Source organism: Synechococcus sp. CBW1002 (assembly GCF_015840915.1).
In the GTDB taxonomy this organism is placed as follows: Bacteria; Cyanobacteriota; Cyanobacteriia; order PCC-6307; family Cyanobiaceae; genus CBW1002.
Genome location: NZ_CP060398.1, coordinates 1,687,690 through 1,911,601, shown reverse-complemented (window position 1 = coordinate 1,911,601; position 223,912 = coordinate 1,687,690). Strand labels below are relative to the sequence as shown.

Sequence of the window (223,912 nt, the reverse complement as noted above, 5' to 3'; positions counted from 1 at the left end):
TTCCACTGGATCAACACGATACTCAGCAACCTGAAAACCAGCTTCAGCGGCACGTTTCACGCCTTGCGATTCGATAAGTACGCCGACCGCTACCTGGGCGCCTTCACTTACCGCTTCAACCGGCGCTTCAATCTTTCGGCGATGACGGACCGGGTGGTTCATGCCGTCTGTATCTGCACCGCACGTCCCGAGCGTCACCTCAGGAATGCGGAGCTTGCTACCTAATCAAGAGTAGGCTTGATGGAGTGGTTCGATGCGTCGTTACAGCGAGGCCGTCAAGGCTGATCTGAGAAGGCGGATGACCCGCCGCAACGCCAGAGCGTGGCCCGGATTTCAGAAGAACTGGGCAGCCACGTGATCACCCTCTACAAATGGAGGAAGACCTGGCGGTTGCAGGGGGAGGTGGTGCCGGCATCCGAGAAGGATCCTGAGGGCTGGGGCGTCGCCACCGACAAGTTCACGGTGGTGCTGGAGACGGCAGGGCTGTAGCCGTAGGCCTGCGAAGCAGTACGCCACCGCGCTCAGTGCCTACTGCCGGGAGCGAGGGCTGTACCCTGAGCAGGTTAACCCTTGGCGGCAGGCAGCCCAGGATGCCAATGCCAAGCCGGTGCTGACGATGGCTGAGCAGAAGGAGCTCGAAAGGCTCCAGGACCAGCGGGAGATCAAGGCCCTCTAGTGTGCCGTCCCGGAGATTTGCAAGCAAAGTCGCTGGAGCTTCTCCAGGATTGAATCTGCTGTGGCCGTCCAGTTGAACGGGGCTTTGGTCTTGTTGTAGGCCGCCACGAACTGCTCGATCTTGGCGATCAGCTCCTACCGCTTCGCGGAAGCCTGCGGCTAGTGTCCCGTCCTGGAGATTTGTGAGCAAAGTCGCTGGAGCTTCTCCAGGATCGAGTCGGCGGTTGCCGTCCAGTTGAACGGGGCCTTGGTCTTGTTGTAGGCCGCCACGAACTGCTCGATCTTGGCGATCAGCTCTTTGACGCTGGAGAAGCTGCCGCGCCGGATCGCCCGCTGGGTGATGATCCCGAACCAGCGCTCCACCTGGTTCAGCCAGGAGGCGTAGGTGGGTGTGTAGTGCACGTGGAAGCGGGGCCGTTGTGCCAGCCAGGCACGGACCTTGGCGTGCTTATGCGTGCAGTAGTTGTCCACGATCAGGTGGACATCAAGGTCCTCGGGGACGGACGTCTCGATCTGCCGCAGGAAGCCCAGGAACTCCTGATGCCGGTGCCGGGGCTTGCACTGGCTGATCACCTCACCGGTGGCCACGTCCAAGGCGGCGAACAGGGTGGTGGTGCCGTGGCGGATGTAGTCATGGGTGACGCCCTCGACGTAACCGAGGCCCATGGGCAGCAGCGGCTGAGTCCTGTCCAGGGCCTGGATCTGCGTCTTCTCGTCGACGCAGAGCACCATCGCCTTATCCGGAGGATTCAGATAGAGGCCGACGATGCCCCTGACCTTCTCGACAAAGAAAGGATCCGTCGACAACTTGAATGTCTTCTGGCGGTGCGGCTGCACCGAGAAGATCTGCAGCCAGCGGTGAACGGTGGTCTTGGAGACGCCAGTGGCAGCCGCGAGTGAGCGCGCGGACCACTGGGTACTGCCGTCGGTGGGTTTGGTCTGCAGGGCCCGGTTGATCACCTCAGCCACCTTGTCGTCTTCATAGGTGCGGGGCCGGCCAGGCCTGAGCTCGTCATGGAGGCCTTCCAAGCCCAGCTCCAGGTACCGTTTGCGCCACTTGCCAACGGTCATGCCCGTCAGTCCCATTCGTTTGGCGATCGCCGTATTGGTTTCGCCTGCTCCGCAGGCCAGGACGATCTGGGCTCGCTGCACGATCGAATGCGGCAGCGACCGGGAATTCGCAAGGGCCCGCAACTGCTGAACTTCGTCCTCGCTGAGGACCAGCGGAGGCATCGGACGACCAAGCGCCACAGGGCACCTCGGGTGACACTCCTGTTTCTAGCTGTTATTTGCAGGACGGCACACTAGCCGAAGACTGCTCCGAAGGAGTAGGAGGAGCTGCAGCGCAAGGAGAAGGCTCTAGCGGAGGCAGCAGCAGGCATTGGCTTACAACAAAAAAGGCCGCCCAAATGGCGGCCAAAAATGATAGCTTTCCTAAAATTTGCCAGCAGAAAGCGGGCAAGGTCTTCGGGATTACTTAATAAGAATCGCAGTGGCTGCCATTGCTGCTGGTACAGCTACACCAGCACCAACAACTCCACCCGCCCACGCGAGGCCTGAATCTACTCCCTCATTTCCAGACCAAGACCCTCCTGCTACGCCAGCAAGATCTGCATCTGACAATTCAGATGTAATTGCCGCAGTTCCTTTGATGACCTCTTCTGGCGTCACACTAATTCCATGCTGGAGAGCAAGAGCGCAAATGCCATCAATGGATTCTGAAGTCTTTATCGCCTCCGCCAATGTTGTATCTGTTTGGCAAGCGTCAACAAGCTGCTGGAAAGACATTGTTTTAGGTAGCTGATTGGATACTAAGTACTAAGTGGATTAAAATTTATTTTACCATCATGCCGAAGGATATAACGCCGCTCACTACCGCTCTATCATTGTCATCACTGTTCGTCCAAGCCCCACCAGCAACGGACGCAAGCGCTGCATCATCGAGCTCCGTAACCGATTCTGAAGCGTAGCGAATCAAATCGCCACTTGTAACGGTGACGCCTTTCTGTGACAGATAAACCACAATTTCATCAGGAGTACCGAGCTTGCCGATGTCTTCAAGATAAGTGGGATTTTCGGCGAATATCTTGGAAAGCTGTTCTTGGTCCATGGTCTTAGCCTTGGTGCCCAACAACCCTACGGTACTACAAGCCTTTGCATCCGCACGGTCCCTTGCGTTATGTAAAGATCGCGCATCCAATCAATACGACTGGGGCCACCTCAGCGCACCATCGCCGCCACGTTGCCGCCATCGACGGTAAGCACGGCGCCGGTGGTGCGGCCCAGCTGGGCCAGGGCCACGAAGGCATCGGCCACATCAGCAGCGCGGACCTCCTCGCCCAGCAGATTGCCGGCCATGTAGACGTCTTCGCTGACGCCACGGGCGGAAGAACGCTGCTTGATCATGGCCTCATCCAGCAGGCCGGAGCGGATTCGATCGGCATTGATCGCATTGGCGCGAACGCCCTCCTCGCCGGCCTCGAGGGCGTACTGACGCATCAGGGCGAGCAGGGCCGCCTTGGCGATGCCGTAGGCACCGAAGTTGGGGCCTGGATTGAGGGCCTGCTTGCTGACATTGAACAGCAGCTGGCCGCCCAGCCGCGGCGCATCGCCGGCCAGATCATTGCGGCGCCAGCCGTTCTGGGCGCGGAACACCGCCAGGGCCGCCTGGGCCACCTGCTGATGGCTGAAGAAGTTGAGCTCGAAGCAGTCCCGCAGCGCCTCGTCTTCCAGATCGGCCATGGCACCAGTCCAGGCGGCGCCGGCATTGCTCACCACGATGTCGAGGCCGCCGAAGTGGAGGCAGACCCGCTCCATGGCCCGCCGCAACTGGGCGGCATCGGTCACATCGCAGGCGATCCCCAGGGCCTTCTTGCCGCAGGCGGCTGCCGTGGCCGCCGCCGCCGCACCATCGCGATCCAGCACCGCCAGCTCGGCGCCCTGGGCCGCAAAAGCCCGGGCCGTGGCGGCACCGATGCCACCGCCGCCGCCGGTCACGAGCACCACCTGGCGGGCCAGGGGCTTCTCGCGCCCTTTGCCGAGCTTGGCCTGCTCCAGGCTCCAGTACTCCATATCAAAAGTGTCGTCTTCGTTCACGGGCTGAAAACGACCCACGGCTTCGGCCGCCAGCAGGGTCTGGGCCCAGGCTTCCGCCAGATCCGCCGCCACTGCCGCCGCCGCAGCGCTGCCCCCAAGGCCGACCAGGCCCAGGCCGGGGATCGCCACCAGGCGAGGCAGCGGATCCAGCGGCTGGCGCCCGCCGCCGACACGGGCGTTCTGACGCGAAAAGTAGGCCTTGTAGTCGGCGCGGTAGGCCGCCAGGGCCCGTTCCAGCTCGGCGGCCCAGGTCGCCAGCACGGCCGGCTCCGCCGTGGCGGGCAATGGCGGCAGCACCAGGGGGCGGGCCTTGGTGCGGATCACATGGTCGGGGGTGGCCACACCCCGTTGCGCCCAGTCCGCCAGGCGCGGATCGTCCACCACACTCCGGGTCAGGGGGGTGTCGCGCAGGGCCAGCAGCCAGCGGCGGGGCACTGGAGCGGCGGCGGCCGGGCCGGCTTCGGCCACGGCGGCACGGCTCAAGGCACCGCGCAGGATCGGCAGCACAGCCGCCGCAGGGGTGGCGGGCGCCGGCACGGCAGCCGGCTGGCTCGGCCCTGCCGCGCCACGCGCGCGCTGAATGCGCTCCTCGGCCTGGCGCACCAGCGCAATCATCCGCTCATAGCTCTGCTGGGCCGTGGCGCCGAAGGAGAACAGCCCGTGCTGGAGCAGCACCATGCCCTCCAGCTCGATGGACTGCTCAGCCGCGGCGGCGGCGGCCTCCTCATAGGCCCGGGCGGCGGCGAGGGCCAGATCGAAGCCGGGCATCACATAGGGCACCAGGGCCACCCGCGGGCCGTACAGCTCGCGGCAGAGGGCCTCGGCATCCGGCTGATCCGCCAGGGCCAGCAGGGCGGTGGCGTGGGTGTGGTCCACGAACTTGTGGGGCAGGAAGGCATGCAGCAGCGCCTCCACCGAGGGGTTGGGGGCCGCCGGATCGATCAGGTTGCGGCGCTGGGCGGCCACCATGTCTTCGTCGCTGAGGGCCTTCAGGGCCCGCAGGGCCTGCAGCGGCTCCAGCCGCACGGCCGGATGCCCCGGTGGCTCGATCGTGGCCAGATCCCAGCCGGACCCCTTGACGCACAGCACCGGGATCGACTCCCCCAGCAGGCCGGTGCAGCTGGTCTTCACCGAGGTGTTGCCGCCACCGTGCAGCACCAGCTCCGGATCGGCGCCCAGCAGGCGGGCCGAGTAGGTGCGCAGGGCCAGGTCTTCGCTGACGCCCTCGGCGCCATAGCGGGCGACCGCCGCGGCCGCGTCGGCATCCGACCAGCGGTTGAGCACGGGCATGGGCGGCGGCCTGGGGGCACAGGGGACGGACCGAGGCTACGGATCGGAGATCCCATCACCCAGTCGGAGTGGGAAAGGCCGCAGAGCCAGGTCGATCCTCAGATCCGCAGGCATTCGTCGTTGGCTGGGATATCCATCCACTCGGGCAGGCAGTCCAGATCCGCCGGCTTTGGATAGGTCCAGCCTGGGGGAGAAGTGGGATTGACGCAGGCCTCTCCAATGGCCAGGAAGCCCTCCGGGCAGGCACCCTGACCATCAGGCGACACCACCTGCGCCCGACTCGGCAGGCCACCCGCCAGGAAGAGAAACACAGCGGCGGCAGTCACCGCCCCAGTGGAAGCGACTCTGACGCTGGAGGCCTCGACAGACAGGTGAACAGCGCGAGAGTCACGTGGGTCGGCAAAAGCCACGGCAGCCCATTTCTCCGGCACGGCCTCAGGCTAGGCAGCCCAGGTCCTCTCGGACATCAGGCTGCTCGCGGTGCTACACCGCACGATCTTGCGTGGCAGGCTTGGGTTCGGCCACGATCGGCTCCCCGTGCCCCTTCCCACGCCTCCGGTGCCGTCAGAACGGCGCATCCGCCGGGAAGCGCTGCTCACAGGCATCACGATCTTCTCGGTGGCCGCCGCGGCCCTCACGGTCACCTATCGGGTCGCCACCCGCACGATGCAGAACCAGCTGCGGGAGCATCTGCGCAGCCTCGCCAGCATCGCCGCCGCCGAGATCGACACCAAGGCCATCGCCCAGCTGCAGCGGGCCGATCAGCTCGGCGGCCCGCTCTACCAACAGGTGAGCCAGCCCCTGATCCAACTGCGCTCGGAGGTGCCGGAGATCTACTACGCCTACACCCTTCGGCCCTCCTCCGAGGGCCTGCGCTTCGGCGTGGACACCTCGTACTACGTGAAAAACCATGGCGACGACACAGACGTCGCCAAGCTCGGCGAGCTGTACACCGACGCACTCCCAGCGGCCAAGCGGGCGCTCCAGCAGGGAACAACTCAGGTGAGCCAGACCCCCTACACCGACAGATGGGGCACCTTCCTGAGCAGCTACGCACCGTTCCGCAATGCAAGCGGCCAGGTGATCGGCCTGGTTGGCCTCGATCTGTCCACGACTCAGATCGAGGAAAAGGTGCTGCCGCTGCGGATCACCCTGATCCTCGCTCTTGTCGGCAGCGGCGGCCTGGCCTTTCTGGCGGGCTTCGATGCCTATCGATCCTTGAAGGCCCGAGCCCAGGCCCTGCTGGAACAGACCGATGCACGCCAGCTGGCGGAGGCCGCCGCTGCCGCTGCCGACCTGGCCAACCAGGCCAAGACCGACTTCATCGCCACCCTCAGCCACGAAATCCGCACGCCCCTCAACGGCGTGCTGGGCATGACCGATCTGGTCCTGGCCAGCGAGCTCACCGATCACCAGCGGGAGTGCCTCGACACGGTGAAAAGCAGCGGCAAGACCCTGCTCAGTGTGCTCAACGACATCCTCGATTTCTCCAAGATCGAGGCCGGCCGGCTCGAGCTTGAGGAGCAGCCCTGTGCTCTGCGCCCCCTGATCGAAGACGTGCTCGATCTCTATGCCCCCCAGGTACGGGAAAAGCGGATCGAACTTGTGCTGTTGCTGGCCCCGGAAGTACCCAGCGTCATCCTCACCGACCCCACCCGCCTGCGCCAGATCCTGATGAACCTGGTGGGCAATGCCACCAAATTCACAGAGCGGGGAGAGATCGTGGTGGAGGTGACCAGCCATGGATCCCTGCCTGAGGACCATTGCAAACTCGAGATCACCGTGCGCGACACCGGTGTCGGGATTCCTGCCGATCGCATCGCCCGCCTGTTTCAGGCCTTTTCCCAGGCCGACGCCTCCACCACGCGCATTCATGGCGGTACCGGCCTTGGCCTGGTGATCTGCCGGAGACTGGCCCGCGCCCTCGGTGGAGACATCAGCGTGACGAGCACCGAGGGAGAAGGCAGTGTCTTTTCTCTGACGTTCCGAACCCAGGCCATCCCGCTCAGTGATCCTCTCCCCCAGGCAAGGCTCTTCGAGAAGCGCGGCGTTCTGATCGCGATGGCCAACCCCACCAATCAGCGCCTGCTGGAAAGCCACTGCCGCCTCCTCGGGATGGTGCCCCACGCAGCCTCAACGGCAGGCGAGGTCCTGGGCCAGCTGGAGAAACAGACGATCGAGGCTGTGGTGCTGGACACAGCCCTGCCCGGAGAGGGAATCAGCACCCTGGTGACGACGCTGCGGGAGCGATCGGAGCGGCAGCCTCGGCCCGTGATCGTGATCCGCTGGGTGGGGGAGGAGGTGGATGGGAGCAACGTCCAGGCCGTGCTGAGCAAGCCGATCAAACCGGTCGCCCTGGGGCAGATTCTGATGCGATCGCTGGAACCACCCCCAACAGACGGCGACGGCGCCGCCGTGGCGAGCGGCCCGTCTCCTGACCAGCCGGTTCGGGGCACGATGGCGGAGAGCCACCCCCTGCGGGTGCTGGTGGCGGACGACAATGCCGTCAACCGGCGGGTCTGCGAACTGGTGCTGCGCCGCCTTGGCTACACCCCCAGCTTCGCCGTCGACGGGGAAGAAGCGGTGACCATGCAGGCCACCGAGCAGCCGGATCTGATCCTGATGGATCTGCACATGCCGCGGCTCGATGGCCTGGAGGCAACACGGCGGATCCGCTCCAGCAGTGGCGATCCGATTCATCCCTGGATCCTGGCGGTCACGGCCGATGTCGCCCCCAGCACCGGCCGCGCCGCCCTCACTGACGGCATCAACGACTTTCTCAGTAAACCGATTGAAACGGACGCTCTGGTCGCCGCCATCCACCATGCCTATGCGGTTCTGCATCCAGGACTCGATCAGGCCCGGATCGATCAGGCATAGAGGGTCTGCAAACCTGCTTCGCTGGCGGGAGCCACACCGCGCTCGGTGATCAGGCCCGTCACCAGCCGGGCCGGCGTCACATCGAAGGCCGGATTGAAGCCGGCGCTGCCAGCGGGGGTGAGCTGCACCGTGACCGCTTCTGCAGCGACGCGGCCCTGGATGGACGTCACTTCAGCGGCCGAGCGCGCCTCGATCGGGATCTCCGCCACGCCATCGGCCAGGGTCCAGTCGATCGTGGAGGCCGGCAGGGCCACATAGAAGGGGACGCCGTTGTCGTGGGCGGCGAGGGCCTTGAGATAGGTGCCGATCTTGTTGCACACGTCGCCGCGGCGCGTGGTGCGGTCGGTGCCCACGATCACGACATCCACCTGGCCGTGCTGCATCAGGTGTCCACCGGCGTTGTCGACGATCACGGTGTGGGGCACGCCCTCCTTGCCGAGCTCGAAGGCGGTGAGGCTGGCGCCCTGGTTGCGCGGGCGGGTCTCATCCACCCACACATGCACGGCCAGGCCAGCCCGGTGGGCCTTGTAGATCGGCGCCAGGGCCGTGCCCCAGTCGACCGTGGCCAGCCAGCCGGCGTTGCAGTGGGTGAGCACATTCAGAGGCTGGCCCTGCCGCTCAGCCGGCCGGGCCAGCGCCAGCCCCTGCAGGATCTTCAGCCCGTGGGCTCCGATCGCCTCGCACATGGCCACATCCTCTTCCGCGATCGCCGCGGCCTCCTCCCTGGCGACCGCGGCCCGCTCGGTCTCCGGCAGTGGAGCCACACGATCCCGCACCCGCTCCAGGGCCCAGCGCAGGTTGATGGCCGTCGGACGGGTGGCGTTGAGCTGCTCGAACGCCACCGCCAGCGCCCCATCGCTCGGATCTGCCTGCAGGGCCAGCATCAGGCCATAGGCGCCCGTCACACCGATCAGCGGCGCGCCACGCACCACCATCGTGGCGATGGCCTCGGCGGCCTGCTCGACGGTGGAGAGCGAGCGGGTCTCGAACTGGTGGGGCAGCCGCGTCTGATCGATCACACCGATCGAGCGACCACCCGGCTCCAGCCAGACGGTGCGCCAGGCCTTGCCGTCGATGTTCATGGGAGTGGGCGCCGAGGAAGCGGCGATGGGTTGAGGCCCCGATCATCGCGGCCGGCGCGAACGACAATGGGCAACCTCAGCAGCTCTGCCTAGCTTGCGAACAGGACGGGCGCAGCGGGGGATCACGATGATCGAGACGATCGAAGGTCTGCCGGAGGGCACCCTGGGTTTCGCCTTCAGCGGCCAGATCAGTGGCCACGACTACGACACGGTGCTCGTCCCCGCCATGGAGCGGGCCATCGAAGAGCACGACCGCATCAAGACCCTGCTGCGCTTCGGGCCGGCCTTCGAGGGCTATGACCTCGCCGCCGCCTGGGACGACACCCTGCTCGGCCTGCGCCACTGGCGCGGCTTCGAGCGGATCGCGGTGGTGAGCGATGTGCCCTGGCTGCGCACCACCATCCGGGCCATCGGCGCCCTGATGCCCTGCCCGATCCGCAACTTCCCGACGGAGCAGGAGCAGGAGGCCCGGATCTGGCTGGGCGAGTCGCTGGGCAGCATCCATCTCGATGAACACAACGGTGTGATTCAAGTGCGCCTGATCGGCAGGCTGGAGCCCAGTGCCTACGACCACATCGACGCAGACATCGCCGCCCTGTTCAGCCGGGTGACGCCGGTGAAACTGCTGCTCGATCTGCGCGCCTTCGACGGCTGGTCGGGCCTGGCCGCCCTCGGTGATCATCTGTCGCTGATCCGGGAGCATCGCAGCGCCCCGCGCCGGGTGGCCGTGGTGGGCCAGCAGAACTGGCAGAAACTGGTGCAGAAGCTGCTGTCGCGCTTCACGTCGGCGGAGACACGCTTTTTTGATGTGGCCCACAGCGCCCAGGCGGAACTGTGGCTCCAGGGCAATGGGGAGTCAGCGCGCGAGGCCGGGATCAGGCAGCTGCACGACGCCTGATCCCGGCCAGCCGGCGCAGAAACGCTCGCTTCTTCACGATCCTGAGATCGCGGTGGCGTTGGGCTGGGGGTAGAGGGTCTTCGTGGGCTGACCATGGCACCAAAAAATGCACTTGCAGCCCTGTCACTCCATCATGTCTCCCCTCATCCTCTGACCCAACCCATCCCACCGATCACACCTGAACCATGCCGCAGCGCATTCCCTTGAGCACCGCCTGGAGCCGGTTGTGCACGTTGAGGGTCTGCAGCAAGCGCTTGGTGTAGGTGCGGGCGGTTTCATCACTCACCACCAGTCGCTTGGCGATCTCCCGATCGCTGAGGCCACTGGCGAGCAGGTCGAGAACTTCATACTCACGCGGCGTGAGTCTGGGACAGCTCAGGTAGGGAAGAATGCCCGTCCGCAGGGAGGGGCTGCGGTAGGAGTGCCCGCCCAGCACCGCCATCACGGCGGCCTGAAGCGGTTGCTGATCATCCACGAAATCCGCCTCGGCGACCACGGCTTCCAGCCATGGTGCTTCGATGCACTCGGCAGGAATAGCATCACCCAGCGCCAGGATCACGGCATGAAGTTTCGGATGAAGCTGGCGGGCCTGACGCACCAGATCGAAACCATTGCCACTTTCCAGATAATCGGTACAGACGAGCAATTCATAGGGATCACTGGCTTCCGCCGCCAGATAATCCAGGCACATCTCCTGATCGGTCACAGCACAGGTGATGCGGGAATACCCCCCGAAGCTGCGGCACAAGGCCCGCAGCAGAAAGCGACCTTTGGCCACCACCGCAACACGGCCCGGAATCTCGATCGATTCGAGACCCTCCTCAGGGGTGCCAAGACCAGCATTGGCCAGAAAGGGCGTGAGATCCATGCTCCGCGGATGGCCCCTGGCTGGGAGCAATGAAAGCCTGGGCAAACTTAGGCGTTGGGCGGCAGGCGCTGCGAGGTCCGACAGATCCCAGGACCAGCCCCCAAAGCCCTGAATCGATGGGCAGCTTGTGACATCTCAGGGACGTCTGCTCATCTGTCGCCGCAGGATCCCAGCGCCGCCCGGCGAACCTGCAGGGTGGAGTCTCCCCGCACGCTGCATCGATGACCGACGCTCCCTATCTCGTGGCCCTGGCCCTGGTGGAGTTTGGGGGGAAGCGTGCGTTGCCTCTTTCCGGAAAATCCCAGTCAGCAGCTGCTGCTGACGCCATCGATCCCGGCGATGACGGTCGCACCCTGGCGTTGGAGCTGCTGCTGCGCCTCTGGCAGCGCAGCGACGAAGGCCCTCTGCAACGGGCTGCTGGGGATCCCAGCCTGTTGCTGGTCGAACTGCCGATGGAAGCGATGCGCGACCAGCTGCCACAACTGAAGGCGAACTGGGTGGGTGGAGGTGACACGGAGGCGTTGCTCAGCAGCCTTGGGGACCTGGCCATCAGGGCCTGGCGGATCACGATCGCCAAGTACGAGCCGGTCAGCTTCATGGCCTGGCCTTGATCGAGCCCATGCAGCCGGGGCCGATACCCCCGCTTGGGGACTGGTCGAGGAACCCAGCGGCATTTCAGGATGAACTGGCGGTCACAGGGGACTGATGGAGGAGGCGACTGCACAACCAGTGCCGTCATCGTTCAGCCAGCCAGGAGCCGGGGCTGCTGGGTCCTGACGAGGCCCGCGCCCTACAGAAAACCGGTGGTGGCAACGCGATCCGGAACGACAGACAAAACGACAGGCAAGTGGAGAACAGCCCAAGCAACGAACTCAATTCCTCTCCCCATGTTGATCCTGAAGATTCTCAGGATCAACACATTGCAGCTCAGTATGTCGACGATCTGGTGAGCCAGGCCCTGATGCACCGGGCGACAAGGCATCCTTACCTCACAGCCCTCTCGGCGGGAACGCTGCCTGACCTGAGATTTGCTCTGGGTGATTTTTCCCGGCATTACTACGGCTACTCGGCCCACTTCCCCCGTTATCTGACGGCGCTGATTTCACGACTGGAGAACCCGGACCACCGCAATCCCCTGCTGGCCAACCTCCTTCAGGAATCGGGCCACTATGAGCCTGAGGAGCTCGCGGGGTTGCACCGCTGCGGCATTGAAGCCGACTGGATCGTGGGGGTCCCGCACCCCGAACTGTTCCAGCGTTTCCGGCAGGCTCTGGGGATGATTGGCACCGATCCCAGCATCGATCACGTTTATGTGGTCGCTTGGAGAGATCTTCTGCTCAGCCTGTTGAGCAGCGGGTCTCCAGCCGAAGCCCTGGGCGCCCTGGGTCTGGGTAGCGAAAGCATCGTGCCGGCGATCTACCAGCCCTTCCTGGATGCAATCGGCCGATTGGGCACGCTTGAGCCCCGTGACACTGTGTTCTTCCCGCTGCGTACAGCGATCCACGATCAGCGCCAGGCCAGGATCAACGCCATCGCCATCGACTTTGCCATGACCCCAGGCGGCCAGGCCGACCTGTCCAAGGGCATGCACATGGCCCTCGCCCTGCGGAATTCGTTCTGGGACTGGCTGTACGAGCGTGTTCTTCGGGGTGGTGGCGGGCCTGTGTAGCCCGACTCCATGGCCCCTCGGACTGCAACCGAGGGGCCAGAGCCAGGCCGCGGCTTCAGCCGCGCCAGGTGGGCAGACCACCGCCCACAAGGGTGCCGCGGTTGCGCCAGAGGGCTGCCGGAGTCACCGCAACGCCGTGCCTGGCTGCCAGGCGCGCCGCCGCCTCGGTGGAGTCGGTGGCGCGCAGGTCCTTGGCGAAGGCTGGGTCGTGTTGCAGCAGATCCTTCAGGTGGTGCAGGGCATCCGCCGCGGGAACCGCCGGAGCCGGGGTCGATCGATCGCAGGTGGCCATGGGGCCTCCATCTCAGAGTGATACCAGCCTAGGAGTGCTGATTCAAGATGCCCATCGCAGCGCGGGGCAGCGGGTAGTTCGTTACCAGCGCACAACCCCGTTGGCCCGGCCCGCCCTCTGGCCGAAGAGTCTCAGCAACTTGCCGCCAGAGACTTCGTCGACTAGAGACCCGGTGATCAGATCATCGATGGCCATGCTTCGCGATCCAGAGAGCCCTGGAGCAGGGCCGCCACATCAGCATCCACCTGAGCCAGACGTTCCAGCACCAGCTTCAGATCCAGGGCGGTGAGGTCGCCATCGGCTTCCCACTTCAGACAGGTGCGCCCCAGACAGCTGCTGCTGTTCGTCGTCATGGTGGGTTCTGCCATGGCGGGCTTCCTGGCTCTCGTTGGCTCCAGTTTCGGCAAGCAGGCCAGGCTGCGATGCCCCCAACAGGGGACAATCTCCGAAGCTTGGGGACGCGGCTGGTCAGGCAGGGTGCGGTCGGGGCCCTGTCGACAAGACTGTGACCATGCACTCTGCTGTGCCGATGGACCTGTTCGAACAGAACTGGAGCATCTACCGGGCCGTGGTGCAGCACGATCTGATGGGACACGCTGACCTCACCGCAGCGACCGCACTGGCCCTGCGCTCCTGGCTTGAGGCACGTGCCCCCGGCACCCGGCCGCCCCTTGCCGTGGATCTGGGCTGCGGCGATCTGAGCGCACTCGCGCCTGTCTGGCGGCAACTCCCCCTGGGGGGCTACGAGGGGATCGATCTCACCGCCCAGGTCTTACCCCTGGCCCGCCAGGCCCTGGGAGCCGTGCCCTATCCCAGCCGCTGGCAGGCGGCAGATCTGCGTGTCTGGGCAGCCAGCAACGACGAACCCGTGGATCTGATCCACACGGCCTTTGCGCTCCACCATCTCTCAGACAGCGAAAAAGCGGAGTTTCTGCGCCAGGCCCGCCAGCGCCTCGCCCCCGGCGGACTCCTTCTCTGGGCTGATGTCTTCCGCGATCCAGGCGAATCCCGTCAGGACTACCTGGGGCGTTACAGACACCGGATCCACAGCCAATGGTCGGTGTTGCCCGCCGAGGCCCGCACCCAGGTGATCGACCACATCGATCAGCTGGACCACCCAGCCGATCGTGCCGTGATCGTGCGACAGGCCGAAGCAGCAGGCTGGCGCTGGACCTGGCTCTGGAACGGCCCACAGCGGGCTGAAGGACTGGCCCAGCTGGAGCCGATCTGAAGCCTGGGGCTCAGCTGTGCTCCCGCAGAAAACCGATCGTGCCGCTCAACTCATCAGAAAAGCGGTCGATCTCCTCGGGAGTGGTGGTGAAACTGAGGCTGGCCCGGGCTGAACCGGGAATGCCATACAGGCGATGCAGCGGCTGGGTGCAGTGATGGCCGCTGCGGATGCAGATGCCGGCCGAATCAAGCAGGGCCGCGATGTCATTGGCATGCAGGCCATCGACGGTGAAGGCGGCCAGCGCCCCCCGATCAGGCTGCTGCTCCGGGGTGGGTCCGAGGATCCGCACCCCTTCGATCGCCTGCAGGCGCTGGAACAACTGGCGGGTGAGCCGCTGCTCCCAGGCGTGGATGCGCTCCAGCCCCAGGCCCTGGAGGTAATCCAGAGCGGCACCCATGCCGATCGCCTCACCGATGGCGGGGGTGCCGGCTTCAAACTTATGGGGCAGCTCCGCCCAGGTGCTGTGGTCGAGGTAGACGTCCTGAATCATTTCGCCGCCCCCCAGAAAGGGAGGCATGGCCTCGAGCAACTCCTCGCGCGCCCAGAGGAAGCCCATGCCGGTGGGGCCGCAGAGCTTATGGGACGAGCCCACCAGGAAATCGCAGCCCAGCTGGGCCACATTCACGGGTAGATGGGGCAGGCTCTGGCAGGCATCCACCAGCAGCAGCGCACCGGCGGCGTGGGCCAGGGGGGCGACCTCCGCGACCGGGTTGAGGCAACCGAGGGTGTTGCTGACCTGAACCAGGCTGACCAGGCGGGTGCGCTCGTTGATCTGGCGGCGCAGGTCGGCGAGGTCCAGCTCGCCCGTTTCGGTGAGGCCCACATGGCGGAGCACGCACCCGGTGCGGGCCGCCAGGAGCTGCCAGGGAACCAGGTTGCTGTGGTGCTCCATCACCGAGAGCAGCACTTCATCGCCGGAGCGCAGGTTGGCCTCACCCCAGGAGCGCGCCACCAGGTTGATGGCCTCGCTGGCGTTGCGGGTGTAGACGATCTCGCGGGCACTGGCCGCCCCCACGAAGGCAGCCACCTTGCCACGGGCTCCTTCAAAACCTTCGGTGGCTCGCGCACTCAGCTGATGGGCGCCCCGGTGCACATTGGCGTTGTCGTGGGAGTAGTAGTGCTGCAGAGCCTCCAGCACCTGGCGGGGCTTCTGGCTGGTGGCGGCATGATCGAGATAGATCAGGGGCTCGCCGAGGCAGGCCGTCTGGGCGAGCAGCGGGAAATCAGGACGGGTTAGGCTGGCCAGGTCTTCATAGGACTGTGGCGCCGCGGCGGAATCCTGAGGCTCCGGCGGTGTGGAGATGGATGGGGCGGTGTCACGCGCCGCCGGCGAGACGGCAGCGTCGGGCGTCAGCAGAGCATCAGCAGCTGGGGTCATCAGCTCAGGCCTCCCCCAGCAGACGATCGATCGGGCGCCAGGCGGCGGCGATGGCCGGCAGCTCCCGCAGCACCTCCTCACAGAAGGCCCGTTGCAGCAGACGGGCCGCCTGGTCGGCCGCGATGCCACGACTCTGCAGATAGAACAGTTCGTCCTGCTGCAGGCGACTCACGGTGGCGCCATGGGCACAGCGCACGTCGTCCGCCACGATCCCGAGCTCGGGCTTGGTGTCGATGCGCGCCCGATCGGACAGCAGCAGATTGCGGCTGATCTGGGAGGCATTGGTGCGCTGCGCCTGGCGAGGCACCCGCACGGCTCCGTTGAACACGCTACGGGCCTGGCCATCGGCCACGGCTTTGTGGACCTGCTCAAGCTGGCCGTCGGGTCCTGAAAAGGTCACCTGGCTGTGGGTGTCTGCGATCTGGCGATCGATCACCCGTTGCAGGCCCCGCAGGCTGGTGTGGGCCGCACCATCGCGCTGGTTCACCCGCGGCTCGAGGCGCAGCAGGCCCCAACCGGCACAGCCGCTCACGACGCTGAGGTCACTGCCACTCTCCTGCACGTAGGCGCACTGAGCCAGCAGCGACGCCTGGGCATGTCCCTGAGCCAGCAGCCCATGACGCAGACGGGCGCCACGACCCAGATGGGCTTCCAGCACCAGGCTGGTGGCGCTGGCACCACTGGCGGTATGCACCTGCAGCAGTTCCAGTTCGGCCCCGTCCTCCAGCAGCAGCAACACCCTCAGGGGCAGCAGCCCATCGCTGGCCCCAGCGGGAAGCAGCAGCTCCAGTGGCGATGCCACGACCCCGGAAACGCGGAGAGCCAGCACCTGCTGGGCTGCCGCCTGGTTGAGCTGGGTCAGCCAGTGGTGGGCGCAACCGGTCGCCTCAAGCACCGCGCCGAGGCGCTGATGCAGTTCTGCCCCGGCGATCGGTTCGAGCCCCGCGGGCAGCGCCACCCCATCCAGAGGGTCGGCGCTGCCATCCAAACGGAGGCACAGATGAGCCGACGCCGTGCCAGCAGCCTGCTCAGGCCGCAGCAATCGCGGTGAGGTGGCCGCCAACAGGGCCGGATCGGTGAAGCGCCAGTTTTCCTGGCGGCGATGGGGGGCAGGAAGCTCCGACAGGGCCGCACGGGCCTGCTCCTGCAACGGTGCCAGCGGACCGGTCGCAGGGGGCAGAGAGGCGATGAGATCACCCGTCCAGGCCTCGAGGGTCGAGGAGGAGCGCACGGCCGTGGATGGCATGGAAACAGGCAACGTCACCATCAGCCCACCTCCACCGGTGTACGCCCATGGGCTGCGGCCTCAAGGACCGCCAGCTCCTGATCGACCCAGTCGTATCCCCTCTCCTCAAGTTCAAGGGCAAGCTCCTTGCCACCGGTACGAAGGATGCGGCCCGCGGCCATGACGTGCACATAATCGGGAGTGATCACATCCAGCAAGCGCTGGTAATGGGTGATCAGCAGGGTGGCGTTCTCGGCCGTGGCGAGATGGTTCACACCACCAGCCACAATCCGCAGGGCGTCGATGTCGAGGCCGGAATCGGTTTCATCGAGGATCGCCACCAGTGGATCGAGCAGGGCCATCTGCAGGATCTCGTTGCGCTTCTTCTCGCCACCGCTGAAGCCCTCATTCACGGAACGCTCCAGAAAGGCTGGATCCATCTGGACCACGGCCAGCTTGTCGCGCACGACATCCTCAAAGGCAAAGGTATCGAGCTCCTCGTCGCCCATCTCCAGCCGGCGGGCATTGGTCGCCACCCGCAGGAACTCGAGGTTGCTCACCCCGGGAATCTCAATCGGGTACTGAAACCCAAGAAACAGACCGATTCTGGCCCGCTGCTCCGGAGGCAGATCCAGCAGATTCTCGCCCCTGTAACGCACCGTGCCCGCGGTGACCTGATAGGCGGGATGGCCGGCCAGCACCTTGGACAGGGTGCTCTTACCACTGCCGTTGCGACCCATCACCGCATGGATCTCGCCGGCACGAATGGTGAGGTTCACGCCTTTGAGGATCGCCTTGTCCTCGACGCAGGCATGGAGATCACAGATCTCAAGCAGAATGGGGGCGTCGGAACGGATCACAGCAACAGGGAAGGCAGAGGAAAGACTGAACGGAGAAAATGTTGTCTAGGGATGGCAGCAGCTGAAGGAGATCAACCCACCGATCCCTCGAGTTTCAGGGCGAGGAGCTTGTCGGCTTCAGCCGCGAACTCCATCGGCAACTGGTTGAACACATCACGACAGAAGCCGCTCACCATCATCGACACCGCCTCTTCAAAACCGATCCCACGGCTCTGGAGGTAGAAAAGCTGGTCTTCCGAGATGCGGCAGGTGCTGGCCTCATGCTCAATCGCAGCGTCAGGTTGCTGCGATCGGATGTAGGGATAGGTGTTGGCGGCAGCCTGGTCGCCGATCAGCATCGAGTCGCACTGGCTGTAATTCTTGGCCCCCACAGCCTTGGGACCCACCTGCACAAGACCGCGATAACTGTTGGAGGAGCGCCCGGCACTGATGCCCTTGCTGACAATCGTGGAGCGGGTGCGGGGCCCAACATGAATCATCTTGGTGCCAGTGTCGGCCTGCTGACAGTTGTTGGTCAGGGCGACGGAATAAAACTCGCCCACTGAATCAGCACCCTGAAGCACACAACTGGGGTATTTCCAGGTGATCGCCGAGCCTGTTTCCACCTGGGTCCAGCTGATCTTGCTGCGCGCACCACGGCACTGGCCGCGCTTGGTGACGAAGTTATAGATCCCACCTTTGCCGTTCTCATCACCGGCATACCAGTTCTGCACGGTGGAATACTTGATCGCGGCATCCTCCAAAGTGACCAGCTCCACAACCGCGGCATGCAGCTGATTGGTGTCAAACATCGGCGCCGTGCAGCCCTCGAGGTAGCTCACCGAAGCCCCCTCTTCCGCCACGATCAAGGTGCGCTCGAACTGGCCGGTGTCGCCGGAATTGATGCGGAAATAGGTGGAGAGCTCCATTGGGCACTCCACCCCCTTGGGTATGAACACGAACGAGCCATCGCTGAACACCGCTGAGTTCAGGGCCGCGAAGTAGTTGTCGTTGCTGGGCACCACCGTGCCGAGGTACTGCTCGATCAGTTCGGGGAATTCCTTCACCGCCTCGCTGATCGAGCAGAAGATCACACCATGCTCGGCCAGCTTCTCGCGGTAGGTGGTGGCGATCGAGACACTGTCGAACACCGCATCGACGGCCACATTCGAAAGCCGTTTCTGCTCGCTCAAGGGGATGCCAAGCTTGTCGAAGGTTTCGAGAAGCTTGGGATCCACCTCCTCCAGGCTGGCCTTTTTCTCCTGCTGCCGTGGTGCCGCGTAATAGATGATGTCCTGGTAGTCGATCGGCGAGAAACCCAGTGCTGCCCAGTCGGGAGAAGCCATCTCCAGCCACTGCCGGTAGGCGCGCAGACGAAACTGCAGCAGAAAGTCTGGCTCCTGTTTTTTGGCCGAAATCAGGCGCACCACATCTTCACTGAGCCCCTTGGGGATCTTGTCGGTCTCGATATCGGTGACGAAGCCGTACTTGTACGGCTGCGAAACCAGATCCCCAACGGTGGCGGTGCTGCTCATGGATGGATGCGGCGGACGGGAGTTCAGTAGTGATCAGCCGGCGGTATGACTGCGAATCTCTTCCATGCTGATCGTCTGGCTGTCGCCGCGGAAGGGGTTGTCCTCGGTGAGGAACAGCATGCAGTGGCACTCCTTGCGCTCGCGCATCGGCACGCAGGGGCAGTTCCAGAAAGCCTGGGAGACCTCCGCCTGCTTGTCCTCGTAGTGACGGCAAGGGCAGAGCGCACCGCCCAGATCATCCTTGTGGCGGGCCAGACCCTCCAGCACCACGGCCGTCACCCCCGGATCGCTGCAGAAATAGGTCCCCGTGCGCTGGGCATAGGTTTCCGCGAACTTGCGGATCACCTCAAGGCTCTCAGCGGAGGGGGCGGCAGCGGCGTCGGACATGAAGCAGGAGGTAGAGGGCACCCAGCCCAGGACGGATCACTCGGATACGAAACCGTCTGGTTTCGTATCTGCCCGAGCCTAGGGCAGGGGTCCGAGCCTTGGGGTGAAGGTTCATTGTGACCCCACGACTGCCGCGGCGCGCCCCCCATCCACCTGTCGTGCGTGGCATGGTGTGACGGTCAGTGGCGAGCCATGACCGCCCCAGCCCCGGTATCCAACCAGGCCAGCACCCGCGAGGCGGCGCTCACGCTGTTGCTGCGCCATGGACATGCCACTGCCGCGACCCTGGCCCAGAAGCTGGCGGTCTCCGTTCAGGTGATGCGCCGCCATCTGCGCAGCCTGGAGGAGGAAGGCCTGGTCGTTTCCAGTCCCTCGCAGGATGGCCCTGGCCGTCCCTGCAATCACTGGAGCCTCACCGCCAGCGGCCATAACCAGTTCCCGAACGGCAGTGAGCAGTTCACCCTCAGCCTGCTGAGCTCGATGGCCAACAGCCTGCCGCCCGATACCATCAAAGATCTGCTCAACCGCCAGGCGATCGACAAGGCCGGCGATTACCAGCTCCAGATCGGTGTTGGCAGCCTGCCGCAGCGCCTGGATCGCCTGGTGGAACTGAGGCGGCGTGAGGGCTACGTGGCCGAGTGCGTGGCGGACGACGACAGCTGGGTCTTCAGCGAATACCACTGTTCGGTGATGCGGATCGCCGAACAGTTCCCCTGCGTCTGTGATCAGGAGTTGCAGATGATCCGTCACACCTTTCCCGATTGCAGCGTCGAGCGGGTGCACTGGCGCCTGGCGGAGGGTCATTCCTGTGGCTTCCGCCTCACCCCCAGGCCTGATCCGAGCGATGTGGCGGCCGCCTCAGCCAATCCCTGAGCCGTGAGCCCAACGGATCCCGCGCCCCGCGGCCCGCTCCTGATCGAGGAGCTCGAGGCGATCGAAACCACCCTGCTGCCGGCGCTCGACCGCCATCACCTCCGCCTGCTGGCCCACGGCCTGCGGACGTTCCAGTCCATTGCCGGCGCGCAGCACGGCCCCCTGCCGAGACCCGAACAGGTGCAGCTCTGGGTCTGGAGTCAGCCGCTGCTTGCCGCCGATGCTGACTTCGCCGAAGCGTTCCTGGACCAGTTGGGGCAACTGGGGCAGCAATTGGAGGACCTGGCCCGCCAGAGAGCCTGCACGCCGCTGGCGCTGACCCTGGAGGATCTGATCCGCTGGAGCTGCGAGCAGGCCACGGCTCGCCTGTCGACAGATGCGCCGCAGACTGACCCGCCGCAGACAGATGCGCGACCGCCTGCGGGCTGAGCGCCTTGCCATCATCGCTGCAGCAACCCGAGGTCCCGTGAGCGGATCGATCAGCGACGCCATCAGCTTCTTCCGCCTCAGCTGCGGCCGCTGGCGGTCACAGCGCAGCAGCCACCACCTGCTCCATCGCCGCGCCGAAGCGGGCGGCTCCTACATCGAGGTGGTGGAACTCTCCGCCACTGACCCCCTGCTGGTGGCGGTGGCGACCCTGCACGGCCAGGATCCGAACGGGCTGGCGGGCGGCTGTCGGGTGCGCTGGAGCGGGTCGATGGCCTGGGACAAGGCCGGGGAAGCCCATGAAGGCGAGAGTGTCTTCGGGCTGATTCCGACCGACGAGAAGGGCAGGACCGGCCTGCTGCTGCGCGATCGTGGCTATGCCGAAACGGCCCCGGTGGCCGGGCATTTCCAGATGGACGATCGCGACGGACTGCTGCTCAGCACGGACTACGAAACCATGAGCAGCCTGGAGCGGTTCAGCTTCGCGGGGCCCGATGTGCGGCTGCGCACCAGCACCGTCGAGGGACTCTCCAACACCGCGTCCTTCTGCGTGGAGACCCGGGTGCTTGAGGCGACCGCCGGGCCCACCCCAGCTGAAGCGCCGGAGGACGGACGCCTGCTCTCTCCACTGGGCTGGTGAAGTCTGGGCTGGTGAACCCGGTGTCGAACGTTACGGACTGTGAGCCCTGCCAGGGGGCGATGAGTCGTGACGGGGCCGCACTTCTACGATCCCCGAGACGGATGCCTGAGCACGAGTGGCCCTTCCTCTCCTGAAGTACGCACCCACGACGCAGAACTCCCGCGTGGATGCCCTCCGGGTGGGTTCAGACGAGGATCCCAAGGCCGTGTCCATGGACAAGGCCATGGATCGCGAAGACCAGAACTTCGTGATTGAGGCCGCCTATCGGCAGATCTTCTTCCACGCTTTCAAGGTGGACCGCGACCGCACCCTTGAGTGCCAGTTGCGCGATGGCCAGATCACGGTGCGTGATTTCATCCGCTCCCTGTGCCTGTCGGACACCTTCACCCGCAGCTTTTACAACCTCAACAGCAACTACCGCGTGGCTCGCCACCTGGTGGAAAAGCTGCTGGGTCGCCAGACCTACGGCAAATCCGAGGAAATCGCCTGGTCGGCCGTGCTGATGACCCGTGGGGTCCGGGGGATGGTGGATGACATCCTCGACAGCCAGGAATACCTGGACAACTTCGGCTACGACACGGTTCCTTACCACCGCAACCGCGTGGTTGGTTCACGCAGCGTCGGCGAAACCCCCTTCAACATCACCTCACCCCGCTACGAGGCCTACCACCGCGGCATTCTGGGCTTCCCCCAGATCGTCTACACCGGTACCGCCAAGGCCTACCCCGAGCGTGCCCGCCAACGCCGTGGCGGTTTCCCCGAGGATTACCTCCCCTGGGTGCGGACGCTGCCTGCCATGCGCACCCGTGGCGCCGCCGCCGGCAACACCGGCATGGATTATCTCTCCAAGGTCCCCTATCGCAGCATCGGTCGCTGAGGTTTCACAGCTTCAGCGCCACTGGGTCATCCGGATCAGAAGGCGGTGCTTCGGCACCGCTTTTTTGTTGGTCCTGCCCCTGGTCAGTGGATCCTGACCCCTCAGGGCCAGTCCGGCAAATCGCGGAGAAAGTGCTTCAAACTGTTTCTCAATCGTACCCGGATGCTGTGAGCCAGTCTCTGACCACTTTGGCGCGACTGACCCTGAGACAGCTCCGTCAGGTGGCCAGCGATCTGGGGGTCAGCCTCTACAGCCGTAAATCCAAGGAGGAGCTGCTCAACGCGATCAGCTCGCGCCATGAAGAGGGCAGCCTGTCCTTGCAGGCGATTGAAGCCGAGATGAAACCGGCTCCACAGCCGGATGCAGAGACCCGCGTGGTCTTCCTGCCGCGTGATCCCCAATGGGCCTACGTGTTCTGGGAGATCTCGGAAGCCGACCTGGCTCACGCCCTTCAGGCCGGTGCCAGCCAGCTCTGTCTGCGGGTCGCGGATATGACCGGCCTGGCTGGAGGCTCAGCCCATCCCCACACCCTGCAGGAAGTGGTGGTCGACAGCCATGCCACCGAGTGGTACCTACCGGTGCCGCTCAGTGATCGTGATTACCGGGTGGAGCTCGGGTACCGCAAAGGCAGCTCCGGCGGATGGATCTCTCTGGCCTTCTCCTCGGTGGCCCGGGTTCCAGCCTTGCATCCGAGCGAGCAGATCCTCGATCAGTTCGTTCCCTTCACCCTCGAAGCAGCTCCCACTTCGCTGCCGACACCCGTGGAGAGCAGCGATTCCGGCCTGCACGAGAGGCTTTATCAGACGGCTACAGCTCGTTGGCGCAAACTGGGCCGTGGCTCCGAAGCCTTCCATGAGCTCCAGGAGAGCGGCAGCGAACACCAGGGACAGCACGCCTCAGGCGCGGGCATCTGGGCCAGCGGACGCCAGTCCTCCGGCGCAGGCGGGGTAGCCCCCCGGCAGCGTTCGTTCTGGCTGGTCGCAGACGCTGAGCTGATCGTCTATGGCGCCACCGATCCAGCCGCCCGCCTCACCATCGGCGGCGAGGAAGTACCCCTCTCCGCCGATGGCACCTTCCGGGTGCAGGTGCCCTTCCGCGACGGCCAGCAGGTCTATCCGATCGAGGCCGTGGCCGCAGATGGGGAGCAGAAACGCAACATCACCCTCGACTTCCGCCGGTTGACCCCGGAAGACAACAGCAATCCGTCCCATCAGGCCGCCCCCGAGTGGTTCTGACACCCGCCGTGTCCCCCCGATGACCTCCTCTTCGTCCCGCCGCGGCCTGCGCATTTTCGTGGCCATCACGCCCGTGCTGGGTGCGGTCAGCTTCGCCTTGCTGATTCCCCTGCTGATCGTGCACGTGAGCCTTCAGGCAGCGGTTGGAGCCGCTGTGGCCATTGGCTGCCTCTGGTTCGCTCTGATGCTGCGCACCTCCGAAATGCCCGGGCACTGAGTCCCAAGCAGCACAGCAACCCTGCTGTTGACCGACCCGGGGAACGCTGAAGCCAGCGTCTTCCCTGTGCATGGCCCACCTGGTCCCACCGCCCTCCGTCCACCCTCAACCCAGGTGCGCCGGCCATCAGGTGAGGTCCCTTCTGTTGGTTGGGGGCCTGGGCCTGCTGCTGGCAAGCTGCAGCTCCAACGCCCGCCTGCAGGGCCAGCCTCCGCCCCGCCTGCCCCTGCCAGCTGGCATCGATGTGGGCTTCAACCACCGCACCGCCGGCCATTACCGCAGCCCCATCGACGGTCGCTGGCGACAGGGCGACGACCTCGAAGCGATGTTGCTGAGCACCATCGAGGAGGCCCACAGCGAGATCGCCGTGGCCGTCCAGGAGCTGTCCCTGCCGAAGGTGGCCGCGGCCCTGGCCCGCAAACACCAGCAGGGTGTGAGGGTCAGGCTGGTGCTTGAAAACACCTACAGCACCCCCTGGAGCGAGCAGCATCCTGTCGATCTGGTCCCCCATCTGCGCCATCGACAGGCCCAGCTGAAGGCGCTGGGATGGGGCGATGCCCTGCTGATCCTGCAGCGTGCCGGAGTCCTGATGCTGGACGACACCGCCGACGGCAGCGCCGGCAGCGGCCTGATGCACCACAAATTCCTGGTGGTCGATGGCCGGGTGGTGATGACCGGCTCGGCCAACTTCACCCCATCCGGCATCCACGGCGACCCGGACGATCGACGCACCCGCGGCAACGTCAACCATCTGCTGCGCTTCGAGAGCAGGGAGCTGGCGGCCGTGTTCCTGGCGGAATTCGAACGTCTGTGGGGGGACGGCCCCGGCGGCCAGGCCGACAGCCGATTCGGGATCGGCAAGGGGGGCGGTGCCCCACAGCGGGTGATCGTGCAGGGCACACCGGTGCAGGTGCTGTTTGCGCCCCATCGCCGCAGCGATCCCGACAACGGCCTGATCTGGCTGGGCCAGCTTCTCGCCCAGGCCCAGCGGCGCATCGATCTGGCCCTGTTCGTGTTTTCGGCTCAGAACCTCACGAACGTGCTGGCGCAGCAGCATCAGAACGGTGTGGCCATGCGGGTGCTGGCCGACCCCGGCTTCGCCAATCGCTCCTTCAGCGAGGTGCTCGATCTGCTGGGGGTGGCCCTGCCGGATCGGCGCTGCAAGATCGAGGCTGGCAATCGTCAGTGGACGGAACCGCTGGCAGGCGTAGGCATCCCCCAGCTGGCCGGGGGCGACAAACTGCACCACAAGATCGCCGTGATCGATGGGAAACGGGTGATCAGCGGCAGCTTCAACTGGAGTCCATCCGCCGCTCACCAGAACGACGAAACCCTGCTGGTGATCGACTCGCCTGTCCTGGCCCGCCACTTCACCCAGGAGATCGATCGCCTCTGGAGCGGCGCCGAGCTGGGAATCACGGCCGGGCTGGAGCGACGGATCGAGCGGCTGCGGCGCACGTGCGGTCAAGGGCACGCGACTACGATCCCAGAAGACCGCGAAGAGCCGGAGCCGTAGTGGAGCAGCCAGCGACCTCCAACAGAAGCGCCACTGATCCCAACCCGTCAGCCACCATTGATGCGATCAATCTGATGCTGCGGGATCTCCACACCCGGCATGATGAGATCCGCCATAGAGCCGCCTTCCGCGGGTGTACCAAGGAACTGCTGGCCCTGCAGCAGGAGTTGGTCGACTATCTGCTGGCGCGAAAGACCGGTCTTAGCGGCGGCACCACGCACAAACCCCACGACGGTCTCAATTACAACTCCTTCACCTGAACCGCCCCCGTTTCCAGCCATCGACGGGGTGAGACGCGAGCCGGCGCGGGTTCTGATCGTGGGGGGCGGGCCCACCGGTGCCGCCCTCGCCCTTCTGCTGAGCCAGCAGGGCATCCCGCTCACCCTGATCGAAACCAGCCGGAATCTGGATCGGGTCTTCCGCGGCGAAGCCCTGATGCCCAGCGGTCTGGCCGCCCTTGAACAGATCGGCGGTGCCGACCTGCTGGACGGACTGCCCCAGCGGCCCCTGGCCGGCTGGCGTTTCGTGCTGGACGGCCGGGAGTTGTTTCGGGCCGCGGAACCCCTGGCCCCTGGCCCTGCCTGCACCCTGGTGAGCCAACCGGCCCTGCTGGAGCGCCTGTTGGAGCGGGCGGCGGGCTATCCAGGCTGTCAGGTTCTGCGAGGCACCGCTGCCACTGGGCTGGTGGAGCAGAACGGCCGTATCGCGGGGATCCGGCTGGCGGACGGCCAGGAGCTGCGGGCCGATCTGGTCCTGGCCTGCGATGGGCGCAGCTCATTGCTGCGACGCCTGGCCGGCCTGGAGCTGCAGGAGCAGAGCAGCCCCCTCGATCTGCTCTGGTTCCGGCTGCCAGCGGCCTCCACGACCTCTGCCGCTCCGCCACTGCCCCAGGGAGACTGGTTCACCACCGTGGTTGGCCCCGCCGGGATCTTCAGCCTGTTCAACGGGGCCACCGGCGTGGCGCAACTGGCCTGGGTTCGTCCCCGTCGCGCCGTGGCGACAGGCCCGGTTCAGACGACGCCAACGCCAGCGGAGAGCCCCTGGCCGGAGTGCTGGGCCCGCCAGAGCCCGCCGGAGCTGAGGGCCTGGATGCGCAACGGCAGTGTGCACGCGACGGCACCGGTGCCCCTGGCCGTCCGCGTGGGCCTGGCTCCCCGCTGGCATCGGCCTGGCCTGCTGATGCTGGGCGATGCCGCCCATCCGATGAGTCCGGTGCGGGCTCAGGGGATCAACATGGCCTTGCGCGATGCTCTGGCTGCCGCGAACCATCTGATTCCGCTTCTGGCGGAGGGTGCCCAGCCAGCGGCTTCCCAGCTTGATGCCGCCCTGGCCGCGATCGCAGCCGAACGTCTGCCGGAGATCCGGACCCTGCAGACCCTGCAACGCCAGGAGGCCGAACGGGGGATGCTGCTGCAGGGCCAGCCCTGGCTGAGGGCGTTGCTGCTGGCGGGGGCTCCGTGGCTGGCTCCGGCTCTGCGCCATCACTGGATCGACCAGCAACGACCACTGCGGCAGGGAGTGACCACCCTGAACCTGCTGGAGAGCCCGCGCCTGCTGGAATCGTGAGGGCCCGTCATGATGCAACAGCCTGTCCGAGCGGAGTGATGGCTGACAGCCCTGCCCCCAACTCTGGCCCTTCCCGTGCCAGGCCAGTGGAGCCGCAGCTGGATCTGCCCTGGGAAGCAACCACCCGCACCAGAGCACCACAGCCTGGGCAGTCTGCGATCCAGCGATCAGGGATTGGGCTGAGGTTGCTGCAGCTGAGTCCCTTGCTGCTCTGCCTGCCGTTGCCTGCGGCCCTGGGGAAAGATCTGCCCCCTTACCCCAGCAACGCCAAGTTCCGTCAACTGCAGCTGGCCGCCCAGGACTGTGGCCGTGAGAACAACGATGCCACCTGCACCCCGGCGCGGGACCAGGCCGACCGCCTGATCGATCACCCGCGCCTTTCGGCCTCCTGCAAAGACGTGCTCTGGGAGATTCGGGAGGGCTCCGAGGTCACGGCGGTCAACAGCTACGTCAGACGAGAAGCGCTCAACAGGGCGGCAGGCGACCTGATGGTGATCTGCCGCGCCCAGGCCAAACCGACTGCGACCAGCGACAAACCTTCGTCACCGTTTCAGCAGTGAACCGTTCGTGAACCGATTCAGCGCCGAAACGGTTCAAGGGGCAGAGGGCACTGGAGCCTCTGCCGCATCCAGCAGAGCGCGGGATGTGCTCTCCATGAAGGGCACCGACCAGGGCGTCACCACGATGGCCCGGTCAGCCAGCTCGCAGGCTCCGCCCTGACGACCAGCGGCCGAGCAGCTGGCGCTGAGTTTGAGCAGGGCGTTGGTGAGCTTGCCCCGCAGGCAGCTTTCAGCGCCGGCATGGCTGAGCACAGCTTCTGCTGCCTTGCGGGTCTGCTGGACCGCAGCGGGATAGGAATCGACCGGGCCGAGCCCCATGGGTGCCGCCTGGCCAGGACGGGCCAGGGGCACGAGAATGGCCGCCAGCACCAGGGCCAGACCGGCAGGGCGGGACGAGGGAAGCAGCACGGGCGAGCTGGGGCAAAAGGAGCGCAGGCAGAGTGCGACCCGGCCATGAAGAAACGCTAGCGACGGTTGCCGGAGCCAGCCCGTTCTGGGGCCAGGCGTAGCTTGGGTCTGTTGCGGCTTACGTGATGACCAGCGGTGTGCGTCAAGTGGTGCTTGAGCGGCCCTTCGACGACCAGAAGCCCGGCACCTCCGGCCTGCGCAAGAGCAGCCGCCAGTTCGAGACACCGCACTACCTCGAAAGTTTCCTCGAGGCGATCCTGCGGGTACTGCCGGGCGTCGATGGCGGCACCCTGGTGGTGGGTGGCGACGGCCGCTATGGCAACCGCCAGGCCATCCAGGTGATCGTCCGCATGGCAGCGGCCCACGGCGTGGCGCGGCTGATCACCACAACCGGCGGCATCCTCTCCACGCCGGCCGCCTCCCATCTGATCCGCCGCCATCAGGCCATCGGCGGCATCATCCTCTCGGCCAGCCACAACCCCGGCGGTCCGGAGGGGGATTTCGGGGTGAAGGTGAACGGCGCCAACGGCGGGCCGGCGCCGGAGTCGGTCACCGATGCGATCTATGCCTGCACCCTGGGGCTCGATGGCTACCGGATCCAGGACGCCGATCCGATCCCCCTCGACCAACCCGGTCGCCACAGGGTCGGCAGCCTCGAGGTGGAGGTGATCGACGGGGTCGAAGACTACGTGACGCTGATGCAGGGCCTGTTCGACTTCGATCGCATCGGAGCCCTGCTGCGCGGCAATTTCCCGATGGCGTTCGATGCCATGCACGCCGTGACCGGCCCTTACGCCAGCCGTCTGTTCGAGGGGCTGCTGGGGGCCCCGGCCGGAACGGTGCGGAACGGCATCCCGCTTGAGGATTTCGGCGGCGGTCACCCCGATCCGAACCTCACCTATGCCCACGAGCTGGCCGCCCTGCTCCTGGACGGCGATGCCTACCGCTTCGGGGCCGCCTGCGACGGCGACGGCGACCGCAACATGATCCTGGGGGCCGGTTGCTTCGTGAACCCGAGCGACAGCCTGGCCGTGCTCACCGCCAACGCCACCCTGGCGCCGGGCTACGCCGACGGGCTCAGCGGCGTGGCCCGCTCCATGCCCACCAGTGCCGCGGCGGATGTGGTGGCCAGGGAGCTGGGTATCGCCTGCTTCGAAACGCCCACGGGATGGAAGTTCTTCGGCAACCTGCTGGATGCCGGCCGCATCACCCTCTGCGGGGAGGAGAGCTTCGGCACCGGCAGCAACCACATCCGCGAGAAGGATGGCCTCTGGGCGGTGCTGTTCTGGCTGCAGATCCTGGCCTGCCGCCAGTGTTCCGTGGCCGAAGTGATGACGGAGCACTGGGCCCGCTTCGGGCGCCATTACTACTCCCGCCACGACTATGAAGCGATCGCCTCCAGCGCCGCCGCAGAGCTCTACAGCCGGGTGAAGGCCATGCTGCCCAGCCTGAAGGGTGAGCGCTTCGCGGGTCGGACGATCGCCACCTGCGACGACTTCTCCTACACCGATCCTGTCGATGGTTCCACCAGTGCGGGGCAGGGTCTGCGCATCCTGCTGGACGACGGCAGCCGCGTGGTGCTGCGCCTCTCCGGCACAGGCACCCAGGGCGCCACGCTGCGGGTGTACCTGGAGAGCTACGTGCATCCCGGTGGTGCCCTCACCCTGGATCCCCAGAAGGCGCTGGGCGATCTGATCCAGGCCACCGACCAGCTGGCCGAGATCCACCGGCGCACCGGCATGGCACGGCCCACCGTGATCACCTGATCATGGTCATCTGATCGGTGCTCACCTGATCCGTGATCTCCCGCTCACTCTGACCAGGCTCGTCCCTGCTCCTAGCCTCAGGAGTAACGGTCCAATTGCTCGGCATGACCTCACCCACTGTTCCCCCGTCTGCCGCGGCAGTTCGCCCGTCTGCCGCCACAAGCCGCCTGTCTCCCTCAGGCGAACGCTCCGGATGGCCACGCGTCCGAGTGATGGGGCTGGCCGTGCTGCTGATGGGGATCGGCCAGGCCGCACCTGCCGGGGCTGTTGATGGTAATCAGGTGAAGGCACTCTGCATGGCGGGCTTCAACGCCGCCATGGCCGCCGCCGGCAAGACACCACCCGCTGGCATGGGGGAGTTCACCTGCACCTGCTTCCTGGAGCAGGTTGAAGCCGGCAGCAACATCGACCAGGCCCGCACCACCTGCAGGGACAAGGCCGCGACAAGGTATCCGGTGAAATGAACGGCGCCAGCCCATGAGGCCCTCCTGGCCTCCGCCAGGGATGCAGCCGCTCCACCAGGGGAGGCCGGAGTGGTGGAAGGCCGATCTGGTGGCAGGCATCACCGTGGCGGCCTACCTGATTCCCCAGTGCATGGCCTACGCCGAGCTGGCGGGACTGCCCCCGATCAGCGGGCTGTGGGCCATCCTGCCGCCGCTGCTGCTCTATGCACTCCTGGGCTCCTCACCCCAGCTGTCGGTGGGGCCGGAATCCACCACGGCCGTGATGACCGCCGCCGCCATCGGTCCACTCGCTGCTGGCGATCCAGGCCACTACGCCGGGCTGGCCTCTCTGCTGGCCCTGGTGGTGGGTGGGCTCTGCTGCCTCGGAGCCTGGGGCCGGCTCGGATTCCTGGCCGATCTGCTCTCCAAGCCGATCCTGGTGGGCTACATGGCCGGGGTGGCGGTGATCATGATCACCAGTCAGCTGGGCAGGATCTGCGGGCTCACCCTGGCGGCCGATTCGATCGGTGGGCAGATCCAGGAGCTTGTGCAACGGCACGTGGAGGTGCACGGGCCCACCCTGGCGCTGGCGGCGGCGGTGCTGACCTTCCTGGTGGTGCTGCAACGGCGCTGGCCCAGCCTGCCGGCTCCCCTGTTGGCGGTGCTTCTGGCCACGGCAGTGGTGGCGGCTCTCCAGTTGGACCGTCAGGGCGTGGCGGTGATCGGCCCGATTCCGGCGGGGCTGCCCCAGTTGAGCCTGCCCCTGGGGGAGACGCTCCCCACACTCAGGTCCCTGCTGCCCACCGCGGCAGGCATCGCCCTGGTGGGCTACTCCGACAACGTGCTCACTGCCCGGGCCTTCGCAGCTCGCAACGGCTACCGGATCGATGCCAACCGGGAACTGTTGGCCCTGGGGGCTGTGAACCTGGGCAACGGGCTGCTGCAGGGCTTCCCGGTGAGCAGCAGCGGCAGCCGCACCGCCATCGGCGACACCGCCGGCAGCCGCAGCCAGGTGTTTTCCCTGGTGGCCTTCCTGGTGGTGATCCTGGTGCTGCTGGCCCTGCGGCCGGTGCTGGCGCTGTTCCCCAAGGCGGCCCTGGGGTCCATCGTGATCTACGCGGCGCTGCGGCTGATTGATCTGGGCGAATTTCGGCGGCTGCGCAGCTTTCGCAGCAGCGAATGGCAGCTGGCTCTGGCCACCCTGGCGGGGGTGCTGCTCACCGACCTGCTCACAGGTGTGGCCGTGGCGGTGGCGCTGTCGGTGATCGATCTGTTCAGCCGGCTGGTGCGGCCCAACGATGCGGTGCTGGGGGAGGTGCCCCAGCTGGCGGGTCTGCACGACATCCACGACTGGGCGGGAGCACGGACACTGCCCGGGCTGGTGATCTACCGCTACGACGCGCCCCTCTGCTTCGCCAATGCCGACCATTTCCGCCGCAGAGCCCTGGCCGCGATCGAGGCCGAAACCACACCGGTGGCCTGGTTCGTGGTCAATGCCGAAGCGATCGTGGAGATCGACATCTCAGCGGCAGACATGCTGATCGAGCTGATCCAGGAACTCCGCCATCGGCAGATCGTGCTGGGCCTGGCGCGGGTGAAACAGGATCTTTACGGCCAGTTGGTGCGGGCGGGCTTGCTGGACGCGATCGGTGCCGATCACATCTTCCCCACCCTGAGCAGCGCCCGGCAGGAGTTTCTGCGCTCCAGCCCGCCCGCCTGCGCCTCGGCCGGAGTCAGAGATGACGTCCAGACATCCGGCACTGAACCAGCCGGTAGCAGCCGTCATGAGTGACCAACGAGCGAGCCACCAGCTGGCCGGAGAGTGAGCCCCGTGCCACCAGCACCTGGCTTCAGCCGCCAGGGCCATCGCCCACTCACCCCCCGAGATCTGAGTCCGGATCGTCCTTGGCCACCAGAGCCAGCTGTCGCATCGTTTCACCCCAGCTGCCGCAGGCGCCGGCCACGCTGACCACCACCGCCAACTTCACCAACGGGATCGGGGTGAGCAGGCTGCCAGGGGTGCGCATGGCGCGGTGGGCCAGCAGCGCCAGAACAGTGGCCGCCGAGGCCATCAGAGTGCCGGCCAGGGCGATGCGGCGTCGATCAACGCGCCGCTGACGGCCGCGGCGGTAGCCAGGAGGAGGGGGGAGAGGCATGGCACAGAGGCAGCGAACCTGGGAAAGAGCCGCTCAGGGCGACGGTTGAGGCGGAACCGGGGGCTGCACGGCGGGTACGGGATCGTCGGCCAAAGGATCGGAGGTGTCGGCGCTGGCGGGAAACCAGTCGCGCTCGAGGTTCTTCATCAGGACATAGAACGAGGGCACCACGAACAGGCTGAGCACAGTGGCCACCAGCAGGCCACCAAAGATCACCGATCCCAGGGAGCGTTGACTCAGAGCACCGGCTCCATCGGCGATCACCAGGGGGAAAAAGCCCGCCAGAGCCGCCATGGCCGTCATCAGGATCGGGCGAAGGCGGGATCGAGCCGCGCCGCTGGCCGCCGCCGGGATCGATTCGCCCCGCTCGAGGCGCTGGTTGGCCAGATCAACGATCAGGATGCCGTTCTTGGCAGCGAGGCCGATCAGGGTGACCAGCCCAACCTGGGCATAGACGTTGTTCACCTGCCCGCGCATCACCAGGAAGGCCAGGGCCCCCAGCATCGCCAGTGGCACGGTCATCAGGATGATCAGCGGATCGATGTAGCTGCCGTACTGGGCGGAGAGCACCAGATAGACCACCACAATGCCAAGGGCGAAGACCAGGATCGCCAGGGAACCGGCCTGCACCTCGGAGCGGGACAAGGCTGACCAATCCATACCGATGTTGCTGAAATCAAGCTGGCTGAATGCCTGCGACAGGCTGTCGATCGCCTGACCACTGCTCTTGCCGATCGCCTCGGCCCCTTGGATCAGCACGGTGCGATACAGGTTGAAGTGACTGACAATCGGCGGAGCGCTGTCCAGCCGGGCCTGAATCACATTGGAGAGAGGGATCTGCTGACCCTTGCCGTTGGTCACATAGAGATTGGCCAGATCCTCCACCACACTCCTGCTCTCTCCTTCGGCCTGCACGTACACCTGCCGGTATTGGCCATCTTCATAGGTGGGATTCACGAAGCGGCCTCCCGCCAGGGCCCCCAGAGTGGCCATGGCATCGCCATAGTTGATATCGAGCGAGGCCATCCGATCGCGATCCACATCCAGCCGCCAGACCGGTGCATCACTGACGAACTGAGTATAGATATTGAAGAAATCCCCCGTGGCCCGCGCCTTGACGATCAGCTGATCAGACAGCTTGGAGAGATCGGTGGGCGTATAGCCACCATTACTGAGGTCGTTGAACTGAAACGAGAATCCCCCCTGGGCGCTGAACCCAGGCACCGCGGCGGGAGACTGGGAGAGAACCACGGCGCCGGGAATCTCACGGAACTTCTGGTTGAAGCGACGGATGATCGCCTGCGCCGATTGCTGTGGAGAGGTGCGTTCCTCAATCGGCTTGAGACCGAAGAAGAAGATGGCCTGGTTAAAGGCTCCACCATTGAATCCGGTTCCACCAATCAACTCACCAGAGACAACTTCCGGTTCTTCGGCGATGATTTTTCTGGCCTTATCAGCAACTTCCATGGTGGCTTCGATCGAAGCCTGCGGCGGAAGCTGGATGATGCCGAGCCCGTAGCCCTGGTCTTCCGTCGGCACAAAGCCGGTGGGAACGGCCGTGAAGGCAATGCCCGTGAGCACCACGCCACCGAGCAGAACAGCAACCACCAGACGCCGCAGGCGGATCACCTGGTCAAGCAACCGGGCATAGCCGGCAGCCAGGCGCTCAAAGAAGGCGTTGAAGGCCTTGAAGATCGGCTGCAGGAAGGTGCCGATCAGGGCACCCAGCAATCCGAAGAGCAGCATTGTGACCCAGGCATTCACCATGTAGCCGTAAAGGCCACCGATGGCGGCTCCAATCAGGGTCCACTTCAATCCGGTGGGATTGGTCTTGCCGCCTCCGAGAAGCAACGCCGACTGCAATGGCTTGCCAGTGATCGCATTGAAGGTGGACACCAGGATTGAAAACACGATCGTGAGGGCAAACTGGCGGTAGATCACGCCAGTCGCCCCAGGAAAGAAGGTGACCGGAATGAACACAGCCAGCAGCACCAGGGCGGTGGCCAGGATGGCTCCGGTGAGTTCCTTCATCGCATTCGAGGCCGCCTTGAACGGCGGGTCGCCCGCTTCGATGCGGGCCGAGACTGCTTCCACCACCACGATGGCGTCGTCCACCACCAGGCCGGTGGCGAGAATGATCCCCAGCAGGGTGAGTTCGTTGATCGAGAATCCGAACGCCTTTACGAAGACAAGGGCGCCGAGCAGGGCGATCGGCAGGGCCAGGGCAGGCACGGCCGTGGCCTTCCAGTCCTGAAGGAAAAGGAAGATGATCAACAGCACCAGCACAACGGCGTCGCGCAGGGCATCCAGCGCCGCTTCGATGGAGCCATTGATGAAGTCAGTCTGATCAAAGACCTTTTCAAGCCGCACACCTGGAGGCAGGGTACTTTCAAACTGCTTCAGAACAGTATCCACCGATTTGGCGGTTGAGATCGCATTGCTACCGGGCAGCTGAATCACGCCAAACCCAACACAGGGATAACCGGTCTTGGCGTTGATCGCTGACTGATAGAAGTTCTGAAACGCATATTCGGCACGGCCCACATCAGACAGGCGAATCAGGCCGCCATCCGATCCCTCAGCTGTCTGGCTCCCGCCCGGGCCTTTGGCCAGGATGAGATTCTCAAACTCCTGGACCGTTTCCAGGTTGCCGTTGACCAGCAACGGGTAGGTGAGGCGATTGGCCGGAACCGAAGGGGGGCCGCCGATGCTGCCGGCGATCACCACCTGGTTCTGGGAGCTGAGGGCATCAATCACATCATTGATGCTGAGATTGAAGCGAGCCAGCTTGAGGGGATCGACCCAGAGGCGAAAGGCAGGATCGCTGGCTCCAAAGACATTGACCTGGCCCACCCCGTCGGCACGGCTGAGGGGGTAGAGGAGGTTGAGCTGAAACAGACCGTTGAGATAGTTGCGGTCGAACTGGCCTTTGGTGGAGGTGAGGTTATAGACCAGCAGGTAACTGGACGCCGTCTGCTGCACCGTGATGCCCTGGGCATTGACCTGCTCAGGCAGCTGGGCCGTGGCCGTCTGCACCCGGTTGAGCACATTGACCTGATCAATATCGGCGTTTGTGTTCGGCTTGAAATAGACATTGATCTGGCTCACCCCCTGGCCGGTGCTGTTGGAGGTGATGTAATCCATCCCCGGCGCCCCGTTGATCTGCTCCTCCAGAGGTCCGGTCACGGCACTTTCCACCGTGAGGGCATCGGCACCCGGCAGGTTGGCTGTCACCGCAATGGTGGGCGGCGCGATGTTGGGCAGGTTCTCAATCGGCAGCAGCGGCAGGCTGATGATGCCAGCCATCAGAATCAGGATGCTGCACACGGTGCTGAGCACCGGGCGGCGGATAAAGGTGTCCGAGAGGCTCATGGACGTGCGGACCCCGCTGGAGTCGTGCGCACCACCGAGCCGGAACGCAGCTGGGCCAGGTTGCCGAGGATGAAACGATCACTGCTCTGCAATCCCTCCAGCAACGCAAAGCGTCCCTGCTGCAGAGTGCCCACCCGCACCGGCACCTGCACAGCCACCAGAGCGCCCGATGGGGGCTGGCTCGCCAGGGGACGGCCAAGTCGACGGCTGGCCTCGGCCGCCGGCAGTGCCAGGAACACAAACGTCTTGCCTGCCTGCAGCAGAACCGCACGTTCTGGAATCGAGAGCAGGGGCTCCTGGGCAAACACCAGCGTGGCGCTCACCCGCTGCCCGTTGCGCAGCAGGCCATCGCGGTTGTCGAACGTGGCCTTGGTCAGCAGGGTCTGGCTGGTCTTGTCCACCGAGGGGGCCACGAAGGTGAGAGAGCCCCGGGCCAGCTGCCCCTGTTGATCCGGTAGTTGCAGGATCACAGGCAGTCCTCGGCGCACCCGCCAGGCCTGGGAGGCCGGCACATCAAGACGCACCCAGAGAACGGAGTTATCGATCACCGTGGTCACCACGGTGCCGGCCCGCACGAAGTCACCCAGCTTGAAGGCGATGCTGCCGACCTGGCCGGCGATCGGTGCGACGACATCCTTGTAGGCCAGGGTGGCCTGCTGGCCGATCAGCTTGTCCCTGCTTGTGAGGGCCTGGGTGACGTAATAGTCACGTTGCAGGGTGGAGACAGCTCCCTGCTCGTTCAGGAAGATGAAGCGCTGGGCGTTCACCAGGTCCCTGCGGGCCTCCGAGGCCGCCGCATCCACCTCGGCTCGCTGCTGCACCTGATCCAGGCGGAAGAGGGGCTGGCCCTGGCTGACGCTCTGCCCCTCCCGCATCGGCATCGCCACGATCCGCCCATCAATCTCAGCCGCCAGCTTCAGATCCCGGATCGCCTCAAGGGTGCTCTGATAAGTGGCCTGATCGTTGAACGTGCGTGGTGTGGGCTGCTCGATCTGAACAAGGGGCGCCTGCGGTGGCGGTGGCTTCGGTGGGCTGCACGCCTGCAGGGGCAACGCCAGGACCACCAGCCCGGCTCCGAACCTGAGGGCAACGAGCGACTTCACAGAATCCGGGAGGCTGGGCGGAGGATAGGTGGGATCAGGTCCGATCACCATCTGCGCCGCAGACCCTGGCGATTCTGATGGTAAATCGGATCGGGATTGGCGGCCTGCAACTGCCGCATCGCTTCGATCGCCAGCCCGCTCAGGGCTCCGGCTGCCGCCAGCAGGCGCCGCAGCCAGACCAGATCGCCTGGGTCGATCGAGGTGGGGGAATGCTGCACGATCGATTCCATGAACAACCCCACGGCCCAGCCGATCACCATGCCGATCAGCAGGGCCACCACCACCCGCTTGCCCTGAAAGGAAGGGCGCTTGGCCGGCGCTGCGGCAGGCCTGCGATCGTTGTCAGGAGGAGAAGAGGACGCCATGGCCTGGGGATCAAGCGCCATCGGAACCGGAAAGGGTGGGCGCGGGTTGCGATGGGGTGGAGCCACCAGCCAGCAGCGTCTTCACCACCACATAAAATACGGGAACCACGAGTAGCGACAGCACCGTGGCCACCAGCAATCCACCGAACACCACCGTGCCGAGCGACGCCTGACTGCGGGCCCCGGCGCCACTGGCGAGCACCAGGGGCAGGAAGCCGAACAGCGATGAAATGGCGGTCATGATGATCGGCCGCAGACGCGACTGGGCCGCGTCGCGGGCGGCATCGAGGGCCGTGGCCCCCTCGGCCATGCGCTGATTGGCGAGATCGACGATCAGGATGCCGTTCTTGGCCGCCAGGCCGATCAACATCACCAGGCCGACCTGGGCATAGATGTTGAGCACTTCGCCGCGCAGGGCGAGGAAGGTGAGGGCACCCAGCATGGCGGTGGGCACCGTCATCAGGATGATCAGGGGATCGGTATAGCTCTCGTATTGGGCAGCAAGAACCATATAGACCACCAGGATTCCCAGGGCAAAGATCACAACCGCCAGGGATCCGGCCTTCACCTCCTCACGGGAGATGCCGGTCCAGTCGAAATTCAGGCCCTGCAACGACTGCGCCTCGAACAACTGACGCATGCCATTGATCGCCTGGCCTGAACTCTTGCCGGCAGCCGGGCTGCCCTCAATTTTGATCGAACGGTAGAGATTGAAGTGGGGAATCACACTGGGTCCCTGGGTGGACCTCACCGTGAAAAACTCCGACAGGGGAATCTGGTCGCCTGAAGCATTGCGCACATAGAGAGCCTTGAGCTTCTCCGGCGTGGCACGGTTATCTTCGTCGGCCTGCACGAAGACGCGCCGCACCTTGCCCTCCTGGAAGGTGTCGTTGACGTAGCTGCCACCGAAGTTGACACTGAACGATCGCATCGCATCGCCGAAGTCGACTCCCAGGGATGCCAGGCGATCCCGGTCCACATCAATGGCCAGCTGGGGAGCTTCCGGGGAGAACAGGGTGAAGACCCGCTGAAAGAGATCGCTGCCATTGGCCTCGCGGATCAAGGTGCCCGCCGCCTGGAAGAAGCTCTGGAGGTTAAGGGCGCCGCCGCTGCGGTCCAGAAGCTGGAATTCAAAGCCTCCAGAGGTGCCATACCCCGGAATCGCCGGTGGTTCGACCACAAACACCCGTGCCTCCTGAATCTGGGAGGCCATCTTCTGGTTGAGCCGTCCCACAATCGCACCCATCTCCTGCTCGCGGGTCTGGCGGTCATCCCAGTTCCGCGTGCCGAAGAAAAACAGACCCTTGTTCGGGGCATTGCCATCCAGACTGGCGCCACTGAACACAGAGGCGGCCGTGATGTCCTTCTCGGTTCGCAGGATCTCGGCCACCTTCCGGTTGATCCGATCCGTGACCTGCAGGGAGCCCCCATCGGGGGCCTGCACAAAGCCGATGGCATAGCCCTGGTCCTCGATCGGAACAAACCCTCCCGGGATGGCGCTGAAGGCCACACCGGTGAGGGTGATGCCCCCTGCCAGCACAGCCATCACCAGAATGCGCCGATTCAGAGCCCAGCCCAGCAGGCCCTTGTAGCGGTCTTCGAAGCCGGCATAAAGACCGTTGAAACGGCGAAAGATCACCGGGGTGAACCAACCGGTGGCCAGGCCCGCCGCCGCGAAGATCAACACCGTCAACGGGGTCTCCACCCCGCCGAAGACCAGGCCCACCGCCGCGGCCCCCACCGTGAAGGGCAACCGCAGGGGCAGACCTGTGAGAAGTTTGGCCACATAGCCAACGAACAGTCCCACCACCACAGCCGAGAGCACGGGCAAGACACCACTGCCTCCAGCCATCAGGCCATAGATGAATCCGATCGAGCCGCCGGCGATCGCATAGGTGCGCCGTCCCGGAGGCTCAGAATCCTGAGCGAGCAGGAGCGCCGAGAGCATCGGCGAAAAGGTGAGGGCATTGAAGGTGGAGATCGCCACCGAAAAGATGATCGTGGCGGCAAATTGCTTATAGATCGTACCGGTGGCTCCTGGGAAGAACAGCACCGGCAGAAACACCGCAAACAACACCAGAGAGGTGGCGATCACCGCGCTGAACAACTCATCCATCGTGGCCATGGCCGCCCTGGCCGCCGTCAGGCCCGAAGCCTTTTTGGTGGAGGTGTCTTCAATCACGGTGATGGCGTCATCCACCACCAGACCCGTGGCGAGCACCAGACCGAAGAGAGTGAGCTGATTCAGCGAGAAGCCGAAGGCATTCACCAGGGCAAACGTACCGATCAAGGCCACAGGGATGGCGATACCCGGCACCAGGGTGGCTTTCCAGTCCTGCAGGAACAGAAACAGGATCAGCACCACCAGAACCACGGCATCGCGGAGGGAATCCACAACCCCCTGAATCGAGGCATTGATGAACTCAGTGTTGTCGTAGATCTGCTCCATCTTCAGGCCCACAGGCATCACGGCCTGAAACTCGTCCAGTACAGCCTTCACACCCTCGGATGTCTTGAGGGCGTTGCTGCCACTCAGCTGGTAGACAGCCAGGCCCACGGAAGGAACGCCGCGGATATCGGTGGCCTGCAGGGCATAGTTCTCGCCGCCCAGACTGGCGCGACCCACGTCGCGCAGCCGCACGATTCCACCCTCAGGGGTGGTCTTGACGATCAGGGCCGAAAAATCTTCAACGCTGAGTAAGCGGCCCTGCAGCTGCACAGTGAACGTGAACTCCTGTCCCTTGGGCGCCGGTTCGCCGCCCACACTTCCGGAGGGCACCAGGCGGTTCTGACTGCTGAGGGCCGCGACCACGTCATTGGAGGTGAGGCTAAACGCGGTGAGCTTGGCGGGATCGAGCCAGAGGCGGAAGGCGAGTTTACGTTCGCCGAAATAGGTGAGATCTCCGACCCCAGGCACCCGCTTGATTGAATCGGTGAGATTCTGATCCAGCAGCCCGCTGATTGTCTCGACACTGTAGGTGATTTTGGCAGGATCTTCACTGACGAAGTTATAGACCAACAAAATGGAGTTGGAAGCCTTGTTTACCACCACTCCCGCCTGGCGCACCTCCTCGGGCAAGGAGGGATTGGCGAGAGAAACCCGGTTTTGAACGTTGACCTGATTGATATCGCCATCGGTGCCACTGGCAAACGACACCGTGATCTGGCTGCGACCATCGGCAGAGCTGTTGGAACTGATAAAGTCCATGTTCTCCACACCATTGATCTGCTGCTCCAGCACCGTGGTGACGCCCTGCTCCACCGTGATCGCATCGGCACCCGTATAACTCGCGTTCACGTTCACCGTGGGTGGTGCAATGTCAGGCAGGTTTTCGACCGGCAGCAACGGGATCGAGATCAATCCCGCAATCACGATCAGCAGGCTGCAGACCGTGGTGAGCACGGGGCGAACGATAAAACCGTTGGAAGGCGACACGGTGCACTCGAATCCGAAGACGACACTGATGCGTGGAGGCGAACGCGACCGCCTTAGTTGACCTTGATCGGCATGCCGTGGCGCAGGTTGAGCAGGTTGCTGGTGATCACCTGACGGCCGGAATCCAGGCCTTGAACCACGGGATATCGATTGTTCTGCAGACCACCGAGCTGCACAGGCGTCTGCAGGGCGAAGCGGGCACTGGGCGGCAGAGCCTCCAACTGCTCGATCGGCACCTTGCCCGGCTGCAGTTTCAGTTCAGCCAGGGTGCCGACCCTGAAGACGAAGCTCTGACCAGACGACTGGGTGACAGCCGCGAAGGGCACGGAGGGCAGCTGACGCCGATCCAGCTCGACGGTGGCCCGCAGCCGCTGACCGTTGCGCAGGCCGCCGCCCGGATTGGCGAACGCCGCCTTGACCAGCAGGGCCTGGGAACCCGCCAGCACGTTGGGGTCGACCGAGTCGATCCGGCCCTCCACCAGCACCCGATCCGAGCCGGCCTGCTTGAGGGTCACCGGCAGACCGGGGCGGATTCGATCGGAAAAGATCGCCGGGACATCGATGCGGGCGAAGAGACGATCATTGCGAATCAGGCGGGTGAAGGGATCTCCGGCACTGATCACATCGCCCACCTTCACCTGAACGTCTGCCACCGTGCCGTCGATCGGCGAGCGCAGATCTCGGAACGCCAGATCGGCCCGCTTGGCCAGCACGGCCTCGCGAGACTCGATGTACTGAGCACGGAACTGATCGCGCTGGATTGCACTGGCAGCACCCTGACGTACCAGGTATTCGTAACGCTGGTAATTGAGTTTGTCCTTTTCCTCCCTCGCCAGCAGGGTGGCCAAGTCAGCCTGGAGCTGAACCTGATCGAGCACCAACAACAGCTGGCCGGCCTTGACCTTGTCGCCCTGGCCAATGCCGAGCTGCTGGATCCTGCCGCCGGCCTGGGCGGCCAGCTGAACCTCATCAATGGCCTCAAGGGTGCTGACCGTCTCCACCCGCTCGCTGAAGGGAGCGATCTGAACCGGAGCGGTGCTCACCACCAGGGGCTTGGCCGCTGGAGGCGCGGGCTTGTCACAGGCCGCCAGGAGCAGTGTGCTCAGGGCAACGGCCATGGAGGCGGTCTTCGAGGCCGTGGCGTTGAACCGGCCTGACGCCCTCAAAGTCCGACAAGGGGATCCCGTCGCGCGTCTCAAGCCCAACAAGGTCCATCCCTGATCTGTGGCGCCATTCTGAAGGCTGTGGAAGCTCTCCGCCAGAGGGGGTGGCTGGCGCCAGGATCGTCCACAGCAGCAGGACCAGCCGGTGTGAGCGACCTTTTCAGCCATCACGGCGAGCAGCGGCGCGCGGCGCTTGCTCCCCTCGCCGATCGGCTGCGGCCGCGGCGCCTCGAGGAGTTCGTGGGCCAGCAGTCGATTCTGGGGCCCGGCCGGCTGCTGCACCGGGCCATCAGCGCCGACCGGGTGGGCAACCTGATCCTGCATGGCCCGCCGGGTACGGGCAAAACCACCCTGGCCCGGATCATCGCGGCCACCACCCGCGCCCACTTCACCAGCCTCAACGCCGTGCTGGCGGGGGTGAAGGACCTGCGGCTGGCGGTGGAGGAGGCCCGCGCCCGGCTGGAGCGGCACGGCCTGCGCACCCTCCTGTTCATCGATGAAGTGCACCGCTTCAACAGTGCCCAGCAGGACGCGTTGCTGCCCTGGGTGGAGAACGGCACCGTCACCCTGATCGGTGCAACCACCGAGAACCCCTACTTCGAGGTCAACAAGGCACTGGTGAGCCGCTCGCGGCTGTTCCGGCTGCAACCGCTGGAGAGCGGCGATCTGGAGGCGCTGCTGCAGCGGGCCCTCACGGACGTGGAGCGGGGCTATGGCGGCCGGGCGATCCGGCTGCTGCCCGAGGCCGCAGCGCACCTGGTCGACGTGGCCGGAGGGGATGCCCGCAGCCTGCTCAATGCCCTGGAGCTGGCGGTGGAGACGACGGAACCGGATCGGCACGGCACCGTCACCATCGATCTGGCGATCGCGGAGGAGTCGATCCAGCAACGGGCCGTGCTTTACGACAAGCAGGGTGATGCCCACTTCGACACGATCAGCGCCTTCATCAAATCCCTGCGCGGATCCGATCCCGATGCCGCCCTGTTCTGGCTGGCTCGGATGGTGGAGGCCGGGGAGAACCCCCGCTTCCTGTTCCGCCGCATGCTGATCTCGGCCGGAGAAGACGTGGGCCTGGCCGATCCGATGGCCATCGTGGTGGTGGAGGCCTGCGCCGCGGCCTTCGAACGGATCGGCCTGCCCGAGGGTCTCTACCCGCTGGCCCAGGCGGCCCTGTATCTGGCCGGCACCGAGAAAAGCAACAGCACCCTGGGCGTGTTCGATGCGATCAAGGTGGTGCGCACCGCCAACAGGCAACAGGTACCGGCCCATCTGCGCGATGCCAACCGCGATGGGCAGGCCTTTGGTGATGGGGTCGGCTACCGCTACCCGCATGCCTACGCCGAGCACTGGGTGGCCCAGCAGTACCTGCCAGTCGCCCTGCAGGGCGAGGTGTTCTGGCAGCCAGGGGCGGTGGGCTGGGAGGGGCAGCGGCGCCAGCGGCTGCAGGAGCGGCGGGCGGCCCAGCTGGGAGCGGCGGCGGAACTCACCGAGGAGGCCGGGGAGCTGCTCACCAGCAGCCCGGAGGATCCCCGCCTCGAGCGATGGCTGCAGCGCCAGGCCAGTGCCGAAGGCGCCAGGCTCGATCAACTGCGGCAACGATTCTGGAAAGACGCTTGCCTGAAGCGCACCGACCGGGTGCTTGTCCTGGAGGCGCGATCGCTGCTCTGGGCGCTGGATCCCCTGCAGCGGGTCCCGGAAGGTGGTGTGGTGATCGGCCCAGCCACAGACGACGATAGAGAAAGGATTCAAAGCCACCTGGCCCTGCTTGACAGCCTGCAGCGGCCGCGTCTGCTCGGGGCCGGCCCTGCAGGGCTCGGGGCCGCCAGTGGCCTTCTGCACAAGGAGGAGCGTTTCGAATGGATCGTGGCGCGCCAACCACTGCGGCACATCGGGGCCTCCGGCTGGAGCACCTGGCTGCAGCAGCTGGACCAGCTGGCGGCCCCAGCGGCCGAGATCCGCCTGTTGTTCAGCGCACCGATGATCGGGCCGGCCAGCGCCCTGCGCTGCCTGCGCACTTCCATGGCGAAACCCAAGCCATCTGCAGCCCGAGGTGGTGTCGGGTCTGAAGTTCTGGCACGCCTGGAGACACGGGAGCAGGAGTGGTTACGGCAGGAGCTGGCCGCTGAGGGCTGGGCCTTGGCAGGTCTGGGTCAGCGGGGTTGGGAATGCAACAGCGAAGCCTGGGAGGAGTCACTGCCGCTGCCGCTCACGCCATCCCTGCTGGAGCGCTGGTTTGCTCCCGGCAGCGCCTATTGCCGCTGGCTGCAAGAGCAGGGCGAGGGCGAGGCCCTGGCCCTCCTGCTGCAGGATCTGAAAGGCCTGCCGAATGCCGTTCTGCCCCAGCGCCTCGAACATCGGCTGCTGCTAGCCCGCCGCACTGGAGCGTGAACAGCCACGCCACAGGAGGGGCGGATGGGCACAAAAAAGCCCCGGCTGAAGCCGAGGCGGAAAGGACCAAACACGGCCCAGGATCACCAGAGGCCGCGGATGGGCTCAACGGGCATCGGGGCGGGGGCGGCTTGACGGGGAGCAGCCACAGCATCGGCCATCTGGTTGGCCTGGATGCAGGCGGGCAGGAAGACGTACCAGGACAGCAGGGAGGTGCATTGCGCTTCACCCTGGCAACGACCCTCTGCACAGATGTTCTGCTTTCCGTCGTAGGTGTTGCAGGTATCAGCCAGGCGGAAGTCAGTAGGCAGGGCCGCCATGATCCCGGCCGAGGAGATCGAACCATCCACGGAATCGGCAATGATCGCCGAACGCAGCGCCTGGACGGCGTAGGTGTTCATCGTCCAGTAGGGGAAGTAGCTGCGGGTGGCGTTCTTGAGGAACTTGACTCCGTTATCGGAATAGAGGAAACGGGAGACGCCGACCAGGTCGACGCTGTACGTCTTGGACAGACCGGTGCGAACCTCTTCGGAGGTCCAGCCGGAGCGGGCCAGACCGCTGGCAAGACCGCGATCGGTCACATCACCGGAATCAATAAAGGTCGAGAAGGCATCAAGGTTGGTGGACCAGACGGCACCGCCGCTGTTCCAACGAACGGGAAGATCGTTGTCAACTGCGGCAGAGGCCGGCAGAGCAACGGTGGTGAGGGCCGTTCCCACGGCGAGACCGGCAAGCAGGCGCTTCAGCACGGGACATAAAAGGGGACTTCGTTCCAAAACTAGCCTTCAACCGCAAAGACGCCCACGCTGCAAGCCCCTGCTCCTCAACCCGTCACCGAACGATGGACACCAGCAATGCGGTCGTTACACCATCAGCGTCGCAGCCCAGTCGCAACCGAATATCTCCGGACTTGCTGACAGGTCAGATACCAGAAGGAATTCCAACGAGACCAGAGCAACGACAATCTCTTCAGTCCCAGCTCCACACGGTGCAAGGCCGCCCGGGAAGCAAGCCGGGGCCGACGCTGCATTGTCACCAAATGATCACATCGATAGACTGGGTCGCAAATTGCGGCGCATGAGTGCCCGGAGACGCGTGATCCTCATGTTGTCGATTCGCCTTCAACGCCGCCTGGCCAGCGAGTCATATCAGCACAGGCGCGAAAAAAATGCACGTGCTTTGCATCACGGCATCCGCCCCAGCAGGTGGGCCCGCGTCACACCCTCCCCTACCGCCGCCCACAGCCACTCCCCCCGCTGACCGCTGCAGCTGGGGGGAGTGGCCCCATCAACCAACTGGCGAAGCTCGCAGCGGGCGTGGTCAAAGCACCAATGATGCAATTCTGCAGCCAGGCTGGAGCGGCGCCACTTGATCGCCGCCTCCTTGTGCACCCAGCTGGTCAGCACGGCCTGCTGCAGGCTTACGGGATCTTGGCTCCAGGGGCCGTCCAGAAGCTGTCGACGCTCCGCTGCAGGGAAGTGACGCTGGATCAACGGGACTGCCGCCAGACGACGGGTCAGGGATTCAATGTCGACACCGATCGGCCGGGGGGACCAGGCCGTCAGCAGGGCGGCACCGCTGTGACTGATGCCGGTCCAGCCGTGCCCGGCCTCCAGACGCGGTGCCTCCCCAGGGGGGCTGTGCAGGGGCACCGCGGCTGGATCACAGCGCAGGGGCTCCGCCAGTTGGGCGCGCAACAGGGCACGACTGGCCGCATAGCAGCTCCGGCGGGGTTCCGCCAGACTCGCGCACCAGCTCCGTTCCTGGTGGCTCAGCCGCTCCAGCACATCCGACGGCGTCACCATGGAGACCAGCCACAGCTGGGGGTCCGCTTCTAGGCTCACCCCCTCCGAACTCCGCCCTGCCATGGCCCTCCAGATCGGTGATCCCGCACCAGATTTCACGCTGCCCGACCAGGAGGGCAAGTCCGTGAGCCTGGCGGACTTCCGCGGACAACGCGTGGTGATCTACTTCTATCCCAAGGACGACACGCCGGGCTGCACCAAGGAGGCCTGCAATTTCCGCGACCAGTGGAGCAGCTTCAGCGCCAATGGCATCACGGTGCTGGGCATCAGCAAAGACGGCGCCGCCAGCCATGCCAAGTTCATCGACAAGTACACCCTTCCCTTCACCCTGCTCAGCGATGCGGAGCCCTGCCCGGTGGCCGAGGCCTACGGCAGCTACGGCCTCAAGAAGTTCATGGGCAAGGAGTACATGGGCATGATGCGCCACACCTTCGTGGTGGACCCAGAGGGGAAGATCGAGCTGGTCTACCTCAAGGTCAAGGCGGAGGAAATGGCCGATCAGATCCTTGGAGATCTCGGTCTGGCCTGAGGGTCCTCCAGCTGCACCAGAGCCTCCAGGCAGAGATTCGGGGCATGGATGAGCTGGAGCGGTGCTGCCGCTGGCATGGCCGGCTCGATCAGGGGCAACAGCTGGGCCCCGTCTCCACCGGTGAGCCAGAGGCGGCATCCAGGACAGACAGCCACAGCTTCCGCAGCGGCCGCCACCACCGCCGCCGCCAGACCCCGCACCACGCCTTCGGCCATGGCGGCGGCGGTCTCCTGGGGCCAGGCTGCAGCAGCGCCAACTGGGGAGCTGTTGCTAGGGATCGGAGGCCATGCCTCCATCCGTGGCAACCGCGCTGTTCCTGCCGCCAGCGCCCGCAGCTGCAGGGCGACACCGGCCTGAAGGCGGCCGCCTCGAAAGCGGCCGGTGCCATCCACCAACGTGAGGCTCAGGGCCGTGCCTGCATCCGCCACCAGCACGGGCCTGTGATCCTGCCGCCAGGCCCCCCACCCCGCCAGCGCCCGATCCACACCCAGCCAGGCAGGCATCTCCCGCAGCGGAACCTGGCTCAGATCCAGCCGCGGGGCACCGGCCAGTCCGGCCATTGCAGTGGCCGGAACGGGCCCGACCGCCGCCCAGGCCCTCAGGCCGCCCGCCGGAAACCCAGCCTCAGGCGTGGTGTGGCAGAAGCGCAGGGCGGCACCTGGTTCGGGCGGTCGCTGGGCCCAGTGCCAGCGGCTGTTGCCGATCAACAACCAGCTTGCCAGCGGCTCAGATGCCCTCACCCATCAATCCGGGCAGATGGATGCCACATTCCTGCTTGAGCCCCCCAAAACGCGTGGCCCGGCCAATGGTGCTGCCATCGTCGGGGGCACTGGAATGCCAGTCGCCCACGGTCGTGTAGCCCTGTTCGAACAGCGGATGCTGGGGGAGACCGTGCTCCTCCATGTAGTAGTAAACGTCGCGATTGCTCCAGACCAGCAGGGGCCGCAACGACCAGCGCTGGCGGATCGGATCGAGCACCTGCATGCTGCGGCGGTGATCGGTCTGGCCACCCCGCACACCGCTGGCCCAGCAGCGCACCTGCAGCTCAGCGAAGGCACGGTCCAGCGGTTCCACCTTGCGGATGCGGTGATAGAGCTCCAGATCTTCGACACGGCCGGTTTCCCAGAGCCGGCCATGCAAGGCCTCCATCCGGGCCGGCGACAGCCCCGACTGCGCCACGTGCAGGTTGAGGCCCAGACGGGCCGTGAGCTGATCGGCGTAGCGATAGGTCTCGGGCGGCAGGTAGCCGGTGTCCACCCAGATCACTGGGATGGAGGCACCGCCATCCAGACGGCTCAGCATGTGCAGCAGCACCGCCGACTGGATCCCGAAGCTGGTGGTCAGCGCAAAACCGTCCTGAAACCGATCGAAGGCCCATTGGAGACGCTCCTGGGCCTTGAGCGGATCCAGGTCGGCACGGGCCGCGGCCAGATCGATCGACCGCCCCGCCATGTCAACGGGGAGGGTTGCGGCGGGGGCAGTCACCATGACTCCATCATCGCCCCCGATGGAACGGCTGGTTAGGGTGCCGATCGGGCACGTCTGGATCAGGACACAGGTTTTCCAATCCTGCACCCATCTCCCTCCCCGCCCGCATCAACAGCTCCCAACCTCGCCAGCGGCCCACCGTCCGAGCCCTCCCCATACCCGACCCAGCGTGTCCGACGTGAGCTCCGATCCCATCGCACCTGACACGTCGTCGGCCACAGGATCCATCGATCGCAGCATCGTGATCGTGGGTGGCGGCTTCGGTGGCCTCTACACCGCCCTGGCCCTGGCCCAGCACCGCGATCACCCGCCGATCCTGCTGATCGAACCCAACGAGCGCTTCGTCTTCCAGCCCTTGTTGTACGAATTGCTCAGTGAGGAGATGCGCAGCTGGGAGATCGCCCCCCGCTACGACAGCCTGCTGGCCAGCCGCGGCATCGCCTGGCTGCAGGACCGGGTGGACCAGGTCGACACCGAACAGCACACGCTCAAAACCCGCAGCGGTCATGAACTCCGCTATGGCCGCCTGGTGATCGCCAGCGGCGGCCAACCCGCCACCTTCAACGTGCCAGGCGCCCTCGAGCACGCCCTCTTCTTCCGCACGCTTCATGACGTGGAACGGCTCCAGGGGCTGGTGCGGCAATTGCGGCAGCAGGCGCTGCCGTTGCAACGCCTGGCGATCGTGGGGGCTGGCCCCAGCGGTGTGGAGCTGGCCTGCAAGCTGGCTGATCTGCTCGGCGGCAGCACGCTGATCGAGCTGATCGAACAGGGGGAGGATCTCCTGCCCCAGGCCCGCTCCTTCAACCGCGAACAGGCGCGGCTGGCCCTGCAACGCCGCGATGTGCGCCTGCGCTGCCGCAACCGGGTGCGGGCCATTCATCCCGGCGGCCTGGATCTCCTTCTGCCGGAGCCGGGCAACGAGGCCGGTCGGCAGGAACGTCTGCCGGCGGAAGCGGTGATCTGGACCGCCGGCTTCCAGGCCCGCCCACCGGCCCTCAACCCGCCCGTGCCAGGCGACCGCCTGGGCCGCCTGCCCGGCCAGCCTGACCTGCGGCTGCAGGGGCATCACGACGTCTTTGTGATCGGCGATGGCGCCCATGTGGCCGACGAGGACGGCGAGCCGTTCCCCGCCAATGCCCAGGTGGCTTTTCAGCAGGCCCCCTGCCTTGCCGCCAACCTGCTGCACTCCCTGGCCGGCGAACCGCTGGACTCCTTCCACTGGAACGACCTGGGCGAGATGATCAGCCTCGGGCTCGGCGAAGCCAGCCTCACCGGTGGTGGTTTCACCTTGGCGGGCGCCGCGGCCTTCCAGTTGCGGCGCCTGGCCTACCTGACCCGACTGCCCGGCCTGCCCCTGCAACTCAAGGTGGCGGCCGGCTGGCTCACCGATGGACGCTGAGCGCGATGCAGGCTGACCTGAAGACGGCCGCAGCCTGGCCCCGGCCGCGGGCCCTGCTGCTCGATGCGATGGGCACCCTGATCACCCTGCGCCAGTCGGTGGGGCACACCTACGCCGCCGTGGCCGCTGAGCACGGGCTCACGGTGGAGGCGACCGCCATCGACCGGGTTTTCGGCGAGATCTACCGGCAGGCTCCACCCCTGGCCTTTCCGGGCCTGGAGGGCGCCGAGCTGCTGGCCGCTGAACGGCAGTGGTGGGGGGAGCGCATCTCAACGGCCCTGCACCAGGCGGGCGGCGTGGTGGCACCACCAGAACTGCCATGCGCCCTGTTCGAGCGTTTCGCCGATCCAGCCCTCTGGATGGTCTACGCCGAGGTGCCGGACTGTCTGGCCCGCTGGCAGACCCTGGGGATCCGCCTGGCCGTGGTCAGCAATTTCGACCAGCGTCTCCAGGGCCTGCTGGAGGGGCTGGGCCTGACCAGCTGGCTGGAAGTGGTTGTGGTGTCCAGCAGTGCCGGGGCCGCCAAACCCTCGCCGCTGCCATTCCGGCAGGCGCTCCATCAGCTGCAGCTGGAGCCCGGGCAGGCCTGGCACGTGGGGGACAGCCCGGAGGATGAGCTGGGAGCCGCCGCTGCCGGAGTGCGCTGCCTGCGCCTGGATCGGTCTTGAAACAGGGTGTTCTGGTCGGACGCACCGAAGGGTTGCGCCCCGCCCAGCGGCGGCAGCTGGAGCGCCTCTGTCATCGCCGCCATCGCCCGGACGAAACGGCCGACACGCTGGGGCTGCAGCGCCTGGCGGGGCTCAGCCACGAGCTGGAAACCCCGCTGACCCTGCTGGTGGACGGCCGCGGCCTTGGCCGGCTGCTGTGGGTGGGCCCCCTGGAAACCTCAGGCCGGCTGCTGGAGCGGCTGCCGGGATCGAGCCGGCGCCTGGGGGAAGACTGGCGGCTGCTCACCTGCTGCGGCCGCAGCCGCAAGCTCGAACCCGGTACCCAGGAAGGGATCGTGGGGCTGGATCTGGCGCCGCGGCTGTGGCTGCGCTTCGCAGACCAACCCGCGGCCGGGGGGCACTGGCCAGCCGGCCTGTTCGTGCCCAGCGGAGCCGGGCAGCCCTGGCAGGGCCTGGAGGAGGGGGATCTGGGCGATCTGTGCGGCCGTGATCCCGCCAGCCTGCCCTGCGCCTCCACCGCCCCTGCCGCCATGGCGCCGGGCGATCGGCCTTCAGCCAGGGGAGCGCCATCCGCTGGGCAGGAGCGGGTTCTGCTGCTGGTCCTCACCCCGAATGACCAGCAGCAGGCCAGCCGGGAGATCGCCGAGCTGGAGGGGCTGGTCCGCAGCGCCGGGGCCGAACCGGTGGGACTGGTGACCCAGCGCCGCCGGCAGGAGTCCCCCCAGAGCCTCTGGGGCGAGGGCAAGCTCAGCGAGGCCGCCCTGGAAGCGCGGCGGCTCGGCGCCAGCCTGGTGGTGACCGATCGGGAACTCAGCCCGGTGCAGGGCCGCAACCTGGAGCGGTTGCTGGATCTGCCGGTGAGCGACCGGAGCGAGCTGATCCTCGACATCTTTGCCCAGCGGGCGGCCAGCGCCGCCGGTCGTTTGCAGGTCGAGCTGGCCCAGCTGCGCTACCGCCTGCCACGGCTCACCGGCCGGGGCCAGAGCCTCTCGCGCCAGGGGGGCGGCATCGGCACACGAGGACCGGGCGAAACCCAGCTCGAGAAAGACCGGCGCGCCATCGCCCGCCGCATCGACCACCTCCAGGCCAAGCTGAAACAGCTGAGCGCCCACCGGGCCCGCCTGCGGCAGCAGCGCCACGGCCTCCGCCGGCTGGCCCTTGTGGGCTACACCAACGCCGGCAAAAGCTCCCTGCTCAATGCCCTCACCCGCCGCCAGGGCGATCAGGCAGTCGTGGCGGAGAACAAGCTGTTCGCCACGCTCGATCCCACCACCCGCCGCATCGACCTGATTCCCGCCACCGGCCCACCTCTGGCGCTGCTGGTCACCGACACGGTGGGCTTCATCCGCGATCTGCCGCCGCCCCTGATCGAAGCCTTCCGCTCCACCCTCGAGGAGACCCTCGATGCCGATGGCCTGCTGCTGGTGGTGGACCTCAGCGATCCAGGCTGGCCGGAACAGATCGCCACGGTGAACGCCATTCTCGATTCGCTCGGCAGCTGCGTTCCACGGAGACTTGTGGCCAACCAGATCGATCGCTGCCCGGCAGGGGAGCTGGAGAGGGCTCTGGCCCTGGAGCCGCAGGCCCTGTTCGTCTCAGCCACGGCAGGGCTGGGCCTCCAGGGGCTGCGGACGGCATTGCAGGATTGGCCGGATTCCTCGATCGAACGCCTGTCATGAGTGCCCTGCTTCAGACGGCACTGCACCCCCAGGCGCTGATCACCCTGGTCGTGTTTGCCCTGGCGATCGTTCTGTTCATCACAGGCTGGCTGGCACCGGAGGTGACCGGACTGCTGGCTGCCGGCCTCTTGATCGCCACGGGAGTCCTGAAGCCCGCAGAGGCAGTGGCCGGGTTCGGAAGCACCGCTCTGATCACTCTGATCGGTCTGTTCGCCCTCTCAGCTGCCCTGTTTCGCTCCGGCGCCCTGGATCGCCTGCGGGGTCTGATCGGCTCGGATGCGGTGCGCAGCCCCAAGCGGATGATCACCCTGATGGTGGCGGTGGTGGGACCGGTGTCGGCCTTCATCCCCAACACCCCGATCGTGGCCACCCTGCTGCCGGTGATCGAAGGCTGGTGCCATCGCCACCGGATCGCCCCCTCCAAGGTGCTGCTGCCCCTCTCCTTCGCCACGGTGCTGGGGGGAACCCTCAGCCTGCTGGGCAGCTCCGTGAACCTGCTGGCCAGCGATGTGAGTGAGAAGCTCGGTTACGGAGCCTTCGATCTGTTCACATTCACAGGCATCGGCCTGGGGGTCTGGCTGGTGGGCGGAACCATGATGGTGCTGCTGGCCGATCGCTTCCTCCCGAACCGAGGTATTGATGACGACGATCTGGTGGGCAGCTTTGCCAGGAGCGGATACCTCACCGAGGTTCTGATTCCAGAGGGCTCCGAGCTGGTGAACCAATCGCTGCACCTGAGCCGCCTGCAGCGCCGCTTTGACGTGGACGTGCTCGAACTGCACCGCGGCAACGAGCGCTTCCTGCCCCCCCTGGCGGATCGCAGCCTTGCGGCGGGTGATCGCCTGCTGCTGCGTTGCAGCCGCGACGATCTGCTGCGGCTGCAACAGGACCACACGATCAGCCTGGCCCCGGCCAGTCAGGATGAGGAAGAAGGTGCTCGGATTGATCCGGGCAGCCAGCGCACTGTCGAAGTGTTGCTGCCCTCGGGATCGACCCTGACAGGAGACTGCCTACGGGATCTTCGGTTTCGCCAGCGGTACAACGCCACCGTCCTGGCCCTGCGCCGCGGCAATGCGGTGCTGCGCGAACAGCTCGGCCAGGCGGTGCTGAGGGAAGGCGACGTGCTGCTGCTGCAGGCGCCCCGGGATGCCATCCGCGGCCTGCAGGCCACCAACGACCTGGTGGTCCTGGAGCAGCTGGAAAAGGATCTCCCCACCGTGAGCCGCAAGCGCTACGCCATTGTGATCGCGGCGCTGGTGATCCTTCTGCCCAGCTTTGAGCTGATGCCGCTGGTGGCTTCGGTGCTGCTTGGCACAGTGGCGATGGTGGCGACGGGCTGCCTCCGGCCCGGCGATCTGCAGCGCTCGATCCGTCTGGACGTGATCCTGCTGCTGGGCTCCCTGGCCAGCTTCAGCGTGGCTCTCGAGAAAACGGGGCTGGCTGAAGCGATCGCCACGGCCCTGCTGAGTGGCTTACACACCTGGTCGGTGTTCTGGGCTCTTGTGGTGGTGTTCCTGTTCACCACCCTGCTGACTGAAGTGATGAGCAATGCGGCCACCGTGGCCCTGCTGATCCCGATCGGAGCCCAGCTGGCCAACGGACTCGGCCAGCCACCGATGGCCTTCATTTTCACCGTGTTGTTCGGGGCCAGCCAGAGCTTCCTCAGCCCTGTGGGCTACCAGACCAATCTGATGGTGTTCGGCCCTGGCCGCTACCGCTTCCTCGACGTGGCTCGCTATGGCCTTCCTCTGACAGTGACCATGACCCTGCTGGTCCCCTGGCTGGTCTGCCGTCAGTTCAGTCTGTAGCCGGTCGCAGAGATGCCGCTGCTGTGCCACGATCGGCAACTGGCCTTCCCTTGCCACACTTCTCTGATCATGGCTCTGCAGCTCGGCGACACCGTTCCCGATTTCACCCAGGATTCCCAGCTGGGTACGATCAATCTCTACGACTTTGCCGGCAACAGCTGGGTGGTCCTGTTCTCCCACCCCGCCGACTACACCCCAGTCTGCACCACGGAGCTGGGCGAAGTAGCCCGTCTTCGCCCGGAATGGGAGAAGCGCAATGTCAAGACGATCGCCCTGAGTGTCGACTCAGCCGAGAGTCACAAGGGCTGGATCGGTGATATCAATGAGACCCAGAACACCACCGTCGACTATCCGATTCTGGCGGATGCCGACAAGTCGGTGAGCGACCTGTACGGAATGATCCACCCGAACTCCCTCAACAACCTCACCGTGCGGTCGGTGTTCATCATCGACCCCAGCAAGAAGCTGCGCCTGCAAATCACCTATCCCGCCAGCACGGGTCGCAATTTCGACGAAATCCTGCGCGTGATTGATTCACTTCAACTCACCGATTCCCACCAGGTGGCCACACCGGTGAATTGGAACGATGGCGACGACTGCGTGGTGGTGCCCTCCATTCCCACCGAAGAAGCCCGCACCAAGTTCCCCAAGGGCGTCACCGAAGTGAAGCCCTATCTGCGCATGACCCCACAGCCCAACAAGTGATCGGATCCTGATCCGAGAGCCAACCCCTCCTGCCATGGCGCCACGCCCAAAGCGTCCCCCAGGGCATCGCTACCGCTGGCATCAGCGTCTCAGCGTTCCCCAGTTCACGGCGATCACCGGACTTCTGGTGATCGCTTTCGGAACGTTCATCCTGGCCTCACCGCTCTGCTCCACCAAAACGGTGGGGCTCTGGGAAGCCCTGTTCACCGTGACCTCCGCGATCACGGTGACCGGCCTTTCGGTCATTGATGTCGGAACCGAGTTGACCCCTATCGGGCAGGTGGCTCTAGCGGGTCTGATCATCACCGGTGGGCTCGGGCTGATGGCGATCACAACCTTTCTGCAGGGGTTCGTACAGGGGCACTCCGGCCTGAGGCACCGGCTTGACAAGGGCCGGGCCCTTGATGAATTCGGGGTCGGCGGCATCGGGCCGACCTTCCGGTCAATCCTGATCACAGCCGGCTGCGTGATGGGGATCGGCACCCTGATCCTGTTCAGCTTCGGCTTCAACGACATCCCCAATCTGGGGGAACGCCTCTGGGCCTCGATGTTCCACTGCATCAGCGCTTACAACAACGCTGGTTTCGGATTATGGAGCGACAGCCTGGTGGGCTACCGCAGCAATCCGGTGGTGAATCTGGTGATCGCCAGCATGATCGTGATGGGCGGTCTTGGATGGAGAGTCACCAATGATCTCTGGGTCAATCGCTTCCGCCTGCGACGCCTGAATCGCCTGAGCATGCACACCCGTCTCGTGATTCGCAGCACGATCGGTCTGATTCTGGTCGGGACTATCGGCCTTCTCCTGACTGAGCATCTCGATACCGAGGGGCTTCTGATGCAGAAGCTCGATACCCTGGACAAACTTCAGGTGAGTCTGTTCCAGTCGATCACCACACGCACCGCTGGCTTCAACACGATTCCGCTCACCACCAGCACGCTCTCCGATGCAGGCCTGTTGCTGATGATGGGGCTGATGTTCATTGGCGCCAGTCCCGGTGGCACCGGTGGCGGCATCAAAACCACCACCTTTGCGGCCCTGATGGCAGCCACCCGCTCCACCCTGCGAGCTGAAGACGGCGTGGTGGTGCGCAATCGCGAGATTCCAGCCAAGGTCGTACTGCGGGCCGTCGGGGTCACCCTGGCCTCGCTGCTGTTCGTTCTCGGGATGGCCCTGCTGCTGGCCCTCGACAACATCGGCGGTGGCGGCAGCGCCGAGACCGAGGCCTTCACCTTCCTTGAAAAACTGTTCACCTGCGTCTCCGCCTTCAGCACCGTGGGGCTGGATGTGGATGTCACAGTCCACCTGGATCGCTGGGGCCAGGCGGTCTTGATGGTGGGCATGTACGTCGGCCGACTGGGAATCCTGCTTCTGCTCTCTGCGTTCTATGGCAGTCGCCCTCAGACTCGGGTCAAGTATCCCAAGGAAGAGCTCTACATCTGAACCGTCGAACCAGCACCGACCAGCCAGGCCCCATCCAAACTTCTCCTGCGACCAGTGCAGGCAGACAGGCGAAACAGGCTGCCTAAACAGAAGCCCAGACCACGCAGCCAAGTCAGAAGTCCCAGGCAGACAGCCAATCCAGACGGCCAATCCAGACAGCCCATGCGGACAGCGAAACCTGACGGAGCTTCCGCACGCACCACCCCCACCGACCACACCAACCACACCGACCAGAGGATGCAGCGGGAATGAACCAGTGGTGGCAATGGCAGGGAAGCGAGGATCGCTTCGAAGACAGCTTCGCCGTGATCGGGGTGGGACGCTTCGGCGGTGCCGTCTGTAAGTCGCTCGCCAGCGCTGGTGCCGACGTGCTGGCGATTGACAGCAGTCAGCGGGCCATTGACGAGTTGCGTCAGGCCGATCCGGGCATTGAGGGTCGGGTGGTGGACTGCACCGATGAAGAGGCCCTGCGGGCCTCGGGAGTGCTGGATCTCGGCACGGTGGTGGTGGCGATCAGCGAGCCCCTCGAGGCCAGCATCACCGCCACCCTGATCGCCAAGGACAGCAGCGACAGCCGCGTCAAACACGTGATTGCCCGGGCCACCAGCGATCTGCACGAGAAGATGCTGCGCCGGGTCGGCGCCGACCGGGTGGTGTTTCCCTCGAAGATGCAGGGAGAACGCCTGGGGCTGGAGCTGGTGCGTCCGAACCTGCTGGAACGCCTGCGGCTGGACGACCGCAACAGCATCGAGGAGATCAAAGTGCCCCGCGCCTTTGTCGGGCACTCCCTGCGGGACATCAACCTGCGCAAGAACTACAACGTCAGCGTGCTGGCGGCCGGCCCCCAGAACCAGCTGACCGTCAACCCACCGGCCTCCCATGTGCTCAATGAAGGCGAACTGCTGGTGGTGATGGGCACCAGCACGGCGCTGGAAGCGCTTCCCTCCACCTGATCGCCATGCGCGTGGTCGGCCTGATGAGCGGCACCAGCGCCGATGGCGTGGACGCGGTGCTGGCCGCCTTCTCAGGCCCGCCCCAACGTCCCCGCTGGCAGTTGCTGGGGCGGGCCTCCGTTCCCTATCCCGACGACCTCCGCCAGCGACTGCTGGCGTTGGGCCAGGGAGCCTCGTGCACCTCGGCGGAGCTCCTTGACCTGAGCGAGGCCGTGACCGAGGTGCAGGCCGAGGCGGCCCGCCATGCCGATCCCGGTGCCACAGCCGCTCTGGTGGGCTGCCACGGTCAGACGCTCTGGCACCGCCCCCCTACGGGCGATCGCCGTGGCGCCAGCCTGCAGCTGCTGCAGGGCCCGTTGCTGGCTTCCCTGCTGCAGCGACCGGTGGTTCACGACTTCCGGGCTGCCGATCTGGCCCTGGGGGGGCAGGGGGCGCCGCTGGTTCCCTCCTGTGATGCGGCACTGCTGGGCAGCACCGGTGGCTGGCGCGCCCTGCTCAACCTGGGAGGCATCGCCAACCTCACCCTGCTGCCGCCCCGCCACGGTCCCGATCGCCACGCGTCGATACGCGGCTGGGATTGCGGCCCGGCCAACACCCTGCTGGACCTGGCCGTGGAGCAATTCAGCCAGGGACAGCTGAGCTTCGATGACGGGGGCGCCTGGGCAGCACGCGGCAGGGTGCAGACAACGGTGCTGGAGCGCTGGCTGCAGGAGCCCTATCTGCTCCTGCAGCCACCCAAGTCGACCGGCCGGGAATTGTTCGGCCAGGCCGACCTGCAACGCCGCCTGGCGGACCTGGCCCAGAGCAGCGCGGCTACCCGCGACAGCACCGACTTCGCCGCCGACAGTCTCGCCACCCTGACGGCCTTCAGCGCCGCGGCCGTGGCCCAGGATCTGCAGCGCGGTCCACGGCCAATCGAACTGCTTGTCGCCGGAGGAGGCGGCCGCAACCAGACCCTGATGCGGGAGCTGCGGCGCCGCTGCCGGGGCATGAGCGTGCGACCCCTGCAGGAGCTGGGCATCGGCGATCTGGAGAGGGAAGCCCTGGCCTTCGCGTTGCTGGCCTGGTGGCACCAGCAGGGCCACCCCGGCTCCCTGCCAGCGGTGACCGGCGCCCGTCAGGAGGCCGTGCTGGGGACTTGCGCCAGGCCTGCAGGGCTGTCACCTGATCGCTGCGGCTGATCCCGCGTCAAGCGCGAGGGCGGAACAGCCGTAAGCGGCGGGTTCTCTGAAGCCGTTGGCCTCGATTCTGCTCCTGACGTACGAGGGCCGCACGAAAGCGATCGGCCTGGACCTCGCTCGGCAGCAGACCGGAGTCGCCGGCCAGAAGCTGCTGCCGCTCCATCCGCTCCACACCCTGCTGGATCAGCACCCGCGCCATGTTGCTGACGGTGCGGGAATCCCGCTCCGCCAGAGCCGTGAGCCGGTCGCATAGATCCTCAGGCAAGACCACCTGAATCCGCGGCGACTTGGAGCGGCCACTGGAGGATGTCTGTCGGGTAGGCACGGCGCAGTGGAGGGTGGATGGCTCACCGGCGGAGACGCCCGGACAAAGGCCGCACTGGACAGCACCAATGACCACCAGTGTACAAACACACCCTTGGGTAGTATCCAAGCCTATGCTGTAGCCAGACCCGGCCCTCGGCCATGGCGCCTCGCTCCAACGGCCCCACCACCACCTCCGCCCAAAGCAGTGGTGATGTGCTGGTATCAGCCGTGATCAGCCCCTACCTGCTCACCCACCTGCACCACGTGCTGCAACGGGCGGAATTCGGAGCCCGTCAGGACGGGCAGAGCAGCCTGGCCGCCAACTACGCCCAGCTCCGCCAGGTGCTCTGCCAGGAAGCCCGCAGCCTCAAGGGCGAAACCGCCGACAACGAGGCCAAGTCCTGAGTGCCCTTCCCTACGGAACGCGAACAACCGCGTCCCAGGGCACACTGTGGGGCACCTCCACTGCATAGGGTCAAGCCATCCGTGGCCGAGCGATGAGCAACGCACCCCAGCTCTACGCGCGCATCAGCGCCGATGCGGCACTCACCCAGGACCTGTTCCGCCAGGCCCTGCAGGACCCCAGCGGCGCCCTGCAGAGGATCGTGGCGCTCGGTGAGGCCGAAGGTCTGCCGGTGAGCCCTGAGGAGGTGAAGGCCCACATCGCCAGCCTGGAGGACGGCGACACCAAGCAGTGGCTGGTCAAGGCGCGGGGCGGACTGTGATTCCGGCCAGGGGAACGGAGCCCCTCGGCACCCCGGGATCGCGGGATCGGGACTGGCTCGAACCTGGCGGACTGACAGGGATCTCTCCGGGGCGGCGCTGGGCCCCACCACCCTGGGCCCAGCTGAAGAAGAGCCAGTAACTCACGATCGCCAGACCTGCCGCCACCACCAGAGCGGCCACCTGCTCGAGGCGCTTGATCATCCCAACGAGCAGCCGAGGTTCTGAAAACCACTTTGCCGGACGCTGATCCGGTGGGCGGATCTCAGGGGTTCCGGTCGGGAGGATGGCCAGGGATGATGCAGGCAACGCACCGGAACCGGCAGGATTCCGTGGCTCCTGCCGTACCCATACCCACGCCGCCGTGCTTCGTCTCGAACGGATCAGCAAGATCTATCCCACCGGTGAAGTGCTGCGGGATGTCACCTGGGAGGTGAAGGCCGGTGAACGCATCGGCCTGGTGGGCGTGAACGGTGCCGGCAAATCCACCCAGATGCGGATCATTGCCGGCCTGGAGGAGGCCAGCGGCGGCCAGGTGGTGAAACAGGGGGAGCCGCGCATCGCCTACCTCCAGCAGGAATTCGATGTCGATCCCGAGCGCACCGTGCGCGAAGAGCTGTTCCAGGCCTTCGGCGAAGCGGCCCAGGTGCTGATCCGCCAGCATCAGGTTGAGCACGACATGGCCAGCGAGCAGGCCGCCAGCGATCCCGATCACCTTGATGAGCTGATCCACGAGCTCGGCCGGCTGCACAGCCGCTTCGAGGCCCTGCACGGCTACGAACTCGACGCCCGCATCGACAAATTGCTGCCCACGATCGGCTTCACCCCCGAAGGCGCCGAGCTGCTGGTGGGCGACTACTCCGGCGGCTGGCAGATGCGCATCGCCCTGGGCAAGATCCTGTTGCAGGAACCGGATCTGCTGCTGCTGGATGAGCCGACCAACCACCTGGATGTGGAGACGATCCAGTGGCTGGAGAGCTACCTGATCGAGCAGAGCGCCGCCCTGGTGGTGATCAGCCATGACCGCACCTTTCTCGATCGGGTCTGCACCCAGATCGTGGAGACCGAACGTGGCGTCTCACGGACCTACCTGGGCAACTACAGCCAGCATCTGGAGCAGAAGGCGCTGGAGCGCGAGGCCAGTCAGGCCGCCTTCGATCGGCAGCAGAAGGAACTGGCCAGCCAGCAGGCCTATGTCGACCGCTTCCGGGCCAGCGCCACCCGCTCCACCCAGGCCAAGAGCCGGGAAAAGCTGCTTGAGAAGGTCGAACGGATCGAAGCCCCGATCGAGAGTGTCTCCGGTCCACGCTTCCGCTTTCCCGAAGCCCCCCGCTCCGGGCGACTAGTGGCCGAGTTCCGCGATCTCACCCACAGCTATGGCGACAAGATCCTGTTCCTCGGCGCCGAACTGGAGGTGGAGCGGGGCGATCGGATCGCCTTCGTGGGGCCGAACGGAGCCGGCAAGTCGACCCTGCTGCGGCTGGTGATGGGCCTGGAGGCGCCGGATGAGGGCCGGGCCGGGCTGGGTGAGCACAACGTGATCGCCGGCTATTTCGAGCAGAACCAGGCCGAAGCCCTCGACCTCAACAAGACCGTGATCGACACCGTGTTCGAAGCGGTACCGGACTGGACCCAGACCCAGGTGCGCTCCCTGCTGGGCAGCTTCTGCCTCAGCAATGAGGCGGTGTTCAAGGAAGCCGGCAAGCTCAGCGGCGGAGAGAAGGCACGCCTGGCCCTGGCGCTGATGCTGCTGAAGCCCTGCAACCTGCTGGTGCTGGACGAGCCCACCAACCACCTCGACATCCCCGCCAAGCAGATGCTGGAAAACGCGCTGCAGGAGTACGAGGGCGCGGCCCTGCTGGTCTCCCACGACCGCTACTTCATCTCCCGGGTCGCCAACCGGATCGTCGAACTGCGCGAGGGGGAGCTGGTGGTCTACCGGGGCGACTACGCCTACTACCTGCAGAAGAAACAGGAGGAAGCCGAAGCGGCCCGCCAGGCCCTGGAGACGGAAGCCCGAACCCGCAAACAGGCCGCCAACCGCGAGAAGCAGCGCGAGCGCCTGCGCAACAAGCAGGCCAGCAAGAACGATGGCGGCAAGCAACGACAGCCGGCCTGCTGATTGCCGGCTTTGCAGGCAGACGGGCTCTTGCCGGCCGGCCGGCCGGCCGACGGAGGAACCTCAGCGCGGAGCTGGAAAACACAACTTCATAGACGAGTAAGCAACTCGACCCATTTCGCTGGTGTCCAGCGCGATGTGTGCATAGCCTGACCTTACGTCGTTGAGAGCAGCCCATGAGCGTCGAGCTCTGGTCCACGGGACTTGGTTCCCGCACCGGGATTCCTTCCTCCCATGCCGGGACAGCCGAGGCTGGTGCTGCGGCGACGCCGTCGCCGCAGCACCACGAGGAGACCTGGGATGCCATGGAGGTCTATTTCGAGTGCATCACCACCTGCTCCCTCGACGATGGTGAATGCGTCACCCGCTGCGTTGAGGAACTGCGGGAACACCACTGAGCCAGAAGACGAGGCGTACCACAAGACCGGTCGCCCACCACTGGCCCGAACACCGGCAGCCAAGGCCCAGAACTGCCGTCAAGGGGGATGGCGCAAGGGTTTGCTGACGCGTTTTGCTTATCCGTGTCGCAACGGCTACGCGGAGCCCTGAAACACTTTGTAGCGTTGCGCCAGTTTCACGAGCCCCCTGGGGCTTCAGCCATGTCGGAACCCCTCACCCTCAGCCTTGGGCAGAAGTTCGAGCTTGAGCGCATGACCCGAGCCATCGACGCCACGGGTGACCCCCAGGCCCTGCGTGGTCTGGCCAAGCAGCTGCTCCAGGCCTGGCAAAGCCAGAAGGCGGCCACCCAGTGGGTGATGCGCCAACAACTCGGCGCGCCCTCCGCCTTCCTCGGCGGCATGAGCACCATGCCCGAGACCAGCGAGCCTCAGGGATTCGATGTGCTCTGAGCGCGGCGAAGGTCGTGGGCGTCATCCTTTCAGGACCTGACGCCCCGTCCACGACGCCCCCTCCACAAACCACGACATTCCTGACGCCAACCACAACCTGCCCACAGCGCAAGAGAGGCTCAGAACGCAAACGTCGAGAACGCTGCCCTGTCAGCGCGCCGAGAGACTCCCCAGCTCAACAGGGGTCAGGTCGAGTTCGAGCCGCCTTCCCTGGCGATCAATCCTCAGGTTCAGAGGCCGACCTACGCCGATCCGCTCGACCACACTCACCAACTGACTGGGCTCTGTGACCGGCTGACCATCGGCCACCACGATCACGTCACCCTGCCGAATCCCCACCCGAGCGGCTGGACCTCCCGGCATCACGGAGACCACACGCACACCCCCAGCCGCCGATCCACCCTGGCCCGGCCGTGAAGCTTCCAGGCCCACACCGATCATCGGGTGGCTCACCCGACCACTCTGCACCAGCTGGCTGGCAATCTCCCGGGCCCGATTGATCGGGATGGCGAATCCCAGACCGGCACCAGGGCCCGAACGCACCAGGGTGTTGATGCCGATCACTTCTCCATCGGCGTTGAGGAGAGGCCCGCCGGAATTGCCGGGATTGATCGCCGCATCGGTCTGAATCAGATCCAGCCGCTTATCCGTGATGCCGAGCTTGCTGGCATTGCGGTTGAGATTGCTGATGATCCCCAGGGTCACGGTGTTATCCAGCCCGAAGGGATTACCCACGGCAATGGCCCAGTCGCCCACCTGAAGGGCATCGGAATTGCCCAGCGCCACCGCAGGCCAGGGCCCTCCTCCGATCAACTGCACCACGGCCAGATCCGTCACCCTGTCCAGACCAACGACCTTGCCCTCGACCCGACGGCCGTCCTGCAGACCCACCAGCACCCGATCGCTCTTGTCAACAACGTGGGCATTGGTGAGGATCAGGCCGTCGGCCCGATAGATCACGCCACTGCCCTGGCCTCTCTCCGTTCGCTGGGACGGGGGCGCGGCCTGGGGAACCCCGAAGAACTGCCGGAAGAAGGGGTCGGCCAGCAGCCCACGGGGCAGCCCACCACCGCCACCCGGTACCAGAACGGTGCGCTCCGTGTCGATCGTCACGACGCCAGGGCCGGCGCGACGCACGGCGCTCGCCACGAACGACTGGCGCGTCAGGGCTGCAGCGGCGGCCCCCTGCGCCAAGGCCGCCGTTGGCAGCAGCGGCAGGGTCACCATCACCGCTGCAAGGGTGACTCCGGGCCAGGCCAGCGAATGCAAGGGAAAGCGGCGCATCACTCGAACTCCGCGAACGGCGCAGATCAACGCAAACCGTAGGAAACGTGGCCCACTCAGACGAGCCGTGCAAACCGCCAGGCGATCCGGCTACGATCAATGAAGTTTTCTATCGATCCATGGACACGTCACGCCTGCTGCTGGCATTCCTTGCTTTCGGAGCGGCCTGCACCACCCTCTGGGCCTGGATGCTGGCCAACGCCACGCCTGACACCTCCACAAGCAAGCGATGATGGATCCGCGATCGGATCCGGCGATTCGTCGCATCCGATCGAATGGACGTCTTCACCAAGCTGTTTCCCTACCTCTACGGAGCCTGCTTCCTGCTGCTGCTCTGGCAGGCCTTCCAGGTGATGGCCCGTGGTTTTCGTGCCGTACCCCGCCCTGGCGACCGCAGCGCTGCCGGCACCACCAGTGGCGATCGCACCGGCCGGCTCACCATTCATCCGGAACTGCTGGATGCCGAAGGTCAGCTCACCCGTGAGGATCTGCTCACGGTGCGCTTCAACGGCGACAACGAGCGCCCAGGGACCGAGGTCGACAACTGAATAGGCTCGCAGGTGTGATCGTGCATGCCGGCGGAGGCAGACCGTGGACCAGAGAACTCGAATCGTTGGTGCCGTGCTCCGGGGTCTGAAGCTCCCACCCCGCTTCCGCCTCAAGCTGGTCAAGGAAGATCCCGTGCGGCTGGAGCTCACCATGACCCCGGCCTATGGGCAGGATCCGGTCCGGGTGGGCGTGATCGAATCCCAGGATCTGGTGGCCCGGCGCGACCGCGAAGGCCGTGTGCCTCGCGATCTGCAAGGCACCTGGGACTGGACCGTGTGGCACGGGAAGGTGTCGACAGGTGGCTGGAATCCCTATCTCAAGGAAGCCCTGCAGACCATGTTTGAAACCGGCCTGCCGGCGATCGTCTACGAAGAGAAGACCGGCGAGGGCTATCACCCCGTGGATGGAGTGCGGCACGTGCGCTGAGCCCATGCCGCGAGCCCGCTCTTCCCCTGCAGCACCTGCAGCCCTACTGCCGATCGACGGGCTGCTCGGCGTGATCGAAACGGCGCTGAGCCCTCCAGGGTCCACCCTGCTGCTCCAGGCACCGCCCGGTGCCGGCAAAACCACGCGGGTGCCTCTGGCCCTGATGCACGCCCTGCCCGCGCAGGGAATCGTGATGCTGGAGCCCCGCCGCCTCGCGACCCGCGCCGCCGCCGAACGTCTCGCCAGCTCCCTGGGGGAAGCGGTTGGGGAACAGGTCGGCTACCGGGTTCGCCTTGAACGCCGTTGCTCCAGCCGGACCCGACTGGAGGTCGTGACCAGCGGCCTGTTCCTGCGGCGCCTGCAGAGCGATCCGGCCCTGGAGGGCGTGGGGTTGGTGATCTTCGATGAATTCCACGAGCGCCAGGCCGACGCCGACCTGGCCCTGGCCCTGTTGCGACAGGCCCGCGCCCTGCTGCGCCCGGACCTGCGGGTGCTGGTGATGTCGGCCACCCTGGATCTCGAGCCGCTCGCCGCCGAGCTCGATCAGGCTCAGGTGCTCACCAGCGAAGGCCGCAGCCATCCGGTGAGCGTGGAGCACCAGCGCCCCCGTGAATCCGAAGCGATCGAACGGCAGGTGCTGCGGGCCCTGGAGCAGCAGTGGCTGCCGCAACGTCACGCTGGTGAAACCGCGCTCATCTTTCTGCCCGGACTGCGGGAGATCCTGCGCACCCAGCGGCTGCTCGAGAGCTGCCCCTGGAGCCAGCAGGTCGCCATCTGCCCCCTGCACGGATCCCTGCCGCTCGAGGCCCAGCGCCAGGCCATCGCCCCCGCCGATCCCGACGGCGCCAAGCTGGTGCTGGCCACCAGCATTGCCGAGAGTTCCCTCACGATCGAAGGGGTACGGCTGGTGATCGATGCGGGCTGGTCGCGCCGCAGTCGCTTTGATCCGGCCACGGGCATGGATGGACTGGTCACCGTGCCGGCCAGCCAGGCCAGCGCCGAGCAGCGGCGGGGCCGCGCCGGCCGACTCGGGCCAGGCCATTGCCTGAGGCTGTGGTCGCCAGCCGAGCAGCAGCGACGGCCCGCCTTCGATCCGCCGGAACTGCTGGAGGTCGATCCCCTGCCGATCGCCCTGCAGCTGGCCCAATGGGGAGCGGGGCTGGGGGAAGACCTGGCCTGGCTCACACCACCACCGCTGGCTGGCCTGCAGGAGGCGCGAAGGCTGCTGGAGCAGCTCGGAGCCCTCGATCAGAGCGGCGCCCTCTCCGATCACGGCCGTGCCCTCAGCGCCGTGGGACTGCACCCGCGCCTGGCCCATCTGCTGCTGAAGGCCAGCGGCGCGGGGGATCTGGATCTGGCCTGTGATCTGGCGGTGCTGCTGAGCGAACGGGATCCGCTCGATCGCCAGGAGCATGGCAGCGACCTGCTGCGCCGCCTGGCCTGGATGCGGCCCCAGGGCCAGGGACGGAGAGGGTCAGGCCCTCAGCAGCGGCTGCACCAGCTCGCCGCCGAACTGCGACGGCAGGTGAGAGCTGCAGCGGCTCCCCCTAGCGGCGCGGACCCAGGGCCAGCAGATCTGGAGTGGCGAGCGGCGCGCCTGATCACCTGGGCCTATCCGGAGCGGATCGCCCTGCGCCGCCCTGGAAGCCCGCATCGCTACCAGCTCCGCAGCGGTCGCGGCGCCACCCTCCATCCCAGCGACCCTTTGGTCCTGGCCGAAGCCCTGGCGGTGGCCGTCCTGGACGGCCAGGGACAGGACGCGGCGATCCGACTGGCCGTGCCTCTGCCTGCGGCATTGCTGGAGGAACTGGCTGTGGACCAGGGTGTCAGCATCGAAGAGGTGCGCTGGGACAACACCGCCCAGCGGGTGCGCTGCGAACGCAGCCTGCGCCTCGGAGCCGTGGTGCTGGAGCGCAGCCCCTGGCCCGAGGCCGATGAGGACCGGATCCGACAGGCGTTGCTCGAAGGCCTGCGGCAACGGGGACTGGAGGCCCTGCCCTGGGGGGCGAGGAGCCGGCAGTTGCAGCAGCGGCTGCTGCTGGCCCACCAGCACCTGGGCTCCCCCTGGCCTGACTGCAGCGACCAGGCCCTGAGCCAGACGCTCGAAGACTGGCTCGGCAGGCACCTGCAAGGGGTCCGCAGCCTGGAGGATCTGCAGCGGCTGGATTTGTGCGAGGTGCTCTGGGCAGACCTGGACTGGACGCAGCGGCGTCTGCTCGACGACTGGCTACCGCAGCAGCTGACGGTGCCCTCCGGTCGGCGAATCCATCTCACCTACCAAAACGGGGAGGCGGTGCTGGCGGTGAAACTGCAGGAGATGTTCGGCTGCCGGCAGACTCCGACCCTGCTTCAGGGACGGCTACCCGTGACCGTGCACCTGCTCTCGCCAGCCGGGAGACCAGCCGCGATCACCCGCGATCTGAGTGGGTTCTGGGACCAGGGCTATGCCGAGGTGCGGCGCGATCTGCGGGGCCGCTATCCGCGCCATCCCTGGCCGGAAGATCCGCGCCAGGCCCAGGCCACGGCCCATACCAAGGCCCGCCTGGCACGGGAGCAGGCTGCCCGACCAGCGCCGCAGGGCTGAGCGTCTCCCAGGCTTCACAAGGGGAAGCCTGGGAAGTCGTCCAACAAATGGCCGAAACCGAAGTGGCGCAATCCCTCCACGATGCCGGCGCAACCTTCCGCGCGGGCCCGGTAGGTCCGCGGCAGGCAGGAGACCTTCTCCCGCAGAGCCTGCTCAGCGTTGCCCACCATCACCCCAGCCAACCCCGTCTCGAACATCGCCAGGTCGTTGAGCGTGTCGCCGGCCGTCACCACCCGTTCGGGATCGATCTCGAGCCATTGCAACAAGGTCAGCAGGGTGGAGCCTTTGTTGACACCGGCCGGCAAGACATCGAGATAGCGGTTGTCCGACACGAGGCAGTCGACCCCATGGGCTTCGAGTGCGACCAGTCGCTGCCAGTCGATCGCTTCGCCATCCAGGGTGTAGGCAAGCCGGCGCTCGGTGCTGATCGGTTGCGGAGCCACTCCGGGCAGAGCCTCGAGCAAGGGCAGCAGCCGCTCCGGCAACCCTTTCCAGCGGGCATCAATCGGATCCACCATCCCAGGCACGGTCTTGAGGCTGAATCCCCAGGCCACGGTGCAGCCCACATCACCGATCACCAGATGGGGGTGGGCCAGCCCGAAGGCGGCATTGTCGATCAGCAGGGAGGCGATCGAACTGAGCTGGCGGCCCGTGCAGAAGATGTGCAGCACCCGCTCACGCCGTTCCACCAGCCAGCGGTAAAAAGCACGGCGCCAGAGTGGATCGCCCCCAGCAGGGTGCCATCGAGGTCGGTCACCAGCACCAGATCCGGCTGGGCTGGCAGGGCAGCGGCAATCTGCTGCTGCAGAGCGGCACGGGAGGGCTGAATGGATTCGGAAACAACTGAGCGCAGCCATAGGCGAAAGCCACAGGCTTGTCAAATCGGAAAACCGCACAGCACCTGTAGCAAGCAGCACTGTCAAGACCACTCCATCTTTCGTTACAGTTGAGGAATCCTGGAGATTGCTTCCATGTCTGACGCTTCCCAGCCCCGCTTCGGCTTCGTCAACTTCGCCGAGACCTGGAATGGCCGCCTCGCCATGATGGGTTTTGTGATTGGCCTGGCTACCGAGCTCCTCACCGGCCAAGGCATCCTGGCCCAGGTCGGCCTCGGTTGAGGCTTTCTCAAGCCGATTCCAGCCCCGCCGGATCGCCCAACCCAGGGTGAAACGGCGGGATTTTCATGTCGCCTCAGTTCGGTCTCAGTGCCTGGTTCTTAGGCTGCCTCCGCTGTGCCGCCGACTCGATGCCACCCAGCTTCTATGTCAACAACCGCCGGGACGGCTCCAGGTTGCTGAGTAGCGCCCTGGTGATCACAGGTGCGGGCTTTGTACGGATCGATCATCCCGTTGGACGCGTCGTGGCCGTGATCGGTTCTGTCGTCAGCCTCTACTGGTGGTTTCAGTACCGCAAGCTGGAACACTGATGGCAGGCTTCATATCAGAGTCGCGATTATCAGTCTCCTGCTCAGCCTGCAGCCATCGATACGGCCTGGAGGCTTGGCCAGCCTCAATCTCAACCAGAGCACACAACGACCTTCACCGGCAGGTGGACCAGCCCCAGTGGCGCTAGACCCAATGGTGTACGAACCAGTGGCACGACCAACGGATCTCCCACTGACGTGATCCCATCTCCGCTGGAGCCCCGATCCCAGAACGCCTACGCCACATCCGCTGGCCTGCCTTCATTTGGCGTGGCCGAGCTCAATCGGGCCATCGGAACCCTGCTGGAACGGGGGTTTGCGCCGCGCTTTCTGCTGGAGGCGACCGTGAGCCGTCCGCAGCTCAAGAAGGGACACATCTGGCTGACCCTCACCGATGGCGACGCCACCATCTCAGGGGTGATCTGGTCTTCCCTGCGCCAGAAGCTCTCGTACCTCCCCGCCGAAGGCGACGGTGTCACCATCATCGGCCGTCTCAATTTCTGGGACGCCCGAGCCAGCCTCTGCGTCCAGGTGCTGGACATTCGCCCAGGGCGCCAGGCTGCCTTGCGCCAGTTCGAGCGGGTGCGGGAACTGTTGGCACCGGAAGGCTGGTTCGACCCAGAGCGCAAGCGCCCTCTGCCCGAACATCCCGGGTGCATCGCCCTGCTCACCAGCGTGCCCAGCTCCGCCCTGGCGGACATGCTGCGCACTGCCCGCGAACGATGGCCGGCCACACGGATTCTGGTGGTGCCGATCCCCGTGCAGGGTCCCGTGGAAGGGGAAATCTGCACGGCGCTGGAGGCCGTAAGCCGGCAGGCCGAACGACTCGGTGTCGAGGCGTTGGTGCTGGCCCGAGGGGGAGGGAATCGAGAGGATCTGGCGGTGTTCGACGGCGAACGGCTGGCCCGTTGCCTGGGCAGTGCCGCAATCCCGGTGGTCTGCGGTCTGGGCCATGAAGACGACACCACCATTGCTGATCTGGTGGCGGACTATCGGGCCGCCACGCCCACGGCCGCACTGGTGGCCCTGCTGCCTGACCAGCAGGGGGCACTTCTGGATCTGCGCCAGCAACGTCTCCATCTGCAGCGATCCTTGCGCTGGCGCCTCGATCTGGAAACAGAACGGCTGGCGCAGCAACGCCAGAGGCTCGAGGCTCTTCACCCCCAAGGGCTGCTGGTTCAGAGCCGCCAGCGTCTGCAGGAGCAACGTCAGTTGCTTCAGGCCCTCTCGCCGCAGCACATCCTGGAGCGTGGCTTCTCGCTGGTGCGGGGGCAGGATGGCCATCTGCTGCGCACCTGGAAGGAGGTGAACGCCGGTGACGCGATCACTGTGCAGCTCCGTGAGGGGGGGCTGGAAGCCGTGGTGAGCCGCAGTGCCGCAACCTCGATCTGAAACACCTGGTCCCGTGACGACCCTGACCACCAACCCCCATGCTCAAGAAGACCGAAGCAACTCCATCCGAAGATTTCCCAAGCGACGGAACAGCCGCCACCGATCCACTGCCCACGACACCGGTCAAGGGCAGCTCCAATCTCAGCAAGAGCCCAAAAAGATCGGGTCGCAAGGCAGCCGAACCCAAGGCAGCTGATCGCCGGGCATCGGCCCCCAAAACAGATCCCTCACCCAGCGGGGCAGAGGATCTCAGCTTTCTCCAGTCTCGAACGGCCCTTGAGCTTGTGTTGGCGGAGCTGCAGACCAGCGACCTCGACGTCGAGCACATGGCGGCGCTGTACCGACGTGGCCTGAGCTACATCGATCGATGCGAAGCCATACTCGAAGATGTGGAACAAGAGGTTTTGCAGTGGTCCCAGCAAGACGAACAAAGTGAGCCAAGGCCTTTCGAACCCTCATGAACGAGACACACCTCACGCCGATCCAGTCCTTGACAACACGGAGACCACTCACCCACCGATCAAATCACTCAGCCTCCATTATCCACCCCATAATCCGCACATCTCAATTCGACCAAGAAATCTTCCGCCGATGATTCTTGGCACCAACTATCACCCCACTGATCCACCACAATTCTTGAGGAACGATGTATGACCTCAAAGTCCTTCGCCATGCACTGGCTTCCGCAGAGTCCCTTACAGGCGATCTACCTCATCCTTGCCATTGCTGGAGCCGTGCTGCCCTGGATGGCTAATCTTGACTTTATCGAACTCAATCATCAGGCCTTCGATCTGCCATCATTCATCGCTTTAGCGACCGCCAATCCTGCCGCCACCTCTCTGTCCAGAGATCTGATGATCGGCGCCACTGCTGTGGTGATCTGGATAGTGCAGGAAAGCCGACGCCTGCAGATGCGCGGGCTGATCTGGGTTCTACTGAGCTGCGTCCTGATCGCCTTCGCCTGCGGGGCTCCTCTGTTTCTCTATTTGCGGGAACGTCGCCTGGCAGAACAATTGAGTGAAGGGGTGCAGGCCACGGGCAGCTGAAGCACCCGACGCACGCCGTCAACGATCGTCCACCTCCTGGGCCACCACATCGATGGTGACGGTGCTCGCCTCCTTCTCCATGCCGCGAGACTGAGGCTGCAAGGGATCATCGGTGAGATTCACCACCATCCCCTCCGATTCCGCCTGCATGGATGCACCGCAGAGAGGACAGGACTCCTGGGAAAAGCTGGCACTGCCGCAACGAGGACAGGTTTGCAGGCGTCGCCGCAGAACCTGCCAGGCAATCCAGACACCCCCAGCAGCGATCAGCGGCAGCAGCAGCAGGCCAAGGGTCAGACCTCCAAGCACATCCAGCAGGACACGGCCTGCTGGGCTGGGGGCCAGCAGGAGAAGACCCAGCAAGACAAGCCAGATCCAGGGGAAAGAGCGCTGCATCAGATCTGCGAAGCGATGAGGTTGCGATGCATGATCAAGTCATGGCAGGGGTTCGGGCGACAATCCGCTCAAAACACAAGTTTGGGCTTTCTATTTTTACGTGCGTGCCACAACACCACATTGAGACACTGACTGTAATAGAGAACAACACCAATAAACCAGATCCACAGGGTCAGCACAAGGACACCACCCACTACACCATATGCCTGGAACCTGACACCCAACAGCAGCAGGATTGGCCCAATCGAGAGATTCATCGTAATCAGCACAACCGCAGCCAACACGGCTCCAGGCAGCACAACCCCAAAAGGGACAAGCCGTGAGGGCAAGATCCACAGACCGACCCAGGAGCACAGCAGGCCAATCAGGATCGAAGCACCAAGGTCGGCCCAAAGTGAAACATGGAGCAGGTTTTGCAACCAAGGTGGCAACCAGGCAAAGGCAACGTCACCATCGAAAAACAAGCCAAGGTTACTGATCAACTGATCAAAAACAAGCAACACTGCCAAGACTGAGATCAACAAGAATGCCTTCAGCCTGAGCACAACGAATCTCCTGACAACCTGGTCCCATGGCAGTCCCTCCAGCCCCGCATGTCGCCAACCCCATACACGATCCATGCCCCGCTGAAGAGTCAGATAAATATTGCCAGCACTGAGCACAAGGAACAGAATGCCCAATAGGCCCGCCCCAAACCCTTGACGCGTAAATTTCTGCAATAGAATCTCAAAAAAAGGCAAGCCAGAAGCCGGCAAAATACCATCTGCCACACCAAGCAATCGCTCCACCAAGCCGCGATCTCTGCCAAGAATCCGCGAGGCAATCGAAAGTGCAATCAACACTGCTGGCAAAAAAGACTGCAGACAGTGATAGGCAAATGCTGCGCTGAGATCCGTGCAATCGTTCTGCAACCATAACCTGTATGCTCCCCAGAAAGGCTTCCACGAACGTTGTAAACGCAGAAGTGATCGAGCCTGCGGCATTGTCATCGAACCCAGTGCCACATCAAATCAGCCTATGCACGGCATCGTATCCAGGACAAACCAAGTCCACCGATCAATCGTAGCCTTGGCACAGCTGTGCTCCCCATCCTGACGTCTTGGCACATACGTCCCCATTGGCCCCAACGTCCCTACCAGCTCCTGACTTGACGCATCACGCAAGGACCCAAGCATCGAAACCAATCCCCAGCATCGGCAACTCAATATCATCCCCCCTTGGGGACTGGTGATCGAGGTCGGACAGCTATCTCGTGGCCACCAACCCACAACCCAGGCACACGAAAACGCCCCCGATCGCAGCCATCAGGCTGCCATCGGGGGCGTCGTCGTGGAGCAAAGTTTGACCTGGCATCGAGCTATTTTCGCAGGAGGCTACCCTCCAACTATCGTTGCCGCTGCTGCGTTTCACAACCGAGTTCGAGATGGATCGGAGTGGGTCCACAGCGCCATGAACACCAGGAAAGCAAACGGCCTCTTCAGGCCCCTTGCCGGTCTTTGCCCCCAGGTTGAACCCTGAGAACTGCATAGGAGCGGTTGACAAGCAACCGGTCTGGATCCAAAAGCTTTGAGCGCGTGATCCCTGTGTCATCCGGTCAGGATGGCAAGGGATGGAATGGTCAAGCCCTCGGTCTATTAGTACTCCTCCGCTTCACCGGTTACCCGGCTTCCACGTAGAGCCTATCAACGGGTGTTCTTCCCGTGACCTTACTGGCTTATGCCATGGGAACACTCATCTTGAGGTGGGCTTCCCACTTAGATGCTTTCAGCGGTTATCCACTCCGCACATGGCTACCCAGCGTTTACCGTTGGCACGATAACTGGCACACCAGAGGTGCGTTCCTCCCGGTCCTCTCGTACTAGGGAGAAATCCTCTCAATGTTCCTGCGCGTGCACCGGATATGGACCGAACTGTCTCACGACGTTCTGAACCCAGCTCGCGTACCGCTTTAATGGGCGAACAGCCCAACCCTTGGGACCGACTTCAGCCCCAGGTTGCGATGAGCCGACATCGAGGTGCCAAACCTCCCCGTCGATGTGAACTCTTGGGGGAGATCAGCCTGTTATCCCTAGAGTAACTTTTATCCGTTGAGCGACGGCCCTTCCACTCAGAACCGTCGGATCACTAAAGCCGACTTTCGTCCCTGTTCGACTTGTAGGTCTCACAGTCAAGCTTGCTTCTGCTTTTGCACTCGTCGGCTGATTTCCAACCAGCCTGAGCAAACCTTTGCGCGCCTCCGTTACCTTTTAGGAGGCGACCGCCCCAGTCAAACTGCCCACCTGATACTGTCCGGTCCCCGGATGACGGGTGACCGTTAGAACCCTAGCTCTGAAAGAGTGGTATCTCACCGTTGGCTCACCATGACCCGCAAGCCATGGATCAAAGCCTCCCACCTATCCTGCGCATTCAGAGCCCGGGCACAATACCAAGCTACAGTAAAGCTTCATAGGGTCTTTCTGTCCGGGTGCACGTAGTCCGCATCTTCACAGACAATTCTATTTCGCCGAGCCTCTCTCCGAGACAGCGCCCAGATCGTTACGCCTTTCGTGCGGGTCGGAACTTACCCGACAAGGAATTTCGCTACCTTAGGACCGTTATAGTTACGGCCGCCGTTCACCGGGGCTTCAGTCGCCAGCTTCGCTTGCGCTGACCAGCTTCCTTAACCTTCCGGCACTGGGCAGGCGTCAGCCCCCATACATCGTCTTGCGACTTAGCGGAGACCTGTGTTTTTGGTAAACAGTCGCCTGGGCCTCTTCACTGCGACCACCTTGCGGTGGCACCCCTTCTCCCGAAGTTACGGGGCCATTTTGCCGAGTTCCTTAGAGAGAGTTACCTCGCGCCCCTCGGTATTCTCTACCACCCCACCTGTGTCGGTTTCGGGTACAGGCCATCATGCCTTAACGGGTATAGGGCTTTTCTTGGAAGCTTGACATCACCCACTTCGCGGCCGTAGCCGCTCGCACTCACGCCTCAGCTCAAGCTGTTTTCGCCAGCTCTCAACGCCTCGAACGCTTGGACCAGTAACCAACATCTGGCTGGGCTAGCCTTCTCCGTCCCCCTTCCCAAAACATGACAGGTACAGGAATGTTGACCTGTTGTCCATCGACTACGCCTTTCGGCCTCGCCTTAGGTCCTGACTAACCCTCCGCGGACGAGCCTGCCGGAGGAACCCTTAGGGTTTCGGGGCATGGGATTCTCACCCATGTTTTCGCTACTCAAGCCGACATTCTCACTTCCATGCAGTCCACGCCCGCTTACGCTAACGCTTCACCCCACATGGAACGCTCCCCTACCATCGGAATCTTACGATTCAAATCCGCAGCTTCGGTACAATGCTTAGCCCCGTTCATTTTCGGCGCAGGATCGCTCGACCAGTGAGCTATTACGCACTCCTTTGAGGATGGCTGCTTCTAGGCAAACCTCCTGGTTGTCTGGGCAATCCCACCTCCTTTATCACTCAGCATTGATTTGGGGACCTTAGCTGGCGGTCTGGGCTGTTTCCCTTTCGACCATGGAGCTTATCCCCCACAGTCTGACTGCCTAGTTACACACAGGGTATTCAGAGTTCGTCTCGATTTGGTACCGCTCTCGCAGCCCGCACCGAAACGGTGGCTTTACCCCCCTGCTGGAGCACTAGACGCTACGCCTCAACGTATTTCGGGGAGAACCAGCTAGCTCCGGGTTCGATTGGCATTTCACCCCTAACCACAGCTCATCCGCTGATTTTTCAACATCAGTCGGTTCGGACCTCCACTTGGTATCACCCAAGCTTCATCCTGGCCATGGTTAGATCACCCGGGTTCGGGTCTATAAACACTGACGATCGCCCTATTCAGACTCGCTTTCGCTATGGCTCCACCATTCCCGGTTTAACCTGCCAGTGCCTATAAGTCGCCGGCTCATTCTTCAACAGGCACACGGTCATCCTATGAGTAGGACTCCCATTGCTTGTAAGCTCACGGTTTCATGTTCTATTTCACTCCCCTCCCGGGGTTCTTTTCACCTTTCCCTCGCGGTACTGTTGCGCTATCGGTCACACAGGAGTACTTAGCCTTACGAGGTGGTCCTCGCGGATTCACACGGAATTTCACGTGCTCCGTGCTACTCGGGATACAGCTAGGCCAGTTTCGCTTTCGAGTACGGGGCTTTCACCCTCTCTGGCGCGCCATTCAAACGCTTCCTCTAACGTCCCTGGTCCACGTTGCTGTCCCACAACCCCGATGGGCGAACCCATCGGTTTAGGCTCTTCCCCGTTCGCTCGCCGCTACTGAGGGAGTCGTTTTTACTTTCCTTTCCTCCAGCTACTAAGATGTTTCAGTTCGCTGGGTTGGCTCGCGCCGCCCTATGGATTCAGGCGGCCGTTCTAGGGGTTGCCCCATTCGGAAATTCCCGGATCAAAGCGTGTTTCCAGCTCCCCGAGACTTATCGCAGGTAACCACGTCCTTCATCGCCTCTGTGTGCCAAGGTATCCACCGTGAGCCCTTTGTAGCTTGACCATAATCACAACTCGCGTTTAGCTTGTTGAAGGCTATTCTTCCGGTGTCTAAGCTCTCAATCAAGAGATCTCAGACAGCCAGAATCAAACTCCTGCTTGGTGGCTTGTGGCCATGCCAGACAGAAGACACGAGCTGTACTCGGCTCTAACTCAAGAATCACTGGCTTTCCTGTTTCTCTCAGATTGAGGCTTGCACCTCAATCTTCCCTTCGCTTTCGCTGGGATGCCGCAGCCGAGGCCGCGACCAGAGAGAACCGGAAAGTCAGCGTCTATGAGATGCTTTCTTTTCCAGACTTTTCCTATGCAGTTGTCAAGGTTCTTGCTGAATGCCCATCCTTGCGGACAGGGAATCCAGCATGCTTTCAACCACTCAGGGAATGAAAGCAGGCTGGAATCGTCACCAAGACGTCAGGATCACACCAAAGAAATCTCTCCTTTGCTTCCGTGAGGGCGCTCGTCAGTGTGGAATGGAGGTTAGCGGACTCGAACCGCTGACATCCTGCTTGCAAAGCAGGCGCTCTACCAACTGAGCTAAACCCCCAAACACGAATGGGCCATCCTGGACTTGAACCAGGGACCTCACCCTTATCAGGGGTGCGCTCTAACCACCTGAGCTAATGGCCCAGGAGTTCGACCTCGCGATCGCGTCAAAGTTGTGTCTGACCTGATTGATGATTCAGTATCGCTACCGTTTCATCTTTCAGGTTTCAACACCGCCTCAACAAAAATCGTTGGGGTGTGACCTAGACAAAGTTTAGGAACTGAACCTGCTTGGACGGACATGTTGCCATTCCGCTTCCACAGTTGAGGTACCGATCGACCTAGAGTGACAGGATCATGGCCTGAAAATAAAGTATTCAGACATCACAATCAGTTTGTCTCCCTGTTAGGAGGTGATCCAGCCGCACCTTCCGGTACGGCTACCTTGTTACGACTTCACCCCAGTCATCAGCCCCACCTTCGGCATCCTCCTCCCTTACGGGTTGGAGTAACGACTTCGGGCGTGGCCAACTTCCATGGTGTGACGGGCGGTGTGTACAAGGCCCGGGAACGTATTCACCGCAGTATGCTGACCTGCGATTACTAGCGATTCCTCCTTCACGTAGGCGAGTTGCAGCCTACGATCTGAACTGAGCCACGGTTTATGGGATTTGCTAGCTCTCGCGAGTTTGCTGCCCTTTGTCCGTAGCATTGTAGTACGTGTGTAGCCCAGGATGTAAGGGGCATGATGACTTGACGTCATCCACACCTTCCTCCGGTTTATCACCGGCGGTCTCTCTAGAGTGCCCAACTCAATGCTGGCAACTAAAGACGTGGGTTGCGCTCGTTGCGGGACTTAACCCAACATCTCACGACACGAGCTGACGACAGCCATGCACCACCTGTCACTGCGCTCCCGAAGGCACTCCCTCGTTTCCAAGGGATTCGCAGGATGTCAAACCCTGGTAAGGTTCTTCGCGTTGCATCGAATTAAACCACATACTCCACCGCTTGTGCGGGCCCCCGTCAATTCCTTTGAGTTTCACACTTGCGTGCGTACTCCCCAGGCGGAACACTTAACGCGTTGGCTACGACACCGAGGGGGTCGATTCCCCCGACACCTAGTGTTCATCGTTTACGGCCAGGACTACAGGGGTATCTAATCCCTTTCGCTCCCCTGGCTTTCGTCCATGAGCGTCAGTTATGGCCCAGCAGAGCGCCTTCGCCACTGGTGTTCTTCCCGATATCTACGCATTTCACCGCTACACCGGGAATTCCCTCTGCCCCTACCACACTCTAGCCTTGTAGTTTCCACTGCTGAAATGGAGTTAAGCTCCACGCTTTAACAGCAGACTTTCAAGGCCGCCTGCGGACGCTTTACGCCCAATAATTCCGGATAACGCTTGCCACTCCCGTATTACCGCGGCTGCTGGCACGGAATTAGCCGTGGCTTATTCCTCAAGTACCGTCAGATCTTCTTCCTTGAGAAAAGAGGTTTACAGCCCAGAGGCCTTCATCCCTCACGCGGCGTTGCTCCGTCAGGCTTTCGCCCATTGCGGAAAATTCCCCACTGCTGCCTCCCGTAGGAGTCTGGGCCGTGTCTCAGTCCCAGTGTGGCTGATCATCCTCTCAGACCAGCTACTGATCGAAGCCTTGGTAGGCTCTTACCCCACCAACTAGCTAATCAGACGCGAGCTCATCCTCAGGCGAAATTCATTTCACCTCTCGGCATATGGGGTATTAGCGGCCGTTTCCAGCCGTTATCCCCCTCCTGAGGGCAGATTCTCACGCGTTACTCACCCGTCCGCCACTAACCCGAAGGTTCGTTCGACTTGCATGTGTTAAGCACGCCGCCAGCGTTCATCCTGAGCCAGGATCAAACTCTCCGTAGTAGTCTTCCCCCTTTAAACGTCAGCTCTAAACTTTCGCTTGAGCTTTCATCGCAGAGAAGTTTGTCGCTCACCCAAATCCTGCACTGGCGCACAGTCTTCAGTTGGGACCACCTTTCGACTGACCGAAAGGGTTCGAGAGTGCACACAACTGTTTCGCTTGCCGTCTAGACCTCCCTATCTGGATCTCTCCGAACAGATTCTTCCTGATGGTTCACGTCACAATCCCGTGACTTTCCCAGATCTCAGATCCGGTTCGCTTCAGTCACCCACAGCTGGTTTTCACCCAGTTCTGACCCAAGGCGTGAGACCTCAAGGCAGCACCACATCACTGCAGGTTCCCGTCGCTTAAAATGTTTGACGGGACCTCACACCTCTACCGCTCGTTTCGTCATCCTCGACACCGCATCAAACGGGCTTTGACTCCACACTGGCGCCAGCACAAGGCTGGTCCACTGCAAACTCAGAACCGTTCGATCCGATCAGAATGACGCGGTAGAAGCGTCAGTTCCTAAACTTTTCAATTGTCCAGGTGCTGCCTCCACTCCCTTGGCCTCTCGGCTCTGGGTCGTCTCGGCGCGTCGCCTCTCAGCGACTCAGGAAACCTACAACACCGGTGGCTCGCGCCTCCTTCGTCGTAAGCACGCACCCTTCACCCTTGCAGGCAAACGGCGCTCGCCCTCAGTGCCTCGCAGCACCGAAGACTCTGCGTTTCCACCGGTGCTCTCGCTCCCGGTGTGCTGCGCAGTCCAAAACCATACCCCATTCACCTTCGATCGCGCAAGCTCCCAATGATGGGGCCTTTCACCGCTTGCCTGGCAGTCCCGACCTCTGAAAGCCAGCTCAGCCGGACCGGCGCCGGCCGAAGCATCTTCATTGGAAGGCACAGGGGCCTGGAACAGCGACGAATCAAGCGCCAGAGGGGAACAGGCAGGAAACAGAGAAAGGGGAAGGCAGGGATGGTCGGACAAAACCCGGAACCCCTGAGCACCCTGATCTGGTCGACAGGCTGGGCGGACCTCCGCTCAGACTCAGACGCGAGCGGGGCAGGGACGTCTGAACCTTTGTTGCATGCCAAGACAGCTGCAGTCGCAGACACAACCCAAGTCCAAGCTCCCGATCCAGGCCTGGACCACATCGCCAGCTACGGATCCAGCCCTGGCCCTGAGGTCTCCTTCTTGGACATGAGACCTCCTTCTTGAACCTTGCAGGGCTGCGCCGAAGCAGCTGTGCGCATGGAAAGCTCTGCTGCAGCGATCAGGCCCCATGCATTCCTGAATTGTTCCAGCCGTGGTTCATGGCCGGTACAACGTTTCTACCGTTGGCCCAAGCTCCCATGGAGGCCCGTGTCCCGACCGTTCAGCCAACAGCACCAAAGGGTTCGGCCCAGCTCCAAAGAAGACGCCGTGGTGATCCGCGCCCAGGAGCACTTCGAGCGCACCCTGGTGAGGGTCAAGGGTGAACTGGTGGGATCGGTGGCCGCGCTCGACCATCCGCGCCGCTCCGGAGAGGCCAATTACGGCGAGGTGTTCCTGCGGGACAACGTGCCGGTGATGATTTACCTGCTGCTGCAGGGCCGTTTTGAGGTGGTGCGCAACTTCCTCTCTGTCTCGCTGGAACTGCAGAGCAACGACATCAAGACCCGCGGTGTGTTTCCCACCAGCTTTGTGGAGCAGGACGGGGTCGTGCTGGCCGACTACGGCCAGCGATCGATCGGACGGATCACCTCAGTCGACGCCAGCCTGTGGTGGCCCATCCTCTGCTGGCTGTATGTGAAGCGCAGCCGTGACATGGAATTCGGTGCCAGTCAGCAGGTGCAACGCGGCGTGCAGTTGCTGCTGGACCTGGTGCTGCATCCCACCTTTGAGGGCACGCCCGTGCTGTTCGTGCCGGACTGTGCCTTCATGATTGATCGTCCGATGGATGTCTGGGGCAACCCGCTGGAGGTGGAGGTGCTCCTCTACGGCTGCCTGCGCAGCTGCTGCCACCTGATGGAACTGGCCCAGCGTGACCGCATGAGCCGACTGCTGCATCAGCGGATCGAACTCACCCAGGAGTGGATGCATGATCTGCGATCCTTCCTGCTGAAGCACTACTGGGTGACCAGCAAAACGGTACAGGTTCTGCGGCGCCGGCCCACCGAGCAGTACGGCGACCACCAGCACGAGAACGAGTTCAATGTGCAGCCTCAGGTGATCCCCCCTTGGCTGCAGGACTGGCTCGAGAACCGGGGCGGCTACCTGATCGGCAATATGCGCACCGGCCGGCCGGACTTCCGCTTCTACAGCCTCGGCAACTCCCTCGCCTGTCTGTTCGGCCTGATCACGGCACCCCAGCAGCGGGCCCTGTTCCGGCTGGTGCTGCACAACCGCGAACATCTGATGGCGCAGATGCCGATGCGCATCTGCCATCCCCCCATGGAGGCCGACGAATGGATGAATAAAACGGGATCAGACCCAAAGAACTGGCCCTGGAGTTATCACAACGGCGGGCACTGGCCCAGTCTGCTCTGGTATCTGGCCGGTGCTGTGCTTCTGCATGAGCAGCGCCACCCCGAGGCGGACGTGCTGCTGATGGGTCAGATGCGGGCCATGATGGAAGAGTGCTACTGGGCCCAGCTCAACCAGCTGCCGCGTCAGCAATGGGCCGAGTACTTCGACGGACCCACCGGCACCTGGGTGGGTCAGCAGGCACGTACCTACCAGACCTGGACGATCGTGGGCTTTCTTCTGCTGCACCACATGCTGCGAGTCAACCCCAGCCAGGTGAGCCTGATTGATATTGAGACCCCTTGAAGAAAGAGCAGCGCAACCCAGCCTGGTCAGATAGCGAGCGATGCACGTGCAACAAATTCGCTGCATGAAAAAACCCCGGAATCTACCGGGGCTTCATTAGTAGCAGACTGTTTGCTCGTCGTTATAGCAGCTGATCAGAACAGGCCGAGGGTCAGAGATTTGTCGATCGGCAAAGCGGCTCCAATGCCGAGATAAATCGTGAAGACGGTGCCGAACAGAAACGCTGCCATGGCGACAGGGCGACGGAAGGGATTCTGGAACTTGTTGAAGCTCTCGATGAAGGGAATCAGCATCAAGCCCAGGGGAACCATCGTCTGCAGAGCAATGCCCAGCAGCTTGTTGGGCACAACCCTCAGGATCTGGAAAACCGGGTACAGGTACCACTCCGGCAGAATTTCGAGAGGAGTGGCAAAGGGATCAGCCTTATCCGCCAGCATGGCGGGATCAAGCACGGCGAGCCCAACCACACAGGCGATGGTGCCCAGGATCACCACCGGGAAGATGTAGAGGAGATCGTTGGGCCAGGCTGGTTCACCGTAATAGTTGTGGCCCATGCCCTTGGCCAGCTTGGCCCTCAGCTTGGGATCGGTGAGGTCAGGCTTCTTGAGGATGTGCATGACGGAGGCCGTGAAAGGGGAGCCGGCAAGCCGGCGTGAACCTGGAGTTGAAAGCTAGGAAGGAGACAGGCTCGAGGGAGGCAGCAAGCCAGACCAGTCCTACTGGATTGCAACACTTCGCAAACCGGAGCCCAGGCCAAGGGTGGCCTGGACCGGGCTGGATCACAAGGGACCAGAGATTCCTTGCTTGCGAATCATCAGGAAGTGCATGAGCATGAAGACAGCCAGCAGCCAGGGCATCACAAAGGTGTGCAGGCTGTAGAAGCGGGTCAGCGTGGCCTGGCCGACGCTTTCACCACCCCGCAGCAGTTCGACCATGAAGTCGCCCACCACAGGAACGGCTGCCGGAACGCCACTGACAATCTTCACGGCCCAATAGCCCACCTGGTCCCAAGGGAGCGAGTAGCCGGTGACACCGAACGACACGGTGATCACGGCCATGGTGACGCCAGTGATCCAGGTGAGCTCACGGGGACGTTTGAAACCACCGGTGAGATAGACGCGGAACACATGAAGAATCAGCATCAGCACCATCATCGAGGCGCTCCAACGGTGGACCGAACGGATCAGCCAGCCAAAACTGACGTCCGTCATCAGGTACTGAACCGAGGAGTAGGCCTCAGCGACCGTGGGCTTGTAGTAGAAGGTCATCGCAAACCCAGTGGCGAACTGGATCAGGAAGCAGACCAGGGTGATGCCGCCAAGGCAATAAAAAATATTGACGTGCGGCGGCACGTACTTGGCGGAGATGTCGTCGGCGATCGCCTGAATTTCCAGGCGCTCCTGGAACCAGTCGTATACAGGTGACGACTTTGCGGCAGGAGAGGAATTCGCCATGCAGCGGGCGGCTTGGGTTGCGAGAGTCTACCGACCGCCCGAAACCCTCCGTGAGCGCGCAACGGCAGCCCCCCCCGCCGAACCGAATCCCGCCCCAGAGCCTGCAACGCCTTCTGCGGCGCGGGCTGGGGCTCACCCTGGTGCTGAGCCTGCTGCTGACGCCCTGGACAACTTCGGCGGCACTGGCCCTGAACGACGCCCAGCAACTGGTGGTGGAAGCGTGGCGGCTGGTGAACCAGAGCTACGTGGACCCCGGTCGCTTCGTGCCGATTCACTGGCGACGGCTGCGCCAGAAGGCCCTGGAACAGCCGATCAGCAGCTCGGCGGACGCCTACGCGGCGATCGAAACGATGCTGACCCCCCTCGACGACCCCTACACCCGGCTGCTGCGACCCGCCGAATTCAGCACCCTGCAATCCGCCACCCAGCAGGGCACCGTGACCGGCGTGGGCCTGCAGCTTGGCCTGCGTGCCGCCGACGAGCAGATCGTCGTGATCGCCCCGCTGGATGGCTCTCCGGCCGCCGATGCCCACATCGCCAGCGGTACGGAAGTGCTGGCCGTGGATGGCATCGACACCGCTGAACTGGGACTCGATCTGACCGCAACCCGGCTGCGGGGCCCCTCCGGCAGCACCGTTCTGGTGCAGCTTCGGGACCCGCAGGGTCAGGAGCGGGAGGTGGAACTGGAGCGGCGCCAGGTGGACCTGCGGCCCGTGCGCAGCAAACGGCTGCGCCAGGGCAACCTCACCCTCGGCTACCTGCGCATCACCCAGTTCAGTGAACCGGTGCCGGAACTGGTGCAGCAGGCGATCGCCGACCTGACAGGCAAGGACATCGAAGGCCTGATCCTCGATCTGCGCAACAACTCCGGCGGCCTTGTGAGCGCCGGGCTCGCCGTGGCCGACGACCTGCTCAATGGGTCGGTGATCGTGGAGACCGAAGACCGCGGCGGCATCGGGGACCGGCAGCAGGCCCATCTCGGCGTGCTCTACGACGGGCCCATGCTCACCCTGGTGAACGGCGGTACGGCCAGTGCCAGCGAGATCCTGGCCGGCGCCCTGCAGGACCAGGAGCGCAGCCGGCTGGTGGGCAGCCGCACCTTCGGAAAGGGCCTGATCCAGACCCTGATTCCCCTGGGAGACGGCAGTGGTCTGGCGGTGACGGTGGCCCGCTACCTCACACCGGATGGTCGCGACATCCAGAACCAGGGCATTCGGCCTGATCTGGAGCTAGGGGCGCCGGAACCGCTCGATCCGGGGGGTGAGGACGACACCTGGCTGGAAGAGGCCCAGCGGCTGCTGACCCACCAGATCCAGCAGGCACAAGCGCCGACCCAGACCCAGTGATCGGCCAGCGCACCTATCACGATCCCCTGCATGGGGCCATCCAGCTCGATCGGCAGGATCCGGCCGAAGCCCTGGCGATCGACCTGATCGACACCGCACCGTTCCAGCGGCTGCGCCGGATCCGCCAGCTTGGGCCGGCGTTCCTCACCTTTCACGGCGCCGAATCCAGCCGCTTCACCCACTCCCTCGGAGTGCTGCATCTGGCCCGCCTGGCCCTGCAGCGGCTGATCCGCCACGATCCCTCCCTGGAGGAGCACAAGCCCGTGCTCTTTGCCGCGGCCCTGCTCCACGACCTGGGGCACGCCCCCTTGAGCCACACCGGCGAGGACATGTTCGGGCTGCGCCACGAGCGCTGGTCTGCACGGCTGGTGCGGAATCACCCGGATCTGCGGCAGCGCCTCGATGCGGAGGGCGCCGGCACCGCGGATGCGGTGGCGGATCTGCTGGAGCACGGCCGCTATCCCCGCCAGGCGATCCGGGCCCTGGTGAGCAGCCAGCTCGACTGCGATCGCCTCGACTATCTGGTGCGGGACAGCTACAGCGCCGGCATCCGCTACGGCCAGCTCGATCTCGAGCGCATCCTGGCGGCCCTGACGCTCGCGCCCGACGGCAACCTCGCCCTTCACCCCAAGGGGCTGATGGCTGTGGAGCACTACCTGGTGGTGCGCCAGCTGATGTATCGCAGCGTCTACAACCACCGTCTCAACGTGGTGTGCAACTGGCTGCTCAGCCAGGTGATCGCCGTGGCGCGGCGGCTGGGTCCAGGGCAGGTGTTCAGCGACATGGTGATGAGCCGCTGGCTGTGGCACAGCGACGCGCTGGACCTGGAGACCTACCTGGCCAACGACGACCTGCGCAGCGGCTATCACCTGCTGCGCTGGCGGGAAGAGGGGCCCGAGGAACTGAGGGAGCCCTGTGCCCGCCTGCTGGATCGGCGCCTGCTCAAGGCCACCGACGTGAGCGATCTGGCCAGCACCCAGCGGCTGGAGCTGCTGGCCGAGGTGCAGGGGATGGCCCGGCGGCAGCAGCTGGTGGCGGAGCTCTGCTGCGGTCTGCAGCAGAGCCAGAACCGGGGCTATCACCCCTACAAAGGGGGGCTGCGGCTCTGGGATGGCGAACGGCTTGAGGCGCTTGAAACCCGATCGCCCCTGGTGCGAAGCCTGATCCAACCGGTGGAGCAGGCCTGGCTGATCCATCCTGCGGAGGTGCGCGAGCCCCTGCAGCAGCGCCTGGCGGAACTGCACACCTAGCCTTCGCGGCAATCGAATCCGGAACGGATGGCAGCGGTGTTCCTGGCGGAGGCTCCGGGCCAGCCCCACCGGCTGGTGCTGAACACCACGCCCGATGGGGCCGACGGAGTCGAAGAGGTGCGCTATGCCCTCGGGGCCTCACCCCCACCGGGCTGGGTGGAACTGGAAGCCCTGGATCTCAACCTCAACCTGCCGCAGCTGCGGGCCATCCAGGAGCTGCTGGACACGGCCGGACATGGCCTGCTGCGGGTCATCAGCCGCAGCGACGACACCCTGGTGGCCGCGGCCGCCCTCGGCGTCGAGAGCGGTTGTCCACCGCCACTGCGGAACGCTGAGCCCGGAGCCGGTCCAGGCGAGAGCCCTGCCTCAGCCGCGGCTTCCACAACCGGCCCGGAGCTCGAATTCCTGATCCATCGGGGCACCCTGCGCTCCGGGGATCATCTGCAGGCCCCCGGCTCGGTGCTGCTGCTGGGGGACGTGAACCCCGGAGCCCGGATCAGTGCCGCCGGCGACGTGCTGGTCTGGGGCCGGCTGCGGGGCGTGGCCCATGCCGGCTGCCAGGGCGATGACCGGGCCCGGATCGTGGCCCTGCAGCTGCGCCCCCTGCAATTGCGCATCGCCGCGGCCGTGGCCCGTGGCCCAGCGGAGCCGCCACCGCCTGGCCTGGCGGAGGAAGCCCGGTTGATGGACGGAACGATCCGGATCGATCCCGCCGGCCCCCAGCTGCTGCGGCCCGGGGGGAGACTGAGCGCAGCCGAGCGGTTCAGCGGTTGATCAGCCCGAAGCCGCCCAGCACCCCGGCCACCGCCATGAACCACAGGGGGGAGATCCGAGTGCGCAGCATCAGCACACACACCACCACAGACACCACAACCCCGGGGGGGTTGTTATCGGCGGTGTGGAGGATCTTCAGGCCCACCGCGAACAGGATGCCGAGGGTGATCGGCCCCAGACCCCGCTCAAAGGACACCCGCCAGGGGGAGTCGCGGAAGCGCTGCCAACCCAGGCAGGCCAGCACCATCAGCAGGGTGGAGGGCAGCAGGATGGCGCATTCGGCTCCGTAGGCCGAAAGCAACGCCCAGAAGGGACCCTCACGCTGAGCCGCCCCCAGGCCAAGCAGGCCCACAATCATGGAGCTGGGTCCAGGAGCCGCCTCGGCCAGGGCGTAGAGATCGGCGAACTGGGCATTGGTGAGCCAGCAGAACTGCTCGACGCTGAGATGGTGGTATTCAGCCAGCAGCGTGTTGCCGCCCCCCAGGGAAAACAGCGACAACGACAGAAACTCCCCGATCACGCGCAGCAGGCTGCCCAGATCCGAAAGGGACGCGGGAGTGCAGGCCTGAGCCGCGGCCAGAAGCCGGGTCGATGGGGACAGCCAGATCTGAGGCGGCATCAGGAAGGGCCCGATGGGGTTGCGCCTGGGCGGGGCCAGTACCAGGCCATCGCCAGAGGACCCAGCACCAGCACCACCGGCACGAGGCGCAGATGCCCCAGGGTCAGGGCCAGGAAGGTGACGGCCGCCAGCAGCAGGGCCATGCGGTCGCCCAGATAGGTGTGCAGGATCTTGAACCCCATCGACAGGGCCATGCCGGCGGCGGCGGCCACCACGCCGGCAAGCACCCGATCCACCGCCGGCAGCCCATGCAGCTGGAAATAGGCCAGCCCCACCAGCATCAGCAGACTGAAGGGCACCAGCAGCATGCCGGCCAGGGCCACCAGAGCGCCGGGCAGGCCGCGAAACCTGGTGCCGATGTAGATGGCCATGTTGATCTGATTCGGCCCCGGAAACAGACGGGCCACCGTGAGCCCGGTGATGAAGGCCTCGTTGCTCATCCAGCGGCGCTGTTCCACCACGATCCGCTGGCTCCAGGCCGACAGGCCACCGCCGAAGGAGGAGAGGGCGACCTGGAGCATGCCGCTGAACAGGGCCCGAAGCCCGGGAGGCGGGGCCAGGGAGAGATCCTCGTCAGCGGGATCCTGAGCAGGGAGGGGCATACCCTCAGGGGGGACACCCATCAGTCGTGCACGAAGTGGGGGTCGGGCGGCAGCTCACCCGCCTCATGCAGGCTCGGATCCAGCGGGTCTGGAGCGTCGTATTTACAGGCCTGCTCCCAGTCGGCCTCAAAGGTGGCCTTGAGGCGCTTCACCACCGCGGGGGCATCGCTCTCGATGCCGAGTTCACGCCGCAGATCAAAGGCGCTGCGGTCGATATTCATGGAGCCGGTCTGGGCAAAGGCCCCATCCACCAGGATCAGCTTGGCGTGCAGCTTGAGGTGCCTCTGCCGGCGCACCTTCACCCCGAAGCGCCGCATCACCCGCAAGGAGGAGAAGGTGTCGTAGATATCCCAGTCGCTGATGCCGTGCTTGCCGCCGCACAGCACCCGCACCTTCACACCCCGCTCCCGCGCCGACAGGATGCGCTCCAGGATCACCGCATCCACGAACTTGGGATGCTGGATCCAGAGGGTGCGACGGGCCTCGTCAACGATGCGGGCCATCTGACCTCGGCTGTGCATGCTGCTCCACACCAGGCCCACGGAGAGATCGGGCTGGAAGAAGGTGCGGTTCCAGTCGGCCTCGAAACCAGCGATCACCTGCTCGATCACTGGGGCCGCGTAGGTGACCACGCCATAGTCGCGGGTCTGGGTGAAATATTTATCCGACAGGTTGAAGGTGGCGATCAGGGCACAGTCGCGATCCACCACCAGCGACTTCTCATGGGTCACCGGAAAGGCCTCACTGGTCCAGGCCACGGCAATCCCCCAGCTCTGAAGGCGGGCATAGGTCTCATCGTTCCAGCGGTCGCCGCCGGAGGTGTGGGGGTTGAGCATCACCCGCACCTGGACGCCCCGCTGGTGCGCCCGCAACAGGGCCTGCTCCACCGCCTCGGACTGAAGCTTGAACTGCTTGAGACGCAGCTCCGAACGGGCCTGGTCGATCAGCGCCACCACCGCATCGGCCCCGTCGTCCGGCATCACGATCAGGTGCTGATGGCTGCGGATCGTCACCGGCGGCGATGCGGCTATCGATTCGGCCACGCGTCTATCCCGGGCAAGGGGAACGGAAGGAACCCCGTTCTATCGGGGTCCGGCTCCGCCGGCCCGCATCAGCCAGCACCACCAGCGCCTGGCGGTGGCCTTAACCTGATCCAACGCCAGCCAGTGCCGTGACCGCCGCCCCGACGCGCATCATCCTGATCTGCTCTGGAAAAGGCGGAGTGGGCAAGACGACCCTCACCGCCAACCTGGGCATCGCCCTGGCCCGCCAGGGCTCCCGCACCGCTGTGCTCGACGCCGATTTCGGCCTGCGCAACCTCGATCTCCTGCTGGGGCTTGAGAACCGGATCGTCTACACAGCCCAGGAGGTGCTCGCCGAGACCTGCCGCCTGGAGCAGGCGCTGGTGAAGCACAAGCAGGAACCCAACCTGGCTCTTCTGCCGGCGGGCAACCCGCGGATGCTGGAGTGGCTCACCCCGGAGGACATGCAGCGGATCGTCGCCCTGCTGGCCGAGCGCTTCGACATCGTGCTGATCGACTGCCCCGCCGGCATCGAAGATGGCTTCCGCAATGCCGCCGCCGCGGCCCGCGAGGCGATTGTGGTGACCACCCCGGAGGTGTCCGCCGTGCGGGATGCCGACCGGGTGATCGGGCTGCTCAACACCCAGGGGATTGAGCCGATCCAGCTGGTGCTCAACCGGGTGCGGCCCAAGATGATGCTCAACCAGGAGATGCTGGCGGTGAGCGATGTCACCGACATCCTGGCCCTGCCGCTGCTGGGGCTGGTTCTGGAGGACGAGCAGGTGATCGTCTCCACCAACCGGGGCGAGCCGCTCACCCTGAACGGCAACGGCTCACCGGCCGCCAAGGCTTACCACAACATCGCCCGGCGGCTGCGGGGCGAGACCGTCCCCCTGATCGATCCGGCCAAGGAGGGACAAGGCCTGCGGGCCAAGCTCGGCCGACTCATGCAGACCCGGATTTTCTGAACCGATGACCCTGCGCGATTTCATCAACCGACTGCTGGGTCGTCAGCCCGCCAGCGCCACCATGGCCAAGCAGCGGCTGCAGCTGGTGCTCGCCCATGACCGCAGCGACCTCAACCCGGAGCTGCTCGAGAAGATGCGGAGCGAAATTCTTGAAGTGGTGTCCCGCTACGTGGAGATCGACGTGGAAGGGGGCGATGTCAGCCTTGAAACGGAGGACCGCGTCACAGCCCTGGTGGCCAACCTGCCGATCAAGCGGGCCCGTTCCATCCCCCTGGCCGCCGTTGCTGAGCCGGCGGAAGGCTGACCCGGCGCATTGCTGAGCCGCCACAACGCTGAACCTGTCCGCGCTGGGGAATCCTGCAGACAGCTCGACCAGGCTCGATGGCTCTCTGCACCAACACCGCTCCATTCCCCCTGTTTCCGCTCACTCCAGCGGAACAGCGGGTGCTGCAACAGCTGCGCAGTGGCTGCAGCAACAAGGGCATCGCCGCTGTACTGGTGGTGAGTCCGCGCACTGTCGAGAGCCACATCTCGAACCTGCTGGCCAAGACCGGTTGCCGCAACCGCACCCAACTGCTCCTGTGGGCGCTGGGGGAGCGATAAAGTCTGCCCGGGCCAGATGGCCCGGCCCTTGCCGGCTTAGCTCAGCGGTAGAGCAGCGCTTTTGTAAAGCGAAGGCCATCGGTTCAAATCCGTTAGCCGGCTTCCTCACTCCCAGAACAGATCCGGTGCAGGAGTCACTGTTCAAGCACCGACTGTGGCGGCCCGAGGAACGATCTGACCCAATCGCTCGGGTCCGGGCCCTCAACTGGCAGGCGACGACCGCTCGCCATCCACCTGGTTCTGCTGCTCGAGATAAAGCAGGCAGTCAGCACTGCTGGGAAAGATCCGGAACACCTGGATGGTGCCGGTGGTCTCCAGAATCACCCGCAACTGGCTGTTGAGGCTGCAGAGGAACAGCTCCCGCCCCTGCCGGCGCAGCCTCTTGAGTGCGGTGATCAGGCAGGAGAAGCCGCTGCTGTCCATGAAGGTGATGGCGCCGCAGTCGATCAGCACAGAGCGGGGATCGCCCACTGTGAGGCTGTGAATACGGTCGCGTAGATCGGCGCCGGTATCGGCGTTGATGAAGCCCTTCGGCCGAAGGATGTGCAGTTCAGCCATGGGTCTTCGGCGCCCGGTGCGGACAGTCAAGGACCAGGGGCCGCCAGCACCTGGGGAGCGGCATGCCAGAAGAACAGCCAGTGGCGCCACCATCGTCGCAGCCGGCCTCAGCTCACACCCCTGGGCCCAATGAAAAGCCAGGATGATCACAGACCTTTCTGGACCCACTGTCCTGGTACCCACCGGTTCGATGGCCAACGACCAAGAGCTGCCTCCTCCGGTGCTGCCTGAGCATGAGGGCGCGATTCTGCCGGTTCCCCCCACCCTGCCCACCACGGCGAGTCTGGAGGCGGCCCTGGAAGCGATGCGTTCCAGCCTTCGAGAGGCCAGCAACCCCTCAACAGAAGAGGAACAACTCACCGGCAACTGCGTACTGGTGCTGGAAGGGGAGCAACTGGTCGGGATCCTCACCGAACGGGATGCGGTGCGGTGGGCGTTGAGCGACCTGCCCCCCCCACCAGATTCTGTTGGGGGCGGTGATGACCCATCCGGTGATCAGCAGGCAGCGGCATGAATGCCTCGACATCCTGGCGACCATGAGCCTGCTGCGCCGGCACCGGATCCGCCACCTGCCGATCGTCGACGAGCGGAACCAACCGGCAGGCATCGTCACCATCAGTAGCCTGAATCGTGTTCTGAAGGAAACCTTTTTCCTGCGTTTTCGACAGGCTGTTGAGGTGATGAGCACCGCCGTTGTGACGGTGCGTGCCCAAGACACGCTGCGCCATGCCATTCAGACGATGGCGCTGCGGGGCATCAGCTGCGTTGTAGTGACGGAACCGATCACTGGTCGACGTGGCCCCAGCCGTGAACGTCCGATCGGCATTCTCACCGAACGCGACATCCTCCAGATGCGCCGGCTTGACCTCGCCCTCGGCACGACGCGGGTGGAGGAGGTGATGAGCACGCCTCTGTCCTGTATTCACCCCGCCGACGACCTGGCCGCCGTGCGGGATCGGATGCAGAAACTTCGTATCAGGCGAATGGTGGTGGCCAATGATGCCGGCGAACTGGTGGGACTGATCACCGAGAGCAATCTGATGCAGAGCATCGATCCCGTGGATCTCTATGGCGTCTACGAGATTCTGCAGCGGCAGGTGAACATCCTCCGTGAGGGGCAGTTCCAGCTGCTGAGTCGACAACGCTTTGACCTCTCCCGTGCGCTGGCCAACAGAGAGTTCAAGCTGGTGTATCAGCCGCTGCTGAATCTGAGCCAGGGAAAGATCCAATCAGCCGAGGCCCTGATCCGCTGGACATCACCCCAGCACGGCACAGTTCCCCCCTGCGATTTCATCCCCCTGGCGGAGCATTCGGGCTTCATCGTGGAGCTGGGCGACTGGATTCTCGAAACCGCCTGTCAACAGATCCACCAGTGGCTGATGGAAGGCGGACAGCCGATCCAGATCGCCGTGAACGTGACGGCCCACCAACTTCTGGAACCTCAGTTCGTGGCCAAGCTGCTGGGCATCGTGGAGCGTGCTGGCATCCCCCCGGCCCTGTTGAAGCTGGAACTCACCGAAAGCGTGCTGGTGGAGAACACCATGGCAACGGCCCACTGCTTCCAGGAACTCCAGAAGCAAGGCATCCAGATCGCGATCGACGACTTCGGCACCGGCTACGCTTCACTCTCCTATTTACAGCACTTCAGCTTCGATACGTTGAAGGTGGATCAGAGTTTCGTGCGCGGTATTCAAAGCAACCCGAAGGCCCAGGTGATTGTGCATTCCGTGCTCGACATGGCAGAAAAGATGGGGTTTAAAACCGTTGCCGAGGGCGTGGAATATCCTGAGGAGTTACAGTGGCTGCGTGATGCCGGCTGTCAGGTGATTCAGGGCTATCTGATCGGCAAACCCTTGCCGCCCGAACAGTGGGAGCCCGAGTGGCTGTCTGGTGCTGTCCTGCCTCTGATCGGCGCCGCGACCGCATCAGATGGTCGTGGGGATCGTCAAGTACCCGCGCCAGGCCGATGACCTTAAGCTCCGTTGGCAGGGAGGGGTGCGAGAAGGCTTGCACAGAGAGATTGTGAAGCTGGGCTGGCCAATATCCTCGAAGCCGAATGTTTTGCGTTCTGCGCCACCCCTGCGGCTTCTGCGGGAATTCCTGCCGATCGCAGCCCTGCTGAGCGGGCTTGTCAGCCTGGCGATCTGGCCATTAGTGCGTTCGATCGAACAAGGAGAGGTTGCCACCTTGACAGCAGAAGCCAGGGGGGCGTTGCAGGAATCCAGGAGCGATATCGAGTGGCGTTTCTTCGAAACACTGGCCGACATTCGCGTGATCAGCCAGCTGCCCCGGGTACGGGAGGCCGTGAACAGCCCTACGCCAGAACAGCTCCGTCCCCTAAACGGGATCTTCCGAACGTTTATGGAGTCCTATGGGCGCTACAGCTCCTTCACCCTGGTCAACCGGCAGGGCAGATCGTTGGTGCATGAGGGGCCAGCAGACCTAACGCCAGGTCTTGAAGAGTCCACGACGTGCGCCAACCTGACTCAGGGCCACGAGGCCTTGCTGGCCAAGGCCTGGGCCTTGGATCCGGGCCAGTTTGTCGTCAGCCCCGTGCACTGGTACCAGGACCAGGCGACCAAGCCAGCCTGCCAGCCACTGATGGAGCTGGCGGTGCCAATGGGTGGCTCACCTGGGAAGGTTGAGTTTGTCCTGTTGGTTCACATTCTGCTCAACCCTTTGCTGCAGGAGCAGCACCGGATCCTGCAGCTGCACAACATCTCGGTGTTGTCGGCCATTCTGGATCCCCAGGGCCACGCCATCAACAGCAACACCACAGCATCCGGTCACATCGGAGGCTCCGAGGCCTGGACTGCAAGACCGGATCCTGAAGCTTGGCTCGCGATCCGGCGCATCTTGTTCGAACAGAACATTTTCCCAGCCTCCCTGCGGACGGACAGGCAAGGCTTGTTCATCTTTTCCCAGGTGAACCCACTCAATACCAGGCGAGTCCCTGGCCAGCAACTGGAGGATGGCACGACCCGGCCGAGCCGGCAGATTCTGGCCATGGAGGCCAAAGACTGGCCCTGGGTCTTGCTCATCCAGATCCCGAACAAGACCCTCCAGACCCACGAGTACCTGGGGACAAGCAAGGGATGGACGCTGCTCGTTGCTCTGTACCTGAGCGCAGCGCTTGTGGCCCTGAGCCTGGCCTATGCCCGTTTGCTGAGGAGGCTCAGTCAGGAGGATCTACTCCGTCACAGCGCCGAGCTCGAGCTGCTTGCCCGCACAGACAGCCTCACCGGCCTGCCCAACCGCCGCAGCCTCGAAGAGCTGGTCAATTACGAACTGGCGCGGTGGCAGCGCCATCAAATCCCTCTGGCCGTGTTGATGCTCGATCTGGATCACTTCAAGACTGTCAATGACCAGAACGGGCACGCGGTGGGTGATGCCGTGCTGGTGGCCTTCAGCCGCACCTGTCAGGCTGAACTGCACAACACCGACACCCTCGCCCGCTGGGGTGGCGAGGAATTCCTGGCCCTTCTCCCCAACACCGACCATTGCCAGGCCGAAACCCTGGCGGAACGACTCCGCCAGGCCGTTGCAGCCCTGTCGATCCCTGTGCTGGAGACTGCCGACCCAGCGGAAGCCCCATCGCGATCCGCCGCGACGCTGCGCATCACCACCTCGATTGGGATCGCATCGTGTCATGACGATTCCGGCAACTTCGACACCCTGTTGCGGGAAGCGGATGAAGCCCTCTATGCCGCCAAGGAAGCCGGTCGCAACTGCATCCGCTACGTACAGACTGGCCTGCAGACAGCCTCGGAGTGGTGTCCCAAGCGAAGGACCAGCCACCTCTGTTCGGGGATGGCAGCTCAGGAATAGATGTTGGGAAACGGCAGAAGGCGCGAGCTGATTCCTGATGGCTGGTCAGCGTTCGCCTGCAAACAGCCAGACAGCGGCTGCCAGCACCAACCAACCCAGGGGGGCCAGGTTGAACAGCTCGGTGCCAATTCCCATCAGCGGGGTCAGAAACCAGTGCACCACGGCCATGGTCAGCACCACCACCAAGGCCAGAATCGCCATCGTGTCAGGGGTGCCGCAGCGCTGAGGGCAGTAGAGCACCTTGCCGCAGAACCTTCCAGCCTCCTGGTTCGCTCCAGGCCACCACGGTGCTGGCCTGCCCCGATGCCGCCGGCCAAGGCAGGGGAGCCAGCAGGGGCAAATCCGGAAACTGATCAGCCGCCTCGTCTGCTGTGGTGGCCGCCGGTTCCCCTGAGCGATTGGCGCTGGTGGTGGCCAGCGGGCCGCTCAAGCGCAGCAGGGAGCGGGTGGCCGCACAGTCGGGCACCCGCAGCCCGAGGCTGTGGCCGCCGGGATGGAGCGCCTCCACCAGGGCGCCGCGGCAGGGCAGCACCAGGGTGAGAGCCCCCGGCCAGCCCTGCTTGGCCAGGGCGAGCCACTCATCCTGCCAGACCAGAGGCAGGCTGCGGCGGAACTGATCCAGATCCGCCGCCATCAGGATCAGCGGCTTGTCCGGGGGCCGGTGCTTGAGACGCCAGATCTGGCCGGCGTGCTCAGGTCGTGCCGCCAGGGCAGGCAGGGTATCGGTAGGGAGGAGGGCCGCGCCCCCCTGCTGCAATCGCGCCGCCAGGGCAGGGGCATCGAACAGGGGCATGGCGGGATGGTGGACGGAAACCGCGACGGCCAAGGGTCTAGCGGGCAGCTGGCGGCTGTGGGGCACGCCGGGCCAGCGCGAAACGGAGATTCCCCTCCAGATCCGCCGCTGCCTCCACATCCTGCAGAGCGGCTGCGACGAGCAGGGCCAGCACGGCGGCACTCTGATCATGGTGATGTTCCAGCAGCAGCAGGCCACCGGGTGCCAAGGCCTCAGCAGCGTTGGCGGCAATGCAGCGCAGGGCCGCCAGACCATCAACACCGCCATCAAGAGCCAGGCGGGGCTCGTGATCGCGCACCACCGGATCGAGCGTGTCGACAACCGCGCTCGGGATGTAGGGGGGATTGGCCACCACCAGATCGAGGCGACCCCACCAGGGCCGCAGCGGCTCCCACCAGTGGCCCTGCAGGGGGGTGATCTGCTCTTGGACGCCACCAAGCTGCCAGTTGCTGCGAGCGATCGCCAGGGCCTCAGCGCTCAGGTCCACCGCCAGACCAAGGCTGGCGGGCCAGGCACGCGCCAGGGCCAGGGCCAGGCAGCCCGAGCCGGTGCCGAGATCAGCCCAGAGCAAGGAGGAGTCAGTTGGCGGGCTCAGCGCCAGGGCCAGCTCCACCAGCAACTCGGTCTCCTGGCGGGGGATCAGCACCCCTGGCGCGACCTGGAGCTGCAGATCGCGCCAGGGGCAAAGGCCCACCAGGTATTGCAGGGGCTCGGCCGTGGCGAGGTGCTGGTTCCAGAGCCCGGCGAGATCCTCAAGCGAAAGGCGCAGGGTCAGCTGCCGGTCTGGGTGAAGCCGCAGGGCCTGCAGTTCAGACCAGGCCACCCCTCCGGCCAGATCGAGCAACCAGTCGAGGTCGGCCGCATGGCCTCCCTGCCCCAGGCAGCGGCGGCGCCACTCCAGCAAGGCCGTGGCACTGACGCGCAAGGGGTTGGACGGAGCCACGCAACGGCAAGCGGCGACGCGGCCGGCCTCGACTGGTTCCAGGATGCTGCGCCCCTCAGCCGGGTCGCCAGCAGAGGCCCGGTTCAGCCTGCAGCACCCCCGCCAGTTCGAGCTGCAGCAGGGCGGTGACCAGCTGATCAGCCGGGCGGTCGAGGCGCTGGCAAAGCTGCTCCAGCGAGGCACCGGCCCCCACCGCGTCCAGCAGGGCCTTGGCCGGTTCCGAGCAGATGACTGCCGAAGCCCCGCTGCCGATCGCTGTGGGGAGCCCGGCGCCTTTGCGGGCCAGGGGGCCGGGCCCCAGCTGGCGAATCAGATCGCCGGGCTCCAGCAGCGGCGTCGCGCCGCGGGCCAGCAACCGGTTACTGCCGGCGGCAGACGCCTTGCCCGTATCGGCCGGCACCACCCAGAGCGGCAGTCCCTCCCGCCAGGCCCGTTCGGCCGAATGCAGGGCACCACTGCGCTCGGGGCACTCCACCACCACCACAGCGGCGGCCAGGGCAACCTGCAGGCGGTTGCGTTCGGCGAAATGGCCCGGACGCACCGCCGCACCGGGAAGCTGTTCGGTGACCAGCAGGCCCCGCTCGCCCACCTGATGCTGGAGCCGGTCGTGATGGCGCGGATAGACCCGGTCCAGCGGTGTTCCCAGCACCGCCACCGGCGCTCCTGAGCCGCGCAGGCAACCGTCATGCACCGCTCCATCGATGCCTTCAGCCAGGCCGCTCACCACTGGCCAGCCCGCTCCCGCGAGGGCCTCCCCCAGCTGCCGCGCCATGCTGAGGCCATGCAGGGACGGCCGCCGGGTGCCCACCACCGCCACCGCCTGTCGACGCCGCAGCGGCGCCCAGAGACTGCCCCTCCCGCGCCAGTGCAGGGCCAGGGGCGGACGCTCCAGCCAACGCACGGCCGGCGGCAGGGATCGATCGCCGGGCAGCAGCAGGCGGCGATCCTCGCGGCGGTGCAAAGCCGGATGCAGAAGGGGATCGTCTCCCCAGGAGAGCCGAAAGGCCACCACCTGCTCGGCGAGTCGAGCACCCCAGCCGGGTAGAGCCTCCAACTGGCGGCGGGGCGCCCGCCAGGCCTCCTCAAGGGACCCGCAGCCCTGCTCGAGAGCCTGCAATCGCTGCCAGCCCAGGCCTGGGCAGCGGCACCAGAGCCGCCACCAGAGCCGCCGGCGCGCCGGCCAACCCATCAGTCGCTCGCCCGAGGCGAACGACTGGGGCGAGGCCTGCTCTGCGGGAGAAAGAGGCTCTGAGGAAGGCTGCTCAGAAGGCAGAGGCCGAGGACGTACAACGGCCGGGACCTCCGCTTGAGTCACCTCCGCCACCCCTGACGCTCGGGGCGGCTTGCCAGGGCCACCAAACACAACGGTCACCAACTTCCCCAACGAACCGCTCGCCGCTGAGAGCAAACGTACTACCGGCCGACCTGGTTCGGGCCCATCTCCAGTCGCTCGATCGCCTTGTGCAGGTCATCCGGGAGGCGACGCAGCAGCCGGCGACGTTCCGGGCCTGCCGAGAGATCGACCAGCACAAGCTCGACCCGCGCCTCGGCGGCAAGTCCTCCCGCCGGACCCAGAAAACGGCTGTGCCAGGGAAGTCTCACGCCACTGCGGGGCAACACCTCACTCCAGAGCTCCACCGTGTCGCCATGCAACAGGGCCTGGCGGTAGTCGATCGTCAACGAGACCACCGGCAGCTCCAGCCCCCGCGCCGCCAGATCCCGGTACGCCAGGCCTGCCGCCGCCAGCGCCTCCACCCTCGCCTCCTCAAGCCAGGCCAGATAGGCGCCATGCCACATCACGCCAGCGTGATCGGTGTGCTGGGGCAGAACCCGACGGCGCAGACACCATCCGCGATGGGGGGCGGTGCCGGTCTCGATCCCGGAGGCGGGGATTTGTCTCTGCATCACGGTCTGCACCAGGGGGCCCTGTCTGCCCATCCATCGGCCATAGGCTGCCGCAGAGCTGGACCTGTCCTGTGTTCCGCAATCTTCTGATCGCCGATTCCGGCAAGGGTCATGTGGAGGAGATGGTGCGCATGCTGCGCGACATCCCCCCCTGCCGACAAGCCCGGATCAACCTGCTGCATGTGGTGCCCGAGCAGGCCGGCGAAGACTTCCAGGAGCACTGGCAGAAAGCTGCGGGGATCGTGGCCGAAGCGGTGCAGCGGCTTGGACTCAACCCCGGCGATGTGAACACGATCATCCGCCAGGGGGACACCAAGCAGACCGTGCTGAAGGTGGCCGATGAGCTCAATGCCGATCTGATCGTGATGGGCTCCCGCGGCCTGGGACGTCTGCAGTCGATCCTGAGCAACAGCGCCAGCCAGTACGTCTTTCAGCTCTCCACCCGCCCGATGCTGCTGGTGCGGGACGACCTCTATGTGCGCCACGTCAACCGCGTTCTGGTGACCGTGGACGGAACCGGCGTCGGCGATGACGCCCTGCGCATGGCCTGTGAACTGGTGCGCGACATCCCCGGTGGCAGCCTGATCGGCGTCCACGTGACCCGGCACGACATCACGCCATCGCGGGGCGGCAAGAGCCCGGTGGACGAGGTGCTGGAAAAGGCCGTGCTGCGTGCCCGGGGCTTTGGCGTCGCGATGCAGACCCTGCACCGCACCGGTGACATCGGCCGCACCGTCTGCGCGGCCGCCGAGGAAGCCAAGGCAGATCTGCTGGTGATCGCCTCCCAGGACCGCAGACCCCTGGTGGCGCAAGCCCTTGTCGACCTCGACAGACTGCTGGGCAGTTCGGTGAGCGATTACATCCGCGTGCACGCACCAGCCCCGGTGCTGCTGGTTCGCGAACCGGAAGGGCGCCGCTGAGACCAGAGCCCGTCGGATTGATCAGCCGTGGCCTCTGCTGCTGAGCGCTCGCCTCTTCGTGAGCAGTTATGCAGTGAGCGGGGCCACAGCAGGAGTCCGGAAAGACAGCCGGCAAACCAGGAGCGGTGCTTCCTCAGACCCGAGCAGATAGAGACCAGACAAGGGAACCAGCGCCAATCGGGGGCCAGAACAAGCATGGCCACCCAGGGCGTGCAACCTCGGCCACCGCCAGAGCTATGCCAGTGGCAAAACGGGCATCAAGGCTCCAAGCAAGCCAGAGGCCTGGCTGGCAGAGAGCCAGCCAGGCCTGCTGACGCCTGAAGACAGCTTGAACTAAGGCTCAGATCAGGAGCTCAGATCACCCCAAAGACCGATCAGCCGCCCTGACGACTGCTGGTCTGGATGTAAAGAATGATCAAAAACACCGCGGGCACCAGAACAAACAGCAGGCTGGCGACGAAACCGAGATCGTTGGTTTCCATGGCAGTGTTGGAGATCCTGGGAGGGTATCACCGCCATTCGGCACTCTTTTCGGCCCCTTCATCGCTCGTTGTGATGCAGCCCTCTCAGCCCTCAAGCGGATCGCTGGGAAGGTCAGCCAAGTTGCCGTCAGCCTCGGCGCCTTCCGTTGTGATCTCCTCAGGGGATTCGATCGGCTCGGGTGGAGCGGGCCAGGCGGTGGGCCCCTCGGGCAGTGGTTCCTGGCTGACCTTCGCCAGCACAGCGTCGCGATCGGGAAGACCCACCTGGGGGCGGGTCAGCACCAGCACCGAGCGGTTCACGAGGGTCTGACAGGCGAGTCGCCAGCCCTGGGGCCGGCGGCGCAACTTCTGCTCTTCCACCGCCGTGAGCGGGCTCAGGGCCGACGGCTTCTCCGGATCCTCCACGATCTCCACAAAGCAGGTGATGCACTGGCCGCATCCGCCGCAGTTGCCCAGCTTGCCCTTGAGGCCATAGAGCTCCAGCCCCTGGCGCAAGGCCACCTCGCGCAGGTTCTCACCCGGGTAACACTCCACATCCTGACCTTCACGCACGAATCGGATCACGGGCATGGGGGCTTCTATCCAGCTCAGCCCCCATTCTGAAACCGGCAGTTGCGCTCCGTAACTCAGGCTCCCGCCTGACCGGGAACAACCCTTACGATCACCAGCACTGATCGTCTCAATGGCTTTTCAGCCAATGGGTCAATCGTTGCTGGCCAACCCCATCGACGGATGGGCGACGGCCAGCTCCCTGTTTCCCCGGACCTAACCCCCATGGGATTGCCCTGGTATCGGGTGCACACGGTCGTGATCAACGACCCGGGCCGTTTGCTCGCCGTGCACCTCATGCACACCGCTCTGGTTGCCGGCTGGGCCGGCTCCATGGCGCTTTATGAGCTCGCCATTTTCGATCCCTCTGACCCGGTGCTCAACCCCATGTGGCGCCAGGGCATGTTCGTGATGCCCTTCATGGCGCGTCTGGGCGTGACCGGCAGCTGGGGTGGCTGGAGCATCACCGGTGAAACCGGTGTGGATCCAGGCTTCTGGAGCTTCGAGGGTGTGGCTGCGGCACACATCATTTTCAGTGGACTGCTCTTCCTCGCCGCTATCTGGCACTGGACCTTCTGGGATCTCGAGATCTGGCAGGACCCACGCACCGGTGAACCGGCCCTGGATCTGCCCAAGATCTTCGGGATCCACCTGCTGCTGGCCGGCCTCGGCTGCTTCGGCTTCGGTGCCTTCCACCTGACCGGCGTCTTCGGTCCAGGCATGTGGATCTCAGACCCCTATGGCGTCACTGGCCACCTGGAGGCTGTTCAACCCGCCTGGGGCCCAGAGGGCTTCAACCCCTTCAACCCGGGTGGCATCGTTGCTCACCACATCGCCGCCGGCATTGTGGGGATCATCGCCGGCATCTTCCACATCACCACCCGACCCCCGGAACGCCTCTACAAGGCTCTGCGGATGGGCAACATTGAAACGGTGCTGGCCAGTGCCATTGCCGCCGTGTTCTTTGCAGCCTTCGTGGTGGCAGGGACCATGTGGTACGGCTCCGCTGCCACCCCTGTCGAACTGTTCGGCCCCACGCGTTATCAGTGGGATCAGAGCTACTTCAAGACCGAGATCAACCGTCGGGTTCAGACCGCACTCGACAACGGCGCCAGCAAGGCCGAAGCCTATGCCGCGATTCCTGAGAAACTCGCCTTCTACGACTACGTCGGCAACAGCCCTGCCAAGGGTGGTCTGTTCCGCGTCGGTCCCATGGTGAATGGCGATGGCCTGCCCACCAGCTGGCTGGGCCATATCTCCTTCACCGACAAGGAGGGCCGTGATCTCGAAGTGCGCCGCCTGCCCAACTTCTTCGAGAACTTCCCTGTGGTTCTCCAGGACAAGGACGGCATCGTCCGCGCTGACATCCCCTTCCGCCGGGCTGAAGCCAAGTACTCCTTCGAACAGACCGGAGTCACCGCCACGGTCTATGGAGGCGCACTCAACGGCCAGACCTACACCGATCCTGCAGACGTCAAGCGGTTGGCCCGCAAGGCCCAGCTGGGTGAAGCCTTCGAATTCGACCTCGAGCGCTACCACTCGGATGGCACCTTCCACAGCTCCCCGCGTGGCTGGTTCACCTTCGGCCATGCCACCTTTGCACTGCTCTTCTTCTTCGGTCACATCTGGCACGGTGCCCGCACCCTCTACCGCGATGTGTTCGCCGGCATCGACCCCGATCTCGGCGAGCAGGTGGAATTCGGTCTCTTCCAGAAACTGGGAGACCGCTCCACCCGTCGTCTGCCGGAGGGCTATGCACCTCCTGCCGGCTCCCCGCTCAGCTGACCGCCAGTTCCTTCGAGGTAACCCATGGAGAGCTTCGCTTACATCCTGATCCTCACGCTGGCCATCGCCACCCTGTTCTTCGCCATCGCCTTCCGCGATCCCCCGAAGATCGGTAAGTGAGAGTCCACTTGCGGCTCCAGGGTCGCTTTCCAACCCCCGCCACGGCGGGGGTTTTTTCTTGGCAGCACCTGGCAAAGCCATGCGATCTGGAGCAATGTTCCGTGACTGTTGCAACACCGGGCAGCATCTGTCGCCCCGCTGGCTATTGCCGAATCAGAGGATCGCTGTCTAAGCTAAAGAAATACGCGTCGCACCTTCAGGGATGCAATGTCCCTCCTGCCAACACACGGACAGTCGGGTGCTCGAATCCCGTGCGGCCGATGTCGGGCGGAGCGTCAGACGCCGCCGCGAATGCCTGGAGTGCAGCTTTCGCTTTACCACCTATGAGCGGGTCGAAACCGTACCGATCACCGTGGTGAAGCGCAGCGGCGGTCGTGAGATCTTCAGCCGCCACAAGGTTTTGCATGGCCTGATCCGCGCCTGCGAGAAGACCGGTATCGAACCGGCCTGCCTCGAGAGTGTGGTGGAGGAGATCGAAGTGCACCTGCAGCAGCGGGGTGGACGCGAGGTTCCCAGTGCCGAGATCGGGGAACTGGCCCTGCAACGCCTGGGGGATCTGAGCGAGGTCGCCTATGTGCGCTTCGCCTCCGTGTACCGACAGTTCCAGGGCATCAGCGATTTTGTAGCGGCCCTCGATGGGCTCAGCCGACGGGATACGAGCAGCACCGAAGCGAGGCAGCCGGTCTCCCTGGCGGCCGTGAACTGACCCTGAAAGGCAGAACGGGGCGACCTGCCTGTAGGTTGGGAGATTGCGTTGGTTTCGCTGGCGGGCGGACGCAACGCTCCCTTCCCATCTGCCGCCGGCAGACCGCCGTTTCAACATGACCGTAACCCCTTCCGAAGCCAGCGCTCTGGAGAGCACGGCCGAGATCGCTGCAGACGTGGATCAGGCCTTCGCCGCCGACACCGAACTCGATCTGGGCATTCCGGAAGAGGTGCCCAGTGCCGATGACCCCAGCAGCCGTGCCGTGAGCCGCGACCTGGATGGCGTGGGCTTCACCCTGGATGAATTCGCAGCACTGCTCAGCAAATACGACTACAACTTCAAGCCCGGTGACGTGGTGAACGGCACCGTGTTCGCCATGGAGCCCAAGGGCGCCATGATCGACATCGGCGCCAAGACCGCTGCCTTCATGCCCCTGCAGGAGGTGTCGATCAACCGGGTCGAGGCGCTCAGCGATGTGCTCGAACCCGGGGAGGTGCGCGAATTCTTCATCCTCAGCGAGGAGAACGAAGACGGCCAGCTCACCCTCTCGATCCGTCGCATCGAGTACCAGCGTGCCTGGGAGCGGGTGCGGCAGCTGCAGAAGGAAGACGCCACGATTCACTCCGAGGTGTTCGCCACCAACCGCGGTGGTGCCCTGGTACGGGTCGAAGGTCTGCGCGGCTTCATCCCCGGCAGCCACATCAGCACCCGCAAGGCCAAAGAAGAGCTGGTGGCCGACTTCCTCCCCCTCAAGTTCCTGGAGGTGGACGAGGAGCGCAACCGCCTGGTGCTCAGCCATCGCCGCGCCCTGGTGGAGCGCAAGATGAATCGCCTCGAGGTTGGCGAAGTGGTGATCGGCACCGTGCGTGGCATCAAGCCCTACGGCGCTTTCATCGACATCGGTGGCGTCAGCGGCCTGCTGCACATCTCCGAGATCAGCCACGAGCACATTGAGACGCCTCACACGGTGCTGAATGTGAACGACCAGATGAAGGTGATGATCATCGACCTCGACGCCGAGCGTGGGCGGATCTCCCTGTCCACCAAAGCCCTCGAGCCCGAACCCGGCGACATGCTCACCGACCCCCAGAAGGTGTTCGACAAGGCCGAGGAAATGGCGGCCCGCTACAAGCAGATGCTCCTCGAGCAGGCTGAAGACAACGAGCCCATGGGCGTCACCCTCGACTGAGCCACCCCGTTTCCGTTCTGCTTGACCGCGCAGCATCCGTCCCCTTGCCCATGGCCCACCTGACGCTGCGCGGCCAGCCCCTCGGCCGCTTCGCGGCGGTGCTGTTCGACAAGGACGGCACCCTCAGCCACAGTGAACCGCTGTTGATCACCCTGGCCGAGGCCAGGGTTTTTCATGCGGTGCAGCGCCTGAACGCCGTCCATCCGGAGCGGGTCCACGATGGCAGCAGCACCGAACTGGAGACCCTGCTGCGCCGGGCCTACGGACTCGATCAACACGGTGTGCATCCGGCCGGCACCACGGCCGTGGCTTCGCGCGAACACAATCTGATCTCCACCGCCACCGCCCTGGCCCAGGTGGGGGTCGGCTGGCCCGAGGCGTTGGCGCTGGCGCATGCCGTGTTCAGCGACACCGATGGGCTGCATGGGGAGGGTGCCGCCGCTGCGCTCCCCACCGACGGACTGATGGAGCTGCTGACGGCGCTCTCTGGCGCCGGCCTGCGTTGCGGTGTGATCAGCAATGACGGAACCGCCGGTATCCACCATTTCCTGCATCACAACGGGCTGAGCGGCTTCTTTTCGGCCAGCTGGAGCGCCGATCACCAGCCCTGCAAACCGGATCCTGGTGCGGTGCATGGGCTGTGCGACCTGTTGCGGGTGAAGCCTGCCGAGTGCCTGCTGATCGGAGACGCCAACAGTGATCTGCGCATGGCTCTGGCGGCAGGGCTCCCCACCGCCCTTGGGTACACCGCCGGCTGGCAACGACGACCACCACTGGACCCCCTGTTTCCCCAGCTGCAGCACTGGTCTGAACTGGCCGTCATGGGGACGGACGGGGCGAGCGTTGTGAGCAGCGCGATTTCAGGCTGCAGCACTGCCGAATAAGCTGCTCGACTGATCCATCAGCCAGCGTGGGATGAGCCGTTACGTCTTTACCTCTGAATCGGTCACCGAGGGGCATCCCGACAAGATCTGCGATCAGGTGAGCGATGCGGTACTCGACGCGTTACTGGCCCAGGACCCCGCCTCACGGGTGGCCTGCGAAACGGTGGTGAACACCGGCCTCTGCCTGATCACCGGTGAAGTGACCACCACCGCCCGGGTGGACTTCAACACCCTGGTCCGCGGTGTGATCCAGGAGATCGGCTACGAGGGCGCCCGCGCCGGCGGCTTCGATGCCAACAGCTGCGCCGTGCTGGTGGCCCTTGATCAGCAGTCGCCCGATATTGCCCAGGGAGTGAACGAAGCCGATGACCACGACGGTGATCCGCTGGATCTGGTGGGTGCCGGCGATCAGGGCATCATGTTCGGCTACGCCTGTGACGAAACCCCGGAGCTGATGCCGCTGCCGATCAGCCTGGCCCACCGGCTGGCGCGGCGCCTGGCGGAGGTGCGCCACGATGGCACCATCGGCTACCTGCTGCCCGACGGCAAAACCCAGGTCAGCGTGGTGTATGAAAACAATCAGCCGGTGGCCATCGACACCGTGCTGATCTCCACCCAGCACACCGCCGAGATCGACGGCATCAGCGAGGAGAACACCCTGCGCGAGCGTATTGCCGCTGATCTCTGGGATCACGTGGTGCTTCCCGCCACCGCCGGCCTGACACTCCAGCCCCGCAAGGAAGCGACCGACGACGGTCCAGCCACCCGCTTCCTGGTCAATCCCACCGGCAAGTTCGTGGTGGGCGGCCCCCAGGGTGATGCGGGCCTCACCGGCCGCAAGATCATCGTGGACACCTACGGCGGTTATGCCCGCCACGGCGGTGGTGCCTTCTCCGGCAAGGACCCCACCAAGGTGGACCGATCCGCCGCCTATGCGGCCCGCTACGTGGCCAAAGCCCTGGTGGCCGCCGGTCTGGCGAAGAAGGTGGAAGTGCAGCTCAGCTACGCCATCGGCGTGGCCCGCCCCGTGAGCATCCTGGTGGAGAGCTTCGGGACCGGCCGCATCAGCGACGAGAACCTCACGGCGCTGGTGCAGGAACACTTTGATCTGCGCCCCGGCGCCATCATCGAAACCTTCCGATTGCGGGAGCTGCCCGCTCAGCGGGGTGGCCGCTTCTACCAGGATGTGGCCGCCTACGGCCACTTCGGCCGCACGGATCTCAACCTTCCCTGGGAAGACGTGGCCGCGATTGCCACCACGATCCAGCAGGCCACCCGGGATCTGGTGGCGGCGGCCGCCTGATCCAGGCTTCAGCGGTCGTCAACGCGGAATCCTCCCATCGACAGGCCAGAGCCTGGCAACGATCCAGTCCCACAGGACTGGTCGCTTGGCGTGGACCTGGGCAGCAGCGGCCTACGGATTGCCCTGATCGATGGGACCGGCCAGCGACAGGCCGACGAATCCTGCGCCTACCCCGCTCCGTTCCCGGATCCCGGCGGCTGGCGCAGCGGACTGATCGCGCTGGTGGATCGGCTGCCACGGCCATGGCGCCAGCGGATCGGCGCGATTGCCGTGGACGGCACCTCCGGCACGCTGCTGCTCTGCCATCCCGATGGTGAGCCGCCAGCAGGCCAGCTGGGCCAGGCGCTGCCGTACCACCAGGCCTGTCCAGACAAAGCTGTCGAATCAGCCACCCTGGCCGCAGACTGCACCGCCGCAGCGAGTCCCAGCGGCAGCCTGGCCCGGGCCCTGCGCCTGCTGGATCAAGCGGCAGCAGCGGGCTACGGGCCTGCGGATCTTTGGCTGCGTCATCAGGCCGACTGGCTGATGGGCTGGCTGCTGAACGACTGGCGCTGGGGCGAGGAAGGCAACAACCTCCGCCTCGGCTGGCACTTGCCAGACTCGGCGACAGGAGACGGGCACTGGGCCGGAGCGATCCACCAGCAGGCCTGGACCCCTGCCCTGCCTCAGATCCGGCCCAGTGGCACCCGCCTGGGCCCGTTGGCGCCGGCCGCAGCGGCAGCCCTCGATCTGCCCGCCAGCTGCCTCGTGATCGCCGGCAGCACCGACAGCAACGCCGGGGTGCTCGCCGCCGACCCAGCCCCGGACGACGGCATCACGGTGCTGGGCACCACCTTGGTGTTGAAACAGTTCAGTGCCGTGCCGGTCCGGGCGCCTGGGGTGAGCTGCCACCGGCTGGGGGGGCGTTGGCTGGTGGGGGGAGCCTCCAATGCGGGCGCGGGCATCCTGCGCCGCTTCTTCGACGACGCCACGATCGCGGCCCTCAGCCGGCAGATCGATCCAGGGCGGCCCAGCGGCCTCAACCTGCTGCCCCTGCCCGGGACGGGCGAACGGTTTCCCGTGGACGATCCGGAGCTCAGGCCTCGGCTCGATCCCCGCCCTGTGAGCGATGCGCTCTACCTGCAGGCCCTGCTGGAGGGGCTCACGGCGATTGAGCAGGCCGGCTGGCAACGGCTGGAAACCCTCGGCCTGCCTCCGGTGCGGCGGGTGATCACGCTGGGGGGAGGGGCCCGCAATCCTCAGTGGCGTGCCCTGCGCCAGCAACGGCTGGGCCGAACCGTGCTGAACCGGCCAGCGCTGTCGGCCGCCCTCGGCATGGCGCGCCTGGCCCGGCAGGGTCTGAGACTGGGCCCGTCCCCCACTGATGCCCCATGAACGAACGACTGCGCACCGTGATCTCGATGGCCCTGTTTGCGGTGCTGGCGGGATACGTGGGCTTCAGCGCCATCCGCCTGGGCCTGCTGCTCTGGCAGCGCTTCGGTGCCGCCTGACGTGAAACCGGCCGGGAAGGTGCCCGGCGCGAGCGCCAGAATCAGGCCGATCCCACCCACCTGTTGTCCCATGGCCGCCGACCCCCTCACCACCGCCGTGAGCGATCGGATCTGCAAGCACATGAACGAAGACCATGCCGAAGCGGTGCTGTCCTATGCCCGGCACTACGCCGGTATCAGCGGAGCGACCGAGGCCCGCCTGCTGGCGGTGAACCCCGATGCGATGCGGCTGGAGGTGGACGGAGCCAGGGTGGAGGTGGCCTTTGATCACCAGCTCAGCGACAGCGAGGATGCCCATCGCACCCTGGTGGCGATGCTGCGGGCGCTGCCGAAGCAGGACACCAACGCCTGAACCCGCTGGGTCCGCCTTGGGGAATCCTTTCGCCAGTTCGCCTGCCGCCGGCAGCTGCCGTTCTGGTCACCTCCCATCGTGCCTCCCCCCAGCTGTCACCGCCCGATCCGATCCAGCGGGCGCTCAACCTGATCAGCCGTCCCTGTTGCCCCCTCTGCCGCCGTGCCCGGGCCAGCACCGATGAGAGCTGCGGCGATCAGCACCACTGGCCCTGCGCCCCCTGCCAGGAGCGCCTGGACCTGCGGTTTCCCTGCCTGCACGAGAGTGCTCCACTGCCCTGGTGGGCAGTGGGCAGCTACGACGGCCCGCTGCGCCAGCTGCTGCTGAACCTGCGCAAGCACGCCGATGGCGCCACCAGCCGCGACGCCATCGCCGGCCTGTTGCAGCAGATGAGCCTGGGCCTGCCGCTCTGGAAGCAGCCGCCACTGCTGGTCGCCATTCCCAGCTGGAAACGGCGCAGCAATCCCCTGCCGGCGCTGATCTGCGACGAACTGCAGCGGTTGCTCGCCTGCCGCAGCCAAGCACTCCTGGAGCGCAGCCGCCCCACCCTGGGGCAACACCACCTGGGCCGCGCCCTGCGGCTGGCCAACCAGGCGGGTGCCTTCCGCTGCAGCCAGGTCAGACCGGTGCAGTCGGGGCCGCGCCAGCCGGTGCTGTTGATCGACGACATCCTCACCACAGGAGCAACCGCCTGCGCCGCCGCCGCCGCCCTGGAGGAGAGTGGCTGGCGCGTCGCCGGCCTGCTCTGCCTGGCCCGAACGCCGGCGTTGGGTGGTGATCTAAGATCTGCGGGTCGCTGAGGCGACGGGCCGGGATAGCTCAGTTGGTAGAGCAGGCGACTGAAAATCGCCGTGTCCCCAGTTCAAATCTGGGTCCTGGCATCACAGTTTGAATCGATTCTGATCCCTTGTGATCGGAAGGCTTAATAATCTCCAGCCAGGGACAGGAGTCCCCCATCGCCGCGGATTTTCCCTGGGCAGCGAGCCATTCGGCCTCAGCGCCACGGCTTTAGCCTGATCCGACCAATTGACCTAGTGGAACGCGACACCCACACAGTCTCTCCTGCTCCAGAGAGGCCTCTGGAACGCACCTCCAGCTCACCTCTCACAGCACAACAGACTTGCCCATGACGCCACCTCGGGGTCTTCGCAGCCTGGAGGCCTGCCGGCCAGCAGCACCGGCCCGCCTTCACCTGATGCCACAGAGCCAGGCCTGAACCATGGGAAGTCCGATCGATAAGGAGACCTTCCTGGCACGGGCACGAACCCGCTTCGGCCAGCGCTACGACTATCGCGACATCGTGTACAAGAGCTACAAGACACCGATCAAGATCCGCTGCAGCCTGCACCCGGTGAAGCTGATCACGATCACGCCGGAAAAGCACCTGCAGACCACCGGGGGCTGCAAGTTCTGCCTGCGCGACAGCCGCATTCAGATGCTGGAGCGGGAGCTGCGCCGCGACCCCGCCGATCGCCCCCAGGCCCTGGACCAGCCCAAAGCCTCCCGCCAGGTCCCGCAAGCCGGCGGCTGAAGCAGGCTTCACCGACACCGGAACAGCCACGAGGTGCACGGGCAGAATGGGATGGTTGCTGCCGAGGCCGATGCCCGTACCGCCACTGGCCTCCGATCGGTTGTATGACAACGCCGACAGTTTCGCCCAGAGCTTCGATGCCGCCTGGAAGGCCCTGGGGAACAGCCCAGAGGACGCCAACCACAGGATTGACCTGGTGCTCGACCAGCTCCGCGACCACCCCTTCATGATCAGCCGCCCGGCCATGGCCCGCCAGGTGGCTGACTTTCGGATTCGCCTCCTGGGTTTGTAAGGTCTGACGTCATGAGCAGCTCTCTCGGTCGGCTGGTGGCCATGCTGAGCGCCGGCTTCAGCAATCAGGCCCAGGCATTCGATAACCCCCCCCTCTACGCCCACATCCTGGTCCACTTCCGGCCCTTGCCGCAGCTGGCCCCGGGATCGTTGCTGCTGGAGCAGTCGTACGCCATTGCGCCGGCAGTCCCGTACCGGATCCGGGTGCTGCAGGCTGAGGAGCGGCAGGGAAGCCTGATCATCCGCAACCAGGCCCTGCGCGATGAACGTCGCTTCTGGGGTGCCATCGACGACGCCGAGCGACGCGACCAGATCGTCGCCGACGATCTGCTTCCCCTGGAAGGTTGCAATTACGTGGTGCGCGAACAGGGCGAAGGATTCGTGGGCGAGGTGGAGCCGGGTTGCCGCTGCCTGGTGGAACGCAAGGGCAGCACCGCCTACCTGGTCAGCAGCTTTGACATCGATAGCCGCGGCATGCGCACCATTGACCGTGGCCATGACCCCAGCACCCACGAACAGCTGTGGGGGTCGCTGGCAGGCCCGTTTGAATTCAGCCGCACCCACGACTACAGCGCCGAGATTCCTTCCTCCTGGGGCGACACCTTCCGGACCTGAATACTGTGGGGGCCTGTCCTGTCAGCCCTGGACAAGGTTCACGAAACATAGAAGAGCGACATCAATCTTGAAATCGTGAAGCGATGTAATAAGCCGCGCCGAACGGACCCATTTCCGCCAGAAGCCCCATACCGTTCAGCACGTTATTCTCACCAGGCATGGCACTGCCCCTTCTCAGCACCAACCCCACCGCGATCAACGCGAGAGTCCAGGGATTCACCACAGGAAGTGAGCAGGATGCCGGGCGACTGGCACAGCGACTGCCCAGTGAAACCGCCGCTCGTAGCCGGGAAGAGGTCGATGCTCTGATTGAGCGGGCCTATCAGCAGATCTTCTTTCATGCCTTCCGGGTCGACCGCGATGCGGCGCTGGAATCGCGGCTGCGCAACGGCCTGATCAACACGCGCGACTTCATTCGCGGCTTGTTGTTGTCGCAGACCTTCCGAGATGGCTTCTACCGCTGCAACAGCAACTACCGCGTGGTTGAGCAGATGGTGGGCCGCGTTCTGGGACGGCCGGTGCATGGCCAGCAGGAACAGATTGCCCTCTCGATTCTGATCGCTGAACAGGGTCTTCCAGGCCTGATCGACACCCTGCTCGACTCCCAGGAATATCTCGAGGCCTTTGGTCTTGACGAAGTTCCCTATCAGCGCAACCGGGTGCTGCCAGGACGCGCCATCGGCGCGATTCCCTTCAACCAGCAGGCACCGCGTTACGACCAGTACTGGCGCGAAGCCACGAACCGCCGGGCCCCAGCCGGCGGACTGGGCTCAGGAGCACGTTTTTCCGGCGAAATCACCTCGCCGTCCTGGAAGGGCGGCAAGCCTCCGGAATGGGCCCAGCGACTCTGGCTGGGACTGGCCGCCGTGGGTGCTCTGGAAGTGGGCCGGGTGCTGCTGACCACCGCCGGAGCCATGCTGAGCACCGGTCCCTGAACGGATCAGGCCGTTTGTTGCGCCAGAGGAACCTCGTCATCCATGAAGGCCTGTTCCTCCTCCTCCGGGAACGGATCAGGCGGGCAGGGATCAGGCGTGAGCATCACCACCTGATCAGCACTGGGAGGTTCTGGCCTGACCGTGTCTGGCTTGGCGGCTGACGGGCTGGCCACTGCGGCAGGAACCACTTGCAGCCTGGCGGGGGGTGCGGCCTTGGATCGCGCCTCTTCCCCACCCAGCAGGATTTCCAGTCGCTCCAGCCGATCTTCGGTCTCCAGCAGGCGCAGTTCAGTTTCCTCGGCCTGATGGACCGCCGCCGCGCTCTCAGCCTGCAGCCGCTCCAGGCTGCGGGCTTCCTGGGCATTCAGCCGCTCTTCCAGATCGAGAAGGCGATAGGTGAGCGTCTCAGCGACCTGCGACAGGGATTGAAGCTGCTCGGCAAGTCGCAGGGCGGGATCGGCAGCCTCGGGAGCCTTTGCCATCACGAGGGGTTCGCAGATGTGGGCGGATGGTATCGGCCCTGCCCAGGCTGGCCAGAGGGGATAGGCCGCAGGCAGAGAGCCAGACAGAGCGGGCGAAACATTTGTAACGATTCTGAAAGCCAGCCCGGAGAGAGAAACCGCCCCCATAGGATCCGGCTGAAGCCTCTTGGTCAGAACCGCCAGCGGCTTCCCACGCCACCGGACGTCTGCCGATGACGTCCTCGGCACCGTCTTCTGCCTGTCCGCTTCCGCCCCCCGGCCCCTCACGCCCATGACTCTCGCCAACGCTGCCTACCTGGGCATCGAGCGCTTCTCCAATGCACGGAACAAGGAGAACTGGACGAACGGAACGGAGGTGGATAAGTCCACCCTGATCCGGGCCGTCTACCAGCAGGTGCTCGGCAACCAGTACATCATGGAAAGCGAGCGCCTTGAGGGTCCCGAATCCCTGTTCCGGCGCGGCTACCTGAGCGTGCGTGAGTTCGTGCGTCAGGTGGCCAAAAGTGGCCTGTACCGCCAGAAGTTCTTCGAGAACTGCAACGCCTATCGCTTCATCGAGCTGAATTTCAAACACCTGCTCGGTCGCGCTCCCCAGAACAAAGCAGAGATGCTGGAGCACTTCACCATTCTCCAGGAGCAGGGTTTCGACGCCGAGATTGACTCGTACATCGACAGCGCCGAATACCAGAACCGCTTCGGTGAGGAGATGGTTCCTTACCTGCATGGCTGGGACTACTCCATTGGCCAGCAGGGCCTGCAGTTTTCCTACATGCTGCAGCTCAGCCGCGGCGCTGCGGCCTCGGTCAAGGGTGACATCCTCAAGAATCAGTCCCGCCTCAACCCCGCCGTCCACTCCGAAGCTGCCGTTCCGGTGGTGAGCCCCAACGCCAAAGGCTCCGTGTTCCGGAAGGTGCAGGCCGATGGCGTGACCCGCATGGGTGTAGGCGCGTCCGAGGAAGGACGCACCTTCCGGGTGGAGATCACCGGCTTCAGCAACTACCGTCTGCACAAGCGCAGCAATCGCGTGCGTTTCATTCCCTTCGCAAAACTGCTGGCGTACCAGCAGCAGATCCACCGGGAAGGCGGTCGCATCGCCAGCATCACCCCGGTGAACTGATCGCTTACTTCCATTCCCTCGCTGTTTGAACCACCATGAAAGTTTCTGCCGGTTCCCGGGGCACGAGCTTCAGTAGCGGCCGTCAGGTCACCATCCAGGTGACCGGGCTCGCTCAGAATGATTTCGTACGCAGCGCTGATTGCGTCATGCAGGTGCCTTACACCCGCATGAATGAGACCCTTCAGATGGTTAACCGCATGGGCGGAAAGGTGACGAGTGTGTCAGTGAATGGCGGCGACCTGCCCGGCGCCGGCGGAGCTGCGCCCCGCAAGAAAGCCAAAGGCTGAATCCTCCGCAGTGCTGCAATCCGAACGGTGCCCTGCACTGCCCGGCCCCAAGGCCCCCTGACGGGGGCCTTTTTGCTGCGCGGATCTGGCCATCCCCATCGGAGCACCCATCCCATGGCGAGACACAACGTTCATTGCGATACAAAGACAGTCAGGTCCGGCTGTCCACCACGAACCGACCAACCCGCCCCCTGGAGCAGAGCCACTGCACCGCAGCCGATCTGGCCAGTGGTGACCGTTTGTGAATCACTCCTCATTCAGGTGGGGTCAGGGTCCAACAATGGTCAGGTCTTGTTGACAGGGGTTCGCCAAGAGCGGCTCCGATCAGCTGACCAGAGTGCGTGGAATCACGCCTCGACCATTCACCATCCCGACACTGAACGTCGAGAACAGGAGCTTTAACTAAATGTTCGACGCCTTCACCAAGGTTGTTGCGCAGGCTGATGCCCGCGGCGAATTCCTGAACGCTGGTCAGATCGACGCTCTGTCGTCGGTCGTTGCTGACAGCTTCAAGCGCATGGATTCCGTCAACCGGATCACCTCCAACGCTTCCAAGATCGTCACCAACGCAGCTCGCGATCTCTTCGATCAACAGCCTGCCCTGATCGCCCCCGGCGGTAACGCTTACACCCACCGTCGCATGGCTGCCTGCCTGCGCGACATGGAGATCGTTCTCCGCTACATCACCTACGCCGTGTTCACCGGCGACGCTTCCGTGCTGGAAGATCGCTGCCTCAACGGCCTGCGTGAAACCTACCTTGCCCTGGGCGTCCCTGGCGCTTCCGTGGCTGAAGGCATCCGCAAGATGAAGGACGCCGCCATCAGCATCGCCAACGATCGCAACGGCATCACCCCCGGCGACTGCTCCGCTCTGATGAGCGAGATCGGCACCTACTTCGATCGCGCCGCTGCTGCTGTCGCCTGAGGCGACCAGCTCCGCTGATCCCTGGCTGTTGCCCTCGGCAGCAGCCTCCTGATTTAGGTCCACCCTTCTTCTTCAATCCCTTCAATGAAGACCCCCCTTACCGAAGCCGTCGCCGCCGCTGATTCCCAGGGCCGCTTCCTCTCCAACACCGAGCTCAACGCCGCTTTCGGTCGTTTCGAGCGCGCCAAGAATGCCCTTGAGGCTGCCAAGGCCCTCACCGCCAAAGCCGATGAGCTGGTGAACGGTGCTGCCCAGGCCGTCTACAGCAAGTTCCCCTACACCACCCAGATGCAGGGAACCAACTATGCGTCTGACGCCCGTGGCAAGGCCAAGTGCGCCCGTGACATCGGGTACTACCTCCGCATGGTCACCTACTGCCTCGTGGCTGGTGGCACCGGCCCCATGGACGAGTACCTGATCGCCGGTCTCGATGAGATCAACCGCACCTTCGAACTGTCCCCCTCCTGGTACGTCGAAGCCCTGAACTACATCAAGGCCAACCACGGCGTCTCCGGCGACGCCGGCGTCATCGCCAACAACTACATCGACTACGCCATCTCGGCCCTCGTCTGATCCCGATCCGAGCCTTCGTTCCCTGCGGTTCGTTCGCTCCAGGATCCAAAGCCCCCCCTCACGGGGGGCTTTTTTGTTGCGCAACCAATGACACAGGCCATTTGCATAGGCAACTGCGTAGGCAACTGCGTAGGCAACTGCGTAGGCAATGATGCAACCGATTTGGAATGAAGCCGAAAACGGAGAGGCCTTCCAGGATGCCGCTTCCACCGGCGATGCCACGATCCGAACAAGGCCACAACAGGGCTGTAAAGATTCGAGCTGACTCCTTAGAACCGCTAAGAATCACCATAGGATTTCTAATGTGCGCCCAGCGTGTGCTGCACTCTCCCTTCGGATTGCCACCTCCCCCATGACGCTTGTCAATGCTCCGTATCTCGGCATCGATCGGTTTGCCAACGACCGCAACAAGGAAAACTGGTCCAACGCCTCCGATGCCGACAAGACGACCCTGATCCGGGCCGTCTATCAGCAGGTGCTGGGCCACCAGTACGTCATGGAATCCGAGCGCCTTGCCGGAGCAGAGTCGCTGTTTCGCAATGGCTACCTCAGCGTGCGGGAGCTAGTGCGCACGATCGCCAAGAGCGGCCTCTACCGGAAGCGTTTCTTTGAGAACTGCAATCCCTATCACTTCATTGAGCTGAACTTCAAGCATCTTCTGGGTCGCGCACCCCAGAACAAAGCCGAGATGCTGGCTCATTTCACGATCCTGCAGGAGCACGGGTATGACGCCGAAATCGATTCCTACATCGACAGCTCCGAATATCAAGCACGCTTTGGCGAAGAAGTGGTGCCTTACCTCCACGGCTGGGATTACTCAGCCGGCCAGGAAGGTCGGCAGTTCTCCTGGCTGATGCAGTTGGCCCGTGGTGCCGCCGCCTCCGTGAAGGGTGATACCGCCGGCACCAACTTCCGCCTCGGCAAAGCCCTGCATCAGGATCGGGCCCTGCCGGTGGTGAGCCCCAACGCCAGGGGCAGCGCCTACCAGCCCACCCAGGTCGCCAATGAATCGATCACCCAGATGGCCCAGGGGATCGGCCAGAAAGCCAGGGTGTATCGGATTGAAGTCACTGGACTGACCAACTACCGCCTGCACAAGCGCAGCAGCACCGTGCGATTTGTGACCTTCGACAAGATGCTGGAAGCCCAGCAGATGATCCATCGCCAGGGCGGCCGCGTCGCCAGCATCACCCCTGTGAACTGAGCGCCTGGAGTTTCCGGTCCAACCCAGACCCCGCGATCCTGATCGGCCCGGAGCTTTACGCTCCGGGCCTTTTTGCTGGCCACAGCACAGATCCAGGCAAGGCGAAGAGTGGACCCCCTGCGGCGCATGCGGTGACCCTTTGTAAAGCATCCCGGAATCTCCGGGGATTCTGATCAAAATGGCGGAGGTTCAAGGGGCGGTTGTCCCGCGAGCTTCAGGAATCCACTCGCAGAACAGGAGTTCACCTCCAGCGGCGCAGTGGCACTTCCGGAAATGGATCCGAGCTTCAGTCAGCGAAGCCAGGATTTCATTTCATCGAGGATGTGGTCATCGCATCTCTCTTTTTCCCCTTCCCACCCAGTCCCGACTTCACAGGTCGAGCACAGGAGCTTTAACTAATGTTCGACGCCTTCACCAAGGTTGTTGCGCAGGCTGATGCCCGCGGCGAATTCCTGAACGCTGGTCAGATCGACGCTCTGTCGTCGGTCGTTGCTGACAGCTTCAAGCGCATGGATTCCGTCAACCGGATCACCTCCAACGCTTCCAAGATCGTCACCAACGCAGCTCGCGATCTCTTCGATCAACAGCCTGCCCTGATCGCCCCCGGCGGTAACGCTTACACCCACCGTCGCATGGCTGCCTGCCTGCGCGACATGGAGATCGTTCTCCGCTACATCACCTACGCCGTGTTCACCGGCGACGCTTCCGTGCTGGAAGATCGCTGCCTCAACGGCCTGCGTGAGACCTACCTCGCCCTGGGCGTCCCTGGCGCTTCCGTGGCTGAAGGCATCCGCAAGATGAAGGACGCCGCCATCAGCATCGCCAACGATCGCAACGGCATCACCCCCGGCGACTGCTCCGCTCTGATGAGCGAGATCGGCACCTACTTCGATCGCGCCGCTGCTGCTGTCGCCTGAGGCGACCAGCTCCGCTGATCCCTGGCTGTTGCCCTCGGCAGCAGCCTCCTGATTTAGGTCCACCCTTCTTCTTCAATCCCTTCAATGAAGACCCCCCTTACCGAAGCCGTCGCCGCCGCTGATTCCCAGGGCCGCTTCCTCTCCAACACCGAGCTCAACGCCGCTTTCGGTCGTTTCGAGCGCGCCAAGAATGCCCTTGAGGCTGCCAAGGCCCTCACCGCCAAAGCCGATGAGCTGGTGAACGGTGCTGCCCAGGCCGTCTACAGCAAGTTCCCCTACACCACCCAGATGCAGGGAACCAACTATGCGTCTGACGCCCGTGGCAAGGCCAAGTGCGCCCGTGACATCGGGTACTACCTCCGCATGGTCACCTACTGCCTCGTGGCTGGTGGCACCGGCCCCATGGACGAGTACCTGATCGCCGGTCTCGATGAGATCAACCGCACCTTCGAACTGTCCCCCTCCTGGTACGTCGAAGCCCTGAACTACATCAAGGCCAACCACGGCGTCTCCGGCGACGCCGGCGTCATCGCCAACAACTACATCGACTACGCCATCTCGGCCCTCGTCTGATCCCGATCCGAGCCTTCGTTCCCTGCGGTTCGTTCGCTCCAGGATCCAACGCCCCCCTCGCGGGGGGCTTTTTTGTTGCGCAGGCCCTTCGCCAGGAGGCTGCGGCTGTCAGCATCGGCAGCATCTGACCAGCAGTCTGCGGGCCATGAGCGGCAGCGGCGATTCCCAGGCCATCCCGGTGGAGGGCGATCCGATCGACGAGGCGGAAGCGCTGCGGCGCCTCCGGTGCAGCGACGATCCCTCGGCCCAGTACTACGCCGCCTGGTGGCTGGGGCGGGCGCGCAGCAGCCATCCCGACACCGTGCCGCTGTTGCAATACGCCCTGCAACAGCGGCGCCCCCGTGACCCGGGAGCCGGTGTGGAGGAGAACGCGGTGGCACGGAACGCCGCCCGGGCCCTGGGCAAGCTCGGCTCAGCCGCCACACCGGCCATCGGCGACCTGCTGGAGACCCTGGACGACCCCGATGACGGTCTGCGGGAGGCGGCGGCACGAGCCCTTGGTGATCTCAGGGCCACCGTTGCCGTCGAGCCCCTGCGGCGACGCCTGGCCAGTGGACCGGCGGGGGCCGGCGCCCAGCAGAGCAACAGCCCCCGCCTGGTGGAACCCTGCGAGGCCCTGCTGGAGGCCCTGGGCGACATCGGTGTAGCCAGCGACGACGTGGTGGCGGTGATCCGTCCCTTCGTGGAGCACGAACGTCCGCTGATTCGCAGCGCGGCCTGCCGAGCCCTGCTGCAGCTCACCGGCGAGGCCCACTGGGGGGAGCGGCTGGTCGTCCTGCTGCAGCATCCCCAGCTGCAGGTGCGCCGCGCCGCCCTGATGGATCTCGGCGCGGCAGGCTGGCGGCCTGCCCTGCAGCCCATTGCCACCACCCTGGCGGAGAACAGCCTCAAGCTGATTGCCTTGCGGGGCCTGGTGGAGCAGGGCGGCGATCCCGCTACCCAGGTGGATTCTGAGATTGCGGCGGTGCTGGAGGCGATGGATGCCCTGCTCTGAGAGCCTGAACCGATGACGATCTCCCCTTCAACAACGGGCGAAACCACCGATCTCCAGCTCCCGCACGAGCTGATCGAGCGGGTGCAACAGGCCAGCACTGCTCTGGAGTTGCTGCAGGCCACCCAGGCCCTCGCCGCCGCCGCCCACCCGGCCGCCGCCCCCTGCCTGGTGGATGTGCTCGGCTTCAACAATCCAGGCGCCGCCGTGGCCGCGGTGGATGGCCTGATCGCCCTGGGACCCCAGGCCGTCGAACCAATCCTCGACAACCTGGATGGCTACAACTACGGCGCTCGCGCCTGGGCCGTGCGGGCCCTGGCCGGCATCGGCGATGTGCGGGGCCTGGAGGTGCTCGAAGAGGCCCTGGCTCAGGACATCGGACCGAGCGTGCGCCGTGCTGCGGCCCGGGGACTCGGTCAGTTGCAGATGCAGGGGCTGGAAGAAGCTCCCCGAACCGCCCTCGCGGAGCGTTGCCTGCGGGCCCTGGAGGCGAGCTGCGGCGATGGCGAATGGGTGGTGCGCTACGCGGTGGTGGTGGGACTGGAATCCCTGGCCGCCCGGCTGCACGCCACGTCGGAGCTTCGGCCACGGCTGCGCCAGGCGCTGGAGGGCCTCCGGCAGAGCCCTCCCGAGGCCACGGCCGTGGTGCGACTGCGGGCGGAGCAGGCCCTGCAACGTCTGGAGGCGCGGCATGGCTGAACCGCGTCTGCTGTTCGTCTGCCTCGGCAACATCTGCCGTTCCCCCGCTGCGGAGGGGGTGTTTCTGCATCTGCTGGCCCGCGAGGGTCTGGAGCAGGCCGTTGTGGTGGATTCGGCCGGCACCGGCGGCTGGCACGTGGGCCGGCAGGCCGACCCCAGGATGCGGGCCGCCGCGGCCCGGCGCGGCATTGCGCTGCCGAGCCGGGCCCGCCAGATCGAGCGCGCCGACCTGGACCGCTTCGATCGCATCCTGACGATGGACGAGGACAACCTCAGGGCGGTGCAGAGCCTGGCCCGCGCAGGACGGCAAAAATCAGAAAGGACAGACGCAGAGGCAACGGACGGGAATGGGGCAGCCCACCCTGGCGCCCTGGTCGAACCGATCACCAACCATTGCCGCCGCTTCAGGGCACGGGAGGTGCCGGATCCCTACTACGGGGGCGAGGAAGGCTTCGAGCAGGTCCTGGATCTGCTGGAAGACGCCTGCAGCGGACTGCTGGAGGACTTGCGCGCCAGTCTGGATTGAAACAGGCAGCCCGCCCGGACTGCCCATCGCATCGGGCAGCCCCGCTGAGCCCCTGCAGGCGCTGGTCAGTCCTGCAGGGGCTCAGCGGGAGCCGGCCAGGCATCCTCCGGCACCCGCTCGCGGAACAGATCGACGAGCCGCTGGATCACGGCCTCGATCGTCAGGCCATCGGTGACCAGGGCGACAGCATCTTCGGCCTGCAGCAGCGGCGCCACGGCACGGGTCGAGTCGAGATGATCCCGTTCGGCGATCTGCGCTTCCAGCTCCGCCAGGGGCGGCACTGCGAACCCCCTCTGCTCAAGATCGAGGGCGCGCCGGCGGGCCCGTTCCGCAGGGGTGGCCGTCAGGAACACCTTCAGCTCGGCGTCGGGAAACACGGCGGTGCCGATGTCGCGGCCTTCCGCCACCAGACCTCCCCTGCGGCCCAGTGCCTGCTGCTGGCGTGTGAGCACGTTGCGCACGCAGGGCTGGGCCGCCACCTGCGACACGAGGGCCGTCACCTCGGGGGAGCGGATCGCCTCGGTGACATCCTGCCCATCGAGCTTGACCCGCTGGCTGCCGTCCTCCGCCAGGCTCAGCTGCAGATCGAGGAGCTGCAACTGCGGGGCCAGGTCAGGGAGAGAGGACAGATCGAGGCCCTGGCGCTGCACCCACCAGGTGAGAGCCCGGTACATCGCCCCCGTATCGAGATAGAGCAGGCCCAGCCGCTGAGCGAAGGCACGGGTCACGGTGCTCTTTCCGGCACCGGCGGGGCCATCGATGGCAACGATCGGGGGACGGCTCATCAGAAAGGTGTGATCGATCAGGCGACTGGAGCCGCAGCGGGCAGCCACCGCCAACAGGCAGAACGAGCTCGCCTGCCGCAGGGGCTGGAGACCATGGGGCTCCACCAGCTCCCCATACTCCACTGTCAAACCCACCGCCTCCAACGGCGCGCGAACAGCCTCCAGCAATGGAGCGGCCTGCCGCTCTCCAGAGCGATAAAGCTCCCCCGCCCGGGCCAGGGCAACAGGCAGCATCGCCGCCCGCTGCCGCTCCACCGGGCTGAGGTAGCGATTGCGGGAGCTGCAGGCCAGCCCATCAGGTTCCCGAACAGTGCCGCAGCCCTGCACGGTCACCGGCAGGGCCAGATCCGCCACCACACGCCGCAGAATCACCAGCTGCTGCCAGTCCTTCTCCCCCAGCAGGAGACGATCAGGACGCACCAGCGCCAGCAACCGGGCCACCACGGTGGCCACACCCTCGAAGTGACCGGGGCGCTGGCGACCACAGAGCGAGGCCTGCAGCTGGGCCGGTGGCTGGATGCGGGTGAGGGCGGCTGCACCGCCCGGATAGATCTCCTCCGCATTCGGAGCGAACAGGGCGTCAGCGCCCGCCGCCGCCGCCAGGCCTGCATCGGCTGTCAGATCCCGCGGATAGCGTTCGAAATCCTCACCGGCTCCGAACTGCAGCGGGTTGACGAACACACTCACCAGCACGGCCGGTGAACCGGAGCCCCCCCCCCGAGCCGCCCGACGGATCAGTTCCTGATGGCCCCGATGCAGCGCGCCCATGGTGGGCACCACATGGAGTGGGCGGCCGGAGGCGCGGATCTCGGTGCACCAGCGGCTCAGCTCCGTGCGCGACGTGAGCAGGGGAAAGGGCAGGCGAGACACAGGATTGACAGCAAAAGCCCATCCGCCAGGTTGACGGATGGGCCAAGGGCTGAGGCCGGGTCGGGCTCAGCGCAGGACTTCGAGCTTCACCTGAGCAACACCGCTGGAGACCAGACCGAGATCCTGAGCGGCACCATGGGCCAGATCGATCACACGGTTTCCGTGGAACGGACCCCGGTCGTTGATGCGGACCACCGACGACCTCCCATTACGGAGATTGGTGACCCGCACCTTGGTGCCAAAGGGGAGAGTGCGGTGAGCTGCTGTACGGGTACCGGGCCGGAACACCTCACCATTGGCGGTGCGGTTGCCGAAGAAACCGGGCCCATACCAGCTGGCCTGACCGGTGATCACCTGTGCCACTTCGGGAAGACGAACCGAAGCCGATGCCAGTGGGGCGATCGGCGCCTGCTGCATCAGCGACGGCTTGGCGGGAGCCGAGGAATCTTCAACCTGACGAATGGCAACGGCTGAACTCGGAGCAGAGGAAGCAGCCAACGCCAGATCCGAAGTCCCCTTGGCTGGAGCCACGTCGATGGAAAGGCCATCCAGGGCGCCGCTCAAGGTCAGTGGAGTTGTTCGGCCGACTTCCGCTATGGCAGGGAAGACAGAACCGGCACCAAAAATTAGGGCGGTGAGAACACCGAGAGAAAATGTTGCTCGCATGACAGGCGAAACTCGCCGCCCAAAGCAACTGACATCCAAGGATCAGATGACCAGTTGACGATGACTTCAAGCCTCAATTGCGGAAGAGGTAGAGGCAGAAGCCGTCGGCGGAGTTCCTATCGGGAAATGACGACGAGCAGAACTTAACCGCACTGGACCAGCCAATTGGTTATCCGTGGACAACCGATTGGCGATCAGGAACTGTCATCATTCCCCAGATTCTTGACACCTACAGGCTTCGCCCGCCCCACGCCAGCCTCGGCCCATCAGCAAGGTCAATCACTTACATAAGCTGCGCTGATTAAAACTTGTGCCGATTCGAGAATCGACCACCGAATTCGTGCGTAACGGATCGCTGGACGGCGGCAAGTCGAGGGTCGGGGAGCGAGAAGCGGCAGGATCGGTGGAAGACGAGCGACGCCTGGAGACACCCTGAATGGATTACCGCACGGCAGGAGTGGATGTGGTGGCGGGGCGAGCCTTCGTTGATCGCATCCGCAGCAGCGTTGAATCCACCCGCCGCCCGGAGGTGGTGGGTGGTCTGGGCGGCTTCGGCGGGCTCTGCCGCCTGCCCGAAGGCCTCAAGCGCCCCCTGCTCGTATCAGGAACCGATGGGGTAGGCACCAAGCTGGAGCTGGCCCAGGCCCACGGTCGCCATCACGCCGTCGGCATCGACCTGGTGGCCATGTGCGTCAACGACGTGATCACCAGCGGCGCCGAACCTCTCTTCTTCCTTGACTACATCGCCACCGGCAAGCTCAGCCCCGAGGCCATGGCGGCCGTGGTGGAAGGCATCGCCGACGGTTGCCGCCAGAGCGGCTGCGCCTTGCTGGGTGGCGAAACGGCGGAGATGCCCGGCTTCTACGGCCCCGGCCGCTACGACCTGGCCGGCTTCTGCGTGGCCGTGGTGGAGGAAGACGAGCTGATCGACGGGAGGGCGGTGCAGGCGGGCGACCGGATCCTGGCGGTGGCCAGCAGTGGTGTGCACAGCAATGGCTTCAGCCTGGTGCGCCGCATCCTGGAGATGAACCATGTCACCCAGGACACACGGCTGCCACAGACCGGAGAGCCCCTGATCGACACCCTGCTAGAGCCCACCCGTCTCTATGGGGCCCTGGTAAAGGGGCTGCGGCAGCGGCGTCTGCCGCTGCATGGCATGGCTCACATCACTGGCGGAGGCCTGCCTGAGAATCTGCCCCGCAGCCTGCCGGACGGGCTCCATGCCGCCATCGAGGCCGGCAGCTGGGAGCGACCGCCCCTGTTCCGCTGGCTGCAGCAGAGCGGCGAGGTGCCCGAAGCCGACCTCTGGAACACGTTCAATCTTGGGGTGGGTTTCTGCCTTGTGGTGCCGCAGGCCGCCAGCGATGCAGTGCTTGAGGCCTGCCGCGAGCTGGGTCACCAGGCCTGGCTGCTCGGTGAGGTGCGACAGGGCGAGGTGCCGGCGGAGGCACCACTGGCCGGTTTGCCGTACTGAAGCCAGGCGCCAGGGCGCCGGTGGGGTCATCCGCCCTGCTTAACCTTCCCCAGCGCCCGCTCCACCGCCTGCCGGCAACACGGCACCGAGGCCTGCGGACGCTGCGCGTCGCATGTCATTCGTTTTCTGAGCCCATGTTCGATACCTCCAAACGCATCACCCGGCGACGTAGCTCCGCCGGCCCCAGGCCTCCGGTCCGTCCACAACGCCCCCGCGAAGGATTCACCGGACCTCGCAGCGGCGGCCTGCGGCCCACCTTCCTGGCCCTGCGTGATCACGGCAAGGTCTACGTGGCCGATCTGCCGCGTCTGTCAGACGGCCAGCTGGCCCACGTGGCCAAGGAGGCGCAGGAGGTGCTGGAAAGCCTGCGGCGGCGTCTGGAGGAACTCGAGGGTCAGGTGTCCCTCAGCGAAGCGGAGCAGGACACCCGCATCCGGGCATCCACCAAGCGGGACGTGACCGAACGGTTCATCGGCGCCATTCAGGAGGAGCAGGAACTGCGGCGCAGCAACCCGGCGTTGCGGGCTGCCGCCGGCGAATCCCTGGCCCGTGCCTTCCTGGAAGTGGCACGCCACCGGTTACCTGGTGCCACCTTCGACTCCCTGCTGCAGGAAGCCTTGGCGGCCTGTGGGCCAGACGGTTCCGAGGAGAGCACGCAGAGCGAAGCGCCTGTATCCGTGGGTTCGCCAGCGCCACTGCTGCGACGGCTGGACGGTCCGGTCGTGGTGGCGGCAGCCGAGGAACGCCCGCGCGCCCTGCCGGTGGTCCTTACCCCAGCCCCCGAGCCGGCCGAAGCCATCGGCTGAGCAGGATCGATTCAGGCGCTCTGGAAGGGGTTGGCAGGCATGCGGACCCGATTGGCAAGGGCCAGGTCATCCAGCCCCTGACGCTCCGCCTCGCTCAGCGTCCAGGAGAGGGCCGCCGCTGCGGCGTCGACCTGCTCCGGTCGCCGCAGCCCCGGGATCGGCATGGCGCCATGGGCCCGGCACCAATTGAGCGCCACCGCCGCTGGCGTGGCCCCACGGGAGCCAGCGATCTCCTGGAGGGCCTGCAGCAACGGTTGGGCTGCCGGCAACAGCCGCCGCTGCAGGGCGCCCCGGGGACCCGACAACGTGTGGGCCAACTCTCCAGGCGGCTGGCCGAGCACCCCAAGGGCCAGGGGGCTGTAGGCGATCAAGGCGATGCCCAGCTCCCGGCAGACCGCCGCCACACCATCGGGAGCGATCGGCTCAGGGGCCAGCAGGGAGAGCTGCACCTGCAGGCTGAGGATCGGGATGCCGCGTTCAGCCAGGCGGGCCTGCACCTGCCGCAGGCGCCGCGGCCCCATGTTCGACAACCCCAGACCGGCCACCTCCCCTGCGATCACCAGGTCGGCGAGGCCATCGAGCAGCGGCGCTTCCTGCCAGGGCGCATACCGGGCCGTGCTCCAGTGCAGCTGGACCCGGTCCAGTTTCCCCTGGAGACGCCGGCGCGAAGCGGCGAATGCCCGCCGGAATCCCCCCCGCCCCCAGCGCCAGGGGAAGGGTGCCAGCTTGGTGGCCACAGTGAGCCGTTGCCGTTCCAGTGGCGAAAGGACCCCACAGCAACGGCCCAGCAGGTCCTCGCTGCGGCCATCGAAACGGCCCGTGCCGTAGGAATCCGCCGTATCAAAGAAATGGAGCCCCCGGTCCAGAGCTTGCCGGAAGGTGGCCTCCAGCTGGGGATCCTGGGAGGGCTCGTAGCCCCAGAGGAGCCGGTTTCCCCAGGCCCAGGTGCCGACGCCGATCCCCGGCTGGGTGGTCTGCAGCGCCATTCCCCGAACCCCATGAACGGAAACGCCATGATCGTGCTGCCGCTCCCCACTGCCCCCAGCCCGATGTCCTCCCTGCCCGCAGAACCAAGCGCTGTTCAGGCCAGAGCCACAGCCGGCGCTGCTGTGGCGACCAAGCCAGCAGAGCCAGCCGTGCAGCCACAGCCTGATCGTGTGCTCTGCCAGCACTGTGGCCGCACCGCCAGCAACGACATCAGCTGCCAGGGCATCTGCGTGGCCGATTCGGGCTACTGAGCCTCGGCAATGCCGCCAACACGGGCAGCGGTGCCACGATGCCGATGCGCAGCATGCCGAATCTGGTGAGAGCGGCTACAGCCATGGCGCTCTGCATGTGCTTCGGCGCAGTCGAAGCCCTGGTGTCCCCAGGGGCAGCTGGCAATCCCCCGGAAGATTTCGGCCGCTGGGAAACCTCAGTGAGCCACTGCCGGTGGCAAGCGCTGGTCCTTGAGGCTGGGCCGGCGCCGCCTCAAGGACCAGCGCCACAGCGCGCGGCCCGGGCAATCCAGCGCGTTGGGGCGGCCCGTCCTGCCAGCCGGACGCAAAACTCTGACAGCCAGCAGCCCCTGGAGCGGCCGCGGCCTACGCACCCTCCGCCACCTCTGCCGAGCCTTGAGGAGAGCGCCGCAAACGAGCCTGGAGATGGCAACACGCTCTCGGGAGAGACCAGGGAGCCCCCTGCAGTGCCTGCCGAGTCACCCGCGCATGCTGCGGCGGCCCCGATGAAGGCAGCGGTCCTACCGAAGAGCAACCTCAACGGGAGGCATGACCTGCCGGTGGGCGATGAGCCCGACGCCACGCAGGAAAGCCGGGGCTGCCAGAGCCTGCGCCTCGATCAACTGATGGAGGGACTGCTCAGCATCCAGATCATCGGCCGCGGGGGTGGCTCCCGCTTCTCGAGTGAGCAACTGGTCTTCGTGGGACTGCTGGAGCCAGGCAGTGCCTCCCTGCAGTGCCAGGCGGGTCGATGCAGCCCCCAATGGCCCCTGCTGGTGAAGGTGAGCACGGTCGCCAGCCGCAGCTACGACGACCAGGGGTTGGTGACAAGGCTGCCCAGCAGCCGCCTGGCCCGGGGGGAGTGCCGCCTCGATCGACACCACTTCCGCTGCGAAGCCCATGACGGAGACGGTGGACTGTGGCGCGTTGAGGGCGACCACTGAGGGCGACGACTGAGGGCGACGACCGAGGCCCCGCAAAGGGTTGCAACAACCACTGGCGGGCCTACAGATTTCCTTTAGGATTGACCCATCGGAGGACGTCATGCTGCACACCACATCGCTGCTGGCCCTGGTGGGCGCCGTCGGATTCGCCCTGCTCTCGGTGATGTTCGGCATCTTCACCTGAGCGCAGGCGCGCTGCCACTCGGCTCGGAAGCCAGAGATTCAGCTCAGCCACCATGAACTAAAGCTGGAGTTCGGATCATCAAGGCGGCACCCAGATTCGAACTGGGGGTAAAGGATTTGCAATCCTCTGCCTTACCACTTGGCCATGCCGCCGGCCGGGGAGCAAACTCCCTGCAGCGGATCGTATCAGCCATGGCATGCCCTCCCGTCTGCTGGTCCTGAGCAACGGCCACGGCGAGGATCTGATCGCCCTGCGCATCCTTGAGGCCCTGCGGGAGCAGCAACCGGACTGCCAGCTGACGGTGATGGCCCTGGTGGGCCTCGGCCAGACCTACGCGGCGGCCGAGGCCGCCGGCTGGCTGCAGGTGGTGGGCCCCCGCCGCTGCCTGCCCAGCGGTGGCTTCAGTAACCAGAGCCTGCGGGGCCTGCTGCGCGACCTGCGGGCCGGCCTGCCCCTGCTCTCCCTACGGCAGTGGCGCTGGGTGCGGCACTGGGGCCGTGCTGGCCATCCGGTACTGGCGGTGGGGGATCTGCTGCCCCTGCTGCTGGCCTGGAGCGGTGGCGGCCCCTACGGCTTCGTGGGCACCCCCAAGAGCGACGCCACCTGGGCCACACCACCGCCACCGGGCTGGGGTCGGCCCGGCCTTGATGACCGCTATCACCGCTGCAAGGGCAGTGAATGGGATCCGTGGGAATGGGCGCTGATGCGCGCCGATCCCTGCCGTCTGGTGGCCGTGCGGGACCGACTCACAGCCCGTGGCCTGCAGCGCCACGGCGTTGCCGCCCTCGCCCCGGGCAACCCGATGATGGACGGATTCCAGACCGAGGCCGTGCCCATCGGCCTGCGCCACGGTCGGCGGCTCTTGCTGCTGCCCGGCAGCCGCCTGCCGGAAGCACTCGGCAATCTGGAGCGTCTGCTCGAGGCCGCGCTGCAGGTGCGGGTCAACGGGCCCCTCCACCTGCTGCTGGCCTGCGGCAACCAGCCCACCAGCGCGGAGCTGGCTCCGCTACTGAGCCGGGCTGGCTTCAGCAGCACCTGCCTGAGCGCGGAGCAGGGCGCGATCGGAGCGCGGGACAGCTGGCGGGCCGGCACCATCGAACTGCACGTGGGTCCAGGCTGCTTCGGCCGCTGGGCAGCCTGGTGCGAGCTGGGGCTCGCCACCGCCGGCACCGCCACCGAGCAGCTGGTGGGGCTGGGGGTGCCGGCCCTCTCCCTGCCGGGCCCCGGGCCACAGTTCAAGCCGGGGTTCGCCCGCCGCCAGTCCCGCCTGCTGGGTGGGGCCGTGCTGCCCTGCCATACCGCCGCCGAACTGGCCCGCACAGCGACGCGCTGGCTGGACGACGCGGAGCTGAGGCAGCGGCTGGGAACCATGGGCCGCCGCCGTATGGGCCCCGCCGGGGGCAGCCAGCGACTGGCGAAGCTGATCACGCAGCACCTGCTGGCGTGAGCACCGGCCCTGACACCCCGCCGCTGCGGCGGATGATGAGCGGAGCCTCAGACTCTGCCCATGGTTGCCATCCCCGACCGTACCTACAACGCCGCCTGCGGCCGGCTGGCCAGCCGGCTGGGAGTGAGCCTCGCTTCAGCCCGGCGCAAGGTGGATGTGCGGGCCAGCCAGGAAGGCCTGCGGGACGTGGCCTCCAAAGTGGCGCTGGCCGAACGGATGCTGGAGGAGGTGATCGCCAGTGGAGTCGACAACGAGGCTCTGCTCTCCTCGCTGCTGGGGGCGGTGAGCAGTGAGGAGTACTTCCTCGATGAAGACTGAACCGGGAAGTGGACGGCCTTCCAGGACAACCGTCTGAGATCAGGCGGACGCTGGCTGCAGAACCGGCGGATCATCGGTTGCCGCCGCTGGAGTGCTCGAACAGGAGCGGAAAGCGATTTCGATCCAGCTCGGCGAACACCGGCAGGCAAGCAAAGCAACGCAGCGCCAGATCCCAGCGGTCTTCCCGCTTCAGCATGGTCTCAAGCTGATCGCGGGCAGGCAGCAGGTAGCGCACATCACCGGCGGCATAGGCCAGCTGGGCCTCGCTGAGATCTTCGACCCGGCCCCAGTCAGAACTCTGGGCCTGCTTGTCGAGCTCCACCCCCACGAGCTCCTGCACCACATCCTTGAGACCGTGCTTGGGGCTATAGGTGCGGCCCAGGCGGCTGGCCACCTTGGTGCAGAAGATCGGATCCACCGCGATGGCGAGGTTCTCAGCCAGGGCCGCCACATCGAAGCGGGCGAAGTGGAACACCTTTTCGATCGCCGGGTTCTCCATCAGGGCCTGGAGTCGCGGCGCCGCGTCCTGGCCTCGGGCCAGGCGAATGCAGCAGACGTTGTCGTGGTCGTCGCAGATCTGCACCAGGCAGAGCCGGTCGCGGCCGTGAATCAGTCCCATCGCCTCCGTATCCACCGCCAGGGCCCGGGCTCCGGCGTAGAGCGCCTGCCACTCGGCATCAAGATCCCCGTCGAACACGGCGAAACGGGCGGGGGCGGAACCGGGGGCCGGGGCCATGGCAGCGACAGACGACTTCCCCCATGGTGATGGAGGGCCCTGCCCGGCGGAATCCACGGGCTGGCCACACCGTCCACAATGGAGAGCCTTCACACCGCGTCCGCCTGGCGGCACGCTCCCTTGCCCCGCCATGCCCACCCTGGGTTCCACCTTTCTGCTCACCCTGCTGCTGGCCATCGGGCTGGTGTTCTTCCTGCGGGCCGCCAGCAAAGACCGCACCACCGTGGTGGAGGTGCATTCGCCGCGGCCTCCGGTGGAAGTGTTGCAAGGCCTGAGTGACTGGCTCACGGCGCGGGGCTGGCAATCGGCTGGCGGCGATCCGGATCTCCGGCTGCTGCGCTTCCAGGGACAGGTGGGCTCCAGCACCGCCCTGGCGCTGCTGCTGTCGCTGCTGGGCGGCATCGGCGCCGCCTGCCTCGGCCTGGTGCTGCGCCAGTTGCTGCCCGTCCTGGGCTGGTGGCCACTGTTGCTGGCCCTGCTTGGCCCGGCGGCGGGGTTGGTCTACCGGCGCCGAGCCGAGCGGGCCGAGAGCGTCGAGTTGCGCCTGATCAATGAGGAATCGGCCAGCGGCAGCACCTTGCGCCTGCGCGCCCACCGCGACGAGCTGATCGCCCTGGAAGTGGAGCTGGGTGCGCAATTGGAGCTGGCCAGCGACGGCGCCCTGCTCAGTTCACCGATCTGATCTGGTCCCCCATCTGATCTGGTCGCCGATCTCAAGCCTGCGTTCAAAGACTCCATCCCCCTCGAACCATCACGGTTTCCCCTCTCCCCCTTTGCCCCCCATGCGGGTTCTGCGCCTCTCCCTGCTCACGGCCCTGCTGCTGGCGCCGCTGCTGAGCGCGGCCGGAGCCCGCACCCCCCTTCTGCCAGGCAGCGATCCCCTGACGGGCCCGCGCTCCAGTCTGGCCAAGGACTGGCAGGGGATCCGCCCCGTGACACCCTCCATCCCGATCCTGGTGATGGCAGGCCATGCCGATTCTCAGGCGATGGACGGATCCGGCACCAGCGGCGCTGCCGTGGATCTGGGCGGTGCCGCACCGATGGATCCCAGCATGCGGGACGAGCTCTACTGGAACCTGCTCACCGCCAGGGCGGTGGTGGAGCTGGGCCGCCAGAGCGGCCTCAACATCGCCTTCTATGAGCCACCGGCCCGCACGATCGCCGAGGCGGATGATCCCCGCACCAACTGGAGCGTGGGGCGGAACCATGTGGCCCAGGGCGGCTATGCCCTCGAGATCCACTACGACGCCTACGGGCCCGATGGTGTGGGGTCCGGGCTGATCCCACCGCTGAGACCCTGGAGCCGCTCGCGACTGGATGAAAGCCTGGCCGCGGCCTTCGGCCCCTATCCCCTCGGCTACCGGGGCGGCCTGGGAGCACCACGGCGCGGCATCGCCATCCTTGAAATCGGCAAGCTGGAAGGTCCGCTGGAGGACAGCCTCCGGGATCCCCAGCGCCGCCAGGCCACGATCGAGGCGATCGCCGGCCGGGTGGTGGAGGCCCTCCGAGCCGGAGTGGCGAGCCCGTTCAGCCCACCGCCTGATGGGCTTGGCAGCGCTCCACCAGGGTCGAGTCCTCGAGCCAGTTCTGCGGCCTGGTGAACACCTCGGTGAGCAGCGCCTCGCGGCTGCCCGCCTCAGGCGTGTAGCCATATTCCCAGCGCACCAGCGGCGGCAGGGACATCAGGATCGATTCGGTACGGCCATTGGTCTGAAGCCCGAAGATCGTGCCCCGGTCGAAGACCAGATTGAATTCCACGTAGCGGCCGCGGCGATAGAGCTGGAAGTCGCGCTCCCTCTCGCCGTAGGGGGTGTCGTGGCGTTTCTCGGCGATCGGCACGTAACTGGGCAGGAAGGCGTTGCCACAGGCACTCGCCAGGGAAAACAACTGCTCCCAGGTCTGGGGGAGCGGACCGATCGCCGTTGCGGCCCCCGCCGCCAGGCCGCCTGGATCCTGGCCCTTATAGAGCAGGCCACCGGGATCCTGATAGTCGTAGAAGATGCCGCCGACGCCGCGGGTCTCAGCCCGGTGGCGCAGGAAGAAATACTCGTCGCACCAGGGCTTGAACACCGTGTAGTAGGCCGGATTCACCGAATCGCAGGCGGTCTTGAGTGTCTGATGGAAGTGCTGGGCATCCTCCAGGAAGGGGTAATACGGGGTGAGGTCGGCACCGCCGCCGAACCACCACACCGGCCCCGCCTCGAAGTAGCGGTAGTTGAGGTGAACCGTGGGGATGTACGGATTGCGCGGATGCAGCACCATCGAGGTGCCGGTCGCGAACCAACGCTGGCCCGCTGCCTCGGGGCGCTGGCTGAGGATCGAAGGCGGCAGCTGGTCACCCTCCACCTCGGAGAAGTTGACGCCCCCCTGCTCGAACACCCGACCGTTCTTCATCACCCGCGAGCGGCCACCGCCGCCTTCGGGCCGCTCCCAGCTCTCTTCCTGAAAGCGGCCCTCGCCATCGAGCTGCTCCAGGCCGGCGCAGATCGAATCCTGCAGCCCCATCAGCAGGGCCTTGGCACGGGCACGGGAGTCGGCGGGGGGCATCTCCATGAAGGCGGGAACCGCTGGGGCTGGGAAGGTGGCTTCACCATTCCAGCCCGCCGGGTCCCCAGACAAGGCTTCGAGAGCGTCTGTCACGGGTTCGTGTGCTGGTTCACCAGGGGTGACGGACCCGGCCGGACAGCAGCCGCCATCGCCCTCCTTAGGATCCAGCCACCAGTGACCCGCCGGCATGGCCACCCCGGACCAGGCGCACGCCGCCCTCCAAGCCCTTCAGGATGCCGGCAGCGGCCGCGGCCTGATCGAGCTGGAGTGGATCCAGCAGGTGCGGCTGCAGGAACGGCGCGCCGTGTTCAGGCTGGCGCTGCCGGGGTATGCCAACGGTCAGCGGGAGCGGATCGTCGCCGAAGCCCGTGCCGCCCTGCTGGCCCTCGACGGGATCGACGACGTGCAGATCGAACTGGCCCAGCCGGTGCAGCAGGGCGCCCCGATCGGCGGCGCCGGCCATGGGCCGGGCCAGCTGCCTGAGCGGCAGTCCATCCCCGGCGTGCGCCAGGTGATCGCCGTCAGCAGCGGCAAGGGGGGCGTGGGCAAGAGCACCGTGGCCGTGAACCTGGCCTGCGCCCTGGCCCGCCGAGGCCTACGGGTGGGCCTGCTGGATGCGGACATCTACGGCCCCAACGCCCCCACCATGCTCGGCGTGGCCGACCGCACCCCCGAGGTGCGCGGCAGCGGCGACAGCCAGATTCTGGTGCCGATCGAGAGCTGTGGCATCGGCATGGTGTCGATGGGCCTGCTGATTCAGGAGAATCAGCCGGTGATCTGGCGGGGGCCGATGCTCAACGGCATCATCCGCCAGTTCCTCTATCAGGCCGACTGGGGCGAACGCGACGTTCTGGTGGTGGACCTGCCCCCCGGCACCGGAGATGCCCAGTTGAGCCTGGCCCAGGCCGTGCCGATGGCCGGGGTGGTGATTGTCACCACGCCCCAGCAGGTGTCGCTGCAGGATGCCCGCCGCGGCCTGGCGATGTTCCTGCAGATGGGCGTGACCGTGCTCGGCGTGGTGGAGAACATGAGTGCCTTCATCCCCCCCGATGCGCCGGACAAGCACTACGCCCTGTTCGGCAGCGGTGGCGGCCAGCGCCTCGCCGATGAAGCCGGTGTGCCCCTGCTGGCGGAACTGCCCCTGGAAATGAGCGTGCGCGAGGGCGGTGACAGCGGCCTGCCTGTTGTGATCAGCGCCCCTGAATCGGCGACGGCCCAGGCCTTCATGGCCCTGGCCGATCGGATGATGGCGCTCACTCCGGCGGCGGCCTGATCCATGGTCAGCGCCCTGGCCCGCTCCAGCGCGGCGGGCCGCCGCGGCCTGTTCTCGAAGCGGCGGGCCTGGCGCCGTCGCCCCCTGCAGGACGTGGACCTGATCCTCTGGGGTATTCCCCTGGCGATGACCCTGGTGTCGGGAATTCTGATCGCCAGCACCCAGCGCCAGGCCGCCTACGCCGAGTGGTATCAGCACTGGATCACAGCAGCGGTGGGAATGGGTCTGGCCCTCCTGCTCGCCCGGGTTCCGCTGAGGCGCCTGCAAAGCCTGCAGTGGCCGATCTACGGCCTCACCGTGGCCAGCCTGATCGCCGTTCGCGTGATCGGCACCTCCGCCCTGGGGGCCCAGAGCTGGATCAACATCGGTGGCTTCTACGTTCAACCCTCTGAATTCGCCAAGCTGGCGGCGATCCTGCTGCTGGCCGGCGTGCTGTCGCGCTACCCGGTGGAGCGGCCGGTCGATCTGCTGCGCCCGACGATGGTGATCGGCCTGCCCTGGATCCTGGTGTTCATCCAGCCGGACCTGGGCACCTCGCTGGTGTTCGGTGCCGTGCTGCTCACCATGCTGTTCTGGGCCGGCATGCCCCTGGCCTGGGTGCTGCTGCTGCTCTCCCCTCTGTTCACAGCCATCCTGTCGGGCACCCTGCCCTGGGCCCTGACCGGCTGGATCCCGCTGATGGGGGTGATCGCCTGGCGCTCCCTGCCCTGGAAGCGGCTGGCCCTCACGGTGGTGCTGGCTGTGCAGGGCCTGTTTGCCGTTGCCACCCCATGGCTGTGGAGCCACGGCCTCAAGCCCCACCAACAGGATCGGTTGGTGATGTTCCTCGACCCGTCCAAGGATCCTCTCGGCGGCGGCTATCACCTGCTTCAGAGCAAGGTGGGCATTGGCTCCGGTGGACTCTGGGGCACCGGATTGATGCAGGGCAACCTCACCAAGCTGCGCTTCATCCCTGAACAGCACACCGATTTCATCTTCAGCGCCCTGGGCGAGGAGACCGGATTTCTGGGATCCATGCTTGTAGTGGCGGGCTTTGCCCTGCTCATGTGGCGGTTGCTGCAGATCGCCGGCAAAGCCACCAGTGATTTCGAATCCCTTGTGGTGGTGGGAGTCGGGGCGATGCTGATGTTCCAGGTGGTGGTGAACATCAACATGACCATCGGCCTCGGACCGATCACCGGCATTCCCCTGCCGTGGCTGAGTTACGGGCGATTCGCCATGTTGGTGAACTTCATGGCCCTCGGCCTGTGCGCCTCGGTGAACCGCCAGTCCCGTGCCAGCCGCGGGCGCTGGTGATGGAGCACGGCTCCACGACATTGTCGGCATTACGCCAGAGCCTGTCCGCCGCCGTACCGGCGGGCCACAGCGACGAAGACGGTGTGCGCCGCCAGTGGTGGGCGGCCCTGGCCACCCTTCAGGAGGATTTCCTGCTGCCGCAGCTCCCGTTGCGGGGCCTCTGGCTGGCGGCACCCCTGCCCGCCCTCTACGAGCCGGAGCTGCTGCTCCACCTCAAGGGCTGGGTGTGGGCACCGGACAGCCTCGAGCGACTGCGGGGCTCCGTCGCTCCCCTGCTGCCCGGCGCCGCCGGGTCAAGGGGCACGCCAGCGCCTGGACAACTTCCCGGGTTCGAGCGGCTGCAGCTCAGCGACGACGACGGCAGCGATCCCCTGCTGTTGCTGATCACGCCACGCCTGCAGGTGGCCCTCTGCCTGGATGGTCCGCCCCGGGAGCGGCGACTGGTGGCCCGCTTCGATCCAGCCGGCCTTTCGGCCGCCCTGTCGCTGCTGGATCGGCGCCTGCAGCAGCAGCGCCCCAGCGCCGCCGCAGAGCTGCGCCGCGCCCTGCGGGAACTGGGCCCCCTGGCCAATGCCGAAGATGTCGCCCTGCAGTTCTGGCCGAGGATGGCGGAGCGGCTTGGAACGATCGCCCCCAGCCTCACCCTGCAGCCGCTGGTGCATGGCGGCAACCGGGCCGAGACCCCACGGGCGGTGAGCAGCGAACTGGCCCTGCTGGAGGCGCTCACCCATGAGGTGCGGACCCCCCTGGCCACGATCCGGACCCTGATCCGCTCGCTGCTGCGCCGCAGCGATCTCTCCGCCGTGGTGCGCGAGCGCCTCGAACAGATCGACGGCGAATGCAACGAGCAGATCGATCGCTTCGGCCTGATCTTTCATGCCGCTGAGCTGCAGAGCCAGCCCGAGAGCGACGAGAGCGGCCATGGCGAACGGGAACGGCTGGCCCGCACCGATCTGAGTGCGCTGCTGCGCCAGCTGGAACCTCTGTGGCAGCGCCAGCTGGAACGGCGCGGCCTGCAGTTCGAGCTGCAGGTGCCCGACGAGCTGCCACCGGTGCTGAGCGATCCGAGCCGGCTGGAAACGATGCTGGGCGGCCTGGTGGACCGCTTCAGCCGCGGCCTCAGCGGCGGCAGCCGCGTGCGCCTCAGCCTCCAACCTGCCGGCAATCGGCTCAAGTTGCAGATCTGCAGCGAAGGAACCCGCCCCCAGCGTCCCGAAGACCATCGACGGGTGGGACCCGTGCTGAGCTGGGACCCCGAAACCGGCAGCCTGCAGCTCAGCCGGCAGGCCACCCAGCGGCTGTTCCATCGGCTGGGCGGACGGCTGGCGGAGCGCTCCGGCAGCGATATCACGGTCTTCTTCCCCGTCTGCTGAACGGGCGGGTCTCGGGCGCCCTGGCGATCGGACGGTTTGTTGACGGGTGTGAAGACTGCCGAGAGGGTGGCGGAACCTCGAAAATCACGGTGCTAGCTTCCGCCTGAAACGGTCTGCCGACTCCCCATCCAGGAACAGCTATGACAGCAACGGCGCTGAGCGGTCAACTCCCGAAGTACATCGGCAGCACCGGCGGCCTCCTGAACTCCGCCGAGACCGAAGAGAAATACGCGATCACCTGGACCAGCAGCAAGGCCCAGGCCTTTGAGCTGCCCACCGGTGGTGCAGCTGAGATGAACGAAGGCGAAAACGTGATGTATTTCGCCCGCAAGGAGCAGTGCCTGGCCCTGGGCACCCAACTTCGCACCAAGTTCAAGCCTAGAATCGAGGATTACAAGATCTACCGCATCTTTCCAGGCGGTGACACCGAATATCTGCACCCCAAAGATGGTGTCTTCCCCGAGAAGGTGAATGAGGGGCGCTCGATGGTGGGTCACACCCCCCGTCGCATCGGCGACAACCCCAATCCCTCGGCTCTCAAGTTCAGCGGTAAGAACACCTTCGACGCCTGAGCCGTACTGGCCAAGACCTATAACAGCGGGGCTAGGCGCCCCGTTTTTTTTGCCCGCCTGCCGCTGCAATGGTCCCTTCCGAGCGCCCCAGCCAGCGCACCACCGGTCTCGACGGGGATGTCCTGGACGGAGGGTGGTTCGATGAGGCCTTCCACGCCCAGGCGGCGGCAGGCCTCAGCTTCCTGCCGCTGTGGAAACGCTGGCCCGCCGACCTGGAGACGCCCCTCACCACCTGGCTGAAGGTGGGCCAGGCCAGCCACCATGGGGTGCTGCTGGAGTCGGTCGAAGGGGGCGAACGCCTGGGGCGCTGGAGCTTTGTGGTGAGCGATCCGCTCTGGACGCTGACGGTGCGCGGCGAGGAGGGGGAGCGCTGCTGGCGCGACGGTCGGCGCGAAAGCCTGCACGGCAATCCCTTCACGCAGCTGCGCCAGGCCCTGGAGCCGGTCTGCCCGGCACCGGTGCCGGGCCTGCCGCCGGTGGGGCAACTGTTCGGCTTCTGGGGCTATGAGCTGATCCATTGGATCGAGCCCACCGTCCCGATCCATCCCACCGACCCCCTGGGGCCACCGGATGGCTGCTGGATGCTGGCTGACAGCCTGCTGGTGTTCGACCAGGTGAAACGCCAGATCACGGCGGTGTCCTACGCCGATCTCAGCGGTGGCGCCGATCCGGCCCAGGCCTGGCAGGAGGCGTTCGCACGGATCGAAGCCCTGGAGGCCCGCATGCAGGCTCCCCTGCCCTCCGGCCTGACGACCCTGGCCTGGAACGATCGCGCCGAACTGGCCGAGCCACCCAGCAGCAACCGCAGCCAGGCCGACTTCGAGGATGCCGTGCGTCAGGCCCGCGCCCACATCGCCGCCGGCGACGTCTTTCAGCTGGTGCTGAGCCAACGCCTCGAAAGCCACGTGATGCGGGACCCGTTTGACCTCTACCGCAGCCTGCGGATGGTCAACCCCTCGCCGTACATGGCCTTCTTCAACTTCGGCGGCTGGTACCTGATCGGTTCCAGTCCAGAAGTGATGGTGAAGGCGGAGCCTGCCAGCGATGGCAGTGGCGCCATCAAGGCCTCCCTGCGGCCGATCGCCGGCACCCGTCACCGCGGTGACAATGACACCGAGGACAGGGCCCTGGAGGCTGAGCTGCTGGCCGATCCGAAGGAGCGGGCCGAGCACGTGATGCTGGTGGACCTGGGCCGCAATGATCTGGGCCGGGTCTGCAGGCCAGGCACGGTCAAGGTCACCGATCTGATGGTGATCGAGCGCTATTCCCACGTGATGCACATCGTCAGCCAGGTGGAGGGTCTGCTGGCGGCGGATCGGGACGTCTGGGATCTGCTGATGGCCTCCTTTCCGGCTGGCACCGTCAGCGGTGCCCCCAAGATCCGGGCCATGCAGCTGATCCATGCGCTGGAACCCAACGCCCGCGGGCCCTACTCGGGGGTATATGGCGCGGTGGATCTGGCAGGGGCCCTGAACACGGCCATCACAATCCGAACGATGGTGGTGCTCCCCGCCGCCGACGGCGGCTGGCGGGTACAGGTGCAGGCCGGCGCCGGACTGGTCGCCGATTCCCAGCCCACCGCCGAATACCAGGAAACCCTCAACAAGGCGCGCGGCATGCTCAAGGCCCTGGCCTGTGTGCAGACTCCAGCGCGGCACCCGTTCGGTGATGGGGTCCGGGCATGAGCCGCCCTCTGCTGCCGAAGGGATTTGAAGTGGAACTGTTCACCGGCCGGGCCGACGGCACGGTGGTGGGCTGCTCCGCCGAAGTGGCTCGCCGGTTCCCCGATTTCGTGACCGAGCCGGATCGTCGCAACCTTGAGTACACCACCCCGCCGGAGGCCAGTTACCAGCGCCAGCTGGAGCTGTTGCTGGAACCGCGGCAACGGCTGCGGCCCTGGCTGACGGAGCGGCAGCTCACCCTGCTGCCGGGCAGCACCCTGAGCCTGGGGGACAGCCGTCATTTCGAGCGGTCGGATCCGGACAACCCCTATCACGGGTACATCGAGTCCACGTACGGCACCTTGGTGGTCACCGCCAGCGTGCACATCAACCTGGGCCTCAGCGACATGCCGGCCCTGTTCGCCGGGCTGCGGCTGCTGCGCTGTGAGGCAGCCCTGCTGCTGGCCCTGAGCGCCAGCTCCCCGTTTCTCGATGGCGCGGTGATGGGCGCCCACTCGCAACGCTGGCTGCAATTCCCGCTCACTCCTGCGCAGGTGCCGCTGTTTCGCGATCACGCCCACTATGTGGAGTGGATGGCGGAGCAGCTGGCAGCTGGATCGATGCAGAACGTGCGCCACCTCTGGACCTCGGTGCGGCCCAACGGGGACGCCAGGCCCCACCAGCTCAACCGGATCGAGATCCGCATCTGCGATCTGATCACCGATCCGCTGCTGCTGCTGGCGGTGACCGCCTTCGCCGAACTGCGCCTGCACCAGCTGCTGGCAGACCCGGCAGCCCACGATCCCCTGCGGGCCAGCCCTCTGGACGCCCAGGCCCTGGCCCAGCTGGCCGATGCCAATGATCAGTCCGCAGCCCGCTCCAGCCTGCTGGCCCCCCTGACCCACTGGCGCACGGGCCGCACGATCATGGCGGCCGACTGGATCCGCGAGAGCCTGGAGACGATGGCCCCGTTGGCGAACGACCTCGGGCTCACCAGCGTGCTGGCCCCGGTGCAGCGGGTGATCGACCAGGGCAATCAGGCGATGCGCTGGGTGGAGCGGCAGCGATCGGGCAGCACCATCGCAGAGATCATCGCCAGCGAGGCCCAGGTGATGGAACAGCAGGAGGTCCGGGGCGCGGAGCCCAACGAGACAGACAGCACCCCCCCTTTGGGATGATCATGACCCGTTCCGCCATGCCGTTCATCCCGATGCGGGAGTCGCTTGCCACCAGCACCGAGCCCAAGCCTCTGGTGAGCCAGCTGCTCGGCGAACGACTGGAGCTGGTGGAGGACCTGTGGGAAACGGTGCTCCGCAGCGAATGTCCACCGGAGCAGGCAGATCGGCTGGTGCAGCTGAAACAGCTCAGTGCCACCGATCCTCTCGAAGGCGGCGCCACAATCCTGCCGAACGCCACCTCGACCGACGCGATCGTGCAGCTGATCCGCAGCATGGATCTCTCCGAGGCGATCGCGGCCGCGAGAGCCTTCTCGCTGTACTTCCAGCTGGTGAACATCCTCGAGCAGCACATCGAGGAAGACAGTTATCTCGAGAGCCTCAAGCTTCAGCCCGAACCGCCCAGCACCGATCCGTTTCTGCCGCCTCTGGCCAGCCAGACCGAACCGGCCACCTTCCGGGAGCTGTTCCAACGCCTGCGCAACCTCAACGTTCCGCCGGCCCAGATCGAGAACCTGCTGCGGGAGCTGGATATTCGCCTGGTGTTCACGGCCCACCCCACCGAGATCGTGCGCCACACCGTGCGCCATAAGCAGCGGAAGGTCGCGGCCTTGATCCAGCAACTGCAGCGCAGCAGCCTGGCCAACATCGAAGATGACCAGCGCATCCGCCTGCAGCTGGAAGAAGAGATCCGGCTGTGGTGGCGTACCGACGAACTGCACCAGTTCAAACCCTCGGTTCTCGATGAGGTGGATTACGCCCTGCATTACTTCCAGCAGGTGCTGTTCGATGCCATGCCCCAGCTGCGCCAGCGCCTGCGGACGGCCCTGAGCGGCAGTTACCCCGACGTGCTTTCGCCCCGCGATGCCTTCTGCAGCTTCGGCTCCTGGGTGGGCTCCGATCGGGACGGCAATCCTTCGGTGACACCGGAGATCACCTGGCGCACAGCCTGTTATCAGCGTCAGCTGATGCTGGAGCGCTATATCCACTCCGTGGGCAAGCTGCGCGATCAGCTGAGCATTTCGATGCAGTGGAGTCAGGTGAGCCCAGCCCTGCTGGAATCCCTGGAAATGGATCGGCTGCGTTTCCCGGAGATCTATGAGGAGCGGGCGGCACGCTACCGGCTGGAGCCCTACCGACTGAAGCTGAGCTACACGCTGGAGCGGCTCCAGCTCACCCGTCAGCGCAACCAGCAGCTGGTGGATGCCGGCTGGGAATCCCCCTGTGACGGCCACTCGGGCCTGCCGTCGGCCATTATCGGTGATGGCAGCGGGGTCGGCAACCTCGCCTCCCCGCCGCCACCGGAACTGCACTACGGCTCGGTCGACGAATTCCGGGCTGACCTTGAACTGGTGCGCGACAGCCTCGAGAGCACCGGACTGGGTTGCGAAGCCCTGGAGAGCCTGCTCAGCCAGGTGCACATCTTCGCCTTCTGCCTGGCCAGCCTGGACATCCGCCAGGAGAGCACCCGTCACAGCGATGCGCTCGACGAGGTCAGCCGCTATCTGCAGCTGCCCGTGCCCTACGGCGAGATGGATGAGGAGCAGCGGGTGAGCTGGCTGCTGACCGAACTCAAGACCCGTCGGCCGCTGGTGTCTCCGGCGGTGCGCTGGAGCGATGCCACCCACGAGACTCTGGCGGTCTTCCGGATGCTGCAGCGCCTGCAGCAGGAATTCGGCGCCCGCATCTGTCGCACCTACGTGATCTCGATGAGCCACACGGTGTCGGATCTGCTGGAGGTGCTGCTGCTGGCCAAGGAAGCGGGCCTGGTGGATCCGCTGGCGCCCCACTCTTCGCTGCTGGTGGTGCCCCTGTTCGAAACGGTGGAAGACCTGCAGCGGGCTCCGGCGGTGATGGAGCGCCTGTTCTGCGAACCCTTCTACCGGGCCCTGATCGCCTCGGGGGAAGAGGGCGGCCCACCGCTTCAGGAAGTGATGCTGGGCTATTCCGACAGCAACAAGGATTCCGGTTTCCTGTCCAGCAACTGGGAAATCCACAAGGCCCAGATCGCCCTGGAAGAGCTGGCCAGCCAGCACGGGGTGGCGCTGCGCCTGTTCCACGGCCGCGGTGGATCGGTGGGTCGCGGTGGCGGACCGGCCTATCAGGCGATCCTGGCCCAGCCCAGTGGCACCTTGAAGGGCCGGATCAAGATCACCGAACAGGGGGAAGTGCTCGCCTCCAAGTACTCGCTGCCGGAGCTGGCCCTCTACAACCTCGAAACCATGACCACGGCTGTGCTGCAGAACAGCCTGGTCAGTGCACCGGTGGATGACACCCCCAGCTGGAATGAGCTGATGGCGCGGCTCGCCGCCCGCTCCCGCGATCACTACCGCGCCCTGGTTCACGACAACCCCGATCTGGTGGCCTTCTTCCAGCAGGTCACCCCGATCGAGGAAATCAGCAAGCTGCAGATCTCCAGCCGGCCGGCCCGGCGCAAGAGCGGCGCCAAGGACCTCTCCAGCCTGCGGGCCATTCCCTGGGTGTTCGGCTGGACCCAGAGCCGCTTCCTGCTGCCCAGCTGGTTCGGCGTGGGTGCAGCCCTGGAGGAGGAGTTGCACCGGGATCCCGGCCAACTGGAACTGCTGCGGCTGCTGCACCAGCGCTGGCCGTTCTTCCGCATGCTGATCTCCAAGGTGGAGATGACCCTCTCCAAGGTGGACATCGATCTCGCCCACCACTACGTGCAGGCCTTGGGGCGGGAGGAAAACCGCGACGCCTTCGAGCGCATCTTCCAGACGATCGCCGCCGAGTTTCAGCGCACCCGTGACCTGGTGCTGCGCATCGCCGGGCAGGAGCGCCTGCTCGACAGTGATCCGGCCCTTCAGCTGTCGGTGGATCTGCGCAATCGCACGATCGTGCCGCTCGGATACCTGCAGGTGGCCCTGCTGCGGCGCCTGCGGGATCAGAATCGTCAACCACCGATGAGCGAAGCCACGGCCGCCGGCCAGGACGGGCGGACCTACAGCCGCAGCGAGCTGCTGCGCGGCGCCCTGCTCACGATCAACGGCATTGCCGCCGGCATGCGCAACACCGGTTGACCGTGCTGGACTCCCTGTTGATTCCGTTCCGCAGTCAACCCGCCGCACCCCGGCTTCGGGAGGGCTACCGCCTGCTGCAGGATCCGATCCCCTCGCCGGAAGAACTGAACCGGTTGATGGGCGCCTGCGGCGAGCAGCCCCGGGCCAGCCAACGCTGGCTGCAGGCGATCGAACGCAGCGCCTGGCACCTGGCTGTGCGCGGACCCGATGGACGGTTGGTGGGATTCGTGCGCTCCACCAGTGATCAGGCCCTCAATGCCAATCTCTGGGATCTGCTGGCCGATCCCCAGGACCCCGACCCGACCGAGATCCTGGCGGCGCTGCTGCATGGGGCCCTCACGCGCCTGCGGCGGGAACTGGGCGGCTGCAGCGTGTCCCTGTCCGCCCCTCCTGAGGCGATCCTGCCGCTGGAAGCGCTGGGGTTTCTGGTCGATCCCGGCGGGATCCGCGCCATGGGCCTGTCGCTGGGCTCTCCCGGGGGAAACCGCTGAGTTGAAGGCCAGAGGCGCGACAGGCCGTATTCGCTGCAGGGCGGAATCGGACCAACGGGGCGGGCATGCCATGAAAAAGCCCTGCCGTTCAGATCGGCAGGGCTGAGATCGTCAAGGCTGACCACGAGCATGGAGGGACTCGAACCCCCGACCCTCAGAACCGGAATCTGATGCTCTATCCAACTGAGCTACATGCCCCTGCGGTGAGGCGCCTGCGTCGAGCCGAAGCTGACGGCCGGACCCGAACCGACCCTGAAACAGCGATGTCCGGAGAAGGGGTCCTGCGGATGTGCTGCTCAAGGCAGACCTCGAGGTGTCAAAGCCCCGCTGCCGGCAGGGCTACCTTAACCGCACGCCGCACCTGAGCCATCCGGCTGCATCGCCTGGAGCTGCGCCAGTTCCGCAACATCGAGCACCTCCGGCTGGAGCTACACGAGCCGCGCCTGCTGGTGGTGGGGCCCAACGGCGAAGGCAAGTCGAACCTGCTGGAGGCGGTGGAGCTGCTCTGCAGCCTTCGCTCCCACCGCACCGGCAGCGACCGCGACCTGATCCGCCACGGTCACAGCCTCAGCCAGCTGCAGGCGATGTGCTCCGACGGCGACCAGTTGCAGCTGGAGCTGAGGCAGCGGGGGGGACGGATCGCCAGTCGCAACGGCAAGGTGCTCGAGCGGCAGCTGGACCTGCCAGGGCGGCTGCGCTGCGTCACCTTCAGCGCCCTCGACCTCGACCTGGTGCGGGGGGAGCCCGCCCTGCGGCGCCAGTGGCTCGATCGGGTGGTACTTCAGCTTGAGCCCGTCTACGGCGACCTGCTCAGCCGTTACGGCCGCCTGCTGCGGCAGCGCAGCCAGCTGTTGCGCCGCGGCGGCCCCGTAAGCCAGCGGGAGGACCTGCTGGATGCCTTCGATCTGCAGATGGCGGCGATCGGCACTCGGCTGCACCGGCGGCGCTGGCGGGCCCTGCGGCGGCTCGAACCCCTGGCGGCGGCCTGGCAGGAGCGCCTCAGCGGCGGCCGGGACCAGCTGCGGCTCGCGTACCGAAGCGGCACGGTGCTGGAGGGGGAGGACGCCGAGGCACCCTGGCGGGAGGCGATGGTGGCCCAGCTGCTGCTGCAGCGCAGCGAAGAGCTGCGGCTGGGCCAATGCCTGGTGGGTCCGCAGCGGGATGAAATCGCCCTGCTGCTGGGGGAGCAACCGGCGCGGCGCTACGGCTCAGCCGGCCAGCAACGCACCCTGGTGCTGGCCCTGAAACTGGCGGAACTGGCCCTGGTGGAAGAGGTGGTGGGCGCCCCCCCCCTGCTGCTGCTCGACGATGTGCTGGCCGAGCTCGATCCGCAGCGCCAGCGCCTGCTGCTGGAGGCGGTGGGGGAGGGCCACCAGTGCCTCGTCAGCGCCACCCATGTCGACGGCTTTGGCGAGGGCTGGCGGCAGGCCGCCCAGCTGGTGCGCCTGCGCGGCGGCAGCCTCGGGCCTGAACCGAAGGCGTTGACGGCGGACAAGCGGGACGCGGACTCGCTGGGGGCGGAATCCAGGCCCTGATCGGCGCGTCAGAGGCTGGATTGCGCCACTTCCTGCACCAGCCAACGACTTTGGGGCGTATGGTGGGCCCTGTTTGTCTGGATTCAATGAACCAGAGCCTGCCCTGCCTCCACCCCAACCCGGGATGGACTGGTGCTCACTCCACCACCCCCACCACCCTGCAGAGCGTGAGTGGGACCAGTACCACCGATACGGTGGGTAAACACTGCATCCTTGAGCTCTACGACTGCACGTCTGCCAAGCTCAACGACGAAGCCTTTCTCAGGACCGCCATCACCACAGCAGCGAAACGTGCTGGCGCCACCCTGCTCAATCTGATCACCCATCATTTCGATCCCCAGGGGGTCACCGGGCTTGCCCTGCTGGCCGAATCGCACATCTCGATTCACACCTGGCCCGAATCCGGGTACGCGGCTGTGGATGTGTTCACCTGCGGTGACCACACCATGCCCGAGCTGGCCTGTGCGGTGCTCTGTGAAGAACTGGAGGCCCGAACGCACAAGCTCACCAGCTTTCGACGCGAAACACCGGAGTGCATCGCCGGGGCAGATCGGGATCCGATCCTGGCGGCCGCCTGACCCCTGCACACCACCGCTGACTCAGCGGTTGCATCTGGATCAGCGTTTGGATCTCCAGGCGCCAGCCCAGTTAGCGCGCCGCGAGCGCTTGAAGCACCCTGCTGGGTGCTTTTTTATGCTCCCCAAAACGCAACAGTCCTCTTGATTAGGTAGCAAGCTCCGCGCTCCTCAGGAGGTGCTCGGGTCGTGCGGTGCAGAGACAGACCGCCTGGAGCACTTGATCGGTCATCTCTTCCAGCTTGAAGCGGTGATTGAAGCGGAAGCTGAAAGCGCCCAGGTAGCGATCAGCGTACTTGTCAAAGCGCAGGGCATGAAACGTTCCGCTGAAACTGGTTTTCAAGTTACTAATCACGGTGTTGATCCACCGGAACTCAGGCAGATCCTTCGGATGCCGCCCCTTCACTGTCGTGGGGTGATGAATACAGCCCACCTCTGCCACGGCACGGAAGCAGGCCAGCCCATCGGAGATCACCTCGCATCCTTGAGCCAAGGAGCTCTGGGCCCAGTCTGCGATTGCCACGAAGGAGAAGGCTTTGACCTTCGAGACCTTCACATGAATGGGGTGGCCGTCCTCGTCCAGTGAGACAGCTGCCACGATTGGGACCTTGTTTTCCGATCCTCGACCTGCCTTGCCACCATTGCATTCACCACCAAAGTAAGCATCATCCAGCTGCACTTTTCCATGTAGGACGCATGCTTCCTCTTGCTCGCTCATCGCTTGGATGATTTTATTGTGCATCAACCACGCCGTGCGGTAATTCACCCCGAGTTGCCGCATCAGAGCCAGGGAGGACGTACTGCTCTTTGCCTGGCCAATTAGGTAAAAGGCGAGGAACCAGATCGTGAGAGGCAACTTCGTGGCCTCCATGACTGTTCCAGCAGTGAGCGTTGTCTGATGGCGGCACTGTCGACACTGATACCGCTTGTGGCGGCGTCCATAGACAAGGCCATGCTCCTTCTGTCCGCATCGAGGACAGCGGAATCCCTCCGGCCAGCGAGCTGCCTCTAGAGCAGCCTCGCATTTCTCCTCGGTGCCGTAGAGATCCATGAACTGGGGCACGGACATTCCAGGCTGGAATTGGATTCGGTTCACGGCCATGGCGTCGCCCCTGGTACGTAGGTACCACTCTAGGCCCGTCCGGGCTGGCTGCGGCGCTTGCTACCTAATCAAGACAGTCCTTGCTCATTGAGCCCTCAGGACCAACGCAGCCATCGCCACATGCTCAGGGGTGATCGCCAATCGCCAGCCCGGCCGTCAGGGGCGGCTGTTGACGTCGTGATCGAGTCCTCGGTTGAGCTTGCCGCTCACCAAGCCTTCCAGGTCCAGGCTCACCGCCGTGAAGCCCAGGCCCAGCAGAGCCTCCACCAGCTCCTGTCGGAAACCAGCGGAACTACCACCATCGGCCAGCCGCGCCAGCAGCTCCGGCAGTTGGGCGGCGGGCAGCTCGATCCGCGCCGTTTCGCCCTGGCTGCGTACCCGCAGATCCCGCAGCCCCCGCTGGCGTAACCAGTCCTCGGCCGCGGCCACCCGCTGCAACCGTGTGGTCGTGATCGGCTCGCCATAGGGAAACCGCGACGCCAGACAGGGCTGGGCCGGCTTGTCCCACCACGGGAACCCAAGCGCGCGGGAGATGCGACGCACCGCCTGCTTGTCGAGGCCGAGATCGGCCAGGGGAGAACCCACCCCGTGCTCACGGGCCGCGTCGATGCCGGGGCGGTGGTCACCGAGATCGTCGAGGTTCACGCCATCGAGCACGGGCGCCCCGCCGGCAGCGGCGGCCAACGGCGCCAGCAGGCTGTGCAGCTCGCGTTTGCAGGCGTAGCAGCGCCGTTCCGGATTGCTGCTGTAGGCAGGATCGTTCAGCTCGGCGGTGGGAATCTCCCGGTGCCGCAGGCCCAGCCAGGCCGCCTGCAGCTGGGCCTCCTCGCGCAGATGGGGCGCCAGGGCCGGCGAGACACCGGTGATTGCCAGGGCGCCCTCGCCCAGTTGCTCTGCCGCGATCGCCGCCACCAGGGTGCTGTCCACACCACCGGAATACGCCACCACCACCGACTCGAATCCGGCCAGGTGCTGCCGCAGCCGTTCCAGGCCTCGCTCCAGAGGCTCCGGCAGATGCTCGATCCGGGGATGGGCCATGGCGGCAATCCTGGCAAGCGCTGGGGCGGTCCGTCGTTAGCATTGATCTGCCGCCGCTCCTGCGATGTCTCCCCCCGCCAGCAGCACCCAGACGCCGCAACGGGGCACCGGCCGCGGCATCGGCATCCGTACGGCGGCCGGCAGTGACGAACGCGCCCATGGCCAGCTGCACGTCTACGACGGCGATGGCAAAGGCAAGAGCCAGGCGGCCCTGGGCGTGGTGCTGCGCACGATCGGGCTGGGCATCTGTGAGCAGAAGCGCACCCGGGTGTTGCTGCTCCGTTTTCTCAAGGGTCCGGGTCGGGCCTACGACGAGGATTCCGCCATCGAGGCGCTCCAGCAGGGCTTTCCCCATCTGATCGACCAGGTGCGCACCGGCCGCGGCGAATTCTTCACTGCAGAGGAAGCGACCCGCTTCGATCGCCAGGAAGCCCAGCGGGGCTGGGACATCGCCAGAGGTGCGATTGCCAGCAACCTTTATTCGGTGGTGGTGCTGGACGAACTCAATCCGGTCCTGGACCTGGGCCTGCTCGACACCGACGAGGTGGTGCGGACCCTGTCGGCCAAACCGGCTGGCATGGAGGTGATCGCCACCGGGCGGGGAGCACCCGGCGCCTTGGTGCAGCTGGCTGACCTCCATTCCGAGATGCGCGCCCATCGCCGCCCCGATGACGCCGATGGGGAGCCGGGTCAGGCCCAGGGCCTCGAAGGCATCGAGATCTACACCGGGGAGGGCAAGGGCAAATCCACCAGTGCCCTGGGCAAAGCCCTGCAGGCGATCGGCCGGGGCATCAGCCAGGACAAGAGCCACCGGGTGCTGATCCTGCAGTGGCTCAAGGGGGGCAGCGGCTACACCGAAGATTCCGCGATCGCGGCGCTGCGCGAGAGCTATCCCCACCTGGTGGATCACCTCCGCTCCGGCCGTGACGCAATTGTCTGGCGGGGCCAGCAGCAGCCGATCGACTACGTGGAGGCCGAGCGGGCCTGGGAGATCGCCCGCGCCGCCATCGCCAGTGGGCTCTACAAAACCGTGATTCTCGACGAGATCAACCCCACGGTCGATCTGGAGTTGCTGCCGGTGGAGCCGATCGTGCAGACCCTGCTGCGCAAGCCCGCCGAAACCGAGGTGATCCTCACGGGTCGCTGCAAGAACCTGCCGGCCTACTTCGACCTGGCCAGCGTCCACTCCGAGATGGTGTGCCACAAGCACTACGCCGAACGCGGTGTCGACCTCAAGCGCGGCGTGGATTACTGATCGTCCATCGGCAGCCGATCCGGCGGAGACGACGCCAGGGTCTTGTGCTCCTGCCAATGCTCCTCCAGCTCCGCAGCTTCGTGGGCGATGAAGCGGCCGAGCAGCAGGCCCACCAACAGCGACACATAGAGGGTACTGCTCACACTCAGCAGGATGGCGAAGCGCTCACCCACCGGGTTACCGGGAAGCACATCGCCATAACCCAGACCGGCCACTGTCACGAAGCTGTAGTAGAGGAGCCTGTCTCTGAGGGCCTCATGGCTGCCCACGGCCCCCAGCAGAAAGGAACCCGGGTGCACCACCTCAATGGCGGTGGCCACCATGCCGCCGGTGAGGCCAAGATGCACATAACCGCCAGCAGCGCCGGCCAGCACGGACAGGTTCACCCGCGGCACCCGTGCCAGGAGCCTCACCAGCCGCACGGAGGTGGTGATGAAGAAAATCGCCACCAGCAGCAGAGTGGCCACCTGCAGGTGGCCCGATGGCCAGCCCCGGAACAGGGGAGGAACCCAGATGGGCAGCCCGGTGACGAACCCGAGCCACTGGTAGAGCGCACCGATGCAACGTCCTCTGAACGTGGGCTGCAGCACCGGCAGTGTCCGCACCGACTGCAGAATCAGCAGATCGAAGACAACAGGCGCAACCAGAGGCTGCGGGAAGGGCCCCACCTCATTCGCCAGGGGCATCAGCAGCACCGGCATGATCGAAGCCGCAAGAAAGGCCGGAAACTGGCCCTCCAGAGCAATCAGCCGACGCTGAGACACGGCGGGACCATGATCGGTCGGGCCCGCGAAGCGGACCCGCAGCCACCGCCTCAGTAACGGGGCACCGATGGATCCACCTCCTGGCTCCAGGCGTCGATGCCGCCGGCCACGTTGGTGCCCTCAATCCCATGACGGCCCAGGGCAATCAGGGCCTTGGCACTGCGGCCGCCGAGTTTGCAGTGCACGTAGAGCTTCTTGCCCTGAGCCAGCCGGCGCACATCGTCAATCGCCTCGCCACTCTCAATCCGATCGAGCGGCACCAGCAGGGCACCAGGGATCACGGCAATGTCGGCCTCAGGGGGATTGCGCACATCGACCAGCAGGATGTCCTCCAGCTCGCCGTCGATGATCGTCTTGAGCTCGGCGACGGTGATGCTGGGCACACTGCCCGCCTCCTCCTGGCCGGGGGCGCTGCCGCCCACGCCGCAGAACTCCTGGTAATCAATCAGTTCGTTGATCACCGGCCGCTCCGGGTTGGGCCGCAGCTTCAGCTCGCGGAACTTCATGCCCAGGGCATCGAACAGCAGCAGGCGGCCGCTGAGGGTAGTGCCGATGCCGGTGATGATCTTCACCGCCTCGGTGGCCTGGATCACGCCGATGATGCCGGGCAGCACGCCCACCACGCCGCCCTCGGCGCAGGAGGGCACCATGCCCGGCGGCGGCGGCTCGGGGAACAGATCGCGGTAGTTGGGGCTTTCGGCATCGAGGTTGAACACCGTGGCCTGGCCTTCGAAGCGGAAGATCGAGCCGTAGACGTTGGGCTTGCCCAGCAGCACGCAGGCGTCGTTGACGAGATAGCGGGTGGGGAAGTTATCGGTGCCGTCGCAGACGATGTCGTAGGGCTCGATGATCGCCAGAGCGTTCTCACTGGTCAGGGCGGTCTCGTAGAGATCCACCCGGCAGTGGGGATTGATCTCCAGGATCCGGGCCTTGGCGGATTCGATCTTGGGCTTGCCCACCCAGCTGGTGCCGTGGATCACCTGCCGCTGGAGGTTGGAGTGATCCACCACGTCGAAATCGACGATGCCGATCCGGCCCACGCCCGCGGCGGCCAGATACAGCAGCAGCGGCGAACCCAGTCCGCCGGTGCCCACACACAGCACCGAGGAGGCCTTGAGACGCTTCTGCCCCTCCATGCCCACCTCCGGCAGGATCAGGTGGCGGGCGAAGCGGGCCACCTCGTCGGGGCTGAGCTGCACCCCGGTGGTGTCGGGAGGAAGCATCGGAGAAGCGCGACCGGTCAATCCACCATTTTCCACGCCAGCGGCAACGGCTGGGTGTCCTCCTCGGTCAGCCACCAGCAGCGCAGCACCCAGCCCGTGCGGGGCAGGTCTGCACGGGTGCTGCCGCGAGAGTCGCCATCGCCGCCAGGCGGGCCCGCGATCACCAGCAGGGCAGGGGGAAAGGCGAGGCGCCGGTCGGTGACCGAGGGCAGGGGGGCACTGGCGGGATGGCTGTGGGCCGCCCCCAGAACCGTCAGTGCACGGGCCCGTCCCCACTTCTGGGCCAGCAGCTGCTCACGCGGATCGATCGCGAAGCGGCGGCTCCGCTCCCCCATCGGCTGCCACCCATTCAGACAGGGCCAGACCCGCTCCACCTGCCAATGGGTCTCCCGGCGGCAGCCCAGCAGCAGGGCACAGCCTTCCGCAGGGCTGGCGGCGGCCAGCAGGGCATCCAGGCAGGTCAGCCCCCGCCGACGGAAGCCGATCCGCGCTGGCCAAATGGAGCTCACACCGATACCTTGGCCCTCGATCGTTTCAAATTGTGCGGCTCCATTCATGAGCGATACCACCACCTTGAATGAGCCCGACCTGAAGGAAGCCGGCAGCGACGCAGGCGAGACCAGCACCTCGAGCAGCCCGTTCGGCTCCGGTGTGGGCGACGCCACCGTGAATTTCGCCGAGCGCTACGGCGACATCCTGACCAAGGTGAACACCACTCTCGACCAGGTGGACTGGTCCTTGATGGGTCGGATCGCCAAGGGCACCGGTGTGTTCCTGGCCGTGATCGTGGCGCAGATCCTGATCAAGGGGGTGCTGGACACCATCAATCTGCTGCCGGTGGTTCCCGGGCTTCTGGAGCTGCTTGGCCTTGTCGTGGTGGGCCAGTGGAGCTGGCAGAACCTGACCACCAGCGAGAAGCGCAACGCCGTGCTCGCCCAGATCCAGGCCCTTCGCAAGGAATACCTCGGCTGAGCGGCCATCATGGGCTGGGTGGTTGGTTCGTGGGGCGGCCTGACAGCAGGATTCAGCCCAGCCGCAGCAGGCCATCCAGGCTCGCCTGGGCCTGTTGCCGGTAGGAGCCACCAAAGAGATTGGCGTGGTTGAGCAGGTGGTAGAGGTTGTAGAGCTCCACCCGCTCCCGATGCCCCGGGGAGAGGGGCCACGCGGCCTCGTAGCCGGCAAAGAAGGCCGGTGGGAAACCACCGAAGAGGCGGGCCATTGCCAGATCCACTTCCCGATCTCCGCGATACACGGCAGGATCAAAGATCGCGCCCCGACCGTCGTCGAGCAGGGCGGCATTGCCGCCCCAGAGGTCGCCGTGCACCAGCACGGGCTCAGGCTGGTGCCCTTCCAGCCACTGGGGCAGACGCTCCAGCAGAGTGGTCGCCTGGCGCAGCGGCGCGCCGCCGCGTGCGACCCACTCCAGCTGGGGAAGCAGGCGACGGTCTCGGAAGAACTCCACCCAGCTGTCGCACCAGCCGTTGACCTGGGGGGCGGCCCCGATCCAGTTGTCCTGCGGCCAGCCGTAGCGGGCATCGACGCCATCCAGGCTGCGCCGGTGCAACAGAGCCAGGGAACGGCCCAGCTGCTGCCAACCCAGCTGGCGCCGTGCTGCAGCATCGCCACGCTGACTGGCTGAGCTGTTGGCGGTCGCCTGGCTGCCGCCCGAAGGACAAAAGGGCAGCCAGTCGGTCACCAGCAGGGCAGCCTCTGCCACCAGCCCCACAAACACGGGCTGGGGCACCGCCAGCTCAGGGGGTGCCGCGGCAGCCAGGGCGCCTAACCCATCGGCCTCGGCCTGCAGCAGCGGCAGATCGGCTGGCTTCAGGCTCTTGGCGAACAGGCTGTGGTGTGCGGAAAACCGCAGGCGCCAGGCGCGGCCCGTGCAGCCTCCGCCGACCGGCTCCACCGAGGCCGGCGCCTCACCGCAGTGATCCCGGGCCCAGAGACCCAGCTGGGACGGGAGCATGGCTCGCACCGGCCAAGGGAACGCTGCCAGCATGCCGGGATGACGGAGGCGCACGGCACGCAGTCGCAGGGCACGGGATCTGACGGCACCGAGGCCCACGGCCCAGTGGCGGTGCTGGGGGCCGGAATCGCCGGCCTCACGGCGGCGGCCCTGCTGGCCCGCGCCGGCCTCAAGGTGGATCTGCTCGAGGCCCACCACCAGAGCGGCGGCTGCGCCGGCACCTTCAGGCGCGGCCCCTACGTGTTTGATGTGGGCGCCACCCAGGTGGCCGGCCTGGAGGCAGGTGGCATTCACGCGCGGCTGTTCGCCCATCTGCACCAGACCCCGCCGGCGGCCACACCGCTGGATCCGGCCTGCGTGGTGGATCTCCACGACAGCCAGCCGCCGGTGCAGCTCTGGCGCGATCCGCTGCGCTGGCAAGCGGAACGGCAGAGCCAGTTCCCCGGCAGCGAACGGTTCTGGCAACTCTGCGCCTGGCTGCATCGCACCAACTGGGCCTTCGCGCTGCGGGATCCGGTGCTGCCACCGCGCTCGCTCTGGGATCTGGGCCAGCTCTGCGGCGCCCTGCGGCCAGCCACCCTGATCAGTGCACTGGCCACGGGCGCCACGGTGGCCGATCTGCTGGCCCTCTGCGGCTGCAGCCACGACCAGCGCCTGCGGCGCTACCTCGACCTGCAACTGAAGCTCTACTCCCAGGAACCAGCCGATCGCACCGCCGCCCTCTACGGCGCCACCGCGCTGGCCGTGGCGCAGGAGCCACAGGGGCTCTGGCACCTCGAGGGTTCGATGCAGGAGCTCAGCCGGGCGCTGGAGGACAGCCTGGCCCGCTGGGGCGGCCGCCTGCGACTGCGGCACCGGGCGCGTCAGCTGGAGCGCCGCGATGGCAGCTGGATCGTGCGGGGAGAGAAAGGCGGCAACACCCCCTTTGCCCTGGCCTGTGAGGCGGTGGTCTGCACCCTGCCCCCCCAGTGCCTGAGCGAGCTGCTGGGCGAGGCGCTACCAGCGGGCTACCGGCAGCGCCTGCAGCACCTGCACGACCCCTCCGGCGCCCTGGTGCTCTATGGAGCCGTGCCGCGCTCGGTGCTGCCGCCCCACACCCCCAGCCACCTCCAGCTCGACTGGCCAGTCCCGGGCCCACTGTTCGTGTCGGTGAGCCAGGAGGGCGATGGACGGGCGCCCCAGGGGCAGGCCACCGTGATCGCCAGCGTGTTCACGCCGGCCCGCCCCTGGTTCGGCCTGAACGATGCCGAGTACCAGGCGCGCAAAGCCCAGGCCGGCACCGCCATGGCGGCCGGCCTGGAGCAGCTGCTCGGGATCGGATCGGCCGACTGGCTGCACCGGGAACTGGCCACACCCCGCGGCTTCGCCGGCTGGACCGGACGGCCCTGGGGCTATGTGGGGGGGCTGGGCCAGCACCCCAGCCGCTTCGGGCCCTTCGGGCTGGCCAGCCGCACACCAGTGCCAGGGTTCTGGCTCGGCGGCGATTCCATCCATCCCGGCGAGGGTACCGCCGGCGTGACCCTCTCCTCGCTGATGCTCTGCCGCCAGCTGCTGGCGGAGCGCGGCGAGCCCCTGCGGATCTGAACCGAACGGGTCAGAGGAACTGGGGGCGCAAGTCGCGGCAGGCGGTCAGCAGCTGCTGCAGCTCCGCCCAGTCTTCCCGGCGCACCAGCTGCTCGAGCTGATCAAGGCTGTGGCGGTAACCGGCCAGAGCCTGCAGAACCGCCTCCCGGTTGCCACGGGCCATCAGAGTGCCCAGCTCGGGGTTGCCGCCCCCCACCCGGGTGGTGTCGGCGAAGCCGCTGGAAGCCAGGGTCCGCACCAGGCTCGGCAGCGAACTCATGAACGAAGACTGGCTCTGGGATGACGGGCTCGATGCTGGCTGGCCCTCGCCAGCACTGCTCCGGTCAGCGGTCTGGAGGAGTGCCGCACTCACCAGCACCGGCAGATGGGAGATCAGGGCCACCGCGGCGTCGTGGGCCCTGGCGTCGCAGCACACCCAGCGGGCTCCGAGGGTCGCAGCCAGGTCAGCCACCAGGGCGAGCGCCTCGGGGTCGGTGTCGTCAGCAGGGGTGACCACCCAGGGACGGGCGACGAACAGGTCGCACACGCCGGCCTCCACGCCGGCCTCGGCGGTGCCGGCCATGGGATGGCTGGGCACGAAGCGGCGGGCCTGCCGCTCCCCGCCCAGCCGCCGCAACGCCGCCGACCACACCGGCAGCAGCGGCCCCTTGACCGAGCCCACATCGGTCAGCACCGCCTCGGGGGGCAGAGCCTGCAGCAGGGCTGGCGGCGGCGCCAGCAGCTGATCCAGGGGCAGCGCCAGCACCACCAGATCGCAGCCTGCCAAGACCGAGGGATCGGTGCTCACCACCGAAGCCAACCCCCGGTCTCGGGCCCTGGTGGCGGTGGCCTCACGGCGCACCAGGGCCCGCACCTCGGCTCCGGCCGTCTGCAGGTCGAGGCCGAGCGATCCGCCGATCAACCCGAGACCCACCACACCCACCGGGCCATGGCGCCAGGCAGGCCGGGGCTCGGCGGGGTTGGTCATCGTCGCTGCAGCCGGGTCGGACCAGCTTCCTACGATTCGCCCATGCTGGAAGCCCTGGCCCATCAACAGCTGAAAGCCCTGCTGCGCCAGGAGGGAGCAGCCGAGTGGCCGCATCACCTCAGCCTCAGCCGGCTCGTGGCCCGCAGCCTGCGGCGAAGCGATCACACCCTGATCCGGCTCACCCCCGGCACCGGCCCCGACTGGTGGATCAGCCTGCTGGTGCCGCTGGCCCTCAGCGACGCCCCCCTGGCTCTGGTGCTGAGCCAGGATCTACGCCAGCGTCTCCTGCAGATGGAGTTGCCGCGGCTGCGGGCCGTGAACCTTGCCCTCCCCCTCTGGGAAGGGTCTGGCCCTTGCCCACCCCATCGGATCTGGCTGCTGGACCACGCCGAGCTGATGGAGGCCTGGCGGAATGGCCAGCTGGGGGAGCACCAGCTGGTGATCCCGGAAGCCGAAACCCTCGAGCCGAAGCTGCGTCGTTCGCTGGCGGTGCGGATCACTGCCGATGACTGGAACCGGTTGCTGCGCAGCCAGCCGGCGGCCGAAACCAGCCTGATGGCCCTGCACGACCGGTTGAGCCGGCGGGTTCTGGAACCGCCGCGTCAGCCCAGCGGCCTGGTGGCCATCGCCCCAGAGGAGGAAGCACCGCTGCGCCAGCTGCTCGCCCTGCTCGGCCCCCTGCCGCCCCCCTGGGACCAGTGGCTGGAGCAGGGGGGAGATGGCTGGAGCAGCTGGGCCGAGGTGGACATGCGGCTGTTGCAGTGGACCCTGCACCGCCAGCCCCTGGAGCCCCTGCATGCCCTGGCGGGCCTGCTCAGGGGGCGTGGAGCCGTGCTGCTGGGCCAGCTGGCCAGCCCGATTGCTGTCCGCCGGAGCACCCAGGCGCATGGCGCAGCCCCCGAGGCCGTCCTCGGCCTGACGCCCGAGGTGGTGGTCGACCTGGGGGATCCTCCCCTGGCCGATCCGCTGCCGCTGTTCGCACCCCTGCGCCAACCGCTGCCCAATAGCCCCGTCTTCGCCCAGCACCTGCTGGAGCAGAGTCGCCGGCTGGTGCTGGGGCAGGCTCGGCTGAGCGTGATCCTCTGCGACGACGAAGGCCTGCGGCTCAGCCTGGCCAGTGCGATGGCGGCGGAATTCGGCCGTCGGGTGGAACACGAATCCACCACTCCCGATGCGAATGGGATTCTCTGCGCCCGCTGGAGCTGGTGGCTGGAGCAGCAGGAGCGGCTGCCGCTACCGGGTCAGATCCTGGCGGCCACCTTGCCGATCGCCAGCCTGGAGGATCCCCTCACCGCCGCCCGGGTCACCGCCCTGCGTCAGCAGGGGCTCGACTGGTTCCGGGAGCTGCTCCTGCCCGAGGCCGTGAACCGGCTGCAACGCTCCGTGGCAGGCCTGCGCCGCGGCGGCGGACGCCTGGCCGTGTTGGACGGACGCTTGCGCAGCCGCAGCTGGGGGGCCACGGTGCTGCGGGCCCTGGAACCATGGGCGAGCCTGAGCCGCCTGCTGCCCAACTAGCGTTGCCGGCAGTTGCCACTGCTGCGCGGATGGGGGAAGCCAAGCGTCGTTCCACCCAGGGCCTGCCACCGCGGGGGCCCAAGCCATCCGCAGGCAGCGGCACGAAGTCGGAGCGCATCGCGCCGTGGCTGCCGTTGAGCAAGGATCAGGCCAACCGCTTCGTGGAGATCACCACCCGTGGGGCCTGGTTCGGCATCGGCGCGCTGGTGTTGTTCTGGGTCACGGTGCGCTTCATCGGCCCCGCCGCAGGCTGGTGGACCCTGGCGGACGGCTGACTCCTGCGCGGCAGAAGCGGAGCCCAGCAGGCAGGAGCGACCTGAGCGACAGCAGCGATTGCCAGCGGACGCTGATCAAAACCGACGGCGCCCGCGAAAAACTGAAGAAAACATTAGGATTGCGCCACCGACCCGCTGGCCCGTCATGTTCCCGCGTCTGGCTGAGCAATACCGGACCCTCGTCCACGACCTGGTGATGAGCCTGCAGGCGCTAGCCCGCAGCCTCCAGGACCGGGGCTGTGTCGCCACCTGCTACGTGTGTGGCGATGGCAGGGATGGTCATGGAGCCTCGTTCGTGGCCGACCTGGGCGACAACCACACAGTGCGTTTTCTCGTGTCTGACTTCGGCATCACCTGGGTCGAATCCCGCGACGGGCACGAACTGGTGAAGCTGGAAGGTGCCGAAGCCATTCAGGAGCTGCAGCGCGTCACCCAGATCCTGCAGCAGCCTGAGCCCACTCCGATTCACTCCGTTCTGAAGTCCGGCGGTCCTCGTCATCGCGGCTCGCGGGCCGCCAGCGAGCCGATCGAAACGGCCGCCTGAATCGCAACGGCTGAAGGTAAGGCTGGCCAGGTGGCCCCTGGCGCCCCGGCGCGTCAGCCGCCGGTGGCCGCAGGAGCTGTGCTGCGCGAGGAAGATCGGGTTCCAGCCGTGGCACCTGCAGGGGACCCGGCCGCCGCAGGAGCATTCAACTCAAGCGGTGCAGCGCCAAGATCCTCGACCAGGGCGCGGGCCGGATCATCGGACAGGTCAGCGCTCAGCTTGGCTGCCGCCGCCAGGGGCCGCAACGAGTTGGCCGTCACCTCCGATCCTTCCGTGAGTTTCTGGCGGGTGATCGCCTCGATCCGCTCCTTCTGCTCGGGGTTCTGCTCCAGCCAGATGATGGTGTTATCACGGCCCTGGCCGATGTTGTCGCCCTCGTAGCTGTACCAGGATCCCTTACGCGTCACCACCCCGATTTCCTCGGCCAGATCCAGCAGGCAACCGAGGGTGCTGATGCCCCGGCCGAACAGGATGTCGAACTCGGCGATGCGGAAGGGTGGAGCCACCTTGTTCTTGGCCACCTTCACCTTGGCGCGAATGCCGTATTCCTCGGTGCCGCGCTTGAGCGTCTGGATCCGGCGGATGTCGAGCCGCACCGAGGCGTAGAACTTCAGCGCATTCCCACCGGTGGTGGTTTCGGGATTGCCATAGGTGACACCGATCTTTTGCCGCAGCTGGTTGAGGAAGATCACCGTGCAGCCGGACTTGCCGATGTTGCCGGTGATCTTGCGCATCGCCTGACTCATCAGGCGGGCCTGGCTGCCCACCGCCAGATCGCCCATCTCTCCCTCAATTTCGGCCCGGGGCGTCAACGCCGCCACCGAATCGATCACGACGATGTCGACGGCGGCTGAGCGCACCAGCTGGTCGACGATCTCCAGGGCCATCTCACCGGTATCCGGCTGGGAGACCAGCAGGTTCTCGATATCCACTCCGAGGGCCGCGGCGTAGACCGGGTCGAGCGCATGCTCGGCATCAACGAAGGCCGCAACGCCACCGCGGCGTTGCACCTCGGCGATGGCATGGAGCGTGAGGGTGGTCTTGCCGGAACTTTCAGGGCCATAGACCTCCACCACCCGGCCCTTGGGATAGCCGCCCCCCAGAGCCAGATCCAGGGTCAGGGCGCCGGTGGAGACGGTTTCCACCCGCATGCGGGAGGCGTCGCCCAGTCGCATGATCGAGCCCTTGCCGAAGTTGCGCTCGATCTGGTTCAGCACCAGGCCCAGCGCCTTGTCACGCTCGCTGGCGGAGCGGGCCTCGAGGCTGCGGGAGGCGGCGGACACGGCCTTGGAGTCAGGGGTCATGGAAAAAGCGGCGAGAACAGGCCGGTGCGATCGGAACGGAGACGGGGCGCCGCACAACGTGCGACAGAGAAGGCGGCAACGCCAGGAGCAGGGTCAGCGCCAGGGCAAGGCGAGCATCAGAGAGCGTGGCGGGTACACACAGTGACCCAGACAGACAGTCGCGGATCCAGAGACGATGACAGCGGCAGACGCCGCGGCAGTGGCAGAAGCAACGCCAGGGGCAGTGCCAGAACCAAGGGCAGTGGCAGAGCTAGAACGACAGAGTCGGCTCCACACCATCAGTGCCACCTGAAACGGCCGGTGTATCACGGCCGATGCGTCAGCGACACCGCGATCGCTGCACCCACTGCACAACTCCAACCACTGCGCCAACACGCCCAAGCCCAGCCTCCAGTCTAGTACGGGCGTACTGTAGCGAATCCGGGCCAGCGCGCCAGCGGTGCGGCGAAGGACTCCGGGGTCAGCAGGTCGATGCCCTGGGGCAGTGCGCAGGCGTCGTCGGGGCCGAGATAGCCCCAGCTCACCAACAGGCAGACCACCGCCTCAAGACCGGGCGTGGCTCGCACCTGTTCCAGGGTTGGACGCCGATCCTCCAGAAATCCGATCGAGGCCACCTCAGCCCTCAGGCGCAGCAGCACATCCGGCTTGCTGCCCTGTTCATGGCCGTAGACGGCGCGGGGTTCGAGAGCGGCAGCGGCCAGCAGCTCGGCGGCGAACGCCCCGCCCTTGGTGGTGAGCACGGCCCAGTCAGCCCCCTCCAATGCCAGCCGGCGCAACCGCTCCGGCACCCCGGGGTAGAAACGATGCAGAGCCAGCCAGGCCTGCCGATCGTTGGCAATCGCCTCGCTGCGGACCTGTTCGAGCGCCTGCTGCAGTTGCGGCGCCCTCCAGCCCCGCCGCTCAAGGGTCGGCGCCAGAGACGCGGCATAGTCCTGAAGCAAGGCTGCCAGATCCAGGTCCGGACGGCCGAGCTCGGCGGCCACCAGCACCATCTCCCAGCCCTTGTGGATCAGAGGCCGCAGCTGCAGAAAGCCGGCAGGGGCCTGCTCAGGAAGACAGAGAGAAGGATCCAGCCGCAGGGCGGCCCGGCGGGATGACCACCAGTACTCGGCCATGCCATCCACCAGCACGCCGTCGAAATCGAAGACGAGTAACGGGGTCGGGGAAGGCGAAATCGCCACAACAGGCTGAAAAAACTGGGCCGCTAGGATTCGAACCTAGGAATGGCGGGACCAAAACCCGCTGCCTTACCACTTGGCGACGGCCCAAAGCGCTCGAGCGAGGCAGTTCGGGAGCAGGGGCTCCGGAGCGGCAATCGTCGGTCGGCTCCGGCCTTGAGCCGGTGCTCAGATAGTTACCCACAGCGCCCGGTCCTTCGTCAATCTCCCGGCAGCAGCACCCGGCCAGGCCGCACTCCGATCAAGCCGGGAACACCCGCAACCGCTGCTCCAGGCCGCGGCCGAACACAGCGCTGCGCAGGCGATAGCGACCCACCAGCTCGACCTGCATCTGCCGCACCGTCTCGCTGCGGGGCAACAGCTCCACGGGGCGGCCATGGGGAAGCACCACCTGCTCCACCGCCAGGCGGCATTCCTCCAGGGCCGCCAGGGCATCGTCGTGAGCGGCGCTGCCGTGCCCCAGCCTCGATCGTGGCCCTTGCACCTCACCGACCGGCGCGTGAAGCGGGCCGCGCCGGTGGCGCTCCAGCAGGCGCTCGACACCACGCTGCACCTGGGCGAGGGTGTCGGACTTGATCACCAGGATCGGCAGCCCCAGTCGCTGGGCCTCACGGCGTCCCTCCGGATCGCGGCCGAGCTGCTGACGCACGCTCAGCACCACATCGGCCTGCTCGGGGCCCTCCACCAGCTGCAGCGTCCAGCGGCGGCTGCGCTGCAATTGCTCCAGCAGGTGGCGGCTGATGCCGATCGGCAGCAGCCGCAACGGCGCCTGTACCCGCGCCACCGACTGCGGGTCGAGCTCCGATTCCGGGTCAGCAAACTCGTCGGGGTTCGGCGAGACGGCCGCAGAGCGACGATGCAGAACCGGTTGGCGGGGATCGGGCAGCGGCACCGGAGCAAGAGCCGCTGCCTTCGGACGATGGGGCGCCACGGGTCCCCGGGCTGGCGCGGGGGCTGACTCCTGCCAGTGCACCTGTCCATCACTGCCCAGCTCACGGATCTGGGGGCGGGCGCTCTGGCCCCGCAGCATCAGATCCACCGTGCCGGCCACATCCCGGTGGATCAGCCAGCGGCTGCGGCTGTGCATCTCCACCGCCTGGGGGAAGGTGGGCTCCGCCGCCCGCTCCAGCACCGTCTTCTGGCTGCGGCGGCGGCGGGCCTCCTCGTCGCCGAGTGTCACCGACTGGATTCCCCCCACCAGGTCGGAAAGGGTGGGGTTCTTGATCAGGTTGGCCAGGGCGTTGCCGTGGGCGGTGGCCACGAGCATCACACCCCGCTCGGCGATGGTGCGGGCGGCCTGGGCCTCGAGTTCGGTGCCGATCTCATCGATCACGATGACCTCCGGCATGTGGTTTTCCACCGCCTCGATCATCACCTGGTGCTGCAGTTCCGGCCGGGCCACCTGCATGCGCCGCGCCCGACCGATGGCGGGATGGGGGATGTCGCCGTCACCGGCGATCTCGTTACTGGTGTCGATCACCACCACCCGCTTGGCCAGCTCATCGGCCAGCACCCGGGCAATCTCCCGCAGGGCGGTGGTCTTGCCCACGCCGGGCCGGCCCATCAACAGCAACGACTCTCCAGAATCGAGCAGATCCCGCACCATCGCCACGGTGCCGAAGACGGCGCGGCCCACCCGGCAGGTGAGCCCCACCACATCGCCACTGCGGTTGCGGATAGCGCTGATGCGGTGCAGGGTGCGCTCGATGCCGGCCCGGTTGTCGCCACCGAAGGGGCCGAGCTTGTCCAGCACGGCCGCCAGATCGCCGCGGCTGATCGCCCGGCTGCCCAGGTCCAGCGCCCGGCCGGGATAGCGGGCCTCAGGCACCCGACCCAGATCGAGCACCACTTCCAGGAGCTGCTCATGGCCCTCGATCGCCAGCAGGGATTCCTGGACCACCGGCGGCAGCACCTCCAGCAACCGGTCAAGATCGTCGGTGGTGCGCCGGAGCAGGGTCGGATCGGCCACTTGGGCAGGGAGGCCGGCTGGTAGGGACGGACGGCAGACCTCGATGCCCGTTCTAGCCAGCGGTTCCGGTCCGGCGTCCGCCGGCGGATCTGCGGATCAGAGGGCTGGCAACAACCAGGGACGCACCAGCGCGTCGGCAAGTGTCAGGGCCTGTGGCCAGAGATCGCCCTCCCCCAGCAGCGGTCGCTGCCGGCTGGCCGCCTCCTGCAGCAGCGGTTGCAGCAGACGGCGGGCCACACTGCCGAAGGCCACACCGGCGGCGCCAGCGCGGCGGCGGCCCAGGCGCCGACCCAGGGCCTCCAGTCGCGGCAGGGTGCCGCCATTCGTGCCGCCGGCCAGCTGCAACGGCCCGGGAGGAGCGAGGGGGGTCAGGTCTTCGAGCAGGCGCACGGCGACATGGGCGGTGCCAGCGCCCACATCCCCGCTCATCGGACGGCCATCCAGCTGCCAGAGAGGCCGAAAACCGCAGGACCGCAGCGCCGCATGGCGCTGCCAGAGCTCAGCCGCCAATGGCTCGGGCCCAGGCGGCGCAGGAGGTGGTGAGTCCCCCGCGCCCGCTGCCCCGCTGAGCACGCCTGCACCCCGCTCCAGGCCACAGCTCACCGCCAGGCGCCGCAGGGGCACACCACTGCGCTGCACCTCGGCCAGACGCTGCCGAAACGCCTCTCCGCGGCCGGCCTGGGTGTGAATCTCCACGGCATCGGGTTGCAGCTGGGCGAGCAAGGCGGGCACCAGGGCACCCTCCACCGATTGAGCCCTCTCCTCGATCAGCCCAAGCGGACAGGCCGGCAGGCAACGGCCACAGCCATAACAGCGGCTGGCGATGACGCCGCCGGAGGAGCCGATGGCGAGGGCAGGACAGACGCGTTCGCAGGGCCGCGGGCAGTCCGCAGGACAGCGCGCCGGATCGAACCAGGCCTTGCGGAAATGGGGATCGTTCCCATCACTGAGACTCACCATCAGCCAGGGCTGCGCGGCACCGCGCTCACGGGCCCAGGCGATTCCCCGCCGTGCGGCCGACACCACGGCGGCATCCGCCGCCAGATCCAGGCAATGCACCCCGGCGAGGGTGTAGATGCCTGCCAGATCCTCAAGGGCGCCGAGATCCTGATTGCTGGCACCGCCGATCCACTTGACCCAGTACCCGCCGGCCAGGGCACGATCAGGATGGGCCAGGGGGTCCAGCCGCACCCTCAGCCCCGCAGGGAAGATGGCTGGAGCTCAGCCATCCGCCAGCTCGGCCAGGGGCTGCCAGCGCAACGACCTGGCACCGCCCATCTCCACCACGACCTTGAAGCGCGGCTCGCGCCGGCTGAGCGCCACCAGGGAAGCCAGTTCGGCCTTGGAGAGCACGGCCCCCTCCAGCAACCAGAGCAGGATGGGTGCCTCGCCTTCCAGCAGGCTTCCCAGCTGGGGCATCACCCGCTGCACCTCGCCAACCGCCGCGCCGCGGCCAACGCTCTGGTGACCGAGATGGGGCGGGCGCACACCATGCAGTTGGAAGAGGTAGGCCTCGGGATCTCCGAGGCCGCGGGCCGTGGTGAGCTGAGCCCGGTATCCCGCCGCCCGCAGACGCCGGAGCAAGCGGGTTTCGGAACCACCTTCCAGGGGCACGAACAAGGCCAGGGCGCCGGCGTTCTCCAGGTCCTGTCGGAAACCGCGGCCGGTGAGCAGCAGGGGCATCGGAGCGGGAGGAACGGTGGCAGGCACCAGTCTGACAGCCCTGGAGGCAAGCGGCAGAGGATCCGGGAGGCCGCTGTGCCAGATCCAGGCAGAGCTCAACAGGGTCATCTCAACCAAATGCTACATTGATTTCTTGTGCTGCAGATCTGTGCCCGTCCGCTAGCCGGGCCTCCAGAACTCTGCACAAAGCTCGCCCGTGGAGGTGAGCTTCCCGGCCAGTGCGGCTTTAGCAGCGATTCTCGCTGTGCGATCCGCCGGGAAACTGCTGACAGGAGCGGCTCTGTTCGGAGCCGGACCACTCCCGCCGCAAGTCCCAGCCCGCTGATTCGCTTCGCTAGCCCCGGCCTCCGGCCGTTTCTGCGACATCCCGAATTCAGCTTCACCGCTTCACCGGTGCCTTGCGGCACGGGGGCTGCGGTGGTCCTGCTGGCGTCGTTCCCCTTCCTATGTCCATCGGCATTCTTGGGAAGAAACTGGGCATGTCCCAGTTCTTCGACGAAGAGGGCAGATCCATCCCGGTCACCGTGATCGAGGCTGGTCCCTGCCGCATCACCCAACTCAAAAGCGACGGCACCGACGGTTACACCGCCGTGCAGGTCGGTTTCGGCGAGATTCGCGAGAAGCTCGTCAACAAGCCCGCCAAGGGCCACCAGATCAAATCCGGTGACCAACCCGTTCGCCACCTGCGCGAATACCGAGTCGACAACCTCGACGGTCTTGAGTTGGGCAACCCCATCACCGTCTCCGATTTCGAGGCGGGCCAGAAGGTCGATGTGAGTGGCGACACCATGGGTCGTGGCTTCTCCGGCTATCAGAAGCGCCACGGCTTCAGCCGCGGCCCCATGACCCACGGTTCCAAGAACCACCGCGAACCCGGCTCCACCGGTGCCGGCACCACGCCGGGCCGTGTCTACCCCGGCAAGCGCATGGCAGGCCGCTACGGCGGCAAACAGATCACCACCCGTGGCCTCACCATCCTCAAGGTGGATGCCGAGCGCAACCTGCTGGTGGTCAAGGGTTCGGTGCCCGGCAAGCCCGGCGCCCTGCTCAACATCCGCCCGGCCAAACGGGTGGGCGCCAAGGCCGCGACCTGAGGAGGAGAACCATGGCTGAATGTGTTGTTCGCGATTGGCAGGGCAAGGAAGCCGGCAAGGCTTCACTTGAGCTCAAAGTCGCCAAGGAAACGTCCGCCGCCGATCTGGTGCATCGCGCCGTCGTGCGGCAACTGGCCCATGCCCGGCAGGGCACGGCCAGCACCCTGACCCGGGCCGAAGTGGCCGGTGGTGGCCGCAAGCCCTACAAGCAGAAGGGCACCGGCCGCGCCCGTCAGGGTTCGATCCGTACACCCCTCCGCCCCGGCGGTGGTGTGATTTTCGGCCCCAAGCCGCGCAGCTACAACCTGGCGATGAACCGCAAGGAACGTCGCCTGGCCCTGCGTACCGCCCTGATGAGCCGTCTCGATGACCTCATCGTGGTGAAGGGCTTCGGTGCCGAGCTTGAGGCCCCCAAGACCCGTGAGGTCACCGCCGCCCTGGGCCGTCTCGGCATCGAGGCTGGCCAGAAGGTGCTGCTGGTGCTGGATGGAGCCAACGAGGCGGTGCGCCTGTCGGTGCGCAACCTCGAAAAAGTGAAGCTGATCGCCGCTGATCAGCTCAACGTGTTCGATCTGCTCAATGCCAAGAAATTGGTGGTTGGCGAGGAAGCACTCGAGAAGATTCAGGAGGTCTACGGCGATGGCTGAACGATTTGCAGGCCGGCTCGCGGATGTGATCCGCCGGCCGCTGATCACCGAGAAGGCCACCCGGGCCCTCGAGCTGAATCAGTACACCTTTGAGGTGGATCACCGCGCCGCCAAGCCCGACATCAAGGCGGCGGTCGAATCCCTGTTCGACGTCAAGGTGGTGGGTGTGAGCACGATGAATCCACCACGCCGCACCCGGCGGGTGGGCCGATTCGCCGGCAAGCGCGCCCAGGTGAAGAAAGCGGTGGTGCGCCTGGCCGAAGGCAATGCCATCCAGCTGTTCCCTGAGTCCTGAGGGGTCTGAAACACCATGGCAATCCGTAATTACCGTCCCACCTCTCCCGGCACCCGTACCCGCGTCGCGACCGACTTCGCTGAAGTCACCGGTCGCGGCCGTGAGCGGGGTCTGGTGGTGGCCAAGCACCGCCGCAAGGGCCGCAACAACCGCGGTGTGATCACCTGCCGCCACCGCGGCGGCGGTCACAAACGTCTCTATCGCCTCGTCGACTTCCGTCGCGACAAGCACGGCGTGGTGGCGAAAGTGGCGGCGATCCACTACGACCCCCACCGCAACGCCCGTCTGGCGCTGCTCTTCTACACCGATGGTGAGAAGCGCTACATCCTGGCGCCGGCCGGCATCCAGATCGGTCAGCAGGTGGTCTCCGGACCCGAGTCCCCGATCGAGACCGGCAACGCCCTGCCCCTGTCGTCGATCCCGCTGGGCTCAAACGTCCACAACGTCGAGTTGTACGCCGGTCGTGGCGGCCAGATGGTGCGCACCGCCGGTGCCAGCGCCCAGGTGGTGGCCAAGGAAGGCGACTATGTCGCCCTGAAGCTGCCGTCCACTGAGGTGCGCCTGGTGCGGCGCGAGTGCTACGCCACCCTCGGCGAGGTCGGCAACTCCGAGATGCGCAACACCAGCCTCGGCAAGGCCGGCCGCAAGCGCTGGCTCGGTCGTCGTCCTGAGGTGCGTGGCTCGGTCATGAACCCCTGCGACCACCCCCATGGTGGTGGTGAGGGCCGTGCCCCGATCGGCCGCTCCGGCCCTGTCACCCCCTGGGGCAAACCGGCCCTGGGCCTCAAAACCCGTAAGCGGAACAAACCCAGCAATCGGTTTGTGCTCCGGAAACGTCGCCGCACCTCCAAGCGGAGCCGTGGCGGACGCGATTCCTGATGTAACCCACCGCTTTGCTCTCCGCTTAAACCGCTATGGGACGTTCACTCAAGAAAGGTCCGTTCATTGCAGACAGCCTTCTGCGGAAGGTCGAAAAGCAGAACGCCGCCGACGACAAGTCCGTGATCAAGACCTGGTCACGCGCTTCCACCATCCTGCCGATGATGATCGGCCACACCATTGCCGTTCACAACGGCAAGAGCCATGTGCCGGTCTACGTGACCGAGCAGATGGTCGGTCACAAGCTGGGGGAATTCGCCCCCACCCGCACCTTCCGGGGCCACATCAAGGACAAGAAAGGAGGTCGCTGACGCCATGGCCAACATCACCCCCAACAGCCCAGCCCTGGCTCACGGCCGCTACATCCGCGGTTCCGTCTCCAAGGTCCGCCGGGTGCTCGATCAGATCCGCGGCCGCACCTACCGCGAGGCGCTGATCATGCTCGAGTTCATGCCTTACCGCTCCACCGGCCCGATCACCAAGGTGCTGCGCTCCGCGGTGGCGAATGCCGAGCACAATCTCGGTCTCGATCCGGCCACCCTGGTGGTCTGCCAGGCCAGCGCCGACATGGGTCCCTCCATGAAGCGCTTCCGGCCCCGCGCCCAGGGTCGCGCCTACGCGATCAAGAAACAGACCTGCCACATCAGCATTGCTGTGGCTGCTCCCACCACCTGACCCCCGAGGACACCGAACGATGGGACACAAGATCCATCCAACCGGACTGCGCCTGGGGATCACCCAGGAGCACCGGTCCCGCTGGTACGCCCCCAGTCGTACCTATCCCACCCTCCTGCAGGAGGACGACCGCATCCGCAAGTTCATCCACAAGAAATACGGCTCTGCCGGCATCAGCGATGTGCTGATCTCGCGCAAGGCCGACCAGCTCGAAGTGGAACTCAAGACCGCACGCCCCGGCGTGCTGGTTGGCCGCCAGGGAAGCGGTATCGAGGATCTGCGCAGCGGCATCCAGAAGACCCTCGGAGATACGAGCCGTCAGGTCCGCATCAACGTGGTCGAAGTCGAGCGGGTCGATGCCGACGCCTTTCTGCTGGCTGAATACATCGCCCAGCAGCTGGAGAAGCGTGTCGCGTTCCGCCGCGTGATGCGCATGGCTGTCCAGCGCGCCCAGCGCGCCGGCGTGCTGGGCCTGAAGATCCAGGTGAGCGGACGCCTCAACGGCGCCGAGATCGCCCGGACGGAATGGACCCGTGAAGGTCGTGTGCCCCTGCACACCCTGCGTGCCGACATCGACTACGCCACCAAGGTGGCCACCACCACCTACGGCGTGCTTGGCATCAAGGTGTGGGTGTTCAAGGGCGAAGTGCTTCCGGGCCAGCAGGAGAAGCTCCCCGTGGGGGCAGCCCCGAAGCGCCGGGCCAGCCGTCGGCCCCAACAGTTCGAAGACCGTTCGAACCAAGAGTGATCAGGAGGCCTGAACCATGCTGAGTCCACGACGCGTCAAATTCCGCAAACAGCAGCGGGGCCGCATGCGCGGCACCGCCACCCGCGGCAACACCATCGCTTTCGGGCAATTCGCCCTGCAGGCCCAGGAATGTGGCTGGATCACCTCCCGCCAGATCGAAGCCAGCCGCCGAGCGATGACCCGCTACGTCAAGCGGGGCGGCAAGATCTGGATCCGGATCTTCCCCGACAAACCGGTCACCATGCGCCCCGCTGAAACCCGGATGGGTTCCGGTAAAGGCAACCCGGAATTCTGGGTGGCGGTGATCAAACCCGGCCGCATCCTCTTTGAGATGGGTGGTCCTGAGATCACCGAAACCATTGCCCGGGAGGCCATGCGGCTGGCGCAGTACAAACTGCCCGTCAAAACCAAGTTTCTGAGCCTGGCCGATCAGGAACCTGCAGACCAAGACCAGGCCGCCATCGCAGTGGAGTCCTGATCATGGCCCTTCCCGACATCGCCGAGGTGCGCAAGCTCACCGAGGGCGAGATCACCGAACAGATCGACGCCACCCGGCGTTCCCTGTTTGATCTGCGTTTCCAGCAGGCCACCCGCCGCCTGGAACATCCGCATCGCTTCAAGGAAGCCCGCATCAAGCTGGCTCACCTGCTCACGGTGCAGAGCGAGCGTCAGCGCTCCAGCGCCTCCTGATTTCCTCCCCCATTCCCATGGCACTCAAGGAACGGGTCGGCACCGTCGTCAGCGACAAGATGGATAAAACGGTGGTGGTCGCGGTGGAAAACCGCTTCCCCCATCCCATCTATCAAAAGACGGTCAGCCGCACCACCCGCTACAAAGCTCACGACGAAGGCAACGCCTGCCGCGTCGGCGATCGGGTCCGCATCACCGAAACCCGCCCTCTCAGCCGCACCAAGCGCTGGATGGTGGCCGAGGTCCTGTCCACCACCGGTGCCGCCCCGGCCCCCGGCAGCAACTGAGCAGGACATCCCGATGATTCAACAGGAAACTTTCCTCAACGTCGCTGATAACAGCGGCGCCAAGCGCATCCAGTGCATCCGTGTGCTGGGCACCAACCGTCGCTACGCCCACGTGGGTGATGTGATCGTTGCCGCCGTCAAGGACGCCATGCCCAACATGGGCGTCAAGAAGTCGGATGTCGTCAAGGCCGTGGTGGTTCGCACCCGCGCCACCCTGCGCCGCGAAACCGGCAACGCCATCCGCTTCGACGACAACGCAGCCGTGATCCTGGGGACTGACAACAATCCCAAGGGAACCCGCGTGTTTGGCCCCGTGGCCCGCGAACTGCGGGAGCGGAACTTCACCAAGATCGTGTCCCTCGCTCCGGAGGTGATCTGAGATGGCCACTGCCACCCCCAAAGTCAAGCCCCAGACGCGCATCAAGATGCGCATCAAGAAGGGCGACACCGTGCAGGTGATCTCCGGCAAGGACAAGGGCAAGACCGGCGAGGTGCTGCGCACCCTGCCGATCGAGAACCGCGTCATCGTGCAAGGCATCAACCTGCGCACCCGCCACGTCAAGCCCACCCAGGAGGGCGAAACCGGCCGCATCATCACCGAGGAAGCTTCGCTGCATGCCTCCAACGTGATGCTCTATTCCACCGACAAAAAGGTGGCTAGCCGCGTTGAAATCGTGGTGGAGCCCGACGGCACCAAAAAGCGCCGCCTCAAGAAGACCGGCGAAGTTCTCGACTGACCTGCGCCGCCTGCAGCCAAGGCCACACCTCTGGCTGGAAGCCTTTACAGCTAACGCTTCACACTCCACTCCATCTTCCCGATCCCTTCCGCCTTCTGACCCCGACCAGAAGTGCATTCCCCTCCCCCCGTCATGTCACTCAAACAGCGCTACCGGGAGACGATCCAGCCCAAGCTGCTCAAGGATCTGAACCTGTCCAACATTCACGAAGTTCCCAAGGTGGTGAAAGTCACCGTCAACCGGGGCCTCGGTGAAGCCGCCCAGAACGCCAAGGCCCTGGAGGCCTCGATCGCCGAGCTGGCCACGATCACCGGTCAGAAGGTGGTGGTGACTCGCGCCAAGAAGGCCATCGCCGGCTTCAAGATCCGTCAGGGCATGCCGATCGGCGTGGCCGTCACCCTCCGGGGTGAGCGCATGTACGCCTTCCTTGAGCGTCTGTTGAACCTGGCCCTTCCCCGGATTCGCGACTTCCGCGGCGTCAGCCCCAAGAGTTTCGACGGCCGGGGGAATTACACCCTGGGGATCCGGGAACAGATCATCTTCCCCGAAATTTCCTACGACAAGATCGACGCCATCCGGGGCATGGACGTCACGATCGTGACTACCGCCCGTAACGACGAAGAGGGCCGGGCCCTCCTCCGCGAGATGGGGATGCCGTTCCGTAGCAACTGAGCCCTCTTCCGGACACGACCATGGCCAATCACGACCCGATTTCCGACATGCTCACCCGCATTCGCAATGCGAGTGAGAAGCGTCACCAAAGCACCAAGATTCCCGCCTCCCGCATGGCGCGCAGCATCGCCAAGGTGCTGCAGCAGGAAGGTTTCATCGCCGAGATCTCCGAAGCGGGTGAAGGCGTTGAGAGCCATCTCGTGCTCGAACTCAAGTACAGCGGTAAGCACCGCCAGCCCACGATCCGCTCCGTGCAGCGGGTGAGCAAGCCCGGCCTGCGCATCTACAAGAACACCCGCCAGCTTCCCAAGGTGCTGGGCGGCCTGGGTGTGGCGATCATCTCCACCTCCAAGGGTGTGATGAGCGACCGTGACGCCCGCAAGCAGGGCGTCGGCGGCGAAGTGCTCTGCTACGTCTACTGATCCGGGAGTTCGATTCATGTCACGTATTGGTAAAGCGCCCATCCCCGTTCCCGACAAAGTCGCCGTGAGCCTTGAGGGGCTCACCGTGACCGTGAAGGGTCCTAAGGGAGAACTGAGCCGCACCCTGCCGGAGGGCGTCAGCATCGCCCAGGACGGCAACACTCTTCTGGTGAGTCCCGTCAACGAGAGCCGCCGCTCCCGTGAGCGCCATGGCCTCAGCCGCACCCTCGTCGCCAACATGGTGGAAGGGGTCAGCCAGGGCTTCACCCGCAAGCTCGAGATCGTCGGCGTGGGCTACCGCGCCGCCCTTCAGGGCAAGAAGCTGGTGGTGAGCGCCGGCTACAGCCACCAGGTCGAGATGGTGCCCCCCGACGGCATCAGCTTCACCGTGGAGAACAACACCACCGTGCTGGTCTCCGGTGCTGACAAGGAAGTGGTGGGCAACGAAGCCGCCAAGGTGCGCGCCATTCGTCCGCCGGAGCCCTACAAGGGCAAGGGCATCAAATACGAGGGCGAGCGCATCCTGCGCAAAGCCGGTAAGACCGGCAAGAAATGAGGTCTGCCTGAGCGTCGTTACCCCGTACTTCCATGTCCACCGTCTCCCGCAAACAGCAGACCCAGAAGCGCCATCGCCGTCTGCGTCGCAATCTCAATGGCACCGCCGAGCGTCCGCGCCTGGCCGTGTTCCGCTCCAACAATCACATCTACGCCCAGGTCATCGACGACTCCGCCCAGAACACCCTCTGTGCGGCTTCAACCCTCGATAAAGACCTTCGTACCAGCATCACGGCCGCCGGCACCTGCGAAGCTTCCGTCGTCGTCGGTCAGCTGGTCGCCAAGCGTGCCCTCGCCAAGGGCATCCAGCAGGTGGTCTTCGATCGCGGCGGCAACCTGTACCACGGCCGGGTCAAGGCCCTGGCTGACGCCGCCCGGGAAGCGGGCCTTCAGTTCTGATCCCTGCTCTCACCATGACCGAAACCAACGATCAAGTTCAATCCAACGCCATCCCGGGCGCTGCCGATGTTCCCGCCGCGGCCGAAGGCCAGCAGCAGGAACAGCGCCGCGGCGGCCGCAGTGACAACCGGGGCGACCGCAAGGGCGGCCGGGGTCGCGACAACCGTCGTGGCCAGGAGCGCGACTCCGAATGGCAGGAGCGCGTCGTTCAGATCCGCCGGGTCTCCAAGACCGTCAAGGGCGGCAAGAAGATGAGCTTCCGGGCCATCGTTGTGGTCGGCAACGAGCGCGGCCAGGTGGGCGTGGGTGTCGGCAAGGCCGGCGACGTGATCGGTGCCGTGCGCAAGGGCGTTGCCGATGGCAAGAAGCACCTGGTCAAGGTGCCCCTCACCCGCCACAGCTCGATCCCCACCCTCAGTAACGGCCGCGACGGCGCTGCCAGCGTGCTGATCCGCCCCGCCGCTCCCGGTACCGGGGTGATCGCAGGCGGCTCGATCCGCACGGTGCTGGAACTCGCCGGCATCAAGAATGTGCTGGCCAAGCGCCTGGGCTCCAAGACGCCGCTCAACAACGCCCGTGCCGCCATGGTGGCCCTGCAAGAGCTGCGCACCCACAAGGAGACCGCCAAGGAGCGTGGCATCTCCCTCGAGCAGATCTACTCCTGAGGCCATCCATGTCGCTCAATCTCCAATCTCTCAAGCCCCAGGCCGGCTCCCGCCGTCGCAAGCTCCGCAAGGGCCGCGGCATCGCCGCCGGCCAGGGCGCCAGCTGCGGCTTCGGCATGCGTGGTCAGAAGTCACGCTCGGGTCGTCCCACCCGCCCTGGCTTCGAGGGCGGTCAGATGCCCCTGTACCGCCGGGTGCCGAAGCTGAAGCACTTCCCGCTGGTGAACCCCAAGTTCTTCACCGTGGTGAATGTGTCCCGCCTCGCCGATCTCGCCGCCGGCAGCGTCGTGACGCTCGACTCCCTTACGGAAGCGGGCATCGTGACCAGCCCCAAGCATCCCCTCAAGATCCTGGGCAACGGCGAGCTCACCGTGAAGCTCACCGTCCAGGCCGCCGGCTTCACCGCCAGTGCCCGCCAGAAGATCGAAGCCGCCGGCGGCAGCTGCGAGCTGGTCGACTGACCAGCCGCATCCGCAACCCTTAGGGTCAGAGCCGTCTGTCAGCGCCTTACGGCCCGACAGACGGCTTTTGCTTTGTCCGGCCAACGCCAGGGTTTCCCTGACACCCTGGTCCTCCCCCCCCCCCTTCCCCTTCCTCGCCATGCTCGTCAGCCGGGGCCGCAACCCCAGTGCCGGAGAAATCCTCAGCCAGTTGGTGCAGGCCAAAGGTCTGCGGGACCGGGTGCTGATCACCCTGGGCCTGCTGTTGCTCGTGCGTCTTGGGATCTACATCCCCGTACCGGGCATCGACCGGGTCGCTTTCCAGGAGTTCCTGCAGCGGGGCGGACAGCTGATCGGCTTTCTGGACATCTTCACCGGCGGCGGTCTTTCCACCCTCGGGGTCTTTGCCCTCGGGATCCTGCCCTTCATCAACGCTTCGATCATCCTGCAGTTGCTGACCGCAGCCCTGCCGCAGCTGGAGGATCTTCAGAAGAACGAAGGTGAGGCCGGGCGCCGCAAGATCGCCCAGATCACCCGTTACGTGGCGCTGGGCTGGGGCATTCTCCAGAGCACGGTCTTTGCCCTGATCCTGCGGCAATACGCCCTGCCGGGGATCAGCGAGCCGGTGTTCGTGATCCAGACCTCCCTGGCGCTGGTGACGGGCTCGATGGTGGTGATGTGGATCAGCGAGGTGATCACCGAGCGCGGCATCGGACAGGGGGCCTCCCTGGTGATTTTCGTGAACATCGTCGCCACCCTGCCCCGGGCGCTCGGATCGACGATCGAACTGGCTCAGAGCGGCGACCGTTCCACCGTGGGCGGCATCGTGGTGCTGGTGCTGGTGTTTCTGGTCACGATCGTGGGCATCATCTTCGTGCAGGAGGGCAGCCGCCGCATCCCGATCGTGAGCGCCAAACGCCAGGTGGGAGGAGCCAATCTGCTGGCCGCCCGCCAGAGCTATCTGCCGCTCAAACTCAATGCCGGTGGCGTGATGCCGATCATCTTCGCCTCGGCCGTGGTCTTCCTGCCGCTCACGATCGCCAATGTGACCCGCAATCCCTGGCTGATCCGCATCGCCGGCTATCTCAACCCCAACAGCAGCACCCCCTGGCTGTATGCCCTGCTGTTTTTCGCCCTGATCTGCGGCTTTTCCTTCTTCTACGCCTCTCTCACGGTCAATCCCGTCGACATCGCCAGCAACCTCAAGCGCAGCGGCGTGGCGATTCCCGGCGTACGCCCCGGGTCTGCCACGGCGCTGTATCTCAGTGGTGTCCAGAATCGACTCACCCTGCTGGGCGGCCTCTTTCTGGGGGCCGTGGCGATCATTCCCTCCGCCGTGGAAGGCGCCACCCAGGTGCGGACCTTCCAGGGGCTGGGTGCCACCTCACTGCTGATCCTGGTGGGTGTGGCGATCGACACCGCCAAACAGGTACAGACCTACGTGATCTCCCAGCGCTACGAAGGTCTGGTGCGGCAGTAGTTCATCAGGCCAGGACGACTTGCCCCCCTTGTGTGTTCCGTTCCGCCCGCCGCTCCAGCGACGGGGTTCACCATCTGACGATCCGCCATGAAGCAACGTCTCCTCTTCCTCGGTCCTCCGGGTGTGGGCAAAGGCACCCAGGCGCAGCAGCTGGCAGCACGCCGCGAGCTGCTGCATCTGTCCACCGGCGACCTGCTGCGCAGCGAAGTGGCGGCTGGCAGTGAACTGGGCCGCGAGGCGGAAGCGGTGATGGCCCGGGGCGAGTTGGTGAGCGATGCCCTGGTGCTGGCGATCGTGCGCAACCGTCTTCAGGAGCACACGGCCGGGTGGCTGCTGGATGGCTTTCCCCGCAACACGGCGCAGGCAGCGGCGCTCGGTGAGCTGCTCGAGGAACTGCAGCAGCAGATCGAACTGGTGGTGCTGATGGAGCTCGATGACGACCTGCTGCTGCAGCGGCTGCTCTCCCGTGGCCGCGTGGACGACAACGAGACGGTGATCCGCCATCGCCTCGAGGTGTATCAGGCCCAGACGGCCCCGCTGATCGACCATTACCGCAACCTGGGACTGCTGGAATCCGTGGAAGCCTCGGGAACGGTGGAGGAGATCGCAGAGCGGATCGAAGCCTTGGTGGGTTGACCCTTGTGGTAGGGTGCTCGTTTGCAAATTCGGAGAGCCCACCGCCCATGAAGGTGCGTGCCTCAGTCAAGAAAATGTGCGAGAAGTGCCGGGTGATCCGCCGCCACGGCCGGGTGATGGTGATCTGCACCAATCCCAAGCACAAGCAGCGCCAGGGTTGAGCCATCCGGCTCCTCCCTCATTCACGAGCTCTGCGGATCCGCCCCTGCGCTGATCCATCCTGTCCTCCCCGACCCGATCGAGCCGGTGCTCCTTGCATCCGGTCGGGTCTTCTGCCCATTCGAACGTTTCATCTGTGGCTCGGATTGCCGGTGTCGATATCCCTCGCGACAAGAGGGTCGAGATTGCTCTCACCTACGTCTATGGGGTCGGGCTGACGCGGGCCCAGCAGATCCTCGCCAAGACCGGCGTTGACCCTGACACCCGTGTCAAGGACCTCAGCGACGCCGATGTTCAGAAGCTTCGGGGCGCCGCCGAGGGTTACACCCTTGAGGGTGACCTGCGCCGCCAGGAGGGCATGGCCCTCAAGCGTCTGCAGGACATCGGCTGCCTGCGGGGCCGCCGCCATCGCGCCGGTCTGCCGGTGCGCGGCCAGCGCACCCGCACCAACGCCCGCACCCGCCGCGGTGCCCGTAAAACCGTGGCCGGCAAGAAGAAGTAAGACGCGACGCCGCATCTGCGGCTCCGCTCGCTTCTCTTCCATCTCCCCACCCTGCCGCCCATCGCTGCTGCTGCTTCGGCCGCAACGGCAAAACGAATCGCTCCAGCCAGGTCGCCTGGCTACCGGATCGCTTCTTCGGGCGTCACCAGGGTGTTCCGTTCAGTCCTCCGATCACCTCCCTGCAACCGCAGGGCCTTTGCCATGGCCAAGCCAGCCAAGAAATCCGGCGCCAAGAAAACGAAGCGCAACGTCCCCAACGGCGTCGCGCACATTCAAAGCACCTTCAACAACACGATCGTCTCGATCACCGACACGGCCGGTGAGGTGATCTCCTGGTCGTCCGCCGGGGCCAGTGGCTTCAAGGGCGCCCGTAAAGGCACGCCGTTCGCTGCCCAGACCGCCGCTGAAGCCGCCGCACGCCGGGCCCTCGAGCAGGGCATGCGCCAGATCGAAGTGCTGGTGCGTGGCCCAGGCTCCGGCCGTGAAACCGCGATCCGCGCCCTGCAGGTGGCCGGTCTGGAAATCACCCTGATCCGTGACGTGACCCCCCTGCCCCACAACGGTTGCCGTCGTTCCAAGCGCCGCCGCGTCTGACCCGTCGTTAGCCCAGCCGCTCGCGGCGTCCGTTCCCACTCCCGACCCTTCAGACCGTGCTCCACTACCAGATCGATCGGATCGAGCATCAGATCGCTGACGACCGTTCCCAGACGGGGGTGTTCCTGATCGGCCCGTTGGATCGGGGTCAGGCCACCACCCTCGGGAACGCCCTGCGCCGCGTCCTGATCGGCAGCCTTGAGGGCAGTGCCATCACTGCCGTGCGGATCGCCTCCGTCAACCACGAATACGCCACGGTTCCAGGCGTCCGTGAAGACGTTCTCGACATCCTGCTCAATTGCAAGGAGATCCCGATCAGCAGCCGCAGCCGCGAGCTTGAGATCGGTCGACTGGTCATGAACGGCCCCGCCACCGTGACCGCCTCCGACCTGCAGTTCTCCTCCCAGGTGCAGGTGATCGACGGCCAGCGGCCGATCGCCACCGTGGCCGAAGGCCACAGCCTTGAGATGGAAGTCCATGTCGAGCGCGGCGTCGGCTATCGGCCCGTCGATCGCCACAGCGAAGACACCAGCGCCATCGATCTGCTCCAGATCGATGCCGTCTTCATGCCGGTCAAGCGTGTCAACTACACGGTCGATGAGACCGCCGTGGGCGAAGGCGGTTCCGCCCGGGAGCGGCTCCGCATCGAAATCGAGACCAATGGCAGCATCACGCCGGATGACGCCATGGCCCAGGCTGCCAACCAGCTGATCGCCCTGTTCCAGCCTCTGGCCAGCCTCACCATGGCGGAGGAACCCGGTCCGGAGATCGAGCCTTCAGCCGAAGCCCAGATTCCGCTCGAGGAACTCAATCTCTCCGTGCGGGCCTACAACTGCCTCAAGCGGGCCCAGGTCAACTCCGTGTCCGACCTGATGGGCTTCAGCTACGAAGATCTGCTGGAGATCAAGAACTTCGGCTCCAAGTCTGCCGATGAAGTGATCGAAGCCCTGGAGCGCATCGGCATCTCCCTGCCCCAGAGCCGCACCACCGCCTGAGCCGCGGCATCCCACCCCGTTCCGTCCCTGTCCGAGCTTTTCCGTCATGAGACACCAGTGCCGAGTGCCCATGCTGGGCCGTCCCGCAGACCAGCGCAAGGCGCTGCTCCGCGGCCTCACCACCCAACTGATCCGCGAAGGTCGCGTCACCACCACCAAGGCCCGTGCCAAGGCCCTGCGTGACGAAGCCGAGCGCATGATCACCCTGGCCAAGGACGGCACCCTGGCGGCCCGCCGTCGGGCAATCGGCTACATCTACGACAAGCAGCTGGTCCACGCCCTGTTCGACAAGGCCCAGGATCGCTACGGCGACCGCAACGGCGGCTACACCCGCATCATCCGGACGGTTCCCCGCCGCGGTGACAACGCCGAGATGGCGATCATCGAACTGGTCTGAGCCTGGCGGTGGTGCCGACGCGCCCCCAGCCCAATGCTGCGTTCCCCCTTGGCCGCGGACGCCTGAAGGCCTCCGCGGTTTTTTGATGGCCTGATTCTGTCCAGCGGAGCCGCTGATGACCGGCTTGAAGTCGAGCGCACCACCCAGTGCTTCCGCCAGCACGGCCGATCAGACTGACACCGGATCCGCCAACCGCGAAGCGACCAACAGCGAAGCCACCAGCGGCGAACACCGCCGCCGGATCGCCCTCTGCCTGCAATACGACGGAGCGGCCTTCTGCGGCTGGCAACGCCAGCCGCGACACCCCAGCGTTCAGCAGACCCTGGAGGAGGCCATCGCCAGCCTGGATCCACCCAGCCTGGATGCACAGCGACCGGTGCGAACCATGGCAGCGGGCCGAACCGACAGTGGCGTCCATGCCGCCGGCCAGGTGGCGCACTTCGAAACCAGCGGCCCCATCCCGGCTCAGCGCTGGCCCAAGGCCCTGAATGGCCGCCTGCCGGCCTCCATTCGGGTGGTGGCCGCCGCCGAGGTGCCGCTGACCTGGCATGCCTGCTTCAGCGCCACCTACCGGCGCTACCGGTACACGATCCATAACGGGCGCACCCCCAACCTCTTCCTGGCCCCCTGGACCTGGCACCGCTACCAGCAGCGGCTCGACGAGCAGGCCATGGCCGACGCCCTGGCGGGCATGCTCGGCGACCACGACTTCTCCGCCTTCCAGCGGGCCGGCAGCAGCCGCCCCCATGCCCGCACAACCCTGCAGGAGGTGATGGTGGATCGGCAGGGAGACCTGGTGGTGGTGGAGATGCAGGCCACTGGCTTCCTCTACGGCATGGTGCGCCTGGTGATGGGGCAGCTGGTGGCCGTGGGCGAGGGTCAGCTGAGCGTGGATGGCTTCTCGCGGCGCTGGCGCCAGCAGGCGCGCGAACAGGTGAAGGAAGCAGCGCCGCCCCAGGGGCTCTGCCTGCTGCGGGTGGGATATCCGGAGGAGGTCTTTGTAAAGAGTGCCTGGTACGATGGTCAACCGCGGTTTGCCTTGGCGATCCCCGATCCCCCCAATCCCAGTCGATCAGCCTGATCGACTGGGATTGGGGGGATCAGCAGGCGATCATCCAGCCCCGCCTTCTCTGCAGCCGCCGCTGCGCGCAGCCGTGCCTGACCCCATCAGGGTCAATATCGGTGACGCGGTAGGTTGACTGTTGAACTGTCCTGCCCCATCCGCCGCGATGGGCCCAACCCATCCGGCCTGCCGGTGCGATGAACAAGACATCCCTTCCTTCCATCGATTCCCTGGATCGCCAGTGGTACGTCGTCGACGCTGAGAATCAGACTCTTGGCCGTCTCGCCAGCGAAGTGGCTCAGGTGCTGCGGGGCAAGAACAAGCCCTGCTACACCCCCCACCTCGACACCGGCGATTTCGTGATCGTCATCAATGCCGAGAAGGTGAAGGTGAGCGGCAACAAGCCCACCCAGAAGCTGTATCGCCGCCACTCCGGTCGCCCCGGTGGCATGAAGACCGAAACCTTCGCCCACCTGCAGGGCCGGATCCCCGAGCGGATCGTGGAGAAGGCGATCAAGGGCATGCTGCCCCACAACGCCCTGGGCCGCCAGCTGTTCCGCAAGCTGAAGGTCTACAAGGGCATCGATCATCCCCACGCCGCCCAGCAGCCCCAGGCTCTCGCCCTCGACCCCGCCACTTCCGCCCAATGAGCAGCAATTCCGTCGTCTACTGGGGCACTGGTCGCCGCAAGACCGCCGTTGCACGGGTGCGCATTGTTCCCGGCACCGGCAGCGTCACGATCAATGGCCGCCCCGGCGATAACTACCTCAACTACAACCCCGTCTACCTGGCGGCCGTCAAGGCTCCCCTGCAGACGCTGGGTCTTGAATCCGATTACGACGTCCTTGTGAACGTGCGCGGTGGTGGCCTCACCGGCCAGGCCGACGCCATCAAGCAGGGTGCCGCCCGTGCCCTCTGCGACCTGTCGCCGGACAACCGCAAGCCCCTCAAGACGGAAGGCCACCTCAGCCGCGACCCCCGCGCCAAGGAGCGCCGCAAGTACGGCCTCAAGAAAGCCCGCAAGGCTCCCCAGTTCTCCAAGCGCTGATCTTTTCTGTTCGCACTGCTCTGTTCGCAGCCATGCCCAAGGCCGACATCCACCCCACCTGGTATCCCGATGCCAAGGTGATCTGCAATGGAGAGGTGGTGATGACCACTGGCTCCACCCAGCCCGAACTGCACGTCGACGTGTGGAGTGGCAACCACCCCTTCTACACCGGTACCCAGAAGATCCTCGACACCGAGGGCCGCGTTGATCGCTTCATGCGCAAATACGGCATGGGCTCCACCGACACGGCTAAGGCCGATGTCTCCAAGAAGGATGCAGCCCAGGCCTGAGGCTTTCCTTCAATCTGCTCCACTCAGCCGGATGCCCCTGGGCATCCGGCTTTTTGATGGCTGCGCCCCATCCCGCGCCTCCCTCCCGTCCCCTCAGTTCCTGCATCGCTGTGATCGATCAAGCTCTGCTGCACGAACGCCTGGCCACCGCCTGCACCACCTTCGCGGCCCTGGAGCGTCAGCTGGCCGATCCGGCGGTCACGGCCGATCCGGCCCAGCTGCAGACGATCGCACGGGAACGCGCCCGGCTCGAGCCGCTTGTGCGCGACTATGCCGACCTGCAGAAATGCGAGCGCGAACGGCAGGAAGCGGTGCAACTGCTCAAGGAGCATCGCGGTGACCCGGCCATGGAGGAGCTGGCCGCTGAGGAGCTGGAGCGGCTGGGGGCCACGATCGATCAGCTGCAGCAACGGCTGACCCTGGCGCTGCTGCCCCACGACCCCCGCGACGAGCGCAGCGTCATGCTCGAGATCCGTGCCGGTGCTGGTGGCGACGAAGCCGGGCTCTGGGCGGGAGATCTGGCCCGCATGTACGACCGCTACGCCCAGGGCCAGGGCTGGCAGGTCCAGCCGGTGAGTGCCTCGGAAGCGGAACTGGGCGGCTACAAGGAACTCATCCTGGCGATCCGCGGCGACGGGGTCTACAGCCAGCTCAAGTTCGAGGCGGGGGTGCACCGCGTCCAGCGGGTGCCTGCCACCGAATCCCAGGGGCGGGTGCATACCTCCACGGCCACGGTGGCGGTGATGCCGGAAGCAGATCCGGTGGAGGTGCAGATCGATCCAGGCGAGCTGGAGATCAGCACAGCCCGCTCCGGCGGCGCCGGCGGCCAGAACGTGAACAAGGTGGAAACGGCAGTGGATCTGCTGCACAAGCCCACCGGTATCCGCGTGTTCTGCACCCAGGAACGCTCCCAGCTGCAGAACCGGGAACGGGCCATGGAGATCCTGCGGGCCAAGCTGTTGGAGCGGGAACTCGCCGCCGCCGCCGCCGCGGAGAGTTCAACCCGTCGGGCTCAGGTGGGCAGCGGCGATCGCAGCGAAAAGATCCGCACCTACAACTACAAAGACAACCGCACCACCGACCACCGCCTGGGACGCAATTTCGCGCTCGAACCCGTGCTGGCGGGCCAGCTGGGCGAGCTGATCGGGGCCTCGATCGCCGCCGAGCAGAGCCGGCAACTGGAAGAGCTGGCCCGCCAGGCGAGCGGGGTCTGAACCCAGGCTGGAGCTTCAGAACCAGCGGTTTTCAAGGCCGTGAGCATCAACCGGATCAGGCGGCACCGATCAGATATTTGGCCCACTCCGCGTGGCGACCGGCCCGGATCTGACGGCTGGCCTCGAAATTGAGCCCGCTGTGGGGACGATGGGGCTCCTGCAGCAGCGGCATGCCGGCTTCGCGAGGCGTGCGATTGCCCTTGCGCACATTGCAGCCCAGGCAGGCGGTGGTGACGTTCTCCCAGGCATCGGCGCCGCCACGGCTGCGGGGCACGATGTGATCGATCGAGAGCGGTTGGGTGGTGCTGGCGCAGTACTGGCAGCGGTGGTTGTCGCGCTGAAACAGATTGCGGCGGGTCAGGGGCAGGGGCTTGTAGGGCACCCGCACGAACTGACGCAGACGGATCACGGTGGGCAGCAGCAGATCCGGCCGGATGACGCGGCTGGAGTCGTGCTCCAGGCCTTCGGCCTTTCCCTTGAGCAGCATCACCATGGCGCGACGCCAGTGGGTGATATTGAGCGGCTCGTAGGACGCATTCAGAACGAGAACGTGGCCCATGCCAGCCCCTCTGATTGCAGGCCATGCTATAGGCGTTCTCCGCGCGCGACTGTGTTCCACGCCTCCTTCGACGGCACCGGCAGCGACGCGCGGCGGCTCCTGGCTGCCGTGGAGAGGCGCTGATGTCCTCCTCGCCGCTCAGCACACCCCTGGCACCCCATGAGACCGGCCAGTCCAGGCAACGGGCCTGGGTGGAAGTGAATGCCGGCGCCATCCGCGCCAACGCCCGCGCCCTGCGCCGCTTCATCGGTCCGCTCACCGAGCTGATGGCCGTGGTCAAGGCGGATGGCTACGGCCACGGTGCGGTGCTGGTCGCCGAGGCCGCCCTCGCCGGCGGCGCCAGCTGCTTCGGGGTGGCCACCCTTGCCGAGGGAGTGGAACTGCGCACCGCCGGGATCCGGGCGCCGATTCTGGTGCTGGGCAACCTCACCCAGGTGGAGGAACTGCGCAGCTGTCTGCGCTGGCAGCTGATGCCAACGATCAGCAGCATGCGGGAAGCCCTGCTCTGCCAGAACCTGGCCAGCGGCAGCGGTCGTTCGATGCCGCTGCAGCTCAAGCTCGACACCGGCATGGCCCGGCTCGGCGCCGACTGGCAGGACGGCCCCCGCCTGGTGGCGGCCCTGCAGGACCTCGATGCTGTGGAGCTGGTGGGGCTCTATTCCCACCTCGCCCACGCCGATGCCTGCCCCGACGAGGACGACGGCCTGACGCGCGAGCAGCAACGCCGCTACGAGAGTGTGCTGGACAGCCTCCGCCAGCAGAGGCTGAGCTGCGGGCACCGCCACCTGGCCAACTCGGCCGGCACCCTGCGGGATCACGCCATCCACTACGACCTGGTGCGGGTCGGGCTGGCCCTCTATGGCCAGGAGCCAGCCCCGCATCTGGCCGGCCGGGTGCCGCTGCAACCAGCGATGCAGCTACACGCCCGCGTCTCCCTGATCCGGGAGGTGCCGGCGGGGGTGGGGGTGAGCTATGGCCATCGCTTCCGTACCAGCCGCCCCAGCCGATTGGCGGTGGTGGGCATCGGCTACGCCGATGGCGTCCCCCGCCAGCTCTCGAACCAGCTGGAGGTGCTGTTCCGAGGGCAGAGCCTGCCGCAGGTGGGCGCGATCACCATGGATCAGCTGGTGCTCGATGCCACCGACACCTCCGAGCTGGAGGTGGGATCGGTGGTGACCTTGCTCGGGCAGCAGGGCGACCGCAGCATCGGCCCGACCGACTGGAGTGAGCGCTGCCACACCATCCCCTGGGAGATCCTCTGCGGCTTCAAGCACCGGCTGCCGCGGCTGGCCGTGAGCGGCGGCGGCGAGGGCTGAGGCTGCCGGCCCACTGATAAGCTCACGGAGCCACTGGAGAGGTGGCTGAGTGGTTGAAAGCGGCTCCCTGCTAAGGAGTTACAGGAGGCAACTTCTGTCGAGGGTTCGAATCCCTCCCTCTCCGTTTCCAAAGCACAGACTCCCCGACTTCCGCTCAGACGGAATGTCGGGGTTGTCGATCGGGCCTGCGGCACCCGGCACGGAGTGGCTCAGACCGGGCGGCTGTAGCGCAGCAATTCGGTGGTGATCGCCGGCAACAGGGCCGGATCATCAGCACACGCCTGCCCTTCGCTGAAGATCACCAGCAGGAACGGCAGACCGTTCTCGGGTTCCGCATAGGCGGCGTCATGGCGCGCCTGGCTCATCCAGCCGGCCTTGCTCCAGAAGGGTGTCTGCAGCGGCAGGACTTCGCCGATGAAGCCATCCACCTGATTCTCCGGATCGGCCTGCCGTTCCAGGGGATCGAGCGAGCGGGCCAGCAGGTCCTGCATGCGCCGGCACGCCGGCGGCGACACCATCGCGCCTGCCATCACCCCATGCAGAACCCGGGCCACGGCATCGGTGCTGAGGCGGTTGCGATTCTGCAGATCAGGCCCGTAGAACTGACGTTCACGGCCGTAGGGGCCATCGCCCCAGGTCTTCTGGCAGGCATTGCAGCCCTCCAGCTCAGGCCAGGCGAGCTCGGTCAGCCAGCGGTTGACGATGCCGCGCTGGTGGCACCAGGAGCTGTAACGATGCGGCGGCAGCTCAGGGCCACTGGTGGTGCCGCTGAGCAGATCCATCACCAGTGCCGTGGCGTCATTGCTGGAGTCGCGGATCATGTCGGCCAGGGCCCGGCGCAGCTCCGGCCCATCGCCAATCAGCTGGCGCTGCAGCCAGGCCTCGGCGGCCACCAGATAGATCAACTTCACCACACTGGCGGGATAGCGGAGGCGATCACCGGCCCAGGCAGCACCGGTCAGCGGTCGCTGCCAGAAGCTGGTCGGATCCAGGTCATGGGCCTGATGTCGCAGGGACTCGGGGTAACGCAACCAGGTGATCGACAGCCGCTGACCCAGCCCTTCCCGCCCCTCCAGCTCCAGAGCCGCCACCAGATCGGCGAGGCGCTCGGCCATGCCCGGATCCGGGTTGTAGAACACCATCTCCGCCGAGCAGCGTGATGGCGACATTAAGCACTCTGCCGACCGGCAGCCCGGCGGCCCGCGAGCTGCTGGAAGCGGGCAGCCTCTGGCAGCTCACCGCGCCACTCAACCTCTACAGCCGGGCCCACGGAGCCGGCCTGGCCACCCAGGCGGCGGCGGGGCGGGTGCTGCAGTTGCGCGATGGCACCAGAGCGGGCGCACCAGGGGAAGCGGCGCGTCTGAGGGTCCGACTGCTGGAGGACGGCTACCCCGGCTGGATCGAGCCGAACCACCTGCTGGGCCACGCCGTGAGCGGCAGTCGACCCCGCAGCCAACTCCTGCAACGCCCCCAGATCGAAGCCCGCCTGCCGGCGGTGCTGGCGGCGGCAAAAGCCGCCATGCTCCAGCCCAACACCTACCTGTGGGGCGGATCGCTCGGGCCTGATTTCGACTGCTCCGGCCTGGTTCAGACCCTGTTTGCCAGCCAGGGCATCTGGCTGCCACGCGATGCCTACCTGCAGGAACGTTTCTGCCAGCCGGTGGCCGTCCGCCCGGGAGCGACGGCGCTGCTGCGACCAGGCGATCTGATCTTCTTCGGCACACCGCGGCGCTGCACCCATGTGGGCCTGCACCTCACAGGCGGCCGCTACCTGCACAGCTCGGGGGTCGCACACGGCCGCAATGGCATCGGCATCGACGACCTCTCGCCCCACAATCCGGATCCCGTGGCACGCCACTACCGGTTGGAACTGCGCGGCGCCGGCCGGGTGATGCATTGCCACGACGGCAGCGCCTGCGGAGACTGATGCCAGTCTCCGTTTAGGGTTCGGCTCGCCTCCGGATCCGCCGCCATGCCGGCCCCCACCCTGCCCACTCTTTCGGTGGTGGTGCCGCTCTACAACGAAGAGGACAGTCTCAGACCCTTGGTGGAGCAGCTGCTGGCTCAGCTGCGGCCCCTGGGGATCCCCTTCGAGCTGGTGCTGGTGGACGACGGCTCGCGCGATCGCACCCCGGTTTTGCTGCAGGAGCTGGCCAGCACGATCCCCGAACTGGTGGCGGTGCTGCTGCGTCGCAACTACGGCCAGACCCCCGCCATGGCGGCGGGCTTCGATGCCAGCCGCGGCCCCGTGATCGTGACCCTCGACGGCGATCTGCAGAACGATCCGGCCGACATCCCCCTGCTGCTGGACACCCTGGACCAGGGCTATGACCTGGTGAGCGGCTGGCGCTACCAGCGGCAGGATGCGGCCGTGAGCCGCCTGCTGCCCTCCCTGCTGGCGAACCGCCTGATCGCCCGGGTCACCGGCGTGAAGCTGCACGACTACGGCTGCTCACTCAAGGCCTACCGGCGCGAGGTGGTCGAGGACATGAACCTCTACGGAGAGCTGCACCGCTTCCTGCCGGCGCTGGCCTTCATCGAAGGGGCCAGGATCACCGAAGTGAAGGTGAGCCATCACCCTCGCCGCTTCGGCACCAGCAAATACGGGATCGACCGTACATTCCGGGTGCTGATGGATCTGCTCACGGTGTGGTTCATGAAGCGCTTCCTCACCAGGCCGATGCATGTTTTCGGCCTGGGAGGCCTGGTGGGGATGGGCCTGGGACTGCTGATCGGCGCCTGGCTGCTGGTGGAGAAGCTGCAGGGCGCCAACATCGGCGACCGCCCCCTGCTGCTGATGGCCCTGCTCTGCTTTCTCACCGGGGTTCAGCTGTTCTGCTTCGGCCTGCTGTCGGAACTGCAAATGCGGACGTATCACGAGAGCCAGGGACGACCGATCTACCGCGTGCGCGCCACCTTGCGCGGCAGTGCCAGCGGGTGATCCCGGATTTCAGCCTCGGCACCAAGCCTTCATGGGCGCCGCCAGCAGATGGCGGTGGGCAAGGCCACTGGGACGGCATCTTGCGAACGGCCACTGGAGGGAGGTCTCGAGGAGATGGCAACAGCGGCACTGGAAGGAGTGAGAGGCCTCAGGCGGGGATTGAACTTTTATGTCGCCCCTCAACAGCGCCAGGGGTCCCTTTCAGACCTCTCCGTACAGTATCGACGATTCCTATTGGCCTATGCCATGACTGGAGAATTTGCAGCGGCCTGGTTGCCCTCAGTGTTCGTTCCCCTTGTGGGAATCCTGGGCCCAGCCGTGGCCATGGCCCTGTTGTTCAACGTGATCGAAGCGACCGACTGAGCCGTCGCGATCGCCTCCGGGTCTACCCGATCCCGTTCCCCTCATTCCGCCACCATGACCGTGACCCCCGTGGCCGACCCGACCGTCGGCAATCTGGCCACTCCCGTCAACAGCAGCTACTTCACCAAGGCCTTCCTGAACGCGCTGCCCGCCTATCGCCCTGCCCTGTCTCCCAACCGTCGCGGCCTGGAAGTGGGCATGGCCCATGGCTTCTTCCTCTACGGCCCCTTTGCGATCTGCGGACCGCTGCGCCTCACCGACTACGCCAGCACCGCCGGTCTTCTGGCCACCATTGGTCTGGTGTCGATTCTCACGGTGTGCCTGTCGATCTATGGCACTGCCGGCTCCGGCCCGAACGTCCAACCCCCTGACGCCACCATCGACAATCCGCCCGCCGACCTGTTCACCAAGGCAGGCTGGGCCGAATTCGCCAGCGGCTTCTGGCTGGGTGGCTGCGGCGGCGCCGCCTTCGCCTGGTTCCTCACAGGCACTGCCGTTGTGGCTCCGCTGGTGAACATCGCCGGTGGCGTCTGGAGTGTGAGCTGAGCCTCTGACTCGGCTTCAGCATCAACACAACCTGCCTGGACAGTCTTCGTACTTCTTTCCAAGCAATCCCCCGCCCAAGAGCAAACCAAAAAGCCCCGCCAAGGCGGGGCTTTTTCTGCGAAAGAATCTAGCTGGAAGCTACTGTGATTGAATCATTCATATTGAATCATTCTTTCAGCGCGATTGGCCGAAGGATTACACTCACTTCATGGACATCAGCGAGCCTGGAATCAGGCGACACTGCAGAGAGGGAGGCAGAGGCAGAGGCAGAGGCAGAGAAAGTTAGCAGACCGATGAAAGAAGACCATAGAAATCGGCCTAAAGAGACTAGGCCTTGAGACGACACTGCCACGCCGCAAGAGACAAGCCTGGAAACAGGTGGCGACAGATCCACCGACGATCTGCAGGCAATAAGATTCGCCAGCGGCCGCCAATGGGCTTGACGAAGCTCAGCAACATCTACTGCTACTGAAGACTTGCCTGATTCCTATTCCTGACCAGCAAACAGAAGCGTTACGGCCCAGACTCGATCGCCCTAAAGCTGAAGACGGGCAAGGGCGAGGATCACCACAACGCCAACCAAAGGCAGAGGCCGACAATCACGCCGCAACCAGACACAGAGAGTCCCTGCAATCGGAAGCAACCTACGCCATCGTCCTGAACTGCGTCGTCCCAGCTTGCAGCCCCTAGCCCTCTATCTTCCCCGAGCTCTCGGATTCACCAAGAAAAGGCCACAGGCGCTTGCAAATTGACAATTGGCGATTGATCGAGGCTCACACCATGCGCCTCAAGTGGCATGGCTCACATACCTGCTGTAGCGGGTTCAGAAGCTGTAAACGCGAGACCGGAATGACAAAAGCAAAAGGGCAAAGATTAAGCAGAAACAATGCAGAACCGTTGCTTCATCATCAACGAGTCGCAACCGATCAGATGAGCAAGAACCCGTTGCTATAGACATCTTCACTGGCACCTAGCCTCCCTGAACCCGATGACCAAGGACTCAAGAACCCCACGGTATAGCCAATCGGCAAACGTCTTCTTGGTCGAAACATCAAACACTCTTCACCAGCACACCAACGAAAAACCCCCGGCACAAGGCCAGGGGTGTCATCGTCCCTCGAGTGAAGGCAGGTCGAGTGAAGGTTATCGAGCCGGGCCAACGCGTGGCCCCGCGAAAACTCAGCCGAACTTGCCCGAGGTGGAAGCGATCAGGAAGGCAGCGTAGGTCAGGATGTAACCCACTGTGAAGTGAGCCAGACCAACCACACGGGCCTGAACGATCGAGAGAGCCACAGGCTTATCGCGCCAGCCCACCAGGTTGGCAAGCGGAGTGCGCTGATGCGCCCAGACAATCGTCTCGATCAGTTCCTGCCAGTAACCCCTCCAGGAGATCAGGAACATGAAGCCAGTGGCCCATACCAGGTGACCGAACAGGAACATCCAGGACCAGACGGCCAGGTTGTTCGAGCCAAACGGGTTGTAACCGTTGATCAGCTGGGAGCTGTTCAGCCAGAGGTAATCACGGAACCAGCCCATCAGATAGGTACTGGATTCGTTGAACTGAGCCACGTTGCCCTGCCAGATGGCGAGGTGCTTCCAATGCCAGTAGAAGGTGACCCAACCCACGGTGTTCAGAGCCCAGAAGACTGCCAGATAGAAGGCGTCCCAGGCAGAGATGTCGCAGGTACCGCCACGGCCAGGGCCATCGCAGGGGAAAGAGTAGCCGAAGTCCTTTTTATCGGGCATCAGCTTGGAACCCCGGGCATCCAGGGCGCCCTTCACCAGGATCAAGGTCGTGGTGTGCAGACCCAGCGCAATGGCGTGGTGCACAAGGAAATCACCAGGCCCGATCGGCAGGAACAGATCGGTATTGCCATTGATGGCATCCAGCCAGTAGTGATCGCCAGGGATGTTGGCCGAAGCCAGGGAGGCGGCACTACCAGGATTGGAGAGCAGCACGTCCATGCCGTACATCGCCTTGCCGGAAGCGGCCTGGACGAACTGGGCGAAGACGGGCTCGACGAGGATCTGCTTCTCGGGAGTTCCGAAAGCCACGACCACGTCGTTGTGGACGTAGAGACCCAGAGTGTGGAAGCCGAGGAACAGGGAAACCCAGCTGAGGTGGCTGATGATGGCTTCCTTGTGGTCGAGCATCCGGGCAAGAACGTTGTTCTTGTTGGCTTCCGGGTCGTAGTCGCGGATGAAGAAGATCGCACCGTGGGCGAAAGCACCGCACATCAGGAAGATGGCGATGTACTGGTGGTGCGTGTACAGCGCAGCCTGCGTTGTGTAGTCCTTCGCGATGAACGCGTAAGACGGCATCGCATACATGTGCTGAGCCACCAGGCTCGTCACCACACCGAGGCTGGCCAGCGCCAGACCCAGCTGGAAGTGGAGCGAGTTGTTGATGGTGTCGTAGAGACCCTTGTGGCCAGCTCCGAGGTCACCAGGGGTGCCCTTGGGCGGGTTGTGGGCTTCGAGGATCTCGCGGATGGAGTGACCGATACCGAAGTTGGTGCGGTACATGTGACCCGCGATCACGAAGATCACACCAATCGCCAGATGGTGATGGGCGATATCCGTGAGCCAGAGGGCTTCGGTCTGGGGGTGGAAGCCGCCCAGGAAGGTCAGGATCGCGGTACCCGAGCCTTCGGCGGTGCCGAAGACCTGATTCAGACCATCGGGATTCTGGGCATAGACGCCCCAGTTACCGGTGAAGAACGGAGCCAGACCAGCGGGGTGGGGCAGCACCGAAAGGAAGTTGTCCCAACCGACGTGCTGACCGCGGGCCTCAGGGATGGCGACGTGAACGAGGTGACCGGTCCAGGCGATGGAGCTGAAGCCGAACAGAACAGCCAGGTGGTGGTTCAGACGGGACTCAGCATTCTTGAACCAGGCCAGGGAAGGCCGGAACTTGGGCTGAAGGTGGAGCCAGCCGGCGAACAGAGCCCAAGCCGACAGGATCATCATGAAGATGGAGCCCTGATACAGCTCGGCGTTGGTGCGCATACCGATCGTGTACCACCAGTGGTACAGACCTGAATACGCGATGTTCACCGGAGAGGAAGCGCCCGCCTGGGTGAAGGCGGCAATCGCGCCTTGACCGAAGTGGGGATCCCAGATCGCATGCGCGATGGGACGGACGTGCAGAGGATCGGCGACCCACTGCTCAAAGTTGCCCTGCCAGGCGATATGGAACAGGTTGCCCGAAACCCAGAGGCCAATGATGGCCAGGTGACCGAAGTGGGTGGAGAACAGCTTTTGGTAAAGCCGCTCCTCGGTCATGCCGTCGTGACTCTCGAAGTCGTGAGCCGTGGCAATGCCGTACCAAATACGGCGGGTTGTCGGGTCCTGTGCCAGACCCTGGCTGAACGAAGGAAATTTCGTTGCCATTGGGAAAGGTCAGGAAAGGTCAGCCGACCGCAATGATGAGGGCCAGGAAGAAGGACCAGGTGGTCGCGATACCGCCCAGCAGGTAATGGGCGACACCAACGGCACGGCCTTGGGTGATCGAGAGCGCCCGCGGCTGAATGGCGGGGGCAACTTTCAGCTTGTTATGAGCCCAGACGATGGACTCAATCAGCTCTTGCCAGTAGCCGCGGCCACTGAACAGGAACATCAGGCTGAACGCCCAGATGAAGTGGGCACCCAGGAACATCAGACCGTATGCACTGGAGGATGAGCCGTAGCTGTTGATCACCTGTGCGGCCTGAGCCCAGAGGAAATCGCGGAGCCAGCCATTGATGGTGATGGCACTCTCAGCGAAGTTCCCGTTGGTGATATGCGAGACGCTGCCGTCTGCATTCACGGTTCCCCAGACATCGCTCTGCATTTTCCAACTGAAGTGGAAGATGACGATCGAGAGGGAGTTGTACATCCAGAACAGACCCAGGAACACATGGTCCCAAGCCGAAACCTGGCAGGTACCGCCACGGCCGGGGCCGTCGCAGGGGAAGCGGAAGCCGAGGTTGGCCTTGTCAGGGACAAGACGGGAACTGCGGCTGTACAGCACACCTTTCAGCAGGATCAACACCGTCACGTGGATGGTGAAGGCGTGAATGTGGTGCACCATGAAATCTGCCGTTCCCAGGGGAATCGGCGCGGCAGCAACCTTGCCACCCACGGCCACGACAGCGCCGTTGAACACCTCGCTCACACCCGCCAGGGCGTTGGGAGCGGTGGTGCCGGCTGCTGCGGCGTGAAGACCCTGAATCCACTGCGCGAAGATCGGCTTCAGCGCGATGGCGGAGTCACTGAACATGTCCTGGGGACGTCCCAGGGCACGCATGGTGTCGTTGTGGATATACAGACCGAAGCTGTGGAAGCCCAGCCAGATGCACACCCAATTGAGGTGACTGATCAGGGCGTCACGTGCCTTGAGCACCCGGTCGAGCACGTTGTCGATGTGCTTGGCGGGGTCATAGTCACGCACCATCGCGATGGCGGCGTGGGCACCGGCACCGACGATCAGGAAGCCACCGATCCACATGTGGTGGGTGAAGATCGAAAGCTGGGTGGGGTAGTCGATGCCGATATAGGGATATGGAGGCATCGAGTACATGTGGTGCGCCACAATGATGCTCAGCGAACCCATCAATGCAAGGTTCACGCCAAGCTGGGCGTGCCACGAAGTGGTCATGAACTCGAAAAGTCCGTCATGACCTTTGGGAGCTGGGAAGAGCAGAGGATCGCCCTTCTGGCCCTCAAGGATTTCCTTGATGCTGTGGCCAATGCCCCAGTTGGTCCGGTACATGTGACCGGCAACAATGAACAGGACCGCAATCGCCAGGTGGTGATGGGCGATGTCTGTCATCCACAGACTGCCGGTGACAGGATTCAGACCACCCTTGAAGGTGAGGAAATCACTGTAGGCAGCCCAGTTCCCGCTGAAGAACGCCGAGATGCCGGCACCAAAACCGGGGAACAACTGAGTCAGCAGCTCCTGGTTGAGGAATTCATGGGGAAGGGGGATGTCCGCCACCGAAGCGATGGTCTTGCCGTTCAGCACCAGCGGTGAGCCGGCGTCGATGGCATCCATCAACTGGGTGGTGGGCAGGGACACATGCAGCAGGTGCCCCGTCCAGGACAGGGAACCCAGGCCGAGCAGGCCAGCCAGATGGTGGTTGAGCATGGACTCAACGTTCTGGAACCACTCGAGCTTGGGAGCCGCCTTGTGGTAATGGAAGACGCCGGCATTGAGCATCAGGCCGGCCATCACCAAGGCACCGATGGCGGTGGCCATCAGTTGGGTTTCAGAAGTGAAACCCCAGGCCCGCCAGACGTGGAACAGGCCTGAAGTGATCTGAATGCCGTGGAATCCGGCACCCACATCACCGTTGAGAATTTCCTGGCCAAAGATCGGCCAAACCACCTGAGCCGAAGGCTTGACGTGCAGGGGGTCGGCCAGCCAGCCGGTGTAGTTGGAGAAGCGGGCACCATGGAAGAAGGCACCGCTCAACCAGATGAAGATGACGGCCAGATGGCCGAAATGAGCCGAGAAGATCTTGCGAGAAACCTCTTCAAGATCACTCGTGTGGCTGTCGAAGTCGTGAGCGTTGGCGTGGAGGTTCCAAACCCAGGTGGTGGTTTTGGGACCCTTGGCGAGGGAGCGATCGAAATGCCCGGGTTTGCCGAACAGTTCGAAGGTCGCCGGAACCGGGTTCCGATCGACCTGGGCTTTCGCCGTTTTCCCACGCTCTGGTGGGCTGATGGTCATCGAGACGTTCCTCGAGGGACGGGGTCGAGGTGGAGGTCCACCCCTTACACCCGCTGTGGCGAATTCGGCGCGGAACGCCGGCGCCGCCACGGCGAGTGACGGGCCCTATGAACAGAAAGACGAGCGTCCTGCCCATGGGCGCCAGGCGAACAAGGCTCTGCCCAAAAGGGCGAAAACGCTTGCTACGACTGGTGCGAGGGGCCCCTGAAAGGGGACCGCTGGCGAAAGTATAGGGGTCAGTTTCAATCGGATCCCCCCGCCAGTTACAAAGGTTCAATCCCCACGCTTTCCAGGCCTGGCAAGGGGTTTGACAGGGAGCGAGTCACATCGAGAGACCCCAAAATCCAGAGTCTGCACTAGCACCAGACGCGAAAGACTTGCTACCAGAGCTATAGACAGCTGCCTGCCTTGGCGATCGGTGAGCAGAATGCCTGCAGACGACGATGAATCGGACGTGCGATCAGACCTGCAGGGCACGAAAGGGTCGCAACGTCAGAGCCAGCGGGCATTCGGGCGAGTCTGGGAATCTGGATGGGGGCGCATGGGATGGAGGTGGATCCCCCGACCGGTTCTGAGCTGGATCAGCGGCACGGCCGGGGACCAGAGACCGGCCTTGGCGAGGCCCGCCGGACGGCTGATGACACGGCTGTTCAGCTGGATCGTGCTGGTGGGCCTGGTGGTTGGGGCCTCAGGTTGTAGCGCGGTGGCGGCCCGAGTGGGCTTCGGACCCAAGCAACGTCAGGAGGGCGGGGCCGGCATCCTGAGCCGGCCGACCCCTTCCGCCCTGCGGGAGGTGGCGCCACCCCCAGGAGTCCAGCAACTGATGGGCGCCCTGGGGGAGCATCAGCCCAGGGTGGAAATCCTCAGCCCCCGCAACGGATCCACCCAGGCTGAGGGTGACTGGATCCTGCAGCTGGCCGTGCGGGACTGGCCCCTGGTGGACGCCGGTCCCCTGGGACTGGGCCCCCATCTGGTGGTGCAAATCGATGGGGATCCCCCGATCCGCCTGCACGACGCCGATCAGCTGGCGCTGAACTTGCCGCCCCTGTCGCCCGGCAGCCACCGGATCACCGCCTATGCCGCCAGGCCCTGGGGTGAGGCCGTCAAGAGCCCTGGCGCCCAGGCCCAGATCGTGGTGCACCGTGTGGCCGCCAACCCCCTCGGAGTGCCGGCGGTCGGATCCCCCCAGCTGATCGTGGCCAGTCCAGCCCTCACCGTTTCCGCCCAACCGGTGCTGCTCGACTGGCTGCTTCTGGATGCGCCGCTGCAACATCTGCGGCCGAACGACGACAGCTGGCGCCTGCGCGTCACCCTGAACGGCGACAGCTTCCTGGTGGATCGCAACGACCCCCTCTGGCTGCAGGGCTGGCGTCCGGGCTCCAACGCCCTTGTGCTGGAGCTGGTCGATGGCCAGGGCGAACCCCTGAATGCGCCGTTCAACAGCCTGGTGCAGGAGGTGCGGCTTGAACCCGGGCCCAGGCCGATCTGGCAGGGAGGCCGCCTCGATGCCCTGACCGTGGCCCAGCTGCTAGGGGAAGCTCCGCCACCGCAACCCGAGGTCGCTGAGACCGTCGAGGCCGTCGAGGCATTCGTTCCGACGATCCCACCGGCGCTGGAGCCATCACCTGAAGCCTCACCGGCCCTTGAAGAGGACTCCCCCCGGTCGCCCCAGGCAGACCTAGACAACGATCAGGACCAGGCAAAACAGCTGGAGCAGAGTCCGGTCAGTCGCGAACCTGTGGATACCGAGCTTCCGGATGGCGCCGCTCAGGCGCCTGAGCCGCAGGAATCTGTGCAACAGGAGCTCAAGCCACAGGGCGCAGACACCAACGCTGGCAGCAGCAACGAGGACAAGGAATCAGGACCCGAGCCGATCGAGGCCGCACCGACTCTGAAGACCGACACGATGACCTCCCCACCAGCCGATGTGACCACGCCGCTCGTCATCCAGGAGGAAGCATGAGCCTGGAACGCAAAGGGCCGGTGCTGGGCCTGGGCTTCAGCGAAGCCGCGCGGGCCCTGCTGGCCCAGCTGCAGCAGGCCGGCCTAGTGGATCGCGTGCGACTGCCTGGCACGGCGTCGAGGCCAGGGCTTGAGCCAGGCGCCGGGGTCAGCGCGGCGGATGACGCATCCGACCCGGCCAGCTGGCTGCGGCACCACTGGGACGGGGCCAGCGCCGTGGTGGCGGTGGGAGCCTGCGGTCTGGTGATCCGCCTGGTGGCGCCACTGCTGCAAGACAAGTCCAGCGACCCAGCCGTGGTGGTGCTCGACCCGCAGGGACGCTTCGCCATTCCACTGCTTGGCGGCCATGCTGGCGGCGGCGAAGCACTGAGCCATCGACTGGCGGCCCTGCTGGGCGGGCAGGCTGTCGTCACCGGCGCCAGCTCAGGCCAGGGCCGACTGGCGCTCGACAGCTTCGGCACAGCCTGGGGCTGGCGCCGGGGCAGCGGCGACTGGACCCGGCTGATGCAGCGAGCCTCCCCGACGGCCGGCAACCTCCTCCCTTCTCCAGGCTCTCCCCTGCTTGTGCAGCAGGACTGTGGCGAAACGGGGTGGACCGCCCTGGAAGCCAGCCAGGCTCTGGGGCTTCAGGTACAGGGAAGCCAGACTCCTCGCCAGCAGACCACGGCTGAACCATCGGCCGATCTCTGGATCACCGCTTACCAAGGCCGTGGCTGCCGCTGGCATCCACCAACCCTCTGGCTCGGCATCGGCTGCGAGCGGAACACCAGTTCCAGCCTGCTGGAACGCCTGGTGGCACGCGGCCTCAGCAACACCGGACTGGCCCGTGAAGCCGTCGCCGGCCTGGGCAGCATCGACCGCAAGGGCGACGAGCCGGCGCTGCTGGAGCTGGCGAAGCGCCATGGCTGGCCGCTGCGGCTCTTCGAGGCCAACGCTCTGGATGCCATGGCCGTGCCCAACCCGTCACAGGTGGTGGCCGGTGAGATGGGCACCGCCAGCGTGGCGGAAGCGTCGGCCTTGCTCGCCGCCGAGGCGATCACGCCCTGGGGCATCACCTCCTCTGCCCATGGGACCGTCCCCAGCCCCCGTCTGCTGCTGCCCAAGACGATCGAGAAGGCCGGCCCCGGGGAATCCGGAGCCGCCACCCTGGCGATCGCCTTCAGTCCGCGGCAATCGGCGCCGGCCCGGGGCCGGCTGGATCTGGTCGGCAGCGGACCGGGCAGCCTCGATCTGCTCACCCCCGATGCCCGCCGTGCCCTGGCGGAGGCCACCATCTGGGTGGGCTATGGGCTCTATCTCGATCTGCTGGAACCCCTGCGCCGGCCGGATCAACAGCGCATTGACGGGAAACTCACCGAGGAGCGTCAGCGCTGCGCCACCGCCCTGGAGCTGGCCGGGGCCGGCCTGCCCATCGCCCTGATCTCCTCCGGAGACAGCGGCATCTACGGCATGGCTGGCCTGGCCCTGGAGCTCTGGGGCCAACTGCCCAGCGATCAGCGACCGGCGTTCGCGGTGCATCCCGGCATCTCGGCGCTGCAACTGGCGGCGGCCCGCTGCGGCGCCCCCCTGATGCACGACTTCTGCACCATCAGCCTCAGCGACCGGCTCACCCCCTGGGCAGTGATCGAACGCCGGCTGGAAGCGGCCGCCGCCGGTGATTTCGTGGTGGCGCTCTACAACCCCCGCTCGCGGGGCCGGGACTGGCAGCTGGATCGGGCCCGGGAGCTGCTGCTGCAAGGGCGCCCCAAGACAACACCTGTGGCCCTGGCCCGTCAGCTGGGCCGGGCGGAAGAGGCCGTGACCCTGCACACCCTCGGAGATCTGCCGGTGGAGCAGGTCGACATGCTCACCCTGGTGCTGGTGGGCAATAGCAGCACCGTCGTCTGCGATGGGCGGATGGTGACCCCGCGGGGCTATCCAGGAGCTGAGCTCAGCTGACCCCACCAGAGCTTAAATAGAAGAATCGGGGTAACAGGATTGGGCCGCCTTGTGATCAGCGGGTTCCGCAGGTCATCGCCGCCTGCTCTGGATCCTGGGCCTGGTTCTGGCCTTGATCGTCTGGGCGAATCCGGTTCTCCCGCAAGGAAGGAACCCCACTGTTGAGCTTCGACCTGGTGGTGGTGCTCTCGGCCTGCGCCCTGGACCGCTTCAGGACGGGTCATGACACCTTCGGTCACCAGACCGGGGACGCTGTGCTCCGGGGCAGGGCGGATCTGGTGCGTCCTGCCTGCGGGCTTCGGATCTGGTGGCCCGAATCGGCGGCGATGCGCTTCTGGTGGCCCTCACTGGCGGCGACTGGCGAGCGAACCCGTGTCCCTGGTGGAGCAAAGGGGCATCGATCGACGACTTGATGGCGCGGGCGGATGAAGCCATGGACGGGGACAGGCAGCACAGGGTCGTGACCTGGTCGTGACCATTCCCCCGACGGGTTGCGTGGATCCCTCCGCCAGGGTGACCAGGCCCAACCCTGTGTCATCGCATGTGTCCGTCCTGCTGCCGTGATCGGGATCCCATCAGACTGCTTCCAGTCAAAGCAGATCAAGGGCCAATCAATCCATGAGTCATCAGGGCTCTTTCCTGACACCCACAGAGCCTGCCGACATCCGCCGCCAGTTGTTAATTTTACATCTGGCAACTTGATTACCCATAAGCCTCCGCAAGCCTGAGATCCCGCTCCGTGCAAGGCATGCAGCAGCAGACTGCATTGGCGATGCGCTCGGTCATCTCAGCCATGGCAAAGCGCCGATTGAAGCGGAAGCAGAAGCCGCCCAGGTAGCGCTTGGCGTACTTGTCAAAGTTGAAGGCATGGAAGGTGCCGTTGAAGCTGGTCTTTAGGTTGCCCAGCAGGGTGTTGATCCAGCGGAACTGCGGCAGGTCGTTGGGGTGCTTGCCGGTGGTGACATTCGCCTTGTGGTGGCAGTTGGCCGTTGTCACGGCGCGGAAGCAGGCCAGGCCATCGGAGAGTACATCGCTACCGGGAGTCAGATTATTCAAGGACCAGTTAGCGATCGCCTCTGAACTGAAGCTATTCACCGGCGCGATCTTTGCGTGGATCGGATGGCCGGACTCGTTCAACGAGACGGCTGCCACGATCGGAATCTTGTTTTCTGATCCGCGACCCACCTTGCCGCCAGTGCGTTCTCCGCCGAGGTAAGCATCATCTATCTGAATCTTTCCCCGCAGCAGATACTCCTCCTCCCGTTCGCTCATCGCCCGCAGGATCTTGTTGTGAAGCAGCCAGGCGGTGTCGTAGTTGACGCCCAGGTGACGACTCAATTCCAGCGAGGAGATCCCGTTCTTGGCCTGGCCGATCAGATAAAAGGCCAGGAACCAGTTTGTCAGAGGGAGCTTGGTGGCCTGCAGGATCGTGCCGGCCGTGAGTGTTGTCTGATGGCCGCAGTTGCGGCATTGGTAGCGCTTGAGTCGTCGGCCGTAAACCAGGCCATGCTCATGCCCATTGCAGCGAGGGCACCGGAACCCATCCGGCCAGCGAGCCTTCTCCAGAGCAGCCTCACATTGCTCCTCTGTGCCGTAGAGCCGCTGGAACTCAGGCAGAGACAGGCCCTTCTGGAACTGGATGCCGTTGCGCGCCATGGCCAGAACAGTATCTGTGTACCACTCTAGTCGGGACAAATGGCCTGCGCGGAGCGAGCTGGGTAATCAAGTCTGGCAATGGTCGGGCTGTTCCTTCTCGATCTGACCCTGCCGCGCAACGTCCCGCTGCTGCCCTATTACTTCCTGGTGGTGGCGCTCTCGGCGAGCGTCGTGACGCCACGCCGGATGATCCCCCTGATTGTGCAGGCCTATGCACTGGCGATCGCGTCGGGGCTCTACTGGGGCTTCTTTCCCTCGACCGACTACCTCACGCGCCTGCTGGCACTCTCCGGTGTGGTGGCTGTGGCCGTGCATCTCGCGGCCCAGCGTTCACGGGAGTCAGCACAGCGACGCCGCAGTGAGGAGCTCTTCAGGACCACGATCGACAATTCCGCCGCCGGCGTGGGCCTGACCGATGCCAGCGGTCGCTTTTTCCTGACGAACCCGGCCTTCTGCGAGATCCTTGGCTGCGACCCCCAATCCACCCACTCCCTGCACTGGCAAGACATCACCCATCCGGACGACGTCAAGCGCGAGCAGGTTCTCGTGGAGGAGATCCTGGCCAACCGGCGCTCCAGCTATCGAATCAAGGTGCGCACTGGTTCGGACAGGGAACGACCCGTCTGGATCGATCTCTGCGTGTCCTGCTCCCGGAACCCGAGCGGAGATGTGGAGTTTCTGATCGGCCAGTTCATCGACATCACGCTCCAGGTTGAGGCCGAGGGGGCCCTGAACAGGACCGAGCAGCTGCTGCACCGCACCCTGGAACAATGCAGTGTGGGCCTGGCGCTGTGCGCCCCGGATACGGGGACCATCCTGCAGGCCAATGGGCAGCTCAGCTCCCTGCTGGGGCTGGGCCCGGCCGTGCTGGCCCGGGGAAGCCTGAAGCAGGTGTTTGCCGCCCTGGAGCTTGTGTCCGTGGAGGATCCACAGGCCGCAACACCGATGGACCCTGCCGCGCTGGCGAGCGTGCTGCGCGGTGAAATCGACGGCTACGGCGTGCGGGTGAGGTTCCGGCGGGCGGACGGGCTGAGGGGCTGGGGGAATCTGCAGCTCAGCAACCTCCGCGATGCCCATGGTGCAGTGGTGCATGTGCTGCTGGAGCTCGACGAGATCACCGAGATCGTGGCCCAGGCGGAATACCTCCTGACAGCTGCCGCCGCCGGCGTGGTGGGGATCTGGGACTGGGATCCGGTGAACGACGTGCTCACCTGGGATTCGGTCATGTACCAGATCTACGGTGTGGATCCGGAGAAGTTCTCCGGTGCGGTGGAGGCGTGGTCGCAGACGGTCCATCCCGAGGACCGCCAGTTCGCTCAGAGCGAACTGGCGGCGGCCGTGCGCGGCGAGCGCGAGTACGCCCTCCGTTTTCGGGTGGTCTGGCCCGATGGAGGGGTGCGTTACATCCAGGCCGCGTCGCGCCGGTTCTTCGATGACGCGGGCAAGGTGGTGCGGATCATGGGCGTGAATTACGACGTCACGGAGCTGGTGCAGGCCCAGCAGCAGCTCAAGGCCGAGCAGCAGCGGCTGAGCATCACCCTCGATTCCCTGCTCGATCCCCATCTACTGCTCGGGCCGGTGCGGGACGAGGAGGGGCGGATCACGGATCTGCGCATCCTGCGGGCCAACCCCGCCGCCGCTGCTTACAACCACATGCCCCTCGACGAGTTCGTGGGGAGCACCCTGCGGCAGTTCTGGCCGGGTCATGTTGAGAACGGACTGTTCGATCGTTATCTGCAGGTGCTGGCCACCGGAGAACCGCTGGTGCTTGATGAGTTCGAGTACCACCAGCATGAGGTGCATGGCGGCATACGGCAATTCGACATCCGGGTGGTGAAGGTGGGCGACGAACTCAGCGTCATCTGGCGCGATGTGACGGAGCGGATCGCCATCAAGAAGGCGCTGGAACTGCGGGCCGCCACTGACAGCCTCACCACCTTGCTGAACCGGGAGGAGGTCTTCACGCAGATCGAGCAGCTCATGGGCCGCGACCAGCGCCGGGGAGGGGAGCTGGCGGTGCTCTTCTGCGACCTTGACCGCTTCAAGGAGGTGAACGACACCTACGGCCACCAAGCCGGCGATGCGGTGCTGCAGGCCATGGCCGAGCGGCTCCGCTCCTGCCTGCGCGCCTCGGACCTGGCCGCCCGGATCGGCGGTGATGAGCTGATGGTGGTGCTCCCCGGAGTGCAGGGCCTGGAGGATGCGATCGCCATCGGGGAGAAGCTGCGGCGCCTGGCGAGTGAACCGGTGCCGATCCCCGAGGGGGAGGCGCAGATCACGGTGAGTGTGGGGGTGGCTCTGGCGCGCCCCGGCGAATCGATGGATGGCCTGATCGCCCGGGCCGATGGCGCGATGTACGCCGCGAAGGAGCGAGGCCGTAACCAGGTGGTGGCGATCCCGGCCTGAACGCCACCGGTCATGCCCACCCGATTGATCTGAATGGAGCAGAGGTCCGCGAGACCTGTCCTGACAGGGAGCTGCTCCTTCCAGCTAGCAAACTGCTGGCGGGGAAGCGAGGAGAAGAGTCGGGATGACAGGATTCGAACCTGCGGCCCCTTCGTCCCGAACGAAGTGCGCTACCAAGCTGCGCCACATCCCGATTTCCGGAGTGTAAGGGATCGCCCCAGCCGGCTGGCCGAGACCGGTTTCTAGAGTCGTGCATTGCGCCCGGCCATGGTGACCAGCCAGCCCACCCCCACCAAACCCGAGTGGCTCCGGGTGAAGGCGCCCCAGCGGGAGCGGATCGGAGCCGTGGCCGATCTGCTGGTAGACCTGAAGCTCAACACGGTCTGCCAGGAGGCCAGCTGCCCCAACATCGGCGAGTGTTTCGCCGGAGGCACGGCCACCTTTCTGATCATGGGGCCCGGCTGCACACGGGCCTGCCCCTACTGCGACATCGACTTCGACAAGAGCGTGCGCAGCCTCGATCCCAGCGAACCGGAGCGGCTGGGGGAAGCGGTGAGCCGGATGGGGCTCAGCCACGTGGTGATCACCTCGGTGAACCGCGACGACCTTTCCGACGGCGGTGCCAGCCAGTTCGTGGCCTGCATCGAAGCGGTGCGCCGCCGCTCGCCCCTCACCACGATCGAGTTGCTGATCCCCGACTTCTGCGGCAACTGGGAGGCCCTGGCTGCGGTGATGGCGGCCGCGCCCGAGGTGCTGAACCACAACATCGAGACCGTGCCGCGTCTCTATCGCCAGGTGCGGCCCCAGGGGATCTACAAACGCTCCCTGGAGCTGCTGCAGAGGGTGCACGAAAGCTGGCCCCGCACCTACACCAAATCAGGCCTGATGGTGGGACTGGGCGAACACGACGCCGAGGTGGACGACGTGCTCCGCGATCTGCGCGCCCACGCGGTGGACATCGTGACCATCGGCCAGTACCTCTCCCCCGGCCCCAAGCATCTGCCTGTGCAGCGCTTCGTGACACCCGCTCAGTTCGAGGGCTTCCGCCTCCATGGAGAGGACCATCTGGGCTTCCTGCAGGTGGTGAGCTCCCCTCTGACCCGAAGTAGCTACCACGCCGGGGAGGTGCAGCGGTTGATGCGGGAATTCCCCCGCTGAGCACCAGGGAGCCCGCGCTGGTCCATCACCGGAGTGGCAGCAGGATGGTCAGTGGACAGGAAGCAACTGTCCCTCCCGGGAGAGTGAATCCATCCGGGGAGAGTGAATCCATGTCGTGACCGCAGTGGACACAGCCACTCAGGCGGCCACTGCCTCCCGTTCGGTCAGGCCAAGGTTGGCCTTCTCGCTGGGGGGCACCAGCACCTTGAAGCGGGGCTTCCAGCTGGGCCAATCGGCCAGGATCAGGGCCGCCCGGCTGCTGCCGGTTGCCTCCAGATGGGCCTCCAGCAAGGGCCGCAGCAGGGCCTCCTGCTCAGGGGTGGTGAGGTCGCAGAGGGCGACGATCTCCGGATTGAGACGATCGCGCAAGGCGTCGTGTTCGTCCAGCAGGAACGCCACACCGCCGGTCATGCCGGCAGCCACGTTGCGGCCAGTGCTGCCCAGCACCACCACCACGCCACCGGTCATGTATTCGCAGCAGTGGTCACCGGCACCCTCCACCACGGTGGCGGCACCGCTGTTGCGCACGGCGAAGCGCTCACCGGCGCGGCCCAGGGCGAACAGCTCGCCACCGGTGGCCCCGTAGAGGCAGGTGTTGCCGAGGATCACCTGGCTGCCAGGGTCATGCACCCCAGCTGGGGGCACCACGGTGATGCGACCGCCGTTGATGCCCTTGCCGACGTAATCGTTGGCCTCGCCCACCAGCCGCAGTGTCATGCCCTTCAGCAGGAAAGCGCCGAAGCTCTGGCCGGCGGCACCGTCGAAACTGAGATCGACACGACCACCAAAGCCCGTGTTGCCGTAGCGGGCGGCAATCTCGCCGGAGAGGCGGGCACCCACACTGCGATCAGTGTTCACGATCGGCAGGGTGCGAACCACCGCACCATGGCCGTCGATGGCCGCCATCACGGCGGGGTCAGCCAGCAGCTGGTCTTCCAGCACCGGACCGTTGCCGTGGGCCTGGCCGTCATGGCGAAGCCAGATGCGGTCAGCAGCAGCCTCAATCGGAGCCAGCAGACAGGAGAGATCCAGCGATCCGGTCTTGGCCAGTGCCACGTCGCGCATCTCAAGCAGATCGGTCCGGCCGATCAGGTGCTCCAGGCGAGCCACTCCGAGCACGCTGAGCAACTGGCGCACTTCTTCAGCGATAAACAGGAAGAAGCTCACCACATGCTCGGGCAGACCGGTGAAGCGTTGACGCAGGGCCTCCTTCTGGGTTGCCACCCCCACCGGACAGTTGTTGGTGTGGCAGACGCGGGCCATGATGCAGCCCTCGGCGATCATCGCCACCGAGCCGAATCCGTATTCCTCGGCGCCGAGCAGGGCGGCGATCAGCACATCCCAGCCGGTCTTGAGGCCTCCATCGGCGCGCAGCAGAACCCGATCGCGCAGGCCGTTCTCCAGCAGGCTGCGGTGCACTTCAGTGAGCCCCAGCTCCCAGGGGCTGCCGGCATGTTTGATCGAGCTCAGCGGTGAGGCTCCGGTGCCGCCATCGTGGCCGGAGATCTGAATCACGTCGGCGTTGGCCTTGGCCACGCCGGCAGCAATGGTGCCGATTCCAATCTCAGACACCAGCTTGACGCTCACCTTGGCGGCGGGATGTACCTGGTGAAGGTCGTGAATCAGCTGGGCCAGATCCTCGATCGAATAGATGTCGTGGTGAGGCGGCGGCGAGATCAAGGCCACGCCGGGCTTGCTGTTGCGAAGCCAGGCGATGTAGGGGTCCACCTTGGGCCCCGGCAACTGACCACCCTCGCCGGGCTTCGCGCCCTGGGCCACCTTGATTTCCAGCTGGCTGCCGCTGCGGAGATACTCGGGAGTCACACCGAAGCGCCCCGAAGCGATCTGCTTGATCGCCGAATTGGCCGAGTCTCCGCGGCGAAGGCCGCGGATGGTGGAGAGAGTGGCCGAGTGGCCCTGATCGTCCACATCGGCGAGGGGCCGGAAGCGGGCAGGATCCTCACCGCCCTCGCCACTGTTGCTCTTGCCACCGATGCGGTTCATCGCGATCGCCAGCACCTCGTGGGCCTCCCGCGAGAGGGCCCCCAGGCTCATGCCACCGGTGCAGAAGCGGCTGCAGATGCTCTCGACGCTCTCCACCTGATCCAGGGGCAGGGGTTCAGGAGCCGGTCGCAACTGGAGCAGATCCCTCAGGGCCGTGACCGGACGATTCTCCAGCAGGGTCTTGTAGGTGGAGAAATGGTCGTACCCAGGACCTTGCTTCACAGCGGCGTGCAAGGCCTTGGCCATCTCCGGGCTGTTGAGATGGAACTCGCCGCCAGTGCGGTACTGCACAAAGCCCATGAACTCCAGCTTGGTGCGGTTGAGTTCGGGATAGGCCTTGGCGTGGAAGGCCAGGGTCTCGCAGGCCAGATCGGTGAGGCTCAGACCGGCGACGCGGCTGGTGGTGCCCTTGAAGGCCAGCTCGATCAGATCGGCGCCGATGCCGATCGCCTCGAAGATCTGGGCGCCGTGATAGCTGGCCAGCAGGGAGATGCCGATCTTGGAGAGGATCTTGCGCAGGCCATCTTCGAGAGCCTTGCGCACGTTCGCCTGGGCCTGGTCCACGCTGAGGGCGGGCAGCTTGCCGCGCTCGATCAGCGACTGGGTCTTGGGGTGGGCCAGCCAGTGGCGGGTGGTTTCAAACGCAAGCCAGGGGCAGACAGCACTGGCGCCATAGCCGATCAGGCAGGCGAGGTGGTGAGTCGTCCAGCACTGGGCCGTGTCGACCACCAGGGAACAGCGCAGCCGCAGCCCGAGGTTGAGCAAGTGATGGTGTACCGCGCCCACCGCCAGCAGAGGGGGGATGTAGGTGATCGTCGACCCAATCCCGGCGGATCCACCCTCAGGACCCTGCCGATCGGAGAGCACCAGGATCTGGCAGCCGTTCCGCACCGCTTCGGCAGCGGCATCCCTCAGGCGCCGCACAGCCACCTCAAGGCCAGCGGGGCCAGCGGTCACGGCATAGAGGGTGGAGAGGGTGCCCAGAGGGATGTGATGAGCACCCAGGTCAGCGAGTTCGGCCTCATTGAGGACGGGGGTCTCGAGATGGAGCCCGGAGGCCGCCTGCGGCTCGGGCTTCAGGGCGGACCCCCGCCGCCCCAGGAACATCTCGAGGCTCATCACCAGCTTTTCCCGCAGCGGGTCGATCGGCGGGTTGGTGACCTGGGCGAAACGTTGCTTGAAATAGTCGAACAACAGGTGGGGCTTACTGGAGAGCACGGCCAGCGGGATGTCGTCACCCATGCAGTAGGTGGGCTCCTTCGCCGCTCCGGCCATGTCCTCGATCACCAGGTCCAGGTCTTCGGCGCTGAAACCGAAGGCGGTCTGGTGCTGCAGCAGGTCCAGATCCCCGAGACGCTGCTCCTGCTCCCAGGGCTGCGGCAACAGGCTGCGACGGTGCTCAGCCAGCCAGGCGCCATAGGGGTGACGGGCCGCCGCTTCCTCCTTCACCTCCCAGTTGTGGAGGAGGCGGCCGTTCTCGAGATCCACCGCCAGCATCTGGCCGGGGCCGAGCCGCCCTTTCTCCAGGATGCGGCTCTCCTCCAGATCCACCACACCGGTCTCCGAGCCCATCACCACATAGCCATCGGTGGTGATGCAGTAGCGGGCCGGCCGCAGGCCGTTGCGGTCGAGAGTGGCGCCGACACTGCGACCATCGGTGAAGACAAGCAGGGCAGGACCGTCCCAGGGCTCCTGCAGACAGGAGTTGAATTCATACATCGCCTGGATGGCCGGGCGGCTCTCCAGCTCGGGCTGGTTGAGGAAGGCTTCCGGCACCAGGGTCAGCAGGCTGTCGGTGATCGGCCGACCGCTGCGCACCATCAGCTCAAGGGTGGCATCAAGGTTGGCCGAATCGCTGAAGGCGGCGTTCACCACCGGCCGGATGTCCGCGGCGCTGTCACCCCATGCGTCCTCGAGGTGGGCTTCAGCAGCCCGGGCCCAGTTGAGATTTCCCAGCAGAGTGTTGATCTCGCCGTTATGGCCCAGCAGCCGCATCGGCTGCGCCAGGGGCCAGCGGGGCAAGGTGTTGGTGCTGAAGCGGCGGTGATAGACCGCGAAGCTCACCGCGAAGCGCGGATCCCGCAGGTCGCCGTAGAAGGCGGCCAGCACGGCGGAACGCACCATGCCTTTGTAAACAACGGTGCGACCACTGAGGGAGGCGAAATAAAGGTCGTTCGGGCCGGGGCCCCAGGCTTCGCGAGCCCGGTCGCCGATGCGGCGGCGCAGGCGAAACAGCAGGGCCTCAAGGGCGTCACCATCCTGGTCGGACGCGAGCAGCCACTGCTCGATGGCCGGTGCAGTCTGGCGCGCCAGAACCCCCAGCACCTCAGGAGCAACAGGCACCTTGCGCCAGCCAAGCGAGCGCAGATCCAGCCGCTCAGCCTCCTGCTCGCAGAAGTGACGGGCCTGATCCCGCAGGCCTGCATCTGCCGGCATGAACACCATGCCCAGTCCGCGCACACTCCCCTCCGCCGCTGCCGCCTCGGGCCAGACGGCCTCGAGATAACCCCAGGGAATGCCACAGAGCAGCCCGGCGCCGTCGCCGGAATCACTGTCACCGCCACAGCCACCGCGGTGTTCCATGCATTCGAGCCCTCGCAGGGCCTGCTGCAGGACCCAGTGGCTCGGCTCACCATTGAGGTGCGCCAGAAAACCGACACCGCAGGCATCCTTCTCCCCGGCCACGGCCGCCGGCGCCGGGCTGTCGCAATGGGGCCAAACGGGCTGGGTGTAACGGGGCATAACGCTGGACGGGACCTGCGGACACGACGTGCGACTGCTAAGACCGATGGCGGTATGGCCCCGGCGATACGCAGAACGGTCCATCGTAGGGACTGACACTACCGAAGTTGCACCCCTGACGCCGTTCCAATCGCGACCCACCGGTTCCGCCGAGGCACCCGTTGTCGCGGCTGGTTCCACCAGGGGCGTCCTGCACGCTCACGGATCCTTGCAGTGCGGCACACCTCATCCATCAGGGTTAGGTTTCCGCCCTCTGCCGCAGCCCGCCATGGTCCTGGCCCCGTTGCTGCTCCTGCTCGCCGCCGATTCCGTGGCGGCCTTGCCCCAGGCGCTGGCCTCGCTACCGGCGCCACCGGTCCTGACTGCTGAATCCACGCGACTTCCGGACGCTCCGCCCACCCCCAGCCGCTCGGCTCAGCCGTGGTTGGGGCAGATCCGATCCGTAGCCCAGCGCGCCAGCACAGGTACGGCCGTGGTGATCAACGGCCAGCGTCAGCAGGCCCGCTGGGAATCGCGGCAATCGCCTGCCGGCAGCTCGGAACTGTGGCTGCCGCTGGAGGTTCTCCAGGGGCAACTCGGTGTGAGCAGCCGCACCATCGACGGCGGCACCCTCGATCTGGAGTGGTACGGCCGCCCCTTGGTGGTGCCGGCGGTGGACCAGCGCAGCCTCGACGACGAGGTCGCCGTGAACGTGCTGCCCCTGCTGAACGCGGTTGGGGTTCAGACGCGCGTCGTGGGAGACGCTCTCCACCTGGAATTACCGCCGGCGGCCCTCCTCGGTCTGCGCAGCTCCACCCCAGACGGCACACGCCGGGTCGTTCTCGATCTCAACGCGCCTGCCCTGGTCCGGCAGGAGGGAAGCCGGCTCTTTGTGGCGCTCGAAGGGTCCCCCGACCAGCTCCGCCAGCTCGCCGCCCTGGGCCTTCAACCCCGTGCTCGCAGAGGCGGCGTCGAGCTGGGCGTCAGCGCAGGCACCCGCCTGAGCAAACTCTTCACCCTCGGCACCCCACACCGCCTGGTGGTCGATCTGGCCGGCGATGGCGCCGCTGCCAGCTCCTCGGGTGCCCCTGCCGCCAAGCCTGCACCGATCGATCCACGGCTTCAGGCGCTGCTGGGCCGCGACCTCCGCTGGGATCGCCAGACCCGCACGGTGGCCGGCCGCAATCTGCGGATCAACAGTGTCGTGATGGATCCGGCGGCCAGCTCACTGCAGCTGCGGACCCTCACCCGCAGTGACGGCATGCAGGGACTCAGCTCCCTGTCGGATCTGGCACGCCAGCAGGACGCCCTGGTGGCGATCAACGGTGGCTACTTCAATCGGGTGCGCCGCCTGCCGCTCGGGGCCCTCAAGGAGGGTGGCCGCTGGCTGTCGGGGCCGATTCTCAACCGCGGTGTGATGGCCTGGAGCGGCCAGCAGCTGCCCCAGTTCGGCCGGCTGCAACTGCAGGAATGGGTGATCGACGCCAACGGCAGGCGCACACCCCTGACGGTGCTCAACAGCGGCTATGTGCAGCGCGGCCTGAGCCGCTACACCGCCGACTGGGGAGCCGCTTACCAGGCTCTGAGCGGCTCTGAGTCAGGGGCCCTGATTCAGAACGGTGTCGTGACCCAACTCTTCGACGGCACGGCTCTGGCACGCGGCATCCCCCTGCCCGAGGGCAGTTCCCTGCTGGTGGCCCGCGCCGGAGCGCCCCTTCCCTGGAGCCCGGGGGAGCGTCTGCAGATCGACAGCCGGCCCAGTTCCACCCTTGGGCAGGCCGGCTCTGTCATGGGAGGCGGGCCGTTGCTGCTGCAGAACGGCCGGGTGGTGCTGAACGGAACCGCCGAGGGCTTCGGCGATGCCTTCCTGCGCCAGGGAGCCCCCCGCACCGTGGTCGGCAGCGACGGTCGACGACTCTGGCTGGTCACCCTGGAGGGGGTGGATCAGGCCGGGCCCACCCTCAGCGAAACCGCCTGGGTGCTCCAGCAGATGGGCCTGCGCGATGCGCTCAATCTCGATGGAGGCAGCTCCACCGGGCTGGTCATGGGCGGGCAGCACACGGTCAAGGGCCGGGGCGTGGCGGGCTCGGTGCACAACGGCCTCGGCCTGGTGCCCGGAGGTCGCCCCATGGCGCGGATCGAGACCGCAGCACCCTGAACTCGGGCGTGGGCAACTGGCACACTGGATCCACGCTTAGCCTGTCGCATCTCCGCCCATGCCCAAGGGTCACAGCCTGCGCCTGACGGCGGCGGCGGCGGCAGAACTGGGACGCCAGGCCGCCGTCGCCGGCACCCCCGGGATGATGCATCTGGATCTGATCGACGGCAGCTGCGAGCGCTGGGCGATCCGCCTGCGCCCGGGCCATCTGGCGGGCACGCCGATCGCCCGGGCCGATGGCATCACCCTGTTCGCACCCGCCGACCAGCAAGGGCTGCTGACAGGCCTCAGCCTGGATTACCGCGGCGACCTCAGTGGCGGAGGCTTTCTGATCCGACCCGTTGGCAGCATCCGTGCCTGCGCGTGTGGGGCCGCCTTCAGCCGTTCGTCAGAGGAGCGTCCGACGACCCAGTAATGTGGCGGATTGTCGAAATCGGTCGGACGTCCGACCAGTCCTCCCCGAGAAGCACTAAGGCCCTCGATGCCCACCATTCAGCAGCTGATCCGCACCGAACGGCAGCGCTTGACCCGCAAGACCAAGTCTCCGGCCCTGCGCGCCTGCCCCGAGCGGCGTGGTGTGTGCACCCGCGTGTACACCTCCACCCCCAAGAAGCCCAACTCAGCTCTGCGCAAGGTGGCTCGCGTGCGGCTCACCTCGGGCTTTGAGGTGACCGCTTACATCCCCGGCATCGGCCACAACCTGCAGGAGCACTCCGTCGTGCTGATCCGCGGCGGCCGTGTCAAAGATCTGCCAGGCGTTCGTTACCACATCATCCGCGGCACCCTCGATACCGCAGGCGTGAAGGATCGTCGCCAGAGCCGTTCGAAATACGGCGCCAAGACCCCGAAGGGCTGATCGTTCTCAGACCCTCCTCATCTCCTGCCCCCCGCCCCTAACCCAGGTCCATGTCCCGCCGTAACGCCGCCGAGAAGCGCCCGGTTCTTCCCGATCCCCAGTTCAACAGCCGCCTCGCCTCGATGATCGTGGCGCGCCTGATGAAGCACGGCAAGAAGTCGACCGCTCAGCGGATTCTTTCCGACGCCTTCACGCTGATCAACGAGCGCACCGGCACTGATCCGCTGGAACTGTTCGAAACCGCCGTGCGCAATGCCACTCCCCTGGTGGAGGTGCGGGCCCGCCGGGTCGGTGGTGCCACGTATCAGGTCCCCATGGAAGTGCGTCAGGAGCGGGGCACCGCCATGGCCCTGCGCTGGCTGGTCAATTATTCCAGGGCCCGCAACGGCCGCAGCATGGCTCAGAAACTGGCCGGTGAACTGATGGATGCCGCCAATGAGGCCGGCAGCGCCGTACGCAAGCGGGAAGAAACCCACAAGATGGCCGAGGCCAACAAGGCTTTCGCCCACTACCGCTACTGAGGCGACCCCACGCAGAGATCCTGTTGCGGCCGGATCTCTGGGATGACACGTGTGCCCCATCGGATCGGCCTGCGCCTGACCGTTCGGCCGCTTTGTAAAGTAAGTCCCGCATTTTTCACGACCCCCTTCGGAGACAGTCCCCGTGGCCCGCGCCTACCCCCTGGAACGCGTCAGAAATATTGGTATCGCTGCCCATATCGACGCGGGCAAGACCACAACGACCGAACGGATCCTGTTTTATTCGGGCGTCGTCCACAAGATGGGCGAGGTGCACGACGGCGCTGCTGTCACCGACTGGATGGCCCAGGAGCGGGAGCGGGGCATCACGATCACCGCGGCGGCCATTTCCACCAGCTGGAAAGACCACCGCATCAACATCATTGACACCCCCGGTCACGTGGACTTCACCATTGAGGTGGAGCGCTCCATGCGAGTGCTGGATGGCGTGATTGCGGTCTTCTGCGCGGTCGGTGGCGTTCAGCCCCAGTCGGAAACAGTGTGGCGTCAGGCGGACCGCTACAAAGTTCCCCGCATGGTGTTCGTCAACAAGATGGACCGCACCGGCGCTGATTTCCTCAAGGTCTATGGCCAGATCAAGGATCGCCTCAAGGCCAATGCCGCCCCGATCCAGCTGCCGATCGGCGCTGAAGGCGAACTGAGCGGCATCGTCGACCTGGTGAAGAACAAGGCTTATATCTATAAAGATGACCTCGGCAAGGATATTGAGGAGGCTGATATCCCCGCCTCCATGGCCGATGAAGTCGCGACTTGGCGTGAAAAGCTGATGGAATCAGTCGCCGAAAACGATGAGGAGCTTCTTGAAGTCTTCCTCGAGACAGGCGAGCTGACTGAAGCCCAGCTGCACAAAGGGATTCGCGAAGGCGTTCTCAAGCACGGCCTCGTGCCGATGCTCTGTGGTTCAGCGTTCAAGAATAAAGGGGTTCAGCTGCTGCTCGACGCCGTGGTGGATTACCTGCCCGCGCCGATTGACGTTCCCCCCATTCAAGGCCTGCTGCCCGATGGCACCGAGGCCCTGCGGCCCTCGGACGACAGCGCTCCCTTCAGCGCCCTTGCCTTCAAGGTGATGGCCGATCCCTTCGGCAAACTGACGTTCATCCGCATGTATTCGGGTGTTCTACAGAAAGGCAGTTACGTACTCAATTCCACCAAGGACAAAAAAGAGCGCATCTCCCGCCTGATCATTCTCAAGGCCGATGATCGTGAGGAAGTTGACGAACTTCGTGCCGGCGATCTTGGCGCCGTTCTTGGCCTGAAGGACACCACCACCGGAGATACACTCTGTGTGGAAAACGATCCGATCATCCTGGAATCTCTCTACATTCCCGAGCCTGTGATCTCGGTGGCTGTGGAGCCCAAGACCAAGGGCGATATGGAGAAGCTCTCCAAAGCCTTGCAGTCTCTTTCAGAAGAAGATCCCACCTTCCGGGTCCGCACCGATCCGGAAACCAACCAGACCGTGATCGCCGGCATGGGCGAACTCCATCTGGAAATCCTTGTGGACCGGATGCTGCGCGAATTCAAGGTGGAGGCCAACATCGGCGCCCCTCAGGTCTCCTATCGGGAAACCATTCGCGCCAGCTCCAAAGGTGAGGGCAAATTTGCCCGCCAGACCGGAGGCAAGGGCCAGTATGGCCACGTGGTGATCGAAATGGAGCCTGGAGAGCCGGGTTCCGGCTTCGAGTTCGTCAACAAGATTGTTGGCGGCATCGTGCCGAAGGAGTACATCGGCCCTGCCGAACAGGGCATGAAGGAGACCTGCCAGTCAGGCGTGATCGCGGGCTTCCCGATGATCGATGTGCGGGTCACCATGGTCGACGGGTCCTACCATGATGTGGACTCGTCGGAAATGGCCTTCAAGATCGCCGGGTCGCTGGCCTTCAAAGACGGCGTCAAGAAGTGCAATCCTGTACTGCTTGAACCGATGATGAAGGTCGAGGTCGAAGTTCCCGAGGATTTCCTCGGTTCGATCATCGGTGACCTCTCCTCCCGCCGCGGCCAGGTGGAGGGGCAGTCCGTCGATGACGGACAGTCCAAGGTGCAGGCCAAGGTACCGTTGGCCGAGATGTTCGGCTACGCCACCCAGCTCCGATCCATGACCCAGGGTCGGGGTATCTTCTCGATGGAATTCAGCCATTACGAGGAAGTTCCTCGCAACGTGGCCGAGGCCATCATCTCCAAGAATCAGGGCAATTCCTGATCTTTTCTCTACTCACTAACCCCCCCGATTCTTCCCTTCCATGGCTCGCGAGAAGTTCGAAAGGAACAAGCCTCACGTCAACATCGGCACCATCGGCCATGTTGACCACGGCAAAACCACCCTGACGGCTGCCATCACCAACGTGCTGGCGTCCCAGGGCATGGCCAAGGCCCAGGCCTACGACGAAATCGACGGCGCTCCCGAAGAGAAAGAGCGGGGCATCACGATCAATACCGCCCACGTCGAGTACGAAACCGACAAGCGGCACTATGCCCACGTCGACTGCCCGGGCCACGCCGATTATGTGAAGAACATGATCACCGGTGCCGCCCAGATGGACGGCGCCATCCTGGTGGTGGCCGCCACCGACGGCCCGATGGCCCAGACCAAGGAGCACATCCTGCTGGCCAAGCAGGTGGGTGTGCCCGCCCTGGTGGTCTTCCTCAACAAGAAGGACATGGTCGACGACGAGGAAATCCTCGAACTCGTCGAACTGGAGATGCGTGAGCTGCTGAGCAGCTACGACTTCCCCGGCGATGACATCCCGATTGTGGCTGGCTCCGCCCTCAAAGCCCTGGAGTACATCCAGGGCGGCAAGAAGGCCGTGCGTGGTGAAGACGAGTGGGTCGACAAGATCCTCGACCTGATGGATGCCGTTGACGAGGCCATCCCCGAGCCCGAGCGCGAGATCGACAAGCCGTTCCTGATGGCGATCGAAGACGTGTTCTCGATCACCGGTCGCGGCACCGTCGCCACCGGCCGGATTGAGCGCGGCAAGGTCAAAGTGGGTGAGACAGTCCAGATCGTGGGCATCCGCGACACCCGCGAGACCACCGTGACCGGGGTCGAAATGTTCCGCAAGCTGCTCGACGAGGGCATGGCAGGCGACAACGTCGGCCTGTTGCTGCGTGGCATCCAGAAGGAAGACATCGAGCGCGGCATGGTGCTCGTCAAGCCCAACTCGATCAAGCCCCACACCAAGTTCGAGGGCGAGGTGTATGTGCTGAAGAAGGAAGAAGGCGGCCGTCACACCCCCTTCTTCGCCGGTTATCGCCCGCAGTTCTACATCCGCACCACGGATGTGACCGGCCAGATCACCGCCTTCACCTCCGATGAAGGTGAGAACGTGGAAATGGTCATGCCCGGCGACCGCATCAAGATGAGTGCCGAGCTGATCTGCCCGGTTGCCATTGAGCAGGGCATGCGCTTCGCCATCCGCGAAGGTGGTCGCACCATCGGTGCCGGCGTGGTCTCCAAGATCGTCGCCTGAACCGGCTTGCCGCCGCTTCTGATCTAGGTTGAAGGGGTCGGGGCCCAAAACCCCGCCCCTTTTTGTGCACCTCGACAACTCACCCCTCCCGCCGACCCTGTCAGGTCGGGTTTCCTGCGCGCCCCTCCATGTCCACTGCCATCGCCCAGCAGAAGATCCGCATCCGTCTGAAGGCCTTTGACCGCCGCATGCTGGATCTCTCCTGCGAAAAAATCATCGAAACAGCCGATCACACCGCTGCCACGGCCATCGGCCCGATTCCCCTGCCAACCAAGCGCAAGATCTACTGCGTGCTGCGCTCCCCCCACGTGGACAAGGATTCCCGCGAGCACTTCGAAACCCGCACCCACCGCCGCATCATCGATATCTACAGCCCCACCTCCAAAACCATCGACGCCTTGATGAAACTGGATCTCCCCAGTGGCGTCGACATTGAAGTCAAGCTCTGAATCTGTCGCGTTCTCAGCCGCTGGATGACCCACCCCCGTTGCCGGTCCGTCCGGTGGCGGGGGTGTTCTTTCTAGGATCAACCATTCTTGACCACCCCGTTGCACGCCTTTCCGCCTGTCCCGAGCCCCTGCTGCACCAGCGCATCCAGCAGCCGTCCAGCTGGAGCGGGGCGACCCTTCACCTGGGCAGGAATCACGGCATGACCAGCACCCCGACCATCCGGGAACTGCCCTTGTTCCCGCTGCCCGATGTGGTGCTGTTCCCGCAGGAAGTGCTGCCGCTGCACATCTTCGAGCCGCGTTACCGGATGCTGCTCAGCACGGTGATGGCTGAGGATCGACGCTTCGGGGTGGTGCGCTGGGATCCTCAGGAGCAGCGCATGGCGTCCGTGGGGTGCTGCGCCGAAATCCTGCACTGCCAGACCCAGCCGGACGATCGCAGCAACATCGTGACCATGGGCCAGCAACGCTTCCGGGTGCTGGAAATCGTGCGCGAAGCCCCGTTCCGGGTGGGCCTGGTCAGCTGGATCGAGGATGAAGTCTCAAGCAGCCACGACGACCTGCAGACGCTCACCGCCGCTGTGACCCAGGCCCTGCAGGATGTGGTCGAACTGACCGGCAAGCTGGTGGGCAAGCCCGCTCACCTGCCCAACGACCTGCCGGATCTGCCCCGGGAACTGTCGTTCTGGATCGGTTCCCATCTGGGTGGCCCCGTGGCCGATGAGCAGCAGGCCCTGCTGGAACTCACCGACACCGGCGACCGCCTGCGGCAGGAATACGAGCTTCTCGACCAGACACGCCGCCAGCTCGCCGCCCGCACCGTTCTGATGGACACCTTCCGCGATCTTGGGGACAGTGAGCCCGACGCGGACTCCGATGGTGATCCAGCAGGAGACTCCGAGCCTGGCGGCCAGGGCTGAACATGGCGAATCTGACCCTGCCCCTCGTGGGGACAGCCCTGCTTGCCGGGGGGCTGGTCGGAGCGTTCTGGCTCTGGCAGCGCCAACGGCGCAGCTTCTCCAGCACCGCCAGCGTGGCGGCGGCCTACGACCGCTGGACCGAAGACCAACTGCTGGAGCGGCTCTGGGGCGAGCACGTGCACCTGGGCCACTACGGCAATCCGCCGCGCCGGTGCGACTTCCGCGCCGCCAAGGCCAGCTTCGTAAATGAGCTGGTGCGCTGGAGCGGACTCGACCAGCTGCCGCCGGGCAGTCGGGTGCTCGACGTGGGCTGCGGCATCGGAGGCAGCGCCCGCATCCTGGCCCGCGACTATGGCTTCAACGTGCTGGGCATCAGCATCAGCCCCGCCCAGATCGCTCGTGCCCAGGCCCTCACGCCAGCTGAACTCACCTGCCGCTTTGCGGTGATGGACGCCCTGGCCCTCGATCTGGAGCCCGCCAGCTTCGATGCCGTGTGGAGCGTGGAGGCCGGTCCCCACATGCCGGACAAGCAGCGCTACGCCGATGAACTGTTGCGGGTGCTGAAACCGGCGGGCCTGCTGGCGGTGGCCGACTGGAACCGGCGCGACCCGACCGATGGACACCTGAACCGCGTGGAGCGGTGGGTGATGCGCCAGCTGCTCGAGCAATGGGCCCACCCGGAGTTCGCCAGCATCCGGTCCCTGCAGCACAACCTGGAAACCAGCCCCTGGGGCGGCGGCATCCAGATCACCACCGGCGACTGGAGCCGCCAGACGCAACCCTCCTGGATCGAGTCGATCCTCGAGGGTGTGCGCCGGCCGGGGGCAGTGCTGGGCCTTGGCCCAGGCGCCGCCCTGCAGGGCCTGAGGGAAACGCCGACCCTGCTGCTGATGGACTGGGCCTTCCGCACCGGAATGATGCAGTTCGGAGTGTTCCGCGGCCGGAAAGGCAGCTAGGCGGCCTCTGCGTTGGCGGGAGTCGCCGCTGCAGCAGTATCCGCTGAGTCCGCTTCGGCGAGGCTGGTGATCGGATAGGCCCCGAACAGCATGACGTGCTCACACAGGGGCCGCAGGCGGTCCAGAGCACGCTCCAGCCGGGCAGTGGCGTCGGTGGGATCCGACGCGATGAACTCCAGATCGACAAAGAAGATGTATTCCCCCATCTCCCGTTTGGATGGGCGCGATTCGATCCGGCTCATGTTGAGACCCTCGGCGGCGAAGCACTGAAGGGCCTCCAACAGCGCGCCGGGGCGATTGGCCTGCAACGAGAAGGCGAGGCTGGCCAGCGCACCAGTCCGGGCGCGGGGACCGCGGCGCAACAGCAGAAAGCGGGTGCAGTTGCCCGGCACATCGTTGATCGGATAGGCCAGCACCTCCAGACCGTGCTCGGCGGCGGCTTCGCGCGACGCAATGGCTCCGCGGAAGCGACTGCCGGCGACCAGCCGGGCCGCCTCGGCGGTTGAGCTGGTCGGCAACTGCACAGCTGCCGGCAGCTGGGCCGCGAGCCACTGGCCGCACTGGGCCAGGGCCTGGGGGTGGGAGAGCACTTCGCTGATGTCGGCCAGGCTGCCGCTGCCCATCAGCGCGTGGCGGATGGGCAGCACCAGCGCCCGGGCAATGGTGAGATCGGGATGTTCCCACAGCGCATCCAGGCAGGTGGTGACACCACCTTCCACCGAGTTTTCCACCGGCACCACCGCCGCCTCACAGTCCCCATCGGCCAGGGCCCGGATCACAGCACGGATCTCCCGCTGCGGCACCAGCTCAGGATCGGCGATGCCCTCCAGGCGCGCCAGATGCCCGGCCGCCTGTTCGCCGTAGGTGCCCGTCGGACCAAGGAAGGCAAGGCGCATGGGCTCGGGACTGCTCACGGTGGACCGATAAGATCATGCCGCGTCGGCCTGCCGGCCATGTCCGTGGCCTTCAGCGCCAGCCAGTCGCTGAAACTGTCCCTGCCCGCCGAGGACTGCGATCGGGTCGGGCTGCTGCCCCCCTATCTCGACGATGAGGAGCGCGTCATCGGCGCCTTGCTCGATCCCAGTCAACTGGAACGATTGGAGGCGGGTCGCTACCGCTACGCCGTCACTCGGCTGCAGGTGTTCCAACTGCAGATTCAGCCGGTGGTGGTCCTGCAGGTGCGGCGCCAGCCTGGCAGGATCGAACTCAACGCCATCGACTGTGAGCTGGAGGGGCTGGGCCTGATCGACGACTTCCAGCTCACCCTGCAGTCGTGGCTGGAGGCTGCGGACACCGGTCTGGAGGGGGAGGCCACCCTGGCGGTGACCGTGAGCCAGCCGCCGCTGCTGAAGCTGATTCCCACCAAGGTGCTGGAAGCCACCGGTCACTCGGTGCTCAGCCGCATCCTGCTGGGCATCAGAACCCGGGTGGGGCAGCAGCTGCTGGGGGACTTCCGCGACTGGTGCACGCAGGCTTGAGAAAACTGCGGCGGTGCAGCGCGGTGGGGCCCAGCCGCTGCAGGGCCGCGCGATGCTGCGCAGTGCCATAGCCCCGGTGCCGTTCGAGGCCATAGCCGGGGAACTGCAGGGCCAGCCGTTCGAGCAGGGCATCGCGGCACTGCTTGGCGAGCACGCTCGCCGCCGAAATGGCCGGGCAGCTGGCATCGCCGCCCACCAAAGCGCGCTGCTCACCGGACCAGCCCCGCAGGGGCAGGTTGCCATCCACGAGCACGAGCTGGGGCCGCCTGGGCAGGCGTTGCAGAGCGCGGTGCATCGCCCGCTCCGTGGCCGGCCGGATGCCATACCGATCGATCTCGGCAGCACTGGCCTGACCGAGTGCCCAGGCGAACGCCTCGGCCTCGATCAGCGGCACCAGGGCAGCGCGGCGGCGGGCCGTGAGCTTCTTGCTGTCGGTGAGCCCCGCAGAGACCAGAGTCTGGAATGCCTGGGCCGGCAGGATCACCGCCGAGGCGAACACCGGGCCGAACAGGCAGCCGCGTCCCACCTCGTCCACGCCAGCACAGACGAGCGGATCGCGATCCTGCCAGGACTCCGGCCGCTGCGGCACCATGGCACCGAACTCAACCGCTGGCAGAGGAGCGGCGGCGGCGGCGGCGGGGCTCGCCATTGTCCTCGGGTTCCGCAGCGGCTTCGGCGGCAACCGCCACGGGAATCGCCACGGCCACGGGCTCAGCAACGGCCGCTGACGAACGGCTGCGACTGCGGCGAGGCGCCGGATGGCTGGAGACGGAATGGCTGGGCACGGTCACCGTGACCACGTCTTCGGGACCCTGATCAACGGGCAGGGGCGTAATCGCCACCGAGGCCGGTCCGATCGGGGAGGACTCGCTGACGATCGAACCGGCACCGACCTGGGTCGCCAGCGGAGCGGCATCCCCATGGCTGCGGCCGTTGCCGCTGGCGTCACCGCCTCGACCACGGCGGCGACGGCGCGGGCCGGAGGCCGCCATCTGCTGGCGGGCCTCCTCCAACACCAGTTCGGGATCAACACCTGGACGGGCGATCCGCACCACAACGTTGTCGGAAGCAGGGGGCGAATCCAGCAGCAGGGAGGGATTGAGGCCCATCCAGCCGTACACCAGCTCCTGATCCGGCTCCATCGGCACCACCACCACCTGGGGCTCCTGGCGCCGCGGGCCGGACTCTGTCGCCGAAGACGGGATGGCAGCCGGCACCTCGACCGGAACCGCGCCCTCGGAGCTGTCCTCGATGGCGCTGGGAAAGGTGGTCAACTCAGGCAGCTCACTGCCGGAAGCCGCACGACCGCCCCGGCCTCCACGCCGCCTCCGGCCACTGCCACCAGCCTCCGCGGCTCCGGGACTGGCCACCTCTGCCCGGGCCGATGCCGCCGAACGCACCAGACCGGTCATCGTGGCCAGGGGCTGGAGCGTGTCCTGGCCGGGCAGCACCGCCACGTGGCCAAGACCGCCACAGCTGGGGCAGGCGCGGCCGAACAGCTCGTAAAGATTCTGGCCCTGCCGTTTGCGGGTGAGCTCCACCAGGCCCAGCTCGGTGAGTTGGGCAATCTGGGGACGGGCCGCATCGTGGCGCACCGCATCGGTGAAGTACTCGAGCAACTGCAGTTGATCGCGGCGCGAGTCCATGTCGATGAAGTCGATGATCACGACCCCACCGATGTTGCGCAGCTTCAGCTGGCGGGCAATTTCAACCGCCGCCTCACAATTGGTCCACAGCACCGTTTCCCGGGCGTTGGCGGAACGGGTGAAGGAACCGGAGTTCACATCGATCACAGTGAGCGCCTCGGTGGGCTCGATGATCACGTAGCCGCCCGAGGGCAGATCGACCCGGGGCTTGAGCGCATCGCGGATCGCCGCATTGACGCGGAAGTGCTCCAGGATCTCGCCGGGCTCCTGGTGAAATTCGACCAGGAGATTGGCCTGATCCGCGCCCAGGAAGGCATTGACCCGCTCCACCGCTTCGTGGGTGTCGACCACCACCCGCACCACCTCAGGCGTGTAGAGATCGCGCAGCACCCGATGGACGAAATCCTCATCCCGGTTGAGCAGGGTGGGCGGACTGGCGGTCTCGGCGGCCTGCTGGATGCCTTCCCACTGGCGCAGCAGGGATTCGAGGTCGTCGATCAGCAGATCTTCGCTGACGCCCTCGGCTTCGGTGCGGATCAGCAGGCCAGCGCCGGGGGGCTTGATCAGGACGCCGAGTGCCCGCAGGCGGTTGCGCTCGTTTTCGCCATTGATCCGGCGGGAGATGTTCACCCCCTGGCCGTGGGGCTGGAGCACCAGAAAACGCCCCGGCAGCGTGAGGTTGCCGGTCAGGCGTGGGCCCTTGGTGCCGGTGGGTTCCTTCATCACCTGCACCAGCACGGTCTGGCGCGGCGCCAGCAGCTCGGTGATGCCGGCAGCCCCCTTGCGGAGCCGGAGTGGACCGAGATCGGTGACGTGAATGAAACCGTTCTTTTCGCTCTCGCCGATGTTGACGAAAGCAGCGTCGATCCCGGGCAACACGTTTTCGACGGTGCCGAGATAGACGTCACCAATCTGGTAGCGGCCCTGGGCCACGACCAGTTCATCAACACGCTCGTCGTTGAGAACCGCGGCGATCCGCAGGTGCTCGGCAATGACGATCTGCTGGGGCATGGAAAAATTCTGGGCTCGAAAGAGCGCCGCCAAGGGTGAATCGACCCGCCCCTCAGAGGACCCTGCGAGGCGATGGCGCGTGCGTCAGCACGCCGGTGGGACTGTCAGCGGAACGGCAAGCCAGCGACAGCCCATCCGGAAGAAATTGAAGACGCAGACGCTCTGCGTCCGGCGAGCCGCGGAGGAACGTCCGGGGAAGTGGGTCGCAAGGGAGCGACTTGTTCGAAGAAACGTTCTGGCGGCGGAATGCTCGATCCGACCGTCGTTGGGGAGACCGGCGAACTTTTCTGCCGACCTGCAGGCAAATTAGCACGCTCGCAAGATCAGCCCCTGCCGCTGGGTTCTGGAGGCCCGCAGTCGACAGCCCAAAGCCTCGCCAAGCCAGTGGATCACCTGCTCCGGCCGCAGACTGCGCCCCTGGGAATCCACCCAGGCCCGGACAGTCACGACCGCTTCAGCGGCATTCAGGCCGGCGTCAGCGCTGGTGTCCACGGCGAGGTCGAACAGATAGGGCCGGCAGTCCCGCTGCCGTGGTCGGCCTTTTTTATCGGTGTCCTCCCAGAGGAGCGCATCGGCCTCCAGCAGCGCCGCCACAGCCTCCTGCCAGCGCTGCCATGGCACCGGCTCCACGGGGCTGGCCGTGAACCGCCACAGGGCCGCTTCGACCTCCTGGGACAGGCTGGGGCCGAACACCGCCACCTCCCCGACCGAGAGCAGGCGGAACTCCGCGGGCAGCTCAACCTGCAGCGCCTGGCGCACCGCCGCCGGATCGCAGGCCTCGGTGAACTCCAGATCCATCCATTCACCGAGGCCCTCCACCCCCAGCGGCAACGAGAGCGCGAACTGCAGCCGGGGCAGGGGGTGAAACCCACCGGTGAAGCTCACCGGCAGACCGCTGCGCCGCAGGGCCCTCTCCAGCAGCCGCACCGTGTCGAGATGGCTGATCAGGGCCAGGGAGCCTGTCTTGGCGAACCCGAAGCGCAGCCGGAACACCCGCTCGCTGGCCGGGGCGCGCTGTGCCTCCAGGGAGGGAATCGGCGGCGGCGCGATCACCACGTTATGACCCAGTTCCGGCCCGCAGACACCGCAGCTGCTGCAACCGGCGAAGGAACAATCCGGCACCACCAGGGCCGCCAGGGCCCGTTGCAGATCCTCGGCCAGCCAGCGCTTCTCCAGCCCCGCATCGATGTGATCCCAGGGCAGGGGCTGGGCGCAGAACGCCTCCAGGTCCTCGACCGAGAGGGCCTCGGCGCTGCTCCAGGCCCCCATCTCCAGGGCCCTGTAGCGGCCCTCCAGGCCGGCCGCCTCGATGGCGGCGGTCCAGGCGGCATGGGTGCGATCGGCCGACTCGAACCAGGCATCGAGGCCGGCGCCGGCCCGCCAGGCCGCCTCGAGCACAGGCGCCAGGCGTCGATCGCCGCGGCCGACGAAATCCTCGATCGCCGAGAGGCGCACATCGGTGAAATTGGTCTTGATGCCGCGCAGCTGGCGCAGGGCGGAGCGCAACAGCTGCTGACGCCGCACGAACTCCGCGGTGGAGACGCTGTGCCACTGGAAGGGCGTATGGGGCTTGGGCGTGAAGTTGCTGATCGTGAGGTTCAGCTCCAGCCGGCCCAGATCGGCGCAGTCGCGTTGCAGGGCGCGGCAGGTATCGGCGATGCCGAGCACATCGGCATCGGTTTCACCCGGCAGACCGATCATGAAATAGAGCTTCACCTTGCGGTAACCGCTCTGCATCGCCGTGCGAATGCCCCGCAGCAGCTCCGCGTCGGTGAGGCCCTTGTTGACGATGTCGCGCAGGCGCTGGGTACCGGCCTCCGGCGCAAAGGTGAGCCCCCCCTTGCGGGTGCCGCCGAGGATATGGGCGATGTTCTCGTCAAAGCGATCCACCCGCTGGCTGGGCAGGGTGAGGCTCACATTGCGCTCGGCCAGCCGGTTGCGCAGTTCCACACCCACCGCGGGCAGGGCCAGGTAATCGCTGCAACTGAGCGAGAGCAACGAGAAATCGCTGTAGCCGGTGCGGCGCATCCCCTCCTCCACCGCCTCGATCACCGCCTCGGGTTCGACATCGCGGGCCGGACGGGTCAGCATGCCCGGCTGGCAGAAGCGGCAACCACGGGTACAGCCGCGCCGGATCTCCACCGTGAGGCGGTCGTGCACCGTTTCGATGTGGGGCACCAGCCCCATGGCGTAGTGGGGCATCGGCGTGGCGGTGCGGCGCTGGATCCGTGGCGGCAGCCCTGGCTCCAGGGGCTGCAGGCTCACCCCATCGGCAGCTTGGCCGTAGAGAGCCGGCACGTAGACACCCGGCACCTGGGCCAGATCGCGCAGCAGGGCGCGGCGGCTGAGGCCGGCGGCACGGGCCTCCGCCACCACCAGGCCGATCTCCGGCAGCAGCTCCTCGCCATCGCCGAGGGCGACGAAATCGAAGAAGGCGGCATAGGGCTCGGGGTTGCTGGTGGCCGTGGGACCACCGGCGAAGATCAGGGGCGGCGCAGCGGGATCATCCAGAGGCAGATCTCCCCGATCGACAGCGCGGATCGGGATGCCGGCCAGCTCCAGCATCGTGAGGATGTTGGTGCCGCCCAGTTCGTAGCTGAGGCTGAAGCCAAGGATGTCAAAGGCCGCCAGGGGGCGGCGGCTCTCCACCGCGAACAGGGGCTGCCGCCGCTGCCGCAGCCGGTCGGCCAGATCGGGGGCAGGCAGGTAGGCCCGGTCACAGAGCTGAGCGGGAAGGGAATTGAGAATCGAATAGAGAATGATGTGGCCGGTGTTGCTCGCCCCCACCTCGTAGACCTCGGGATAGGTGAGGGCCCAGCGCACCCCAGCCGCTCGCCAGTCGCGCTCCCAGTCGCGCGGCATCACCCCCAGCTCGTTGCCCAGGTAACGGGCAGGCTTGCTGATACCCAGATCGACCAGGGCATCGAAATCGATCGGGGCAGAGCCAGGGTCGACAGAGACAGCTCGGGCAGGCACTGCGTCGTCAGCAACAGCCGTGGCGGAGGAAGCGGTGGAAGGCACGGCGGGCACGGCTTGGCAGAGCTTGATGCTATGCAGCGCCGCAGACGGCACCAGAGCCGGTGCTCTGCCAACGCCCCCTGGCGCAAGCCTGAGGAGAGCTGCCCTGCTGCGATCGGCCACTGCCGTAGGACAATCCCGCCAGCGACTCCAGCTGCGGCGCAGCCCTCTTTTGCCATGGTTCAGGTCAACGGCAACTACCTCAAGCTCAAGGCGGGCTATCTGTTCCCCGAGATCGCCCGACGGGTCAAGGCCTTCAGCGAGGCCAACCCCGAAGCCGCCATCATCCGCCTGGGCATCGGCGATGTGACCGAACCGCTGCCCGAGGCCTGCCGCATTGCCATGAAGGCCGCGATCGACGCGATGGGCACCCGCGAGGGCTTCCACGGCTATGGCCCGGAGCAGGGCTACCTCTGGCTACGCGAGAAGATCGCCGCCCACGACTTCCAGGCCCGCAGCTGCGACATCTCCGCTGAGGAGATCTTCGTGTCCGACGGCTCCAAGTGCGACAGCGCCAACATCCTCGACATCCTGGGGGAGGGCAACCGCATCGCCGTGACCGATCCGGTGTATCCGGTGTATGTAGACAGCAACGTGATGGCGGGCCGCACCGGCGAGGCCGATGCCGCGGGTCAGTACGGCGGGCTCACCTACCTGCCGATCAATGCCGAGAACGGCTTCACTGCTCAGATCCCCAGCGAAACGGTGGATCTGATCTACCTCTGCTTTCCCAACAACCCCACCGGCGCGGTGGCCACCAGGGAGCAGCTCAAGGACTGGGTCGACTACGCCCGCGCCAATGACGCCCTGATCCTGTTTGATGCCGCCTACGAGGCCTTCATCCAGGACCCCTCTCTGCCCCACTCGATCTACGAGATCGAGGGGGCACGGGAGTGTGCGATCGAGTTCCGCTCCTTCTCCAAGAACGCCGGCTTCACCGGCACCCGCTGCGCCCTCACCGTGGTGCCCCGCGATCTGATGGGCACCGCCGCCAATGGTGAGAAGGTGGAGCTGTGGGGCCTGTGGAACCGGCGCCAGTGCACCAAGTTCAACGGGGTGAGCTACATCGTGCAACGGGGTGCCGAGGCCGTGTATTCACCCGAAGGGCAGACCCAGGTGAAGGCCCTGATCGACTTCTACATGGAGAACGCCGCGATCATCCGCCGCGAACTCAGCGCCGCGGGACTGCAGGTTTACGGCGGCGAGCAGGCCCCCTACGTCTGGCTGAAGACCCCCGAGGGCGTGGATTCCTGGGGCTTCTTCGATCGACTGTTGAGCCAGGCCCATGTGGTGGGCACCCCCGGCAGCGGCTTCGGTGCCGCCGGCGAGGGCTACTTCCGCCTCTCGGCCTTCAACAGCCGCGCCAACGTGGAGGAAGCGATGCGCCGGGTGCGGGCCCTGTGAGTCAGGTGATCTCCAATCCGGCCCTGCAACCGCAAGCCCAGGGCGAATCGATACAGTTGGCCCAGGTCATGCTGGAGTCCCTCATGACGCCTCCTTCCCTGATGCTGCCTGTGGCTGATGCCTCCAGGATCCACGCGTTGGATGCTGCTGCCGGAGCCCACTGGCACGCCACCGCCACACCCAGCCGTTCCCCCGGCGGGGCGGCTGTGATCGAAAAGACGACGGAGCGAGTGCGCAAGCCCTCGCCCCGGTACAAGGTGCTGCTGCACAACGATCCGGTCAACTCCATGGAATACGTGGTGACGACCCTGCGCCAGGTGGTGCCCTCCCTCAGCGAGCAGGACGCGATTGCCGTGATGCTGGAGGCCCACAACACCGGCGTGGGTCTTGTGATCGTCTGCGATCTGGAGCCGGCGGAGTTCTACTGCGAAACCCTCAAGGGCAAGGGGCTCACCAGCACGATCGAACCGGAGACATGAGCCTGGCCGGTGCCGCCGGCCCCTGGCGCTGGCTGGCGGGGCTGCTGTACGTGCCCCTGCTCTATGGAGCGGGATGGCTCCTGGCTCTGCCCCTGCCCCTGGCGCCGGCTGATCGCCCCCTGATCGGCACCGCCTTCACCCTGGCCCTGTTCCTGCTCAGCCTGCCCCTCTGGGTGGGTCGGATGTGGCGGCAGCCGGCCCCCTGGACGACGCTGGGGGTGCTCGGCCCCGCACCAGCTGTACTGCGGGCGTTGCTGCGCGGCCTGTTGAAGGCCCTGCTGCTGCTGCTGGTCCTCAGCCTGCCCCTGGTGCTGGGCGGCTGGGCCCACTGGCAGGGAGGCGTGGCACTGAGTGATTGGATCAACGCCCTGCTGCTGATGCTTGGGGTGGGCTTCGCCGAGGAACTGGTGTTCCGCGGCTGGCTCTGGGGGGAACTCACCCAGCTGCTGGGGGGCAGCCGCTTGGCAGGCCAGAGGGCCCTGCTGGCCCAGGCGGTTCTGTTCAGCCTGGTGCACACCCGTTTCAACCTGGGGCCGGCGGCGCTGCTGGCCCTGCTGGGGGGACTGGGGCTGCTGGGTCTGGTGCTGGGCCTGCAGCGCCGCGCCGATGGGGGCCTGCTCTGGGGCGCCATCGGGCTGCACGGCGGCCTGGTGGGGGGCTGGTTCCTGCTGCAGGGAAGCCTGCTGCAACTGTCCAGCCAGGCCCCGGCCTGGCTGGTGGGTCCAGGTGAGGTGGCACCCAACCCGATCGGTGGGCTGGTGGGATGGCTCGGCCTGGGGGCACTGCTCTGGGTGCGGCGGCGCTGGTGGGCCCATCAGGCGCGCCCCTGACTGATGGACTTACCTGGGAAAGCTGACCCTCAAGGTTGTGCCCTCCCCGGGCTGGCTCTGGGCTGCAATGGTTCCATGATAACGATGGACGATTTC

Annotated in this window: 226 protein-coding genes, 9 tRNA genes, 3 rRNA genes and 2 pseudogenes (2 of these 240 running past the window's edge); 157 read left to right on the top strand and 83 right to left on the bottom strand. The window is 65.7% G+C overall.

Annotated elements, in window-relative coordinates; genetic code table 11:
• Positions 1-225, top strand: a pseudogene (locus H8F24_RS09230) (transposase); its annotated part reaches 24 nt to the left of the window's first position; the annotation flags it as partial.
• Positions 226-321: 96 nt separating this feature from the next.
• A complete protein-coding gene (locus tag H8F24_RS19425) occupies positions 322-489 on the top strand; it encodes a hypothetical protein (protein ID WP_231598206.1) in 168 nt (55 codons plus the stop codon).
• Between the two features lie 183 nt (positions 490-672).
• Here H8F24_RS19425 and H8F24_RS19420 read toward each other — a convergent pair.
• The 6 genes and pseudogenes from H8F24_RS19420 to H8F24_RS09200 all read right to left on the bottom strand — a co-directional run.
• Positions 673-798: pseudogene (locus H8F24_RS19420) on the bottom strand (IS630 family transposase); the annotation flags it as partial.
• Between the two features lie 36 nt (positions 799-834).
• Entirely contained in the window at positions 835-1,908 is a 1,074-nt protein-coding gene (locus H8F24_RS09220; protein ID WP_370594808.1) for an IS630 family transposase, read from the bottom strand.
• 240 nt (positions 1,909-2,148) lie between these two features.
• Positions 2,149-2,463, bottom strand: a complete 315-nt coding sequence (locus tag H8F24_RS09215) for a Nif11-like leader peptide family RiPP precursor (RefSeq protein ID WP_197171868.1) — start codon at positions 2,461-2,463, stop codon at positions 2,149-2,151.
• Positions 2,464-2,509: 46 nt separating this feature from the next.
• Complete coding sequence (locus H8F24_RS09210) at positions 2,510-2,806, bottom strand: hypothetical protein (RefSeq protein ID WP_231598205.1); 297 nt, start codon at positions 2,804-2,806, stop codon at positions 2,510-2,512.
• Between the two features lie 89 nt (positions 2,807-2,895).
• Entirely contained in the window at positions 2,896-5,061 is a 2,166-nt protein-coding gene (locus H8F24_RS09205) for a bifunctional aldolase/short-chain dehydrogenase (protein ID WP_197171864.1), read from the bottom strand.
• Between the two features lie 98 nt (positions 5,062-5,159).
• Positions 5,160-5,387 carry a hypothetical protein gene (locus H8F24_RS09200; RefSeq protein WP_197158692.1) on the bottom strand — a complete coding sequence of 76 codons (228 nt, stop codon included), beginning with the start codon at positions 5,385-5,387 and terminating at the stop codon, positions 5,160-5,162.
• A gap of 211 nt (positions 5,388-5,598) precedes the next feature.
• Here H8F24_RS09200 and H8F24_RS09195 point away from each other — a divergent pair, with 211 nt between their 5' ends.
• Positions 5,599-7,941 (top strand): response regulator, encoded by a 2,343-nt coding sequence (locus tag H8F24_RS09195; RefSeq protein ID WP_197171862.1) that lies wholly within the window; start codon positions 5,599-5,601, stop codon positions 7,939-7,941.
• On the opposite strand, the gene mtnA is transcribed toward H8F24_RS09195, so the two are convergent.
• Positions 7,932-9,023 carry an S-methyl-5-thioribose-1-phosphate isomerase gene (gene mtnA / locus H8F24_RS09190; RefSeq protein WP_197171860.1) on the bottom strand — a complete coding sequence of 364 codons (1,092 nt, stop codon included), beginning with the start codon at positions 9,021-9,023 and terminating at the stop codon, positions 7,932-7,934. The genes H8F24_RS09195 and mtnA overlap by 10 nt on opposite strands.
• A gap of 127 nt (positions 9,024-9,150) precedes the next feature.
• On the opposite strand from mtnA, the gene H8F24_RS09185 reads away from it, so the two are divergent.
• Positions 9,151-9,921, top strand: coding sequence for an STAS/SEC14 domain-containing protein (locus H8F24_RS09185; protein ID WP_197159074.1), 771 nt, complete (start codon positions 9,151-9,153; stop codon positions 9,919-9,921).
• A gap of 172 nt (positions 9,922-10,093) precedes the next feature.
• Here H8F24_RS09185 and H8F24_RS09180 read toward each other — a convergent pair whose 3' ends face one another.
• Positions 10,094-10,789, bottom strand: coding sequence for a response regulator transcription factor (locus H8F24_RS09180; RefSeq protein WP_197158689.1), 696 nt, complete (start codon positions 10,787-10,789; stop codon positions 10,094-10,096).
• 221 nt (positions 10,790-11,010) lie between these two features.
• Between H8F24_RS09180 and H8F24_RS09175 the strand changes: the two genes are divergently transcribed.
• Both H8F24_RS09175 and H8F24_RS09170 read left to right on the top strand, forming a co-directional pair.
• Entirely contained in the window at positions 11,011-11,400 is a 390-nt protein-coding gene (locus H8F24_RS09175; protein ID WP_197158688.1) for a hypothetical protein, read from the top strand.
• A gap of 335 nt (positions 11,401-11,735) precedes the next feature.
• Positions 11,736-12,458, top strand: a complete 723-nt coding sequence (locus tag H8F24_RS09170) for an iron-containing redox enzyme family protein (RefSeq protein WP_197158687.1) — start codon at positions 11,736-11,738, stop codon at positions 12,456-12,458.
• Between the two features lie 55 nt (positions 12,459-12,513).
• Here H8F24_RS09170 and H8F24_RS09165 read toward each other — a convergent pair whose 3' ends face one another.
• On the bottom strand, positions 12,514-12,750 hold the full coding sequence (locus H8F24_RS09165; RefSeq protein WP_197171858.1) for a Nif11-like leader peptide family natural product precursor: 237 nt from the start codon (positions 12,748-12,750) through the stop codon (positions 12,514-12,516).
• A gap of 176 nt (positions 12,751-12,926) precedes the next feature.
• Positions 12,927-13,118: a hypothetical protein gene (locus H8F24_RS09160; RefSeq protein WP_197172590.1), complete on the bottom strand. Its 192-nt coding sequence runs from the start codon at positions 13,116-13,118 to the stop codon at positions 12,927-12,929.
• A gap of 161 nt (positions 13,119-13,279) precedes the next feature.
• Here H8F24_RS09160 and H8F24_RS09155 point away from each other — a divergent pair, with 161 nt between their 5' ends.
• The gene (locus H8F24_RS09155) at positions 13,280-13,981 is read left to right on the top strand and encodes a trans-aconitate 2-methyltransferase (protein WP_197159073.1); all 702 of its coding nucleotides are present in this window, start codon (positions 13,280-13,282) and stop codon (positions 13,979-13,981) included.
• A gap of 10 nt (positions 13,982-13,991) precedes the next feature.
• On the opposite strand, the gene H8F24_RS09150 is transcribed toward H8F24_RS09155, so the two are convergent.
• From H8F24_RS09150 to H8F24_RS09130, 5 genes are all read right to left on the bottom strand, one after another.
• Positions 13,992-15,359, bottom strand: coding sequence for a SufS family cysteine desulfurase (locus H8F24_RS09150; RefSeq protein WP_197171856.1), 1,368 nt, complete (start codon positions 15,357-15,359; stop codon positions 13,992-13,994).
• 4 nt (positions 15,360-15,363) lie between these two features.
• A complete protein-coding gene (gene sufD / locus H8F24_RS09145) occupies positions 15,364-16,605 on the bottom strand; it encodes a Fe-S cluster assembly protein SufD (protein ID WP_370594821.1) in 1,242 nt (413 codons plus the stop codon).
• Between the two features lie 20 nt (positions 16,606-16,625).
• On the bottom strand, positions 16,626-17,444 hold the full coding sequence (gene sufC, locus H8F24_RS09140; RefSeq protein WP_197158682.1) for a Fe-S cluster assembly ATPase SufC: 819 nt from the start codon (positions 17,442-17,444) through the stop codon (positions 16,626-16,628).
• 71 nt (positions 17,445-17,515) lie between these two features.
• The gene (gene sufB / locus H8F24_RS09135) at positions 17,516-18,958 is read right to left on the bottom strand and encodes a Fe-S cluster assembly protein SufB (protein ID WP_197171852.1); all 1,443 of its coding nucleotides are present in this window, start codon (positions 18,956-18,958) and stop codon (positions 17,516-17,518) included.
• A gap of 33 nt (positions 18,959-18,991) precedes the next feature.
• Positions 18,992-19,345, bottom strand: a complete 354-nt coding sequence (locus tag H8F24_RS09130; protein WP_197171850.1) for a ferredoxin-thioredoxin reductase catalytic domain-containing protein — start codon at positions 19,343-19,345, stop codon at positions 18,992-18,994.
• Positions 19,346-19,537: 192 nt separating this feature from the next.
• Between H8F24_RS09130 and sufR the strand changes: the two genes are divergently transcribed.
• From sufR to H8F24_RS09080, 10 genes are all read left to right on the top strand, one after another.
• Positions 19,538-20,218: an iron-sulfur cluster biosynthesis transcriptional regulator SufR gene (sufR, locus tag H8F24_RS09125; RefSeq protein WP_197171848.1), complete on the top strand. Its 681-nt coding sequence runs from the start codon at positions 19,538-19,540 to the stop codon at positions 20,216-20,218.
• 3 nt (positions 20,219-20,221) lie between these two features.
• Positions 20,222-20,647: a hypothetical protein gene (locus tag H8F24_RS09120; RefSeq protein WP_231598203.1), complete on the top strand. Its 426-nt coding sequence runs from the start codon at positions 20,222-20,224 to the stop codon at positions 20,645-20,647.
• Positions 20,648-20,684: 37 nt separating this feature from the next.
• Positions 20,685-21,284, top strand: a complete 600-nt coding sequence (locus H8F24_RS09115; RefSeq protein WP_197159071.1) for a phycobiliprotein lyase — start codon at positions 20,685-20,687, stop codon at positions 21,282-21,284.
• 115 nt (positions 21,285-21,399) lie between these two features.
• The gene (locus tag H8F24_RS09110; protein WP_197171846.1) at positions 21,400-22,161 is read left to right on the top strand and encodes a phycobilisome rod-core linker polypeptide; all 762 of its coding nucleotides are present in this window, start codon (positions 21,400-21,402) and stop codon (positions 22,159-22,161) included.
• Between the two features lie 167 nt (positions 22,162-22,328).
• The gene (locus H8F24_RS09105) at positions 22,329-23,396 is read left to right on the top strand and encodes a DUF4912 domain-containing protein (protein ID WP_197171844.1); all 1,068 of its coding nucleotides are present in this window, start codon (positions 22,329-22,331) and stop codon (positions 23,394-23,396) included.
• A gap of 19 nt (positions 23,397-23,415) precedes the next feature.
• Positions 23,416-23,613, top strand: a complete 198-nt coding sequence (locus tag H8F24_RS09100; protein WP_197158676.1) for a hypothetical protein — start codon at positions 23,416-23,418, stop codon at positions 23,611-23,613.
• A gap of 145 nt (positions 23,614-23,758) precedes the next feature.
• On the top strand, positions 23,759-25,129 hold the full coding sequence (locus tag H8F24_RS09095) for a phosphatidylserine/phosphatidylglycerophosphate/cardiolipin synthase family protein (protein WP_370594807.1): 1,371 nt from the start codon (positions 23,759-23,761) through the stop codon (positions 25,127-25,129).
• Entirely contained in the window at positions 25,129-25,389 is a 261-nt protein-coding gene (locus tag H8F24_RS09090; RefSeq protein ID WP_322758286.1) for a hypothetical protein, read from the top strand. The genes H8F24_RS09095 and H8F24_RS09090 overlap by 1 nt, the downstream gene beginning before the upstream one ends.
• A 58-nt stretch (positions 25,390-25,447) precedes the next feature.
• Positions 25,448-26,695, top strand: coding sequence for an FAD-dependent monooxygenase (locus H8F24_RS09085; RefSeq protein WP_231598202.1), 1,248 nt, complete (start codon positions 25,448-25,450; stop codon positions 26,693-26,695).
• Between the two features lie 185 nt (positions 26,696-26,880).
• Positions 26,881-27,255, top strand: a complete 375-nt coding sequence (locus H8F24_RS09080) for a hypothetical protein (RefSeq protein ID WP_197171839.1) — start codon at positions 26,881-26,883, stop codon at positions 27,253-27,255.
• 33 nt (positions 27,256-27,288) lie between these two features.
• Here H8F24_RS09080 and H8F24_RS09075 read toward each other — a convergent pair whose 3' ends face one another.
• A complete protein-coding gene (locus H8F24_RS09075; protein WP_197171837.1) occupies positions 27,289-27,663 on the bottom strand; it encodes a hypothetical protein in 375 nt (124 codons plus the stop codon).
• 125 nt (positions 27,664-27,788) lie between these two features.
• Between H8F24_RS09075 and H8F24_RS09070 the strand changes: the two genes are divergently transcribed.
• The 3 genes from H8F24_RS09070 (at position 27,789) to H8F24_RS09060 (ending at position 31,664) form a co-directional block, all read left to right on the top strand.
• Complete coding sequence (locus H8F24_RS09070; RefSeq protein WP_197171835.1) at positions 27,789-29,429, top strand: alpha-D-glucose phosphate-specific phosphoglucomutase; 1,641 nt, start codon at positions 27,789-27,791, stop codon at positions 29,427-29,429.
• A gap of 212 nt (positions 29,430-29,641) precedes the next feature.
• The gene (locus tag H8F24_RS09065; RefSeq protein ID WP_197158670.1) at positions 29,642-29,893 is read left to right on the top strand and encodes a hypothetical protein; all 252 of its coding nucleotides are present in this window, start codon (positions 29,642-29,644) and stop codon (positions 29,891-29,893) included.
• A gap of 40 nt (positions 29,894-29,933) precedes the next feature.
• Entirely contained in the window at positions 29,934-31,664 is a 1,731-nt protein-coding gene (locus H8F24_RS09060; RefSeq protein ID WP_231598201.1) for a SulP family inorganic anion transporter, read from the top strand.
• Positions 31,665-31,746: 82 nt separating this feature from the next.
• Here the strand turns inward: H8F24_RS09060 and H8F24_RS09055 are convergent, their stop codons facing one another.
• The 6 genes from H8F24_RS09055 to H8F24_RS09030 all read right to left on the bottom strand — a co-directional run bounded on the left by H8F24_RS09055 (position 31,747) and on the right by H8F24_RS09030 (position 41,422).
• Complete coding sequence (locus H8F24_RS09055; protein WP_197158668.1) at positions 31,747-32,028, bottom strand: hypothetical protein; 282 nt, start codon at positions 32,026-32,028, stop codon at positions 31,747-31,749.
• Between the two features lie 33 nt (positions 32,029-32,061).
• Complete coding sequence (locus H8F24_RS09050; protein ID WP_197171831.1) at positions 32,062-35,400, bottom strand: efflux RND transporter permease subunit; 3,339 nt, start codon at positions 35,398-35,400, stop codon at positions 32,062-32,064.
• Positions 35,397-36,464 (bottom strand): efflux RND transporter periplasmic adaptor subunit, encoded by a 1,068-nt coding sequence (locus tag H8F24_RS09045; RefSeq protein ID WP_197171829.1) that lies wholly within the window; start codon positions 36,462-36,464, stop codon positions 35,397-35,399. Before H8F24_RS09045 ends, H8F24_RS09050 begins: the two co-directional genes overlap by 4 nt.
• A gap of 83 nt (positions 36,465-36,547) precedes the next feature.
• A complete protein-coding gene (locus H8F24_RS09040; protein ID WP_197158665.1) occupies positions 36,548-36,868 on the bottom strand; it encodes a hypothetical protein in 321 nt (106 codons plus the stop codon).
• A 10-nt stretch (positions 36,869-36,878) separates the two neighbouring features.
• The gene (locus H8F24_RS09035; protein ID WP_197171828.1) at positions 36,879-40,304 is read right to left on the bottom strand and encodes an efflux RND transporter permease subunit; all 3,426 of its coding nucleotides are present in this window, start codon (positions 40,302-40,304) and stop codon (positions 36,879-36,881) included.
• Positions 40,305-40,357: 53 nt separating this feature from the next.
• Positions 40,358-41,422 (bottom strand): efflux RND transporter periplasmic adaptor subunit, encoded by a 1,065-nt coding sequence (locus tag H8F24_RS09030; RefSeq protein ID WP_197171826.1) that lies wholly within the window; start codon positions 41,420-41,422, stop codon positions 40,358-40,360.
• 192 nt (positions 41,423-41,614) lie between these two features.
• On the opposite strand from H8F24_RS09030, the gene H8F24_RS09025 reads away from it, so the two are divergent.
• Entirely contained in the window at positions 41,615-43,855 is a 2,241-nt protein-coding gene (locus tag H8F24_RS09025; protein WP_197171824.1) for an AAA family ATPase, read from the top strand.
• Positions 43,856-43,938: 83 nt separating this feature from the next.
• On the opposite strand, the gene H8F24_RS09020 is transcribed toward H8F24_RS09025, so the two are convergent.
• Together H8F24_RS09020 and H8F24_RS09015 are read right to left on the bottom strand one after the other, a co-directional pair.
• Positions 43,939-44,604, bottom strand: coding sequence for an alpha/beta hydrolase (locus H8F24_RS09020; protein WP_197158661.1), 666 nt, complete (start codon positions 44,602-44,604; stop codon positions 43,939-43,941).
• 435 nt (positions 44,605-45,039) lie between these two features.
• On the bottom strand, positions 45,040-45,660 hold the full coding sequence (locus H8F24_RS09015; RefSeq protein ID WP_197158660.1) for a 4'-phosphopantetheinyl transferase superfamily protein: 621 nt from the start codon (positions 45,658-45,660) through the stop codon (positions 45,040-45,042).
• A 61-nt stretch (positions 45,661-45,721) separates the two neighbouring features.
• Here H8F24_RS09015 and bcp point away from each other — a divergent pair, with 61 nt between their 5' ends.
• Positions 45,722-46,189 (top strand): thioredoxin-dependent thiol peroxidase, encoded by a 468-nt coding sequence (bcp, locus tag H8F24_RS09010; protein WP_197158659.1) that lies wholly within the window; start codon positions 45,722-45,724, stop codon positions 46,187-46,189.
• Here bcp and H8F24_RS09005 read toward each other — a convergent pair.
• Both H8F24_RS09005 and H8F24_RS09000 read right to left on the bottom strand, forming a co-directional pair.
• On the bottom strand, positions 46,159-46,929 hold the full coding sequence (locus H8F24_RS09005) for a type III pantothenate kinase (RefSeq protein WP_197171823.1): 771 nt from the start codon (positions 46,927-46,929) through the stop codon (positions 46,159-46,161). The two genes, bcp and H8F24_RS09005, sit on opposite strands and share 31 nt — an antisense overlap.
• On the bottom strand, positions 46,916-47,677 hold the full coding sequence (locus H8F24_RS09000) for a phosphoadenylyl-sulfate reductase (RefSeq protein WP_197171821.1): 762 nt from the start codon (positions 47,675-47,677) through the stop codon (positions 46,916-46,918). Before H8F24_RS09000 ends, H8F24_RS09005 begins: the two co-directional genes overlap by 14 nt.
• Positions 47,678-47,855: 178 nt before the next feature.
• Between H8F24_RS09000 and H8F24_RS08995 the strand changes: the two genes are divergently transcribed.
• The 8 genes from H8F24_RS08995 (at position 47,856) to H8F24_RS08960 (ending at position 57,514) form a co-directional block, all read left to right on the top strand.
• Positions 47,856-49,076 carry an NAD(P)/FAD-dependent oxidoreductase gene (locus tag H8F24_RS08995; protein WP_231598200.1) on the top strand — a complete coding sequence of 407 codons (1,221 nt, stop codon included), beginning with the start codon at positions 47,856-47,858 and terminating at the stop codon, positions 49,074-49,076.
• Between the two features lie 5 nt (positions 49,077-49,081).
• The gene (locus H8F24_RS08990; RefSeq protein WP_197171817.1) at positions 49,082-49,744 is read left to right on the top strand and encodes an HAD-IA family hydrolase; all 663 of its coding nucleotides are present in this window, start codon (positions 49,082-49,084) and stop codon (positions 49,742-49,744) included.
• Positions 49,741-51,423 (top strand): GTPase HflX, encoded by a 1,683-nt coding sequence (hflX, locus tag H8F24_RS08985; protein WP_197171815.1) that lies wholly within the window; start codon positions 49,741-49,743, stop codon positions 51,421-51,423. Before H8F24_RS08990 ends, hflX begins: the two co-directional genes overlap by 4 nt.
• Positions 51,420-53,231 carry an SLC13 family permease gene (locus H8F24_RS08980; protein ID WP_197171813.1) on the top strand — a complete coding sequence of 604 codons (1,812 nt, stop codon included), beginning with the start codon at positions 51,420-51,422 and terminating at the stop codon, positions 53,229-53,231. The genes hflX and H8F24_RS08980 overlap by 4 nt, the downstream gene beginning before the upstream one ends.
• 69 nt (positions 53,232-53,300) lie before the next feature.
• A complete protein-coding gene (locus H8F24_RS08975) occupies positions 53,301-53,936 on the top strand; it encodes a peroxiredoxin (RefSeq protein WP_197158652.1) in 636 nt (211 codons plus the stop codon).
• 34 nt (positions 53,937-53,970) lie between these two features.
• Positions 53,971-55,380 carry a TrkH family potassium uptake protein gene (locus tag H8F24_RS08970; RefSeq protein ID WP_197171812.1) on the top strand — a complete coding sequence of 470 codons (1,410 nt, stop codon included), beginning with the start codon at positions 53,971-53,973 and terminating at the stop codon, positions 55,378-55,380.
• Between the two features lie 248 nt (positions 55,381-55,628).
• Positions 55,629-56,333 carry a TrkA family potassium uptake protein gene (locus tag H8F24_RS08965; protein WP_197158650.1) on the top strand — a complete coding sequence of 235 codons (705 nt, stop codon included), beginning with the start codon at positions 55,629-55,631 and terminating at the stop codon, positions 56,331-56,333.
• A 5-nt stretch (positions 56,334-56,338) separates the two neighbouring features.
• Positions 56,339-57,514, top strand: a complete 1,176-nt coding sequence (locus tag H8F24_RS08960) for an anhydro-N-acetylmuramic acid kinase (RefSeq protein WP_197171810.1) — start codon at positions 56,339-56,341, stop codon at positions 57,512-57,514.
• A gap of 7 nt (positions 57,515-57,521) precedes the next feature.
• Here the strand turns inward: H8F24_RS08960 and H8F24_RS08955 are convergent, their stop codons facing one another.
• Positions 57,522-57,839 (bottom strand): hypothetical protein, encoded by a 318-nt coding sequence (locus H8F24_RS08955; RefSeq protein ID WP_197158648.1) that lies wholly within the window; start codon positions 57,837-57,839, stop codon positions 57,522-57,524.
• 140 nt (positions 57,840-57,979) lie between these two features.
• Between H8F24_RS08955 and H8F24_RS08950 the strand changes: the two genes are divergently transcribed.
• Both H8F24_RS08950 and H8F24_RS08945 read left to right on the top strand, forming a co-directional pair.
• Complete coding sequence (locus tag H8F24_RS08950) at positions 57,980-58,225, top strand: hypothetical protein (protein ID WP_231598199.1); 246 nt, start codon at positions 57,980-57,982, stop codon at positions 58,223-58,225.
• Between the two features lie 92 nt (positions 58,226-58,317).
• Positions 58,318-58,545 carry a hypothetical protein gene (locus H8F24_RS08945; protein ID WP_197158647.1) on the top strand — a complete coding sequence of 76 codons (228 nt, stop codon included), beginning with the start codon at positions 58,318-58,320 and terminating at the stop codon, positions 58,543-58,545.
• Here H8F24_RS08945 and H8F24_RS08940 read toward each other — a convergent pair.
• Entirely contained in the window at positions 58,523-58,747 is a 225-nt protein-coding gene (locus tag H8F24_RS08940; RefSeq protein ID WP_197158646.1) for a hypothetical protein, read from the bottom strand. The genes H8F24_RS08945 and H8F24_RS08940 overlap by 23 nt on opposite strands.
• Before the next feature lie 160 nt (positions 58,748-58,907).
• Here H8F24_RS08940 and H8F24_RS08935 point away from each other — a divergent pair, with 160 nt between their 5' ends.
• From H8F24_RS08935 to H8F24_RS08925, 3 genes are all read left to right on the top strand, one after another.
• Positions 58,908-60,665: an ATP-binding cassette domain-containing protein gene (locus H8F24_RS08935; RefSeq protein WP_197172183.1), complete on the top strand. Its 1,758-nt coding sequence runs from the start codon at positions 58,908-58,910 to the stop codon at positions 60,663-60,665.
• 173 nt (positions 60,666-60,838) lie between these two features.
• Entirely contained in the window at positions 60,839-61,060 is a 222-nt protein-coding gene (locus H8F24_RS08930; RefSeq protein ID WP_197159387.1) for a hypothetical protein, read from the top strand.
• 201 nt (positions 61,061-61,261) lie between these two features.
• Positions 61,262-61,510, top strand: a complete 249-nt coding sequence (locus tag H8F24_RS08925) for a hypothetical protein (RefSeq protein WP_197158644.1) — start codon at positions 61,262-61,264, stop codon at positions 61,508-61,510.
• Between the two features lie 150 nt (positions 61,511-61,660).
• Here H8F24_RS08925 and H8F24_RS08920 read toward each other — a convergent pair whose 3' ends face one another.
• A complete protein-coding gene (locus tag H8F24_RS08920; protein ID WP_197158643.1) occupies positions 61,661-62,794 on the bottom strand; it encodes a trypsin-like peptidase domain-containing protein in 1,134 nt (377 codons plus the stop codon).
• A 275-nt stretch (positions 62,795-63,069) separates the two neighbouring features.
• Here H8F24_RS08920 and H8F24_RS08915 point away from each other — a divergent pair, with 275 nt between their 5' ends.
• Genes H8F24_RS08915 through hrpB form a run of 3 tightly spaced genes read left to right on the top strand, consistent with a single transcriptional unit; the run spans position 63,070 to position 66,353 of the window.
• The gene (locus tag H8F24_RS08915) at positions 63,070-63,342 is read left to right on the top strand and encodes a DUF2973 domain-containing protein (protein ID WP_197158642.1); all 273 of its coding nucleotides are present in this window, start codon (positions 63,070-63,072) and stop codon (positions 63,340-63,342) included.
• A 43-nt stretch (positions 63,343-63,385) separates the two neighbouring features.
• The gene (locus H8F24_RS08910) at positions 63,386-63,769 is read left to right on the top strand and encodes a hypothetical protein (protein WP_197158641.1); all 384 of its coding nucleotides are present in this window, start codon (positions 63,386-63,388) and stop codon (positions 63,767-63,769) included.
• Between the two features lie 4 nt (positions 63,770-63,773).
• Entirely contained in the window at positions 63,774-66,353 is a 2,580-nt protein-coding gene (gene hrpB, locus H8F24_RS08905; protein ID WP_197171808.1) for an ATP-dependent helicase HrpB, read from the top strand.
• A gap of 14 nt (positions 66,354-66,367) precedes the next feature.
• Here the strand turns inward: hrpB and H8F24_RS08900 are convergent, their stop codons facing one another.
• A complete protein-coding gene (locus tag H8F24_RS08900) occupies positions 66,368-67,042 on the bottom strand; it encodes an HAD family hydrolase (RefSeq protein ID WP_231598198.1) in 675 nt (224 codons plus the stop codon).
• Between the two features lie 29 nt (positions 67,043-67,071).
• On the opposite strand from H8F24_RS08900, the gene H8F24_RS19925 reads away from it, so the two are divergent.
• The 6 genes from H8F24_RS19925 (at position 67,072) to H8F24_RS08875 (ending at position 70,214) form a co-directional block, all read left to right on the top strand.
• On the top strand, positions 67,072-67,200 hold the full coding sequence (locus H8F24_RS19925) for a hypothetical protein (RefSeq protein ID WP_255518226.1): 129 nt from the start codon (positions 67,072-67,074) through the stop codon (positions 67,198-67,200).
• A 124-nt stretch (positions 67,201-67,324) separates the two neighbouring features.
• Entirely contained in the window at positions 67,325-67,471 is a 147-nt protein-coding gene (locus H8F24_RS08895) for a chlorophyll a/b-binding protein (RefSeq protein ID WP_197158638.1), read from the top strand.
• A gap of 128 nt (positions 67,472-67,599) precedes the next feature.
• Positions 67,600-67,779 (top strand): hypothetical protein, encoded by a 180-nt coding sequence (locus tag H8F24_RS08890; protein WP_197158637.1) that lies wholly within the window; start codon positions 67,600-67,602, stop codon positions 67,777-67,779.
• 195 nt (positions 67,780-67,974) lie between these two features.
• Positions 67,975-69,168, top strand: a complete 1,194-nt coding sequence (gene xseA / locus H8F24_RS08885) for an exodeoxyribonuclease VII large subunit (protein WP_231598197.1) — start codon at positions 67,975-67,977, stop codon at positions 69,166-69,168.
• Positions 69,169-69,206: 38 nt separating this feature from the next.
• Entirely contained in the window at positions 69,207-69,629 is a 423-nt protein-coding gene (gene xseB, locus H8F24_RS08880) for an exodeoxyribonuclease VII small subunit (protein ID WP_197171806.1), read from the top strand.
• 189 nt (positions 69,630-69,818) lie between these two features.
• Positions 69,819-70,214: a DUF2834 domain-containing protein gene (locus tag H8F24_RS08875; RefSeq protein ID WP_231598196.1), complete on the top strand. Its 396-nt coding sequence runs from the start codon at positions 69,819-69,821 to the stop codon at positions 70,212-70,214.
• 18 nt (positions 70,215-70,232) lie between these two features.
• Here H8F24_RS08875 and H8F24_RS08870 read toward each other — a convergent pair whose 3' ends face one another.
• The 7 genes from H8F24_RS08870 to H8F24_RS08840 all read right to left on the bottom strand — a co-directional run bounded on the left by H8F24_RS08870 (position 70,233) and on the right by H8F24_RS08840 (position 77,477).
• A complete protein-coding gene (locus H8F24_RS08870) occupies positions 70,233-70,610 on the bottom strand; it encodes a hypothetical protein (RefSeq protein WP_197158634.1) in 378 nt (125 codons plus the stop codon).
• Between the two features lie 68 nt (positions 70,611-70,678).
• A complete protein-coding gene (locus tag H8F24_RS08865) occupies positions 70,679-71,599 on the bottom strand; it encodes a YihY/virulence factor BrkB family protein (protein WP_231598195.1) in 921 nt (306 codons plus the stop codon).
• Positions 71,600-71,954: 355 nt separating this feature from the next.
• A 5S ribosomal RNA gene (gene rrf / locus H8F24_RS08860) occupies positions 71,955-72,071 on the bottom strand.
• A gap of 153 nt (positions 72,072-72,224) precedes the next feature.
• A 23S ribosomal RNA gene (locus H8F24_RS08855) occupies positions 72,225-75,106 on the bottom strand.
• A gap of 467 nt (positions 75,107-75,573) precedes the next feature.
• A tRNA-Ala gene (locus H8F24_RS08850) sits at positions 75,574-75,646 on the bottom strand.
• A 9-nt stretch (positions 75,647-75,655) separates the two neighbouring features.
• Positions 75,656-75,729: transfer RNA gene (locus H8F24_RS08845), tRNA-Ile, on the bottom strand.
• Between the two features lie 262 nt (positions 75,730-75,991).
• A 16S ribosomal RNA gene (locus H8F24_RS08840) occupies positions 75,992-77,477 on the bottom strand.
• Together the 16S, 23S and 5S rRNA genes with 2 tRNA genes alongside form the textbook arrangement of a ribosomal RNA operon.
• 1,343 nt (positions 77,478-78,820) lie before the next feature.
• Here H8F24_RS08840 and H8F24_RS08835 point away from each other — a divergent pair.
• Complete coding sequence (locus H8F24_RS08835; RefSeq protein WP_197158831.1) at positions 78,821-80,269, top strand: glycoside hydrolase 100 family protein; 1,449 nt, start codon at positions 78,821-78,823, stop codon at positions 80,267-80,269.
• A gap of 134 nt (positions 80,270-80,403) precedes the next feature.
• On the opposite strand, the gene petD is transcribed toward H8F24_RS08835, so the two are convergent.
• Positions 80,404-80,886: a cytochrome b6-f complex subunit IV gene (gene petD / locus H8F24_RS08830; RefSeq protein WP_197158830.1), complete on the bottom strand. Its 483-nt coding sequence runs from the start codon at positions 80,884-80,886 to the stop codon at positions 80,404-80,406.
• Positions 80,887-81,048: 162 nt separating this feature from the next.
• On the bottom strand, positions 81,049-81,723 hold the full coding sequence (gene petB / locus H8F24_RS08825; protein WP_197158829.1) for a cytochrome b6: 675 nt from the start codon (positions 81,721-81,723) through the stop codon (positions 81,049-81,051).
• A gap of 50 nt (positions 81,724-81,773) precedes the next feature.
• Between petB and ctpZ the strand changes: the two genes are divergently transcribed.
• Genes ctpZ through H8F24_RS08810 form a run of 3 tightly spaced genes read left to right on the top strand, consistent with a single transcriptional unit; the run spans position 81,774 to position 85,093 of the window.
• The gene (gene ctpZ, locus H8F24_RS08820) at positions 81,774-83,069 is read left to right on the top strand and encodes a carboxyl-terminal processing protease CtpZ (RefSeq protein WP_370594684.1); all 1,296 of its coding nucleotides are present in this window, start codon (positions 81,774-81,776) and stop codon (positions 83,067-83,069) included.
• Complete coding sequence (locus H8F24_RS08815; RefSeq protein ID WP_197172180.1) at positions 83,069-84,319, top strand: HD domain-containing protein; 1,251 nt, start codon at positions 83,069-83,071, stop codon at positions 84,317-84,319. The genes ctpZ and H8F24_RS08815 overlap by 1 nt, the downstream gene beginning before the upstream one ends.
• 27 nt (positions 84,320-84,346) lie before the next feature.
• Complete coding sequence (locus H8F24_RS08810) at positions 84,347-85,093, top strand: septum site-determining protein MinC (RefSeq protein ID WP_197171804.1); 747 nt, start codon at positions 84,347-84,349, stop codon at positions 85,091-85,093.
• Here the strand turns inward: H8F24_RS08810 and H8F24_RS08805 are convergent.
• From H8F24_RS08805 to H8F24_RS08795, 3 genes are read right to left on the bottom strand one after another with little or no spacing between them, the layout of a single operon-like run.
• A complete protein-coding gene (locus H8F24_RS08805) occupies positions 85,083-85,712 on the bottom strand; it encodes a chromate transporter (RefSeq protein ID WP_197171802.1) in 630 nt (209 codons plus the stop codon). The genes H8F24_RS08810 and H8F24_RS08805 overlap by 11 nt on opposite strands.
• Entirely contained in the window at positions 85,712-86,314 is a 603-nt protein-coding gene (locus H8F24_RS08800) for a chromate transporter (RefSeq protein ID WP_231598194.1), read from the bottom strand. The genes H8F24_RS08805 and H8F24_RS08800 overlap by 1 nt, the downstream gene beginning before the upstream one ends.
• Positions 86,315-86,334: 20 nt before the next feature.
• The gene (locus tag H8F24_RS08795; RefSeq protein WP_231598193.1) at positions 86,335-87,357 is read right to left on the bottom strand and encodes a phosphatidylserine/phosphatidylglycerophosphate/cardiolipin synthase family protein; all 1,023 of its coding nucleotides are present in this window, start codon (positions 87,355-87,357) and stop codon (positions 86,335-86,337) included.
• A gap of 128 nt (positions 87,358-87,485) precedes the next feature.
• On the opposite strand from H8F24_RS08795, the gene minD reads away from it, so the two are divergent.
• From minD to H8F24_RS08775, 4 genes are all read left to right on the top strand, one after another.
• A complete protein-coding gene (gene minD, locus H8F24_RS08790) occupies positions 87,486-88,304 on the top strand; it encodes a septum site-determining protein MinD (protein WP_197158825.1) in 819 nt (272 codons plus the stop codon).
• Between the two features lie 4 nt (positions 88,305-88,308).
• Positions 88,309-88,608: a cell division topological specificity factor MinE gene (minE, locus tag H8F24_RS08785; protein WP_197158824.1), complete on the top strand. Its 300-nt coding sequence runs from the start codon at positions 88,309-88,311 to the stop codon at positions 88,606-88,608.
• A gap of 77 nt (positions 88,609-88,685) precedes the next feature.
• Positions 88,686-88,907 (top strand): response regulator transcription factor, encoded by a 222-nt coding sequence (locus H8F24_RS08780; RefSeq protein ID WP_197171801.1) that lies wholly within the window; start codon positions 88,686-88,688, stop codon positions 88,905-88,907.
• Between the two features lie 30 nt (positions 88,908-88,937).
• Positions 88,938-89,009 (top strand) — tRNA-Thr (locus H8F24_RS08775).
• Positions 89,010-89,108: 99 nt separating this feature from the next.
• Here the strand turns inward: H8F24_RS08775 and H8F24_RS08770 are convergent.
• Positions 89,109-89,465 carry an STAS domain-containing protein gene (locus H8F24_RS08770; RefSeq protein WP_197158822.1) on the bottom strand — a complete coding sequence of 119 codons (357 nt, stop codon included), beginning with the start codon at positions 89,463-89,465 and terminating at the stop codon, positions 89,109-89,111.
• Positions 89,466-89,655: 190 nt separating this feature from the next.
• Here H8F24_RS08770 and H8F24_RS08765 point away from each other — a divergent pair, with 190 nt between their 5' ends.
• From H8F24_RS08765 to H8F24_RS08755, 3 genes are read left to right on the top strand one after another with little or no spacing between them, the layout of a single operon-like run.
• Positions 89,656-89,979 carry a CBS domain-containing protein gene (locus tag H8F24_RS08765; protein ID WP_197171799.1) on the top strand — a complete coding sequence of 108 codons (324 nt, stop codon included), beginning with the start codon at positions 89,656-89,658 and terminating at the stop codon, positions 89,977-89,979.
• The gene (locus H8F24_RS08760) at positions 89,945-91,435 is read left to right on the top strand and encodes an EAL domain-containing protein (protein WP_197171797.1); all 1,491 of its coding nucleotides are present in this window, start codon (positions 89,945-89,947) and stop codon (positions 91,433-91,435) included. The genes H8F24_RS08765 and H8F24_RS08760 overlap by 35 nt, the downstream gene beginning before the upstream one ends.
• On the top strand, positions 91,395-93,293 hold the full coding sequence (locus H8F24_RS08755; RefSeq protein WP_197171796.1) for a GGDEF domain-containing protein: 1,899 nt from the start codon (positions 91,395-91,397) through the stop codon (positions 93,291-93,293). Before H8F24_RS08760 ends, H8F24_RS08755 begins: the two co-directional genes overlap by 41 nt.
• A 45-nt stretch (positions 93,294-93,338) precedes the next feature.
• On the opposite strand, the gene H8F24_RS08750 is transcribed toward H8F24_RS08755, so the two are convergent.
• The 5 genes from H8F24_RS08750 to H8F24_RS08730 all read right to left on the bottom strand — a co-directional run bounded on the left by H8F24_RS08750 (position 93,339) and on the right by H8F24_RS08730 (position 96,934).
• A complete protein-coding gene (locus tag H8F24_RS08750; RefSeq protein ID WP_197158816.1) occupies positions 93,339-93,494 on the bottom strand; it encodes a hypothetical protein in 156 nt (51 codons plus the stop codon).
• A 4-nt stretch (positions 93,495-93,498) separates the two neighbouring features.
• Positions 93,499-94,086: an L-threonylcarbamoyladenylate synthase gene (locus H8F24_RS08745; RefSeq protein ID WP_197172174.1), complete on the bottom strand. Its 588-nt coding sequence runs from the start codon at positions 94,084-94,086 to the stop codon at positions 93,499-93,501.
• Between the two features lie 37 nt (positions 94,087-94,123).
• Positions 94,124-95,029 (bottom strand): peptide chain release factor N(5)-glutamine methyltransferase, encoded by a 906-nt coding sequence (gene prmC / locus H8F24_RS08740; protein WP_197171794.1) that lies wholly within the window; start codon positions 95,027-95,029, stop codon positions 94,124-94,126.
• A gap of 55 nt (positions 95,030-95,084) precedes the next feature.
• A complete protein-coding gene (locus H8F24_RS08735) occupies positions 95,085-96,218 on the bottom strand; it encodes a DNA-processing protein DprA (protein ID WP_197171792.1) in 1,134 nt (377 codons plus the stop codon).
• A gap of 224 nt (positions 96,219-96,442) precedes the next feature.
• A complete protein-coding gene (locus H8F24_RS08730) occupies positions 96,443-96,934 on the bottom strand; it encodes an acyl-CoA thioesterase (protein ID WP_197158813.1) in 492 nt (163 codons plus the stop codon).
• A 71-nt stretch (positions 96,935-97,005) separates the two neighbouring features.
• Here H8F24_RS08730 and H8F24_RS08725 point away from each other — a divergent pair, with 71 nt between their 5' ends.
• Positions 97,006-97,854 (top strand): universal stress protein, encoded by an 849-nt coding sequence (locus H8F24_RS08725; RefSeq protein WP_197171790.1) that lies wholly within the window; start codon positions 97,006-97,008, stop codon positions 97,852-97,854.
• A 374-nt stretch (positions 97,855-98,228) separates the two neighbouring features.
• On the opposite strand, the gene psbM is transcribed toward H8F24_RS08725, so the two are convergent.
• Both psbM and H8F24_RS08715 read right to left on the bottom strand, forming a co-directional pair.
• Entirely contained in the window at positions 98,229-98,336 is a 108-nt protein-coding gene (gene psbM / locus H8F24_RS08720; RefSeq protein WP_197158811.1) for a photosystem II reaction center protein PsbM, read from the bottom strand.
• 84 nt (positions 98,337-98,420) lie between these two features.
• Complete coding sequence (locus H8F24_RS08715; RefSeq protein ID WP_197171788.1) at positions 98,421-98,906, bottom strand: 2Fe-2S iron-sulfur cluster-binding protein; 486 nt, start codon at positions 98,904-98,906, stop codon at positions 98,421-98,423.
• A 204-nt stretch (positions 98,907-99,110) separates the two neighbouring features.
• Between H8F24_RS08715 and psbB the strand changes: the two genes are divergently transcribed.
• The 14 genes from psbB (at position 99,111) to H8F24_RS08645 (ending at position 110,086) form a co-directional block, all read left to right on the top strand.
• Positions 99,111-100,670: a photosystem II chlorophyll-binding protein CP47 gene (psbB, locus tag H8F24_RS08710; protein ID WP_197158809.1), complete on the top strand. Its 1,560-nt coding sequence runs from the start codon at positions 99,111-99,113 to the stop codon at positions 100,668-100,670.
• Positions 100,671-100,694: 24 nt separating this feature from the next.
• Positions 100,695-100,790, top strand: coding sequence for a photosystem II reaction center protein T (locus tag H8F24_RS08705; protein ID WP_006042122.1), 96 nt, complete (start codon positions 100,695-100,697; stop codon positions 100,788-100,790).
• 202 nt (positions 100,791-100,992) lie between these two features.
• Positions 100,993-101,496 carry a transcriptional regulator NrdR gene (nrdR, locus tag H8F24_RS08700; RefSeq protein ID WP_197158808.1) on the top strand — a complete coding sequence of 168 codons (504 nt, stop codon included), beginning with the start codon at positions 100,993-100,995 and terminating at the stop codon, positions 101,494-101,496.
• 115 nt (positions 101,497-101,611) lie between these two features.
• Positions 101,612-102,685, top strand: a complete 1,074-nt coding sequence (locus tag H8F24_RS08695; RefSeq protein WP_197158807.1) for a 30S ribosomal protein S1 — start codon at positions 101,612-101,614, stop codon at positions 102,683-102,685.
• A 50-nt stretch (positions 102,686-102,735) separates the two neighbouring features.
• Positions 102,736-103,569: an HAD family hydrolase gene (locus H8F24_RS08690; RefSeq protein ID WP_197171786.1), complete on the top strand. Its 834-nt coding sequence runs from the start codon at positions 102,736-102,738 to the stop codon at positions 103,567-103,569.
• Between the two features lie 31 nt (positions 103,570-103,600).
• A complete protein-coding gene (gene metK / locus H8F24_RS08685; RefSeq protein WP_197171784.1) occupies positions 103,601-104,872 on the top strand; it encodes a methionine adenosyltransferase in 1,272 nt (423 codons plus the stop codon).
• Positions 104,873-104,962: 90 nt separating this feature from the next.
• Positions 104,963-106,246 carry an FGGY-family carbohydrate kinase gene (locus H8F24_RS08680; protein ID WP_231598192.1) on the top strand — a complete coding sequence of 428 codons (1,284 nt, stop codon included), beginning with the start codon at positions 104,963-104,965 and terminating at the stop codon, positions 106,244-106,246.
• 186 nt (positions 106,247-106,432) lie between these two features.
• The gene (locus H8F24_RS08675) at positions 106,433-106,714 is read left to right on the top strand and encodes a DUF2470 domain-containing protein (protein WP_197158804.1); all 282 of its coding nucleotides are present in this window, start codon (positions 106,433-106,435) and stop codon (positions 106,712-106,714) included.
• A gap of 287 nt (positions 106,715-107,001) precedes the next feature.
• Entirely contained in the window at positions 107,002-107,514 is a 513-nt protein-coding gene (locus H8F24_RS08670; protein WP_197171783.1) for a ComF family protein, read from the top strand.
• 8 nt (positions 107,515-107,522) lie between these two features.
• Positions 107,523-107,595 (top strand) — tRNA-Phe (locus H8F24_RS08665).
• A 338-nt stretch (positions 107,596-107,933) separates the two neighbouring features.
• On the top strand, positions 107,934-108,245 hold the full coding sequence (locus H8F24_RS08660; RefSeq protein ID WP_197171781.1) for a hypothetical protein: 312 nt from the start codon (positions 107,934-107,936) through the stop codon (positions 108,243-108,245).
• A gap of 70 nt (positions 108,246-108,315) precedes the next feature.
• Positions 108,316-108,537: a hypothetical protein gene (locus tag H8F24_RS08655; RefSeq protein WP_197171779.1), complete on the top strand. Its 222-nt coding sequence runs from the start codon at positions 108,316-108,318 to the stop codon at positions 108,535-108,537.
• 11 nt (positions 108,538-108,548) lie between these two features.
• Entirely contained in the window at positions 108,549-109,151 is a 603-nt protein-coding gene (locus H8F24_RS08650) for a chromophore lyase CpcT/CpeT (protein ID WP_197171777.1), read from the top strand.
• Between the two features lie 158 nt (positions 109,152-109,309).
• Positions 109,310-110,086 (top strand): phycobilisome rod-core linker polypeptide, encoded by a 777-nt coding sequence (locus tag H8F24_RS08645; RefSeq protein ID WP_197171775.1) that lies wholly within the window; start codon positions 109,310-109,312, stop codon positions 110,084-110,086.
• Positions 110,087-110,091: 5 nt separating this feature from the next.
• Here H8F24_RS08645 and H8F24_RS08640 read toward each other — a convergent pair whose 3' ends face one another.
• A complete protein-coding gene (locus tag H8F24_RS08640; protein ID WP_197171773.1) occupies positions 110,092-110,568 on the bottom strand; it encodes a hypothetical protein in 477 nt (158 codons plus the stop codon).
• A 271-nt stretch (positions 110,569-110,839) separates the two neighbouring features.
• Here H8F24_RS08640 and H8F24_RS08635 point away from each other — a divergent pair, with 271 nt between their 5' ends.
• The 10 genes from H8F24_RS08635 to H8F24_RS08590 all read left to right on the top strand — a co-directional run bounded on the left by H8F24_RS08635 (position 110,840) and on the right by H8F24_RS08590 (position 118,380).
• Positions 110,840-111,685, top strand: coding sequence for a phycobilisome rod-core linker polypeptide (locus tag H8F24_RS08635; protein WP_197158797.1), 846 nt, complete (start codon positions 110,840-110,842; stop codon positions 111,683-111,685).
• 35 nt (positions 111,686-111,720) lie between these two features.
• Positions 111,721-111,972 carry a phycobilisome linker polypeptide gene (locus H8F24_RS08630; protein WP_197158796.1) on the top strand — a complete coding sequence of 84 codons (252 nt, stop codon included), beginning with the start codon at positions 111,721-111,723 and terminating at the stop codon, positions 111,970-111,972.
• A 406-nt stretch (positions 111,973-112,378) separates the two neighbouring features.
• Positions 112,379-112,897 carry a phycocyanin subunit beta gene (locus H8F24_RS08625; protein WP_197158795.1) on the top strand — a complete coding sequence of 173 codons (519 nt, stop codon included), beginning with the start codon at positions 112,379-112,381 and terminating at the stop codon, positions 112,895-112,897.
• An 84-nt stretch (positions 112,898-112,981) separates the two neighbouring features.
• Positions 112,982-113,470 (top strand): phycocyanin subunit alpha, encoded by a 489-nt coding sequence (cpcA, locus tag H8F24_RS08620; protein WP_197158794.1) that lies wholly within the window; start codon positions 112,982-112,984, stop codon positions 113,468-113,470.
• 352 nt (positions 113,471-113,822) lie between these two features.
• Positions 113,823-114,674, top strand: coding sequence for a phycobilisome rod-core linker polypeptide (locus H8F24_RS08615; RefSeq protein ID WP_197171771.1), 852 nt, complete (start codon positions 113,823-113,825; stop codon positions 114,672-114,674).
• 398 nt (positions 114,675-115,072) lie between these two features.
• Positions 115,073-115,591, top strand: coding sequence for a phycocyanin subunit beta (locus H8F24_RS08610; protein WP_197158795.1), 519 nt, complete (start codon positions 115,073-115,075; stop codon positions 115,589-115,591).
• 84 nt (positions 115,592-115,675) lie between these two features.
• Positions 115,676-116,164 (top strand): phycocyanin subunit alpha, encoded by a 489-nt coding sequence (gene cpcA / locus H8F24_RS08605; protein ID WP_197158794.1) that lies wholly within the window; start codon positions 115,676-115,678, stop codon positions 116,162-116,164.
• 145 nt (positions 116,165-116,309) lie between these two features.
• Entirely contained in the window at positions 116,310-117,158 is an 849-nt protein-coding gene (locus tag H8F24_RS08600) for a HEAT repeat domain-containing protein (protein ID WP_197171769.1), read from the top strand.
• Between the two features lie 12 nt (positions 117,159-117,170).
• Complete coding sequence (locus H8F24_RS08595; protein WP_197171768.1) at positions 117,171-117,854, top strand: HEAT repeat domain-containing protein; 684 nt, start codon at positions 117,171-117,173, stop codon at positions 117,852-117,854.
• On the top strand, positions 117,847-118,380 hold the full coding sequence (locus H8F24_RS08590) for a low molecular weight protein-tyrosine-phosphatase (RefSeq protein ID WP_197171766.1): 534 nt from the start codon (positions 117,847-117,849) through the stop codon (positions 118,378-118,380). The genes H8F24_RS08595 and H8F24_RS08590 overlap by 8 nt, the downstream gene beginning before the upstream one ends.
• A gap of 65 nt (positions 118,381-118,445) precedes the next feature.
• Here H8F24_RS08590 and H8F24_RS08585 read toward each other — a convergent pair whose 3' ends face one another.
• Positions 118,446-120,026 (bottom strand): bifunctional pantoate--beta-alanine ligase/(d)CMP kinase, encoded by a 1,581-nt coding sequence (locus H8F24_RS08585; protein ID WP_197172168.1) that lies wholly within the window; start codon positions 120,024-120,026, stop codon positions 118,446-118,448.
• Between the two features lie 75 nt (positions 120,027-120,101).
• Positions 120,102-120,701: a septal ring lytic transglycosylase RlpA family protein gene (locus tag H8F24_RS08580; protein ID WP_197172165.1), complete on the bottom strand. Its 600-nt coding sequence runs from the start codon at positions 120,699-120,701 to the stop codon at positions 120,102-120,104.
• A 436-nt stretch (positions 120,702-121,137) separates the two neighbouring features.
• Here H8F24_RS08580 and purM point away from each other — a divergent pair, with 436 nt between their 5' ends.
• Together purM and H8F24_RS08570 are read left to right on the top strand one after the other, a co-directional pair.
• On the top strand, positions 121,138-122,175 hold the full coding sequence (gene purM, locus H8F24_RS08575; protein WP_197171764.1) for a phosphoribosylformylglycinamidine cyclo-ligase: 1,038 nt from the start codon (positions 121,138-121,140) through the stop codon (positions 122,173-122,175).
• 134 nt (positions 122,176-122,309) lie between these two features.
• The gene (locus H8F24_RS08570) at positions 122,310-122,981 is read left to right on the top strand and encodes a 2-hydroxyacyl-CoA dehydratase (protein ID WP_197171762.1); all 672 of its coding nucleotides are present in this window, start codon (positions 122,310-122,312) and stop codon (positions 122,979-122,981) included.
• Between the two features lie 11 nt (positions 122,982-122,992).
• Here H8F24_RS08570 and H8F24_RS08565 read toward each other — a convergent pair whose 3' ends face one another.
• Positions 122,993-123,967: an aldo/keto reductase gene (locus H8F24_RS08565; protein WP_197171760.1), complete on the bottom strand. Its 975-nt coding sequence runs from the start codon at positions 123,965-123,967 to the stop codon at positions 122,993-122,995.
• Between the two features lie 737 nt (positions 123,968-124,704).
• On the opposite strand from H8F24_RS08565, the gene H8F24_RS08560 reads away from it, so the two are divergent.
• The gene (locus H8F24_RS08560; protein ID WP_197171758.1) at positions 124,705-125,142 is read left to right on the top strand and encodes a hypothetical protein; all 438 of its coding nucleotides are present in this window, start codon (positions 124,705-124,707) and stop codon (positions 125,140-125,142) included.
• Positions 125,143-125,182: 40 nt separating this feature from the next.
• Entirely contained in the window at positions 125,183-125,326 is a 144-nt protein-coding gene (locus H8F24_RS08555; protein WP_197171756.1) for a hypothetical protein, read from the top strand.
• Between the two features lie 81 nt (positions 125,327-125,407).
• On the opposite strand, the gene H8F24_RS08550 is transcribed toward H8F24_RS08555, so the two are convergent.
• Positions 125,408-125,478: transfer RNA gene (locus tag H8F24_RS08550), tRNA-Cys, on the bottom strand.
• A 44-nt stretch (positions 125,479-125,522) separates the two neighbouring features.
• Between H8F24_RS08550 and H8F24_RS08545 the strand changes: the two genes are divergently transcribed.
• Positions 125,523-126,773: a lipid-A-disaccharide synthase-related protein gene (locus tag H8F24_RS08545; RefSeq protein WP_197171755.1), complete on the top strand. Its 1,251-nt coding sequence runs from the start codon at positions 125,523-125,525 to the stop codon at positions 126,771-126,773.
• 60 nt (positions 126,774-126,833) lie between these two features.
• Entirely contained in the window at positions 126,834-127,091 is a 258-nt protein-coding gene (locus tag H8F24_RS08540) for a hypothetical protein (RefSeq protein WP_197156991.1), read from the top strand.
• Between the two features lie 70 nt (positions 127,092-127,161).
• Here the strand turns inward: H8F24_RS08540 and H8F24_RS08535 are convergent, their stop codons facing one another.
• Complete coding sequence (locus tag H8F24_RS08535) at positions 127,162-127,827, bottom strand: ribonuclease D (protein ID WP_197156992.1); 666 nt, start codon at positions 127,825-127,827, stop codon at positions 127,162-127,164.
• Between the two features lie 130 nt (positions 127,828-127,957).
• Between H8F24_RS08535 and H8F24_RS08530 the strand changes: the two genes are divergently transcribed.
• Both H8F24_RS08530 and H8F24_RS08525 read left to right on the top strand, forming a co-directional pair.
• Positions 127,958-128,509 carry a cofactor assembly of complex C subunit B gene (locus H8F24_RS08530; protein WP_197171753.1) on the top strand — a complete coding sequence of 184 codons (552 nt, stop codon included), beginning with the start codon at positions 127,958-127,960 and terminating at the stop codon, positions 128,507-128,509.
• A gap of 100 nt (positions 128,510-128,609) precedes the next feature.
• A complete protein-coding gene (locus H8F24_RS08525) occupies positions 128,610-129,428 on the top strand; it encodes a hypothetical protein (protein WP_231598190.1) in 819 nt (272 codons plus the stop codon).
• Here H8F24_RS08525 and hemF read toward each other — a convergent pair.
• A complete protein-coding gene (hemF, locus tag H8F24_RS08520) occupies positions 129,355-130,380 on the bottom strand; it encodes an oxygen-dependent coproporphyrinogen oxidase (protein WP_197171751.1) in 1,026 nt (341 codons plus the stop codon). The two genes, H8F24_RS08525 and hemF, sit on opposite strands and share 74 nt — an antisense overlap.
• A gap of 181 nt (positions 130,381-130,561) precedes the next feature.
• On the opposite strand from hemF, the gene H8F24_RS08515 reads away from it, so the two are divergent.
• The 8 genes from H8F24_RS08515 (at position 130,562) to H8F24_RS08480 (ending at position 141,253) form a co-directional block, all read left to right on the top strand.
• A complete protein-coding gene (locus tag H8F24_RS08515) occupies positions 130,562-131,647 on the top strand; it encodes an Mrp/NBP35 family ATP-binding protein (protein WP_197171749.1) in 1,086 nt (361 codons plus the stop codon).
• 3 nt (positions 131,648-131,650) lie between these two features.
• On the top strand, positions 131,651-132,943 hold the full coding sequence (gene rodA, locus H8F24_RS08510) for a rod shape-determining protein RodA (RefSeq protein WP_197156995.1): 1,293 nt from the start codon (positions 131,651-131,653) through the stop codon (positions 132,941-132,943).
• A complete protein-coding gene (locus H8F24_RS08505) occupies positions 132,943-134,316 on the top strand; it encodes a sensor histidine kinase KdpD (protein ID WP_197171748.1) in 1,374 nt (457 codons plus the stop codon). The genes rodA and H8F24_RS08505 overlap by 1 nt, the downstream gene beginning before the upstream one ends.
• 140 nt (positions 134,317-134,456) lie before the next feature.
• The gene (locus H8F24_RS08500; RefSeq protein ID WP_197156998.1) at positions 134,457-134,888 is read left to right on the top strand and encodes a photosystem I reaction center subunit II PsaD; all 432 of its coding nucleotides are present in this window, start codon (positions 134,457-134,459) and stop codon (positions 134,886-134,888) included.
• 68 nt (positions 134,889-134,956) lie between these two features.
• Positions 134,957-136,573, top strand: a complete 1,617-nt coding sequence (locus H8F24_RS08495; protein WP_197171746.1) for an anthranilate synthase component I family protein — start codon at positions 134,957-134,959, stop codon at positions 136,571-136,573.
• Positions 136,570-137,727: a glutamate--cysteine ligase gene (gene gshA, locus H8F24_RS08490; protein ID WP_197171745.1), complete on the top strand. Its 1,158-nt coding sequence runs from the start codon at positions 136,570-136,572 to the stop codon at positions 137,725-137,727. Before H8F24_RS08495 ends, gshA begins: the two co-directional genes overlap by 4 nt.
• Positions 137,724-140,762, top strand: coding sequence for a phosphoenolpyruvate carboxylase (gene ppc / locus H8F24_RS08485; protein ID WP_197171744.1), 3,039 nt, complete (start codon positions 137,724-137,726; stop codon positions 140,760-140,762). Before gshA ends, ppc begins: the two co-directional genes overlap by 4 nt.
• Positions 140,763-140,764: 2 nt before the next feature.
• On the top strand, positions 140,765-141,253 hold the full coding sequence (locus H8F24_RS08480) for an N-acetyltransferase (RefSeq protein ID WP_231598257.1): 489 nt from the start codon (positions 140,765-140,767) through the stop codon (positions 141,251-141,253).
• Positions 141,254-141,377: 124 nt separating this feature from the next.
• On the opposite strand, the gene H8F24_RS08475 is transcribed toward H8F24_RS08480, so the two are convergent.
• Positions 141,378-141,451: transfer RNA gene (locus H8F24_RS08475), tRNA-Arg, on the bottom strand.
• Between the two features lie 191 nt (positions 141,452-141,642).
• Between H8F24_RS08475 and recF the strand changes: the two genes are divergently transcribed.
• Positions 141,643-142,788 (top strand): DNA replication/repair protein RecF, encoded by a 1,146-nt coding sequence (gene recF, locus H8F24_RS08470; RefSeq protein ID WP_231598256.1) that lies wholly within the window; start codon positions 141,643-141,645, stop codon positions 142,786-142,788.
• Between the two features lie 86 nt (positions 142,789-142,874).
• Entirely contained in the window at positions 142,875-143,366 is a 492-nt protein-coding gene (gene speD / locus H8F24_RS08465; protein WP_197157006.1) for an adenosylmethionine decarboxylase, read from the top strand.
• Between the two features lie 145 nt (positions 143,367-143,511).
• Here speD and H8F24_RS08460 read toward each other — a convergent pair whose 3' ends face one another.
• Positions 143,512-144,465 carry an IS1595 family transposase gene (locus H8F24_RS08460; RefSeq protein WP_197170562.1) on the bottom strand — a complete coding sequence of 318 codons (954 nt, stop codon included), beginning with the start codon at positions 144,463-144,465 and terminating at the stop codon, positions 143,512-143,514.
• A gap of 156 nt (positions 144,466-144,621) precedes the next feature.
• The gene (gene larE, locus H8F24_RS08455) at positions 144,622-145,503 is read right to left on the bottom strand and encodes an ATP-dependent sacrificial sulfur transferase LarE (RefSeq protein WP_197171742.1); all 882 of its coding nucleotides are present in this window, start codon (positions 145,501-145,503) and stop codon (positions 144,622-144,624) included.
• 64 nt (positions 145,504-145,567) lie between these two features.
• Between larE and H8F24_RS08450 the strand changes: the two genes are divergently transcribed.
• Positions 145,568-146,758: a cob(I)yrinic acid a,c-diamide adenosyltransferase gene (locus H8F24_RS08450; RefSeq protein ID WP_197171740.1), complete on the top strand. Its 1,191-nt coding sequence runs from the start codon at positions 145,568-145,570 to the stop codon at positions 146,756-146,758.
• Here the strand turns inward: H8F24_RS08450 and H8F24_RS08445 are convergent.
• From H8F24_RS08445 to H8F24_RS08435, 3 genes are read right to left on the bottom strand one after another with little or no spacing between them, the layout of a single operon-like run.
• A complete protein-coding gene (locus H8F24_RS08445) occupies positions 146,752-147,522 on the bottom strand; it encodes a two pore domain potassium channel family protein (protein WP_197171738.1) in 771 nt (256 codons plus the stop codon). The genes H8F24_RS08450 and H8F24_RS08445 overlap by 7 nt on opposite strands.
• 50 nt (positions 147,523-147,572) lie before the next feature.
• On the bottom strand, positions 147,573-148,745 hold the full coding sequence (gene moeB, locus H8F24_RS08440) for a molybdopterin-synthase adenylyltransferase MoeB (protein ID WP_197171736.1): 1,173 nt from the start codon (positions 148,743-148,745) through the stop codon (positions 147,573-147,575).
• 17 nt (positions 148,746-148,762) lie between these two features.
• Complete coding sequence (locus tag H8F24_RS08435) at positions 148,763-149,254, bottom strand: M67 family metallopeptidase (RefSeq protein ID WP_231598189.1); 492 nt, start codon at positions 149,252-149,254, stop codon at positions 148,763-148,765.
• A 46-nt stretch (positions 149,255-149,300) separates the two neighbouring features.
• On the opposite strand from H8F24_RS08435, the gene H8F24_RS08430 reads away from it, so the two are divergent.
• Complete coding sequence (locus tag H8F24_RS08430) at positions 149,301-149,717, top strand: CAAD domain-containing protein (protein ID WP_197171732.1); 417 nt, start codon at positions 149,301-149,303, stop codon at positions 149,715-149,717.
• A gap of 52 nt (positions 149,718-149,769) precedes the next feature.
• Here H8F24_RS08430 and H8F24_RS08425 read toward each other — a convergent pair whose 3' ends face one another.
• Positions 149,770-150,714, bottom strand: coding sequence for a fructosamine kinase family protein (locus tag H8F24_RS08425; protein ID WP_197171731.1), 945 nt, complete (start codon positions 150,712-150,714; stop codon positions 149,770-149,772).
• A gap of 39 nt (positions 150,715-150,753) precedes the next feature.
• On the opposite strand from H8F24_RS08425, the gene crtD reads away from it, so the two are divergent.
• On the top strand, positions 150,754-152,298 hold the full coding sequence (crtD, locus tag H8F24_RS08420) for a C-3',4' desaturase CrtD (protein WP_197171729.1): 1,545 nt from the start codon (positions 150,754-150,756) through the stop codon (positions 152,296-152,298).
• 10 nt (positions 152,299-152,308) lie between these two features.
• Here the strand turns inward: crtD and H8F24_RS08415 are convergent, their stop codons facing one another.
• Positions 152,309-153,265 (bottom strand): prephenate/arogenate dehydrogenase, encoded by a 957-nt coding sequence (locus tag H8F24_RS08415; protein WP_197171727.1) that lies wholly within the window; start codon positions 153,263-153,265, stop codon positions 152,309-152,311.
• Positions 153,266-153,307: 42 nt separating this feature from the next.
• Here H8F24_RS08415 and H8F24_RS08410 point away from each other — a divergent pair, with 42 nt between their 5' ends.
• The 3 genes from H8F24_RS08410 to H8F24_RS08400 all read left to right on the top strand — a co-directional run bounded on the left by H8F24_RS08410 (position 153,308) and on the right by H8F24_RS08400 (position 155,599).
• Positions 153,308-154,780 (top strand): helicase, encoded by a 1,473-nt coding sequence (locus H8F24_RS08410; RefSeq protein WP_197171725.1) that lies wholly within the window; start codon positions 153,308-153,310, stop codon positions 154,778-154,780.
• 29 nt (positions 154,781-154,809) lie between these two features.
• A complete protein-coding gene (locus tag H8F24_RS08405; protein WP_197171723.1) occupies positions 154,810-155,055 on the top strand; it encodes a DUF2839 domain-containing protein in 246 nt (81 codons plus the stop codon).
• 145 nt (positions 155,056-155,200) lie between these two features.
• Positions 155,201-155,599 carry a DUF1815 family protein gene (locus tag H8F24_RS08400; protein WP_197171721.1) on the top strand — a complete coding sequence of 133 codons (399 nt, stop codon included), beginning with the start codon at positions 155,201-155,203 and terminating at the stop codon, positions 155,597-155,599.
• Between the two features lie 53 nt (positions 155,600-155,652).
• Here H8F24_RS08400 and recA read toward each other — a convergent pair whose 3' ends face one another.
• The 6 genes from recA to H8F24_RS08370 all read right to left on the bottom strand — a co-directional run bounded on the left by recA (position 155,653) and on the right by H8F24_RS08370 (position 161,733).
• Positions 155,653-156,903 (bottom strand): recombinase RecA, encoded by a 1,251-nt coding sequence (gene recA / locus H8F24_RS08395; protein WP_231598188.1) that lies wholly within the window; start codon positions 156,901-156,903, stop codon positions 155,653-155,655.
• A 395-nt stretch (positions 156,904-157,298) separates the two neighbouring features.
• On the bottom strand, positions 157,299-158,018 hold the full coding sequence (locus H8F24_RS08390) for an HAD family hydrolase (protein ID WP_197172158.1): 720 nt from the start codon (positions 158,016-158,018) through the stop codon (positions 157,299-157,301).
• An 81-nt stretch (positions 158,019-158,099) separates the two neighbouring features.
• Positions 158,100-158,171: transfer RNA gene (locus H8F24_RS08385), tRNA-Gln, on the bottom strand.
• Between the two features lie 151 nt (positions 158,172-158,322).
• Positions 158,323-160,050 (bottom strand): AAA family ATPase, encoded by a 1,728-nt coding sequence (locus tag H8F24_RS08380; protein WP_231598187.1) that lies wholly within the window; start codon positions 160,048-160,050, stop codon positions 158,323-158,325.
• Between the two features lie 96 nt (positions 160,051-160,146).
• Positions 160,147-161,235 (bottom strand): LdpA C-terminal domain-containing domain, encoded by a 1,089-nt coding sequence (locus H8F24_RS08375; protein ID WP_370594820.1) that lies wholly within the window; start codon positions 161,233-161,235, stop codon positions 160,147-160,149.
• A 36-nt stretch (positions 161,236-161,271) separates the two neighbouring features.
• Positions 161,272-161,733, bottom strand: coding sequence for an NAD(P)H-quinone oxidoreductase subunit N (locus H8F24_RS08370; RefSeq protein ID WP_197158906.1), 462 nt, complete (start codon positions 161,731-161,733; stop codon positions 161,272-161,274).
• Between the two features lie 446 nt (positions 161,734-162,179).
• Here H8F24_RS08370 and rplC point away from each other — a divergent pair, with 446 nt between their 5' ends.
• From rplC to prfA, 30 genes are all read left to right on the top strand, one after another.
• Complete coding sequence (gene rplC, locus H8F24_RS08365) at positions 162,180-162,827, top strand: 50S ribosomal protein L3 (RefSeq protein WP_197157030.1); 648 nt, start codon at positions 162,180-162,182, stop codon at positions 162,825-162,827.
• Between the two features lie 11 nt (positions 162,828-162,838).
• Entirely contained in the window at positions 162,839-163,474 is a 636-nt protein-coding gene (rplD, locus tag H8F24_RS08360) for a 50S ribosomal protein L4 (RefSeq protein ID WP_197157032.1), read from the top strand.
• Positions 163,467-163,769, top strand: coding sequence for a 50S ribosomal protein L23 (locus H8F24_RS08355; RefSeq protein WP_048018109.1), 303 nt, complete (start codon positions 163,467-163,469; stop codon positions 163,767-163,769). The genes rplD and H8F24_RS08355 overlap by 8 nt, the downstream gene beginning before the upstream one ends.
• 15 nt (positions 163,770-163,784) lie before the next feature.
• Positions 163,785-164,648: a 50S ribosomal protein L2 gene (gene rplB / locus H8F24_RS08350; RefSeq protein WP_197157035.1), complete on the top strand. Its 864-nt coding sequence runs from the start codon at positions 163,785-163,787 to the stop codon at positions 164,646-164,648.
• Between the two features lie 35 nt (positions 164,649-164,683).
• The gene (gene rpsS / locus H8F24_RS08345) at positions 164,684-164,959 is read left to right on the top strand and encodes a 30S ribosomal protein S19 (protein ID WP_197157037.1); all 276 of its coding nucleotides are present in this window, start codon (positions 164,684-164,686) and stop codon (positions 164,957-164,959) included.
• Between the two features lie 4 nt (positions 164,960-164,963).
• Complete coding sequence (gene rplV / locus H8F24_RS08340) at positions 164,964-165,323, top strand: 50S ribosomal protein L22 (protein ID WP_197157039.1); 360 nt, start codon at positions 164,964-164,966, stop codon at positions 165,321-165,323.
• A 19-nt stretch (positions 165,324-165,342) separates the two neighbouring features.
• A complete protein-coding gene (gene rpsC / locus H8F24_RS08335; protein WP_197157041.1) occupies positions 165,343-166,071 on the top strand; it encodes a 30S ribosomal protein S3 in 729 nt (242 codons plus the stop codon).
• A 16-nt stretch (positions 166,072-166,087) separates the two neighbouring features.
• A complete protein-coding gene (gene rplP / locus H8F24_RS08330) occupies positions 166,088-166,549 on the top strand; it encodes a 50S ribosomal protein L16 (protein WP_197157043.1) in 462 nt (153 codons plus the stop codon).
• 2 nt (positions 166,550-166,551) lie between these two features.
• Positions 166,552-166,761 (top strand): 50S ribosomal protein L29, encoded by a 210-nt coding sequence (rpmC, locus tag H8F24_RS08325; RefSeq protein ID WP_197157045.1) that lies wholly within the window; start codon positions 166,552-166,554, stop codon positions 166,759-166,761.
• 17 nt (positions 166,762-166,778) lie between these two features.
• Complete coding sequence (rpsQ, locus tag H8F24_RS08320; protein WP_197157047.1) at positions 166,779-167,048, top strand: 30S ribosomal protein S17; 270 nt, start codon at positions 166,779-166,781, stop codon at positions 167,046-167,048.
• Positions 167,049-167,061: 13 nt separating this feature from the next.
• Positions 167,062-167,427 carry a 50S ribosomal protein L14 gene (gene rplN, locus H8F24_RS08315; protein ID WP_197158907.1) on the top strand — a complete coding sequence of 122 codons (366 nt, stop codon included), beginning with the start codon at positions 167,062-167,064 and terminating at the stop codon, positions 167,425-167,427.
• Between the two features lies 1 nt (position 167,428).
• Positions 167,429-167,785, top strand: a complete 357-nt coding sequence (rplX, locus tag H8F24_RS08310; RefSeq protein WP_197157049.1) for a 50S ribosomal protein L24 — start codon at positions 167,429-167,431, stop codon at positions 167,783-167,785.
• A 132-nt stretch (positions 167,786-167,917) separates the two neighbouring features.
• Positions 167,918-168,457 carry a 50S ribosomal protein L5 gene (rplE, locus tag H8F24_RS08305; protein ID WP_197158908.1) on the top strand — a complete coding sequence of 180 codons (540 nt, stop codon included), beginning with the start codon at positions 167,918-167,920 and terminating at the stop codon, positions 168,455-168,457.
• A 20-nt stretch (positions 168,458-168,477) separates the two neighbouring features.
• Positions 168,478-168,879, top strand: a complete 402-nt coding sequence (gene rpsH / locus H8F24_RS08300) for a 30S ribosomal protein S8 (protein WP_197157050.1) — start codon at positions 168,478-168,480, stop codon at positions 168,877-168,879.
• Positions 168,880-168,895: 16 nt separating this feature from the next.
• Positions 168,896-169,435, top strand: a complete 540-nt coding sequence (gene rplF / locus H8F24_RS08295) for a 50S ribosomal protein L6 (protein WP_197157052.1) — start codon at positions 168,896-168,898, stop codon at positions 169,433-169,435.
• 32 nt (positions 169,436-169,467) lie between these two features.
• Entirely contained in the window at positions 169,468-169,833 is a 366-nt protein-coding gene (gene rplR / locus H8F24_RS08290; protein WP_197171719.1) for a 50S ribosomal protein L18, read from the top strand.
• Between the two features lie 14 nt (positions 169,834-169,847).
• A complete protein-coding gene (rpsE, locus tag H8F24_RS08285; protein ID WP_197157056.1) occupies positions 169,848-170,498 on the top strand; it encodes a 30S ribosomal protein S5 in 651 nt (216 codons plus the stop codon).
• Between the two features lie 8 nt (positions 170,499-170,506).
• A complete protein-coding gene (gene rplO, locus H8F24_RS08280; RefSeq protein WP_197157058.1) occupies positions 170,507-170,959 on the top strand; it encodes a 50S ribosomal protein L15 in 453 nt (150 codons plus the stop codon).
• A gap of 139 nt (positions 170,960-171,098) precedes the next feature.
• Positions 171,099-172,418 (top strand): preprotein translocase subunit SecY, encoded by a 1,320-nt coding sequence (gene secY, locus H8F24_RS08275; RefSeq protein WP_197171717.1) that lies wholly within the window; start codon positions 171,099-171,101, stop codon positions 172,416-172,418.
• 87 nt (positions 172,419-172,505) lie between these two features.
• Complete coding sequence (locus H8F24_RS08270) at positions 172,506-173,054, top strand: adenylate kinase (protein ID WP_197157061.1); 549 nt, start codon at positions 172,506-172,508, stop codon at positions 173,052-173,054.
• A 47-nt stretch (positions 173,055-173,101) separates the two neighbouring features.
• Positions 173,102-173,215, top strand: coding sequence for a 50S ribosomal protein L36 (rpmJ, locus tag H8F24_RS08265; protein ID WP_007100636.1), 114 nt, complete (start codon positions 173,102-173,104; stop codon positions 173,213-173,215).
• Between the two features lie 134 nt (positions 173,216-173,349).
• Positions 173,350-173,715, top strand: a complete 366-nt coding sequence (rpsM, locus tag H8F24_RS08260; RefSeq protein ID WP_197157063.1) for a 30S ribosomal protein S13 — start codon at positions 173,350-173,352, stop codon at positions 173,713-173,715.
• Positions 173,716-173,916: 201 nt separating this feature from the next.
• Positions 173,917-174,309: a 30S ribosomal protein S11 gene (gene rpsK / locus H8F24_RS08255; protein WP_010311626.1), complete on the top strand. Its 393-nt coding sequence runs from the start codon at positions 173,917-173,919 to the stop codon at positions 174,307-174,309.
• A 56-nt stretch (positions 174,310-174,365) separates the two neighbouring features.
• A complete protein-coding gene (locus H8F24_RS08250; RefSeq protein WP_197157065.1) occupies positions 174,366-175,304 on the top strand; it encodes a DNA-directed RNA polymerase subunit alpha in 939 nt (312 codons plus the stop codon).
• Between the two features lie 46 nt (positions 175,305-175,350).
• Positions 175,351-175,701 carry a 50S ribosomal protein L17 gene (gene rplQ, locus H8F24_RS08245; protein ID WP_197157067.1) on the top strand — a complete coding sequence of 117 codons (351 nt, stop codon included), beginning with the start codon at positions 175,351-175,353 and terminating at the stop codon, positions 175,699-175,701.
• Positions 175,702-175,816: 115 nt separating this feature from the next.
• On the top strand, positions 175,817-176,782 hold the full coding sequence (gene truA, locus H8F24_RS08240) for a tRNA pseudouridine(38-40) synthase TruA (protein WP_197171715.1): 966 nt from the start codon (positions 175,817-175,819) through the stop codon (positions 176,780-176,782).
• A 179-nt stretch (positions 176,783-176,961) separates the two neighbouring features.
• Complete coding sequence (gene rplM, locus H8F24_RS08235) at positions 176,962-177,414, top strand: 50S ribosomal protein L13 (protein WP_197157071.1); 453 nt, start codon at positions 176,962-176,964, stop codon at positions 177,412-177,414.
• Positions 177,411-177,812: a 30S ribosomal protein S9 gene (gene rpsI / locus H8F24_RS08230; RefSeq protein WP_197157073.1), complete on the top strand. Its 402-nt coding sequence runs from the start codon at positions 177,411-177,413 to the stop codon at positions 177,810-177,812. Before rplM ends, rpsI begins: the two co-directional genes overlap by 4 nt.
• Positions 177,813-177,844: 32 nt before the next feature.
• Positions 177,845-178,102 carry a 50S ribosomal protein L31 gene (gene rpmE / locus H8F24_RS08225; RefSeq protein ID WP_197157075.1) on the top strand — a complete coding sequence of 86 codons (258 nt, stop codon included), beginning with the start codon at positions 177,845-177,847 and terminating at the stop codon, positions 178,100-178,102.
• Between the two features lie 113 nt (positions 178,103-178,215).
• Entirely contained in the window at positions 178,216-179,316 is a 1,101-nt protein-coding gene (gene prfA, locus H8F24_RS08220) for a peptide chain release factor 1 (RefSeq protein WP_197158909.1), read from the top strand.
• Between the two features lie 55 nt (positions 179,317-179,371).
• On the opposite strand, the gene H8F24_RS08215 is transcribed toward prfA, so the two are convergent.
• Complete coding sequence (locus tag H8F24_RS08215) at positions 179,372-179,875, bottom strand: HNH endonuclease (RefSeq protein WP_197157077.1); 504 nt, start codon at positions 179,873-179,875, stop codon at positions 179,372-179,374.
• A gap of 122 nt (positions 179,876-179,997) precedes the next feature.
• Here H8F24_RS08215 and alr point away from each other — a divergent pair, with 122 nt between their 5' ends.
• On the top strand, positions 179,998-181,191 hold the full coding sequence (gene alr, locus H8F24_RS08210) for an alanine racemase (RefSeq protein WP_197171714.1): 1,194 nt from the start codon (positions 179,998-180,000) through the stop codon (positions 181,189-181,191).
• Between the two features lie 35 nt (positions 181,192-181,226).
• Positions 181,227-181,315 (top strand) — tRNA-Ser (locus H8F24_RS08205).
• An 85-nt stretch (positions 181,316-181,400) separates the two neighbouring features.
• Here the strand turns inward: H8F24_RS08205 and H8F24_RS08200 are convergent.
• Complete coding sequence (locus H8F24_RS08200) at positions 181,401-182,333, bottom strand: serine hydrolase (protein WP_197171712.1); 933 nt, start codon at positions 182,331-182,333, stop codon at positions 181,401-181,403.
• Positions 182,334-182,350: 17 nt separating this feature from the next.
• Here H8F24_RS08200 and H8F24_RS08195 point away from each other — a divergent pair, with 17 nt between their 5' ends.
• The 4 genes from H8F24_RS08195 (at position 182,351) to H8F24_RS08180 (ending at position 185,041) form a co-directional block, all read left to right on the top strand.
• Positions 182,351-183,118, top strand: a complete 768-nt coding sequence (locus H8F24_RS08195) for a C40 family peptidase (protein ID WP_197171710.1) — start codon at positions 182,351-182,353, stop codon at positions 183,116-183,118.
• A gap of 45 nt (positions 183,119-183,163) precedes the next feature.
• Positions 183,164-184,132, top strand: a complete 969-nt coding sequence (locus H8F24_RS08190; RefSeq protein WP_197171709.1) for a glycosyltransferase family 2 protein — start codon at positions 183,164-183,166, stop codon at positions 184,130-184,132.
• Between the two features lie 246 nt (positions 184,133-184,378).
• Complete coding sequence (locus H8F24_RS08185; protein ID WP_197157084.1) at positions 184,379-184,495, top strand: photosystem I reaction center subunit VIII; 117 nt, start codon at positions 184,379-184,381, stop codon at positions 184,493-184,495.
• Between the two features lie 54 nt (positions 184,496-184,549).
• Complete coding sequence (locus H8F24_RS08180) at positions 184,550-185,041, top strand: photosystem I reaction center subunit XI (protein WP_197157086.1); 492 nt, start codon at positions 184,550-184,552, stop codon at positions 185,039-185,041.
• 1,179 nt (positions 185,042-186,220) lie between these two features.
• On the opposite strand, the gene psaB is transcribed toward H8F24_RS08180, so the two are convergent.
• Together psaB and psaA are read right to left on the bottom strand one after the other, a co-directional pair.
• Entirely contained in the window at positions 186,221-188,434 is a 2,214-nt protein-coding gene (gene psaB / locus H8F24_RS08175; RefSeq protein WP_197157088.1) for a photosystem I core protein PsaB, read from the bottom strand.
• Between the two features lie 19 nt (positions 188,435-188,453).
• The gene (gene psaA / locus H8F24_RS08170; RefSeq protein ID WP_197171707.1) at positions 188,454-190,757 is read right to left on the bottom strand and encodes a photosystem I core protein PsaA; all 2,304 of its coding nucleotides are present in this window, start codon (positions 190,755-190,757) and stop codon (positions 188,454-188,456) included.
• Positions 190,758-191,370: 613 nt separating this feature from the next.
• Between psaA and H8F24_RS08165 the strand changes: the two genes are divergently transcribed.
• Positions 191,371-192,720 (top strand): hypothetical protein, encoded by a 1,350-nt coding sequence (locus H8F24_RS08165; protein ID WP_197171705.1) that lies wholly within the window; start codon positions 191,371-191,373, stop codon positions 192,718-192,720.
• Positions 192,717-194,657, top strand: a complete 1,941-nt coding sequence (gene cobJ / locus H8F24_RS08160; protein WP_197171704.1) for a precorrin-3B C(17)-methyltransferase — start codon at positions 192,717-192,719, stop codon at positions 194,655-194,657. Before H8F24_RS08165 ends, cobJ begins: the two co-directional genes overlap by 4 nt.
• Positions 194,658-195,359: 702 nt before the next feature.
• On the opposite strand, the gene H8F24_RS08155 is transcribed toward cobJ, so the two are convergent.
• A complete protein-coding gene (locus H8F24_RS08155; RefSeq protein WP_197170777.1) occupies positions 195,360-196,313 on the bottom strand; it encodes an IS1595 family transposase in 954 nt (317 codons plus the stop codon).
• 78 nt (positions 196,314-196,391) lie between these two features.
• Here H8F24_RS08155 and H8F24_RS08150 point away from each other — a divergent pair, with 78 nt between their 5' ends.
• Positions 196,392-198,719, top strand: coding sequence for a bifunctional diguanylate cyclase/phosphodiesterase (locus H8F24_RS08150; RefSeq protein WP_197171702.1), 2,328 nt, complete (start codon positions 196,392-196,394; stop codon positions 198,717-198,719).
• A gap of 119 nt (positions 198,720-198,838) precedes the next feature.
• On the opposite strand, the gene H8F24_RS08145 is transcribed toward H8F24_RS08150, so the two are convergent.
• A tRNA-Pro gene (locus tag H8F24_RS08145) sits at positions 198,839-198,912 on the bottom strand.
• Between the two features lie 74 nt (positions 198,913-198,986).
• Here H8F24_RS08145 and lipA point away from each other — a divergent pair.
• The gene (gene lipA / locus H8F24_RS08140; RefSeq protein ID WP_197171700.1) at positions 198,987-199,877 is read left to right on the top strand and encodes a lipoyl synthase; all 891 of its coding nucleotides are present in this window, start codon (positions 198,987-198,989) and stop codon (positions 199,875-199,877) included.
• 138 nt (positions 199,878-200,015) lie between these two features.
• Here lipA and gltB read toward each other — a convergent pair whose 3' ends face one another.
• Entirely contained in the window at positions 200,016-204,623 is a 4,608-nt protein-coding gene (gene gltB / locus H8F24_RS08135) for a glutamate synthase large subunit (protein WP_197171698.1), read from the bottom strand.
• A gap of 268 nt (positions 204,624-204,891) precedes the next feature.
• On the opposite strand from gltB, the gene H8F24_RS08130 reads away from it, so the two are divergent.
• From H8F24_RS08130 to H8F24_RS08090, 9 genes are all read left to right on the top strand, one after another.
• Positions 204,892-206,760 carry a phosphodiester glycosidase family protein gene (locus tag H8F24_RS08130; RefSeq protein ID WP_197171696.1) on the top strand — a complete coding sequence of 623 codons (1,869 nt, stop codon included), beginning with the start codon at positions 204,892-204,894 and terminating at the stop codon, positions 206,758-206,760.
• A 58-nt stretch (positions 206,761-206,818) separates the two neighbouring features.
• Positions 206,819-207,175, top strand: a complete 357-nt coding sequence (locus tag H8F24_RS08125; protein ID WP_197157114.1) for an AIR synthase — start codon at positions 206,819-206,821, stop codon at positions 207,173-207,175.
• 66 nt (positions 207,176-207,241) lie between these two features.
• A complete protein-coding gene (gene rpsL, locus H8F24_RS08120; RefSeq protein ID WP_197157116.1) occupies positions 207,242-207,616 on the top strand; it encodes a 30S ribosomal protein S12 in 375 nt (124 codons plus the stop codon).
• A gap of 50 nt (positions 207,617-207,666) precedes the next feature.
• The gene (gene rpsG / locus H8F24_RS08115) at positions 207,667-208,137 is read left to right on the top strand and encodes a 30S ribosomal protein S7 (RefSeq protein WP_197157118.1); all 471 of its coding nucleotides are present in this window, start codon (positions 207,667-207,669) and stop codon (positions 208,135-208,137) included.
• Between the two features lie 142 nt (positions 208,138-208,279).
• A complete protein-coding gene (gene fusA / locus H8F24_RS08110; protein WP_197157120.1) occupies positions 208,280-210,355 on the top strand; it encodes an elongation factor G in 2,076 nt (691 codons plus the stop codon).
• A gap of 40 nt (positions 210,356-210,395) precedes the next feature.
• Positions 210,396-211,625, top strand: a complete 1,230-nt coding sequence (gene tuf, locus H8F24_RS08105; protein ID WP_197157122.1) for an elongation factor Tu — start codon at positions 210,396-210,398, stop codon at positions 211,623-211,625.
• Positions 211,626-211,753: 128 nt separating this feature from the next.
• The gene (rpsJ, locus tag H8F24_RS08100) at positions 211,754-212,074 is read left to right on the top strand and encodes a 30S ribosomal protein S10 (RefSeq protein WP_197157124.1); all 321 of its coding nucleotides are present in this window, start codon (positions 211,754-211,756) and stop codon (positions 212,072-212,074) included.
• A gap of 200 nt (positions 212,075-212,274) precedes the next feature.
• Positions 212,275-212,994, top strand: a complete 720-nt coding sequence (locus H8F24_RS08095) for an LON peptidase substrate-binding domain-containing protein (protein WP_197157126.1) — start codon at positions 212,275-212,277, stop codon at positions 212,992-212,994.
• A gap of 2 nt (positions 212,995-212,996) precedes the next feature.
• The gene (locus tag H8F24_RS08090; protein ID WP_197171694.1) at positions 212,997-213,950 is read left to right on the top strand and encodes a methyltransferase domain-containing protein; all 954 of its coding nucleotides are present in this window, start codon (positions 212,997-212,999) and stop codon (positions 213,948-213,950) included.
• Here the strand turns inward: H8F24_RS08090 and pheA are convergent.
• Positions 213,947-214,846, bottom strand: a complete 900-nt coding sequence (gene pheA, locus H8F24_RS08085; RefSeq protein ID WP_197158910.1) for a prephenate dehydratase — start codon at positions 214,844-214,846, stop codon at positions 213,947-213,949. The genes H8F24_RS08090 and pheA overlap by 4 nt on opposite strands.
• Before the next feature lie 57 nt (positions 214,847-214,903).
• On the opposite strand from pheA, the gene H8F24_RS08080 reads away from it, so the two are divergent.
• Positions 214,904-215,428 (top strand): DUF1997 domain-containing protein, encoded by a 525-nt coding sequence (locus tag H8F24_RS08080; RefSeq protein ID WP_197157130.1) that lies wholly within the window; start codon positions 214,904-214,906, stop codon positions 215,426-215,428.
• Here H8F24_RS08080 and H8F24_RS08075 read toward each other — a convergent pair.
• The 3 genes from H8F24_RS08075 to H8F24_RS08065 all read right to left on the bottom strand — a co-directional run bounded on the left by H8F24_RS08075 (position 215,367) and on the right by H8F24_RS08065 (position 221,061).
• The gene (locus H8F24_RS08075; protein ID WP_197172153.1) at positions 215,367-216,020 is read right to left on the bottom strand and encodes a ribonuclease HII; all 654 of its coding nucleotides are present in this window, start codon (positions 216,018-216,020) and stop codon (positions 215,367-215,369) included. The genes H8F24_RS08080 and H8F24_RS08075 overlap by 62 nt on opposite strands.
• 10 nt (positions 216,021-216,030) lie before the next feature.
• Positions 216,031-218,085: an Rne/Rng family ribonuclease gene (locus H8F24_RS08070; RefSeq protein ID WP_197171692.1), complete on the bottom strand. Its 2,055-nt coding sequence runs from the start codon at positions 218,083-218,085 to the stop codon at positions 216,031-216,033.
• Positions 218,086-218,391: 306 nt separating this feature from the next.
• Positions 218,392-221,061 (bottom strand): TIGR03960 family B12-binding radical SAM protein, encoded by a 2,670-nt coding sequence (locus H8F24_RS08065; protein WP_197172151.1) that lies wholly within the window; start codon positions 221,059-221,061, stop codon positions 218,392-218,394.
• A 219-nt stretch (positions 221,062-221,280) separates the two neighbouring features.
• Between H8F24_RS08065 and H8F24_RS08060 the strand changes: the two genes are divergently transcribed.
• The 3 genes from H8F24_RS08060 (at position 221,281) to H8F24_RS08050 (ending at position 223,816) form a co-directional block, all read left to right on the top strand.
• Positions 221,281-222,507 carry an LL-diaminopimelate aminotransferase gene (locus H8F24_RS08060; RefSeq protein WP_197171690.1) on the top strand — a complete coding sequence of 409 codons (1,227 nt, stop codon included), beginning with the start codon at positions 221,281-221,283 and terminating at the stop codon, positions 222,505-222,507.
• Between the two features lie 137 nt (positions 222,508-222,644).
• Positions 222,645-222,986 carry an ATP-dependent Clp protease adapter ClpS gene (gene clpS / locus H8F24_RS08055; protein WP_197172150.1) on the top strand — a complete coding sequence of 114 codons (342 nt, stop codon included), beginning with the start codon at positions 222,645-222,647 and terminating at the stop codon, positions 222,984-222,986.
• Complete coding sequence (locus H8F24_RS08050) at positions 222,983-223,816, top strand: CPBP family intramembrane glutamic endopeptidase (RefSeq protein ID WP_197171688.1); 834 nt, start codon at positions 222,983-222,985, stop codon at positions 223,814-223,816. Before clpS ends, H8F24_RS08050 begins: the two co-directional genes overlap by 4 nt.
• Positions 223,817-223,825: 9 nt before the next feature.
• Here H8F24_RS08050 and H8F24_RS08045 read toward each other — a convergent pair whose 3' ends face one another.
• Positions 223,826-223,912, bottom strand: the end of a protein-coding gene (locus H8F24_RS08045; RefSeq protein ID WP_197171687.1) for a cell wall metabolism sensor histidine kinase WalK. 285 nt of this gene lie beyond the right edge of the window; the window shows 87 of its 372 coding nt (coding positions 286-372); the start codon falls outside the window, past its right edge; it ends in the stop codon at positions 223,826-223,828.

What these genes read in the sequence shown, in the direction of transcription:
- rpsH (WP_197157050.1), top strand. Translation starts at nt 168,478, where the DNA reads ATGGCCAATCACGACCCGATTTCCGACATGCTCACCCGCATTCGCAAT.
- sufD (WP_370594821.1), bottom strand. Translation starts at nt 16,605, where the DNA reads ATGCCATCCACGGCCGTGCGCTCCTCCTCGACCCTCGAGGCCTGGACG.
- H8F24_RS08155 (WP_197170777.1), bottom strand. Translation starts at nt 196,313, where the DNA reads ATGGCGCGCAACGGCATCCAGTTCCAGAAGGGCCTGTCTCTGCCTGAG.
- metK (WP_197171784.1), top strand. Translation starts at nt 103,601, where the DNA reads ATGAGCCGTTACGTCTTTACCTCTGAATCGGTCACCGAGGGGCATCCC.
- H8F24_RS08715 (WP_197171788.1), bottom strand. Translation starts at nt 98,906, where the DNA reads ATGCCCGTGATCCGATTCGTGCGTGAAGGTCAGGATGTGGAGTGTTAC.
- sufB (WP_197171852.1), bottom strand. Translation starts at nt 18,958, where the DNA reads ATGAGCAGCACCGCCACCGTTGGGGATCTGGTTTCGCAGCCGTACAAG.
- psaB (WP_197157088.1), bottom strand. Translation starts at nt 188,434, where the DNA reads ATGGCAACGAAATTTCCTTCGTTCAGCCAGGGTCTGGCACAGGACCCG.
- H8F24_RS08060 (WP_197171690.1), top strand. Translation starts at nt 221,281, where the DNA reads ATGGTTCAGGTCAACGGCAACTACCTCAAGCTCAAGGCGGGCTATCTG.
- psaA (WP_197171707.1), bottom strand. Translation starts at nt 190,757, where the DNA reads ATGACCATCAGCCCACCAGAGCGTGGGAAAACGGCGAAAGCCCAGGTC.
- lipA (WP_197171700.1), top strand. Translation starts at nt 198,987, where the DNA reads ATGGTGACCAGCCAGCCCACCCCCACCAAACCCGAGTGGCTCCGGGTG.
- H8F24_RS08770 (WP_197158822.1), bottom strand. Translation starts at nt 89,465, where the DNA reads ATGGCTGAACTGCACATCCTTCGGCCGAAGGGCTTCATCAACGCCGAT.
- H8F24_RS09205 (WP_197171864.1), bottom strand. Translation starts at nt 5,061, where the DNA reads ATGCCCGTGCTCAACCGCTGGTCGGATGCCGACGCGGCCGCGGCGGTC.
- hrpB (WP_197171808.1), top strand. Translation starts at nt 63,774, where the DNA reads ATGCCGCGAGCCCGCTCTTCCCCTGCAGCACCTGCAGCCCTACTGCCG.
- H8F24_RS08590 (WP_197171766.1), top strand. Translation starts at nt 117,847, where the DNA reads ATGGCTGAACCGCGTCTGCTGTTCGTCTGCCTCGGCAACATCTGCCGT.
- H8F24_RS08595 (WP_197171768.1), top strand. Translation starts at nt 117,171, where the DNA reads ATGACGATCTCCCCTTCAACAACGGGCGAAACCACCGATCTCCAGCTC.
- H8F24_RS09185 (WP_197159074.1), top strand. Translation starts at nt 9,151, where the DNA reads ATGATCGAGACGATCGAAGGTCTGCCGGAGGGCACCCTGGGTTTCGCC.
- rplD (WP_197157032.1), top strand. Translation starts at nt 162,839, where the DNA reads ATGGCTGAATGTGTTGTTCGCGATTGGCAGGGCAAGGAAGCCGGCAAG.
- H8F24_RS08400 (WP_197171721.1), top strand. Translation starts at nt 155,201, where the DNA reads ATGTTCCCGCGTCTGGCTGAGCAATACCGGACCCTCGTCCACGACCTG.
- H8F24_RS08215 (WP_197157077.1), bottom strand. Translation starts at nt 179,875, where the DNA reads ATGGGCCACGTTCTCGTTCTGAATGCGTCCTACGAGCCGCTCAATATC.
- rpsC (WP_197157041.1), top strand. Translation starts at nt 165,343, where the DNA reads ATGGGACACAAGATCCATCCAACCGGACTGCGCCTGGGGATCACCCAG.
- cpcA (WP_197158794.1), top strand. Translation starts at nt 115,676, where the DNA reads ATGAAGACCCCCCTTACCGAAGCCGTCGCCGCCGCTGATTCCCAGGGC.
- H8F24_RS08125 (WP_197157114.1), top strand. Translation starts at nt 206,819, where the DNA reads ATGCCCAAGGGTCACAGCCTGCGCCTGACGGCGGCGGCGGCGGCAGAA.
- rpsJ (WP_197157124.1), top strand. Translation starts at nt 211,754, where the DNA reads ATGTCCACTGCCATCGCCCAGCAGAAGATCCGCATCCGTCTGAAGGCC.
- H8F24_RS08655 (WP_197171779.1), top strand. Translation starts at nt 108,316, where the DNA reads ATGCCCGTACCGCCACTGGCCTCCGATCGGTTGTATGACAACGCCGAC.
- H8F24_RS09130 (WP_197171850.1), bottom strand. Translation starts at nt 19,345, where the DNA reads ATGTCCGACGCCGCTGCCGCCCCCTCCGCTGAGAGCCTTGAGGTGATC.
- H8F24_RS08495 (WP_197171746.1), top strand. Translation starts at nt 134,957, where the DNA reads ATGGTCCCTTCCGAGCGCCCCAGCCAGCGCACCACCGGTCTCGACGGG.
- H8F24_RS08270 (WP_197157061.1), top strand. Translation starts at nt 172,506, where the DNA reads ATGAAGCAACGTCTCCTCTTCCTCGGTCCTCCGGGTGTGGGCAAAGGC.
- H8F24_RS08625 (WP_197158795.1), top strand. Translation starts at nt 112,379, where the DNA reads ATGTTCGACGCCTTCACCAAGGTTGTTGCGCAGGCTGATGCCCGCGGC.
- rplM (WP_197157071.1), top strand. Translation starts at nt 176,962, where the DNA reads ATGAACAAGACATCCCTTCCTTCCATCGATTCCCTGGATCGCCAGTGG.
- recA (WP_231598188.1), bottom strand. Translation starts at nt 156,903, where the DNA reads ATGACCCCTGACTCCAAGGCCGTGTCCGCCGCCTCCCGCAGCCTCGAG.
- tuf (WP_197157122.1), top strand. Translation starts at nt 210,396, where the DNA reads ATGGCTCGCGAGAAGTTCGAAAGGAACAAGCCTCACGTCAACATCGGC.
- pheA (WP_197158910.1), bottom strand. Translation starts at nt 214,846, where the DNA reads ATGCGCCTTGCCTTCCTTGGTCCGACGGGCACCTACGGCGAACAGGCG.
- H8F24_RS08050 (WP_197171688.1), top strand. Translation starts at nt 222,983, where the DNA reads ATGAGCCTGGCCGGTGCCGCCGGCCCCTGGCGCTGGCTGGCGGGGCTG.
- H8F24_RS08565 (WP_197171760.1), bottom strand. Translation starts at nt 123,967, where the DNA reads ATGGCGCTGCAGACCACCCAGCCGGGGATCGGCGTCGGCACCTGGGCC.
- rplX (WP_197157049.1), top strand. Translation starts at nt 167,429, where the DNA reads ATGGCCACTGCCACCCCCAAAGTCAAGCCCCAGACGCGCATCAAGATG.
- rplO (WP_197157058.1), top strand. Translation starts at nt 170,507, where the DNA reads ATGTCGCTCAATCTCCAATCTCTCAAGCCCCAGGCCGGCTCCCGCCGT.
- rpmJ (WP_007100636.1), top strand. Translation starts at nt 173,102, where the DNA reads ATGAAGGTGCGTGCCTCAGTCAAGAAAATGTGCGAGAAGTGCCGGGTG.
- H8F24_RS09220 (WP_370594808.1), bottom strand. Translation starts at nt 1,908, where the DNA reads ATGCCTCCGCTGGTCCTCAGCGAGGACGAAGTTCAGCAGTTGCGGGCC.
- rpmC (WP_197157045.1), top strand. Translation starts at nt 166,552, where the DNA reads ATGGCCCTTCCCGACATCGCCGAGGTGCGCAAGCTCACCGAGGGCGAG.
- H8F24_RS08940 (WP_197158646.1), bottom strand. Translation starts at nt 58,747, where the DNA reads ATGATCAAGCGCCTCGAGCAGGTGGCCGCTCTGGTGGTGGCGGCAGGT.
- truA (WP_197171715.1), top strand. Translation starts at nt 175,817, where the DNA reads ATGACCGGCTTGAAGTCGAGCGCACCACCCAGTGCTTCCGCCAGCACG.
- H8F24_RS08415 (WP_197171727.1), bottom strand. Translation starts at nt 153,265, where the DNA reads ATGACCAACCCCGCCGAGCCCCGGCCTGCCTGGCGCCATGGCCCGGTG.
- H8F24_RS08650 (WP_197171777.1), top strand. Translation starts at nt 108,549, where the DNA reads ATGAGCAGCTCTCTCGGTCGGCTGGTGGCCATGCTGAGCGCCGGCTTC.
- rpsG (WP_197157118.1), top strand. Translation starts at nt 207,667, where the DNA reads ATGTCCCGCCGTAACGCCGCCGAGAAGCGCCCGGTTCTTCCCGATCCC.
- rpsL (WP_197157116.1), top strand. Translation starts at nt 207,242, where the DNA reads ATGCCCACCATTCAGCAGCTGATCCGCACCGAACGGCAGCGCTTGACC.
- H8F24_RS08890 (WP_197158637.1), top strand. Translation starts at nt 67,600, where the DNA reads ATGCCACCCAGCTTCTATGTCAACAACCGCCGGGACGGCTCCAGGTTG.
- rpsK (WP_010311626.1), top strand. Translation starts at nt 173,917, where the DNA reads ATGGCCAAGCCAGCCAAGAAATCCGGCGCCAAGAAAACGAAGCGCAAC.
- secY (WP_197171717.1), top strand. Translation starts at nt 171,099, where the DNA reads ATGCTCGTCAGCCGGGGCCGCAACCCCAGTGCCGGAGAAATCCTCAGC.
- H8F24_RS08675 (WP_197158804.1), top strand. Translation starts at nt 106,433, where the DNA reads ATGGCCGCCGACCCCCTCACCACCGCCGTGAGCGATCGGATCTGCAAG.
- H8F24_RS08570 (WP_197171762.1), top strand. Translation starts at nt 122,310, where the DNA reads ATGTTCGATACCTCCAAACGCATCACCCGGCGACGTAGCTCCGCCGGC.
- H8F24_RS09055 (WP_197158668.1), bottom strand. Translation starts at nt 32,028, where the DNA reads ATGCCTCTCCCCCCTCCTCCTGGCTACCGCCGCGGCCGTCAGCGGCGC.
- rpmE (WP_197157075.1), top strand. Translation starts at nt 177,845, where the DNA reads ATGCCCAAGGCCGACATCCACCCCACCTGGTATCCCGATGCCAAGGTG.
- H8F24_RS08150 (WP_197171702.1), top strand. Translation starts at nt 196,392, where the DNA reads ATGGTCGGGCTGTTCCTTCTCGATCTGACCCTGCCGCGCAACGTCCCG.
- H8F24_RS08915 (WP_197158642.1), top strand. Translation starts at nt 63,070, where the DNA reads ATGGACGTCTTCACCAAGCTGTTTCCCTACCTCTACGGAGCCTGCTTC.
- H8F24_RS08515 (WP_197171749.1), top strand. Translation starts at nt 130,562, where the DNA reads ATGGCCACCCCGGACCAGGCGCACGCCGCCCTCCAAGCCCTTCAGGAT.
- H8F24_RS08580 (WP_197172165.1), bottom strand. Translation starts at nt 120,701, where the DNA reads ATGCGAGCAACATTTTCTCTCGGTGTTCTCACCGCCCTAATTTTTGGT.
- H8F24_RS09150 (WP_197171856.1), bottom strand. Translation starts at nt 15,359, where the DNA reads ATGACCCCAGCTGCTGATGCTCTGCTGACGCCCGACGCTGCCGTCTCG.
- H8F24_RS08730 (WP_197158813.1), bottom strand. Translation starts at nt 96,934, where the DNA reads ATGCAGAGACAAATCCCCGCCTCCGGGATCGAGACCGGCACCGCCCCC.
- H8F24_RS08745 (WP_197172174.1), bottom strand. Translation starts at nt 94,086, where the DNA reads ATGCCCCTGTTCGATGCCCCTGCCCTGGCGGCGCGATTGCAGCAGGGG.
- rpsE (WP_197157056.1), top strand. Translation starts at nt 169,848, where the DNA reads ATGACCGAAACCAACGATCAAGTTCAATCCAACGCCATCCCGGGCGCT.
- purM (WP_197171764.1), top strand. Translation starts at nt 121,138, where the DNA reads ATGGATTACCGCACGGCAGGAGTGGATGTGGTGGCGGGGCGAGCCTTC.
- H8F24_RS08705 (WP_006042122.1), top strand. Translation starts at nt 100,695, where the DNA reads ATGGAGAGCTTCGCTTACATCCTGATCCTCACGCTGGCCATCGCCACC.
- H8F24_RS09165 (WP_197171858.1), bottom strand. Translation starts at nt 12,750, where the DNA reads ATGGCCACCTGCGATCGATCGACCCCGGCTCCGGCGGTTCCCGCGGCG.
- H8F24_RS08410 (WP_197171725.1), top strand. Translation starts at nt 153,308, where the DNA reads ATGCTGGAAGCCCTGGCCCATCAACAGCTGAAAGCCCTGCTGCGCCAG.
- rplC (WP_197157030.1), top strand. Translation starts at nt 162,180, where the DNA reads ATGTCCATCGGCATTCTTGGGAAGAAACTGGGCATGTCCCAGTTCTTC.
- H8F24_RS08355 (WP_048018109.1), top strand. Translation starts at nt 163,467, where the DNA reads ATGGCTGAACGATTTGCAGGCCGGCTCGCGGATGTGATCCGCCGGCCG.
- rpsQ (WP_197157047.1), top strand. Translation starts at nt 166,779, where the DNA reads ATGGCACTCAAGGAACGGGTCGGCACCGTCGTCAGCGACAAGATGGAT.
- H8F24_RS08185 (WP_197157084.1), top strand. Translation starts at nt 184,379, where the DNA reads ATGACTGGAGAATTTGCAGCGGCCTGGTTGCCCTCAGTGTTCGTTCCC.
- alr (WP_197171714.1), top strand. Translation starts at nt 179,998, where the DNA reads ATGTCCTCCTCGCCGCTCAGCACACCCCTGGCACCCCATGAGACCGGC.
- H8F24_RS08990 (WP_197171817.1), top strand. Translation starts at nt 49,082, where the DNA reads ATGCAGGCTGACCTGAAGACGGCCGCAGCCTGGCCCCGGCCGCGGGCC.
- H8F24_RS08865 (WP_231598195.1), bottom strand. Translation starts at nt 71,599, where the DNA reads ATGACAATGCCGCAGGCTCGATCACTTCTGCGTTTACAACGTTCGTGG.
- H8F24_RS08080 (WP_197157130.1), top strand. Translation starts at nt 214,904, where the DNA reads ATGTCCGTGGCCTTCAGCGCCAGCCAGTCGCTGAAACTGTCCCTGCCC.
- H8F24_RS08755 (WP_197171796.1), top strand. Translation starts at nt 91,395, where the DNA reads ATGGTCGTGGGGATCGTCAAGTACCCGCGCCAGGCCGATGACCTTAAG.
- H8F24_RS08535 (WP_197156992.1), bottom strand. Translation starts at nt 127,827, where the DNA reads ATGGCCCCGGCCCCCGGTTCCGCCCCCGCCCGTTTCGCCGTGTTCGAC.
- H8F24_RS08695 (WP_197158807.1), top strand. Translation starts at nt 101,612, where the DNA reads ATGACCGTAACCCCTTCCGAAGCCAGCGCTCTGGAGAGCACGGCCGAG.
- hemF (WP_197171751.1), bottom strand. Translation starts at nt 130,380, where the DNA reads ATGGAGATGCCCCCCGCCGACTCCCGTGCCCGTGCCAAGGCCCTGCTG.
- H8F24_RS09040 (WP_197158665.1), bottom strand. Translation starts at nt 36,868, where the DNA reads ATGGCGTCCTCTTCTCCTCCTGACAACGATCGCAGGCCTGCCGCAGCG.
- rpsI (WP_197157073.1), top strand. Translation starts at nt 177,411, where the DNA reads ATGAGCAGCAATTCCGTCGTCTACTGGGGCACTGGTCGCCGCAAGACC.
- H8F24_RS08610 (WP_197158795.1), top strand. Translation starts at nt 115,073, where the DNA reads ATGTTCGACGCCTTCACCAAGGTTGTTGCGCAGGCTGATGCCCGCGGC.
- rplQ (WP_197157067.1), top strand. Translation starts at nt 175,351, where the DNA reads ATGAGACACCAGTGCCGAGTGCCCATGCTGGGCCGTCCCGCAGACCAG.
- H8F24_RS08615 (WP_197171771.1), top strand. Translation starts at nt 113,823, where the DNA reads ATGACGCTTGTCAATGCTCCGTATCTCGGCATCGATCGGTTTGCCAAC.
- rpsS (WP_197157037.1), top strand. Translation starts at nt 164,684, where the DNA reads ATGGGACGTTCACTCAAGAAAGGTCCGTTCATTGCAGACAGCCTTCTG.
- H8F24_RS08750 (WP_197158816.1), bottom strand. Translation starts at nt 93,494, where the DNA reads ATGGCGATTCTGGCCTTGGTGGTGGTGCTGACCATGGCCGTGGTGCAC.
- gshA (WP_197171745.1), top strand. Translation starts at nt 136,570, where the DNA reads ATGAGCCGCCCTCTGCTGCCGAAGGGATTTGAAGTGGAACTGTTCACC.
- rodA (WP_197156995.1), top strand. Translation starts at nt 131,651, where the DNA reads ATGGTCAGCGCCCTGGCCCGCTCCAGCGCGGCGGGCCGCCGCGGCCTG.
- minE (WP_197158824.1), top strand. Translation starts at nt 88,309, where the DNA reads ATGACCCTGCGCGATTTCATCAACCGACTGCTGGGTCGTCAGCCCGCC.
- H8F24_RS08075 (WP_197172153.1), bottom strand. Translation starts at nt 216,020, where the DNA reads ATGGTGCCGCAGCGGCCGGAGTCCTGGCAGGATCGCGATCCGCTCGTC.
- H8F24_RS08130 (WP_197171696.1), top strand. Translation starts at nt 204,892, where the DNA reads ATGGTCCTGGCCCCGTTGCTGCTCCTGCTCGCCGCCGATTCCGTGGCG.
- rplN (WP_197158907.1), top strand. Translation starts at nt 167,062, where the DNA reads ATGATTCAACAGGAAACTTTCCTCAACGTCGCTGATAACAGCGGCGCC.
- H8F24_RS08190 (WP_197171709.1), top strand. Translation starts at nt 183,164, where the DNA reads ATGCCGGCCCCCACCCTGCCCACTCTTTCGGTGGTGGTGCCGCTCTAC.
- H8F24_RS08505 (WP_197171748.1), top strand. Translation starts at nt 132,943, where the DNA reads ATGGAGCACGGCTCCACGACATTGTCGGCATTACGCCAGAGCCTGTCC.
- H8F24_RS08805 (WP_197171802.1), bottom strand. Translation starts at nt 85,712, where the DNA reads ATGCCGCCTCAGATCTGGCTGTCCCCATCGACCCGGCTTCTGGCCGCG.
- gltB (WP_197171698.1), bottom strand. Translation starts at nt 204,623, where the DNA reads ATGCCCCGTTACACCCAGCCCGTTTGGCCCCATTGCGACAGCCCGGCG.
- H8F24_RS08630 (WP_197158796.1), top strand. Translation starts at nt 111,721, where the DNA reads ATGAAAGTTTCTGCCGGTTCCCGGGGCACGAGCTTCAGTAGCGGCCGT.
- petD (WP_197158830.1), bottom strand. Translation starts at nt 80,886, where the DNA reads ATGCACATCCTCAAGAAGCCTGACCTCACCGATCCCAAGCTGAGGGCC.
- H8F24_RS09100 (WP_197158676.1), top strand. Translation starts at nt 23,416, where the DNA reads ATGACCTCCTCTTCGTCCCGCCGCGGCCTGCGCATTTTCGTGGCCATC.
- H8F24_RS09065 (WP_197158670.1), top strand. Translation starts at nt 29,642, where the DNA reads ATGGGGCTGGCCGTGCTGCTGATGGGGATCGGCCAGGCCGCACCTGCC.
- H8F24_RS08430 (WP_197171732.1), top strand. Translation starts at nt 149,301, where the DNA reads ATGAGCGATACCACCACCTTGAATGAGCCCGACCTGAAGGAAGCCGGC.
- moeB (WP_197171736.1), bottom strand. Translation starts at nt 148,745, where the DNA reads ATGCTTCCTCCCGACACCACCGGGGTGCAGCTCAGCCCCGACGAGGTG.
- cobJ (WP_197171704.1), top strand. Translation starts at nt 192,717, where the DNA reads ATGAGCCTGGAACGCAAAGGGCCGGTGCTGGGCCTGGGCTTCAGCGAA.
- psbM (WP_197158811.1), bottom strand. Translation starts at nt 98,336, where the DNA reads ATGGAAACCAACGATCTCGGTTTCGTCGCCAGCCTGCTGTTTGTTCTG.
- H8F24_RS08370 (WP_197158906.1), bottom strand. Translation starts at nt 161,733, where the DNA reads ATGCCCCTGCTGCTCACCGGCCGCGGTTTCCGACAGGACCTGGAGAAC.
- H8F24_RS08950 (WP_231598199.1), top strand. Translation starts at nt 57,980, where the DNA reads ATGGCGCCTCGCTCCAACGGCCCCACCACCACCTCCGCCCAAAGCAGT.
- H8F24_RS08460 (WP_197170562.1), bottom strand. Translation starts at nt 144,465, where the DNA reads ATGGCCGTGAACCGAATCCAATTCCAGCCTGGAATGTCCGTGCCCCAG.
- H8F24_RS08870 (WP_197158634.1), bottom strand. Translation starts at nt 70,610, where the DNA reads ATGCAGCGCTCTTTCCCCTGGATCTGGCTTGTCTTGCTGGGTCTTCTC.
- rplE (WP_197158908.1), top strand. Translation starts at nt 167,918, where the DNA reads ATGTCACTCAAACAGCGCTACCGGGAGACGATCCAGCCCAAGCTGCTC.
- H8F24_RS08690 (WP_197171786.1), top strand. Translation starts at nt 102,736, where the DNA reads ATGGCCCACCTGACGCTGCGCGGCCAGCCCCTCGGCCGCTTCGCGGCG.
- H8F24_RS09000 (WP_197171821.1), bottom strand. Translation starts at nt 47,677, where the DNA reads ATGGTGACTGCCCCCGCCGCAACCCTCCCCGTTGACATGGCGGGGCGG.
- petB (WP_197158829.1), bottom strand. Translation starts at nt 81,723, where the DNA reads ATGGCGAATTCCTCTCCTGCCGCAAAGTCGTCACCTGTATACGACTGG.
- bcp (WP_197158659.1), top strand. Translation starts at nt 45,722, where the DNA reads ATGGCCCTCCAGATCGGTGATCCCGCACCAGATTTCACGCTGCCCGAC.
- H8F24_RS08635 (WP_197158797.1), top strand. Translation starts at nt 110,840, where the DNA reads ATGACTCTCGCCAACGCTGCCTACCTGGGCATCGAGCGCTTCTCCAAT.
- H8F24_RS08530 (WP_197171753.1), top strand. Translation starts at nt 127,958, where the DNA reads ATGCCCACCCTGGGTTCCACCTTTCTGCTCACCCTGCTGCTGGCCATC.
- H8F24_RS09155 (WP_197159073.1), top strand. Translation starts at nt 13,280, where the DNA reads ATGGACCTGTTCGAACAGAACTGGAGCATCTACCGGGCCGTGGTGCAG.
- H8F24_RS09160 (WP_197172590.1), bottom strand. Translation starts at nt 13,118, where the DNA reads ATGGCAGAACCCACCATGACGACGAACAGCAGCAGCTGTCTGGGGCGC.
- H8F24_RS08980 (WP_197171813.1), top strand. Translation starts at nt 51,420, where the DNA reads ATGAGTGCCCTGCTTCAGACGGCACTGCACCCCCAGGCGCTGATCACC.
- H8F24_RS08800 (WP_231598194.1), bottom strand. Translation starts at nt 86,314, where the DNA reads ATGCCCCTCCCTGCTCAGGATCCCGCTGACGAGGATCTCTCCCTGGCC.
- H8F24_RS08960 (WP_197171810.1), top strand. Translation starts at nt 56,339, where the DNA reads ATGCGCGTGGTCGGCCTGATGAGCGGCACCAGCGCCGATGGCGTGGAC.
- H8F24_RS08760 (WP_197171797.1), top strand. Translation starts at nt 89,945, where the DNA reads ATGACCCATCCGGTGATCAGCAGGCAGCGGCATGAATGCCTCGACATC.
- H8F24_RS08645 (WP_197171775.1), top strand. Translation starts at nt 109,310, where the DNA reads ATGGCACTGCCCCTTCTCAGCACCAACCCCACCGCGATCAACGCGAGA.
- H8F24_RS08195 (WP_197171710.1), top strand. Translation starts at nt 182,351, where the DNA reads ATGGCGACATTAAGCACTCTGCCGACCGGCAGCCCGGCGGCCCGCGAG.
- H8F24_RS08780 (WP_197171801.1), top strand. Translation starts at nt 88,686, where the DNA reads ATGGCTCTCTGCACCAACACCGCTCCATTCCCCCTGTTTCCGCTCACT.
- crtD (WP_197171729.1), top strand. Translation starts at nt 150,754, where the DNA reads ATGACGGAGGCGCACGGCACGCAGTCGCAGGGCACGGGATCTGACGGC.
- H8F24_RS08925 (WP_197158644.1), top strand. Translation starts at nt 61,262, where the DNA reads ATGTCGGAACCCCTCACCCTCAGCCTTGGGCAGAAGTTCGAGCTTGAG.
- H8F24_RS08545 (WP_197171755.1), top strand. Translation starts at nt 125,523, where the DNA reads ATGCCCTCCCGTCTGCTGGTCCTGAGCAACGGCCACGGCGAGGATCTG.
- H8F24_RS08765 (WP_197171799.1), top strand. Translation starts at nt 89,656, where the DNA reads ATGGCCAACGACCAAGAGCTGCCTCCTCCGGTGCTGCCTGAGCATGAG.
- H8F24_RS08930 (WP_197159387.1), top strand. Translation starts at nt 60,839, where the DNA reads ATGAGCGTCGAGCTCTGGTCCACGGGACTTGGTTCCCGCACCGGGATT.
- H8F24_RS08500 (WP_197156998.1), top strand. Translation starts at nt 134,457, where the DNA reads ATGACAGCAACGGCGCTGAGCGGTCAACTCCCGAAGTACATCGGCAGC.
- rplP (WP_197157043.1), top strand. Translation starts at nt 166,088, where the DNA reads ATGCTGAGTCCACGACGCGTCAAATTCCGCAAACAGCAGCGGGGCCGC.
- speD (WP_197157006.1), top strand. Translation starts at nt 142,875, where the DNA reads ATGAACCAGAGCCTGCCCTGCCTCCACCCCAACCCGGGATGGACTGGT.
- H8F24_RS08540 (WP_197156991.1), top strand. Translation starts at nt 126,834, where the DNA reads ATGGTTGCCATCCCCGACCGTACCTACAACGCCGCCTGCGGCCGGCTG.
- psbB (WP_197158809.1), top strand. Translation starts at nt 99,111, where the DNA reads ATGGGATTGCCCTGGTATCGGGTGCACACGGTCGTGATCAACGACCCG.
- H8F24_RS08895 (WP_197158638.1), top strand. Translation starts at nt 67,325, where the DNA reads ATGTCTGACGCTTCCCAGCCCCGCTTCGGCTTCGTCAACTTCGCCGAG.
- larE (WP_197171742.1), bottom strand. Translation starts at nt 145,503, where the DNA reads ATGGCCCATCCCCGGATCGAGCATCTGCCGGAGCCTCTGGAGCGAGGC.
- H8F24_RS08875 (WP_231598196.1), top strand. Translation starts at nt 69,819, where the DNA reads ATGACCTCAAAGTCCTTCGCCATGCACTGGCTTCCGCAGAGTCCCTTA.
- cpcA (WP_197158794.1), top strand. Translation starts at nt 112,982, where the DNA reads ATGAAGACCCCCCTTACCGAAGCCGTCGCCGCCGCTGATTCCCAGGGC.
- nrdR (WP_197158808.1), top strand. Translation starts at nt 100,993, where the DNA reads ATGCAATGTCCCTCCTGCCAACACACGGACAGTCGGGTGCTCGAATCC.
- rplB (WP_197157035.1), top strand. Translation starts at nt 163,785, where the DNA reads ATGGCAATCCGTAATTACCGTCCCACCTCTCCCGGCACCCGTACCCGC.
- H8F24_RS08095 (WP_197157126.1), top strand. Translation starts at nt 212,275, where the DNA reads ATGACCAGCACCCCGACCATCCGGGAACTGCCCTTGTTCCCGCTGCCC.
- H8F24_RS08640 (WP_197171773.1), bottom strand. Translation starts at nt 110,568, where the DNA reads ATGGCAAAGGCTCCCGAGGCTGCCGATCCCGCCCTGCGACTTGCCGAG.
- H8F24_RS09180 (WP_197158689.1), bottom strand. Translation starts at nt 10,789, where the DNA reads ATGGATCTCACGCCCTTTCTGGCCAATGCTGGTCTTGGCACCCCTGAG.
- H8F24_RS08425 (WP_197171731.1), bottom strand. Translation starts at nt 150,714, where the DNA reads ATGCTCCCGTCCCAGCTGGGTCTCTGGGCCCGGGATCACTGCGGTGAG.
- H8F24_RS09015 (WP_197158660.1), bottom strand. Translation starts at nt 45,660, where the DNA reads ATGGTGACGCCGTCGGATGTGCTGGAGCGGCTGAGCCACCAGGAACGG.
- H8F24_RS09215 (WP_197171868.1), bottom strand. Translation starts at nt 2,463, where the DNA reads ATGTCTTTCCAGCAGCTTGTTGACGCTTGCCAAACAGATACAACATTG.
- H8F24_RS08070 (WP_197171692.1), bottom strand. Translation starts at nt 218,085, where the DNA reads ATGCCCCAGCAGATCGTCATTGCCGAGCACCTGCGGATCGCCGCGGTT.
- H8F24_RS08200 (WP_197171712.1), bottom strand. Translation starts at nt 182,333, where the DNA reads ATGGTGTTCTACAACCCGGATCCGGGCATGGCCGAGCGCCTCGCCGAT.
- sufR (WP_197171848.1), top strand. Translation starts at nt 19,538, where the DNA reads ATGACCGCCCCAGCCCCGGTATCCAACCAGGCCAGCACCCGCGAGGCG.
- H8F24_RS08920 (WP_197158643.1), bottom strand. Translation starts at nt 62,794, where the DNA reads ATGCGCCGCTTTCCCTTGCATTCGCTGGCCTGGCCCGGAGTCACCCTT.
- H8F24_RS08525 (WP_231598190.1), top strand. Translation starts at nt 128,610, where the DNA reads ATGCGGGTTCTGCGCCTCTCCCTGCTCACGGCCCTGCTGCTGGCGCCG.
- H8F24_RS09060 (WP_231598201.1), top strand. Translation starts at nt 29,934, where the DNA reads ATGCAGCCGCTCCACCAGGGGAGGCCGGAGTGGTGGAAGGCCGATCTG.
- H8F24_RS09030 (WP_197171826.1), bottom strand. Translation starts at nt 41,422, where the DNA reads ATGGCCGTTGCCCTGAGCACACTGCTCCTGGCGGCCTGTGACAAGCCC.
- H8F24_RS09070 (WP_197171835.1), top strand. Translation starts at nt 27,789, where the DNA reads ATGACCAGCGGTGTGCGTCAAGTGGTGCTTGAGCGGCCCTTCGACGAC.
- H8F24_RS08970 (WP_197171812.1), top strand. Translation starts at nt 53,971, where the DNA reads ATGGCGCCACGCCCAAAGCGTCCCCCAGGGCATCGCTACCGCTGGCAT.
- rplR (WP_197171719.1), top strand. Translation starts at nt 169,468, where the DNA reads ATGTCCACCGTCTCCCGCAAACAGCAGACCCAGAAGCGCCATCGCCGT.
- rplV (WP_197157039.1), top strand. Translation starts at nt 164,964, where the DNA reads ATGGCCAACATCACCCCCAACAGCCCAGCCCTGGCTCACGGCCGCTAC.
- H8F24_RS08390 (WP_197172158.1), bottom strand. Translation starts at nt 158,018, where the DNA reads ATGGCCGAGTACTGGTGGTCATCCCGCCGGGCCGCCCTGCGGCTGGAT.
- H8F24_RS08405 (WP_197171723.1), top strand. Translation starts at nt 154,810, where the DNA reads ATGGGGGAAGCCAAGCGTCGTTCCACCCAGGGCCTGCCACCGCGGGGG.
- mtnA (WP_197171860.1), bottom strand. Translation starts at nt 9,023, where the DNA reads ATGAACATCGACGGCAAGGCCTGGCGCACCGTCTGGCTGGAGCCGGGT.
- rplF (WP_197157052.1), top strand. Translation starts at nt 168,896, where the DNA reads ATGTCACGTATTGGTAAAGCGCCCATCCCCGTTCCCGACAAAGTCGCC.
- H8F24_RS08945 (WP_197158647.1), top strand. Translation starts at nt 58,318, where the DNA reads ATGAGCAACGCACCCCAGCTCTACGCGCGCATCAGCGCCGATGCGGCA.
- H8F24_RS08975 (WP_197158652.1), top strand. Translation starts at nt 53,301, where the DNA reads ATGGCTCTGCAGCTCGGCGACACCGTTCCCGATTTCACCCAGGATTCC.
- H8F24_RS08600 (WP_197171769.1), top strand. Translation starts at nt 116,310, where the DNA reads ATGAGCGGCAGCGGCGATTCCCAGGCCATCCCGGTGGAGGGCGATCCG.
- H8F24_RS08810 (WP_197171804.1), top strand. Translation starts at nt 84,347, where the DNA reads ATGGCAGCGGTGTTCCTGGCGGAGGCTCCGGGCCAGCCCCACCGGCTG.
- H8F24_RS08180 (WP_197157086.1), top strand. Translation starts at nt 184,550, where the DNA reads ATGACCGTGACCCCCGTGGCCGACCCGACCGTCGGCAATCTGGCCACT.
- H8F24_RS08090 (WP_197171694.1), top strand. Translation starts at nt 212,997, where the DNA reads ATGGCGAATCTGACCCTGCCCCTCGTGGGGACAGCCCTGCTTGCCGGG.
- H8F24_RS09175 (WP_197158688.1), top strand. Translation starts at nt 11,011, where the DNA reads ATGACCGACGCTCCCTATCTCGTGGCCCTGGCCCTGGTGGAGTTTGGG.
- H8F24_RS08735 (WP_197171792.1), bottom strand. Translation starts at nt 96,218, where the DNA reads ATGGGTTGGCCGGCGCGCCGGCGGCTCTGGTGGCGGCTCTGGTGCCGC.
- xseB (WP_197171806.1), top strand. Translation starts at nt 69,207, where the DNA reads ATGCTCAAGAAGACCGAAGCAACTCCATCCGAAGATTTCCCAAGCGAC.
- H8F24_RS08965 (WP_197158650.1), top strand. Translation starts at nt 55,629, where the DNA reads ATGAACCAGTGGTGGCAATGGCAGGGAAGCGAGGATCGCTTCGAAGAC.
- H8F24_RS08660 (WP_197171781.1), top strand. Translation starts at nt 107,934, where the DNA reads ATGGGAAGTCCGATCGATAAGGAGACCTTCCTGGCACGGGCACGAACC.
- H8F24_RS09050 (WP_197171831.1), bottom strand. Translation starts at nt 35,400, where the DNA reads ATGAGCCTCTCGGACACCTTTATCCGCCGCCCGGTGCTCAGCACCGTG.
- H8F24_RS08450 (WP_197171740.1), top strand. Translation starts at nt 145,568, where the DNA reads ATGTCTCCCCCCGCCAGCAGCACCCAGACGCCGCAACGGGGCACCGGC.
- H8F24_RS08560 (WP_197171758.1), top strand. Translation starts at nt 124,705, where the DNA reads ATGAAGGCAGCGGTCCTACCGAAGAGCAACCTCAACGGGAGGCATGAC.
- ppc (WP_197171744.1), top strand. Translation starts at nt 137,724, where the DNA reads ATGATCATGACCCGTTCCGCCATGCCGTTCATCCCGATGCGGGAGTCG.